Origin of the sequence: Erythrobacter sp. (assembly GCF_030066995.1) — a bacterium.
Lineage (GTDB): Bacteria > Pseudomonadota > Alphaproteobacteria > Sphingomonadales > Sphingomonadaceae > Erythrobacter.
This window is the reverse complement of sequence record NZ_JASJAP010000001.1, coordinates 1,086,177-1,301,794: the sequence shown is the minus strand read 5'-3', so window position 1 is coordinate 1,301,794 and position 215,618 is coordinate 1,086,177. Positions and strand designations below refer to the sequence as shown.

Annotated in this window: 213 protein-coding genes, 2 tRNA genes and 6 pseudogenes (1 of these 221 only partly in view); 129 read left to right on the top strand and 92 right to left on the bottom strand. The window is 62.4% G+C overall.

Annotated features, from left to right (window positions below; genetic code table 11):
• Positions 1 to 208: 208 nt before the first annotated feature.
• Both QNI87_RS06265 and QNI87_RS06260 read right to left on the bottom strand, forming a co-directional pair.
• Complete coding sequence (locus tag QNI87_RS06265) at positions 209 to 1,555, bottom strand: phospholipid carrier-dependent glycosyltransferase (protein WP_300595260.1); 1,347 nt, start codon at positions 1,553 to 1,555, stop codon at positions 209 to 211.
• 50 nt (positions 1,556 to 1,605) lie between these two features.
• The gene (locus QNI87_RS06260) at positions 1,606 to 2,019 is read right to left on the bottom strand and encodes a hypothetical protein (protein WP_300595259.1); all 414 of its coding nucleotides are present in this window, start codon (positions 2,017 to 2,019) and stop codon (positions 1,606 to 1,608) included.
• Positions 2,020 to 2,096: 77 nt separating this feature from the next.
• Here QNI87_RS06260 and QNI87_RS06255 point away from each other — a divergent pair, with 77 nt between their 5' ends.
• The 10 genes from QNI87_RS06255 (at position 2,097) to QNI87_RS06210 (ending at position 11,480) form a co-directional block, all read left to right on the top strand.
• Positions 2,097 to 2,669 (top strand): TetR/AcrR family transcriptional regulator, encoded by a 573-nt coding sequence (locus QNI87_RS06255; RefSeq protein WP_300595258.1) that lies wholly within the window; start codon positions 2,097 to 2,099, stop codon positions 2,667 to 2,669.
• A 27-nt stretch (positions 2,670 to 2,696) separates the two neighbouring features.
• Positions 2,697 to 3,914, top strand: coding sequence for an aminotransferase class I/II-fold pyridoxal phosphate-dependent enzyme (locus QNI87_RS06250; protein ID WP_300595257.1), 1,218 nt, complete (start codon positions 2,697 to 2,699; stop codon positions 3,912 to 3,914).
• Between the two features lie 62 nt (positions 3,915 to 3,976).
• Positions 3,977 to 4,861 (top strand): hypothetical protein, encoded by an 885-nt coding sequence (locus QNI87_RS06245; protein ID WP_300595256.1) that lies wholly within the window; start codon positions 3,977 to 3,979, stop codon positions 4,859 to 4,861.
• Between the two features lie 84 nt (positions 4,862 to 4,945).
• A complete protein-coding gene (locus tag QNI87_RS06240) occupies positions 4,946 to 5,764 on the top strand; it encodes a M90 family metallopeptidase (RefSeq protein ID WP_300595255.1) in 819 nt (272 codons plus the stop codon).
• 375 nt (positions 5,765 to 6,139) lie between these two features.
• Positions 6,140 to 6,760, top strand: a complete 621-nt coding sequence (locus QNI87_RS06235; protein ID WP_300595254.1) for a 2-hydroxychromene-2-carboxylate isomerase — start codon at positions 6,140 to 6,142, stop codon at positions 6,758 to 6,760.
• A gap of 67 nt (positions 6,761 to 6,827) precedes the next feature.
• The gene (locus QNI87_RS06230) at positions 6,828 to 8,906 is read left to right on the top strand and encodes an alpha/beta fold hydrolase (RefSeq protein WP_300595253.1); all 2,079 of its coding nucleotides are present in this window, start codon (positions 6,828 to 6,830) and stop codon (positions 8,904 to 8,906) included.
• A gap of 85 nt (positions 8,907 to 8,991) precedes the next feature.
• Positions 8,992 to 9,396: a Co2+/Mg2+ efflux protein ApaG gene (apaG, locus tag QNI87_RS06225; protein WP_300595252.1), complete on the top strand. Its 405-nt coding sequence runs from the start codon at positions 8,992 to 8,994 to the stop codon at positions 9,394 to 9,396.
• A gap of 82 nt (positions 9,397 to 9,478) precedes the next feature.
• Positions 9,479 to 10,267: a LysR family transcriptional regulator gene (locus QNI87_RS06220; RefSeq protein WP_300595251.1), complete on the top strand. Its 789-nt coding sequence runs from the start codon at positions 9,479 to 9,481 to the stop codon at positions 10,265 to 10,267.
• Between the two features lie 161 nt (positions 10,268 to 10,428).
• Entirely contained in the window at positions 10,429 to 10,884 is a 456-nt protein-coding gene (locus tag QNI87_RS06215; protein WP_300595250.1) for a hypothetical protein, read from the top strand.
• A gap of 71 nt (positions 10,885 to 10,955) precedes the next feature.
• Positions 10,956 to 11,480, top strand: coding sequence for a GNAT family protein (locus tag QNI87_RS06210; protein WP_300595249.1), 525 nt, complete (start codon positions 10,956 to 10,958; stop codon positions 11,478 to 11,480).
• 15 nt (positions 11,481 to 11,495) lie between these two features.
• On the opposite strand, the gene QNI87_RS06205 is transcribed toward QNI87_RS06210, so the two are convergent.
• Positions 11,496 to 12,320, bottom strand: coding sequence for a hypothetical protein (locus QNI87_RS06205; RefSeq protein WP_300595248.1), 825 nt, complete (start codon positions 12,318 to 12,320; stop codon positions 11,496 to 11,498).
• Positions 12,321 to 12,422: 102 nt separating this feature from the next.
• Positions 12,423 to 12,791 carry a VOC family protein gene (locus QNI87_RS06200; RefSeq protein WP_300595247.1) on the bottom strand — a complete coding sequence of 123 codons (369 nt, stop codon included), beginning with the start codon at positions 12,789 to 12,791 and terminating at the stop codon, positions 12,423 to 12,425.
• 834 nt (positions 12,792 to 13,625) lie between these two features.
• Here QNI87_RS06200 and QNI87_RS06195 point away from each other — a divergent pair.
• The 40 genes from QNI87_RS06195 (at position 13,626) to QNI87_RS06000 (ending at position 42,416) form a co-directional block, all read left to right on the top strand.
• Positions 13,626 to 13,988, top strand: coding sequence for a hypothetical protein (locus tag QNI87_RS06195; protein WP_300595246.1), 363 nt, complete (start codon positions 13,626 to 13,628; stop codon positions 13,986 to 13,988).
• Complete coding sequence (locus tag QNI87_RS06190) at positions 13,985 to 15,016, top strand: hypothetical protein (protein WP_300595245.1); 1,032 nt, start codon at positions 13,985 to 13,987, stop codon at positions 15,014 to 15,016. The genes QNI87_RS06195 and QNI87_RS06190 overlap by 4 nt, the downstream gene beginning before the upstream one ends.
• Before the next feature lie 486 nt (positions 15,017 to 15,502).
• On the top strand, positions 15,503 to 15,874 hold the full coding sequence (rpsL, locus tag QNI87_RS06185) for a 30S ribosomal protein S12 (protein WP_034954477.1): 372 nt from the start codon (positions 15,503 to 15,505) through the stop codon (positions 15,872 to 15,874).
• 181 nt (positions 15,875 to 16,055) lie between these two features.
• Positions 16,056 to 16,526 (top strand): 30S ribosomal protein S7, encoded by a 471-nt coding sequence (gene rpsG / locus QNI87_RS06180; RefSeq protein WP_300595244.1) that lies wholly within the window; start codon positions 16,056 to 16,058, stop codon positions 16,524 to 16,526.
• Between the two features lie 162 nt (positions 16,527 to 16,688).
• Complete coding sequence (gene fusA / locus QNI87_RS06175; protein WP_300595243.1) at positions 16,689 to 18,821, top strand: elongation factor G; 2,133 nt, start codon at positions 16,689 to 16,691, stop codon at positions 18,819 to 18,821.
• A gap of 106 nt (positions 18,822 to 18,927) precedes the next feature.
• Entirely contained in the window at positions 18,928 to 20,103 is a 1,176-nt protein-coding gene (tuf, locus tag QNI87_RS06170) for an elongation factor Tu (protein WP_300595242.1), read from the top strand.
• Positions 20,104 to 20,535: 432 nt separating this feature from the next.
• Positions 20,536 to 20,847, top strand: a complete 312-nt coding sequence (rpsJ, locus tag QNI87_RS06165; RefSeq protein ID WP_034905023.1) for a 30S ribosomal protein S10 — start codon at positions 20,536 to 20,538, stop codon at positions 20,845 to 20,847.
• Positions 20,848 to 21,122: 275 nt separating this feature from the next.
• Complete coding sequence (rplC, locus tag QNI87_RS06160; RefSeq protein ID WP_300595241.1) at positions 21,123 to 21,950, top strand: 50S ribosomal protein L3; 828 nt, start codon at positions 21,123 to 21,125, stop codon at positions 21,948 to 21,950.
• A 3-nt stretch (positions 21,951 to 21,953) separates the two neighbouring features.
• A complete protein-coding gene (gene rplD, locus QNI87_RS06155; protein ID WP_300595240.1) occupies positions 21,954 to 22,577 on the top strand; it encodes a 50S ribosomal protein L4 in 624 nt (207 codons plus the stop codon).
• Entirely contained in the window at positions 22,570 to 22,878 is a 309-nt protein-coding gene (locus tag QNI87_RS06150) for a 50S ribosomal protein L23 (protein WP_300595239.1), read from the top strand. The genes rplD and QNI87_RS06150 overlap by 8 nt, the downstream gene beginning before the upstream one ends.
• 14 nt (positions 22,879 to 22,892) lie before the next feature.
• On the top strand, positions 22,893 to 23,729 hold the full coding sequence (gene rplB / locus QNI87_RS06145; protein WP_300595238.1) for a 50S ribosomal protein L2: 837 nt from the start codon (positions 22,893 to 22,895) through the stop codon (positions 23,727 to 23,729).
• A gap of 6 nt (positions 23,730 to 23,735) precedes the next feature.
• A complete protein-coding gene (gene rpsS / locus QNI87_RS06140) occupies positions 23,736 to 24,011 on the top strand; it encodes a 30S ribosomal protein S19 (RefSeq protein ID WP_300595237.1) in 276 nt (91 codons plus the stop codon).
• A complete protein-coding gene (gene rplV / locus QNI87_RS06135) occupies positions 24,011 to 24,391 on the top strand; it encodes a 50S ribosomal protein L22 (protein ID WP_300595236.1) in 381 nt (126 codons plus the stop codon). The genes rpsS and rplV overlap by 1 nt, the downstream gene beginning before the upstream one ends.
• 1 nt (position 24,392) lies before the next feature.
• Complete coding sequence (gene rpsC / locus QNI87_RS06130; protein WP_300595235.1) at positions 24,393 to 25,088, top strand: 30S ribosomal protein S3; 696 nt, start codon at positions 24,393 to 24,395, stop codon at positions 25,086 to 25,088.
• A gap of 29 nt (positions 25,089 to 25,117) precedes the next feature.
• Entirely contained in the window at positions 25,118 to 25,555 is a 438-nt protein-coding gene (rplP, locus tag QNI87_RS06125; protein WP_300595234.1) for a 50S ribosomal protein L16, read from the top strand.
• Positions 25,555 to 25,764 (top strand): 50S ribosomal protein L29, encoded by a 210-nt coding sequence (rpmC, locus tag QNI87_RS06120; protein ID WP_300595233.1) that lies wholly within the window; start codon positions 25,555 to 25,557, stop codon positions 25,762 to 25,764. The genes rplP and rpmC overlap by 1 nt, the downstream gene beginning before the upstream one ends.
• 10 nt (positions 25,765 to 25,774) lie before the next feature.
• The gene (rpsQ, locus tag QNI87_RS06115; RefSeq protein WP_300595232.1) at positions 25,775 to 26,065 is read left to right on the top strand and encodes a 30S ribosomal protein S17; all 291 of its coding nucleotides are present in this window, start codon (positions 25,775 to 25,777) and stop codon (positions 26,063 to 26,065) included.
• 74 nt (positions 26,066 to 26,139) lie between these two features.
• On the top strand, positions 26,140 to 26,508 hold the full coding sequence (gene rplN, locus QNI87_RS06110; protein ID WP_010411138.1) for a 50S ribosomal protein L14: 369 nt from the start codon (positions 26,140 to 26,142) through the stop codon (positions 26,506 to 26,508).
• Between the two features lie 2 nt (positions 26,509 to 26,510).
• The gene (gene rplX / locus QNI87_RS06105) at positions 26,511 to 26,828 is read left to right on the top strand and encodes a 50S ribosomal protein L24 (protein WP_300595231.1); all 318 of its coding nucleotides are present in this window, start codon (positions 26,511 to 26,513) and stop codon (positions 26,826 to 26,828) included.
• Positions 26,821 to 27,396 carry a 50S ribosomal protein L5 gene (gene rplE / locus QNI87_RS06100; RefSeq protein WP_300595230.1) on the top strand — a complete coding sequence of 192 codons (576 nt, stop codon included), beginning with the start codon at positions 26,821 to 26,823 and terminating at the stop codon, positions 27,394 to 27,396. Before rplX ends, rplE begins: the two co-directional genes overlap by 8 nt.
• A 45-nt stretch (positions 27,397 to 27,441) precedes the next feature.
• Positions 27,442 to 27,747 carry a 30S ribosomal protein S14 gene (rpsN, locus tag QNI87_RS06095; protein ID WP_300595229.1) on the top strand — a complete coding sequence of 102 codons (306 nt, stop codon included), beginning with the start codon at positions 27,442 to 27,444 and terminating at the stop codon, positions 27,745 to 27,747.
• Positions 27,748 to 27,758: 11 nt separating this feature from the next.
• A complete protein-coding gene (gene rpsH, locus QNI87_RS06090) occupies positions 27,759 to 28,154 on the top strand; it encodes a 30S ribosomal protein S8 (RefSeq protein ID WP_300595228.1) in 396 nt (131 codons plus the stop codon).
• Entirely contained in the window at positions 28,154 to 28,687 is a 534-nt protein-coding gene (gene rplF, locus QNI87_RS06085) for a 50S ribosomal protein L6 (RefSeq protein WP_300595227.1), read from the top strand. Before rpsH ends, rplF begins: the two co-directional genes overlap by 1 nt.
• A gap of 1 nt (position 28,688) precedes the next feature.
• Positions 28,689 to 29,033 (top strand): 50S ribosomal protein L18, encoded by a 345-nt coding sequence (rplR, locus tag QNI87_RS06080; protein WP_300595226.1) that lies wholly within the window; start codon positions 28,689 to 28,691, stop codon positions 29,031 to 29,033.
• Positions 29,033 to 29,824, top strand: coding sequence for a 30S ribosomal protein S5 (gene rpsE / locus QNI87_RS06075; RefSeq protein WP_300595332.1), 792 nt, complete (start codon positions 29,033 to 29,035; stop codon positions 29,822 to 29,824). Before rplR ends, rpsE begins: the two co-directional genes overlap by 1 nt.
• A 6-nt stretch (positions 29,825 to 29,830) precedes the next feature.
• Positions 29,831 to 30,007, top strand: a complete 177-nt coding sequence (gene rpmD / locus QNI87_RS06070) for a 50S ribosomal protein L30 (RefSeq protein ID WP_300595225.1) — start codon at positions 29,831 to 29,833, stop codon at positions 30,005 to 30,007.
• Positions 30,008 to 30,135: 128 nt separating this feature from the next.
• A complete protein-coding gene (gene rplO / locus QNI87_RS06065; protein ID WP_300595224.1) occupies positions 30,136 to 30,627 on the top strand; it encodes a 50S ribosomal protein L15 in 492 nt (163 codons plus the stop codon).
• A gap of 104 nt (positions 30,628 to 30,731) precedes the next feature.
• Positions 30,732 to 32,096 (top strand): preprotein translocase subunit SecY, encoded by a 1,365-nt coding sequence (secY, locus tag QNI87_RS06060; RefSeq protein WP_300595223.1) that lies wholly within the window; start codon positions 30,732 to 30,734, stop codon positions 32,094 to 32,096.
• Positions 32,097 to 32,167: 71 nt separating this feature from the next.
• Positions 32,168 to 32,812 (top strand): adenylate kinase, encoded by a 645-nt coding sequence (locus tag QNI87_RS06055; RefSeq protein ID WP_300595222.1) that lies wholly within the window; start codon positions 32,168 to 32,170, stop codon positions 32,810 to 32,812.
• Between the two features lie 76 nt (positions 32,813 to 32,888).
• The gene (locus QNI87_RS06050) at positions 32,889 to 33,626 is read left to right on the top strand and encodes an SRPBCC family protein (RefSeq protein ID WP_300595221.1); all 738 of its coding nucleotides are present in this window, start codon (positions 32,889 to 32,891) and stop codon (positions 33,624 to 33,626) included.
• Positions 33,627 to 33,954: 328 nt separating this feature from the next.
• Complete coding sequence (gene rpsM, locus QNI87_RS06045; RefSeq protein WP_300595220.1) at positions 33,955 to 34,323, top strand: 30S ribosomal protein S13; 369 nt, start codon at positions 33,955 to 33,957, stop codon at positions 34,321 to 34,323.
• Positions 34,324 to 34,385: 62 nt separating this feature from the next.
• Positions 34,386 to 34,775, top strand: coding sequence for a 30S ribosomal protein S11 (gene rpsK, locus QNI87_RS06040; protein WP_007164597.1), 390 nt, complete (start codon positions 34,386 to 34,388; stop codon positions 34,773 to 34,775).
• 131 nt (positions 34,776 to 34,906) lie between these two features.
• Positions 34,907 to 35,962 carry a DNA-directed RNA polymerase subunit alpha gene (locus QNI87_RS06035; RefSeq protein ID WP_300595219.1) on the top strand — a complete coding sequence of 352 codons (1,056 nt, stop codon included), beginning with the start codon at positions 34,907 to 34,909 and terminating at the stop codon, positions 35,960 to 35,962.
• Positions 35,963 to 36,109: 147 nt separating this feature from the next.
• Complete coding sequence (gene rplQ / locus QNI87_RS06030) at positions 36,110 to 36,532, top strand: 50S ribosomal protein L17 (RefSeq protein WP_300595218.1); 423 nt, start codon at positions 36,110 to 36,112, stop codon at positions 36,530 to 36,532.
• A gap of 99 nt (positions 36,533 to 36,631) precedes the next feature.
• Entirely contained in the window at positions 36,632 to 37,201 is a 570-nt protein-coding gene (locus QNI87_RS06025) for a MarR family transcriptional regulator (protein WP_300595217.1), read from the top strand.
• Positions 37,202 to 37,236: 35 nt separating this feature from the next.
• The gene (locus QNI87_RS06020; RefSeq protein WP_300595216.1) at positions 37,237 to 37,929 is read left to right on the top strand and encodes a DUF4166 domain-containing protein; all 693 of its coding nucleotides are present in this window, start codon (positions 37,237 to 37,239) and stop codon (positions 37,927 to 37,929) included.
• Positions 37,919 to 39,097: a saccharopine dehydrogenase NADP-binding domain-containing protein gene (locus QNI87_RS06015; RefSeq protein WP_300595215.1), complete on the top strand. Its 1,179-nt coding sequence runs from the start codon at positions 37,919 to 37,921 to the stop codon at positions 39,095 to 39,097. Before QNI87_RS06020 ends, QNI87_RS06015 begins: the two co-directional genes overlap by 11 nt.
• Positions 39,098 to 39,104: 7 nt before the next feature.
• Positions 39,105 to 40,544 (top strand): serine hydrolase, encoded by a 1,440-nt coding sequence (locus QNI87_RS06010; RefSeq protein ID WP_300595214.1) that lies wholly within the window; start codon positions 39,105 to 39,107, stop codon positions 40,542 to 40,544.
• 187 nt (positions 40,545 to 40,731) lie between these two features.
• Positions 40,732 to 41,271: a hypothetical protein gene (locus QNI87_RS06005; RefSeq protein WP_300595213.1), complete on the top strand. Its 540-nt coding sequence runs from the start codon at positions 40,732 to 40,734 to the stop codon at positions 41,269 to 41,271.
• Between the two features lie 236 nt (positions 41,272 to 41,507).
• On the top strand, positions 41,508 to 42,416 hold the full coding sequence (locus tag QNI87_RS06000; RefSeq protein WP_300595212.1) for a hypothetical protein: 909 nt from the start codon (positions 41,508 to 41,510) through the stop codon (positions 42,414 to 42,416).
• A 108-nt stretch (positions 42,417 to 42,524) separates the two neighbouring features.
• Here the strand turns inward: QNI87_RS06000 and QNI87_RS05995 are convergent, their stop codons facing one another.
• The 16 genes and pseudogenes from QNI87_RS05995 to QNI87_RS05920 all read right to left on the bottom strand — a co-directional run bounded on the left by QNI87_RS05995 (position 42,525) and on the right by QNI87_RS05920 (position 59,755).
• Positions 42,525 to 43,172 carry a trimeric intracellular cation channel family protein gene (locus QNI87_RS05995; RefSeq protein WP_300595211.1) on the bottom strand — a complete coding sequence of 216 codons (648 nt, stop codon included), beginning with the start codon at positions 43,170 to 43,172 and terminating at the stop codon, positions 42,525 to 42,527.
• On the bottom strand, positions 43,169 to 43,891 hold the full coding sequence (locus QNI87_RS05990; RefSeq protein WP_300595210.1) for a hypothetical protein: 723 nt from the start codon (positions 43,889 to 43,891) through the stop codon (positions 43,169 to 43,171). The genes QNI87_RS05995 and QNI87_RS05990 overlap by 4 nt, the downstream gene beginning before the upstream one ends.
• 25 nt (positions 43,892 to 43,916) lie before the next feature.
• A complete protein-coding gene (locus tag QNI87_RS05985) occupies positions 43,917 to 45,275 on the bottom strand; it encodes an amidase family protein (protein WP_300595209.1) in 1,359 nt (452 codons plus the stop codon).
• 36 nt (positions 45,276 to 45,311) lie between these two features.
• A complete protein-coding gene (locus tag QNI87_RS05980) occupies positions 45,312 to 46,304 on the bottom strand; it encodes a hypothetical protein (protein WP_300595208.1) in 993 nt (330 codons plus the stop codon).
• A gap of 4 nt (positions 46,305 to 46,308) precedes the next feature.
• Positions 46,309 to 47,748 carry a dihydrolipoyl dehydrogenase gene (lpdA, locus tag QNI87_RS05975; RefSeq protein ID WP_300595207.1) on the bottom strand — a complete coding sequence of 480 codons (1,440 nt, stop codon included), beginning with the start codon at positions 47,746 to 47,748 and terminating at the stop codon, positions 46,309 to 46,311.
• A gap of 86 nt (positions 47,749 to 47,834) precedes the next feature.
• Positions 47,835 to 48,125, bottom strand: a complete 291-nt coding sequence (locus QNI87_RS05970; RefSeq protein ID WP_300595206.1) for a GIY-YIG nuclease family protein — start codon at positions 48,123 to 48,125, stop codon at positions 47,835 to 47,837.
• A gap of 101 nt (positions 48,126 to 48,226) precedes the next feature.
• Positions 48,227 to 49,471 carry a 2-oxoglutarate dehydrogenase complex dihydrolipoyllysine-residue succinyltransferase gene (odhB, locus tag QNI87_RS05965; protein ID WP_300595205.1) on the bottom strand — a complete coding sequence of 415 codons (1,245 nt, stop codon included), beginning with the start codon at positions 49,469 to 49,471 and terminating at the stop codon, positions 48,227 to 48,229.
• A 33-nt stretch (positions 49,472 to 49,504) separates the two neighbouring features.
• Positions 49,505 to 52,333: a 2-oxoglutarate dehydrogenase E1 component gene (locus tag QNI87_RS05960; protein ID WP_300595204.1), complete on the bottom strand. Its 2,829-nt coding sequence runs from the start codon at positions 52,331 to 52,333 to the stop codon at positions 49,505 to 49,507.
• A gap of 36 nt (positions 52,334 to 52,369) precedes the next feature.
• Positions 52,370 to 52,669, bottom strand: coding sequence for a GIY-YIG nuclease family protein (locus QNI87_RS05955; protein ID WP_300595203.1), 300 nt, complete (start codon positions 52,667 to 52,669; stop codon positions 52,370 to 52,372).
• Between the two features lie 80 nt (positions 52,670 to 52,749).
• Complete coding sequence (gene sucD, locus QNI87_RS05950; protein WP_300595202.1) at positions 52,750 to 53,640, bottom strand: succinate--CoA ligase subunit alpha; 891 nt, start codon at positions 53,638 to 53,640, stop codon at positions 52,750 to 52,752.
• Between the two features lie 100 nt (positions 53,641 to 53,740).
• A pseudogene (locus QNI87_RS05945) lies at positions 53,741 to 54,033 on the bottom strand (GIY-YIG nuclease family protein).
• 103 nt (positions 54,034 to 54,136) lie between these two features.
• Complete coding sequence (locus tag QNI87_RS05940) at positions 54,137 to 54,619, bottom strand: hypothetical protein (RefSeq protein WP_300595201.1); 483 nt, start codon at positions 54,617 to 54,619, stop codon at positions 54,137 to 54,139.
• The gene (mdh, locus tag QNI87_RS05935; protein WP_300595200.1) at positions 54,612 to 55,574 is read right to left on the bottom strand and encodes a malate dehydrogenase; all 963 of its coding nucleotides are present in this window, start codon (positions 55,572 to 55,574) and stop codon (positions 54,612 to 54,614) included. The genes QNI87_RS05940 and mdh overlap by 8 nt, the downstream gene beginning before the upstream one ends.
• 332 nt (positions 55,575 to 55,906) lie before the next feature.
• Entirely contained in the window at positions 55,907 to 57,877 is a 1,971-nt protein-coding gene (locus tag QNI87_RS05930; RefSeq protein ID WP_300595199.1) for an EAL domain-containing protein, read from the bottom strand.
• Between the two features lie 118 nt (positions 57,878 to 57,995).
• On the bottom strand, positions 57,996 to 58,355 hold the full coding sequence (locus QNI87_RS05925; protein ID WP_300595198.1) for a hypothetical protein: 360 nt from the start codon (positions 58,353 to 58,355) through the stop codon (positions 57,996 to 57,998).
• A gap of 176 nt (positions 58,356 to 58,531) precedes the next feature.
• Positions 58,532 to 59,755: a cell wall hydrolase gene (locus QNI87_RS05920; protein WP_300595197.1), complete on the bottom strand. Its 1,224-nt coding sequence runs from the start codon at positions 59,753 to 59,755 to the stop codon at positions 58,532 to 58,534.
• A gap of 149 nt (positions 59,756 to 59,904) precedes the next feature.
• Here QNI87_RS05920 and QNI87_RS05915 point away from each other — a divergent pair, with 149 nt between their 5' ends.
• Both QNI87_RS05915 and QNI87_RS05910 read left to right on the top strand, forming a co-directional pair.
• Entirely contained in the window at positions 59,905 to 60,282 is a 378-nt protein-coding gene (locus tag QNI87_RS05915; RefSeq protein WP_300595196.1) for a hypothetical protein, read from the top strand.
• Positions 60,279 to 60,449 (top strand): annotated as a pseudogene (locus tag QNI87_RS05910) (iron ABC transporter permease); the annotation flags it as partial. The gene QNI87_RS05915 and the pseudogene QNI87_RS05910, both read left to right, overlap by 4 nt.
• A 409-nt stretch (positions 60,450 to 60,858) precedes the next feature.
• On the opposite strand, the pseudogene QNI87_RS05905 reads toward QNI87_RS05910, so the two are convergent.
• The 3 genes and pseudogenes from QNI87_RS05905 to QNI87_RS05895 form a co-directional block, all read right to left on the bottom strand.
• Positions 60,859 to 61,227 (bottom strand): annotated as a pseudogene (locus QNI87_RS05905) (iron chelate uptake ABC transporter family permease subunit); the annotation flags it as partial.
• Between the two features lie 52 nt (positions 61,228 to 61,279).
• Positions 61,280 to 61,414: a hypothetical protein gene (locus QNI87_RS05900; RefSeq protein WP_300595195.1), complete on the bottom strand. Its 135-nt coding sequence runs from the start codon at positions 61,412 to 61,414 to the stop codon at positions 61,280 to 61,282.
• A gap of 97 nt (positions 61,415 to 61,511) precedes the next feature.
• Positions 61,512 to 61,844: a hypothetical protein gene (locus QNI87_RS05895; protein WP_300595194.1), complete on the bottom strand. Its 333-nt coding sequence runs from the start codon at positions 61,842 to 61,844 to the stop codon at positions 61,512 to 61,514.
• Positions 61,845 to 62,167: 323 nt separating this feature from the next.
• Between QNI87_RS05895 and uvrA the strand changes: the two genes are divergently transcribed.
• The 3 genes from uvrA to QNI87_RS05880 all read left to right on the top strand — a co-directional run bounded on the left by uvrA (position 62,168) and on the right by QNI87_RS05880 (position 68,251).
• On the top strand, positions 62,168 to 65,161 hold the full coding sequence (gene uvrA, locus QNI87_RS05890) for an excinuclease ABC subunit UvrA (RefSeq protein ID WP_300595192.1): 2,994 nt from the start codon (positions 62,168 to 62,170) through the stop codon (positions 65,159 to 65,161).
• Between the two features lie 428 nt (positions 65,162 to 65,589).
• Positions 65,590 to 66,036, top strand: coding sequence for a CARDB domain-containing protein (locus tag QNI87_RS05885; protein ID WP_300595190.1), 447 nt, complete (start codon positions 65,590 to 65,592; stop codon positions 66,034 to 66,036).
• A gap of 1,225 nt (positions 66,037 to 67,261) precedes the next feature.
• A complete protein-coding gene (locus QNI87_RS05880) occupies positions 67,262 to 68,251 on the top strand; it encodes a hypothetical protein (RefSeq protein ID WP_300595188.1) in 990 nt (329 codons plus the stop codon).
• Here QNI87_RS05880 and QNI87_RS05875 read toward each other — a convergent pair.
• From QNI87_RS05875 to QNI87_RS05865, 3 genes are all read right to left on the bottom strand, one after another.
• The gene (locus QNI87_RS05875) at positions 68,248 to 68,934 is read right to left on the bottom strand and encodes a septal ring lytic transglycosylase RlpA family protein (protein WP_300595186.1); all 687 of its coding nucleotides are present in this window, start codon (positions 68,932 to 68,934) and stop codon (positions 68,248 to 68,250) included. The genes QNI87_RS05880 and QNI87_RS05875 overlap by 4 nt on opposite strands.
• Before the next feature lie 995 nt (positions 68,935 to 69,929).
• Positions 69,930 to 71,144 (bottom strand): argininosuccinate synthase, encoded by a 1,215-nt coding sequence (locus QNI87_RS05870; protein ID WP_300595184.1) that lies wholly within the window; start codon positions 71,142 to 71,144, stop codon positions 69,930 to 69,932.
• Between the two features lie 84 nt (positions 71,145 to 71,228).
• Positions 71,229 to 72,341, bottom strand: a complete 1,113-nt coding sequence (locus tag QNI87_RS05865; protein ID WP_300595182.1) for a glycosyltransferase — start codon at positions 72,339 to 72,341, stop codon at positions 71,229 to 71,231.
• Positions 72,342 to 72,524: 183 nt separating this feature from the next.
• Here QNI87_RS05865 and QNI87_RS05860 point away from each other — a divergent pair, with 183 nt between their 5' ends.
• Positions 72,525 to 73,898, top strand: a complete 1,374-nt coding sequence (locus QNI87_RS05860; protein ID WP_300595331.1) for an acyltransferase — start codon at positions 72,525 to 72,527, stop codon at positions 73,896 to 73,898.
• 22 nt (positions 73,899 to 73,920) lie between these two features.
• Here QNI87_RS05860 and QNI87_RS05855 read toward each other — a convergent pair whose 3' ends face one another.
• A complete protein-coding gene (locus tag QNI87_RS05855) occupies positions 73,921 to 75,174 on the bottom strand; it encodes a cyclopropane-fatty-acyl-phospholipid synthase family protein (RefSeq protein ID WP_300595180.1) in 1,254 nt (417 codons plus the stop codon).
• Positions 75,175 to 75,260: 86 nt separating this feature from the next.
• Between QNI87_RS05855 and QNI87_RS05850 the strand changes: the two genes are divergently transcribed.
• A complete protein-coding gene (locus QNI87_RS05850; RefSeq protein ID WP_300595178.1) occupies positions 75,261 to 75,698 on the top strand; it encodes a DUF1801 domain-containing protein in 438 nt (145 codons plus the stop codon).
• Positions 75,699 to 75,704: 6 nt separating this feature from the next.
• On the opposite strand, the gene QNI87_RS05845 is transcribed toward QNI87_RS05850, so the two are convergent.
• From QNI87_RS05845 to QNI87_RS05795, 11 genes are all read right to left on the bottom strand, one after another.
• Positions 75,705 to 76,463: a molybdopterin-dependent oxidoreductase gene (locus QNI87_RS05845; protein ID WP_300595176.1), complete on the bottom strand. Its 759-nt coding sequence runs from the start codon at positions 76,461 to 76,463 to the stop codon at positions 75,705 to 75,707.
• Positions 76,460 to 77,158: a cytochrome b/b6 domain-containing protein gene (locus tag QNI87_RS05840; RefSeq protein WP_300595175.1), complete on the bottom strand. Its 699-nt coding sequence runs from the start codon at positions 77,156 to 77,158 to the stop codon at positions 76,460 to 76,462. The genes QNI87_RS05845 and QNI87_RS05840 overlap by 4 nt, the downstream gene beginning before the upstream one ends.
• Positions 77,155 to 77,928, bottom strand: a complete 774-nt coding sequence (locus tag QNI87_RS05835; protein WP_300595173.1) for an SDR family oxidoreductase — start codon at positions 77,926 to 77,928, stop codon at positions 77,155 to 77,157. The genes QNI87_RS05840 and QNI87_RS05835 overlap by 4 nt, the downstream gene beginning before the upstream one ends.
• Before the next feature lie 59 nt (positions 77,929 to 77,987).
• Positions 77,988 to 78,488 (bottom strand): glycine zipper 2TM domain-containing protein, encoded by a 501-nt coding sequence (locus QNI87_RS05830; protein WP_300595330.1) that lies wholly within the window; start codon positions 78,486 to 78,488, stop codon positions 77,988 to 77,990.
• 132 nt (positions 78,489 to 78,620) lie between these two features.
• Positions 78,621 to 79,268, bottom strand: a complete 648-nt coding sequence (locus QNI87_RS05825) for an MOSC domain-containing protein (protein ID WP_300595171.1) — start codon at positions 79,266 to 79,268, stop codon at positions 78,621 to 78,623.
• Complete coding sequence (locus QNI87_RS05820) at positions 79,265 to 79,855, bottom strand: class I SAM-dependent methyltransferase (protein ID WP_300595169.1); 591 nt, start codon at positions 79,853 to 79,855, stop codon at positions 79,265 to 79,267. Before QNI87_RS05820 ends, QNI87_RS05825 begins: the two co-directional genes overlap by 4 nt.
• Positions 79,856 to 79,870: 15 nt before the next feature.
• Positions 79,871 to 80,827 (bottom strand): acyl-CoA thioester hydrolase/BAAT C-terminal domain-containing protein, encoded by a 957-nt coding sequence (locus tag QNI87_RS05815; RefSeq protein WP_300595167.1) that lies wholly within the window; start codon positions 80,825 to 80,827, stop codon positions 79,871 to 79,873.
• A gap of 34 nt (positions 80,828 to 80,861) precedes the next feature.
• Positions 80,862 to 82,115, bottom strand: coding sequence for a 23S rRNA (adenine(2503)-C(2))-methyltransferase RlmN (gene rlmN, locus QNI87_RS05810; RefSeq protein ID WP_300595165.1), 1,254 nt, complete (start codon positions 82,113 to 82,115; stop codon positions 80,862 to 80,864).
• A gap of 53 nt (positions 82,116 to 82,168) precedes the next feature.
• The gene (locus QNI87_RS05805) at positions 82,169 to 82,648 is read right to left on the bottom strand and encodes an invasion associated locus B family protein (RefSeq protein ID WP_300595163.1); all 480 of its coding nucleotides are present in this window, start codon (positions 82,646 to 82,648) and stop codon (positions 82,169 to 82,171) included.
• Entirely contained in the window at positions 82,641 to 83,123 is a 483-nt protein-coding gene (greB, locus tag QNI87_RS05800) for a transcription elongation factor GreB (RefSeq protein ID WP_300595161.1), read from the bottom strand. Before greB ends, QNI87_RS05805 begins: the two co-directional genes overlap by 8 nt.
• A 17-nt stretch (positions 83,124 to 83,140) precedes the next feature.
• Positions 83,141 to 85,096 carry a lytic transglycosylase domain-containing protein gene (locus QNI87_RS05795; protein ID WP_300595159.1) on the bottom strand — a complete coding sequence of 652 codons (1,956 nt, stop codon included), beginning with the start codon at positions 85,094 to 85,096 and terminating at the stop codon, positions 83,141 to 83,143.
• A 108-nt stretch (positions 85,097 to 85,204) separates the two neighbouring features.
• Between QNI87_RS05795 and dapA the strand changes: the two genes are divergently transcribed.
• On the top strand, positions 85,205 to 86,086 hold the full coding sequence (gene dapA, locus QNI87_RS05790; protein WP_300595157.1) for a 4-hydroxy-tetrahydrodipicolinate synthase: 882 nt from the start codon (positions 85,205 to 85,207) through the stop codon (positions 86,084 to 86,086).
• Between the two features lie 10 nt (positions 86,087 to 86,096).
• Here dapA and QNI87_RS05785 read toward each other — a convergent pair whose 3' ends face one another.
• Positions 86,097 to 88,076, bottom strand: coding sequence for a S9 family peptidase (locus QNI87_RS05785; protein ID WP_300595155.1), 1,980 nt, complete (start codon positions 88,074 to 88,076; stop codon positions 86,097 to 86,099).
• A 146-nt stretch (positions 88,077 to 88,222) separates the two neighbouring features.
• Between QNI87_RS05785 and smpB the strand changes: the two genes are divergently transcribed.
• The 9 genes from smpB to QNI87_RS05740 all read left to right on the top strand — a co-directional run bounded on the left by smpB (position 88,223) and on the right by QNI87_RS05740 (position 100,799).
• Positions 88,223 to 88,705 (top strand): SsrA-binding protein SmpB, encoded by a 483-nt coding sequence (smpB, locus tag QNI87_RS05780; protein WP_300595329.1) that lies wholly within the window; start codon positions 88,223 to 88,225, stop codon positions 88,703 to 88,705.
• Positions 88,706 to 89,025: 320 nt separating this feature from the next.
• Positions 89,026 to 89,574 (top strand): DUF2062 domain-containing protein, encoded by a 549-nt coding sequence (locus QNI87_RS05775; RefSeq protein WP_300595153.1) that lies wholly within the window; start codon positions 89,026 to 89,028, stop codon positions 89,572 to 89,574.
• A 90-nt stretch (positions 89,575 to 89,664) separates the two neighbouring features.
• Positions 89,665 to 92,169 (top strand): response regulator, encoded by a 2,505-nt coding sequence (locus QNI87_RS05770; protein ID WP_300595151.1) that lies wholly within the window; start codon positions 89,665 to 89,667, stop codon positions 92,167 to 92,169.
• 93 nt (positions 92,170 to 92,262) lie between these two features.
• Positions 92,263 to 93,777 carry a DUF4139 domain-containing protein gene (locus QNI87_RS05765; protein WP_300595149.1) on the top strand — a complete coding sequence of 505 codons (1,515 nt, stop codon included), beginning with the start codon at positions 92,263 to 92,265 and terminating at the stop codon, positions 93,775 to 93,777.
• Between the two features lie 17 nt (positions 93,778 to 93,794).
• Positions 93,795 to 95,408 carry a hypothetical protein gene (locus tag QNI87_RS05760; RefSeq protein ID WP_300595147.1) on the top strand — a complete coding sequence of 538 codons (1,614 nt, stop codon included), beginning with the start codon at positions 93,795 to 93,797 and terminating at the stop codon, positions 95,406 to 95,408.
• 134 nt (positions 95,409 to 95,542) lie between these two features.
• Positions 95,543 to 96,607: a recombinase RecA gene (gene recA, locus QNI87_RS05755; RefSeq protein ID WP_300595146.1), complete on the top strand. Its 1,065-nt coding sequence runs from the start codon at positions 95,543 to 95,545 to the stop codon at positions 96,605 to 96,607.
• A gap of 288 nt (positions 96,608 to 96,895) precedes the next feature.
• The gene (gene alaS / locus QNI87_RS05750) at positions 96,896 to 99,571 is read left to right on the top strand and encodes an alanine--tRNA ligase (RefSeq protein ID WP_300595328.1); all 2,676 of its coding nucleotides are present in this window, start codon (positions 96,896 to 96,898) and stop codon (positions 99,569 to 99,571) included.
• An 87-nt stretch (positions 99,572 to 99,658) separates the two neighbouring features.
• Complete coding sequence (locus QNI87_RS05745; RefSeq protein WP_300595145.1) at positions 99,659 to 100,210, top strand: hypothetical protein; 552 nt, start codon at positions 99,659 to 99,661, stop codon at positions 100,208 to 100,210.
• A 64-nt stretch (positions 100,211 to 100,274) separates the two neighbouring features.
• Positions 100,275 to 100,799, top strand: coding sequence for a hypothetical protein (locus tag QNI87_RS05740; protein WP_300595144.1), 525 nt, complete (start codon positions 100,275 to 100,277; stop codon positions 100,797 to 100,799).
• Between the two features lie 5 nt (positions 100,800 to 100,804).
• Here the strand turns inward: QNI87_RS05740 and QNI87_RS05735 are convergent, their stop codons facing one another.
• The 5 genes and pseudogenes from QNI87_RS05735 to cpdR all read right to left on the bottom strand — a co-directional run bounded on the left by QNI87_RS05735 (position 100,805) and on the right by cpdR (position 106,495).
• Positions 100,805 to 102,556 (bottom strand): cation:proton antiporter, encoded by a 1,752-nt coding sequence (locus QNI87_RS05735; protein WP_300595142.1) that lies wholly within the window; start codon positions 102,554 to 102,556, stop codon positions 100,805 to 100,807.
• 63 nt (positions 102,557 to 102,619) lie between these two features.
• Positions 102,620 to 104,288, bottom strand: a pseudogene (locus QNI87_RS05730) (GNAT family N-acetyltransferase).
• A gap of 119 nt (positions 104,289 to 104,407) precedes the next feature.
• Positions 104,408 to 105,628: an NADP-dependent isocitrate dehydrogenase gene (locus QNI87_RS05725; protein WP_300595140.1), complete on the bottom strand. Its 1,221-nt coding sequence runs from the start codon at positions 105,626 to 105,628 to the stop codon at positions 104,408 to 104,410.
• Between the two features lie 274 nt (positions 105,629 to 105,902).
• A tRNA-Val gene (locus tag QNI87_RS05720) sits at positions 105,903 to 105,977 on the bottom strand.
• A 122-nt stretch (positions 105,978 to 106,099) separates the two neighbouring features.
• Positions 106,100 to 106,495: a cell cycle two-component system response regulator CpdR gene (gene cpdR, locus QNI87_RS05715; protein ID WP_300595138.1), complete on the bottom strand. Its 396-nt coding sequence runs from the start codon at positions 106,493 to 106,495 to the stop codon at positions 106,100 to 106,102.
• A gap of 238 nt (positions 106,496 to 106,733) precedes the next feature.
• Here cpdR and QNI87_RS05710 point away from each other — a divergent pair, with 238 nt between their 5' ends.
• Entirely contained in the window at positions 106,734 to 107,735 is a 1,002-nt protein-coding gene (locus QNI87_RS05710; protein ID WP_300595136.1) for an N-formylglutamate amidohydrolase, read from the top strand.
• A gap of 271 nt (positions 107,736 to 108,006) precedes the next feature.
• Here the strand turns inward: QNI87_RS05710 and QNI87_RS05705 are convergent, their stop codons facing one another.
• Positions 108,007 to 108,792, bottom strand: a complete 786-nt coding sequence (locus QNI87_RS05705; protein WP_300595134.1) for a SapC family protein — start codon at positions 108,790 to 108,792, stop codon at positions 108,007 to 108,009.
• A gap of 167 nt (positions 108,793 to 108,959) precedes the next feature.
• Entirely contained in the window at positions 108,960 to 110,399 is a 1,440-nt protein-coding gene (locus QNI87_RS05700; protein WP_300595132.1) for an FAD-binding oxidoreductase, read from the bottom strand.
• Between the two features lie 139 nt (positions 110,400 to 110,538).
• Between QNI87_RS05700 and QNI87_RS05695 the strand changes: the two genes are divergently transcribed.
• The 3 genes from QNI87_RS05695 to QNI87_RS05685 all read left to right on the top strand — a co-directional run bounded on the left by QNI87_RS05695 (position 110,539) and on the right by QNI87_RS05685 (position 114,021).
• A complete protein-coding gene (locus tag QNI87_RS05695; RefSeq protein WP_300595130.1) occupies positions 110,539 to 111,147 on the top strand; it encodes a hypothetical protein in 609 nt (202 codons plus the stop codon).
• A gap of 184 nt (positions 111,148 to 111,331) precedes the next feature.
• Positions 111,332 to 112,690, top strand: coding sequence for a DEAD/DEAH box helicase (locus QNI87_RS05690; protein WP_300595129.1), 1,359 nt, complete (start codon positions 111,332 to 111,334; stop codon positions 112,688 to 112,690).
• Between the two features lie 68 nt (positions 112,691 to 112,758).
• Complete coding sequence (locus QNI87_RS05685; protein ID WP_300595128.1) at positions 112,759 to 114,021, top strand: hypothetical protein; 1,263 nt, start codon at positions 112,759 to 112,761, stop codon at positions 114,019 to 114,021.
• Positions 114,022 to 114,024: 3 nt separating this feature from the next.
• On the opposite strand, the gene QNI87_RS05680 is transcribed toward QNI87_RS05685, so the two are convergent.
• Positions 114,025 to 116,340: a UvrD-helicase domain-containing protein gene (locus QNI87_RS05680; RefSeq protein ID WP_300595127.1), complete on the bottom strand. Its 2,316-nt coding sequence runs from the start codon at positions 116,338 to 116,340 to the stop codon at positions 114,025 to 114,027.
• Positions 116,341 to 116,622: 282 nt separating this feature from the next.
• Here QNI87_RS05680 and QNI87_RS05675 point away from each other — a divergent pair, with 282 nt between their 5' ends.
• The gene (locus QNI87_RS05675) at positions 116,623 to 116,970 is read left to right on the top strand and encodes a hypothetical protein (RefSeq protein WP_300595126.1); all 348 of its coding nucleotides are present in this window, start codon (positions 116,623 to 116,625) and stop codon (positions 116,968 to 116,970) included.
• A gap of 59 nt (positions 116,971 to 117,029) precedes the next feature.
• Here QNI87_RS05675 and rsmD read toward each other — a convergent pair whose 3' ends face one another.
• The 3 genes from rsmD to QNI87_RS05660 all read right to left on the bottom strand — a co-directional run bounded on the left by rsmD (position 117,030) and on the right by QNI87_RS05660 (position 119,672).
• Positions 117,030 to 117,575 carry a 16S rRNA (guanine(966)-N(2))-methyltransferase RsmD gene (rsmD, locus tag QNI87_RS05670; protein WP_300595327.1) on the bottom strand — a complete coding sequence of 182 codons (546 nt, stop codon included), beginning with the start codon at positions 117,573 to 117,575 and terminating at the stop codon, positions 117,030 to 117,032.
• Positions 117,572 to 118,354 carry a pseudouridine synthase gene (locus QNI87_RS05665; RefSeq protein WP_300595125.1) on the bottom strand — a complete coding sequence of 261 codons (783 nt, stop codon included), beginning with the start codon at positions 118,352 to 118,354 and terminating at the stop codon, positions 117,572 to 117,574. Before QNI87_RS05665 ends, rsmD begins: the two co-directional genes overlap by 4 nt.
• A 145-nt stretch (positions 118,355 to 118,499) precedes the next feature.
• Complete coding sequence (locus tag QNI87_RS05660; RefSeq protein ID WP_300595123.1) at positions 118,500 to 119,672, bottom strand: aromatic ring-hydroxylating dioxygenase subunit alpha; 1,173 nt, start codon at positions 119,670 to 119,672, stop codon at positions 118,500 to 118,502.
• An 88-nt stretch (positions 119,673 to 119,760) separates the two neighbouring features.
• Here QNI87_RS05660 and QNI87_RS05655 point away from each other — a divergent pair, with 88 nt between their 5' ends.
• Positions 119,761 to 121,185, top strand: a complete 1,425-nt coding sequence (locus tag QNI87_RS05655; RefSeq protein WP_300595121.1) for an MFS transporter — start codon at positions 119,761 to 119,763, stop codon at positions 121,183 to 121,185.
• Here the strand turns inward: QNI87_RS05655 and QNI87_RS05650 are convergent, their stop codons facing one another.
• The 9 genes from QNI87_RS05650 to purB all read right to left on the bottom strand — a co-directional run bounded on the left by QNI87_RS05650 (position 121,186) and on the right by purB (position 129,730).
• On the bottom strand, positions 121,186 to 122,493 hold the full coding sequence (locus QNI87_RS05650) for a folylpolyglutamate synthase/dihydrofolate synthase family protein (protein ID WP_300595119.1): 1,308 nt from the start codon (positions 122,491 to 122,493) through the stop codon (positions 121,186 to 121,188). It lies immediately after the preceding gene.
• A 9-nt stretch (positions 122,494 to 122,502) separates the two neighbouring features.
• Positions 122,503 to 123,354 (bottom strand): acetyl-CoA carboxylase, carboxyltransferase subunit beta, encoded by an 852-nt coding sequence (gene accD, locus QNI87_RS05645; protein ID WP_300595117.1) that lies wholly within the window; start codon positions 123,352 to 123,354, stop codon positions 122,503 to 122,505.
• 6 nt (positions 123,355 to 123,360) lie between these two features.
• Positions 123,361 to 124,149 carry a tryptophan synthase subunit alpha gene (gene trpA / locus QNI87_RS05640; RefSeq protein ID WP_300595115.1) on the bottom strand — a complete coding sequence of 263 codons (789 nt, stop codon included), beginning with the start codon at positions 124,147 to 124,149 and terminating at the stop codon, positions 123,361 to 123,363.
• Positions 124,150 to 124,151: 2 nt separating this feature from the next.
• Positions 124,152 to 124,544 (bottom strand): DUF559 domain-containing protein, encoded by a 393-nt coding sequence (locus tag QNI87_RS05635; protein WP_300595113.1) that lies wholly within the window; start codon positions 124,542 to 124,544, stop codon positions 124,152 to 124,154.
• Between the two features lie 676 nt (positions 124,545 to 125,220).
• Positions 125,221 to 126,456, bottom strand: a complete 1,236-nt coding sequence (gene trpB, locus QNI87_RS05630; RefSeq protein WP_300595111.1) for a tryptophan synthase subunit beta — start codon at positions 126,454 to 126,456, stop codon at positions 125,221 to 125,223.
• A gap of 106 nt (positions 126,457 to 126,562) precedes the next feature.
• Positions 126,563 to 127,204, bottom strand: coding sequence for a phosphoribosylanthranilate isomerase (locus tag QNI87_RS05625; RefSeq protein ID WP_300595109.1), 642 nt, complete (start codon positions 127,202 to 127,204; stop codon positions 126,563 to 126,565).
• A gap of 9 nt (positions 127,205 to 127,213) precedes the next feature.
• Positions 127,214 to 127,888 carry an orotidine-5'-phosphate decarboxylase gene (pyrF, locus tag QNI87_RS05620; RefSeq protein WP_300595107.1) on the bottom strand — a complete coding sequence of 225 codons (675 nt, stop codon included), beginning with the start codon at positions 127,886 to 127,888 and terminating at the stop codon, positions 127,214 to 127,216.
• A 22-nt stretch (positions 127,889 to 127,910) separates the two neighbouring features.
• A complete protein-coding gene (locus QNI87_RS05615) occupies positions 127,911 to 128,300 on the bottom strand; it encodes a hypothetical protein (RefSeq protein WP_300595105.1) in 390 nt (129 codons plus the stop codon).
• A 119-nt stretch (positions 128,301 to 128,419) separates the two neighbouring features.
• On the bottom strand, positions 128,420 to 129,730 hold the full coding sequence (gene purB / locus QNI87_RS05610; protein ID WP_300595103.1) for an adenylosuccinate lyase: 1,311 nt from the start codon (positions 129,728 to 129,730) through the stop codon (positions 128,420 to 128,422).
• 128 nt (positions 129,731 to 129,858) lie between these two features.
• On the opposite strand from purB, the gene QNI87_RS05605 reads away from it, so the two are divergent.
• Entirely contained in the window at positions 129,859 to 132,084 is a 2,226-nt protein-coding gene (locus QNI87_RS05605; protein WP_300595326.1) for an FAD-dependent oxidoreductase, read from the top strand.
• Here the strand turns inward: QNI87_RS05605 and radC are convergent.
• The gene (radC, locus tag QNI87_RS05600; protein ID WP_300595325.1) at positions 132,081 to 132,773 is read right to left on the bottom strand and encodes a DNA repair protein RadC; all 693 of its coding nucleotides are present in this window, start codon (positions 132,771 to 132,773) and stop codon (positions 132,081 to 132,083) included. The two genes, QNI87_RS05605 and radC, sit on opposite strands and share 4 nt — an antisense overlap.
• Positions 132,774 to 132,982: 209 nt before the next feature.
• Between radC and QNI87_RS05595 the strand changes: the two genes are divergently transcribed.
• From QNI87_RS05595 to QNI87_RS05560, 8 genes are all read left to right on the top strand, one after another.
• Positions 132,983 to 136,132, top strand: a complete 3,150-nt coding sequence (locus tag QNI87_RS05595) for a YdbH domain-containing protein (RefSeq protein WP_300595101.1) — start codon at positions 132,983 to 132,985, stop codon at positions 136,130 to 136,132.
• A gap of 71 nt (positions 136,133 to 136,203) precedes the next feature.
• Positions 136,204 to 136,395 carry a YnbE family lipoprotein gene (locus QNI87_RS05590; RefSeq protein WP_300595099.1) on the top strand — a complete coding sequence of 64 codons (192 nt, stop codon included), beginning with the start codon at positions 136,204 to 136,206 and terminating at the stop codon, positions 136,393 to 136,395.
• Positions 136,396 to 136,444: 49 nt separating this feature from the next.
• Positions 136,445 to 136,834 carry a YdbL family protein gene (locus QNI87_RS05585; protein WP_300595097.1) on the top strand — a complete coding sequence of 130 codons (390 nt, stop codon included), beginning with the start codon at positions 136,445 to 136,447 and terminating at the stop codon, positions 136,832 to 136,834.
• A 171-nt stretch (positions 136,835 to 137,005) separates the two neighbouring features.
• Entirely contained in the window at positions 137,006 to 137,344 is a 339-nt protein-coding gene (locus QNI87_RS05580; RefSeq protein WP_300595095.1) for an AtpZ/AtpI family protein, read from the top strand.
• Positions 137,345 to 137,438: 94 nt separating this feature from the next.
• Positions 137,439 to 138,197 carry a F0F1 ATP synthase subunit A gene (locus QNI87_RS05575; RefSeq protein ID WP_300595324.1) on the top strand — a complete coding sequence of 253 codons (759 nt, stop codon included), beginning with the start codon at positions 137,439 to 137,441 and terminating at the stop codon, positions 138,195 to 138,197.
• A 37-nt stretch (positions 138,198 to 138,234) separates the two neighbouring features.
• Entirely contained in the window at positions 138,235 to 138,462 is a 228-nt protein-coding gene (locus QNI87_RS05570; protein ID WP_300595093.1) for a F0F1 ATP synthase subunit C, read from the top strand.
• 74 nt (positions 138,463 to 138,536) lie between these two features.
• A complete protein-coding gene (locus QNI87_RS05565) occupies positions 138,537 to 139,031 on the top strand; it encodes an ATPase (RefSeq protein WP_300595091.1) in 495 nt (164 codons plus the stop codon).
• Positions 139,024 to 139,590 (top strand): hypothetical protein, encoded by a 567-nt coding sequence (locus QNI87_RS05560; protein ID WP_300595089.1) that lies wholly within the window; start codon positions 139,024 to 139,026, stop codon positions 139,588 to 139,590. The genes QNI87_RS05565 and QNI87_RS05560 overlap by 8 nt, the downstream gene beginning before the upstream one ends.
• A 130-nt stretch (positions 139,591 to 139,720) precedes the next feature.
• On the opposite strand, the gene QNI87_RS05555 is transcribed toward QNI87_RS05560, so the two are convergent.
• The 3 genes from QNI87_RS05555 to rpsA all read right to left on the bottom strand — a co-directional run bounded on the left by QNI87_RS05555 (position 139,721) and on the right by rpsA (position 143,472).
• Complete coding sequence (locus QNI87_RS05555) at positions 139,721 to 140,701, bottom strand: NADPH:quinone oxidoreductase family protein (protein ID WP_300595087.1); 981 nt, start codon at positions 140,699 to 140,701, stop codon at positions 139,721 to 139,723.
• Positions 140,702 to 140,826: 125 nt separating this feature from the next.
• A complete protein-coding gene (gene gloB / locus QNI87_RS05550; RefSeq protein ID WP_300595085.1) occupies positions 140,827 to 141,582 on the bottom strand; it encodes a hydroxyacylglutathione hydrolase in 756 nt (251 codons plus the stop codon).
• A gap of 171 nt (positions 141,583 to 141,753) precedes the next feature.
• Positions 141,754 to 143,472: a 30S ribosomal protein S1 gene (rpsA, locus tag QNI87_RS05545; protein WP_300595082.1), complete on the bottom strand. Its 1,719-nt coding sequence runs from the start codon at positions 143,470 to 143,472 to the stop codon at positions 141,754 to 141,756.
• A gap of 299 nt (positions 143,473 to 143,771) precedes the next feature.
• On the opposite strand from rpsA, the gene QNI87_RS05540 reads away from it, so the two are divergent.
• Complete coding sequence (locus QNI87_RS05540) at positions 143,772 to 144,767, top strand: acyltransferase (RefSeq protein ID WP_300595080.1); 996 nt, start codon at positions 143,772 to 143,774, stop codon at positions 144,765 to 144,767.
• 11 nt (positions 144,768 to 144,778) lie between these two features.
• On the opposite strand, the gene cmk is transcribed toward QNI87_RS05540, so the two are convergent.
• The 3 genes from cmk to aroA are packed head-to-tail and all read right to left on the bottom strand — an operon-like array spanning position 144,779 to position 146,971.
• Positions 144,779 to 145,417, bottom strand: a complete 639-nt coding sequence (cmk, locus tag QNI87_RS05535) for a (d)CMP kinase (protein ID WP_300595078.1) — start codon at positions 145,415 to 145,417, stop codon at positions 144,779 to 144,781.
• Positions 145,414 to 145,644 (bottom strand): hypothetical protein, encoded by a 231-nt coding sequence (locus QNI87_RS05530; RefSeq protein WP_300595076.1) that lies wholly within the window; start codon positions 145,642 to 145,644, stop codon positions 145,414 to 145,416. The genes cmk and QNI87_RS05530 overlap by 4 nt, the downstream gene beginning before the upstream one ends.
• Before the next feature lie 7 nt (positions 145,645 to 145,651).
• A complete protein-coding gene (gene aroA / locus QNI87_RS05525) occupies positions 145,652 to 146,971 on the bottom strand; it encodes a 3-phosphoshikimate 1-carboxyvinyltransferase (RefSeq protein ID WP_300595323.1) in 1,320 nt (439 codons plus the stop codon).
• Between the two features lie 149 nt (positions 146,972 to 147,120).
• Between aroA and QNI87_RS05520 the strand changes: the two genes are divergently transcribed.
• From QNI87_RS05520 to QNI87_RS05465, 12 genes are all read left to right on the top strand, one after another.
• Complete coding sequence (locus QNI87_RS05520; protein WP_300595074.1) at positions 147,121 to 147,462, top strand: FYDLN acid domain-containing protein; 342 nt, start codon at positions 147,121 to 147,123, stop codon at positions 147,460 to 147,462.
• Between the two features lie 115 nt (positions 147,463 to 147,577).
• Positions 147,578 to 147,653: transfer RNA gene (locus QNI87_RS05515), tRNA-Ala, on the top strand.
• 121 nt (positions 147,654 to 147,774) lie between these two features.
• Positions 147,775 to 147,930, top strand: a complete 156-nt coding sequence (locus tag QNI87_RS05510; RefSeq protein ID WP_300595072.1) for a hypothetical protein — start codon at positions 147,775 to 147,777, stop codon at positions 147,928 to 147,930.
• A complete protein-coding gene (ffh, locus tag QNI87_RS05505; RefSeq protein ID WP_300595070.1) occupies positions 147,923 to 149,422 on the top strand; it encodes a signal recognition particle protein in 1,500 nt (499 codons plus the stop codon). Before QNI87_RS05510 ends, ffh begins: the two co-directional genes overlap by 8 nt.
• 59 nt (positions 149,423 to 149,481) lie before the next feature.
• Positions 149,482 to 149,979, top strand: a complete 498-nt coding sequence (gene rpsP, locus QNI87_RS05500) for a 30S ribosomal protein S16 (protein WP_300595068.1) — start codon at positions 149,482 to 149,484, stop codon at positions 149,977 to 149,979.
• Between the two features lie 140 nt (positions 149,980 to 150,119).
• On the top strand, positions 150,120 to 150,644 hold the full coding sequence (gene rimM, locus QNI87_RS05495; RefSeq protein WP_300595067.1) for a ribosome maturation factor RimM: 525 nt from the start codon (positions 150,120 to 150,122) through the stop codon (positions 150,642 to 150,644).
• A 28-nt stretch (positions 150,645 to 150,672) separates the two neighbouring features.
• Positions 150,673 to 151,173, top strand: coding sequence for a hypothetical protein (locus QNI87_RS05490; protein WP_300595065.1), 501 nt, complete (start codon positions 150,673 to 150,675; stop codon positions 151,171 to 151,173).
• Positions 151,170 to 152,123 carry a carbon-nitrogen hydrolase family protein gene (locus QNI87_RS05485; RefSeq protein WP_300595063.1) on the top strand — a complete coding sequence of 318 codons (954 nt, stop codon included), beginning with the start codon at positions 151,170 to 151,172 and terminating at the stop codon, positions 152,121 to 152,123. The genes QNI87_RS05490 and QNI87_RS05485 overlap by 4 nt, the downstream gene beginning before the upstream one ends.
• Positions 152,111 to 152,428 (top strand): hypothetical protein, encoded by a 318-nt coding sequence (locus QNI87_RS05480; RefSeq protein WP_300595061.1) that lies wholly within the window; start codon positions 152,111 to 152,113, stop codon positions 152,426 to 152,428. Before QNI87_RS05485 ends, QNI87_RS05480 begins: the two co-directional genes overlap by 13 nt.
• Positions 152,429 to 152,440: 12 nt before the next feature.
• The gene (trmD, locus tag QNI87_RS05475; protein ID WP_300595059.1) at positions 152,441 to 153,277 is read left to right on the top strand and encodes a tRNA (guanosine(37)-N1)-methyltransferase TrmD; all 837 of its coding nucleotides are present in this window, start codon (positions 152,441 to 152,443) and stop codon (positions 153,275 to 153,277) included.
• Entirely contained in the window at positions 153,274 to 153,642 is a 369-nt protein-coding gene (gene rplS, locus QNI87_RS05470; protein ID WP_300595057.1) for a 50S ribosomal protein L19, read from the top strand. The genes trmD and rplS overlap by 4 nt, the downstream gene beginning before the upstream one ends.
• 155 nt (positions 153,643 to 153,797) lie before the next feature.
• A complete protein-coding gene (locus QNI87_RS05465) occupies positions 153,798 to 156,062 on the top strand; it encodes a S9 family peptidase (RefSeq protein ID WP_300595055.1) in 2,265 nt (754 codons plus the stop codon).
• A gap of 90 nt (positions 156,063 to 156,152) precedes the next feature.
• Here the strand turns inward: QNI87_RS05465 and QNI87_RS05460 are convergent, their stop codons facing one another.
• The gene (locus QNI87_RS05460; RefSeq protein WP_300595053.1) at positions 156,153 to 157,040 is read right to left on the bottom strand and encodes an alpha/beta hydrolase; all 888 of its coding nucleotides are present in this window, start codon (positions 157,038 to 157,040) and stop codon (positions 156,153 to 156,155) included.
• A 90-nt stretch (positions 157,041 to 157,130) separates the two neighbouring features.
• Here QNI87_RS05460 and QNI87_RS05455 point away from each other — a divergent pair, with 90 nt between their 5' ends.
• The 8 genes from QNI87_RS05455 to QNI87_RS05420 are packed head-to-tail and all read left to right on the top strand — an operon-like array spanning position 157,131 to position 162,301.
• Positions 157,131 to 158,156 (top strand): aspartate-semialdehyde dehydrogenase, encoded by a 1,026-nt coding sequence (locus tag QNI87_RS05455; RefSeq protein WP_300595322.1) that lies wholly within the window; start codon positions 157,131 to 157,133, stop codon positions 158,154 to 158,156.
• A gap of 4 nt (positions 158,157 to 158,160) precedes the next feature.
• Complete coding sequence (locus QNI87_RS05450) at positions 158,161 to 158,820, top strand: DUF2238 domain-containing protein (RefSeq protein WP_300595051.1); 660 nt, start codon at positions 158,161 to 158,163, stop codon at positions 158,818 to 158,820.
• Positions 158,817 to 159,359, top strand: coding sequence for an aspartate-semialdehyde dehydrogenase (locus QNI87_RS05445; RefSeq protein WP_300595050.1), 543 nt, complete (start codon positions 158,817 to 158,819; stop codon positions 159,357 to 159,359). The genes QNI87_RS05450 and QNI87_RS05445 overlap by 4 nt, the downstream gene beginning before the upstream one ends.
• Positions 159,360 to 159,368: 9 nt before the next feature.
• Complete coding sequence (locus QNI87_RS05440; protein ID WP_300595048.1) at positions 159,369 to 160,019, top strand: DsbA family protein; 651 nt, start codon at positions 159,369 to 159,371, stop codon at positions 160,017 to 160,019.
• Positions 159,983 to 160,783, top strand: coding sequence for an alpha/beta fold hydrolase (locus QNI87_RS05435; RefSeq protein WP_300595046.1), 801 nt, complete (start codon positions 159,983 to 159,985; stop codon positions 160,781 to 160,783). Before QNI87_RS05440 ends, QNI87_RS05435 begins: the two co-directional genes overlap by 37 nt.
• The gene (locus QNI87_RS05430) at positions 160,780 to 161,301 is read left to right on the top strand and encodes a hypothetical protein (RefSeq protein WP_300595044.1); all 522 of its coding nucleotides are present in this window, start codon (positions 160,780 to 160,782) and stop codon (positions 161,299 to 161,301) included. Before QNI87_RS05435 ends, QNI87_RS05430 begins: the two co-directional genes overlap by 4 nt.
• Positions 161,302 to 161,303: 2 nt before the next feature.
• Positions 161,304 to 161,981 (top strand): YbjN domain-containing protein, encoded by a 678-nt coding sequence (locus QNI87_RS05425; protein ID WP_300595042.1) that lies wholly within the window; start codon positions 161,304 to 161,306, stop codon positions 161,979 to 161,981.
• Positions 161,981 to 162,301, top strand: coding sequence for a hypothetical protein (locus QNI87_RS05420; RefSeq protein ID WP_300595040.1), 321 nt, complete (start codon positions 161,981 to 161,983; stop codon positions 162,299 to 162,301). Before QNI87_RS05425 ends, QNI87_RS05420 begins: the two co-directional genes overlap by 1 nt.
• Here the strand turns inward: QNI87_RS05420 and QNI87_RS05415 are convergent.
• From QNI87_RS05415 to rpsF, 7 genes are all read right to left on the bottom strand, one after another.
• Complete coding sequence (locus QNI87_RS05415; protein WP_300595038.1) at positions 162,298 to 163,734, bottom strand: methyl-accepting chemotaxis protein; 1,437 nt, start codon at positions 163,732 to 163,734, stop codon at positions 162,298 to 162,300. The genes QNI87_RS05420 and QNI87_RS05415 overlap by 4 nt on opposite strands.
• Before the next feature lie 347 nt (positions 163,735 to 164,081).
• Positions 164,082 to 165,530, bottom strand: coding sequence for an AMP nucleosidase (locus QNI87_RS05410; protein WP_300595036.1), 1,449 nt, complete (start codon positions 165,528 to 165,530; stop codon positions 164,082 to 164,084).
• 90 nt (positions 165,531 to 165,620) lie between these two features.
• Positions 165,621 to 166,283 (bottom strand): Fe2+-dependent dioxygenase, encoded by a 663-nt coding sequence (locus tag QNI87_RS05405; protein WP_300595034.1) that lies wholly within the window; start codon positions 166,281 to 166,283, stop codon positions 165,621 to 165,623.
• A gap of 11 nt (positions 166,284 to 166,294) precedes the next feature.
• Positions 166,295 to 167,329 (bottom strand): hypothetical protein, encoded by a 1,035-nt coding sequence (locus tag QNI87_RS05400; protein WP_300595032.1) that lies wholly within the window; start codon positions 167,327 to 167,329, stop codon positions 166,295 to 166,297.
• Positions 167,330 to 167,379: 50 nt separating this feature from the next.
• Positions 167,380 to 168,075, bottom strand: coding sequence for a 50S ribosomal protein L9 (rplI, locus tag QNI87_RS05395; protein ID WP_300595030.1), 696 nt, complete (start codon positions 168,073 to 168,075; stop codon positions 167,380 to 167,382).
• Positions 168,076 to 168,089: 14 nt separating this feature from the next.
• The gene (gene rpsR, locus QNI87_RS05390; protein WP_007164455.1) at positions 168,090 to 168,314 is read right to left on the bottom strand and encodes a 30S ribosomal protein S18; all 225 of its coding nucleotides are present in this window, start codon (positions 168,312 to 168,314) and stop codon (positions 168,090 to 168,092) included.
• Positions 168,314 to 168,679, bottom strand: a complete 366-nt coding sequence (gene rpsF / locus QNI87_RS05385) for a 30S ribosomal protein S6 (RefSeq protein ID WP_300595023.1) — start codon at positions 168,677 to 168,679, stop codon at positions 168,314 to 168,316. The genes rpsR and rpsF overlap by 1 nt, the downstream gene beginning before the upstream one ends.
• Before the next feature lie 323 nt (positions 168,680 to 169,002).
• On the opposite strand from rpsF, the gene QNI87_RS05380 reads away from it, so the two are divergent.
• Positions 169,003 to 169,677 carry a glutathione S-transferase family protein gene (locus QNI87_RS05380; protein WP_300595022.1) on the top strand — a complete coding sequence of 225 codons (675 nt, stop codon included), beginning with the start codon at positions 169,003 to 169,005 and terminating at the stop codon, positions 169,675 to 169,677.
• Here QNI87_RS05380 and QNI87_RS05375 read toward each other — a convergent pair.
• On the bottom strand, positions 169,674 to 169,967 hold the full coding sequence (locus tag QNI87_RS05375; protein WP_300595020.1) for a hypothetical protein: 294 nt from the start codon (positions 169,965 to 169,967) through the stop codon (positions 169,674 to 169,676). The two genes, QNI87_RS05380 and QNI87_RS05375, sit on opposite strands and share 4 nt — an antisense overlap.
• Positions 169,964 to 171,391 (bottom strand): Mur ligase family protein, encoded by a 1,428-nt coding sequence (locus QNI87_RS05370; RefSeq protein WP_300595018.1) that lies wholly within the window; start codon positions 171,389 to 171,391, stop codon positions 169,964 to 169,966. The genes QNI87_RS05375 and QNI87_RS05370 overlap by 4 nt, the downstream gene beginning before the upstream one ends.
• 56 nt (positions 171,392 to 171,447) lie before the next feature.
• Here QNI87_RS05370 and QNI87_RS05365 point away from each other — a divergent pair, with 56 nt between their 5' ends.
• The 6 genes from QNI87_RS05365 to QNI87_RS05340 all read left to right on the top strand — a co-directional run bounded on the left by QNI87_RS05365 (position 171,448) and on the right by QNI87_RS05340 (position 177,596).
• Entirely contained in the window at positions 171,448 to 172,278 is an 831-nt protein-coding gene (locus tag QNI87_RS05365; protein WP_300595016.1) for an LD-carboxypeptidase, read from the top strand.
• Positions 172,279 to 172,332: 54 nt separating this feature from the next.
• Positions 172,333 to 173,268: an ACP S-malonyltransferase gene (gene fabD / locus QNI87_RS05360; protein WP_300595014.1), complete on the top strand. Its 936-nt coding sequence runs from the start codon at positions 172,333 to 172,335 to the stop codon at positions 173,266 to 173,268.
• Between the two features lie 436 nt (positions 173,269 to 173,704).
• Positions 173,705 to 174,466, top strand: coding sequence for a 3-oxoacyl-[acyl-carrier-protein] reductase (gene fabG / locus QNI87_RS05355; protein WP_300595012.1), 762 nt, complete (start codon positions 173,705 to 173,707; stop codon positions 174,464 to 174,466).
• A gap of 191 nt (positions 174,467 to 174,657) precedes the next feature.
• Entirely contained in the window at positions 174,658 to 175,782 is a 1,125-nt protein-coding gene (dnaN, locus tag QNI87_RS05350; RefSeq protein ID WP_300595009.1) for a DNA polymerase III subunit beta, read from the top strand.
• 21 nt (positions 175,783 to 175,803) lie between these two features.
• On the top strand, positions 175,804 to 176,460 hold the full coding sequence (locus QNI87_RS05345) for a glutathione S-transferase family protein (protein ID WP_300595007.1): 657 nt from the start codon (positions 175,804 to 175,806) through the stop codon (positions 176,458 to 176,460).
• A 38-nt stretch (positions 176,461 to 176,498) separates the two neighbouring features.
• On the top strand, positions 176,499 to 177,596 hold the full coding sequence (locus tag QNI87_RS05340; protein WP_300595005.1) for a DUF2855 family protein: 1,098 nt from the start codon (positions 176,499 to 176,501) through the stop codon (positions 177,594 to 177,596).
• Positions 177,597 to 177,758: 162 nt separating this feature from the next.
• On the opposite strand, the gene QNI87_RS05335 is transcribed toward QNI87_RS05340, so the two are convergent.
• The 5 genes and pseudogenes from QNI87_RS05335 to QNI87_RS05310 all read right to left on the bottom strand — a co-directional run bounded on the left by QNI87_RS05335 (position 177,759) and on the right by QNI87_RS05310 (position 182,446).
• Complete coding sequence (locus tag QNI87_RS05335; protein WP_300595003.1) at positions 177,759 to 178,127, bottom strand: hypothetical protein; 369 nt, start codon at positions 178,125 to 178,127, stop codon at positions 177,759 to 177,761.
• Positions 178,128 to 178,390: 263 nt separating this feature from the next.
• Positions 178,391 to 179,295, bottom strand: a pseudogene (rimK, locus tag QNI87_RS05330) (30S ribosomal protein S6--L-glutamate ligase).
• Positions 179,292 to 179,744, bottom strand: a pseudogene (locus tag QNI87_RS05320) (RimK/LysX family protein). Before QNI87_RS05320 ends, rimK begins: the two co-directional pseudogenes overlap by 4 nt.
• Positions 179,745 to 179,834: 90 nt before the next feature.
• A complete protein-coding gene (locus tag QNI87_RS05315; RefSeq protein ID WP_300594997.1) occupies positions 179,835 to 180,683 on the bottom strand; it encodes an SDR family NAD(P)-dependent oxidoreductase in 849 nt (282 codons plus the stop codon).
• Complete coding sequence (locus QNI87_RS05310) at positions 180,680 to 182,446, bottom strand: D-aminoacylase (protein WP_300594995.1); 1,767 nt, start codon at positions 182,444 to 182,446, stop codon at positions 180,680 to 180,682. The genes QNI87_RS05315 and QNI87_RS05310 overlap by 4 nt, the downstream gene beginning before the upstream one ends.
• Before the next feature lie 75 nt (positions 182,447 to 182,521).
• On the opposite strand from QNI87_RS05310, the gene QNI87_RS05305 reads away from it, so the two are divergent.
• Together QNI87_RS05305 and QNI87_RS05300 are read left to right on the top strand one after the other, a co-directional pair.
• Entirely contained in the window at positions 182,522 to 183,424 is a 903-nt protein-coding gene (locus QNI87_RS05305; RefSeq protein WP_300594993.1) for an alpha/beta fold hydrolase, read from the top strand.
• A 40-nt stretch (positions 183,425 to 183,464) separates the two neighbouring features.
• The gene (locus QNI87_RS05300; protein ID WP_300594991.1) at positions 183,465 to 184,418 is read left to right on the top strand and encodes a glycerophosphodiester phosphodiesterase family protein; all 954 of its coding nucleotides are present in this window, start codon (positions 183,465 to 183,467) and stop codon (positions 184,416 to 184,418) included.
• A 9-nt stretch (positions 184,419 to 184,427) separates the two neighbouring features.
• On the opposite strand, the gene QNI87_RS05295 is transcribed toward QNI87_RS05300, so the two are convergent.
• Together QNI87_RS05295 and QNI87_RS05290 are read right to left on the bottom strand one after the other, a co-directional pair.
• Positions 184,428 to 185,297 carry an alpha/beta fold hydrolase gene (locus QNI87_RS05295; protein ID WP_300594988.1) on the bottom strand — a complete coding sequence of 290 codons (870 nt, stop codon included), beginning with the start codon at positions 185,295 to 185,297 and terminating at the stop codon, positions 184,428 to 184,430.
• A gap of 122 nt (positions 185,298 to 185,419) precedes the next feature.
• Positions 185,420 to 187,117: an alpha/beta fold hydrolase gene (locus QNI87_RS05290; RefSeq protein ID WP_300594985.1), complete on the bottom strand. Its 1,698-nt coding sequence runs from the start codon at positions 187,115 to 187,117 to the stop codon at positions 185,420 to 185,422.
• Positions 187,118 to 187,405: 288 nt separating this feature from the next.
• Here QNI87_RS05290 and QNI87_RS05285 point away from each other — a divergent pair, with 288 nt between their 5' ends.
• From QNI87_RS05285 to QNI87_RS05260, 6 genes are all read left to right on the top strand, one after another.
• Positions 187,406 to 190,207, top strand: coding sequence for an EAL domain-containing protein (locus tag QNI87_RS05285; RefSeq protein ID WP_300594982.1), 2,802 nt, complete (start codon positions 187,406 to 187,408; stop codon positions 190,205 to 190,207).
• Positions 190,208 to 190,382: 175 nt separating this feature from the next.
• Complete coding sequence (locus tag QNI87_RS05280) at positions 190,383 to 192,584, top strand: EAL domain-containing protein (RefSeq protein WP_300594977.1); 2,202 nt, start codon at positions 190,383 to 190,385, stop codon at positions 192,582 to 192,584.
• Positions 192,585 to 192,696: 112 nt separating this feature from the next.
• Entirely contained in the window at positions 192,697 to 194,514 is a 1,818-nt protein-coding gene (lepA, locus tag QNI87_RS05275) for a translation elongation factor 4 (protein WP_300594974.1), read from the top strand.
• A 428-nt stretch (positions 194,515 to 194,942) separates the two neighbouring features.
• A complete protein-coding gene (locus tag QNI87_RS05270) occupies positions 194,943 to 195,275 on the top strand; it encodes a DUF1778 domain-containing protein (RefSeq protein WP_300594971.1) in 333 nt (110 codons plus the stop codon).
• On the top strand, positions 195,263 to 195,796 hold the full coding sequence (locus QNI87_RS05265) for a GNAT family N-acetyltransferase (protein WP_300594968.1): 534 nt from the start codon (positions 195,263 to 195,265) through the stop codon (positions 195,794 to 195,796). The genes QNI87_RS05270 and QNI87_RS05265 overlap by 13 nt, the downstream gene beginning before the upstream one ends.
• 14 nt (positions 195,797 to 195,810) lie before the next feature.
• A complete protein-coding gene (locus QNI87_RS05260) occupies positions 195,811 to 196,776 on the top strand; it encodes a hypothetical protein (protein WP_300594965.1) in 966 nt (321 codons plus the stop codon).
• Positions 196,777 to 196,871: 95 nt separating this feature from the next.
• Here the strand turns inward: QNI87_RS05260 and QNI87_RS05255 are convergent, their stop codons facing one another.
• Entirely contained in the window at positions 196,872 to 197,159 is a 288-nt protein-coding gene (locus QNI87_RS05255) for a helix-turn-helix domain-containing protein (protein WP_300594962.1), read from the bottom strand.
• Between the two features lie 356 nt (positions 197,160 to 197,515).
• Entirely contained in the window at positions 197,516 to 198,370 is an 855-nt protein-coding gene (locus QNI87_RS05250) for a hypothetical protein (RefSeq protein WP_300594959.1), read from the bottom strand.
• A 453-nt stretch (positions 198,371 to 198,823) separates the two neighbouring features.
• Between QNI87_RS05250 and QNI87_RS05245 the strand changes: the two genes are divergently transcribed.
• Both QNI87_RS05245 and QNI87_RS05240 read left to right on the top strand, forming a co-directional pair.
• The gene (locus tag QNI87_RS05245; protein WP_300594956.1) at positions 198,824 to 199,906 is read left to right on the top strand and encodes a DUF6733 family protein; all 1,083 of its coding nucleotides are present in this window, start codon (positions 198,824 to 198,826) and stop codon (positions 199,904 to 199,906) included.
• Between the two features lie 308 nt (positions 199,907 to 200,214).
• Entirely contained in the window at positions 200,215 to 201,006 is a 792-nt protein-coding gene (locus tag QNI87_RS05240; RefSeq protein ID WP_300594953.1) for an outer membrane protein assembly factor BamD, read from the top strand.
• Between the two features lie 113 nt (positions 201,007 to 201,119).
• Here the strand turns inward: QNI87_RS05240 and QNI87_RS05235 are convergent, their stop codons facing one another.
• From QNI87_RS05235 to QNI87_RS05225, 3 genes are all read right to left on the bottom strand, one after another.
• Positions 201,120 to 201,716, bottom strand: a complete 597-nt coding sequence (locus QNI87_RS05235) for a hypothetical protein (RefSeq protein ID WP_300594951.1) — start codon at positions 201,714 to 201,716, stop codon at positions 201,120 to 201,122.
• Positions 201,717 to 201,810: 94 nt separating this feature from the next.
• Positions 201,811 to 203,940, bottom strand: a complete 2,130-nt coding sequence (locus QNI87_RS05230; protein WP_300594948.1) for a TonB-dependent receptor — start codon at positions 203,938 to 203,940, stop codon at positions 201,811 to 201,813.
• A gap of 91 nt (positions 203,941 to 204,031) precedes the next feature.
• Positions 204,032 to 204,484 carry a hypothetical protein gene (locus tag QNI87_RS05225; protein ID WP_300594945.1) on the bottom strand — a complete coding sequence of 151 codons (453 nt, stop codon included), beginning with the start codon at positions 204,482 to 204,484 and terminating at the stop codon, positions 204,032 to 204,034.
• Positions 204,485 to 204,772: 288 nt separating this feature from the next.
• Between QNI87_RS05225 and recN the strand changes: the two genes are divergently transcribed.
• The 4 genes from recN to QNI87_RS05205 are packed head-to-tail and all read left to right on the top strand — an operon-like array spanning position 204,773 to position 209,525.
• Complete coding sequence (gene recN, locus QNI87_RS05220; RefSeq protein WP_300594942.1) at positions 204,773 to 206,440, top strand: DNA repair protein RecN; 1,668 nt, start codon at positions 204,773 to 204,775, stop codon at positions 206,438 to 206,440.
• Positions 206,440 to 206,904 (top strand): hypothetical protein, encoded by a 465-nt coding sequence (locus tag QNI87_RS05215; RefSeq protein ID WP_300594939.1) that lies wholly within the window; start codon positions 206,440 to 206,442, stop codon positions 206,902 to 206,904. Before recN ends, QNI87_RS05215 begins: the two co-directional genes overlap by 1 nt.
• A gap of 12 nt (positions 206,905 to 206,916) precedes the next feature.
• Positions 206,917 to 209,031 (top strand): NAD-dependent DNA ligase LigA, encoded by a 2,115-nt coding sequence (ligA, locus tag QNI87_RS05210; RefSeq protein ID WP_300594936.1) that lies wholly within the window; start codon positions 206,917 to 206,919, stop codon positions 209,029 to 209,031.
• Between the two features lie 2 nt (positions 209,032 to 209,033).
• Positions 209,034 to 209,525, top strand: a complete 492-nt coding sequence (locus QNI87_RS05205) for a CinA family protein (RefSeq protein ID WP_300594933.1) — start codon at positions 209,034 to 209,036, stop codon at positions 209,523 to 209,525.
• Positions 209,526 to 209,560: 35 nt separating this feature from the next.
• Here the strand turns inward: QNI87_RS05205 and QNI87_RS05200 are convergent, their stop codons facing one another.
• Together QNI87_RS05200 and QNI87_RS05195 are read right to left on the bottom strand one after the other, a co-directional pair.
• A complete protein-coding gene (locus QNI87_RS05200) occupies positions 209,561 to 210,499 on the bottom strand; it encodes a 50S ribosomal protein L11 methyltransferase (RefSeq protein ID WP_300594930.1) in 939 nt (312 codons plus the stop codon).
• Between the two features lie 16 nt (positions 210,500 to 210,515).
• Complete coding sequence (locus QNI87_RS05195; RefSeq protein WP_300594927.1) at positions 210,516 to 211,226, bottom strand: SDR family oxidoreductase; 711 nt, start codon at positions 211,224 to 211,226, stop codon at positions 210,516 to 210,518.
• Positions 211,227 to 211,336: 110 nt separating this feature from the next.
• Between QNI87_RS05195 and sdhC the strand changes: the two genes are divergently transcribed.
• The 3 genes from sdhC to sdhA are packed head-to-tail and all read left to right on the top strand — an operon-like array spanning position 211,337 to position 213,972.
• A complete protein-coding gene (gene sdhC, locus QNI87_RS05190; RefSeq protein WP_300594924.1) occupies positions 211,337 to 211,732 on the top strand; it encodes a succinate dehydrogenase, cytochrome b556 subunit in 396 nt (131 codons plus the stop codon).
• Positions 211,732 to 212,112: a succinate dehydrogenase, hydrophobic membrane anchor protein gene (gene sdhD / locus QNI87_RS05185; RefSeq protein ID WP_300594921.1), complete on the top strand. Its 381-nt coding sequence runs from the start codon at positions 211,732 to 211,734 to the stop codon at positions 212,110 to 212,112. Before sdhC ends, sdhD begins: the two co-directional genes overlap by 1 nt.
• Positions 212,113 to 212,118: 6 nt before the next feature.
• Positions 212,119 to 213,972 carry a succinate dehydrogenase flavoprotein subunit gene (gene sdhA / locus QNI87_RS05180; RefSeq protein ID WP_300594918.1) on the top strand — a complete coding sequence of 618 codons (1,854 nt, stop codon included), beginning with the start codon at positions 212,119 to 212,121 and terminating at the stop codon, positions 213,970 to 213,972.
• Positions 213,973 to 214,221: 249 nt separating this feature from the next.
• Here sdhA and QNI87_RS15725 read toward each other — a convergent pair whose 3' ends face one another.
• Both QNI87_RS15725 and QNI87_RS05175 read right to left on the bottom strand, forming a co-directional pair.
• Complete coding sequence (locus tag QNI87_RS15725) at positions 214,222 to 214,506, bottom strand: type II toxin-antitoxin system RelE/ParE family toxin (RefSeq protein ID WP_366146169.1); 285 nt, start codon at positions 214,504 to 214,506, stop codon at positions 214,222 to 214,224.
• A gap of 11 nt (positions 214,507 to 214,517) precedes the next feature.
• The gene (locus QNI87_RS05175) at positions 214,518 to 214,799 is read right to left on the bottom strand and encodes a type II toxin-antitoxin system ParD family antitoxin (RefSeq protein WP_300594915.1); all 282 of its coding nucleotides are present in this window, start codon (positions 214,797 to 214,799) and stop codon (positions 214,518 to 214,520) included.
• Between the two features lie 8 nt (positions 214,800 to 214,807).
• Here QNI87_RS05175 and QNI87_RS05170 point away from each other — a divergent pair, with 8 nt between their 5' ends.
• Complete coding sequence (locus tag QNI87_RS05170) at positions 214,808 to 215,314, top strand: hypothetical protein (protein WP_300594912.1); 507 nt, start codon at positions 214,808 to 214,810, stop codon at positions 215,312 to 215,314.
• Positions 215,311 to 215,618: the start of a hypothetical protein gene (locus QNI87_RS05165; RefSeq protein ID WP_300594909.1), read on the top strand. Its footprint extends 400 nt past the window's final position; the window shows 308 of its 708 coding nt (coding positions 1-308); it begins with the start codon at positions 215,311 to 215,313; the stop codon falls past the right edge of the window. Before QNI87_RS05170 ends, QNI87_RS05165 begins: the two co-directional genes overlap by 4 nt.

The following is a 215,618-nucleotide window of genomic DNA, read 5'->3' as shown; positions in this document are numbered from 1 at the left end:
ACCGTCGCGATGCTGAGCAATGCGCTGGAGTAAATGCGAACTGACGCCGAGATACAGCGTGCCGTTTTAGGCAGATGCCAACAGGCAAACCGTTGGTTGAAACTCTTTGTGCATTGGACCTAGCTCAATGGATTCCCGCGTGCGCGGGAATGACGAAGTATGTCTGAAAGTGGGGTCGAAACCTACTGGCGGCCACTTCGCCAACCCCTCACCGCCACCCCTCCAGCCAGGCCCATTTGGTAAAGCTCATCGGTCCCTCCAGCGGGGCGGCGGTCAGGATGGGGAAGAACACCGCGAACAGCGCGACGCTGGCCACCGGCACCGCGGTGCTCAGCCAGCGCAGCCTTCGGGTCGCGAGGCAATCGTTCAGGCTCAGCGCCAGCGCGGCGAGCACAAAGCAACTCGGCATCATGTAATGGTAGTAGAACTGCACCGGCTTGGGCGCGATCATCCAGAAGCCGAGCGCGACGCCATAGCCCACCACCACGCCGAGGCGCGCCCAGTCGAGCCGGTAGAGCCCGATCCACAGGCACCATAGAAGCGCGGGCAGCCCCGCAAGCATCGTCAGCGGGTTGCCGATCAGCAGCACGCCGCGCTGCGCGTTGTCGGTGAACTCGTAGAGATACCAGATGCCGCGCGTGTTGGTGACCCATTGCGGCCAGGCGCTCTGATAGGCGTGCGGGGTCATCACCGAGCCTTGCAGGTCGAGGATTTCGCCGTGGAACGCGATCAGACCCTGCTCGCTGAGAGGCGAGGGGTATTGGATGGAACCCAGCCAATAGCCCGGCGCGAAGGTCAGCGCGTAGACGGCGAGCGGCACAAGGCCGAGCCACACAAACGCCTCGGCAAGGCTCACGCCGGGCACGGGCACGCCCCGGCGGCTCAAGATCAGCCGGCGGCGTCCGGCGGAAAGCCGCGCGGCGAAGAAGGTGAGGCCCGGCACCATGGCGAGCGGCACCGCGTTCCACTTCGCGCCCATCGCTGCGCCCAGCGCTAGCCCTGTGAGCGCAAGCCGCCAGCGGCCCGTCTCGGGCTCGCGGCACGCGGCGGCGAACTGCCAGGCGGCAAGCGCGAGGAAGGCAGCCATGAAGATATCGAGCATGGCGATGCGCGCGTGGACGAACAGCGGGAAGCCGGTTGCGAGCAGCGCGCCGAACACGATCGTCGCGTAACGCTCCCCGCTCGCGTGCCACAGCGCGCGCATGCTGGCGCCAAGGGCGATGACCCCGGCGATGAGCGGCGCGATCCGCCATCCGAGCGCGGTGTCGCCCAGCGTGTAAATCCCCAGCGCAATCAATTGCTTGCCCAGCAGCGGGTGTTCGCGGTTGAGGTATTGCGCGCCGCTGGGCTCGCCGATTTTCAGAAGCTCGCGCGCGGCGGGAAGGTAATGCACCTCATCGAACAGCGGGGTTGAGGGGATCGCGAGGCGGATCGTCGCCAGCGCGCCGAACAGCGCCGGTATCGCAAGGCACCACACCCACGGATCGCGCTCGACGGGATAGGGCTGCGGGCGCGCCGGAGCGTCTTGGGAGAGGGCGGGGGCAGCGGACGCCATGCCCCCAAATGCTTAGAAAAGCGTGTGGGGAGGGGCAAGGGTGTACAATGTCAGGCGGTTGCGGACACCGGGTTCGACGCCGCGCTCGCCTGCCGCTCAAGCCAGAAGAGCCGTGCGCACATCGCGAGCAGGCCGATGCTGGCGGTCGTCGCGACGAGCAGCGCCCAGGGAATGACGTTCATGCCCACCTTGCGTGCGCGCGGCAGGATGAAGAACAGCGCGATCAGCACGCACATCACCAGATCCCACCACACTTGCAGGCCGGTCAGATTGGCGCTGTGATTGGTGTAGAACATCACCAAGCCTTCCTGCGCGATCTGTACTAGCGTGTAGACGAGGAACACCGCGCACATCGTGGAAGCAAACGCCCAGTTGCCGATTGTTGGTTTGGCGACCAGTATGTAGACGCCCGCCAGGGTCGTGGCTCCGATAATCAGGAAGAAGAGGATTTGCAGCGTGTCCATTGGTCGGCCTTCCAGGCAAAGTGTAGCGTCCGCTACACTCGCTTCTAACTGAATGTAGCAAGTGCTACAAGAACTTTATGCCGCCGCCCGAACCCAAGCCCAGAATGTCCAGGGAGACGCTGCTGCCAAAGCTCGCAGCGCATGTGCTCGAACATGGTCTGGGCGGGGCGAGCCTGCGTCCGCTGGCCAAGGCGGCGGGGACGAGCGACCGGATGCTGATCTACCATTTCGGCGACAAGGAGACGCTGGTGCGCGACCTGCTCGAATACATCTCGGGTGTCTATGCGACGGCGCTCGATATGGCACTGGGCGATCGTCGGCCCGCGACGCGTCAGGAGGCGTTTGCGCGCATTCTGGCGTTGGGACGCGGGCCGGGCATCCAGCCATTTCTGGTGCTGTGGTGGGAGATTGTGGCGGGCTCGGCGCGCGGGCTTCCGGGTTACGCCGATGCGGCGGAGGCGATGATCACCAAGCAGCTCGACTGGTTCGAGGCGCAAATGCCCGAGGGCGATCCCGATCCCAAAGGCGGGGCGCGCTACCTGCTGACGCTGCTCGAGGGCACCTTGATGCTCGGTACGGTGGGCCACGCAAGGACGGCGCGCGAAGGACTGCTTGCAAGCGGGCTTGCGGGTGATCGGGCGGGCGACTAAGCGCGTCGGCCAAAGAAGACAGGTAGCATGAAAAAGACCACAGGAATGGATCGCGCGGCCACCTCAAAGTGGCGCCCCGCCACCCGCGCGGTGCGCGCGGGCACCTGGCGCAGCGAGCATGGCGAGACGTCCGAGGCGATGTATCTCACCTCTGGCTACACCTATGACGATGCGCAAACGGTTGCGGACCGGTTTGCGGGCGAGGCGGACGGGATGACCTATTCGCGCCTTCAGAACCCCACCGTTGCGATGCTGGAAGAGCGGATCGCGATGATGGAGGGGGCCGAGGCGGCCCGCGCGCAAACCTCGGGAATGGCGGCGATGACGGCCTCGCTGTTGTGCCAGCTCTCGGTCGGCGATCACTGCGTCGCCGCGCGCGCCGCGTTCGGCAGTTGCCGCTGGCTGGTCGATCACCTCCTCCCGCGCTTCGGGATCGAGACCACGGTGATCGACAGCGCGGACAACGCCGCGTGGGAAGCCGCGATCCGGCCGAACACCAAGGTCTTTTTCTTCGAGACGCCCGCCAATCCCACTCTCGATATCGTCGATCTGGAGCATGTCTGCGGCCTTGCCAGAGCGCACGGGATCACCACGGTGGTCGACAACGCCTTTGCCGGACCGACGCTGCAACGCCCGATGGAATTTGGCGCGGACGTCGTCGCCTACAGCGCGACCAAGATCATGGACGGGCAGGGCCGGGTGCTTGCGGGCGCGATTTGCGGCAGTGAGGAGTGGATCACCGAGACGCTGATGCCCTTCCAGCGCAACACCGGCCCCACGCTCTCGGCCTTCAACGCCTGGGTGGTGATGAAGGGGCTGGAGACGCTGAATTTGCGCGCGCAGCGTCAAAGCGCGAACGCGGTGGCGCTGGGGGAATTTCTCGAGCCGCGCGTGACGGCGGCGGGCGGGCGGATGCTGCATCCGGGCCTTGCCAGCCATCCGCGCCACGAAATGGCGCTGAAGCAAATGGACGCGACGGGTCCGATCTTCGCGTTCGATCTGGGGACGCAGACACGCGCCTTTGCGCTGCTCGACGCGCTGGAGCTGATCGATATCTCGAACAATATCGGCGATGCGAAGTCCCTGATGTGCCACCCGGCCTCCACCACCCACGCCAATATGGGCGAGGATGGGCGTGCCGAGATGGGCGTGACCGACGGCCTGTTGCGCATCAATGTGGGGCTGGAGGACGTGGCTGATCTGGCCGAGGATATGGATCAGGCGCTCAAAAGCGCGGGATTGTAGAAAAAGTGAAGTGCCACGCGGACCCATAGTCTTCTACCTCCGGGCGCCAAGGGGGGAAAACTATGATGAAATTCGCAATGCCGCTTGCGCTGGCGTGCCTTTCAACGGGCGCTTTCGCGCAGAGCGAGGCTCTTGTCGTTACCGATGACGATGATCGTAAGAACTCGTTCAAGCTGAGCGCGTCGTTCGAGCCGAACATTGGCGGTGATTTCGCCCGCGCCGAGGGTGAGAGGCTTGACGATGCGGTGGCCACCAGCGGGGTCGGCGTCGAATACAAGATCAAGTCGGTCAAGGACATTGTGATCACCTTTGCGGGACGCGCCCGCTGGAAGAGCGACCTCGAAAATGACGACGATGAATCCAACTCGGCCCTGACGGGTTCGGCCAAGATCAACTGGGCGCGTGGCTGTCGCCGGATCAGTCCGTTTGCCGGAGCGGTCTACGAACACGGGCGGACGGGCTTTTTTGAGGCGAGCGCGAACGATTTCGCGACGTTCTCGGTCGGGGCGGATCTTGTCATCTTCGACAAGGACGAATGCCTTGGACGTAAGACCGAAGACGAACCGCTGCGCAGCAGCGCGTTCACGCTCAAGGCGTCGGCTGCGATCGAGCGCATCGATGGCGAGGACCCGTTCACCGAACGCTGGACCCCGCGCGCGAAGATTACAACGACCCAGTTGCTGGCGCGCGGCATCAAAGGTGAGCTAAGCCTCGATTACCAGTACCGTATTCTCGACGAGGTCGAGACCGGCGCGGACACTCAGCATTTCCTGACCGGAAGCGTCGGCGTGAATCTTGCCCAGCGCCTTTTCGGCGAGGACAGCCTGCTCGACACCGCCTCGCTGGGCGTCTCGTGGCAAGTGGTGGACGAGGATGACACCGGCATCCTGCTCGATCAGTCGCGGGTGACCTTCACCCCCAAAATCGCGATTTCAAAGACCTGGTAGTTTTTGCGGGCGCGCGCCGGCGCTTGCCTTGCGGATCACTCTCGCACCCTACAAGCCGGGCGGGGCCGTGCTTATCTCAGGTCCATGGCCTTTTTCCTCTACTTCTTTGGCGCGGTGCTGCTCGTCCTCGCCGCGCTCTGGCTGCGCGGCTCTATGCGGCGGCGCCGGCGCGAGCGGATACTCGCGACGCAGCTCACGGCTGATCAGCGCGAAATCGTGGCGCAGCTGGTTCCGATCACGCGCCGCATGCCCGCCCATTTGCGCGCCAGACTGGAGGGGAAGATCAACCTGTTCCTCGATCAGATCACCGTGCGCGGGCAGAACGGGCTGGAAGCGACCGAGGCCATGCGGCTCTCGATCGCCGCGCAGGCCTGCCTCCCGGTCGTCAACAGCCCGGTCTGGTACGATACGTTGCGCAACGTGCTGGTCTATCCGAGCGTCTTCCGGGCCCGTCGCCCGACGCACGATGGCTATGTCGTCCATGAGCGCGACTACCACATGGCGGGCGAAAGCTGGGCGCGCGGACCGGTGGTCCTATCATGGGACGACGCGCTCGAAGGCGGGCTCGACGCCGACGATGGCTACAACGTCGTCATCCACGAATTTGCGCACCAGCTCGACGGCCTCACCGGCCACACCAACGGCATCCCGGTGCTGCGCAAGGGGCAGAGGTATGAGGGCTGGGAAAAAGCCATGTTGGACGCGTATCACGACCATGTGCGGCGCGTTGAGGGTGGGCACTCCACGGTGATCGACCCTTACGGCGCGACGAACCACGAAGAGTTCTTCGCCGAGGCGATCGTGACCTTCTTCGAAAAACCGCGTGAACTGGCCCATGAAGAGCCCGCGCTTTACGCGCAACTGGCCGAGCTTCTGGCGCTCGATCCGGCGCAGTGGAATTAGCGCGCTCTTCAACCCCGAAAGCCAACCCCGAAAGTCAAACCCAAAAGGCCGAGCCGCTCCGGTCAAGAGCGCCTCGGCCCGATGCGCATTGGTCTAGGTCGAGCCCCTGAATGAAGCCCGTTTCCACCCCGGAAACGACAGCCTCTGCAAGCCTTTGGCGCCGGGGCGCGTCACGCCTGCAAAGCCAACCGACGATGGGGACAGCATACGCGGCCAAGCCCTAACGCGGGGGTAGCAGACGCGGGTAACAACGCGTTTACCGCGTTTGCGGACGGCGCGCGGCAAAGCGGCGAAAAATCTGTTTTCCAGACTTGCAAGCGCGGGTCTCGCGTGCGAACCCGGCCTCACACACCGCACCATCGCGAGGAAGAGACCATGACCAAGCGCGTCGAACTGATCTTCGATTTCGTCAGCCCCAACGCCTATCTGATCTGGTGGCCGCTGCGCGAGCTCGTGCAGCGCACCGGGGCAGAGCTGGACGTAACGCCGGTCTTTCTGGGGGGCATGCACAAGCTCACCGGCAACGCCCCGCCGATGATTCGCAACAAGGATGTGAAGGGCAAGGTCGAGTACGACGCGCTCGAAATGCGCCGGTTCATTGCCAAGCACGGCCTGACGAAGTTCAAGCTGCACCCCAAGTTTCCGTTCAATTCGATCAGCCTGCAACGCCTTCTGGTCGCAGCCGAGCAGGACGGGCGCAGCGTTCAGTTTGCCGAGGCGATGCTGCCCAAGGTGTGGGAAGAGGGCGTCGATATAACCGATCCCGAAACGCTCGCCGCCACTGTGGCCGAGATCGGTTTCGATGCCGCCGACATGATGGCGCGTATCCAGACCGACGACGTCAAACAGGTCGTCGCCAGGAACACCGACCACGCGGTCGAACGCGGCGCTTTCGGCATCCCCACCATGTTTGTCGGCGAGAAGGACGGGCCGCAGGAAATGTTCTTCGGCAAGGAACGCCTCGCGCAGATCGAGGAGGAGCTTGTTTCAGGCTAAGACGCTGGTTTCATTTCAAAAGGATAGCCGCTTGCGCGGATGAGGGAGCGAAGTAGTCTCGATTGCGATGATTCGTCTTCGCACCGTATCGTTTCTGTGCTGGCTTACCCTTGCCTTGGCTTTTTCGGCGGGCAGTGGGTCGCGCAGCGTTGCGCAGGAACCCGCGCCCGACACCAACGCTGAGCGAGCTGACGAAATTCCGCCGCTCATCCCGACCAAGGCCTTTGCCGGGCGCAGCGCCTTTCGCGCGTTCGAACTCTCTCCCGATGGCGCCCGTCTGGCAATCACCCGCGAGGTTGATGGCCGCCCCGAGATCCTGGTTGTCGATACCGCCACGCGCAAACCCCAAAAGCGCCTGACCTTTGGCGAGCGCGCTCAGCTTGACTGGGTGCGCTGGGCGGGCAACGAAAAGCTGCTGATGTCGCTTTCGATACCGGCCTTCTTCATGTGGCAATTCGTGCGCAGCAACCGGCTGCATGTGAGCGACCTGACGAATGACGACTTCTTCCCGCTTGAGGTCGACGAGGATGTCATCTGGGGCGGCGATCTCGTCCACCTTGCGCCAGATGGCAGTCATGCACTCATTTCGGTTCAGTCTTCGCTGCGCAAGACACCGGGGGTTTACCGCTACGAGTTGCGTCCCGGCGGCGCGGCTGAGCGTATTGTGAAACCCAAAGGCGGGGTGTGGAGCTGGTATGCCGATGATGAGGGCGTCGTGCGTCTGGGTATGGGCTGGCGGGGGCGTCGCCTGCGCGTCTACTACCGCCCGGACGAGAACGCCAAGTTTGAGCTGGTCGGAAAGCTCAAAGCAAACGATGATGAAAGCCGTTATTGGAGCGTTGTGCAAATCGTCTCGGGGTCTAGCGAGGGCTATGTGCTTGAAGAGGGCGAGAACGGGCGCACCGGGATACGCCGGTTCGATTACGAGACGGGGACGCCGCTCGAGACCTTCTATGAGCATCCCGAATGGGACGTGGAAGAGATGTGGCTCAAACCCGACGGCACTCCGCTCGCCGCGCTTTACACCGATGATCGCCGACGAATTATTTGGTTCGATAAGGGGACCGAGGCGCTTTACACTGAGTTCAAACGCGCGCTTAAGATGGAAGAGGTGCGGGTGATCTCGCGCTCGCGCGATGAGACAACCATGCTGATCTGGGGTGGCAGCGAGGCGGATCCTGGCGCCTTCTACCTGTTCGACCGCGAGGCCAAGCAATTGGCGGTGTTGGCAAACGCCAGGCCCGATCTTGATTTCCGGCAGCTCGTGAAGCCCACGCCGGTGCGTTACACCGCGCGTGACGGTCTGGAAATCCGCGCCTATCTTACCCTGCCGAACGGGCGCGAGCCGCGCGGCCTCCCGCTCGTCATTCTTCCCCATGGCGGCCCCTACGGCGTGCGCGACGTGCTGGAATATAACGACGAGGTGCAATTGCTTGCCAATCGCGGCTACGCGGTGCTTCAGCCCAATTTTCGCGGCAGCGGCGGGTATGGCGATGCGTTTTTCGAAGCGGGCACCGGCCAAATCGGACGCGGAATGCAGGACGACCTGGACGACGCGATGGACTGGGCCGTCGCTGAAGGGATTGCCGACCCCAGGAAGGTGTGCGTCGTAGGAGGTTCGTATGGCGGATACGCGGCTTTATGGGCGGTGCTGCGTAATCCGGATCGCTACGCATGTGCAGCGAGCTGGGCGGGGCCGACCGACCTCGACCTTATGTTGAGATACGACCGCAAATTCTTCTCGCGCAAGGACGCGAAGGCGTGGCGCGCGAGGGTGGAGGGGGAAGAGGACTTCGATCTCCACACCGTCTCGCCCGCGATCCACGCCGCGCGGCTGAACCGCCCCGTGCTGCTGGCGCACGGCACTGGGGATCAGACTGTCCCGTTCAAGCAGTATGAGGTGTTTCTCCAGGCGGCAAAGACGGCGCCGGTCCCTCCAACCACTCTCGCACTCGAAGGCGACGGGCACAGCTTCTCCTCTTCCGAAAGCGAGCAGCAATGGTACGACGCGCTCGATGCGTTTCTGGCTAAGCATAATCCCGCGGATCAGATGGACGCGAACGGGGCGCTGCGGGGGATCAAACCACAGGCGGATAACGATAATCCCGGCGCGGGCGAGGTGCCCGACCATGCCAGCGGCGAGTGATTTAGACACACTCTCGGGAAACCTCGACGAAAACTCGCGTTCTGTCCTTGTCGCCCGGTTTAGAATCGTTACTTTGGACCCCGATATGAAAGAGCTGTTCCAACACGCTGCCGTTACCGAAGGGGTCACCGTTCGGGTTGCCGTCAACTTCCTGCCGGAGCAATCGCATCCGGAGGCGGGCAAATGGTTCTGGGTCTATCATATCCGGATCGAGAACAACTCGCACGAGGCGCTCCAGTTGCGCACCCGCCACTGGCGGATCACCGACGCGCGCGGCATGGTCAACCATGTCGATGGAGAGGGCGTTGTGGGCGAACAGCCGAGCCTCGCGCCCGGGGAAAGCCACGATTACGTCTCCGGCTGTCCGTTGACGACGCCGCACGGATCGATGGAAGGGTTCTACACCTTCCAACGCTCCGACGGATCGCCGATCGAAGTGCGCATTCCCTACTTTCCGCTCGCCGCGCCCGAAACCGCCGAGCGTTCCTAGATCGGGCCCAAAGCCCTGCTTTCGAGGCTGAAAGAAGCGCGCGACTTGCCCGCGTCAGGCCGCGCGCCTAAGCGTTGCGACCGTGAAACGCACGCACCTGCCCCTCAACGCCCTGCGCGTCTATGACGCCGCCGCGCGGCACCTGTCCTTCACGCGCGCAGCGGACGAACTGGCGGTGACGCCCGCCGCCGTCGGCCAGCAGATCAGAGCGTTGGAAGACCATCTGGGCGTGGTCCTGTTTCGCCGCACGTCCAAGGGGTTGGAGCTGACACCCGAAGGCACGGCGGGCCTCAACGCGCTGCGCGAGGGGTTCCTGCGGTTTGAAGAAAGCGTGGACGCGATGCAGGCGGGCCAGTCCTCGGATCGCTACACAATCGCCGCCCCGCGCGAGTTTTACGCCGCGTGGCTCGCGCCGCGCATCGCGCCGTTTCAAGCCCAGACGCCGGGCGTGCAGTATATCCTCGCGCCCGATGAAGGCGCCGATTTCACCGAGGCCAATCTCGATCTCGCCATTCGCTTCATCGCGGGGCCGGGTGAGCTGGAAGGCGTGCAACTGGCGCCCGCGCTCAAAGTGCTGGTCGCCGCGCCCGAAGCGCGCGACGCGTGGATCGACTGGCCCGAGGCGGGGCTGCCCGAAGGCACGGCGGCGTGCATCAAGGCCTCGAGCGCGGGCCAGGCGATGAGTTCGGCGCTCGCCGGGATGGGGCGCACGATCCTGCCTCTGGCCCTGGTCGAGAGCGCTGTCGAAGCGGGCCTGCTTGAAACGCTGGACGATCCGGTCGAGAGCAAGCGCGCCTATTGGCTGGTCGCGCCACTGCCGCAGTGGCGCTCGAAGAAGGTGAAGGCGCTCGTCCACCACCTGACCTCTTAAGTTTGCGCACATTGTCGGTAACGTCCGGATCGATCGCGGCGCTGTTTGCGTTCCTGGAACCAGTTTCCAGTATGGCGTTTGTTAAGGCATGGCCTTGAAATGCGGTCCGTTTGATGGCCGACCAGACTGGCCGACGCTGTTGATTTCGATAGGAGTGCCTTGTGAAGATCGTAACCAGAGCCGCAGCCTGTTCGCTCCTGTTCGTAGCGATGACGGGTTACGCGCAAGTTCCAGCGGCTGATGAAGAGGCCGATTTTTGCGAGCGTCTCGCCAGCAACGCCGGCATCGAGAAAACCAAAGTCGTCGACGGCAACACGGTTTGGAAGTCCAACGCGTTGAATTTCGGACAGCGCGTTTTGCTGGGTGGATCCGCTTCCACATATCTCGGCGTCGAACCGGTCGAGCCGCTGACCGTCGAGGGCTACAAGCGCGCTGAGGCTATGTGCGAAGCCGAAGAGAAGGGCGCGGTGTGTCGGTTGGAGGGCCCGGTTGTTTTCACATTTGGTTGGAAGGGCACCAGGACCGAAACGAAGGTGCGTCCGGATGAACAGGCGCTGGTGATCGTGAAGGGCACCAAGGCGTCTTGCCACTCGGGCGTTTTGCAATTGCCCGATTGAGCTTTGACGCTGTCCTCGCGTCATCCCTTCACCGCTTGCCTTTGGCGGCGCTAACCGGGATAGCGCGCGTTATGGACGAGGTTCCGACACTCACCGCTGCGCGCTTTATTCTTCGTCCGCTGCGGCGCTCCGATGCGGGCGCGCTGTTCCCGACGCTCTCGGATGCGGGGCAGTGCCGCTATCTCTCGCGGCCCGCATTCGCCTGTGAAGAAGAACTGTGGGGCTGGCTGGCCGAGCCGGACTGGCCGGGCCGAACGTGGATCGCCGAGGATGCGGGGGGCGAGGTTCTGGGACGCTTCGTCGCCGTGCCCGGCGCGAGCGAGGGCGTGTTCGAAATCGGCTATGTCACGGTGGTCCAGCGGCAGGGCGAGGGCATCGCCAGGGAAGGCTGCCGCGCGCTGATGGCGCATCTCTTCGACCAGGGCGCGCGCAAGCTCACCGCCGAGGTCGACACGCGCAACGCCGCATCGATCCGCCTGCTGGAGGCGCTCGGTTTCACGCGCGAGGCGCATTTTCGCGAGCATGAAGAGACCCACGCGGGGATGTGCGATGTGTACTGGTACGGCCTGCTCAAGCGGGAGTGGGATGGCGCGTAGAGCGCTCCTGCTCTCTCACGCCTTCCCGCCGCCATCGGGAAATTCCAGCTCGCCTTCGTCCGAGACCACCGGCAATTGCGTCCCGTGTTCGGCGTTGTAGGCGCGCACCTTGGCGTTCCACTCGCCCAGCAGCTCGCGTTTCCACTCGCCGATCTTGCGGTCGAGGCTGTCTTTGATCCGCTGGACCTGCTCGGGATCGTTGGCCTTGGCCCGCGCCTCTTCCTCATAGGCGCGCGCGGCGCGTTCGTAGACCGGGTGGCCGGGGCCGACATGGGCGCTGTTGACGGCTTGGGGAGCGTAGCGATCGGGCAGCCGCGTCTTGAGGAAGAACATCACCAGCGCCTCGTTGTGCGAGCGCTCGGTCGCGATCACCTCTCCGCCGCGAATGATCAGGCGCTCCGATCCCTCGATCGCGCGGGCGAGCGCTGAGTCCTCCAGGCGCTCGACGCCGAGGTCCATCGCCCGGTCCCACGCCTCGGCAAACCCTTCCGCGCCCGGCCTGTGCTTGAGCTTGTAGAGCGCCTCCATCGAGCGCCCGACATGGCGCGCGGCGCTCGTCACGATCCCGGTGGCGGCGAGGTGGGCAATGAATTCGCGCTGCAGATCGGGGGTGATCGAGTTCGCGCGCGGCTGGCGGTGCCGATAGGGCTCGAAGGCGAGCAGCGGATCGTCGGGGGAGAGCGCGGTGTATTCGAACGCGGTGCGACTGGTCGCCTGACGCGGCGTTGCGCGCTTGGTGCGCATGATCTTGCGCCGGGACGATCCGGGTGAGGAACCGGGGGAGGATTCGGGCGAGGAATCGGGTGAGGAACCGGGCGAGGAGGGCGGGAGACGCTTCATCCCCCAGTGTGTGGCACAATCCGCGCAAGTAGGAAAACGCCCCCGTACCAGCCCCTGAATTAGCCCCGCACCAGACCCTGAACCAGCCCTCCGCAAGCGCTGTTATTTGGGCGCAAAGACGCACAGCTTGTTGCCTTCCGGATCGCGGACATAGGCGACGTAATGCGTCCCCTCGCGCACGCCGGGCAGCCCTTCATCCGAGCCTCCATGCGCCAGAGCGGCGGCGTGAAACGCGTCGACCTTGGCGCGCGCGTCGGTCTCAAAGGCGAGCATCGGGCCGTTGCCGGGCTGAGCGGCCCTTTTGTCATAGGGCGGGGTGAGCGCGACCTTGGGACGCTCGCCAGCGCGGCCATAGACCGTCCAGGCGGGCGCCGTGCTCTCGCGCGCCCCGCCAATCGCCCCGAACACCGCGTCGTAGAAAGCGATCGAGCGGTCCATATCGTTGGTGCCGAGCGTGGAATAAGCGATCATGCGCGAGGGGCCTTTGGTGAGAGTGTGGGGAGGGGGGGAGGAGGCGCAGCATAGCGGCGGCGCGCGGGTTGGAAAGGTGTGAGTGTGGGGTGGGGGAGGGGTAGGAGAAGGGAAACTGAATGGACGGGGTGATGGTGGGGAGGTTTTGAGTTTTTGTTTCATGCTCGCCCGTCCGGGCGAGCGTCCTCGCTAGACGTCCTCCGGGGAATCTTCCCCTGCGGACCCGCTGCGGGCGGCCTTTGGCCTTGCGGTTTGCTGTAGCAAACCGTTTCTGCACCTCGTTGGCTAGGAAGCGCCAAGCGTCCGGGTGCTGTGCGGAGAGGGACAGCGCGGGAACGAAATCTAAGATTTCGCAAGGACGACCGCGCGCCCGCAGGTGCCCCGGAGCCGAAGATTCGGCGTAGGGAATAGCACTGAGGGAGTCGCAGACGGGCAAAGCCCACCCTCGCCCGGATGGGCGAGCATGAAACAAAAACCTATCTCAACCAACGCAACACCAATTCTGCGTCATCGCGAGGAGCGAAGGCGGAGTCGAAGACGGCCATAGGCCACCCGGCGATCCAGCGCCTAAAGGTGCACAAAGCGGAAAGCTCAGGAGATGGGCTGCCACGCTTCCGACTTAGTCAGAGTCTCGCAATGACGAGGTGCAGCAATTGTGGTTCAGAATTCGAACTGACCTGAGCAATGGGGAGAGAGCCGCGCGGTTCCCTTCCGCGAATGCAACTCAGATTTTTGGGTGGTAGGAAAATGTTCAAACAGGGTCATTAGAAGACACGCTGAAGAAAATCCGTCCTAGTCATTTGACGCCGCGAGTTGTCGGTCTAAATAGCCGCCATGAATTTCAGCAATTTGCCGCCAGCATGCCCTCCTGAAAAGCACGAGACAAATGCACTTCAAGGTGTATACCGGGTGTTGGTGGGAGAAGAACCCATTGCTTATGACTGGCAAACGCATCTGGAGCGCGGCAAGGTGATGCCGCGAGGCATGGACCCTTGCAAGTGGGCATCGCTATCGCTCTTTAATGATACTAGCGTCGTGCGTCGTTACAAGAATCTCCAAGACTGCACCCATGCGGCGAAACTTGATATTCCCGCTGGCTCTGGTGCGCACCAAGGCAAGGAGAAGCACATTCATTTTTGGGCAAATGACAACACTGATGTCACGACCTGTGTTGTTCAGATCGTAGAGCTACCGTGAGCGCCAAACGAACATTCGTCACATTCGAACAAGTTCTCTTTTATTTGGAGGACCCGGAATTGATCGTGCTTTCGGCTGGAAGCCGAGCGAAGGTCGTTGCTGTGGCGTGCCGTCGGATTGCTGATTTCGAATATTTTGGTGTCAAGGTATCGCTAAAGAATTTTGAGGACTATTTAAGTGAAAGATTTGATCTTAGGTATTTGTTTTTACACGCGAACTCTGGAGCATACTTTCAGTTCGACTTGACCTCATATGAGGACGCAATTCCACTCAATCCGGTCGCGCTTAGGCAGCAGCATGTTTCGGCATACGTGCCTGAGCAGGGCCTTTTCGCACGCGATCACTCCGAGAACTATTCGTCGCACTCGATCATTAAAACCGCGCGACAACGATTTAACGTCGATGGCCAATGGGACATGCGAGAATTCTCGAAATTTCACAGCTACGTATCAGATTTGTACGCGGTCACACGTAGCATAGATATTTTTGTCGATGAGGATCAGCCGATGAAGGTTCGGCGCAAAGTCATGCAGTCCTTCATCAAACCTTGGGAGGGGGGTGGGAGCTACTTTGGCTTCTTTAAGTCCCTGTCAAAAGCTGGTGGTGATGAATATCGGCCTAGAATTGGTGCGATTCAGTGGGCGTCGCCGGGATACATCGACGTCATCGGCAAACAGGAGTCATTTGAGCGCTTGATAGAGACGCTGGAACACTATGGACGCAATAAGAAGAAGATTGATCGACGATACAGCGAACTCTATGCTTACATGCAAGAGATGAAGCTCTTGAGACAAGCAGCTGGCACTTTCGATCGGAAGTCTTCTGCTGCCGATGAGGTTAATTTGCGAGCAAAGAAGCTAGCAAAAGAGCTTGACGTCGCGCGCTACCGGGATCTCAAAAAGATGGCTGGCAGCAATCCATTGGTAGCAGCGAAGGTTCTCCTTGCTACCGAAAGGCGTGTCGACCGTCTGCACAAGTTCTTTTCGGAAGGTCGATTGGCTGTGAAAGATGCCAGTGTCGGATCTTAGCGAACCCTTGACCCCACCCCCCAAATCCCCTAGGCGCGCCGCCATTCGAGGGCTTAGTGTGCTTTGCGCGCACTCCAGTGCCCTCAAACAATAGAGCTGAACATTGCCGGTTCGTCCCGCAGGTCTCTCTCGCAAAACGCGGTTGAGGCCTTTTCTATTGGGGTGTTTCCTTGTTTCGCTGGGTTCCTGCTTTCGCAGGAAATCACGGGAGGGAAGCGCTTGGTGGGGCGGCCGTCAAAGTAACCCGGTGGCCGAGTGGCCGATCCTTGGGTGGAGTGTTTCAGGCTCGTTTTTCCGTGAGCTCCTGCTTCAGGCAGGAGCCCAGTGTGGGTGGCGTTTGGTTACCCTAGGCTCCTGCTTTCGCAGGAGCGCAGAGCGGATGAAACGGGCGCGAACTTCCATCCTCATGATCGTCCCGCAGGTGTCGCTGATTTTATGTGCCTTGGGCCCGCCGGGCCTCAGGCCCCGGTGAAGAGAAAGAAGTCTATGCCGACGATCAACCAGCTGGTCCGCAAGGGCCGCACGCCGCAGAAGGCCAAGTCGAAGGTCCCTGCGATGGAGCAGAACCCGCAAAAGCGCGGTGTCTGCACGCGCGTCTACACGACGACGCCGAAGAAGCCGAACTCCGCGCTGCGCAAGGTTGCCAAGGTGCGCCTGACCAACAGCCGCGAGGTTATCTCCTACATTCCGGGCGAAGGCCACAACCTGCAGGAGCACTCCGTGGTGCTGATCCGCGGCGGGCGTGTGCGCGATCTTCCCGGTGTGCGCTACCACGTCCTTCGCGGCGTGCTCGACACGCAAGGGGTCAAGGACCGCAAGCAGTCGCGCAGCAAGTACGGCGCCAAGCGGCCTAAGTGACCTGTCCGGGGGACAGGTCATCCTGGATAGCTCGCCGCAAGCGAGCGTAGTTCAGGATCCATGGTCCCGCTGGGCACTGAGTTCGCAAATTGAATTGGAAGGCCTGATCCAAGCCGTGAGATGGACCCTGAATCAAGTTCAGGGTGACGGTTAGAGCCAAGGGCCAATTGGAGACACAAAAATGTCACGTCGTCGTCGTCCCGAGAAGCGGGAAATTCTGCCCGATCCCAAGTTCGGTGATCAGGTTTTGTCGAAGTTCATGAACAACCTCATGCTGGACGGTAAGAAGGCCGTGGCCGAGGGGATCGTGTACAGCGCGCTCGATACGGTCGAGGCCAAGGCCAAGGCCGATCCGATGCAGCTGTTTCACGACGCGCTCAACAATGTGAAGCCGCAGGTCGAAGTGCGCAGCCGCCGTGTGGGCGGGGCCACCTACCAGGTGCCGGTCGAGGTGCGTCCCGAGCGCGCTCAGGCGCTGGCGATCCGCTGGCTGATCTCGGCCGCGCGCGGTCGTCCCGAGACCACCATGTCCGCGCGCCTTTCGGGCGAGCTGATGGACGCGGCCAACAATCGCGGCAACGCGGTCAAGAAGCGCGAAGACACGCACCGCATGGCCGATGCCAACCGCGCCTTCTCGCACTACCGCTGGTAAGCGGCGCGAGAGGCTGGGGGTGAGCTGAACGGCGAGCCGGCGGCGCGGCTGTTTTTCCGATCAATCGGGGATAGCGCGTCGGCCCGTCTTCAACTCGTCACACTCGTAACTATATGGGGCGCGATCCAACACCGGACCGCCCCACCACTTGAGGAACAGATTATGGCCCGCGATTACCCGCTGGAGCGCTATCGCAATATCGGCATCATGGCGCACATCGATGCCGGCAAGACCACCACGACCGAGCGTATTCTGTATTACACCGGCAAGTCCTACAAGATCGGCGAAGTGCACGATGGCGCGGCGACGATGGACTGGATGGAGCAGGAGCAGGAGCGCGGGATCACGATCACCTCGGCGGCGACGACCACGTTCTGGAACGCCGAAGATGCGAGCATGGACCCGATGTCCTCGCCCGAAGGTCTTCGCGCGAATACTGAAAAGCATCGCATCAATATTATCGACACTCCAGGTCACGTGGACTTCACCATTGAAGTCGAACGCAGTCTGCGAGTACTCGATGGCGCGGTTGCAGTATTCGATGGTGTCGCTGGTGTTGAACCCCAATCCGAAACCGTCTGGCGCCAGGCCGACAAATACGGCGTTCCTCGGATGTGTTTTATCAACAAGCTCGATCGCACCGGCGCCGACTTTTACTACTGCGTGCAGTCGATTATTGATCGCCTGGGCGCGACGCCTCTGGTGCTCTACCTGCCGATCGGCGCAGAGAGCGATCTTCAGGGCGTGGTCGACCTCGTCGGCAATCGCGGCATCGTGTGGGAATCGGAAGGTCTGGGCGCAAGCTACAAGCACGTCCCGATCCCCGATGATCTCGCCGACAAGGCCGCTGAGTATCGCGAGAAGCTGCTCGAGACCGTTGTCGAGCAGGACGACGATGTGATGATGGAATACCTTGAGGGCGAGGAGCCGGACGTCGCGACGATCAAGCGCCTTATCCGCAAGGGCACGATGGCGCGCGATTTCGTGCCGGTGCTGTGCGGCTCGGCGTTCAAGAACAAGGGCGTGCAGCCCCTGCTCGATGCGGTGGTCGACTACATGCCGAGCCCGCTCGACGTGCCGGCGATCAAGGGCGTCAAGCCCGACAGCGACGAGGAGGATGAGCGTCCGTCCGACGACAACGCGCCGTTCTCCGCGCTGGCGTTCAAGATCATGAACGATCCCTTCGTGGGCTCGCTCACCTTCACCCGCATCTACTCGGGTCAGCTCACCAAGGGCAGCGTGCTGAACTCGGTGAAGGACAAGAAGGAAAAGATCGGCCGCATGCTGCTGATGCACTCGAATAACCGCGAGGACATCGATGAGGCGTTTGCGGGCGATATCGTCGCGATTGCGGGTCTGAAGGAGACGACGACCGGCGATACGCTGTGCGCGCCGAGCGCTCCGATCATTCTTGAGCGGATGGAATTCCCCGATCCGGTTATCGAGCTGTCGGTGGAGCCCAAGACCAAGGCCGACCAGGAGAAGATGGGCGTTGCGCTCAACCGCCTGGCGGCCGAGGATCCCAGCTTCCGCGTGACCACGGACCACGAGAGCGGTCAGACGATCATCAAGGGCATGGGCGAGCTTCACCTCGACATCCTGGTCGATCGCATGAAGCGCGAGTTCAAGGTCGAGGCGAATGTGGGCGCGCCGCAGGTGGCCTACCGCGAAGCGCTGGGCCGTGAGGTCGAGCTCACCTACACCCACAAGAAGCAGTCGGGTGGCTCGGGTCAGTTCGGCGAGGCCAAGGTCGTCCTCACTCCGGGCGAGCGCGGTCAGGGCATCATCTTCGAAGACGAGATCAAAGGCGGTAACATTCCGAAGGAATATATCCCCAGCGTCGAGAAGGGCATGCGCGAGCAGGCCGAGAGCGGTTACATGATCGGGTTCCCGATCATCGACTTCACGATCCGCCTGATCGACGGCAAGTATCACGACGTCGATTCCAGCACCGTGGCGTTCGAAATCACCGGACGCGGCGCGATGCGCGAGGCGGCCGAGAAAGCCGGGATCAAGCTGCTTGAGCCGATCATGAAAGTCGAGGTCGTCACGCCCGAGGATTACCTCGGCGACGTGATCGGCGACCTCAACAGCCGTCGCGGCCAGATCCAGGGAACCGACAGCCGCGGCAACGCCCAAGCGGTTGAGGCGTTCGTGCCGCTCGCCAACATGTTCGGCTATGTGAACGAACTGCGTTCGTTCACGCAAGGGCGGGCGCAGTACACGATGCAGTTCTCGCACTATGACGAAGTCCCCTCGAGCGAGGCGCAGAAGGTCAAGGAGAAGCTTGCTTAACAGCGCAAGCACGGCTAGGGGCGGCGCCTGATTCAGACAGAGCGTCTGGGGGTCCGCCCTTTCCCCCGCAGAAATTCAAAATTCCAAGAGAAGGTAATACGGAAAAATGGCGAAGGAAAAGTTTGAGCGTAACAAGCCGCACTGCAACATCGGCACCATCGGTCACGTTGACCATGGCAAGACCACGCTGACAGCGGCGATCACGAAGGTCATGGGTTCGGCGGTTGATTTCGCCAACATCGACAAGGCTCCCGAAGAGCGCGAGCGCGGCATCACGATTTCGACCGCCCACGTCGAGTACGAAACCGACGCGCGTCACTACGCTCACGTCGACTGCCCGGGCCACGCCGACTATGTGAAGAACATGATCACCGGCGCCGCTCAGATGGACGGTGCGATCCTGGTTGTGAACGCCGCCGATGGCCCCATGCCGCAGACCCGTGAGCACATCCTGCTCGCCCGTCAGGTCGGCGTTCCGGCTCTGGTTGTCTACATGAATAAGGTCGACCAGGTCGACGATGAGGAAATCCTCGAGCTCGTCGAACTCGAAGTGCGCGAACTCCTCAGCGAATATGGCTTCGATGGCGATGAAATCCCCATCATCAAGGGTTCGGCTCTGGCCGCTCTCGAAGGCCGTGATCCGGAAATCGGCGAGAACTCGGTTCGCGAACTGATGAAGGCCGTCGATGAGTACATTCCGCAGCCCGACCGTCCGGTCGACCAGGACTTCCTGATGCCGATCGAAGACGTGTTCTCGATCTCGGGTCGTGGTACGGTTGTTACCGGCCGTGTCGAGACCGGCGTTGTGAACGTTGGCGACGAAGTCGAGATCGTCGGCATCAAGGACACCACCAAGACGACCGTCACCGGCGTCGAAATGTTCCGCAAGCTGCTCGATTCGGGTGAAGCCGGCGACAACATCGGTGCTCTGATCCGTGGTGTTGCCCGTGACGAAGTCGAGCGTGGTCAGGTTCTGGCCAAGCCGGGTTCGGTTACGCCGCACACCGAGTTCAGCGCCGAGGTCTACGTTCTGTCGAAGGACGAGGGCGGTCGTCACACGCCGTTCTTTGCGAACTACCGTCCGCAGTTCTACTTCCGCACCACCGACGTCACCGGCGAAGTGATCCTTCCCGAAGGCACCGAGATGGTGATGCCGGGCGACAACGTGACGATCAACGTCAAGCTGATCGCGCCGATCGCCATGGACGAAGGTCTGCGTTTCGCGATCCGCGAAGGTGGCCGCACGGTGGGTTCGGGCGTCGTTGCCAAGATCACCAAGTAAGCCCGTCAGGGTTTCGGCCTTAGCCAAGCGCGAAGGCTGATTGGACATTCGGGGTCCGGCTCGCAAAAGTGAGCCGGACCCCATTTTGTCTGAGGCGCCTTCTTTGTTTGGGCTGGCCTCCGCCACCCTCTCCCCCGTCCTTCGCACCCCTTAGTGCATACCATGGGGGTACGAAGGGCAGGGGAGAGGGTGGCCTGGCAAGCAACCAACAAAAAACGCGTAACATCTCTGTAGGATTTTGGGTTGCATCCCTAGGGCCTCATCGATATACGCGCGTCCACACGAGGACGAGGATTCGTTCTCGAACACGCAATTTTGTAAGGCCGCCCGCTAAGCCTTCCGGAAGTACCGGGGTTAGGGCAAGTGGGGCCGGCCTTTTGTTTTTGTTTGGATGGGGCAACCCATCTCGGCTCTTTCGCATCGGTGTAGGTAATGGAAGCTCAGAATATTCGTATTCGCCTCAAGGCGTTTGACCACCGCGTTCTCGACCAGGCGACTGGCGAGATTGCAGACACGGCTCGGCGCACTGGCGCGCTTATTCGCGGCCCCATTCCCCTCCCGACGCGCATTGAGAAGTTCACCGTGAACCGCGGCCCGCATATCGACAAGAAGTCGCGCGAGCAGTTCGAGGTGCGCACCTACAAGCGGCTGCTCGACATCGTGCAGCCCAACGCCCAGACGGTCGACGCGCTGATGAAGCTCGATCTGGCCGCTGGCGTGAATGTTGAGATCAAGCTCGCCTAATGGTGGGTGATCCCCGGACTTGATCCGGGGTCCAGTGTGTCAGGCACTGGGTTCCTGCTTTCGCAGGAACGCACGAAGGCAAAGTCCTTCGAGGAGAAATTGGATACCGCCGAGTATGCTCGGGCTGCGTCCTCCGTCTCGCCAAACCCGCCAATCGGTGTGGGGCGGCATCAGCCCGGACGGGGCGTAGCGAAAAATTTGGGCCGAACAGGATCGAAAGATCCGCACGCACCTTGGGGATGGTCTCCTTGGTGCCTCTGTAAGGAGTAAAGACGATGCGCACTGGCGTGATCGCAAAGAAGGTTGGGATGACCCGCCTCTTCCAGGAGGACGGACGGCACGTGCCCGTCACCGTTCTCGCTTTGGAAGACTGCCAGGTTGTCTCGCACCGCACCGCCGATACGGATGGCTATTTCGCCGTTCAGCTCGGCGCGGGCGAAGCGAAGCAGAAGAACGTGGCAAAGCCGCAGCGCGAGCACTTCGGCAAGGCCGGAGTTGGCCTCAAGAAGCGCGTGGCCGAATTCCGCGTGGAGAATGAAGAGGGCCTCGTGCCGGTCGGTTCGCTGATCAGCGCCGAGCACTTCATTGCCGGTCAGAAGGTCGACATCACCGGGCATACGCAGGGCAAGGGCTTTGCGGGCGCGATGAAGCGCTGGGGCTTCGGCGGTCTGCGCGCGACGCACGGCGTTTCGATCTCGCACCGTTCGCACGGTTCGACGGGTAACCGCCAGGATCCGGGCCGCGTGTTCAAGGGCAAGAAGATGGCCGGTCACATGGGTGATCGCCAGCGCACTCAGATGAACCTCGAAGTGGTTCGCACCGACGCCGAGCGCGGCCTGCTGTTCATCAAGGGCTCGGTGCCGGGCTCGAAGAATGGCTGGCTGCTGGTTCGCGACGCGATCAAGCTGCCGATGCCCGCTGACGTGCCGTTCCCGGGCGCAGTGCGCGACACGGCATCGCCCGCCAACGATGCACCGGCTGCCGAGGAAGAGGTCAAGGTGACCGACCCGGCGACCGAGGTTCCCAGCCAGGCTGAAGAAGCCGCTGCCGAGAATGGCGGCGCGACCGACGCTCCGGCTGCGGACGAGAAGAAGGAAGACTAAGCCATGAAGGTGAAGGTCCAGAAAATCGACGGCAAGGCCTCGGGCGATATCGAGCTTAGCGATGACGTGTTCGGCGTAGAGCCGCGCGCGGACATCCTGCACCGTGTCGTCACGTGGCAACTTGAAAAGCGCCGTGCGACAGCGCGTCCGACGCGCGAGCGGTCCGACGTCGCTCGCACCGGCAAGAAGTTCGGCGCCCAGAAGGGTTCGGGCGGCGCGCGGCACGGCGATCGCGGCGCTCCGATCTTTATCGGCGGCGGCAAGGCGCATGGCGCTCGCAAGCGCGACTTCAATCCGTCGCTGAACAAGAAGGTGCGCGCGCTCGGCCTCAAGATGGCCTTGTCGACCAAGGCCAAGGACGGTCTGGTCGTTCTCGACAGCCTCGATCTCAAGGAAGCCAAGACGAAGGCGCTCAAGGGCCACTTCGACAAGGCGGGCCTTGCTGGCAAGGTTCTGGTCATCGACGGCGAGGCGGTGAATGACGGCTTTGCGAAGGCGGCGGGCAACCTGGTGGGCGTCAACGTGATGCCGGCTGCGGGCGCCAACGTTTACGACATCCTCAACCACGACACGCTGGTCCTCACCAAGGACGCGGTCGCCAAACTGGAGGCGCGTTTCAATGGCTAAGAAGGACGGCATCGATCCGCGTCACTACGATGTGATCCTCGCGCCGCATATCACCGAGAAGTCAACGCTGGCCTCGGAGAATAACGCGGTTGTGTTCAAGGTCGCGAACGACGCGACCAAGCCGCAGATCAAGGAAGCGGTCGAGGCGATCTACGACAAGAAGGTCGCCTCGGTGAACACGATCCTCACCAAGGGAAAGACGAAGCGCTGGCGGGGCAAGCCCTACAAGCGTTCGGACTTCAAGAAGGCGGTCGTCACTCTCGCGGATGGCGAGATGATCGACATCACCACCGGTATCTGAGGGCATAGAGAACAATGGCACTCAAGAACTACAAACCGACAAGCCCGGCGCGCCGCGGCCTGATCCTGGTCGATAAATCGGGCCTTCACAAAGGTGGCCCGGTCAAGTCGCTCACCGAGGGCAAGCGCAAGACCGGTGGCCGCAACAACAAGGGTCACGTGACCTCGCGCGGCATTGCGGGCGGTCACAAGCAGAAGTATCGTTTTATCGACTTCAAGCGTCGCAAATGGGATGTCCCCGCGACCGTGGAGCGGATCGAATACGACCCCAACCGCACCGCTTTCATCGCGCTGATCAAGTACGAAGACGGCGAACTGGCTTACATCATCTGCCCGCAGCGCCTCGCTGTTGGCGACACGGTGGTGGCTGGCGAGAAGACCGACACGAAGCCGGGCAACGCCATGCTGCTGGGTCAGATGCCGGTCGGCACGATCTGCCACAATGTCGAGATGAAGCCGGGCAAGGGCGGGCAGATCGCTCGTTCGGCAGGCGCGTATGTCCAGCTTGTCGGTCGTGATCGCGGGATGGTTATCGTTCGTCTGAACTCGGGCGAGCAGCGTTATCTGCGGGCTGATTGCATGGGCACGGTTGGCGCGGTCTCGAACCCCGACAACCAGAACCAGAATTTCGGCAAAGCGGGGCGCACCCGCTGGAAGGGTCGTCGCCCGCTGACGCGCGGTGTCGCCAAGAACCCGGTCGATCACCCGCACGGTGGTGGTGAAGGGCGTACCTCCGGTGGCCGTCACCCGGTCACCCCGTGGGGCAAGCCGACCAAGGGTGCGCGCACCCGCAAGAACAAGCAGACGGACAAGATGATTATCCGTTCGCGGCACGCGAAGAAGAAGAGGTAAGAGACGATGGCACGTTCCGTCTGGAAAGGTCCGTTTGTCGAACTCAGCCTGCTAAAGAAGGCAGAGGACGCGCAGGAAGCGAGCAGCACCAAGCCGATCAAGACCTGGTCGCGTCGCTCCACCATCCTGCCGCAGTTCGTCGGGCTCACGTTCAACGTTTACAACGGTCAGAAATTCATCCCCGTTTCCGTTTCGGAAGAAATGGTCGGCCACAAGCTTGGCGAGTTCGCGCCCACGCGCAACTTCCCGGGCCATGCGGCCGACAAGAAGGGCAAGCGATAATGGGCAAGGCAAAAGCACCCCGCCGCGTCGCTGATAACGAGGCGCTGGCTGTCGGCACGCAGATCCGTGGCTCGGCTCAGAAGCTGAACCTTGTCGCGCAGCTGATCCGCGGCAAGAAGGCCGAGGACGCTCTCAACATCCTCGAATTCTCCAAACGGGGAATGGCCAAGGATGCCAAGAAGGTTCTCGCATCGGCGATCGCCAATGCGGAAAACAACCACGATCTCGACGTCGACGCGCTGGTCGTCGCCGAAGCGAGCGTGGGCAAGTCGATCACCATGAAGCGCTTCCACACGCGCGGTCGCGGCAAGTCGACCCGCATCCTGAAGCCGTTCAGCAAGCTGCGCATCGTTGTGCGCGAGCAGGAAGAAGAGGCGTAATATGGGCCAGAAGAGCAATCCGATCGGTCTGCGCCTGCAGATCAACCGCACCTGGGACAGCCGCTGGTACGCGGAAGGCCGCGACTACGCTGGCCAGCTCAAGGAAGATATCGAGATCCGCAACTACATCACCAAGACGCTGCCGCAGGCGGCGATCTCCAAGGTGGTGATCGAGCGTCCGGCCAAGCTGTGCCGCGTTTCGATCTACGCGGCTCGCCCGGGTGTCATCATCGGCAAGAAGGGCGCAGACATCGAAAAGCTGCGCGCGAAGCTTTCGACCATGACCGAGAGCGAAGTGAAGCTGAACATCGTTGAGATCCGCAAGCCGGAAATCGACGCCAAGCTCGTCGCCCAGGGTATCGCCGATCAGCTCATTCGCCGGGTGGCTTTCCGCCGCGCGATGAAGCGCGCCATGCAGTCTGCCATGCGTCTGGGCGCTGAAGGCATCAAGATCGTGTGCGGTGGCCGTCTGGGCGGCGCTGAAATCGCCCGCGTCGAGCAGTATCGCGAAGGCCGCGTGCCGCTGCACACGCTGCGCGCCAACATCGACTACGCCGAAGCCGAGGCGCTCACCGCTTACGGCATTATCGGCATCAAGGTGTGGGTCTTCAAAGGCGAAATCCTCGGTCACGATCCGACCGCTCAGGACCGCCTGATGATGGAATCGCAAACTTCGGGAGTGCGTCCCGCGCGCTGAGCGAGGGACCGCTGAATAGGTAAGAGACAATGCTTCAACCGAAGAAAACCAAATACCGCAAGGCCTTCAAGGGCAAGATCAAGGGTAACGCCAAAGGCGGCACCACGCTGAACTTTGGCTCCTACGGTCTCAAGGCGCTTGAGCCGGAGCGGATCACCGCGCGCCAGATCGAAGCGGCTCGCCGGGCGATCACCCGCGCCATGCGTCGTCAGGGCCGCCTGTGGATCCGCGTCTTCCCGGACGTGCCGGTGTCCAAGAAGCCGGCCGAAGTGCGTCAGGGTAAGGGCAAGGGCTCGGTGGAATACTGGGCCGCGCGTGTGAAGCCGGGCCGTATCCTGTTCGAACTCGATGGCGTTGACGGCCAGGTTGCCGCGCTCGCGTTCGAACGCGCCGCCATGAAGCTGCCGATCAAGACGAAGGTCGTGGCCCGCTTTGGCGACACTTCACACCTGGGAGGTGACAAGTAATGGCTGATATCGCAGACCTTCGCACGAAGACCGACGACCAGCTGGCGGTTGAGCTTACCGAGCTCAAGCGCGAGCAGTTCAACCTGCGCTTCCAGGCGGCGACGAACCAGCTCGAGCGCCCAAGCCGCGTTCGCGAAGTGCGTCGCCACATCGCGCAGATCAAGACGCTCCAGAACGAGCGCGCGGCGGCTGCTGCGAAACAGGCGTAAGGAGTAGACAATGCCGAAACGTATCCTGATCGGGACTGTCACTTCCGACAAGACCGACAAAACCGTGACCGTTCTGGTCGAGCGCAAGGTGAAGCACCCGCTTTACGGGAAGATCATCCGCCGCTCGAAGAAGTATCACGCTCACGACGAAGCCAACGAGTACACGCTTGGCGACGTTGTGCGCATCGAAGAGACCAAGCCGATCTCGAAAACGAAAACCTGGATGGTCAAGGACCGTGTGGTTTCTGGCGGAGTGCAGGCGGTCGAAGCCGATCTCGATGTCGAGGCGGCCCGTAGCTGATTAGTTAGACGAGGAACTGCCGAGCCCCGGTCAGTATCGGGTGTCCCGGCAAGCCAAGAGAAGGAACCGGATCCATGATCCAGATGCAATCCAATCTCGACGTCGCGGACAATAGCGGCGCCAAGCGCGTCCAGTGCATCAAGGTGCTGGGCGGCTCGAAGCGCCGGTTTGCCTCCGTTGGCGACGTGATCGTGGTCTCTGTGAAAGAGGCTCAGCCGCGCGCGAAGGTCAAGAAGGGCGACGTTCACCGCGCCGTGATCGTTCGCACCAAGAAGGACGTTCGCCGTCCCGATGGCAGCGTGATCCGCTTTGACAGCAACGCCGCGGTGTTGGTCAACAAGAGCGAGGAGCCGATCGGCACCCGCATCTTTGGCCCGGTGGTGCGCGAGCTGCGCGGACGCGGCTTCATGAAGATCATTTCGCTCGCGCCGGAGGTGCTCTGACCATGGCAGCCAGAATCAAGAAGGGCGACAGCGTCGTCGTGCTGTCGGGCAAGGACAAGGGCCGCACCGGCACGGTCGAGAAGGTCATGCCCAAGGACGGCAAGGTCATCGTCGAAGGCATCAACGTGATCACCCGTCATAACAAGCCGACCCAGCAAAACCCGCAAGGTGGTATTGAGCGCAGGCCTGCGCCGATGCCCATCTCGAAGGTTGCTGTGGCCGATCCCAAGGATGGCACGCCCACGCGTGTCCGCTTCGAAGAGAAGGATGGCAAGAAGGTGCGTGTCGCCGTTAAGAGTGGGGAGACCATCGATGGCTGATTACACCCCTCGCATGAAGGCCAAATATGACGAGCACATCGTCAAGGCCATGACCGAGAAGTTCGGCTACACGAACCGTCTTCAGGTGCCCAAGCTGGAGAAGATCACGCTCAATATGGGTGTGGGCGAGGCCAGCCAGGACAAGAAGAAGGTCCAGACGGCTGCTGAGGAAATGGCGCTGATCGCTGGTCAGAAGCCGGTTATCACCAAGGCGAAGAAGTCGATCGCGCAGTTCAAATTGCGCGAAGGCATGCCGATCGGTTGCAAGGTAACCCTGCGCCGTGATCGCATGTTCGAATTCCTCGATCGTCTGGTGACCGTGGCCATGCCGCGCATCCGTGACTTTCGTGGCCTGAACGCCAGGTCGTTCGATGGTCGTGGCAATTACGCGATGGGTCTCAAGGAGCAGATCGTGTTCCCGGAGATCAGCTACGACAAGATCGACAAGGTGCGTGGCATGGACATCATCGTCACGACCACCGCGAAAACCGATGAAGAAGCGCGCGAATTGCTGCGCCTCTTTGGCTTCCCCTTCCAGGGCGACGCCGAGGCCAAGAAGGCCGCGTGAGCGGTCTTCAATGAACAAGACAGAGAAGAAGAGAGCTTAAGTCCAATGGCGAAACTGAGTTCGATCAACAAGAATGAGCGTCGCAAGAAGCTCGTGAAAAAGTACGCAGCGAAGTACGAGAAGCTGAAGGCGATTGCCGATGACGAAACGCTTGATGAAAGCGAGCGTCTGATCGCGCGTCTGAAGATGGCGGAGATTCCGCGCAACGCAAACCCGACCCGGGTGCGCAATCGCTGCGCCACCACTGGCCGCCCGCGCGGCTATTACCGCAAGTTTGGTCTCAACCGTATCGAACTGCGCGATCTGGCCAATAAGGGCCTGATCCCCGGTGTGACCAAGTCGAGCTGGTGAGGAAGTAACAGATGGCTATGACCGATCCTCTGGGTGATATGCTCACCCGCATCCGCAACGGCCAGCAGGCGAAGAAGGACAGCGTTCTCTCGCCCGCTTCCAAGCTGCGTGCGAACGTTCTCGAAGTGCTTCAACGCGAAGGCTACATCCGTGGCTACAGCGAAGACGAGACCGGCCCTCACAAGGCGCTGCGGATCGAACTGAAGTATTTCGAAGGCGAGCCGGCGATCAAGCACGTCGCGCGCGTCTCCAAGCCGGGCCGTCGTATCTACTCGGGTTCGAAGGAACTGCCGAGCGTGCGCAACGGCCTGGGCATCACCATCGTTTCGACCCCGCGCGGTGTCCTTTCGGACGCCGAGGCTCGCGAGAGCAATGTCGGTGGCGAAGTGCTCGCGGAGGTGTTCTGATGAGCCGCATTGGTAAAAAGGCCGTCCCGATCCCCGCCGGGGTGACGGCCGAGATCAAGGAAGGCACGCTCAGCGTGAAGGGGCCGAAGGGTACCCTTTCGATGGGCCTGTCCGATCTCATCGACTACAAGGTCGAAGAGGGCGAGATCCAGGTCAACCCGGCCAACGATACGAAGCAGGCGCGCTCCTATTGGGGCATGCAGCGCACGCTGGTGTCGAACCTGGTTGAAGGCGTGACCGAGGGCTTCTCGAAGACGCTTGAAATCTCGGGCGTCGGCTACCGCGCCAAGGCGCAGGGCAAGACCTTGAAGCTCGAGCTTGGTTTCAGCCACGACGTCGATCTGGACGTGCCCGAGGGCATCGAGGTGAAGACCCCGGATCAGACCACTGTTGAAATCAGCGGCATCGACAAACAGGCGGTTGGCCAGTTTGCCGCTGAGATCCGCGAATGGCGCAAGCCTGAACCCTATAAGGGCAAAGGCATCAAATATCGCGGCGAGTATATCTTCCGCAAGGAAGGGAAGAAGAAGTAAGATGGCAAAGCTTTCTCTTTTTGAACGCCGTCGCCGCCGTGTGCGCACCGCTCTGCGCGCCCGCGCAGGCGACAAACCGCGGCTGAGCGTGCACCGCACCGGCAAGCATATCTACGCGCAGATCATCGACGACGCGCAGGGCAAGACGGTCGCAGCCGCTTCGACGCTCGGTGAAAAGTCCAGCGGCGCGAATATCGACGCTGCCTCGAAGGTCGGCAAGGACATCGCCGCAGCCGCGAAGAAAGCGGGTGTGACGAGCGTCGTGTTCGATCGCGGTGGGTTCCTGTTTCATGGCCGCGTCAAGGCGCTGGCTGATGCCGCTCGCGAAGGCGGGCTGGAGTTCTGATTATGGCTGATGAAAAGAAAACCCCTGAAGCGGAAACCGAAACGCCGGTCGAAGCCGCTGCAACCCCTGAAGCCGCACCCGAGGCTGCACCCGCCGCCGATGTTGCTCCTGCCGAGGCCACTCCTGCTGAAGCCGCTCCCGCAGAGCAGCCACAACAACAGGGCCGTGGACGTGGACGTGGTGGCAACCGTGAAGGCGGTCGTGGTCGCGGTCGCGGAGGCCGTGACGGTGGCCGCGGGCGGCGCGAGGAAGAAGATGACGGCATCATCGAAAAGCTGGTGCACATCAACCGCGTCTCCAAGACCGTAAAGGGCGGTAAGCGCTTCGGCTTTGCCGCGCTCGTGGTTGTTGGCGATGGTCAGGGCCGTGTCGGCTTTGGTCACGGCAAGGCGCGCGAAGTGCCCGAGGCGATCACCAAGGCAACCGCTGCGGCGCGCAAGAAAATGATCCGCGTCCCGCTCAAGGAAGGTCGCACACTGCACCATGATGGCAATGGCCGTTTCGGTGCGGGCAAGGTCACCGTGCGCACCGCGCCTCCGGGAACCGGCATCATCGCCGGTGGTCCGATGCGTGCTGTGTTCGAGAGCCTGGGCGTCGCTGACGTTGTCACCAAGTCGGTCGGCACGTCGAACCCCTACAACATGATCCGCGCCACCTTCGAGGCGCTGCAGGACCAGACTTCGCCGAAGTCGGTCGCTCAGCGTCGCGGCAAGAAGGTTGCCGACCTGCTGGGGCGCGGCGGTGCGAGCGCGGTCGAGGCCGAAGCCGACGCTGCGGCTATTGTGGAGTAACAGACGATGGCTACCATCAAGATCAAGCAGATCGGTTCGCCGATCCGTCGCCCCGAAGGTCAGCGCAAGATCCTGATCGGCCTGGGCCTCAACAAGATGCACAAGATTGTCGAACGCCAGGACACCCCCGAGGTGCGTGGCGCGGTCGCGAAGATCCCGCATCTGGTCGAGATCGTGGAGTAACACTATATTAGCCGCGCCGCCGCGACAGGGTAGTTTGTCCGCCTGCCGGTAAAGAGGCGATCCGGTTCGTACTGCGATCCTCCGGCGGCACCATTTCAGCGCGAAGAAAAGCGAAAGCGAGTGCAATCATGAAACTGAACGAAATCAAAGATAACGCCGGAGCCCGCAAGGGTCGCATGCGCGTGGGCCGTGGTATCGGCTCGGGCAAAGGCAAAACCGCTGCACGCGGCCAGAAGGGCCAGAAGAGCCGTTCGGGCGTCGCGATCAAGGGCTTTGAAGGCGGCCAGATGCCGCTGCACATGCGCATCCCGAAGCGCGGCTTCAACAATCCGTTTGGCAAGGATTTTGCCGAAGTGAACATCGGCATGGTCCAGAAGTTCATCGACGCGAAGAAGCTCGATGCGAAGAAGGACATCACCGAAGAGGTCCTTCGCGAAGCAGGTCTTGTGCGCGGCGGCCAGGACGGGGTCAAACTGCTCGGCAAGGGCGAGATCAAGGCCAAGGCCAAGTTCGTTGTGACCGGTGCTACCAAGGGCGCCATTGTTGCGGTCGAGAAGGCTGGCGGCAGCGTCGAAGTGACCGCTCCGGCGAAGACGGAAGCCGTCGCTGACAGCGAATAATCGAACAAAACGTGGGGCGGGGGTTCGACAAGAGGGCTCCCGCTTCCTACGTATCCCCTCTAAGCTGGCCTCTGGTCGGCAGAGGACCAGGATAAAGACCCAAAATGGCATCACGCGCAGACAACGTCGCCAGCAACCTTAACCTTGGCAATTTCGCGCAGGCGACCGAGCTGCGTCAGCGGATCTGGTTTACGCTGGGCGCGCTGATCGTCTTCCGGTTTTTGAGCTTCGTGCCGCTTCCCGGCGTCAACCCGGCCGCTTTGCAGGATCTGGCGGAGCTCGCGCGCGGGGGCGTGGCGGAGCTGTTCAACACTTTCTCTGGCGGAAGCCTGGAGCGCATGAGCCTCATCGCGCTCGGCGTCATGCCCTACATCACCGCCTCGATCGTGGTGCAAATGGCCTCGGCTTTGCATCCGACGCTGGCCGCTCTGAAGAAAGAGGGCGCCGCGGGACGCCAGAAACTCAACCAGTACACGCGCTACGGCACGGTTTTTCTCTGCGCGATCCAGGGCTACTTCCTCGCCGTGGGCCTTGAGACCTTTGCGAGCGCAAACGGTATCCAGGCGGTCGTCAACCCAGGCTTTGCGTTCCGGATCGGCGCGGTCATCAGTCTGGTTGGCGGGACCATGTTCCTGCTGTGGCTGGGCGAGCAGATCACGTCTCGCGGGATCGGCAACGGCGTGTCCTTGATCATCATGGCGGGGATCGTCGCGCAGTTCCCCACCTTTGCCATCAACCTGTTCGAGGGCGGCCGCACGGGCACGATTGGTCCGGCCATTATCATCGCCTTCCTCGTGATGGTGATCGGTCTCATCCTCCTGATCAGCTTTGTCGAGCGCGCGCAGCGGCGCCTGCTGGTGCAATACCCCAAGCGCGCAACGCAGCGCGGCATGGTGCAGGCCGATAACCAGTACCTCCCGCTCAAGCTCAACACGGCGGGCGTGATCCCCCCGATCTTTGCCAGCTCGCTGCTGCTCCTGCCGCTTACGATTTCACAATTTGCCAGCGGTTCGCTTGACGCCGACAGCGCCTTTGGCGGGGCCATTCTGACGTTGAACCAGTACCTCGCGCATGGTCAGCCGATTTACATGCTGCTTTACGCGATCGGGATCATCTTCTTCTGCTTCTTCTACACGGCGGTTGTCTTCAATCCGGAAGAGACGGCGGACAATCTCAAGAAGAACGGCGGCTTCATTCCCGGCATTCGTCCCGGAAAGCGTACCGCCGACTATCTGGAGTATGTTCTGACGCGGATCACGGTGGTCGGTGCGATTTATCTGACGTTTGTCTGTGTCGTGCCCGAATACATGATCGCCGAAATAGGCATTCCGATCTATCTCGGCGGCACCAGTCTGCTGATCGTGGTCAACGTGACCGTGGATACGATCACGCAGATCCAGTCGCATCTCTTTGCGCATCAATATGACAATCTAATCAAGAAGGCTAAGTTGAAAGGCCGCAAGCGATAGCGCATGGCGAACGCCGGATTGCGTATCGGGCCGTGCGGGGGCTTTTCGCGCGCGGCTAACGGGGAGAGAGAATGAACATCATCCTTCTGGGACCTCCGGGCGCGGGCAAGGGCACGCAAAGCGCTGGGCTTGTTCAACGCCACGGCATGAAGCAATTGTCCACCGGAGACATGCTTCGCGCCGCTGTCAAAGCGCAGACCCCGGTCGGGCTTGAAGCGAAAGCGGTGATGGACCGCGGCGAGCTTGTTTCCGACGCGATCGTCTCTTCGCTGATCGACGAGAACCTTGCAGCGATGCCCGCTGAACAGGGCGCAATCTTCGACGGGTATCCGCGCACCGCCGCCCAGGCGCGCGACCTCGACTCCATTCTGGCGAAGAACGGGCGGAAGCTTGACCATGTGATCGAACTGGGCGTTGACGAAGACGCCTTGGTCAAGCGCATTACGGGGCGCTTCTCATGCGCCAACTGCGGCGCGCTTTATCACGACACGGCAAGTCCGCCACAGGTGGAAGGCGTGTGCGATGCGTGCGGCGGTGTGGAGTTCAAACGCCGCCCGGATGATAACGAGGAAACCGTGCGTACCCGCATGCAGGAATACCGCGCCAAGACCGCGCCCATCCTGCCGGGCTATGAGGAGCGCGGCCTTGTGTCTCGGATTGACGGCATGGGAGCGATTGAAGAGGTTTCCGAGGCGATCGACTCGATCCTGTCCTGAATTCTGTCGCAGGCGACGGGGCTTTTCCCATTCTTCGAGATCGCTTAGGTTCTCGCGGCAAGGGAGAGTGGCAATCATGAAAAGACCGATCTGTGTTGCGCTGGCTGTTGCCGCTCTTGGGCTGGACGCTCGGGCTCAGGCCGAAGTCGTCGAGAGCAGCGATGCCGGCTTCGTCACGCGCGACGTGGCGGTGGTCGAGACGAACCTCAAGGAAACGTGGCTGGCTCTCATAAGTCCGGCCGACTGGTGGTCCTCGCAGCACACCTGGTCGGCCGATGCAGCCAATTTGCGCCTCACGCCCCAGGCGGGGGGATGCTTTTGCGAGAAGATCCCCGAAATCGATGAGCCGGGTCGGTTTACGCTCGAAGGGAGTGTTGAGCACATGCGCGTGATCCAGGCCTATCCTGAGAACGCCTTGCGCATGGTGGGGGCGTTGGGGCCGCTGCAAAGCGAGCCGGTTACGGGTGTCCTCACCATTGCGCTGACCGAAGTTGACATCCCGCAGGGTAAGGGGACCCGGATTGTCTGGGAGTACAATGTCGGTGGATCCATGCGCTACGAGATTCCGGTCATCTCCAAAGCGGTGGATGGGGTGATGAGCCTGCAACTCGCCGGCTTGGCCGCGAAACTGGGCAAGGTGGTTGTGGCGCAGGACGATCCGGCCCAAGGCGATGGTGCTGCGGATACACCGGTCAAGATCGAGACTGAGGACACGCTCAAGGACGGGGCTGCAGCTGCGGAAGAAGCCAAGCCAGAAGGGCTCAGCGTCGATGAAGCCTTCGGCGATCTGAGTGAGCGCGAAGGATCGGTCTAGCTTCTGGCTCCACAGCTTTGCGGGCGCTCTTGCGCGACCCGCTTTGACCGGGCGGGCGTTTCGGGTTATCCCGTTGAAAGACGATCCGATCGCTCTATATCGGCGGCTCGGGCGATTCTGCGCGGCGGGCGGTTGACGTCAGACCCGAATCGCCGTAAGCGCGCCGCTCATTCGACAGGTTCGAACCAAGTCCGGCCGGCGGTATCGATGCGATTCGCCAACCGGACTCTTGCCATTTGAAGGCGGGTTCGCCCCTGTTGTGTGTTTGAGCGTTGAGATGGGGGCCATGGCGCCAAGCGTTCCGCCCCTGTGGAGCATGGAGAATTAAGTGGCTCGTATTGCCGGGGTAAACATCCCCACCAACAAGCGCGTTATCATCGCGCTCACCTACATTCACGGCATCGGTCGCACGACGGCTGTTGAAATCGCGAACAAGCTGGGCATTCCGCACAGCGCGCGCGTGCAGGACCTCACGGACGAGGAAGTGCTGCGCATTCGGGAAACGATCGACGCGGATTACCAGGTCGAGGGTGACCTGCGCCGCGAAACCGCAATGAACATCAAGCGTCTGATGGACCTCAGATCCTATCGCGGGCTGCGCCATCGCAACCAGCTGCCGGTTCGCGGCCAGCGCACGCACACAAACGCCCGCACCCGCAAGGGCAAGGCGAAGCCGATTGCAGGCAAGAAGAAGTAAGCGCGGCCTTTCTCGGCTCAGACGCTTTTCCCTTCTTCCTTCAGATATAAGGATACGAGACTATGGCACGCGAACCCGGTAAGGTAAGACGCCGCGACCGCAAGAACATCACTAGCGGCGTGGCGCACATCAACGCCAGCTTCAACAACACTATGATCACCATCACCGACGCGCAAGGCAACGCGATCAGCTGGTCGAGCGCTGGCATGATGGGATTCAAGGGCAGCCGCAAGTCGACGCCCTACGCAGCCCAGGTGGCCGCGGACGATGCGGGCAAGAAAGCCGCCGAACATGGCGTGCGCACGCTGGAGGTCGAAGTCAAGGGCCCTGGCTCGGGCCGCGAAAGCGCGCTTCGCGGACTGGCGGCCGTCGGTTTCAACATCACCTCGATCCGTGATGTGACGCCGATCCCGCACAACGGCGTTCGCCCGTCCAAGCGTCGGCGCGTCTGACCCGACCCGGATTGGCGGCATCCGCTCCTGCCGCCACCCGCGCGGGTTTGTAGGCCGCTTCCAGGCTCGGAAGCACCGAATGGCCCGCACCACATATTTGAACCGCTGATACAGCGAATTAGGGGAAATCCATGTCCGTCAACACGAAGAACTGGCAGGAACTTAAGAAACCCAACGCTCTGGACATCAAAGAAGGCGGCGACAAGCAGCGCAAGACCACATTTGTAGCTGAACCGCTTGAACGTGGCTTTGGCCTTACGCTTGGCAACGCTCTTCGCCGCGTGCTGCTCTCTTCTTTGCAAGGGGCGGCGATTACGTCGATCAAGATTGAGAATGTGCTGCACGAATTCTCGTCGCTCGCTGGCGTGCGTGAGGATGTGACGGACATCGTCCTCAACGTAAAGCAGATCGCGCTCAAGATGGAAGGCGAAGGCCCCAAGCGCCTGCAGCTGTCGGCGACGGGCCCGGCCACCGTCAAGGCGGGGGACATCGCGGTTACCGGCGACATCGAAGTGATGAACAAGGATCTCGTCCTGTGCCACCTCGATGAGGGCGCCACGCTCAACATGGAACTGACCGCGGACGTGGGCAAGGGCTACGCTCCGGCTGTTCAGAACCGCCCGGCTGACGCGCCGATCGGCCTGATCCCGGTCGATTCGCTCTACTCGCCGGTTCGCCAGGTAAGCTACAAGGTCGAGAACGCCCGCGTCGGACAAGAGCTTGACTATGACAAGCTCTCGCTGACCGTCGAAACCGATGGCACCGTCACCCCTGAAGACGCCGTGGCCTACGCCGCGCGCATTCTCCAGGACCAGCTCACCCTGTTTGTCCACTTCGAGGATGGCATTCCGCAGCCGCAATCCGCGATGATCGGCCAGGCCGCGCAGCCGCAGGAAGACGACGCCAACCAGCTCAACCGTTATCTGCTCAAGAAGGTTGACGAGTTGGAGCTCTCGGTGCGTTCGGCCAACTGCCTCAAGAACGACAACATAATCTACATCGGCGATCTGGTCCAAAAGACCGAGGCCGAGATGCTGCGCACGCCGAATTTCGGTCGCAAGTCCTTGAACGAGATCAAGGAAGTGCTCTCCAGCATGGGCCTGCGTCTTGGCATGGACATCCCGGGCTGGCCGCCGGAGAACATCGAGGAAATGGCCAAGAAGCTCGAACAAGAGCTGCTGGGATAAGTAGCTGTGCGCTCCTGCGAAAGCAGGAGCCCAGTTGCCCTAGGCTCCGGATCAGGTCCGGAGCTCATATTGGATGAAGGTGGCGGCCTTAACAGCCACCAGGATGGAGCTACCTCACACGGGCTCCCTACGAACGGAGAATGAAAAATGCGTCACGGAATTTCGCAGCGCAAGCTGAGCCGCAAGTCGGGCCACCGCAAGGCCCTGTTCCGCAACATGTCGGCTGCGCTGATCAAGCATGAGCAGATCGTCACCACGCTGCCCAAGGCGAAGGAACTGCGTCCTTACGTTGAGAAGCTGATCACGCTGGCCAAGCGCGGCGGCCTATCGAACCGGCGTCTTGCAATGAGCAAGCTTGGCGATGAAACACAGCTCAAGAAGCTCTTCGACGTGTTGGCCGAGCGCTACGCGGATCGTGACGGTGGCTATACGCGCGTGCTCAAGGCTGGCTTCCGCGAGAGCGACGCGGCTCAATTGGCGGTAATCGAGTTCGTCGATCGCGACGAAGATGCGCGCGGCCAGGACAGCGGCCCGGTCATGACCGATGAAGAAGAGTACGCCGAAGCGTAAGCGGGCAAATACAGACAATGGGAAGGGCCGGCGGAGCGATCCGCTGGCCCTTTTTGTTTGCCGCTTGACGAAAGGACGGAACTATCGGATAATTCTGTCATGACAGAAATAAATGTCGATTCGGAACTTCCGCCATCCGTGGCTCGCTTCGTCCTTCATTGGGGCGATCTGGGCGGGCAGTGGGGTGTGAACCGCTCGGTGGCGCAAATCCACGCGCTGCTCTTCATTTCGGACAAGCCGCTAACGGCGGAGGATATCGCTCACCAGCTGGGCATGGCGCGGTCGAACGTGTCCAATTCGATCAAGGAATTGCTGGGCTGGAAGCTGATCCACCGTGTGCCTGTCATGGGGGACCGACGCGATCACTTCGCCGCTGATACCGACATCTGGGAGATGGCGATCAAGATCGCGGAAGGCCGCAAGGCGCGCGAGATCGACCCCGCCGAGGCGGCGCTTCGCGTGTGCAACGAGGAAGCGGAGAACGATCCGCAAGTCAGTCCCGAGGCGCGCCAAAAGCTGGCGGACATGCTCGACTTCGTCACCACCATGTCGCGCTGGCACGAAGAGATGACCAAGGTTCCCAAGCCCGCGCTCACCGCGCTGATCAAGATGGGCTCTGGCGTCACCAAGCTCATCAATTGGAGGCCGGGCAAGAAGTCCGAGGATTAAGAGCCCCGCGAAAGGGGCCGGAAAGGCGGTGCGAGATGCCGATGCCAATTGCTGAAAGAAGTGGCCAATACGGGGCGTCTTGGCCTCAAACCAAGCAGGCTTCATCGCCCACACAGTCTGACGCGCCGTACGATCCGCGCTTTCGCCGCCTGATTGGTTCGAAAGGCTGGGCCGCGCTTCCCGCTTCGGTCCGACGGCGTTTCTCGAAGCGGATCGTGGATCAGAGGATGGTCGTCTATCCCGGCGTTATCCGCGAGGCGCGCTTCTCGGCGATGGGGTGGCTGTTCGCACAGGCGTGCCGGCTGGTGGGCGCGCCGCTGCCTCTGGGGCGCGAATGCGGGTTGCCTGCCGCCGTCTCCGTGATGGAGGATCGGCAGGGAAAAGGGCAGCTCTGGACCCGAACCTACGCACGCTCGCGCGGCTTTCCGCAGGTCATTCACAGCTCGAAGCGCTTTGACGGTCCCACCGGGCTGGAAGAGCGTATCGGTCTCGGGATCGGGATGGCCCTCAACGTCAGCGCGCTTGAGGATGGGATCGCCTTTCGCAGCGATCACTACTTTGTCTCGCTCTTCGGCAAACGCGTGCGGCTTCCCGATTGGGTATGCCCCGGTGAGACCGTCGTGAAACACCGCCATGTGAGTGACGATAGCTTCGTGTTTTCGCTCAGGCTGAGCCACAAATGGCTGGGCGAGCTGGTCTATCAGGAAGGGCTTTTCCATGACGCGTGAGAGCAAGACTTTGCGCGTGCTTCTGCTTGGCGCGAGCGGTGTGTTCGGCTCGCGTCTGGCGCGTCTCATTTGCGCAGAAGACAAGCCGATCGATCTCACACTGGCCGCGCGCGGTCTTTCCAAGTTAAGCGCGCTGGCACAAGGGCTGTCACGGCCTGTGAAGAGCCTCGCCCTCGATCGCGCAAGCCTCACCGCGCAGGATCTTGCAGGCTTCGACCTGGTCATTGACGCGGCGGGCCCTTTTCAGGCGTCTCACATGCGCGTCGTCGAATCCGCCATGGCGGCCGGCGTCGATTACATGGACCTCGCCGATGGGCGCGATTTTGTGCAGGCTTTCACGCGCTACGATGAAGCGGCGAAGGGAGCGGGCATGGCGCTGACCGCCGGAGCGAGTTCAATCCCGGCGCTTAGCCACGCGGTCATCGACCACATCACGCAAGGGTGGAGCGCGATCGACACACTTCGCATCGGCATCTATCCGGGCAACAGGGCGCCGCGCGGCCTCGCCGTCGTCGAAGGCATCCTTTCGTATGTGGGGCGCCCGGTGCGCGTCTTTCGGAAGGGCCGCTGGCGCGACGTGCCGGGATGGGGCTTGCTCCATCGCGAGAAGCTTCCCGGCGTGGGCAAACGCTGGGCCAGCGTGTGCGAAACGCCCGAGCAGGACTTGCTGGTCGAGCGGTATGCGCCGCGCCGCAGCGCCGAATTCTACGCAGGGCTGGAACTTGGCCTGCTCCATCTGGGCCTTGCCCTGATGGCGCTCCCGGTGCGTTGGGGCTGGGTCGAGAGCCTGCGCCCGTTCTCGCGTCCGATGCTCACCATTGCGAAGTGGTTCCTTCCCTTCGGATCGGATCGCGGCGGCATGTCGGTCTACGCCAGCGGAGAGGATGAACACGGCAGGTCCCTCGCGCGCCGCTGGTTTCTCAAGGCCAACGCCAATCGAGGCCCCTATGTGCCGGTGCTTGCCGCGATGGCCATGCTGCGGCGTTACCGCGCTGGATGGCGGCCCGATCCGGGTGCCCGTGTGTGCTCTGGCTTTCTCAGCCTTGCAGACTTCGAAGCGGACTTTGCCCGGCTCGGTATCGAGCACTGCACGTTTGAGGAAGGGCGCGAGCCACGGCGAGATGGTCGCGATGCCCCACTAGCCTTGCCGCAGACGGCGTGGCAATAATCGGGGCATGAAGACATCTGTCATCGTCGGCGCGATCGCCGCCTTCATCGCCGCACCCGTCACCGCCCAATCGGCCCAGGAGCGTCTCGATGCGCGCTACGATAGGGCGCTGGCAGCGGGGTATAAGGGGCTGATGCTATGCAGCGCGATTGCGAATGCGGAGCGCGTCGGTGGCGAGCGCACGCCGCAAAGCGTCCACGAATGGGAACTGACCGGCATCTATCCCGCTCTCGATCCGATCATTCGCGATCTGCCCTATGAGATCGTCCGGGCAGAGGAGGGGCATATCCGCCATGTGCTGGTCGAATGGGCCGATGATATGCCTCCCCGGATCGCGCGGCACGATTATGACCACGGCTGCGTCACTCTGCCCATCGGCTGGGACGCCGCGACACTCCTCCCCGAACTCGATGCGCCGGTTGTGACGCAGGAGCCGGAGCGCGAGGAGGAAAGGTTCTCTTTCACGATCGAAGCTCAGAAGAGCGACGGTTGGACAAAGCCGCAGCCGACTGCGCTCGACACGGTCCTCGATGCGGCGATGTCCGGCGGATATGGCGAGGGAAGCCGCACCACTGTCGTAATGATAGAGCGCCGCGAAGGCACCGGCGGGCTGGTTGGCGCGGCGCGTCTCGCGCCCGGTTTCAGCGAGAAAACCCCGCAGCGCACCTGGTCGGTTGCAAAGAGCATCGCTGCCACACTCGTCGGGGTCGCAAAGCATAATGGCGAGGCGTGCATCGGGGACCAGCTGCTGACGAAAGCCACGCCAGCGGCTGGCGATCCGCGCAACGCGGTCAGCGTCGATCATCTGCTGCGCATGGCGTCGGGCCGGTATTCCGACACGCCCGGCAACCGCACCGATCCGCTTTACTGGGGCGGCACGACCATCGATGAGCGCGCCGCCAACTGGCCGCTGGTGCACAAGCCCGGCACGGTCTATCGCTACGCCAATAACGATACGCTGATGGCGGTCGAGGCCATCGCCTGCAGCTTCGATGCGCATCCGCCATCCGAATTCTTTGCAAAGCTGGGCATGAACGCGACGATTGCCGAAACCGACTGGCAGGGAAACTATGTGCTGTCCTCGCAGGTGTGGTCGACCGCGGATGATCTTGCGAAGCTGGGGCTTCTCTATCTCAACAACGGCGTCTGGAATGGTGAGCGCATTTTGCCGGAAGGCTGGCGCGACTACGTCTCCACCCCCAGCGGTCCGCAGCCTGAGGGCACGCAATGGGGCTATGGCGCGGGCTGGTGGACGTTTCGTCGCCCCGAAGGCAACGCTTTTGAGGGCATTCCCGACGACGCCTTCGCGGCGCGCGGCAATCGCGGGCAGTATGTCGTGGTCGTGCCGTCGCGCAATGTGGTGATTGTGCGGCGCGGCGAGGACGTGGTGGGCACGCGCTTCGATATCGCGGCGTTTACCCGCGATGTGCTTGCGGCTCTCGATTGAGGGGTTTAGTTGATCAAAGGCATGCGGCGGAGGGGTTATCAACCCACTCAAAGGGAAGAATTGTTCATAAAAAGACGTATAAAACTGAACGAGAGCTGCAAGCCCCGCTCAGATTGATCTCACTTTTGTTCATCTAAAACGCTCTTACAGTGAACGGGCACTCCCGCCCTCGCTGAAGAACCCGAGGATGAACTCCATGATCGACAAGACGACTTTCACGCCGAAAATCGCCAAGGGAGCGCTCGGGACTGTCGCCGCTGGCGCGATGGCTCTCGCTTGTGCAACCCCCGCTCTGGCCGATGATGGTCGCGACCGCGGCGGCATTGGCGCAGGAGAGATAATCGCCGGTGCAGCGGTGATCGGTGGCGTGGCCGCGCTGGCGGGCGCTTTCGATGGCGATCGCCACCGCTTCGACAACCGCCGTTTTGCCTACAACCACAACCGCGCCGGGCCGGGCTTTCGCAATGTCCGTCCGCGCCGCGCGATCAATCGCTGCGTGCGCGCCGCCGAACGACAGGCGCGCCGGTTTGGCGGCTGGCGCTTTGCCGAGGTTACGCAGATCCGCGATGTTGACCGCACCCGGTTCGGATTTCGCATTCGTGGCCGGATCGTGGTCGAGGGCCACCCGGCCTTCCGCCGCAACTTCGACCGTGGCCGCTTCACCTGCCGCTTCGACGGAAGAGGGCGCCCGTTCGTTGACTTTCGCGGAGTGCGCGGCCTGCGTTGATCCGCGTCAGTTGAGCGCCTCGCACTGAAGACGCGAAGCGCTCGGGCACCGGCAAGCGGGGGGCTTGCCGGTGTCCTTTCCTTTGCCCGTGTTTTCCCTTTGCCGGCTGAGCCCTTCGCTCGTCCCGCTGTGCATCACCCGGTTCAGCGGGGTGTAAGCAAGGGCGCTTTATTGCTATGCGCACCTTGAGCGATTGGTGGCCGCTCACCTCGACACGAAGAACAGGAGGGAGCTTTATGGCTCGCGTATCACCTTTCGCTGGAAGTCTGGGCCTCGCGGCCGCACTGGCGATGACGGCGCCCGCATCGGCGGCATTGACACCTCAAGCCACGCCGCCAGCGCCATCGGCGTCCTTGACCGGCGGCGGGGCGGGCGACTGGGCGGGCGACTGGGCGGGCGACTGGGCAGGGGCCTTCTCCACCAGTTCATACGATGCGAACAGCGATATCCAGGAATGGCGCCGCTGCGGTTGGCGCGGTTGCTTCCGGCGCGGCTGGCGCCGAGGTTGGCGACGCGGTCCCAGCTTCGGACAGGTCCTTGCCGGGGTCGCTATTATTGGAGGGATCGCCGCGGTGGCGACCGCAAACAACCGCCGCCGGGAGCGCGATGTGGTGATTGTCGATCGTGAAGTCCGAACCGACCGCTACGAGGATTCGCGGCGCTACGAGGATTCGCGCCGCTACGATGACCGCGATCGCAATCCGCGAAGCTCTGGCGGCGACGGGATCGACAACGCGGTCTCGCAATGTCTGCGCGAAATCGAGCGCGATATCCGGGTCGATACCGTCGATGGCGCCACCCGGGTCTCAAGCGGCTGGATCGTGACGGGCAGTGTGTTCGATGGCTCGGGCTTTTCGTGCGAAATCGGCAATGACGGGCGGATCTCGGACATCGAGTATGGCGGTTTTCGAGGCGGCGCCGTTGATGATCGTCCCGATCGCTCGGCCAGCGGCGCAGCACCCGGCCAGCGCACCGACGATTTCTACGCCAACGCGCGCGCATCGTTGGATGACGAGCGTTACACCACATACAGCACGTCCGAGCGGTTTGCCGACGCGGGCGAACGCCCGGCGCAGCCGCTCGTCCCGCTGACGGCGGAGCGTATGCCCGCCTATCCGGGGGGACCAGTCCCCGGCGAAGAGTAAAGCGGGAAACGCGTTTGCCGCTTGCGTAGGAAGCGCGGGTCATCGCCTGGCGGTGGCCCGCGTTTGCGCTTTTGGAGGCGAGAGTGAGTGGGGCAGTAGAGCGGTTGGCTATCCGTTGGCTTCCTTGCCACCGCCATAGCTTGGCAGGGCGATCTGGAACTGGATCGCCGCGGCGCGCAGGACAAACCCCGCCACGAAGGCCACGCCCCAGACCCAGCCATCGCTGATCGTGAGCCATTGCGCCACCACCATGCCAGCCACGGTCAGCGAAGCGCTGAGCGCGGCGGCGGTCACGTAGAGTTCGGGCTGCATGATGATCGATGGGCGCCCGGCCACCACGTCACGGATGATACCGCCCACGCAGCCGGTGATGATCCCCATCAGCGCCGCCGGGATGGGCGGGATGCCATACGCGGTGGCCTTGGCGCTGCCCAGCACGGCGTAGGCGGCAAGGCCGGCCGCATCGGCCATATCGAACGCCTTGCCCTGCCACAGGCGGACCGGCGTGAACCACGCGAGGGTCGCGCAGATGAGGCAGACGGCGGGCACGCGCGGATCGGTGATCCAGAAGACCGGGGCCTCGATCAGCAAATCGCGCACGGTGCCTCCCCCAACTCCGGTGACCAGGGCGAAGAACGCCATCGTCACAAAAGTCTGCCGTTCCTTCGCGGCCACAGCCGCTCCCGACAGCGCGAAGATTGCAATGCCGAATACATCGAGCCAGTTGAGAATGGGGGTGAGGACTTCGCCGTTCACGTCGATGGCCTCTCTTGCCGCGGCATGGGTGCGCGCGTGCGCGCCCGGCGCCTCCGGAACATCAAAACGCAGCCCATCAGCGCGCCCGAAAGCGAGAGCGCGGCGAAGAGGATAAGGATCGGGTGGCTGTTATCCTCGCGCTCGGAAAGGTCCATGATGTGCAGGCCCCAGGCCAGATCGAACCAGCGCCACCAGCGCGTGCGCACCGCCTCGATACGGCCCGTGTCGCGCCCGACATAGACATAGGTGCCATCTTCGAGTGTGACGCGCCACACGGGCAGGGGGCGGCGAAAATCGAACGGCACCTCGTCGGCTTCGTAGAAGGTGGCGGCCCGGACCCGGTCTCCGCCCGCAATGCTTCGGGCGACCAGCTCGCGCGCTCTCGCCGCGTCCAGTGGCGGGATCGGTTCGCCCGTGGCAAAGTCGACGCGGGCGCTGTCGCCGTCGAGCGTTGTGAGGATGGCGACCGCGCGTCCCTCCTGCATCACCACCCGCATCTCGCGAAGCCGCTTGTCCGCGCTGGCGATCGCGCTTCCTTCAAGGATGAGGGGCATGGGGGCTTCCGCTTCCAGGCGCAGATGCTCGCCGCGCACTTCGGGCAAGGGCTTCAGGGTCATGAAGAGGCCCGAGGCCAGCCAGAGGACAATGGGTACACCCACCAGCCAGCCCAGCCAGATGTGCCATTGCGCCAGACGCTGCATTATCCGTTTGCTTGCCATGCGCAGCGCCCATGGCGGCAAGCGGCTAGCCGTGCAAGATGTTCCCGATCTCGCCCGCCGCCGCGATGCAGTCCAGATCGGCCATGCGAGGGCCTATCACCTGCATTCCGCAGGGCAGCACCGCGCCCTCATAGGTACCGCTGCCAATAGGGAGCACGGTCGATGGCAGGTTCGGAAAAGTCGCAATGCCCGCCCAGGCGAGGCCCGAGGCGCCCTGCACATCGGAGCCGTTCACGCGGATTGTCGCGTCGAAGACGCGGGCCTCGCTGTGCGGCACGGCGAGCACCGGCGCCGGCGGCGCGAGAACGAAATCGTAGGTTTCAAACAGCCGCGCCCACTCAAACGCGTTGGCGGCCTGCGCGTCGAGCAGGTCGAACCAGTCGGTCGCGCTCGCGCGCTTGCCGCTCGGGGAGGGCGCGCCGCGTGCCATCGCGATGTTGAGCATGCGCATATAGTCGGCAAACTGCTTTTCGAGATCGGGGACGAGAGCGCTCGCGCGATCGACGCTAACGCCTGCTTGAACCAGCGAGGAAATGGCCGCTTCGGTGGGTCCGGCAACGCTCGTATCCACGGGCGCGCCGGGATATTCCGTGATCGCCAGCAGGCGGCCTTCCCTCAGCGGCTTGCCCGTGCGCGCCAGCGGGTATTGGGCGCCGATCTTGGTCAACAGCGCAAGGTCCTGCGCGCTGCGGGCGAGCGGACCGGCGATCGAGAGCGCCCCGTTATGCGCGGCAAGAAAACCGGGGCGGCGGGCCATCAGCGGGTGATCGTGACCCTGTTTGGGAACAAGGCCCCAGGTGGTCTTGTGGCCCCACACGCCGCAAAAATGCGCTGGAACGCGCACAGACCCGCCAATATCGCTCCCGTACTCGCCCGCGACCATGCCGCTGGCAACCGCCGCCGCGCCGCCACCCGACGATCCGCCGGGCGAGCGCCCGGTATCGTGTGGATTATTCGTCCGGCCATAGACCCGATTGAAGCTCTGCCAGTCGGTGAGGTCGGTCGGCACGTTGGTCTTGCCCACGATAACCGCGCCCGCCGCCTTGAGCCGTCGCACCACCTCGCTGTCGCGCGGGGCGATATAGTCGGTGAGATTTGTGTGCCCCCAACAGCTTTGCAGCCCTTCGACATCAAAGCTCTCCTTGACTGTCATCGGCACGCCGTAGAGGGGCCTTTCGGGATCGGGGCCGGCTTCGTCGAGAGCCTTGGCGCAGGCCGCCGCGCGCTCGAAATCCGGGACGGCGAGCGCGTTGATTTCGGTGTCGAGCTTCTCGATCCGCACGATCGCTGCATCCACCGCCTCGCGCGCCGAAAGCTGGCCAGCCCGGATCGCTTCGGCGGTCTCGATAAGGCCGGGTTTGTCGGTCAGGCGCGGATAGGTCATGATGGGGTGTCCCTCTCTTACTGAGGACCTAGCGCGTTACAGCGATGCGAAGAAGCGATCTTCGGCTTCGTAGTCGAAGTGTTCGCGCGGGTAGGCGGCGAGTTGCGGAAACAGGGTTTGCCATTGGTCCGAGGGCAGACCGCGCAGCCAGTTCACAGTTTCCGCCACTTCGACGCGGTAATCGGCGAAATCGTCAAACCCGGCCTGGAAGGCCTTCGAGCAATCTACCTCGAAAGGGGCGGGAACCGACCACGGCGTTGCTCCGACCGATCCGACCGGAGGGCCTTCGATCCCGTAGAAGCGGATGCGCTTGCCGAACTGAGCAGCGATCGCTTGCCCAATCTCGCGAACGCTCGGGGCGTTGGCGTCGGCTACGTTGAACACGCCGCCGATGTCCAGATCCGCTGCGTGCGCTGCGAACGCGCCGATGCTGCGGGCGGACGTGGTGTGAAAGACGCTCTCACCATCGAAAGCCAGCGGTATGACGCGCCGCCTGTCCTTGATCCGATTGACGAACCACCACTCGCGCGGATGCCGGCTGTAAGGGCCATAGATCGCGCAGGGGCGCAGCACAGTCGAGCGTTCTTGAAAAAGCTCTCGTGCCTTGCGCTCCATGCGCACTTTCTTCGTCGAATAGCTCTGGGGGCCGCCCGCTATCGTGGAGGCGTCTTCGGGAATGGGATGACCGAAATCGGGGTAACCGGTGATCGCTGCGGTGTCGAAACTGCGGCCTTCCGGATCGCGGTATACAGCGGCGGAGGACATGGCGATATAGCGCCCGACGCGGTCCGGATCGTAGCGCGCGACGTCGTCCGCATCGAAGGCAATCGTGTCGAGGACTGCATCCGCTTCAGGTGCGGGGTCTTCGCCAGCGACGTATCGTTCGAATTCCACGTCTTCGAGTGACCAGGCCGGTTCGGTGCGGGCGAGGACCCGCACATCCCAGTCCCGCCAATCGCTCAAGAGGAACTCGCGCGCCGCCGCATAACCGATCTGGCCCGCTCCGATAATGGCAATCGAGCGGGCCATCGGGTCACATATGGATCGGCTTGCCCCGCACCGCCATCGCCGCTTCCTTGAAGGCTTCGGCGTGGGTCGGGTGGGCGTGGCAGGTGTAGGCGATGTCTTCGGATGTGGCGCCGAATTCCATCGCTTGGGCTGCCTGCGCGATCATGGTGCCCGCGAGCGTGTTGATCATCCACACGCCGAGCACGCGGTCGGTTTCGGCATCGGCGATGACTTTCACGAAGCCATCGGTGTCGCGGTTCGCCTTGGCGCGGCTGTTGGCCATCATCGGGAATTTGCCGACCTTGACCTTCTTCTTGTCGCCGCCCGCGGCTTCGATGGCCTGCTCCTGCGTCAGGCCGACCCCGGCGATTTCGGGCGCGGTGTAGACGACGTTGGGGATCACATCGTGGTTCACGATGCCGGTCTGGCCGGCGATGTTCTCGGCGACCGCAATGCCTTCATCCTCGGCCTTGTGCGCCAGCATCGGGCCGGGCACGCAGTCGCCGATAGCCCAAACGCCGTCGACCTTCGTACGGAAGGAATGATCGATCTCGATCTGGCCGCGATTGTTGACCTGAAGCCCCGCCTTGTCGAGCGCAAGGCCATCGGTGTTGGGGCGACGCCCGATGGAAACGAGCACATGGCTCGCTTCGAGGGTCTGTTCGTCGCCGCCTTCGGCCTTTTCGATCGTCAGGGTCACCCCTTTGCCCTTGACCTCGGCGCCGGTGACCTTGTGGCCCAGCATCCATTCAAGTCCCTGCTTCTTGAATATCTTGTTGGCTTCCTTGCGAACTTCCTCGTCCATGCCGGGCAGGATTTGCGGCAGAAACTCGACCACGGTGACCTTTGCGCCAAGCCTGCGCCAAACGCTGCCGAGCTCAAGCCCGATGACACCGCCGCCGATTACGACGAGGTGCTCGGGCACTTCCTCGAGTTCGAGCGCGCCGGTGGAGTCGACGATACGCTTGGCCTCGTTGTCGACGTCGACGCCGGGAAGGGGTGTGACGCTGGAGCCGGTGGCGATCACGATGTCCTTCGCGGTGTGCGTCGTAGCCTGTCCTGAGCCTGTCGAAGGGCCGACCTTGACGGTGTGCGCATCCTCGAACGCCGCGTGGCCCTTCAGCCAGGTGACCTTGTTCTTCTTGAACAGGAATTCGATCCCGCCGGTGAGCTCGCCCACCGCCTTCGTCTTCTCTTCCATCATGCGGCCAAGGTCGAGCTTGGGCTTGGCGGTGATGCCCCAGGTCGCGAAGTGGCCGCCCTCGGCCTCCTCGAACAATTCCGAGCCATGCAGCAGCGCCTTCGAAGGGATGCAGCCGACATTGAGGCAAGTACCGCCCAAAGTCTCGCGGCTTTCCACGCAGGCAGTTTTCAGGCCCAGCTGCGCTGCACGGATAGCGGCGACATAGCCGCCAGGCCCAGCGCCGATGACAAGGACGTCGTAATCGTATTCGTGGTCAGCCATTTCCAACTCCATTCGTGCGTTCCTGCGAACGCAGGAACCCAGATAGGGCAATTCTCAGTTGCATGGATTCCTGCTTTCGCAGGAGATCACCGATTGATGTCATGCCAGAGATCGCGCCAGCCGGGGTTATCCTTCTCGATCAGTTCGAGCTTCCAAGCTCGCTTCCATTTCTTCATTTGCGCCTCACGGGCGCGCGCATCATGCAAGTTGGGATAATGCTCAAACCAGACAAGCCTCGTGCAATTGTACTTCTTGGAAAACCCTTCGACCAATCCGTTACGATGTTGCCAGATCCGCTGTAGGAGGTCGCTTGTTACACCAAGATAGAGAGTTCCGTCGTGATTGCTTGCGAGTAGGTAGAGCCATCCCTCCTTCATTTCATCGTTATCGTTTCCGTTCGTGCTTTCCTGCGAAAGCAGGAATCCAATTCCCTCGAACCTTCTGGGCTCCTGCTTTCGCAGGAGATCACGTCAGTCCATCACAAATCAATCAGCATCCGCGTGGGATCTTCGATCGCTTCCTTGATGATTTTCAGGGCCGTCACCGCCTCGCGTCCGTCGATCAGGCGGTGGTCGTAGGACAGGGCGAGATACATCATCGGCTTGATCACGACCTCGCCGTTCACCGCGACGGGGCGCTCCTCGATGCGGTGGAGGCCCAGCACGGCGGATTGCGGCGGGTTGATGATCGGGGTGGACATGAGGCTGCCGAACACACCGCCATTCGAGATCGTGAAGGTGCCACCCGACATGTCTTCCATGGTCAGCGTGCCTTCCTTGGCGCGCTTGCCGAAGTCGGCGATGTCCTTCTCGATCCGGGCAAAGCCCTTCTTGTCCGCGTCGCGGATGACCGGGACGACCAGGCCGTTGGGCGCGGACACCGCGACCGAGATATCGACATAGTCGTGATAGACGATCTCATCGCCCTCGATATAGGCGTTGGCGGCGGGCACGTCTTTGAGCGCAAGGCACGCGGCCTTGGCGAAGAAGCCCATGAAGCCCAGACGAATGTCGTGCTTCTTCGCGAACAGATCCTTGTACTTGGTGCGCGCCTCGATGACGGCGCTCATGTCGCAATCGTTGAAGGTGGTGAGCAGCGCAGCGTTGTCCTGCGCGCCCTTCAGGCGCTTGGCGATCGTCTGGCGCATGCGGGTCATCTTGACCCGTTCCTCGTTGCGACCACCGGTCGGCTCCGCAGCGCCGGCGGAGGCGGCGGCAGGCGCGGGAGTGGGGGCGGGGGCGTCGCTCTTCGCCTTGGCCGCGGCGATCACGTCTTCCTTGGTCAGGCGACCATCCTTACCGGTGCCCTTGATCGTGCTGGGATCAACCCCGTGCTCCAGCACCGCGCGGCGCACCGCCGGTGAGAGCGTGGCAGCGGCCGCGGCGAGGTCTTCGGACGGCGCGTCCTTGGTGGCGGCGGGTGCGGGCGTGTCGGCTTTCGATGCGGCGGGCTTTGAGGCGGGCTTCGCGTCGCCGGACGCGGTCGCGCCTTCTTCGATGATCGCGATCACCGCGCCAACCTCGACCGTGTCGCCTTCGGCCGCTCTGTGCTCGCTCATGACGCCCGCGACGGGGGAGGGCACGTCGACCGCGACCTTGTCGGTTTCAAGGCTGGCGATCGGCTCATCGACCGCGACCCCTTCGCCCGGCTGCTTGAGCCATTCGCCGATCGTGCCTTCGGTAACGGATTCCCCCAGAGCGGGGACGGTGATTTCAGTGGCCATGTGTTTCGATCCCTTTCGGCCTTCAAAGTCGGGTTATTGGGTAAGGCCCAGCGCCTGCGCGATGAGCTTCTCCTGTTGTTCCTTGTGGCGGCTGGCGAGCCCGGTTGCGGGCGAGGCCGCCGCGTCGCGCCCGGCGTAGACCGGACGCTTGCCCTCGTGCCCGCCTTGGGTGAGCGCGTCCTCGATCTGGTTCTCGACAAAGAACCACGCGCCATTGTTCCTGGGCTCTTCCTGGCACCACACCACGGTTTCAAGACTGGTCATGCGCGACAGGCGCAGCGCCAGCGGGTCGCCGGGGAAGGGATAGAGCTGTTCGATCCGCACGATGGACACATCGTCCAGACCCTTCGCGTCGCGCTCTTCGATAAGGTCGTAGGCAACCTTGCCCGAACACAGAACAAGGCGCTTGATCTTCTTGTCGTCCGGGCTGTCCGGCTTCATCGCCGTGTCCGATTTGATGCGCTTGAACTGCCAATCGCCCAGGAATTCGTCGCGGGTGGATTTCGCCATCGGGTGCCGCAGCAGCGACTTGGGCGTCATGATCACCAGAGGCTTGCGGAACGGACGCAGCATCTGACGGCGCAGAACGTGGAAGTAATTGGCGGGCGTCGTGATGTTGCAGACCTGGATATTGTCGTCCGCGCACAGCTGGAGGAAGCGTTCCAGCCGCGCCGAGGAGTGTTCGGGGCCCTGACCTTCATAGCCGTGCGGCAGCAGCATAACGAGACCGTTTGCGCGCAGCCATTTTGCCTCGCCGCTCGCGACGAACTGGTCGATCATGATCTGCGCGCCGTTGGCAAAATCGCCGAACTGCGCTTCCCACATGACGAGGCTTTTGGGGTCCGCCATCGCAAAGCCGTATTCAAACCCCAGAACGCCGTATTCGGACAGCGTTGAATCGTAGACTTCGAAACTGCCATGCGGCAGCGTGGTGAGCGGGATGTATTTCTCTTCGGTCTTCTGATCGACCCACACCGCGTGGCGCTGCGAGAAGGTGCCGCGCCCGGAATCCTGTCCCGAAAGGCGCACGCCATAGCCTTCCATCACCAGACTGCCGAACGCCAGCGCCTCGGCGGTGGCCCAGTCGAAGCCCTCACCGGTCTTGAACATCTTTTCTTTGGCGGCGAGCACGCGGCCGAGCGTCTTGTGGATGGTGAGATCGCCCGGAACGCTGGTCAGTGTCTCGCCGAGCTTGTCGAACATCTTGCCCTCGATCGAGGTATCGATGTTGCGCCGCGCGGTCTCGGGATCGGCGGGCTTGTTGAGGCCGGTCCAACGCCCACCAAACCAGTCGGCATCGTTGGGCTTGTAGCTCTTGGCCGCCTCGAATTCGTCCTCAAGCAGCTCGACAAATTCGCCCGCAACCGCATCTCGGTGACCCGCCTCGACAACGCCTTCCTCGATCAGCCGGCCTTCATAGTGGACGCTGACCTTCGGGTGCTTGCGGATCGCGTCGTACATCAGCGGCTGTGTGAATTTGGGCTCGTCGCCTTCATTGTGGCCAAAGCGGCGATAGCACCACATGTCGATCACGATATCGCGGTGGAAGGTCTGGCGGTATTCGACCGCGAGTTTGCAGGCGAAGGTCACCGCTTCGGGATCATCGCCGTTGACGTGCAAGATCGGCGCTTGAACGCCCTTGGCGACATCGCTGGGATAGGGCGACGAGCGCGCAAACTTAGGCGAGGTGGTAAAGCCGATCTGGTTGTTGATGATGAAGTGCAGACAGCCGCCCGTATCGTAGCCGGGCACGCCCGAAAGCGAGAGGCTCTCCCAAACCACGCCCTGGCCCGCAAAGGCGGCGTCGCCGTGGATCAGAACAGGGAGCACTTCCTGCATGTTATCGAGATCGTCGCGGATCACCTGCTGCGCGCGCGCCTTGCCGAGCACAACCGGGTTCACCGCTTCAAGGTGCGAGGGGTTGGGGACGAGGCTCATGTGAACCTCGATACTGTCGAACGCGCGGTCCGTGCTGGTGCCCAGGTGATACTTCACATCGCCCGAACCGCCGACATCGTCGGGATTGGCCGAGCCGCCGGAAAATTCGTGGAAGATCACCTTGTAGGGCTTGGCCATCACGTTTGCGAGCACGTTGAGGCGCCCGCGATGGGCCATGCCGTAGATAATCTCGCGCACGCCCGCGGAGCCGCCATGCTTGATGACCGCTTCCAATGCGGGGATCATCGATTCCCCGCCATCGAGGCCAAAGCGCTTGGTCCCGACATATTTACGCCCAAGAAACTCCTCATATTGCTCGCCGCGGATCACGGCTGCGAGGATCGCTTTCTTGCCTTCGGGGGTGAACTGGATCGTGTCGCCGGGGCTTTCGAACTTGTCCTGAAGGAACCGGCGTTCCTCGGTGTCGGCGATGTGCATGTATTCAAGGCCGACCTTGCCGCAATAGACCTCTTGCAGGCGCCGGTGCAGCGCTCGAATCGTGGTCCATTCAAGGCCAAGCACGTCGCTCACATAGACCTCTTCGTCCTCGGTGCCCGCCAGGCCGTGAAATTCGAGCGTGAGGTCATCGGGCTGCTCGTGGCCGTGAAGGCCCAGCGGATCGAGATCGGCCGCCATGTGCCCGCGCACGCGGTAAAGCCGCACCAGCGTCATCGCCTTGTTGGAGATATCGGCGGCGTGCTCAAGCGCGTCCTTGTCGAGCGGCTTGCCCGCTTTCTTGGCGGCGGTGTCAATCGCGCCCTTGAGCTCGTCGAGCGTCATCTGCGTCGGATCCATCGCGCTCGCGAGATCCGCGTCGGCGCCGCTCACCGTGTCGAGCCACTTGGCGTTGCCCCAAGAGGGTCCGGGCTGCGGGCCCTCCTGATCGGTCAGGTCCGGGATGAAGGTGTTGCTCTGCTCGTTCATGCTAATCGTGAGTCCCCGCGCAGGCGGGGACCTCCCTCAATTAATGTGCGGAATGGCCTTCGAAAGATCGTCCCACGCCGGATTGCGAGTTTCGATCCGTTTGACTTTCCATGCCCGGTTCCACTTCTTCATGCGTTTCTCAGCGCGCTGCGCGTCGTTCAGATCTTCGAACCATTCAAACCAGACGAGCCGGTGGCAATTGTACTTTCGGGTAAAGCTGGAGACCGCGCCTGCGCGGTGTTGTTCAATGCGGGCGGCGAGGTCAGCCGTAACTCCGATGTAAAGCACGCCATCTTTCTTATTGGTAAGAATATAGACGAAGCCTCCTTTTGCCACCTTGTGAGCTCCCGCGAAGGCAGGAGCCTGCCCGCTCTATTCGATGAGGTCCCCGCCTGCGCGGGGACTCACAAAATTTATCACACCATCTCCTTCAGCATCGCATCGAGCGTGATGCCCAGTTCGGATGGGGAGGGGCTGACGCGGATGCCCGCCGCTTCCATCGCCGCGATCTTGTCTTCCGCGCCGCCTTTGCCGCCCGAGACGATCGCGCCCGCATGGCCCATGCGCCGGCCCGGAGGCGCGGTGCGGCCCGCGATAAAGCCGACAGTCGGCTTGGAGCGACCCTTGGCGGCTTCCTGCTTCAAGAACTCGGCGGCTTCTTCTTCGGCCGATCCACCGATTTCGCCGATCATGATCATGCTTTTGGTTTCCGGATCATCGAGGAAGAGGTCGAGCACGTCGATAAAGTTGGTGCCGTTGACCGGGTCTCCGCCAATGCCGACCGCGGTGGTCTGGCCAAGACCGACCTGCGTGGTCTGGTGCACGGCTTCGTAAGTGAGCGTGCCCGAGCGGCTGACAACGCCAACGGAGCCCTTTTTGAAGATCGAGCCCGGCATGATGCCGATCTTGCACTCATCGGGCGTCAACACGCCGGGGCAGTTGGGGCCGATCAGGCGCGACTTGGAGCCGGTGAGAGCCGCCTTGGCGCGCACCATGTCGAGCACGGGGATCCCTTCGGTGATGCAGATGATGAGTTCGATTTCGGCATCGATAGCCTCGCAAATCGCGTCCGCTGCAAAGGGCGGGGGCACGTAGATGCACGAAGCGGTCGCGCCAGTCGCGGCCTTGGCTTCACGCACGGTGTTGAACTGCGGCACGCCGATATGCGTCGTCCCGCCTTTGCCCGGCGTTACGCCAGCGACCATCTTGGTCCCGTAATCGAGCGCCTGCTCGGTGTGGAAAGTGCCGGTGTTGCCGGTCATCCCCTGCGTGATGACCTTGGTGTCTTTGTTAATGAGGATGGACATTGGTGTCGTTCCTTCTCCTTTCGCCGTCATACCGGCGAAGGCCGGTATCCAGTCCTACCCTTGAAACTGGACCCCGGCCTGCGCCGGGGTGACGTATTTCCTAACTACAAACCAACTCGAACAAATCGTCCCAGTTGGGGTTCTTCTCTTCGATCACGCGCAATTTCCAGGCGCGCTTCCATTCCTTCATTTGACGTTCGCGAGTGATGGCCGCTTCGATAGACTCGTGGGGTTCAAACCAGACCAGAGTTTGCAGCCATATTTCTTCGTGAAGCCTTCAATCCTTTCTTCCCGGTGCTCCCAAACCCTTTTGGGCAAGTCGGAGGTCACACCGATGTAAATCGTTCCATTCCGGCGGCTTGCCATAATGTAGACAAAGCCGCCTTTTGCCATCTCAACCGTCATTCCGGCGTAGGCCGGAATCCCGTCCGACCGCCGCCTCTGGACCCCGGCCTGCGCCGGGGTGACAGGTGTCTTTGTTGATGGGGATGGACATTCAATTGTTCTCCATGGGAGTAAAAGCGACTATTCGAATACTCGGGTTCTCGGCGGTTCCAGTGGGATTGATTTGCACTAGGCCGCCATTAAGCCAGAATTCGACTCCACCATTCTCAGTTGGTTTGCTTACATCGCCAAAAATCGACATAAATTCTTTGGCTGCTTCGAAATTATCAACCGGTCCAGCGGCCATGCAAATCCCAAGGTCAGTATCCCCTCCAATGTAAATCAGAAGCTTATTTTCATCGTGCTGATAGATGACACGATCTTCTGAGAGGAGTTTCCCATCGAGCGGATCGTGGGTTGCGCGAACCCAACCACGGGTTTCCAATCTTTTTACAACCAACCCATCTTTGGTGGCTTCAATGCAGTCATTGAATGCCCTGCCGACGTCTTGGAAGGTCGCCTCGGTCAGCTGTGCATGGGCTGGCGCTCCGAGGAGCACCAACAATGCAAAAAGACTAGATAGGTATTTAAGCAAGCGAGCTATCCAGGCCCTTGCACGCCTCAAGCAGTTCCTCGACCGCGTCGGTGCTCACCTTCAGGTTAGCTTTCTCTTCGTCGGTGAGCTCGATCTCGACCACGTCTTCGGTGCCGCCTGCGCCGATCACGGTGGGGACCCCTACATACAGCCCGTCGAGGCCGTATTTGCCTTCAACGAAGCTTGCGCAGGGCAGGATGCGCTTCTGGTCGCCGAGATAGGCCTCGGCCATTGCAATCGCGCTGGTGGCGGGGGCGTAATAGGCCGAACCGTTGCCCAGCAGCTTCACGATCTCGCCGCCGCCTGCGCGGGTGCGCGCAACGATGTCATCAAGGCGGTCTTCCGAAACGCCCTTGATCTTGGCCATATCCTTTACCGGGATGCCGTTGATCGTCGAATAGGAGAGGACCGGGACCATCGTGTCGCCGTGGCCGCCGAGCACGAAGGCGTTCACATCCTTGACCGAGCAATCAAACTCCCAGGCGAGGAAGGTGGCAAAGCGTGCCGAGTCGAGCACGCCCGCCATGCCGACCACCTTGTTGTGGGGCAGGCCGGAAAACTCGCGCAGCGCCCAGACCATCGCATCGAGAGGGTTGGTGATGCAGATAACGAATGCGTCGGGGCAGTTGTTCTTGATGCCTTCGCCGACCGCTTTCATCACTTTGAGGTTGATGCCGAGCAGATCATCGCGGCTCATACCCGGCTTGCGCGGAACGCCTGCGGTGACGATCACGACGTCCGCGCCCGCAATATCGGCGTAGTCGTTCGAACCGGTGATCTTGGCATCGAAGCCTTCGATCGGGCCGCATTGCGACAGGTCCAGCGCCTTGCCCTGCGGCATGCCCTCGGCGATGTCGAACAGGACGATGTCGCCCATTTCCTTCTTCGCGGCGAGGTGGGCGAGCGTGCCACCGATCATGCCGGAGCCGATCAGCGCAATCTTCTTACGAGCCATATGTCGTGATATCCTTCCCAGAACCCATGGGACGGCAAACTGTCCAAGCGAAGCGCCGCGCGCCTCTTTGAAAAAGAAGCGGGCGGCTCATGCGTGCCCCCGTCCCGTAGCGGCTTTGCATTGTCTTCGAAGGGCGGGGTAGGCCTCTCGCCAGGGCTTTGCAACCATCAAAAAGTCGCATTCGGTGGATTTATTTGCGTATAGTTCGCAATAGCAATAATTGCCTGTCAGACAGCGCCGCGCGCCTTACTGCACGCTGAATACACTGGCCGCATTTCTCGGAATTCTTCGATCAATCGCTTACTCGACCGACCCGATCGGCGGGCTGCGCCTCAAGCGCGCAGGGCCGTGTGCGCTTCGCCCGAATTCTCGCGTTCCTGAGCGAGCAGCATCGCGGCCAGATAATCGGGCACGGCGCGGCTGAAGTAATAGCCCTGACCCAGCGTGCATCCCGCCGCCCGGACCGCCTGAACCTGTTCGAGCGTCTCAAGACCCTCGGCGACGATGTCCATCTCAAGCGTTGTGCCCATTTCCGCCACCGCGCGGATGATCGCGTCGCTGCGCCGCCCGACCTGCGAGCCCGATACAAAGCTGCGATCGACCTTGATTTTGCGGAAGGGGAAACTGTTGATGTACGCGAGCGAGGAATAGCCGGTGCCAAAATCGTCGAGCGCAAACCGCACGCCGATTTCGGAAAGCTCCTCGATGAAGCTGGCCGTTGCGTGGTTGTCGTCGATGAACAGCCCTTCGGTCACTTCAAGCTCCAAACGCCGCGGATCGAGACGCGCTTCGCGCAGCGCATTCTTGATGCCGAGCGCGGCGCCCGGAGCGCGGATCTGAAGCGGCGAAAGGTTGACCGACACGGTCACGTCTTCGGGCCATTGCGCGGCGATGCGCGCGGCCTGCGCGGTGATCCAGTTGCCCAGCGTCAGGATGACGCCCGTCTCCTCGGCGACCGGGATGAATTCGTCCGGCGTCAGCTCTCCCTTGTCCGGGTGGAACCACCGCACCAGCGCCTCGAACGTGCGTATCCGCCCGGTCTCAAGGTCCACGATCGGCTGGAAGAAGATCGACAACTCATCGCGTTGCAGGGCGGTGCGCAGCTCGCCTTCGATCTCGCGTCGGCGCACGAGGTCGCGCGTCATGGAGGGGGTAAAGAAGCAGGTCTGCGCGCGTCCCCCCACCTTGGCGTGATAGAGCGCAAGATCCGCGCGCTTCATGAGTGTATCGGCGTCCTTGCCATCCTCGGGCAGCAGCGCAACGCCCACCGACGCGCGCACTTCCAGCCGGTCGCCATCGACGCGGATGGCGCGCATGATCTCGGCGTGGATCTCGCTTGAGATCCGCTCAGCGTCCTTGCGCCCGGCGGTCGGGCAGAACATGATGAACTCGTCTCCGCCGAAACGCGAGACGGTCGACCCCTGCGGGCACACATCGCGCAGACGCCGGGCGACCTCGATGAGGACGCGGTCGCCGACCGGATGCCCGAGCAGATCGTTGACTTCCTTGAAGCGGTCCAGATCGATCCAGAACAGGGCAAAATGGCTGTCATCGTCGATGCTCATCAAGGTCTCGACCATTGCGTGGTTGAGACCGGCGCGGTTGGCGAGGTCGGTGACGACATCGGTCCGCGCCAAAGCCTGCATCTTGTGGGCCAGATCGCGGCTGGTTTCAGCCGCCGCGATGGATTCGCGCAATATGTCCGCAATGTTGAGCGTGATCGTCGCCATGCCCGCGATCATCAGACCTATCGTGATCGCGAGGGCGACCATCGCGACAGATCCGATCGTCAGCGCGGTTACCGCGATCGGAAGCGCGACGAGAGCAAGCTGACCAAGCGCCAGGCCCGGTCGCCCGGCGTTGCGGGCGGCCACGGCGATCCCATAGCACAGCGCGTTGGCGACGATCAGGGCGCACGCTTCGCTGCTCTCGTCCATCAGGAGGCAGAACGCGGCTGCCCCGCCAAGCAGCGCCGCGTATGTGAAAGCGCCGATCTCATAGAGCAGTTCGAGCCGACGCAGACTGGCGGTCGTCGAACCGGGCAAGACGCTGTAGGCAAGGGCCACACGCGCGGCGGCAACCACCGCGAGCGCGAGCGCGCAAAGCCAGAGAAACCCGATGCCCGACACCCACGCCGCAGCGCTGGTCGCGGTCACGCCGGCAACCGCTCCGAAGGCCAGACTGGAAGGCTGGGTGTAAAGCGAGTGGACGAGCACCCGCCGGGCGCGCTGCGAGCTCGCATCGTCCGACGGATCGGGCGCGACGCGTGCGCCAAACAAAGAGAGAAGCCAACCCACCGCCATAACCCGCAGGCGTTAGCTCCAACAGGTCAAGCAGCGGTTAACGCGCGTCTTGCACCCGCTAGACCCCGGCGACATGGCGAATACGGTCCCGCGTGACAGGGCCGCGGACAAATGCGGACTATTCCGGCCAGGCCACTCGTCGCTCGCGCGGCGCGCGCTGAGCCTCGTCGGCGAGGCGCGCATCGAGTGTGCGTGTGATCTCAAGCCACCATCGGTATCCGCTGCGATCGCCCGCGCCTAACGCCGCTTCGGCTCGGGCCCGAGCGGTTTGCGCAGCGCCGAGCCCGTGCTCGGCAAAATGCTGCAAGGCGGCCTTCAAGAGCGGTTCGTCCAGTCCGCCAGCGGGCGTGGGCGATCCGGTGTCGTTCGCGACCCGTTCCATTGCTCCTGCAATTAGAGTGCGCGAGGTCGAGCGCGGCAGGGGGCCGATCGCTGGATTGTTATAGCCGGATTGTACGGCGGCGAGGTCGGTTGTCATTCAGCCAATTCCAAAGGGCCCTGCGCGCAGGATCGATGCCGTCACGCCGAAATAAGCGCTGGGGAGGGACGCGGAGCGCGCAAGAGAAGCAAGGCCGCATCGGATAGGAGCCGGGTAGCTAAGGCTTGGTGTGAGGACACGGTTGAGCGTCAGTTAACCGTGAGTTCGCAGCGGGCTCAGGGTCTTGGCGGATCGCCGGTATTCGCTTGCGAACGACCCGAGGCGCCAAGATCGAGAGCGCTTGGATCGACCTTCCAGCGGCCCGCCCTCGTGTAGGCGTCGCGCGGCTTTCCGGCGCTTTCGAGCGCCGGGTCGGCGAGCGCGCCGCCAGTGGGTTCGGCGCGGACAGGGCTTGCAGCCTCGCTCGAAGGCTGCGCGGTGATCGACAGCCGCGCGCCAGGCGCGTTTGCCATCCGGTCGCCATCCTTGGCCAGCGCCGATGGTTCGAGGGAGCGGGCAATCGCCGCGCGACGCGCGGAAACGAGCGGCTCGTTCCCGCTATAGCGCGCCGAAAACGCAGTTTTTGTCCCGCCCGATCCGCGATTGCGGTAGAAACGGTGCGCGCCGATCGTCCCGACATGATCGAGCGCGCGCGCCCAATAGGGCTTCACCCAAAGCGTATGGTAGTGCGTTGCGTGACCAATCGGCGTGTAGACATCGCCTGCAAGAGCGCCGCGCGCAACGCGCCGAGCGCGATTCCAGCTGGCACCGTTAAGGCTCTCTGGTTTGCGGCGAGCCAGACTGCCATCGCAGGTGAAGCTGAACTGGCAACCGGTCGAACGCTGCGATCCCTGATAGACGACGCCGCACACGCTTCCCGGCCATGAGGGATGCGCGACGCGGTTGAGCACCACTTGCGCTACCGCGCGCTGACCCGCTTCGCTTTCGCTGGCCGCCTCGTACCACACGGCCTGGGCCAGACAGTCTTCGGCGCGCGCGTAGTTCGCCCCGCTACCGGCGACAAACGGACGCGCCGCGGGGCCCGCGTCGATCAGCGTGCCTGGCGCGCGGGCGCCTTGCGCGGACCGGCTGGCGGGATCGCTTTCGGGCAAAGCGATCAACGCCGCCTTGGGCGGATCGGCGAGATAGTAGAAGGCCGAGCCTGGAAAGCTCATCCCCGGTTGTTCAAACGCCATCGCGCCGCGCCGTCCTTCGCTGACGCCTCGCGCAACCGGATCGCTCGGAGCGTTGCCCGCAAGCGCTCCGAAATCGCCCGGCGCCGCGGCCATGGCTGGAACAGCGATGAGCGCCAACAGGCTGGCGAACCGCTTGCGACGCTTGGCCGGAGAACCTGTCGCGATGCTGCCCCGGGGTCGCGCGCGCTGCACGCCCATGCGTTGCGGCGCGCGCTGCGGCGCTGGCTTGGCGCGCTCGAAGAGGGATGGGCGATTGCTGGTCATGGCGCGCTCTGGCGCGTATCGCGGTGCACGCCCTGGCGCGAGGCTTGCAAAGGCGCCGTCCCGAAAGCGCACAGGAGCGCGGTTCCTCTTAACGCTCTTGCACACGCGCGCTTGCAGCGCGTTGGCGGCCTGCCTATCGCTGGCGCGCCGTGACCTTGGGTCTTCGACATATCCACGCAAAAGCTGTTGTGGGCGCGGCGCTGTGCGCGTTGGCCGCGGCGGGCGAGCAGAGCCTAATCGTGCAACTTGTCGAGGAAGGCGGGTTCACCAATCACGCGGCCGCGCTGGGGCTGGGGCAGGCGGATCGCATCGCGCTCGAAGAGATCCTGACGCACCCGCCGGACCTGCTGCTGATCGCGGGCGAGAGCGCGGGGCAGGCGCATCCCCTGTTCCAGCAGGTCGAAGGCATGAAGGTGGGCTATCTCGACCCGCGGCTGTTTTTTTGCGCAGGGACTTCGATCCCGAAGGTGCGCGACGAACTGGCGCGGTGGCGCATAGGTTTCGAGCCGGAGTTGACCGGACCATGAACCGCGCGACCCTCGTTTTCGCCGCGCTCCTCGCGGCGCTCTTGCCGCTGTCGCTGCTCGCCGGGAGGGTCTGGATCGATCCGCTCGCGGGGACGAACGCCGCACCTAACGCCGCCCTCATCCTGATGGAGCTGCGCCTCCCACGCGCCGCGCTGGCGGTGGTGATCGCGCAGGGATGGGGTGTCGAGACGCGGTGGCTGGGTGAACCCGGAGCGCGCGCTTGTAACCCGGGCCTAGCCGCGATTGCCAAAAAAAACGCGAGGGGCGGGGGAGCCGACCCCTCGCGCCGGGCTTTCCTTGCAGCTTGCGCAGGACCCAGGTGCGACCCAAAGGAATGCGTTGGAAAACATGCAAAGAGGTCTGTCGGATAGCGCGAATGCGCCGCGCCGACGACTTAAGTTTTTCTACAGGGGGCGGGTTTTTGGCGGAATTCCGACGTTTTCAGCGTCCCGGGGGCCCTGCGAACCGGCCAGGGCCACGCCCGAACGCCCCCTTCTATCCGAAGAACTCGGGTGTCCTGTCCTCGATGCTCATCGCAGCCGGGGCGGATGGCGGGTTGGGGGCGGCGGCGTAAGCAGTGGCGGATGGGCTGGCGGCGAGCTTGTCGGTCAGCGGGCGCACCAGATGCGGCACAATCAGACCGACGAAACCGATGATGCCCGCCACCGCGACGCTCGCCCCGACGGTGCGGCCGATCCCGAGGATCAAGAGCCACAACAGCGCGCGCGGATTGACGCCCATCGAGCGCGCCGCGTCTTCCCCCAGCGTCAGCGCATCGAGCGGCCGCGCAGCAAGACCGAGCGCTACGAGGCCCGCCAGCACGAGCGGCGCGCAAATCACGACTTCGTTCCAGGATCGGTCGGTGAGCGCACCGTTGAGCCAGATCACGATCTGCGACAGCGCAAACGCGTTCGGCGCCATGGTGATCGCCAGCCAGGTCGACGCTCACACTGTTGGTCGCGGTTTCGTAAGCGGCAACGTCGAAGCCGGCGCCGCCTCATAGCGCATCGTTGCCCGCCCCGCCGATCAGCCAGTCATTTCCGCCAAGGCCGCAAACGGTATCCGCGCCCGCCAGCGCGTTGATGATGTCGTCGCCATCGGTACCGGTGAGAGTGTCATCGCCCTCGATCAAATTGTCTTATTGTGCAACAGCTTGGCAAATGTGTCCGTGCGCAATGCCGGATGGCGCGCTGCGAGCGCGAGGTCTCCGGATGCGCGTTAGACCGGATTCAACCTCCGCAATATTGCCGCTCGCCCGCCTCGCATCGGCGCACCGCTTCGCGCCATTCGGCCAGGCGGCGCTCATAGTCGGCGCGCTCGCGCTCGTAGTTTCGCAGGGCTTGCGTGCTGCGTTCACGCTGGTTTGCGTATTCCGCGTCGCGGCGCGAGACATAACGAAGTTCTTCGCTGTTAAGTCGGCGGGTGATCTCGCGGTCGCGCTTGGCTTCCTCGGCGGACAGCGTGCCTTTGCCGCAGTCCTCCGGGTTGCAGGCGGCGAGCGGGGCTGCTCCTCCCGCCGGGATCGAGATGGCGAGCGCGGCAAGAACGGTTACGCGGTGCATGGTGCAATTTCTCCGATAGGCTTGTGCGTCAAAGTCTTTCCACCTGGTGCAACACTAACGCGAAAAGGCTGAACAAGGCTTACGCGCCGCGCTCTTTTGAGCGCTGCTTGCACACGCTTCGCCGCAGGGTTCGTCTCGGCCCTTGGCCCTCCACCGCGTCCGGACCCAATGGCGCGCTCGCCCGTTGTATTTCGAGCACCCCGGAACCAGATCGGGGACAGCCATCGCGCAGCGTTTGCGCGACGCTTTACAAATGCGAACATTTCCGGAACAAAGCCCGTCATGAGCCTGACCAAGACTTCCGCCTCGAATGAGCCAAGCTCATGCTGACCAAAATAAGCGTCAGGGGCGCGCGCGAACACAATCTCAAAGGGATCGATATCGACCTGCCGCGCGACAGCCTGATCGTGGTGACGGGGCTCAGCGGGTCGGGCAAGTCGAGCCTGGCGTTCGACACGATCTACGCCGAGGGGCAGCGGCGCTATGTCGAAAGCCTGTCGGCCTATGCGCGCCAGTTCCTCGAAATGATGCAGAAGCCCGATGTCGAACATATTGACGGGCTCTCCCCCGCGATTTCGATCGAGCAGAAGACGACCAGCCGCAACCCGCGCTCGACCGTCGCGACCGTGACCGAGATTTACGACTATATGCGGCTTTTGTGGGCGCGGGTGGGGGTGCCGTATTCGCCCGCCACCGGTGAGCCGATCACCGCGCAAAGCGTCTCGCAAATGGTCGACCGGGTGATGGAACTGCCCGAGGGCACGCGCGCCTACCTGCTTGCGCCGGTGGTGCGCGGGCGAAAGGGTGAATATCGTAAGGAACTCGCCGAATGGCAGAAGGCGGGCTTTACCCGCGTGCGGATCGACGGCGAGCTCTACGCGATCGAGGACGCCCCTGCGCTCGACAAGAAGTACAAGCACGATATCGAAGTGGTGGTCGATCGGATCGCGGTGAAGCCGGGGATCGAGACGCGGCTGGCGGATTCGTTCGAGACCGCGCTGAAGCTCGCCGATGGGCTTGCCTATGTGGATCTGGCGGATAAGACGGTCGCTGACGTCGCATCTCCCCTCCCCACGGGGGAGGGGCCGGGGGTGGGGGGTACACCCCCGCAGGCGTTGAACACCCACCCCAACCCCTCCCTCAAGGGAGGGGCTATCAAGGGGGCAGGCGTTCCCGATAACCGTATCGTCTTCTCCGAGAAATTCGCCTGTCCGGTCAGCGGTTTCACGATTGAGGAAATCGAGCCGCGCCTGTTCTCGTTCAACTCGCCTCAGGGCGCGTGCCCGGCCTGCGACGGGATCGGAGAGAAGCAGCTGTTCGACGAGCAATTGGTCGTGCCGAACGAGGCGCTGACCCTGAAGCAGGGGGCGATTGCGCCGTGGGCGAAGTCCAACCCGCCATCGCCCTATTACATGCAGGTGCTGACCTCGCTGGCCAAAGCGTATGATTTCGACATCACCACGCCGTGGAAGGAGCTTGAGCCCGACCAGCGCATGATCATCCTGCATGGGACGGGCGGAATGCCGGTGGCGCTGACCTTCAAGGACGGGCGCAAGGAGTACACGGTCAACAAGCCCTTCGAGGGCGTGATCGGCAATCTCAACCGCCGCCTGGCGCAGACCGAAAGCGCGTGGATGCAGGAGGAGCTGGCCAAGTTCCAGACCTCGCAGCCTTGCGAGGCGTGCGGGGGAAAGCGGCTGAATGAAAAGGCGCTGGCGGTGAAGATCCCCTCAGCGAACGGCCCGACCGACATTGCCGAGCCGACCGTGATGAGCGTCGCGGACGCCAAGGCCTGGTTTCTCGATCTCGACAATCACCTGACCGATCAGCAGCGCCAGATCGCGCGCCCGATCCTCAAAGAGATCAACGAGCGCCTCGGCTTCCTCGATAATGTCGGGCTCGACTATCTCAACCTCGACCGCACGTCAGGCACGCTGTCGGGCGGGGAGAGCCAGCGCATCCGGCTCGCCTCGCAGATCGGCAGCGGTCTATCGGGCGTGCTCTACGTGCTCGACGAGCCCTCGATCGGCCTGCACCAGCGCGACAATGACCGGCTCTTGGAAACGCTCAAGCGGCTGCGCGATCTGGGCAACACGGTGATCGTCGTCGAGCACGACGAGGACGCGATCCGCGCGGCTGACCATATCGTCGATCTCGGCCCCGGCGCGGGCGTGCGCGGGGGCGAAGTGGTCGCGCAAGGCACGCTCAAACAGATCATGAGGGCCAAGAGGTCGCTCACCGCCGACTACCTCACCGGCCGGCGCGAGATCGCGGTGCGTCAGGTGCGCCGCAAAGGCAACGGGCACAAGCTTACCGTCAAAGGCGCGCAGGCGAACAACCTGCAAAACGTCACCGCCAGCATCCCGCTCGGCACCTTCACCTGCATCACCGGCGTCTCGGGCTCGGGCAAGTCGTCCTTCACCATCGACACGCTCTACGCCGCCGCCGCCCGCACGCTGAACGGCGCGCGCGTCATCGCGGGCAAGCATGAGAGCGTAGAAGGCCTCGAATTTTGCGACAAGGTGATCGAGATCGACCAGTCCCCCATCGGTCGCACGCCCCGTAGCAACCCCGCGACTTACACCGGCGCCTTCACCCAGATCCGCGACTGGTTCGCCGGTCTCCCCGAAAGCCAGGCGCGCGGTTACAAACCCGGGCGCTTCTCCTTCAACGTCAAGGGCGGGCGCTGCGAGGCGTGCCAGGGCGACGGCGTCATCAAGATCGAGATGCACTTCCTCCCCGACGTCTACGTTACCTGCGAGACCTGCGGCGGCAAACGCTACAACCGCGAAACGCTCGAGGTGAAGTTCAAGGGCCACTCGATCGCCGACGTGCTCGACATGACGATCGAGGACGCCGAGGAGTTCTTCAAGGCCGTCCCCCCGATCCGCGACAAGATGCGGATGCTGAACGAGGTGGGCCTCGGCTATGTCAAGGTCGGCCAACAGGCGACGACGCTGTCCGGCGGCGAAGCGCAGCGCGTGAAGCTCGCCAAGGAGCTCGCCAAACGCTCCACCGGGCAGACGCTCTACATCCTCGATGAACCGACCACCGGCCTGCATTTCGAGGACGTGCGCAAGCTCCTGGAAGTGCTGCACCGGCTGGTGGAGCAGGGCAATTCGGTGGTGGTGATCGAGCACAATCTCGACGTGATCAAGACCGCCGACTGGATCGTGGACCTGGGCCCCGAAGGCGGCGTGCGCGGCGGCGAGATTGTGGCCGAGGGGACGCCGGAGGAGGTGGCCGAGGTGGAGCGGAGCTTTACCGGGGCTTATTTGAAGCCGATGCTCAAGCGTCAGCAAGAGGCGGCGGAGTAGGCGCGCATTCGTCATGCTGAACCTGGTTGGCCTGTGGCCGTCTGCGACCCCAGCATCCATCGCCTACTCATTCGGTCAGGTATGGCGCAGGGGATGGACCCTGGAAGAGCAGCTGACCAAAGGTCAAACAAGCTCAGGGTGACACTAGGCGATAGACGGCGGTCGCGGCGGCGAGATCGTCGCGGCTGGGACGCCGGAGGACGTGGCGCAGGAGCAGCGCTCGTTTCCGGGGCGGTATTTGAAGGCTCTCGCGGGCTAGGTCGAAGGGCCGATGCTGGAGAAGGAGAGCGGCGCTGCGCGGGAGGCGGCGGCGTAATCCGGTTGCCTTCAAGAGCACCCCGCGCTCTGTCCATTCCGGGAGCAAATTACCCTCGAACCGAACACTGTGCTATGATTTGGCTGGGTCGCGCGAGTCTTGGGAGGCCTCTATGAAACGCGCTGCGCTTGTTCTGCCAATTGCTTTGGCTCTTTCGGCTTGTCCGCCCGACCGACCAACAATCGATGAAGACGATCTTGAGGGCAAGGACGAAGTCGTTGTTCCCCGGCAGGACATCGACCTCGTCCCCGAATTCATCGACAACACCGAGAACGGGGCGTTGTGCCGACGCCTGGATGAAATCCGCGTGCGGGTCACCAATCAGGGCACAGTGGATGTAAGCAGCGAGGTGACCGTCACCATGCAGGTCGGCGACGCAACGCCAACCACCGCAACGCCGCCCATTGAATCGCTGGCAGCCGGCGCGAGCGAGGAGCGGACCATGACCGCGCCGGACACGGTCCCGGCCGGCGACTACAATGTTGTGGTGCGGGTAGCGGCAAACGTTGCCGAGACCGACACGGCAAACAACGAGATCGGATTCTTCTGCATCGGCTGAGAATTGGCCATGACGCGCCGCAGCGCCCGGTGGTGCAGGGCAACTGCGTGGTCCCATCTTGTCATTGCGAGGAGGCGAAGCCGACGCGGCAATCCACACAGGTAATGCCAAGCACCGCGCGATACGCACTGGATTGTGCGATGCACGTCTTCGACTCGCCGGGCCGCTTCGCGGCTCGCAATGACGGTGACGTGAGGGCGCCGTGCGCGGGGAGGACGCTTGGCGCTAGACCGCTTGCTATTGGGCACCTTGCTCCGCCTCGCGCGCGCCACCATTGGCAGGCGATCAGCAGCGGAATGACCGGTTCAAGACCCATCTCGGCCTCTTTTTCGGTCGGCGGCTCGCCGTATTGGGAATAGGAGACGACGCGCCCGATCGCTCCGGCGGATACCCCGAGGGTGAGAATGCGGAACGGGGACGCTGGCATTCGCCTTGGGCGTGCCAATAACTTTCACAATAGAGACAACGAGGCACGCAACGCTTGGGCCGAGTGGCAGCGTCATGTCGATGCCGGGCGCATCAGGGAGCGCCCTCAGACCAACCGCAAAATCCTCGCCCGCCACGCTCGCGGGTGAGCTGCTCCTGCTGGGCGAGTATCGGTTTCCACTTTGGTGACGGGATCATGAACCAACTCCGTTCGTGCTGAGCTTGTCGAAGCAATGGTTCGAGCTTGCCGAGAACCTTTGTGCACTCTCGGCTCCGCTCGAGCGTGCCCTTCGACAGGCTCAGGGCAAACGGGGGAGGGGTAGGGGGCGCTTCGTGGCTGCGGCGCTGCGCTCCTGCTTTCGCAGAAGAGCGTGCGGTGCGTGCTCCGTTACGAAGCCGCTGACGTGGCGACGCGCAGCCGCGCCCTTCGACAGGCTGAGGGCGAACGGGGGGAGGGGCTAATTCCTCTGTCGGCTCTGCGTGAACCCCGCCGCCCCGCTGTCCAGTTTCGTCACCCCGGCGGAGGCCGGGGTCCGGGGCTGCTTGGCGCAGCGCCTTGTGGTTCTGGATCCCGGCCTCCGCCGGGGTGACGGGGTGATAAAAGAAAACCGCTCATCCTGAGCTGGTGGCCTTTGGCTGTCTTCGACTTCGAAGCACAGTACTTCTTCTTCACCAGCGTTGCGTCCGAAGGAAGTGCAGCCCTTCGACAAGCTCTGGGCGAGCGGAGAGAGCGCATTTTCCTACATCGCCCCAATTGCCTAGCCTGAGCGGTCTTTCTCCCCGCACAGGACCACGCATCATGACCCATCAGCCTCCCGCCATTCTGCCCCAGGCTCCGGCCTTCGCAGAAGATCACGAGCGCACGGAAACCTTCACCGACACCACCGCCACCTCGTCCCAGAGTGTTTCTTTGTCGCCCTCTCCGGGCGCAGAGCCAGTTCCCACTTCTGCTGAAAGGGCGAGGTACACCATCCTCACCGACAATCGCCAGGCAGTGTTCCTCAAGTCGCTTCAGCTTTTCGGCAATGTCCGGCTGGCGTGCCGCTCGGCCTCGGTCTCGGCGCAGACGGCCTATCGCGCGCGGCGGCGCTCGGCGGGTTTTGCGCTCGCCTGGGATGCGGCGCTGGTGGCGGCGCGGGCGCACGCCGAGGCGACGCTGGCCGACCGGGCGATCAACGGGGTGGAGGAGGCGGTGTTTTATCATGGGGAGGAGGTCGCGCGGCGCAAGCGCTATGACAGTCGCCTGTTGCTCGCGCATCTCGCGCGGCTCGACCGGCTCGAAGAGCGCGAGGAGGTGGCGGAGGCGCTCCCGCTGCTCGACGAGGCGATCGAACGGTTGGAGGAGGGGGTGTCGCTGGAGGATTCCATGACTCCCACCGTTCGCCCTGAGCTTGCCGGACCAGAAGAGGGCGCGCAGCGCGAACGGGCGCCCTTCTCTTCAGCGCGAGGTGCCAAGGAAGATGCAGGGCTTCGACAAGCTCAGCACGAACGGAAATTTGAACCCCAGGACCGTGTTCCACCTGTTCCATCCTGTAGGAATGGGGCCAGAGGGAAAGGGGAGGAGGCGCTGCCGCCGGTCGAACGGCGCTTGCGCGCGATGGAGGCGGCCCGGCCCGAGGGGGCTCTCAAACCGCACCAACTGGCGAGCGAGGATCGCGATGCGGGAGAGGTTGAGCAGGCGCAGCTCGCCGCCTTCGAAGCGGGCGAGGCGCGGTGGTGGGAGGTCGTTTGCGGGGATGGCGGGCGTGCGCCGGGCGGATCGCAGACGGCTGGGGGCGCGGCGCCCTAAGGCTCCACCACCTCCATCGTCACGCGCGCGTGGCCGCTCTGGATGAGGCCGATCTCGCGCGCGGCGGCGCGGCTGAGGTCGATCGTGCGCCCCCGGATGAAGGGGCCGCGATCGTTGATGCGCACGGTAACGCTCTTGCCGTTGCGGCGATTGGTGACGCGCACATGGGTGCCAAAGGGGAGCGTCTTGTGCGCGGCGGTCATCGCGTTCATGTCGAACCGCTCGCCGTTGGCGGTGCGGCGCCCGTGAAAGCGCTTGCCGTAATAGGAGGCAACGCCGGTGCCCAGCGAGCGCAGGACGGTGGGGCCGCGCGGGGGCTCGATAGTGGCGAGGTCGACGGCGCCCGGGGCGGCCTCGATGGGCAGAGGCGCGGCGGCGTAGGGCCGGAACTGCGCGGCAAAGGCGGAAGGGGCAGGGCCGGATGCCGAAGCCTCGAGCGCGGCATCGTCGCGGCTGGGCGCGTCGTCGGGCTCGGCAAGGGCGAATGCGGGCGTGGGCGCTTGCGCGGCGGGGAGGGCGAGGGCGAGACCGAGCGCGGCGGTAAGGGCGATGCGGGCCGGGCTGCGGCGGCGTGCGCGCGGAAGGGACCGGGCCGGGGGCGGCGCGGTGAGGGTGCGCGGGCGCACAGGCTGCAAGGCGGCCAGGCGCTTTGGCCGGTGTTCGATACCCTCGGTCCCCTCCATGCGCGCCGCTATAGCCGCTCCCAGGCGCCAAGGCCAAGCCCGCTCGGCGCGCAGCGGCCTGCGGGCAAACCGGTCGGTCGCGCAGCGCGCATGGGGACGGGGTGGAGGAGAGGCGATGGCGCGGGTCGGCGAGAGGCCCAAAGCAAATGGGGCCGGCATTGCTGCCGACCCCACTCTCACCGACGCGTGGGCATCCCGCTTTGCGTGTTCGATCAGCAAGCCGATCTTGCACCCTCAACAAAGACACGCTTGGCGTCCGATGTCTCATGCCGTTCGCGGTCGATCCTCCAAGTCGAACCCGAAGGTTCATCTCTTTGGCACACCCCGAAGGGTGCCTTTCCGCGTCTGGCTTCGTCACCGGCGCTCGCGCCGGCATCCGGTCCCGTTTCCGCGAGGCCTACGCCTCCACCTGGCCAAAGCCAAGCTCGGGCGCTTCGCTCGCTTCCGCGAAGCCGAGACTGTTCACCTATGCGGCTCTCGATCTCAAACGGTCGGCTTCGGGTTGCCCTTCCACACGCCCTCGATCGCGAACCAGGCTCGCAGTCTTTCGCGTTGTCAGTACTTCGCACATCTCTCAAACGATCCGCCTTGCTTCGGGCCGAGACCCTTGGCATGACGTCTCTCGATCAGCGCGTGGACAGCTGCCAACGCGGTCTAAGGTTTAGAAAACGCTTTCGTATCAGAGCCTTGCGGTTCTTGGCGTCGGCGTCTTCCGTCCCGAAGACATGATCAAATTGCGCCCGAATCCCCGTCTCGGCAAGGGTGGCAAGTGCCACTTATCCACTTTTCCCCCGATCATCTGTGGACAGCGGTGGACAACTCAACGGTTCATCGCTTTGAGTGCTTCTTCCGGGGAACCCGATGCACACTCGTTCGTTTTCAATGGTTCGGACTGGCAAGTCGGTCTTTATGAAAATTTCGCGACTCAGCTTCATGTGAATGCGCATGACGCGACTCGGGCACTCCGACTCGCGCCGGTCGATTTCTCGGCGGCGTTAACGATCGCGTTGAGCCAGCAAGCGCAGTCGCAGCGCGTTCAGCTTGATGAAGCCGGCTGCGTCTTCCTGATCATAGGCGCCCGCATCGTCTTCGAAGGTGACATGCGCCTCGGAATAGAGCGAATGCGGCGATGCGCGACCGACCACGCTTGCCAGACCCTTGTAGAGTTTCAGGCGCACGGTGCCGGTCACCTTCTCTTGGCTGTGATCGATCGCGGCCTGGAGCATCTCGCGCTCCGGGGCGAACCAGAAGCCGTTGTAGATGAGCTCAGCGTATTTCGGCATCAGCTCGTCTTTGAGGTGCGCGGCGCCCCGGTCCAGGGTAATCTGTTCGATCCCGCGATGCGCGCGGGCGTAGATCTCGCCGCCGGGCGTCTCGTACATGCCGCGGCTCTTCATGCCCACAAAGCGGTTCTCAACGAGGTCGAGCCGCCCGATGCCGTGTTTGCGCCCAAGATCGTTCAGAGAGCTGAGCAGGGTTGCCGGGCTCATCGCCTCGCCGTTGAGCGACACGCCGTCGCCTCGTTCAAAGCCGATCTCGATGTATTCCGGTTGGTCCGGCGCGTCCTCGGGATGATCGGTGCGCGAATAGACGTAGTCGGGCGTCTCTTGCCAGGGATCCTCGAGCACCTTGCCTTCCGACGAGGTGTGCAAGAGGTTGGCGTCGGTCGAAAACGGCGCGTCGCCCCGCTTGTCCTGCGGGACCTTGATCTGGTGCGCTTCGGCCCAGGCGATAAGCGCGGTGCGGCTGGTGAGGTCCCATTCGCGCCACGGAGCAATCACCGTAATGTCGGGATCGAGCGCGTAGGCCGAAAGTTCGAAACGCACCTGGTCGTTGCCCTTGCCGGTCGCGCCGTGAGCGATGGCGTGCGCGCCGGTTTCGCGCGCGATCTCAACCAGACGTTTGGAGATGAGCGGGCGCGCGATCGACGTGCCCAGCAGATAGTCGCCTTCATAACGGGCGTTGGCGCGCATCATGGGGAAGACGAAGTCGCGCACGAACTCTTCGCGCAGGTCCTCGATGAAGATGTGTTCATCGGGAATGCCCATCGCGCGGGCCTTGTCGCGGGCCGGTTCGATCTCCTCGCCCTGGCCAAGGTCAGCGGTGAAGGTGACCACCTCCAGCCCGCATTCAACGCTCAGCCATTTGGCGATGACAGAGGTGTCGAGACCTCCGGAGTAGGCAAGAACAACGCGCTTGATGCCGGACATGGTGCAAACTCTTTAGGACGAAGTGGGCGCCCGCTATCAGGCTGCGCACATGGGGGCAACTTGCTTTGCGCTGGTGTTGAGCACTCAGCCGGCTTCGTCAGTGTGACTGATCAGTTCGAGACACTTGAATGCAAGTCTGTCAGGCGCGTCGAGAAACAGACGGATCTCAACCGACGTTTCGCGCTCGTGAATCTCAAAATCACACTCCAGCGCATTGCCGCTGATCCGTGGTGCTTGGGCTTCTTTCAATTGTTTCGGTCCGGATACGACATCGACATCGGCTCCTTTTGGCGCTTTCCCGTCAAACACGAAACGAGCGGTGTAACGCCCCGCATCAAGTGTCACGTAAGGACCATAGAGCGCGCATCCCGCGTCGAACGAAAGTTCGTCTTCAGAGGAGCTTGGTGCGCCATTGTGCATCTGACGCTCCATATAGTCCGATATTGTCCATATGTCCGGTGCGCTGAGTTGCCGCCGATAAATCTTTCGCCGGTCGTAAAACGTATTGTAGTTGTTTTGCTTTTTGGCACCCAGCGAAGCGAGGCCGGTACCCGATTTTGCCACGACTGCGACCAAGCGACCCGGCGCATCGATGAAAGTGCGCCCGATTATCGGCCCCCCATCTCCCCGGATGATGCTAGCACAGTCGCCAAGATCGATCCGGTCCAGTCCTCCCCAGATTGCCGCTTCCCGCCCAAGCAAGTTCGGCCCGGTCGGGCAGAGCGCGTTGGTGCCATAAAAGCCCTCCCGAACGTTCGAAGCAATTCGATCAACACAATTGGCAAACAATTCCACACCCGGCGGAGCGTGCATGAGCGATACGCTCATGATCCAAGGTACCCGATTGAAAATGTCCCTGAACAAGATGACACTTTCTTTACCCGGCGCCTCGGGCGCCTTGAGCAAGGGGGCGAAGCAGTGGACCGATACATCCGCATAAATCCCACCCAGCTTTGATAGTAGGCAGAAGCGTAACAGGTCCGATCGGTAGGCTAGCGGGACAAGCTCATCCCACGCATATAGCACCGATGCGTCGAAGTGCTGCTCGATAAAGCGTCGACCGCTGACGTCATCCCACAGCTTTGGCTCGAACTCAGCATGATGGTGGGCTAGCGATTCGATGTTGCGCTCGATCGCCCATGGAAGCTCGCTCGTACTCTCCTCGCCAGTGAGATAAATGCTATGAACATAAGGCACCCGATCAGCGCTAAAGGCCAAATAGAGCTGCGGCGACCCGGTCTTCTGGGTTCGACCAGTTATGCCTTAAGTGCGAGCAGACTATTGGCAATTTCGAAAGACTTGGCTGCCAAGACTTGCAACCCGTCTGCAAAGAACCGATATTTTGCAGCGGGATAGGGCAGGAGGGATCGAGTGTCGGGTATGTGGGGCAAAGCGCGCGAGCTGGCCGAGATGACGCCGCCCGAGCGCAATCGCTGGGTCGATTTCCTGAGAGCGCTCTCGATCATGGCGGTGGTAATCGGCCACTGGCTGATGGCGGGCATGTATGTCGACAGCGTGGGCGAATTGCGGCGCGGAGACTTGCTGACGGTCGCCGACTGGACTCACTGGTTGACCTGGGGCTTTCAGGTGATGCCGGTCTTCTTTCTGGTCGGGGGGTATTCCAACTCCGTGAGCTGGGCAGCAACCGTGCGAAAGGCTCAGGCCGAGGGACGACCGAGCCAGACAGGCGTCTATCGCGACTGGCTGGCAACGCGTGTCCAGCGCCTGATCACGCCGACCTTCCCGGTTCTGCTGTTATGGGCGGCGCTGGCGGTCATCATGACGCAGGTTGGCTTGCCGCGCGATCAGATCCGCATGGCGACCGAGGCTGCGCTCATCCCGGTGTGGTTCCTGGCAGTCTACCTTCTGGTAACCGCGTTTACGCCGGTCACGCACGCCGCCTGGAACCGGTTTGGCTGGCTCAGCTTTGCGGTCTTTGTCCCGCTTGCAATGCTGACCGATTGGCTGACCTTCACGCAAGGCGTGCCCTATGTGAACTTCACCAATTTCCTCTGGGTATTCCTGGCGATCCACCAATTGGGCTTTGCCTGGCAGGATGGGAAGTTCGACCGGCGCTGGCTTGCCTGGGCCTGGTTTGCTGGCGGCCTTGCCATCCTGGTCTCGATCACGGTCTACGGGTTCTATCCGGTCTCGATGGTGTCCGCACCCGGAGGTTTTTCCAATTCGCTTCCACCCACTCTGGCCCTGTTCGCGCTCGGCATGGCGCAGGTCGGACTGGTGCTGGCGCTTGAGCCCATGGGCCGCAAGATGCTGAAGTCAGTGGGACTGTGGACCGCCACTGTGCTCATGAACGGCATGATCATGACAGTCTATCTGTGGCACCTCACGGCGTTTGTGCTGGTTCTGACTGTCTGCTGGTTGGTGCTGGGTGGCGCCGGACTGGACTCGGTCCCCGGCACCGGCGCCTGGTGGGCCTCGCGCCCCTTGTGGATCGCGATCTATGTTGCCGCCTTGCTTCCGTTCATCGCGATCTTTGCTCGGCATGAGCGCAGCTTCGGCCCGATCCGCGGCGGTCGCACTGTGCCCAAGGCGCGCGCCGTATTCGGCGTGCTCGCGATCTGCATCGGCCTGGGTGCGACGGCGGGCGTCACGATCGCCAGTCCCGACAGTCTGTCCGGGATTCGCTGGTGGGTGATCGCTTTGCCCCTCCTGGGCGCGGCGCTGCTTGGCTTTGGTCCCATCTATCGTCCGAGCCAGGCGACGCGTGACCACGCCGGCGGAAGCGCGTCCTGACTGGCTCTGGTCCGCCAGCGTTTTACGACGAGGGGTAAAGGTAGTCGCGTGTGAGCGGGAGCGCGCGCCGGTCGCGCGCATACTGGATCTGGTAGTTGCACATACTGCCGCTTTCAAAGACGGTCGCTGCGCCGGCGAGGTAGAACGTCCACATCCGGAAAAAGCGCTCATCGTACATGTCGATGATCGCGTCCTTGTTGGAGAGGCAATTGGCGTACCACTCGCGCAGGGTGCGTGCGTAATGAAGCCGGAGGGTCTCGATATCGGTCGCGATCAGGCGCACTTTCTCGCTCGCGGCCACGGTCTCGGAGAGAGCGGGGATATAGCCACCGGGGAAGATGTACTTGCGCGTAAAGGCGTCGGTCGAACCCGGACCGCCCATGCGCCCGATCGTGTGCAGCAGCATGACACCATCGGATGCTAGCATGGTGGCGCACGCCTGAAAGAAGGTGTCAAACTGCGGTTGGCCAACATGCTCGAACATGCCGACCGAGACGATCCGGTCAAACTGGTGATTGTCTGCCCGGCACCGCTCGGCGAGATCGCGATAATCAACCAGTTGAAAGTGGATCCTGTCGGCAACTCCCGCCTCTTCGGCGCGCGTGCGGGCCAGCGCAAGCTGCTCTTCGGACAGGGTTATCCCCGTGACGTGCACGCCGTATGTCTTGGCGAGGAAGATTGCCATGCCGCCCCAACCGCACCCGATATCAAGAACGCTGTTTCCAGGGTTGATCGCAAGCTTCTTGGCGATGTGCGCGAGCTTGGCCTGCTGCGCCTGGCCCAGAGTCATGTCTTCGCCATAGCGGCCTGTGTCCCAGTAGGCGCACGAATACTGCCAGTGCTCGGGGTCGAGCATCAGGGCATAGAAGTCGTTGCCTATGTCATAGTGATGCGCGACGTTCTTCTTGGCTGTGATCGCGGTGTTGACCCGGTCGGCAAGCCAGGCGGCCGTGTCGGTGATCTGGCGAGTCAAACGGGGCGGGGCAAGCTGGCCTCCGAATTCCCATCTGCTGTTGGCGCGCAGGAGAGTGACGAGACCCATCACATCGCCCTCTTCGATGAGCAGCCGCCCGTCCATGAAAGCCTCGGCCGCGCCCAGTCTGGGGTCCATGATGATATCGCGCGGAACGCGTGTGTCGGTAAACCGCACGATGATATCGGGAAAGCCCTCGGCCTCTTTGCCAAAGGTGTCCGAGCTTCCGTCAGCGTAGACGACCCCAAGCCGCCCCTGCTTGACACCGCCAGAGAGGAATCGCCTCAAAAGGCCTTTGCTCATTCCACAGTCCTCACGCTTGTCTTCCCACCGTGTTCTCTTGGACCCTTCAATCGGTTACACCAGACGCAGAAGGGGAGGTAAAGACCATGGTTGATGCAAAGACGGTCCCAACCCAGGCGTCGGTGGCGGAGTTCATCGCCGGGGTCGAACCGGCGGCCAAGCGAGAGGATGCGCAGGTGTTGCTGGAGATCTTCGAGCGGGTCACTGGCGAGCCAGCGAAAATGTGGGGGCCATCGATCATTGGTTTTGGCCAATATCACTACAAGTACGATAGCGGGCGCGAAGGCGACAGTATGCGATCCGGCTTCAGCCCGCGCAAAGCCAGGCATTCGCTCTATTTCATGGGCCGGTATGTGGACGAGGCGACGGGCCGGAAAGTCGACGCGCTGCTTGAAAAGATGGGCAAGCACAAGACCGGGGCAAGCTGCGTCTATGTCAACAAGCTCGCCGATATCGATCTCGACGTCCTCGAACAGGTCATCGGGCTTTGCTGGAAGGCCATGAACCGCAAATATCCGGACTGAGCGCGTTCAGATACCAGCGTACCATTGGTAATTGCCGATATCTTCCCAAAAGCCGCCTTTGCCAGCGCCGATTTCGTCAAAGCTGGCGACGGCTTCAATCGCGGTCAGATACTTGGCGTGCTTGTAGCCCAGTTGGCGCTCGATCCGCATGCGCAGCGGTGCGCCGTTCTTCTCCGGGATCGGTGCGCCGTTCAGGGAGTGTGCGATGATTGTCTGGGGATGATAGGCGTCCACCATGTCGACGCTCTCATAGTAGCGGCGGCCATAAAGAACGTCGGCGCAGCGAAACACGATGAAATTGGCCTCGGGTCTGACCTTGGCCCGATCGAGCAGCGTTGAGAGCTGTGGGCCGGTCCACTCGCCAATCGCGCTCCAACCCTCGACACAGTCATGGCGGGTGATTTGCGTGCGCTGGGGCAGGGCCTTCAACTCGTCGAGCGAGAGCCGCAAGGGGTTCTCGACAAGGCCTTTGACCGACAAACGCCAATCGGGAAAGCCCTTGGCCAACTGATCGCGGTAGATCGGGTTGTCGACGGTGAGCGAGCCGTTGCCCTTGAAGCTCGGCGAGCGGTCTTCTGGCGCGTATTCGGGCGCGAGCGCTTGTCGACCGGCGAGGGTGCGATGCGCGGTCAGGTGCCAATCTTCGGCCAGGTCAAACAGACCTGAACCCGTCTCGCTGGTGGCAAAGCCGTCGATTTTGGAGCAGGCCCCGGTTCCCAGCGCAGCGATACCGGCAAGAAGCGAGCGGCGGGCGATCCGGGTCACGCGTTGGCTCCCTCAGGCGCGCGGCCTCCGGCAATCATGGCCCATATCTGACGGATCGGACCCGACACAAGCACCATCACGAGATGCACCACCAAGAAGGCGAACAAAGCAAAGGCGGCGATGAAATGGAGCGAGCGCGCGCTCTGTCGCCCGCCCAGTATCTCGACGATCCACGGTGCGGCGGGCTCGAAGCCCGGACTGATCGCGAGACCGGTAAGAATCATCAGCGGCAAAAGGAAGCCGAACACCACGCCATAGGTCAGTTTCTGCAAGGTGTTGTATCTGCCTCCATCCTCTGGATCGAAACGCCCTTTCAGGTGCTCAGTGACCTCGCGCCAGAGATTGGCGGGGGACCAAGCGCTGGGCGGCGCGGCGATGTCGCGCGCGAAATGGCGGTTGGCGAGCATGGCGACCCATATCCCCAGCAAAGCGAGCGCGAAGACCCACGCGCCCGCGCTGTGCCAGTCGCGCGCCTCGGCGAGGTTGTAGCGCTGAGGCAGAGTGGCCCAGTTCGGAAAGCGCATAACAGCCGTCCACGCGTCTGCGGGGTCGAAGCCATAATCACCCCAGTAGAGGTATCGGTGCGCGTTCGAGATACCGAGGCCCGACATGAACAGCACCACGAAAGCCGCGGCGTTGATCCAGTGCCAAACCCTCGTGCTGAGAGCGTGGCGCGGTTTCGGGCGCAAGGTCATTGGCTCTCTTTCGCGGCCGCTCGCGCCAGATAGATCACATCGCGCGGCTGATCGAGCAGGTGCTGCCCGCTGTCGATGTAAAGGCTCGATCCGCTTTTGACCGCTCCGCTCGCGAGAAAAAGCGCGGCCTCGACAATCTCCTCCACACCGGTCTTGCGCTTCAGCAGGTTGAGCGTGTGCGAGACATCGGTTTCGTCCTCGGTCTGGTCGTAACTGGCCAGAATGGCACCCGGAGCGAGCCCATAGACCCGCGCGTTCTCATCATCTGCGTAGTGTTTGGCCAGCATTGCGATTGTCGAGGCAAGCGCGTGCTTCGACATCGTGTAGCTGAAAAAGTCTGGGTTCGGGTTGGCGAGCTTCATGTCGGTGATCTGGATCACACTGCGTGTCGCCGCGCTTTTCGCGCTGCGCAGAAAGGTCTGCGCCATGCGCGCGGGGGCGGTCGCGTTTACCTGCATCGCCGACAGGTTCGTCGCCGGATCGAGTTTGGTTGCATCGTCATACTCGAAGATCGAGGCTGAGTTGACGAGGCAGCGCCAATCGGAAAGGCGTGCGGCGAGGTTCTCAATCATCGCCTCGGCTGCGTCGCCATCACTGATGTCGCACTTGACCGTCTCGGCCGAGGGCAGATCGGCGGCAAGCGCCTCAGCCGCGTCGGCGCTGGAGTTATAATGAATGATAGTGTGCCACTGCGCTTGTGCGAAACCTCGGGTGATCGCTGCGCCGATCCGGGTCGCGCCTCCGGTAACGAGAATGGCAGGACGTGTCATTGCGCCCGCGCCGTATCAGTGGTGCGGGCGCGCTTCAATCCATCCCGGCCTCGGAGAAATCAGCGGCAGCGCAAATCACCGCGGTCGAGTTCTCGGCCAAGCACAGCCCCCAGAGCGCCGCCAAGCAGCGTACCGACCGTTCGGTCGCCGCGCGTGTCGATCGTGCGTCCCAGCAGCGCGCCAACGCCCGCACCGATCACAAGGCCGGTGGTCCCGTTGTCGCGGCGACAGTAGACACGCCCATCGCGCCCCCGCCAGATCCGGTCTCGGCGACCTATACGGCGGGGCTGGATGTATCGACCATGCCGGTCGTAAATGGCGCGTCCCCGGCGATAGCGTCGGCCGTCTTCCCAATCACTGTCATCATCCCAGCGATCCTCGTCCCAGTCATCGTCGTCCCAGTCATCCGCGTCGTAGCGAACCGTGTGTGATGTGATAGCGGAGGTCTGGAACGCGTCGGCCATCGTCGTCGCGTCTGGAATTGGAAACTCAGCGGCGCCGGCGGGAGCGCTAAGCGCGGCGAGAGAGCCGGTGGCTGCAATCAGAACAAGGGTCTTCATCATGGGCTCCATTGCTTGAGTGGTCGTATCTGACACGCTCATTATGTTCATATTGAAGGAACGCTAGATGAACGGACTGTTGGAGAACCCATATCAAGGACGAAGCGAACGCCTCGTGCGATTATGTGAGCCCTAGCCGAGCCTTCTTACCGCCATGGCCTGCATTTCCGGAGACAGCCGTGGGTGCCTTGCCAGCGCCTCCCACTCTGCGCGGCTGGCCTTGCCCTGAACGAGCGCGGTGAACACCCGCGCGACACTCCAGTCGCGGTCGCCATCCTCCACGCGTTCAAGCGCGTCGCCGGCCTGAACCTCGCCGATCTCCAGCACGCGAAAGTACCAGCCAGAGCGGCCCGTTTTTACGATCCGCGCGGTCATGCCTTTGACGCCGAAGCGATGATCGACCTTCCAGCATGGCTGGCGTGGCTGGCTTAGCTCGACGAGAGCGGTGCCGAGGCGAAAGCGGTCGCCGATGAAGACATCGCTCTCGCGGATTGCGCTCACGCTGAGGTTTGAACCGAACGCGCCCGGTTCGTCGAGAAAGGCGCGGGCGCTCTCGTCCTGAAGTTCCTCGCGCCAAACCGCGTGGTGATCCAGCGGATAGAGGTGCACCGCCTTGTGCGGACCGCCATGCACGCGCCGGTCGGCCTGCTCGTCGGGCGCAAAGCCCTCTTCGAGCAGTTGCACGGTCCCTTCGTGCGGATATTTGGCAATCGCGCTCGTCTCAGCGCCGTTGAACGGTCGCGCGGTGCCGGTGCAGATCGCTTCGATTGTGCGCCTCATAGCTTCCTCACTGTGATGTCGATCCAGTCGCGCTGCGTGCCGTCGGAGCCCATGCCGGGATATACTCGCCTGTCGATTAGGGCAAAGCCCGCTTCCAGATAGCGATCCAGCAGCCATTCAGACGTGGGAAAGTTGTGCAACCTGCCCAGCAAATCGCGCCCTTCGCCGGTCCCAAGCTTGTAGCTGGCAAAGTGCCATCCACCCGGTTTCAGGGCGCGGAACACGCGCGCAAGGGCATCGGGCAGCTCGGCGCGCGGGCAATGCAATAGGGTCGCGTGGGCCCACACCGCGTCGTATTTCGCCCGCTCGGCCAGTTCATCAAAGCGCATCGTGCGAGCGCCAAGGTCGAAGCGCTCGTTCGCTTTCTTCACCATGGCGGGCACGCCGTCGGTCGCGTCGATCGCGAATCCTCGCTCGCGCATGCGAGCGGAGTCCTGCCCACCGCCGCAGCCCAGTTCGAGAACCTTCGCACGCGGGTCCAGTCGGTCCAGGAACGCGTCGAGCGAGCGCGAATGGCTTTGCGCGTTGCTGTAGGTGTAGTGCGGCGCGCGCGTCGTGTAGAAATCGAATGTGGCCGGATCGATCATCCCGGCGCTGATAGCCTAATCCTTGAGGTGGCGCGCCATAAATTCCAGCGTTGCGGGCCAGATCTTGCGCTGCGCCGCGAGATCGGCTTCTGCGCGCCTTTCGTTTGTCGCGCCGGTGCCCGAGAGCGCGTGCCCTGCATCGGTGAACACAAGGCTGACCGTCGGCAGGTTGGCGGCCGCGCGGCGCTCGGCAATGGCTTGTGCCATTTCGCCCGAATTCCAGACGAGATCGGCATCGCCGCCAGCGACCAGCACCGGCTCGTCAATGCTCTCCACGGCGATGCGCGCGGCGACGGCTCTGTCGGGATTGGCGTTGCGCCCTTTGTCGTGCGGCAGGCGAAGGCGAGGGCGCCCGCTTGGACCGGTGGGATTGGCAAATTCCTCTTCCATCCCCTCATAGGGCACGAAGGGCAGCGGCTCACCCTGCCAGCTGAAGGAACTGGGACGGGTGCCGTCGCCAGTGCCCCATCCCTCCCAAACAACGTCACTGGGCGCGATCGCGGCTATGGCGGCGAATCCATCAATCCTCGACCCCGCGAGCAGAGCCAGCTCAGCGCCTTTCGAAACGCCGTAAATGGCAATATCGGCGCCGCGAACGTCTGGGCGGGCGGCGAGCCAATCCTTTGCCTTTCCAGCCATTTCGACCGGAATGTTGGCGAAGGCTCTGGGCAAGCCGGGAAACTGTTGCGGTCGGTCGCCCCAGGCGGGCGAATAATAGGGCAATCCGAGCACCGCATATCCCGCTTCCAGGAACTGCGGTGCCAGACTTCGCGCACCCCTATCGCCTCCTTCGCTGCCGCCGAGGAGAATGATTGCGGGAAACGGACCTTTGCCTTCAGGTGTCGCGTAGAACGCGCCCGGGAGGCTCTCGCCAACCAGAATCTCGTTTTCGATCGCCGGAGAACGCGGTTCCGCGAGACTCGGCGCAGCTATGATAAGCGCAAAAACGGCGAGTGAGTGAAGGGGTTTCATGCAAGATATCCTCATTCTCCTGCCACCCTTTGATCTACGTCTTCTCCGCCTGCAAAGATGCCTTGCGTTCGGCTTCGCGATCCCTTTGCGCTCGGCTTTTCTTCTGCGCCGCGGTCTTCAGCTGGCCGCACGCTGCGTCAATGTCGCGCCCGCGCGGGGTGCGAACGGGCGCGCTGATTCCGCCCTCGAAAACGATGTCGCTGAACGCTTTGACCCGTTCCGGCGTTGAGCACTCGTAAGGTGCACCAGGCCATGGATTGAATGGAATGAGGTTGACCTTGGCGGGCAGGTCATATTCCTTCAGAAGACGGACAAGCTCACGCGCGTCTTCGTCTGAATCGTTCTTGTCCTTGAGCATCACGTATTCAAAAGTGATGCGCCGTGCGTTGGAGGCGCCGGGATAATCGGCGCAGGCCTGAAGAAGCTCTTCGATCCCGTACTTCTTGTTGAGCGGCACGATTTCGTCGCGCACTTCCTTGCTCACCGCGTGCAGCGAGACGGCGAGGTTCACGCCGATTTCCTCACCGCAACGCTCCATGGCCGGGATCACACCGCTGGTTGAGAGTGTGATGCGCCGCTTCGAGAGACCAAGGCCATCGCCATCCATCACGAGATGCAGCGCGTCTCGCACGTGATCGAAGTTATAGAGCGGCTCGCCCATACCCATCATCACGATATTGGTAAGCAGGCGACCGTCGGCGGTGTAGTGCCCTGCTTCTTCTTCGCCAAGATCGCGCATCGTGCCTTTGGGCCATTCGCCCAGCGCGTCGCGCGCAAGCATGACCTGACCCACGATCTCGCCAGGCGTCAGGTTGCGCACCAGGCGCATCGTGCCGGTCGCGCAGAAAGTGCAGTTCAAGGTGCAGCCGACCTGGCTTGAGACACACAGGGTGCCGCGTGTCTCATCGGGGATGAAAACCATCTCGAAATCATGGCCGTCATCGGTCTGAAGCAGCCATTTGCGCGTGCCATCAGCGCTGTGTTGGGCTTCGAGTACATTCGGCCGCCCGATCACGAACCGCTCGCTGAGCCAGGGTCGCATGGCTTTGGAGATATCGGTCATCTGCGCAAAGTCGGTGACGCCGCGATGGTAGAGCCAGTGGAAGACCTGTTTGGCGCGCAGTTTCGCTTGGCGCGGCTCGAGCCCCGCGTCGGCGAACAATTCGCGAATGCGTGGGCGAGGCAGACCGATCAGATCGACACGCCCATCGGCGCGCGGCGTGATGTCACGCGCGACGGGCACCGGATCCACCTGTCCGGGGATGGTCATGAGCTCTGTGTCTGCCATGGGTCGGCGGCGCATATAGGGCCGCGCGCGCCATTTGACCAGATCGCTGGCCGCTAAAGCTGCGCGCAGCCCAGTAGGGCTGCGTCCATCGCGGTGGCTACGCCTTCGAGCGAATAGCGATCGGCGAAACGGCGCCCGTTGCGGCTGCGCGCGTAGACGCTCATGCTCGGTGCCGAGCGCATGGCGGCAACGATAGCCGCGTCCATCGCCTTGTCCGCCGCCCAGGCATCAGTCCCGCTCGCGCTCAGAGTAAAGCGTTGGCGGCCAATCGCCAGGCGAACACGGGCGCTCCCGCTCACGCCCCTCGAAAGACGCATATAGAACTGGCCGCGCACTTCGCGCGAGGGCCAAGTGCCGACGCTGGCGTAACCTTGCGGATCGCTGTCCTTGCGCTGTTCGCTTTGCGCAATGGCGTAGCAGCGTGGGGTCTCCGCGTCGCGAAACGCGGCCCAACTTGAATAGACGCCGAGGCTGTCCTTGGCTGAGAGCGGCACAGCGGCAAGGAGGGCAACAAGGCCAAGCCATCTATTCATAGCGGATTGCCATCACCTCCCATTCCTTCGCGCCGCTCGGCAGGCGCACGGTGCGAAGGTCGCCCACTTCGGCCCCCTTGAGCGCGCGGGCCATGGGCGAGTTCCAGCCGATGCGCCCATCGCTTGCGTCCTGCTCGTCGTCGCCAACCAGCGTCACGCTCTGGCGCACGTCGTCTTCATCGGCGAGTTCGACAGTGGCGCCGAAATAGGCGCGGGTCTTGTCGGGTTGGTTGGCCGGGTCGACCACGCGGCACGCCTTCATTCGGCGAGCAAGGTAGCCCAGTTCGCGGTCGATCTCGCGCATCCGCTTGCGGCCATAAAGATAATCGCCGTTCTCGCTGCGGTCGCCATTGCCCGCCGCCCAGCTGACGATCTCGACAATCTCCGGGCGCTCTTTGCCAAGCAGGTGATCGTAGCGCGCTTTGAGCGCGGCCATGCCAGCGGGCGTGATCGGTGGTCCGGGCTTGGTTGCCATGGATACGCGATCTACCGCTATGGCAGGAAGGCATCGATCGGGCGAGGAAGACCAGCCTTGTCCGGGTACATATGCGAGTAGGTGACTGCGTTGCCGAGCACGCGCATGATGTAATAGCGGGTTTCGAAATTGGGCGGAATGCGCTCCACCCAAGTGACCCAGTCAATATCGCCGCGACGTGGATCGCCATTCAGCCGCAGCCACTGGTTAACGCGCCCCGGCCCCGCGTTATACGCGCCCACGGCAAGCGGATACGCGCCGTCATAATAGGCGAGCATGCGCTGGAAATAGGCATCGCCCAGCTCGATATTGTATTGCGGCTTTGCGATCAGATCCGCGCGCATGTAGCGGATCCCGAGCTTGCCGGACTGCTCGCGTGCGGTGCCAGGCATGAGCTGCATGATGCCGCGCGCGCCCGCGTGACTGACACGGGTGCGATCAAATTCGCTTTCCTGACGGCTGATGCCGTGGACCATCGCCCAGTCACGCACGATCGGTGTGGAGATCGTGGGGTAGCCAATCCGTTCGATCCCGCTGTGGCCCAGCTCGCCCGCTTTCATGCCCAGGACTACCGACAATTCCGGCATGCCGAGCCGCGCGGCGAGGTCGTGTGCCATCAACATTTCGGCCTCGGATGTCGCGCTTTCGCCGAGCGCCTGGAAAAAACGCCGTTCCGTCTGCCATCGGCGTCGGTTAGAACTCATCGCGATAAGGGCCTCGGCGACGGGCTGCGCCTCGAAGGCGCGGCGGTCCTCGGCGGACACTTCCGGGCGCGGAAGCGCGGCGAAATCGGGCATCGGTCGATTGAGCGCGGCAAGCGACAGCTGCGCGTAATAGTAATCCGGCCACTGCGCAGCGGCTTCGAAAAGGCGTTTTGCTTCAACGCTGTTGCCGGCGCGCTGGGCTGCGCGTCCGGCCCAGTAGAAGCCTTTCGCTTTGGTCAGCGGCGTGCGCGCAGCCTTGCCGTAACGCTCGAACAAGGGGGCCGCCTGATCTCCGCGCCCCAACTGCCAGAGCGCCTTGGTTCCGCCCAGCCACATCAGATCGGTGTAGCGATCGCGCAGAAGAAATGAGCCTTGGCTAATGTCCTCGCCCGGCTCGAACAGGTCGTCGATGCGAGAGGCTATGCGCATGGCGTTGGTTACCGAGGCCTTCTTCGCCACGGCGAGCATCAGGCCGACCATTCTTTCGCCGTCATAAGCGGGCGCTGTCGCCACCGGACGGCTCGCCAGGATGGCCGCTGCCTCGCCGTAATCGCGTCGATCTCTCAGGTGGCTTGCAAGATTGTAGACATATCCGGCATCTCGAAGGGCTCCTTGTGGGACCGGCAATCCCGCTTCGGTAGGTGTCGATCCGTTGAGCAGCGCGAGGCGCGCAAGAGCGAGCGGCCTGTCCTTGGGCGCGAGCTTGCCCATGTGGCGGGTGGCGGCCTGAGCCTCTCCCTGCCACAACAGCGCGTTCATGCGCGCAGCGTGATCCTCCGCTGTAAAACGCCGGGCGTAGAGGCTCTCAAGCGTCAGTTCGCTCGCTTCGGCCATTTGGCCACCGCGCCACGCTTCTCGCGCAACGTCGAACGCCGCGACCCGTCCCGCGCCAGCCAACGCAATGGCGTAGCGCGCGCGGCCCGGATTCGTGAGCGGCGGCAAGGCGTCGAAAAAAAGCAGCAGATCGGAGCGGGAGGGGGCTTCGACAGTCAACGCCTTTTCGGCCCGGCTGCGGATGATCTCCATGCGCGGATAATTGGGATAGGCGACTGCAAAGCCGGCATAATCGGCAAAGCCTAGCTCCGAGTTCTTCTGCAGCAATTCCCATTTTGAAATGGCAGCGTCGATCTGGCTCGGCTGCTGCGCCAGGAGATTGCCGCCCGATCCCTGGCCGGTGGTTTGGGCCATGGAAGGTGTGGTGAGAGAGAAAACTCCGAACGCCGCGCAGGCGAGAGCTTTGATACGCAAATTCTTGTGCATGCTGGACATTGTGCCGGAAGGCTCCTTATCAGGCGCTGAACGCACACCTAGACGCCGTGCTGGCGAAGATCATCGCCGGGCTCAACAAAGATAAGTGAAAGATACGAGGATAACGCAATGTTCAGCGGATCGATTCCCGCTCTGGTGACTCCTTTTCGCGACGGATCGTTTGACGAGGCCGCGTTCCGCAAACTGGTGGACTGGCAGATCGAAAACGGCAGCTCGGCTCTTGTTCCGTGTGGTACGACTGGCGAGGCCTCCACGCTGTCGAACGCCGAACACCACCGCGTGATCGAGGTGTGCATAGAGCAGGCGGCGGGCCGAGTGCCGGTGATCGCGGGCTGCGGTTCGAACGACACGCGCAACGCCGCTCTGCATATGAACTTTGCCAAGAAGGCGGGAGCGGCGGCGGGGCTTTGTGTCGCGCCTTACTACAACCGTCCGAGCCAGGCGGGGCTGATGGCGCATTTCAGCTTTCTGGCGGACCACTGTGACCTGCCCATAGTGCTCTACAATGTCCCGAGCCGCACGGTGACCGACATCGAGGATGAGACGGTTGTCGCGCTGGTCAAGAAATATCCGGAGCGGATCGTGGCCATCAAGGATGCAAGCGGAGACTTGAGCCGCGTGGCGGATCACCGGATGGGCATCGGGCGTGAGTTCTGCCAGCTATCGGGAAACGATGAACTGTGGCTGCCGCATTCGGCGGCGGGTGGACGCGGCGCGATTTCGGTGACCGCCAACGTCGCACCGGCGCTGTGCACCGAATTTCAGGCCGCGATTGCCGCCAACGAGCTCAAGAAAGCGCGCGAGCTCAACGATCGCCTGTTTCCGCTCCACTACGCGATGTTCTCCGACGCTTCGCCCGCGCCCGCCAAATACGCGCTCAGCCGCGTGCTCGACTATATCGAGCCGAGCGTGCGCCTCCCGATCGTCGAGGCGAGCGAGGAATCGCGCCGGGCGGTGGATGCTGCGCTGGAATTCGCCGGGCTTACCTGAGCGGGCGGGATCAATCGGGCGGGTTGTAGGTCTCCACCCAGCGCACCGCGTTTTCCAGCATCTGCTGGCGCGTGGTCGATAGCGAGAGCCAGTGGTCTTCGCCCTCAAGGGTGATGAGCTCGTAAGTCTTGTCAAAGTCCTTGAGTTTGTCAGCCATCTTGGTGGAGTGGCTGTAGGGCACAACCGTGTCGTCCACGCCATGGATCAGCATAATCGGGGCGTCGGCCTTGTCGGCGTGCTTGAGCGGCGAGTAATCGTCCCACAGCTTGGGATCGCCCATCTGTTCAAGCAGTCCAACTTTGCGTGTGCGATCCTTACCGGAGGCGCGATATCGATACTCGTAGCGATCGCGAAGGTCACTTAGCGGGGCAACCGCCACCGCACACTTGTACAGGTCCTGCTGAATGGTGACGCCCACAAGCGCGGCATACCCGCCATAGCTTGCGCCTACGATACACGCCCGATCCGGATCGATGATACCCGTTTCGGCGAGGGCCTTTAAGCCATCGGACTTGTCCGTCTGCATCTTGCGACCGTATTCGCCATAGCCTGCGCGCACAAAAGCAGTGTCCCGGTTCGTACTCCCGCGAAAATTGGGTTGAAAGACCGCATATCCGCGCGAGGCAAAAGCCTGCGCCCACCAGTCGAAAATCGGGTAATCGGCGTTCGCTGGTCCACCATGGGGTAACAGAACGACCGGCAGATTCTTTGCTTCTACACCCGGCGGCAGGGTTAGAATACCGTCCAACTCCAAGCCATCGCTGGCTGTGTATTCGAAGGTGGAGATCGGTCCGACCGCTTCCGGCCCGATGGCGAAGCGCTCATAGGCGATCGCGTTGGCGCGATTGGTGCCAAGATCGACCGCGTAATGCGTTCCGGAATCCTGGTTCCCGCTGGTGCGCACGATCACGTCGCTCAGATCGCTGGTCCAGTCGATCATCGAGGACTCTATCGAGGTGAACGCCTTGCGCACCCGCTCGGCCTTGTCCTGCAGCGACTTGTCGGCGAACACGTGGCGTTCGGCATCGTCCTCGCCAACGGTGTAGCCCATCAGGTGGCCGGTCGCCGGATCGAAGAACAGGTCTTCGAAGTCGATGTCGTCCAGGAACGGGGTCGGTTCGCCTCCGTCCTGACCGATCTCCATCCAGTTGGCGCCGGTATCGGTGCGTTCGTAAACAATCGCAGTGGTGCCATCATAGCCAAGCCCCATTAGGCTCACGGACGCGCGCGCCTGCTCGCCGCTGAGGATCTTCTTTCCCTTCGCGTTACGGACTTGCCACCGGCCTGTATTGTAGTCGACCTGAAGCGAGTAAGCGATTTCGCCTTGCGCGTCGATCAGCCAGTCCGATCCGGTGTCGATAGGCGCGGCGTTCGCGATCTTTTCGATTTTCAGGCTTTCAAGATCGACCTTGAAAAGGTGCGGGCGGGTATGGTCCAGCGTGTAACTCCCCATCCGGCTTCCTGTGCCCTTGCGAACAAATTCTATGCCTCCGAAAAAGCCGTAATGACGCTTTCCGATCTTGCGCACGCCATAGATCCCCTGAACGGTATCGGGATAGCGATCGGAGTTGCCGAAGACGACGCCGCCTTCGACGTCGGGCGAGATCGGCACAATTCGCGCGACCGAGAACTCGGCCTTGTCGGTGGTGAATCGGCGGCTCAGATCTTCGGTCTGGCTGGTCACGAGCATCAAGCGTTCATCGCCGATCCAGCGGATGGAGCGAACCTTCATGTCTCCCACTTCGATCGCGGCAATAGGTTTGGTCTGATTTTCGATAGCAAGCAGCATGCGTTTGCCATCGCGCGTCGTGATCATCGCGATCCGATCGCCCGAGGGCGAAATTGCGCTGTCTTCGACGTCGGGCAGTTTGCCGTATTCTTCAAGCGGCACGGCGGGCGCGGCTATGGCCGGCGGCGCATAAACCAATCCAAGCGCGCCGCTGACATAAAGCATGATCCCGCACGCAACAGGCGCAACCCGTGAAAGCATAATTCGACCCCGTTCAAGTCATGTGAGAGTAATGACTAGTGGCACAATGCTGAATTTTTGTGTAATTTCAACTTTGATTTTGCTGTTTTTGATGTCGTGACCCGCATTTGCGAAACCCGCTCACACCGCCTATGTCCCGCGCCACTATGGCCCGGCTCAAACCCAAGACCTTCGACAAGCAGAAAACCGTGGCGGAGAACCGCCGCGCGCGATTCGACTATTCGATTGAGGAGACGTTTGAAGCGGGTCTTGCCTTGCAGGGCACCGAGGTGAAGGCGCTGCGCGCTGGCGAGGCATCGATTGCCGAAAGCTATGCCGAAGTGCGCGATGGCGAGGTGTGGCTGATCAATTCGAACATTCCTGAATACAGCCACGGTAATCGCCTCAACCATGAGCCCCGCCGTCCGCGCAAACTCCTTCTACATGGCCGCGAGATCAACAAGCTTTTTGGCGCAGTGGAACGAAAGGGCATGACGCTGGTGCCGTTATCGATCTACTTCAACGCGACCGGCCGCGCCAAGGTTGAACTCGCGCTCGCCAAGGGGAAGCAGGCGCATGACAAGCGCCAGAGTATCAAGGAGCGCGACTGGAAGCGCGACAAGGCTCGGCTCATGCGTGAAAAAGGATGACAGGGGGACGGTGCGAAGCGCTTTGTCGATCCGAGAAAGACCCGCGGTCCCCAATGTCGTTCGCCGTGGTCAATAAGCGACGCCATGCCTCCCGGTTGAGCAATTAGTTTTCCAATCCGCAGTTCACGCGATTGTCAGCGAGCCCTTGCTACCCATATCAGCACCATCGTGATCAACAGCCGATCTTCAAGTGCGGACTACCGTCTCTCCAGCCACCTGCCGCGCTGCGCGGTCGGTGATGCGCGATGAGTTCGCATCCGGCCAATAAGAGCGGGAGCAAACCGCCAATCGATTGGCGCTCCAAGACTTTGGGGCGCGATATGATCGCTCGCTACATGCCTTCGCGCGATCAGATGGCGCGCAACAAGTATCTGCGGCCAATAGCGCACCGCTTCCTCTCGCCCGAATTGTGGCGCTTTACGCGGCGGTCGGTTCCGCGCGGAATCGCTTTGGGGCTCTTCTCCGCCTTCATCATTCCCATTGGTCAGATCTTTCTGGCGGCGTTTCTGGCGCTTCCGGCGCGCGCAAATGTGCCGCTCGCTGCGTTGGTGACGTTTGTGACCAATCCCTTCACCGTCGCTTTTTGGGCCGTCGTGGCCAATCGGTTGGGCAACTTCATGCTTCAGATCGACGCGGCGACCACGGGTGTTGCCAACGAACAGATCAAGAGCGACTATTGGCAGGTATTGACCGACTGGTTTCAGGTCGCCGGTGTCACCGTTTTTGGTTTCTTCGTGCTCGCGGTCGTTTCCGCAGCTGTTGGCTATCTCGTGGCCACGCCGATTTGGCGCTATCGTGTGGCGCGCAAGCGGGCAAAACGTTTGAAATCCATGGAAGCGCGTCTCGACCAGCGTCTCGAGACGAATTAATCCGGCAAGCTAGACGAGGGCGCGAGCCTCGTTTGCTCTTCACCGAAAGGCGCTCGATCGAAAGAGCGCCTGGGCATAGGATCTTCGCTTGTGACATTCGTTTCCGCCCAAGATACTTCAACCGGGCCGCTCCAGCAGCCCGCGCTACCGGCGCTGGTCGGACTGCTGCTGGGCCTGGCGCTGAGCGTGGCCGCCGTGTTCGCGGTAACGGCGAACCTTACCCTCACACTGGTGTTTGGTTTGGGCGTTCTTGCACTTTTAGCGGGTGTCTATTTCGTCGAAGGCCTGCGCGCTGCTCCGCTTGAAGTGGAGACAATCGCGCCCGATTGGTCCGTGACCGTCGCCGCGCTGGAAGATGAGGGAGCAATTGATGCGGTTGCGGTCGCGATCACGGATCGCGCCAATCGTCTCGTGTGCGCGAACCCGGCCTTTTCCGACAGGTTCGGAATCGCGAACGCACCGCCGCAATTGGCGCTTGATCGCGCTGGACTTGAGGCGATGACGAAGATCGCTCGCGAGGCGTGGCGCGACGGGTCGGCCGAGCTCGAAACCCTGCCGGGCCTGCCGGACGGCGGGCGGGCGTGCAGCGTCCGCGTGACACGAGCGGGGCGTGCCGGCGACCATCTGATCTGGCGATTCACCCCGGAGGCGGTCGACGCTTCGGCCTCATTAGACGCGCTCGAACTTGCCGGATCGTTTGGAAAGATGCTCAGCCGCGGAGGCATTGAGAGCGTAATCACAAATCCCGATGGTACCATCCGCTCCGCCAGCGCTGGCTTTGCCGCGCGCGCCGTTGGCGATCCCGACGCCACGCTTGCCGGCCATGATTTCGTCTCGCTGCTTCGATCGGATGATCGCGACCGCTTGTTCTTCACGCGCGAAGGACGCCAGGGCACGGCGCAGACGCTGATCGACATTCCGCTCGAACCCTCGCAGCCGGGCGAAAGCGCCCGGGCCGAGGAGACCACCTCGCTTATGCTTCTGATCGACAGCGGGCTTGGTATTGGCAGCGGCTGGGACAGCTCAAGTCAGGCGGGTGTCTCCCAATTGGGAGCGTTGCTGGCGCAATTGCCGCTTGGGCTGGCGATGACGGACCGAGACGGGCGCTTCCTGTTCGGGAACGGCGCGTTCCTGCGCGCGGTTGACCGGGAAGGGCGCGGTCTGCCCACCTTTCCGACCGATCTCGTCGTGACCGAGGACAAGACCCCGCTCTCCGATGCGGTGCGTCGTCATGGTCGAGGCCCGGCTACGAGTGGGGATATGGCTGTGCGTCTGACAAACCAGCCGAACGAGCCGGTGTCCATGGGCCTCGCCGGTGTGCGCGGTCTGGGTGAGGCGGCGGTGCTTATAAGTCTGGCCGATTCGAGCGAGGAAAACCAATTGAAGCGTCAGGTCGCTCAGGCGACCAAGATGCAGGCCGTTGGACAGCTCGCTGGAGGCGTTGCGCACGATTTCAACAACGTCCTCACCGCTATCATCGGCACGTGCGATCTCATGCTCTTGCGCCACACGCCGGGCGACAGTGACTATGACGATATCCAGCAGATCCAGGCCAATTCGAATCGCGCAGCGGCTCTGACGCGGCAATTGCTTGCCTTCTCGCGTCAGCAGACCTTGCGGCCCGAAGTGCTGCAATTGCCGGACGTGGTGAGCGAGGTTAATCCGCTCATCACACGCCTTCTTGGTGAGAAGATCAGCTTTTACGTTCAACACGATCGCAATCTTGGCCCGGTGCGCGCGGACCCGCAGCAGCTTGAACAGGTCATCATGAACCTCGCGGTCAACGCGCGCGATGCCATCAACGCAAAGGCCGCGCAAAACGGTTCAGCGGCGGGGCGCATCTCGCTTCTGACGCGCAGCGTCGAAGCGAAGCAAGTGCGCCAATTGGGCTCGGAGGTTCTGCCTGCCGACGATTACACCGTGCTGATTGTGCAGGATACAGGCGGCGGCATTCCGCCTCACGTTCTGCCTAAACTGTTCGAACCCTTCTTCACCACAAAGGAGCAGGGTAAGGGCACGGGTCTCGGCCTCTCGACCGCGTACGGGATCGTCAAGCAATCGGGCGGCTTCATCTTTGCCGACAACGTGACCAACAGCGCGGGTGATCCGACGGGCGCGCGCTTCACGGTCTATTTTCCCGTCCACCGCGGCGAAGCTCCACGACGCAAGGAAGCACCAGCTCCGGTTTCCTCGGACTGGTCGGGCGGCGGGAACATCCTTCTGGTTGAAGATGAGGATATGGTGCGCGCGGTCGCAGAGCGCGCGCTCACGCGCGCGGGCTACAAGGTCACCGCCTGCGAAGGCGGCGAAGAGGGGCTCTCCGCGCTTAAGGAAGGTGGTGATTTTGACCTTGTCGTCAGCGATGTCGTGATGCCCGGCATGGATGGTCCGGCCATGGTGCGCGCCATTCGCGAAAGGCATCCGGAGATGCCCATCCTGTTCATGTCGGGCTACGCCGAGGAGCAACTGCGAAAAGAGATCGATATTCCCGACATGCACTTTATAGCCAAGCCGTTCAGCGTCTCGGCGATCGGTGACAAAGTGTCGAGCGTCATGCGCGCCGCCACGCAAGGTGAGGCCACCTTCACGGGGTGATTTCTGCCTGGCGATTGTCATCGCCGGCGCCTGTTCATTTTACATACACCCTTGTCCAACATGCTGAAGCGGCGGTTGTTTCGGGAGGGGGTGATGATGATTGTTTTCACGAAGAGAGATGCGCTGCGTCTGGCTGCGATTTCGTTGTCGGGAGTTTGCAGCGCCGCCGCCTTCGCGCAATCGGTCCCTGATCCCGATGAAACGCAGCAGGGCGATGTCTCGCTTACGATCTATAATCGCGACCTCGCGCTCATTCAGGATATACGCGAGCTCGACATCGCCAACGGGGAAAGCCGGATCGAGTTTCCCGACGTTTCCGCGCGCATTCGTCCGGAAACGCTCAGCTTTTTCGCGCCCGCTACGACAATCGTAGAACAGAACTTCGACTACGATCTCCTTACGCCCACAAAGATGATGGAAAAGGCCATCGGCCAAACCGTCACGCTGCTGCGCACCAATCCTGCAACGGGGGTCGAGACGCGTGAGCGAGCCAAGGTGCTCTCGACGGCAGGCGGGGTGGTCATCCAGATTGGCGATCGGATCGAGGTGCTGCGCGATGATGGTCTGCCGGTTCGTGTGATATTCGACCGCGTGCCACCCAACCTGCGCGCGCGGCCCACCCTGTCCGTGCGCCTCGACAGCGAAAGAGCCGGAACGCGTCCGGTATCCTTGCGCTATCTCTCGAGTGGGCTTGGCTGGAGCGCGGATTACGTGGCGCTCTACAACGAGCGCGACGATTCGATCGACATGCAGGGCTGGGTGACCCTCACCAACAACTCGGGAACGACGTTCCATAACGCGGATACCCTGCTGGTCGCGGGTAATCCAAGCGGTTCGCGCGCGCGCAGTTTCGGCAATCGCGGCTTGACTCGCGCGGGCACGGAAAGTGCGGATCGTGAGCGTTTGGGCGATTTCTACCTCTACCCGATCAGCGGTCGCACCACGGTGGCCAAAGCGCAGACGAAGCAGGTGAGCTTCCTCGATGTGCAAGGCGTGCCCGCTCGCAAGGTCTATTCGATCTCGGTGGGCTGGCGTCAGAACGATGAGAATCCGCAAAATGTATCCAGCGCGATCAGTTTCTCTTCCTCGAGAGATCAGGGGCTGGGCGATGCTCTGCCAGCGGGCGCAGTGCGGTTCTACCAGCGTGACAGCCAGGGCACTCCGCAGTTTATCGGCGAGAATCGCATCAGCCACACGCCGATGGGCAGCGAACTTACGCTGGTCACCGGCGATGCGTTCGACATAACGGTCCAGTCAGAACTCGAGAAACGGGAGAGAATTACCGAGAGCGAATGGGAAAAAACCGCTCGCTTTCGCGTCTATGATGAGAACGATAAACTCGTCAGGCGCGGCGTGACCGAGCGTCTTCGCAACAAGACATTCTACCGCACGACGATGCGCTACACGCTCACCAACGCGAAGGACGAGCCTATCGACGTGGAACTTACGCAAACCGGCCTTGGCCGATACTGGTGGGCGTATGACTACCGTGTCGTGAGCGAAGACGTGCCTGGCGAGCAGCTTGATTACGCGCGGCGCAAATACACGATTTCCGTACCCGCCAACACCCGTCGCGAGGTACGCGTCGTGTACGAGACCCGCTACTAGACGCGCGGGGAACGGTTATGCGGCTCGCCGCCCTCTTCTTCGGAGCGCTCGCGCTCTTCGGCCCATGCACCGCGCAGGCCCGCGAAGTGGTCGACGCCTCCGCGCCTTTGGACCTGTCCGTCACGATCTACCGGGATCCGGAACGATCGCAATATGACGAGATGGATCGGGACTACCCCCAAGGCTTTGCTCTGATCAGTGAAACGCGCAAGGTCACCTTGCCCAAAGGAGCGTCCACCGTTCGCTTCATCGGCGTTGCCGAAGGCATGATCGGCGTCAGCGCGATCGTGACGGGATTGCCGGGCGGCACGATCGAAAAGAATCGCAACGCTGAGCTCTTGTCGCCCGCCGCTCTCGTCAACGGCGCTCTTGGCAACAGGGTGACGATCACGCGCACTAATCGTGCGACCGGCCAGCCCGTGAGCGAGGAAGCGATCGTGCGCACGCGGGCCGATGGGGGACTTGTCCTGCAAACCTCGCGAGGGTTCGAAGCCGTGCGCTGTTCGGGGCTTGCCGAAAAGCTCACATTCGACCGGGTGCCCGATGGCCTGTTCGCCAAGCCGGTCTTCTCGGTCGACACGCGCTCAGAGAGTGCTGGGACCTATGAGGTGACGCTCACCTATCTCTCCTGGGGTTTTGACTGGCAGGCCGATTATGTTGCGACGATGGGCGAAAAAGCCCGCGGACGCGAATTCACGATGGAATGGCTGAGCTGGCTCTCGCTGGTCAACGACAACGCCCAGAGCTTTCGCAACGCCAAATTGCAGATCGTGGCGGGCGAACTCAATATCGAAACCGATTTCGAAAGTCTTTCTGAACCCCCCGTCGCGAGCCCGCTGCGTCTGAGCTGCTTTCCGTTGGGCAGCACCTCAACCGGCTCACCCGTGTCGCTTCTTGCGTCACCTGCACCAATGGAGCCCATGGGTGATTCCGACAGGATAGTCGTGACTGGTTCGCGCCGAGCTGAACCCAACCTCATGATGGAGTCTTCCGCCTCGGTTGTGACCGCCACGGAAGAAGATCTCGGCGATCTCAAGCTGTTCCGTGTTCCCAAACGCGTCGACGTGTCGGCCAACGGGCTCAAGCAGGTCGCCTTCCTGAACAAGGATAAGGTTAGGGGTAGCTTTCTGTATGTGTCTGAATGCTCGGCCTATCAGTGGATCGGGAATTTCGATGAGCCGAGCCCGGCAGGCATGCGGCTTGTGACGAAGAATGAGCGGAAGAAGGGTTTGGGCATCGCGCTGCCGCAAGGCGCGATGACCTTGTTCGAACCCGACCCGCGTGGCCCACAGCTTGCCGCGTTTACCAGTCTGCGGGATTTTGCTCGCGGACAGGATGTGGAACTGGACCTTGAGGAAAGCGGGCAAGTCTTTGCGAAGTGCGCGCGAATTGGAGAAGAGGATTTCGACGAAGAGGGGCGCAAATGGCGCAAGATGCGCGCGGAAATCACCAACGCCAATCCGCATCCGATAAAAATGCGCCTCAATCTGGGGTGGGGCGGCGACTTCGATATCCGCTTTGGCCGGGGCAAAGTGCGACTGAAGAATGGCGATGACAGCGTCGAGGTGACCATCCCGGCCAATGCGACGCGCACCTACGACTGGAAATTGCGCAGCGCCGTCCTTCCTTGAAAGCCTGTTGGAAAATAAATTTCGTTCCCCCCTTGTTCTAAAGGAACAAACCCGATACATCGTAGCCCATCGGAACGGAAAAAGGACGGTTAAAACCCCTTCATCCGCTCTAGGCAACACAAGGAGGTCATGCGATGTCTGCGCAACTGAAGTTGGTAGAGAAGGGTAAGGAAGTGGACCGTCAAAAAGCGCTTGATGCCGCGCTCGCACAAATCGATCGCGCGTTTGGCAAGGGGTCGGCGATGAAGCTGGGCTCGAAGGAGGCGATGGAGGTCGAAGCGATTTCCACCGGCTCGCTCGGGCTCGACATTGCGCTTGGGATTGGCGGTCTGCCCAAGGGCCGCGTCATTGAGGTTTACGGGCCTGAAAGCTCGGGCAAGACGACGCTTGCCTTGCACTGCATTGCCGAAGCGCAAAAAGCAGGCGGCACGGCAGCCTTCGTCGACGCCGAGCACGCGCTTGATCCCGTCTATGCCAAGAAGCTGGGTGTCGATATCGATGAACTGATCGTCTCGCAGCCTGATACGGGTGAACAGGCGCTGGAGATCACTGACACTCTCGTGCGCTCAAACGCGATTGATGTGCTGGTGGTCGACTCGGTCGCGGCGCTTGTCCCGCGCGCTGAAATCGAAGGCGAGATGGGCGATAGCCATGTCGGCCTTCAGGCGCGGCTCATGTCTCAAAGCCTGCGCAAACTGACCGGGTCGATCAACCGCTCCAAGTGTATGGTGATCTTCATCAACCAATTGCGGATGAAGATCGGCGTGATGTACGGCAACCCCGAGACGACGACGGGCGGCAACGCGCTCAAGTTCTACGCCAGCGTACGTCTCGACATCCGTCGGACCGGTCAGATCAAGGACCGCGACGAGGTGATCGGCAACTCGACCCGCGTAAAGGTGGTCAAGAACAAGGTCGCGCCGCCGTTCAAGCAGGTCGAGTTCGACATCATGTACGGCGAGGGCATTTCGAAGATCGGCGAAATTCTCGATCTCGGGGTCAAGGCGGGCATCGTCGAGAAATCGGGCAGCTGGTATTCGTATGACAGCGTGCGGATCGGCCAGGGGCGTGAAAACGCCAAGGTCTATCTGAAAGAAAATCCAGAGACTTGCGCCAAGTTGGAAGCCGCTATTCGCGGTAAGACCGACGAGGTTGCCGAGGAAATGATGACGGGTCCGGACGCGGAAGCCGACAACTGATCCTCAAGCGGACGTTCGCTGGGCCGAAAGTGGACCTGCTCGAAGCGTCCGGACAATCGGAACACCGGCGTCAGGTGAGCTTTCTTCCCCGAGAAGCTTGCTTGGCGTCGGTTTTTCGTTTGTCCATGACGCCTTTGGCGGGACCCTGACGATGCAAGGAATGCTCGGACGCGCAAAGTGTCCGGTGCGCGAGACTGTTGTGCGTGCGAAACAGCGCCGCGCCGCCGCGCATGAGCGGCACGCTTCGGCTTGTCGGTTAGGGCGCGATTGCTTACCTGCATGGTCATCATGACTTCGACCAACGATATCCGGCGTTCGTTCCTTGATTTCTTCAAGGCCGCCGACCACGCTGAAGTGCCAAGCGCGCCATTGGTGCCGTACAACGATCCCACGCTCATGTTCGTGAACGCCGGAATGGTTCCGTTCAAGAACGTGTTCACCGGGCTCGAGACGCCGCCGGCTCCGCGCGCGACCTCGTCGCAGAAATGCGTGCGCGCCGGGGGCAAGCACAACGATCTCGACAATGTCGGATACACTGCCCGGCATCACACGTTCTTCGAGATGCTCGGCAATTTCTCGTTTGGCGACTATTTCAAGGAGCAGGCGATCGGACACGCCTGGACCTTGCTCACCAAGGAGTGGGGCCTGAACCCGGATCGGTTGATAACCACGGTCTATCATACCGATGACGAAGCGTTTGGTCTGTGGCGCAAGATTGCGGGGCTTCCCGAAGACCGCATCATCCGGATCGATTCGAATGACAATTTCTGGTCGATGGGCGAGACGGGCCCGTGCGGTCCGTGTTCGGAGATCTTTTACGATCACGGGGATCACATCTGGGGCGGCCCTCCGGGAAGCCCGGAAGAACACGGTGATCGCTTTGTCGAGATCTGGAACCTCGTCTTCATGCAGTTCGACCAGCAGGCCGACGGTACGCGGCTCGATCTGCCCAAGCCGTCGATCGATACGGGCAGCGGTCTGGAGCGTGTCGCGGCCGTGATGCAGGGCGTTCACAACAATTACGATATCGACACCTTCAAGGCGCTGATCGGCGCGTCGGAGCATTTCACCAGTGTCGCCGCTGAAGGCGACTCGCTCGCCAGCCACCGTGTAATCGCAGATCACTTGCGCTCAACCAGCTTCCTGATGGCCGATGGCGTGCTGCCTTCCAATGAGGGCCGAGGCTACGTCTTGCGCCGGATCATGCGCCGCGCCATGCGCCACGCGCACCTGCTGGGCGCTAAGGAGCCGCTGATGCATCGTCTTGTGCCCAGCCTCGTGACCGAGATGGGCCAGGCCTTTCCGGAGCTGGTGCGCGGGCAAGCGCTAATCGAAGAGGTGCTGCTGCGCGAGGAGACGCAGTTCCGCAAGACGCTCGACAAGGGCCTCAAGCTGCTGGACGAAGCCACGGGCGAAATGGGCGAGGGCGGTGAGCTCGACGGCGAGACCGCGTTCAAGCTCTACGACACTTACGGCTTCCCGTATGACCTCACCGAGGACGCGCTGCGCAGCCGTGGCATTGGCGTCGACAAGCCGGGCTTTGATGCGGCGATGACCCGTCAAAAGGAAGCCGCGCGCGCCGCGTGGAAGGGCTCGGGAGAGGCGGCCTCCGAAGAAGTCTGGTTCGACATCGCCGACCGCGAAGGCGCGAGCGAGTTTACCGGCTACAGCGCCACGTCGGGTGAGGGCACGGTGGTCGCCATCGTCAAGGACGGAGCCGAGGTGGCCAGCGCCAAAGCGGGTGAAAGCGTCACCATCCTTACCAACCAGACGCCCTTTTATGGCACCAGCGGCGGGCAGACCGGCGACACCGGCGTCATCGCCACGCTTGAAGGGTTCTTGGCCAAGGTGACCGACACGGCCAAGCCGTTAGGCCGCCTTCACGCGCACCGCGCCGAGGTTGAATCGGGCGCACTGCGCGTCGGCGACACGGTTCAGCTTGTGGTTGACGAGGAGCGCCGCACCGCTATCCGCGCCAACCATTCGGCGACGCACCTTGTCCACGCCGCTTTGCGCAACCGCCTGGGCGGGCATGTGACGCAAAAGGGCTCGCTCGTCGCCGAAGACCGCCTGCGGTTCGACTTCTCGCACCCCAGCGCACTCACAGGCGAAGACATCGCGGCGATCGAAGCCGAGGTGAACGCCGAAATCCGCGCGAACGAGACCGTCTCGACCCGCCTGATGAGCCCGGATGACGCGGTCGAAGCCGGCGCTCTGGCGCTGTTTGGCGAGAAGTATGGCGACGAAGTGCGTGTGCTTTCCATGGGACGCGCAGGCGAGGGTGGCCGCAATTACTCGGTCGAATTGTGCGGCGGCACCCACGTCAAAGCGACCGGCGATATCGGCGTCTTCCGCATTGTCAGCGAGAGCGCCGTGTCTTCGGGGGTTCGTCGTATCGAAGCCCTCACCGGCGAAGCGGCGCGCATCTGGCTCGTAGAGCGCGAAGAGGCGCTCAAAGCCGCAGCAGGCGCGATCCGCTCAACGCCCGAGGAGCTGCCCGAGCGCGTCTCGGCCTTGCTTGACGAGCGCAAACGGCTCGAGAAGGAGCTCGCCGAAGCGAAGAAAGCGCTGGCCCTGGGTGGCGGTGGTGCGGGCGGCGCTTCGGGCGTATCGGGTCCGGCGGACGAGGATATTGGCGGCGTTACGTTCAGCGGTCAGGTGCTGGAAGGGCTGAGCCCCAAGGAATTGCGCCCGCTGCTCGATGAAGCCAAGGCCCGGCTCGGCTCTGGCGTCGCGACGATTGTTGCGGTGAACGATAGCAAGGCAGCGATTGCAGCGGCGGTCACAGACGATCTCACCGATCGGTTCAGCGCGGTTGATCTCGTGCGCGCCGGGGTCGCCGCCTTGGGGGGAAAGGGCGGGGGCGGAAGGCCCGACATGGCGCAAGGCGGTGGTCCGGATGGCGCCATGGCCGACGCGGCGCTCGAAGCGGTAAAGGCGGCACTCGCTGAACCGGTTGCTTGAGGGTCGGGCAACTGCGTCAACGCTTTGGAAGCAATCCAACTATAGTTTTTAAAGTGCAGTAAGCATCGGTCTTGGGGAGTTTATGCGATGTTCAAACGGTCAAACCTCTTGCGTGTTGTTTTTCATTCCAGCCTCGCATTCGCTCTGGCCGCGCCTTTGGCCGCGCAGGATAAGCGTCCGGCTCCCCCACCGCCGCCGATCGAGACCGTTCAGACGATCCCTGAGCCTGCGCCATCCCGCGCGCGACCTCAGGCCCGGAGCGACGAGTCTCGCGTAGAGAGCGTCTTTGTCCGTGTCTTCGGAGGGAGCGCCGAGCTCTGGTCTGGAGAGCTATCGATCGCGAACTACCGAGGCGCGAGTGTGCGCATCAACGTGGATGACATCGATCCGCGTTGCCCGATCGACCCGCGCAACTACGCCATGCGCCGAAACGGCGTCGAATTCCGGATCAACCCGGTGCGCCAGCAACAGCGGTCCGATCGATACAAGGTCGATGTGACATGGACCCGGCCATCGAACACGTGCGCGGAAATGGGATCGCGCGCGACGGGTTTTGACTTGCAGGTTGAACTGCCCGCCAACGAGACCAAGACGCTGGAAGGCGATGGAGGCTTGCGTGTGGAGCTCACGCGCCGCTGAAACAAGGGCTCACGGCGCCGGCGTCACATCGGGTCGGGCGGCAAGGCGGGCGGCTGATGCGTTTTTGAGAGCAGCCATCGCTGCCGGCTGCGCCGCCGCGCTTGGCGCTCCCTCGCAGGCGCAGGTCCACGCTCCGCGCGACAGCGACAAGCCGCGACCAATCCCGAATTACCACGTGCTGACTGACACGCCGAGGCGCAACACGTCGCAGCAGAATTTCCTGTTCCGCGCCGAGATTTCGGGCGCTGGCCGTCTGTTGTGGGCGGGAGATTTGCATCTCGCTGAGTATAACGGTGCGCGCATCGAGACGGATCTGCGCGATATCGACTCGCAATGCGACTTCTCCAAGCGGCGGATTGCGACGCGCAACAGCGGCGTGGTTCTGAGCCTTGCTCCGGTCGATCTGGAGGAGGGTTACCGGTTCCGTCTCAAGACCTTCTGGGCGCGCCGCGCGCCGGATTGCGGTGTCGATCGGACCGACACCTCGTGGATAAACCAGCCTGTCGAGATCGAGGTCGGTGAACCCAAGGTATTCACAGGCGATGGAGGACTCGTGGTCAGGCTTACCCGATTGGCCTGGCCAGACTGACGGGCTTAGGACGGCCGCAGTTTCGGTTTTGTCTCGAGGCCGCCCTCCGTTTCGATCCGTTCGCGATATTCATCGCGTTTCTCGTGGATCGAGGCAATGACCGGACCCATTGCGACACCTATGTCAACGAGCACCGCTTCGGAGAGCTGGAGCGAGCTTTCGAGGTTTTCCGGCACGGCGTGGCTGGCGCCCGCGCGGTAGAGCGCGGCGGCGTGGTCCGTGTCGCGCGCACGCACGACGATGAGGAGCTCGGGGTACTCCGCGCGCAGTTTTGCGGTTAGCCGCTGGGCGAGAACGGGTTGGTCCATCGTCAGCACGACAGCGGGCGAATTCTCGACACCCAGTCGCGACAACGCGTCGCCGCGAGAAGCGTCGCCGAAGAGCGCGCGGTACCCTTTGCGGTTGGCCGCCAGGATCGTGTCGGGGTCGGAATCGAGGATGACATGAGACTGGCCGTGCTTGTCCATCATATCGGCGACCAAAAGCCCGACGCGACCGCCCCCGACGATGATCGTGCGCGCTTCGTGCCGATCGTCTTCGTCAAGTTCCGGGGCCGCCTCCACCCGGCGCGCGATGACCCGGCCCAGCTTGGCAAGAAGCGGGGTGACGGTGAGGCCGATCGCGGTGACTATCTGCCAAAACTGGGCCGTCTCGCGGTCTACAACCAACGCCGATGTGGCCGCGGCGAGAACGATGAGGGTCGTCTCCGACGGGCTCGCCATGAGCACGCCGGTCTCCGTTGCCGTACTGCGGCGCGCTCCCATCAGTCGAAGCAGAATGCCGGTGATGACCGCCTTGAAGACCAGGATGCCGACAACCGCGACGGTCAACTCGCCCAGCATGCTCCAGATCGTGCGCAGATCAATACTCATCCCGATCGTGATGAGGAAGATGCCGAGCGCGAGGCCCTTGAAGGGTTCGATGATGCTCTCGATCTCTCCGTGGTATTCGGTCTCCGCAATCAGGAGGCCCGCAATAAGCGCGCCCACGATCGGCGAAAGACCCGTGGCGCCGGTCGCCAGACTCGATCCGATCACCACAAGCAACGTGGCAGCAAGGAAGACCTCGGGGCTCTTGGTGCGCGCCGCCTGGCTGAAGAGCCGGGGCAGGGCAAAGCGACCGAGGACAAGCAGCAACCCCACGACGAGGCCGCCTTGCCAAAGCGTCGTAACCATACCGCTCACCCCGTCGGCCTGCGCGTTGGGAGCGAGCGCGCCGAGAATGAAGATGATCGGTACGATCATGATGTCTTCGAACAAAAGCATCGAAAGCGCCGCTTTGCCCACCTGGCTGCGCGTCCCCGAGATCGGCAGCACAATCGCGGTGGATGAGAAAGCGAGCGCAAAACCGAGCGCAAGAGCGCCGGTGCGGTCCATACCGTTTACAAAGTAGAGAAACGCCGCACCGCAGCTGCCGATGATCAGGATTTCGAGCGAGCCGAGCCCGAACACAAGCTTTCGCATCTGCCACAGTCGGTTGAAGCTTAGCTCAAGGCCGATCGCGAACAGCAAAAGGATAATCCCGAAATCGGCAAACGGCGCTAATCGGGCTGGATCGGATATGGTTATGGCATCAATTATCGCGATCTCGCTGGCCCAGGTACCCAGGCCATAAGGGCCGACCAGCACACCGATAACGATGAACCCGATAATCGGGGTTACGCGAAAGCGCGCGAAGACCGGGATAACGATGCCCGCCGCGCCAAGAATGACAAGAGCGTCCTTGATTTCCGTCGTGACTGTGAGCTCGCCGGCCATACTGATTGAACTAGCGGTCCAATACGAGGCTGTCACGCAGGCGCAGCAAAGGCGCGATGCGCGTCACCCTTTCGCGTGTCCCGTGGCCTCTCTTGAAGGCATCGCAGCCGGGGCCGCATCCGAGCGTTCATCGTCTCCCAACGGTTGAGTAATGTTGCCGACGCGTTTGTCCCATTCGATTCTGTAGAGATCAAACCGGCGATCCGCGAGGTTCTGGACCGTGCCCTCCGCCCGTGCCCAGCTCAGATCGGCCAGATTAACATCGCTGACCGTCAGCGTTTCGACATCTTCGCTCGCTTCGGCCGCGATCCCGTCGCGTGCGAACGGAAAGTCGCAGGGGGTCAGGATACAGCTTTGCGCGTACTGGATGTCCATGTTGGCTACATTCGGCAGATTGCCGACATTGCCGCACATCACGACGTAGCACTGGTTTTCGATTGCGCAGGCCTGCGCGCAATAGCGCACGCGCATGTAGCCCTGACGCGAATCGGTGCAGAAGGGGACAAAGATGATCCGCGCGCCTTCGTCGACGAGGCGCCGCGCGAGTTCGGGAAACTCGCTGTCATAGTAGATCAGCACCCCCACCGGTCCGCAATCGGTGGGGATGGCGTCAATGCTGTCGCCGCCCTTTATGTTCCACCAATAGGCCTCGTTGGGGGTGGGATGGATCTTTTCCCGGGCGTGGATCGAGCCGTCGCGCAGGCACACATACGCTACATTATGAATATCCCCATCGGGCATGCGCGTCGGGTGAGACCCGCCGATGATGTTGATATTGAAGGAAAGCGCGAGCTCTGAAAGACGTGTGCGGATTCGCGGCGTGTATTCGGACAGGCGCTCGATCGCTTCGAGCGAGCTGAGCTCCTGCTCCTCGGCCGAAAGCAGCATCAACGTGAACAGCTCGGGAAGGACGATGAAGTCGCTTTCGTAATCGGAAGCGACATCAACGAAATATTCCACTTGTTTCATGAATTCGTCGAAGTCGCTAACGGCGCGCGCCTGCAACTGGCACGAGGCTATCCGGACGCTTTCGACATCGCGCGGCAGGCGATGCCTGGGCGGCGCGTCGCTGCCGACATATGGGTTGCGCCAGACCATGCGCACCGCGTTCCCGCGCGAGGCTTTGTCCTCGGGCAGGTATTTCGCCAGGACGCCCTGAGGCTCAAACCCGTTGGCGAGTTGAAAGCGCAGGACCTGATCGTGAATCCGGTTTTCCAGCACAAGGTCCAGATATTCGTACAGCGTCTCGGCGCGGTTGGTCTTGCGACGCTTTGCGCGCGCGTAGCCGGGCATACGGCCGCCAAAGACGATCCCTGTAAGATCGACGCTCCGCCAGCGCACGCCGTTCTTCGTAAAGGCGCCGCCCAAGCCGGGTGCCGCGGACCTTTGGGTCAACGCACATTTCATAACCGTACAGCCAGTCGCCGGTGGGATCGTGGCGCGACCCGAACCCGTTGCCTGTCACCTCATCCCAGGTGTGGTTCGCAAACGCGACCTTCTGGTCGAGCCGCATCGAGGCGCAATAGCCGACAATCCTGCCATCGAGCTTCGCGACAAAGCAGCCCTCGGGGTAGTTGTTGATCTGCCCCCTGATTTCGCCCTGAGTTTAAGTGGGCAGGTCATCATAGGCGCGGCGCACCAGATCGCCGATGGCCCGTATGTCCTTGAGCTTGGCCTGGCGGACTTCGAGACGAGCCTTCGTGGTGCAAGGGGAATGCGCGGTTTTGGTCATATTGATAGTTCCGAGAAACAAAAAGGGGCGGCGCGTCCACTAAGCAACGCGCCGCCCTTTCTTTGTGTCCGAACCGTCCCCGGGCTGCGATCGCCCCGCGGTGAATCAGGCCCAGTAGATCAGGCCCAGTTCGCCATTTCCTTTTCAAGATTGGTGACGATCGCTTCGAAGAACTGCTCGGTCGTCAGCCAGTTCTGGCCCGGCCCGATGAGCAGCGCCAGATCCTTTGTCATCGATCCGCTTTCGACGGTCTCGATGCAAACCCGCTCCAGCGTCTCGGCGAATTTCACCACGTCCGGCGTGTCGTCGAACTTGCCGCGATACATCAGGCCGCGCGTCCAGGCGAAGATTGAGGCGATAGGGTTGGTCGAGGTCGCCTTGCCCTGCTGGTGCTGGCGATAGTGGCGGGTCACGGTGCCGTGGGCGGCCTCGGCTTCGACGGTCTTGCCATCGGGCGTCATCAGAACCGAAGTCATCAGGCCAAGCGAACCGAACCCTTGCGCGACCGTGTCCGACTGGACGTCACCATCATAGTTCTTGCAGGCCCAGACAAACTTGCCCGACCATTTGAGGGCGCTGGCGACCATATCGTCGATCAGGCGGTGCTCATAATGTATGCCCGCTTCCTTGAAGCGCTCTTCGAACTCTTCCTCATAGACCTCTTGAAACAGGTCTTTGAAGCGCCCGTCATAGGCCTTCATGATTGTGTTCTTGGTCGAGAGGTAGACGGGCCATTTGCGATCGAGGCCGTAATTCATCGATGCCCTGGCGAAGGCGCGGATCGATTCATCGAGGTTATACATCGCCATGGCGACGCCTGAGCTTTCAAAACGGTAGACGTCGAGATCGAGGATGGCGCCGTCATCGCCCTCGTAGACGAGACGCAGCTTGCCTGGGCCGGGGATTAGCGTGTCGGTCGCGCGGTACTGATCACCGAATGCGTGACGGCCAACCACGATCGGGTCGGTCCAGCCGGGCACCAGGCGCGGGACGTTGTCGATCACGATGGGCTCGCGGAAGACGACGCCGCCCAGGATGTTGCGGATCGTGCCGTTGGGCGAGCGCCACATCTTCTTAAGGTCAAACTCTTCGACGCGGGCTTCATCGGGCGTGATCGTGGCGCATTTCACGCCAACGCCGAATTCCTTGATCGCGTTGGCGGCGTCCACCGTAATCTGATCGTCCGTCTCGTCGCGCTTTTCGATGGAAAGGTCGTAATATTTCAGATCAATGTCGAGATAGGGGAGGATCAGCCTTTCGCGGATCCATTGCCAGATGATCTTCGTCATTTCGTCCCCGTCGAGTTCGACGACCGGGTTCTTGACCTGAATTTTCTGCATGAGAAGTGTCTCGCCTTCCTGTTATGCGCTGTGGCGCGCGATGGGACGCGGGGCTTCGGGGGGCCGCGCGCCTCGTTTTGCTGTGTGATAAAATCCCTGCGGCGGGCTTTAGCAGAGGCGAGGCGCTGTGCAAGCCGCCCTAAGCGCCTTTGCGATGCATTTGCAGGTTCATGGGGAAAGGCCGCGCTTGGCTTGAAGGAAGCGCCTGTCCGACAATCGAGAAACCCGCCCGCATGGGCTGACTACCGATCCTGACCTGTCGGGAAGCCAACGATGGTGGGCGTAGGAAGAGTTGAACTTCCGACCCCTGCGATGTCAACACAGTGCTCTACCACTGAGCTATACGCCCGGACCATCGATGAACCGCTTGCGACACCGGTTCGGCATCAAGCGGAGCGGCGCATTAACGCGGCTTGCGACGCGGTGCAAGCTTTTCGAACCGGGCTTTCGAAACAACGCCCGATGCGGACCTCAAGTGGAGCCGCTCGCTTCGCCCTGTTCTTCAAACACGCGTTCGACCTCCAGCACGAGATCGCGCAAATGGAAGGGCTTGGAGAGGACCTTCGCGGTGGGCTGTTCGCGACTGGCCCGCAGCGACACGGCAGCAAAGCCCGTTATGAACATCACCTTGGTGCGCGGGCTGATCTCCGCGCAACGCTGGGCAAGTTCGATCCCATCCATCTCAGGCATCACAATGTCCGAGAGGAGAAGATCGAACTGTTCGTTCTCCAGCAACGGAATGGCATCTGTGCCGCGATCGACGGTGTCCACACGGTAACCGGCGTTGGTGAGCGCGCGCGCCAGATAGGCGCGCATGGCGTCCTCGTCCTCGGCTAAAAGGATCCGCGGGGCGTTGGTCTCGGTCATGGGTCTGCGTTAGCAGCCGTCGCTTAAGAAATCATATCAATTGCACTAAAGACGCGGCCATTCTTGGTGTGAGTGCGTATCTTTTTCATCCGAACCGGATTGGACCGGATCGAGGGGTCGTTCGTTATCGATCTGGGACTTTGACTTATCCTCGCAAACAGGGCAGCACAAAACCCATGACAACAAGTCGCGGTTCGCCGGAAAAACCGTGTATGGACACAGCGGGGAGAGCGCGAGCGTGTCGGTAAACTCGCACGGTGCGGCCGGGCAGAGAGCGAGCGGATTGCTCAAGGTGACCGGGGGCCGGGTTCCTGGCGCTGCAAAGGATGCATCGCACGCAGCCGCCTTCACACATGTCGCGCCGCGATCGATGCCCCTGCCCGTGGTGATTGCGGTCCCGCACGCTGGCCGCGCCTATCCGGACCATGTGCTAGCCGATTTGCGCGATGAGGAATTGTGCCAGTTGCGCCTTGAAGATCGTCACGTCGACAAAGTCGGCGCTGCTGTGGCCAAGGCAACGGGAACCGGACTGCTCGTTGCGCATGCCCCGCGAGCCATGCTCGATCTCAATCGCGCGCACGATGATATCGATTGGGAGATGGTCTCCGGGAAGCATCGGAGAGAGGGCCGCACGCATTCGCTTATCAGCCAGCGCTCGGGAAGCGCGAATCGCAGGGCGCGCAGTGGGCTGGGGCTGGTGCCGCGTCGCCTGCCCGGTTTTGGCGAGATCTGGAAGCGTCCTCTTCCGCGCGAGGAGCTGGACGCGCGCATCGACCAAATTCACCGGCCGTATCACGCATTCCTGCGCGCCGAGCTCCAGCGGGTCTGCGACGCATGGGGCGCGGCCTTGCTGATCGATTTGCATTCTATGCCGCCGCTGCGACAGCAGCCTGGGCAGGCGCGCGCGCCAAGAATCGTGCTGGGCGACCGATTTGGCGCTTCTTGCGGAGGACCCCTGCTGGCGCGCGCGTTCCGCTATCTGGACGCCTCAGGCTATGAAGTGGCGCACAATCGGCCCTATTCGGGTGGTTATGTGCTCGATCGCCACGCGGCCCCGTCGCGCGGGATCCACGCGATCCAGGTCGAAGTCTGCCGGTCGCTCTATCTCGACGATCGTATGGCCGAGACTACCAAGGGGCTTGCAAGCTTGTCCAGCGTTCTTGCGGGATTGGTTCGTGAGCTGGGGGCGCAGACGGCGCGTCTGGCCGATAGCGGGCGGCTAGACGAAGCGGCGGAATAGCGCGCTATCCCGGCTCGGCGGTCGGAATGCGCTTCCGCTAAACCCATATCGGTCTATGAAAAGGACGCCCGGTGTGCCGCGCTCGAGGTGGCTTAGGTCCGAAATCGCCGCACTTTAGAACAATACCGCCTCAAGCGGCCAAATTGGGGCGGTCCGAGCCTAAGAGTAAGCGGCTCCCCGGAGCACGTCTCGAACACCGGGGAGCACAATTCGGCATGGTACCTCCGTTCGAACGGCGACCCAAGCCTGCGGATTTGTCTCCGCTTGAGCTTTAGCTCGCGGCGCTGTTTGAGGCCGGCTGCGGCACCTTGCCCATGGCCGTCTGGCGTTCAAACAGTCGACGCATGAGGTTCATTGAAAACAGGTGCGCATGGATCAGCATGATCATGCCGTTCTTGTTGAGCGTTTCGAGCGTCTCCGTCGGGAGTTCGCGCAACTTCTTCTCGTCCACCATCCGAAAGCCGCGATACACAAATGGCGTGTCCGGCGCATCGGAGCGCGTGATCGCAATTTCGCCGTCCATCAGGATATCGAGCTTCTTCAGCTCTTCCAGGAATGCGCGCGTGCGTTGGCCGGATTCTTCGAACTTACGGCAAAAGTCGAGCACGCCGTTGGTGTAGTCGCTCGGCTTGCCTTCGGCGTCGAACAGAATTTGTCCCTCATCCTGCTTTGCGATTACGCCAGCGGTGGGGTCAAAACACAGCGACATCTCCTCGGAGTTCGGCTGGAGCTTGGCAAGGATGAAGGGGTAGCGCCGCACATAGGCCGGAACGTAGACGTCCGCCACCATCTTGCCATCATCGCCAATGAAGGTGTTGACGCCTTCGTTCAGACCAAACAGCGCGATCGGAAGTGGGTTGTCGCCAGCGGTGAAGACGATCGGATAATTGCGCTGAGCGTCTACGAACTCGTCGACGGTAAGCGGGATCGCGTGCGTGTCTGACAGAAAGCCCGCGTTGTCGAACGAGCTGACTTTCCAGTCCCCATGTTCCTTGCTGTTGAGGGGCAAAAGATCTTTGTAGAACAGCGGAAGTTGCGGCTGCGGCGCGGTGGCCATTGGGATGTCTCCGGATGCTTGGAAAAAGAATTCTGAGCGTGAGGGTGATCTGCGAAGGGATTGGCTTGGCTACGCCTCACTCCGATCCCCGAGATCACCGAACGCGAGCGGCCTTAGGCGGGTTCGCGGGTGGGCGCAAGCGACGCGTCCTAAAGCTCTCATCGCTCTTAGGGGACAAGTTTTCCGGGATTGAGCAGATCGTGCGGATCCAGCGCCGTCTTGACCGCTCGCATCATCGACAGCGCAACCGGATCGCCAAGTCGGCCAAGCTCGGCGACCTTCATTTGGCCAATACCGTGTTCCGCGCTGATCGAGCCCCCACATTGGGTCACCAGATCGTGCACCCGCGCGCTGATCCGATGGCCCTCTTCCTCTTCCCACTGGCCAGCGACCGCGTCTGCAGGAGCGAGGACGTGAAAGTGAACGTTGCCATCGCCCAGATGCCCGAACGCCGCGCCCGTCGTACCGGGAAATTCGTCCTCCACGATCGGGATTGCGGCGAGGATGAATTCCGGCATGCGCTCCACGGGGACCGAGATGTCGTGCTGCATCGCCGGGCCAAGGGCGCGCTCTGCGGGTGAGATCGAATCGCGCAAAGTCCAGAATTGCTCTGCCTGGGCTTCGTTGGCGGCGATGGCGGCATCGGCGATCAGCCCAGCCTCCAGCGCGCTCTCAAGCGCCGCTTCAAGCCGCGCCCTTAGTGCGCCTGCGTCTTCGCTGGGTGAAGTGCATTCGATAAGCGCGTTCCAGGCGTGGGTCTGGACTAGGGGGGAGCGAGCGTTTGGCAAGTGTGCGAGCACGCTCTGGAGGCAGTGGGCCGGAACCACTTCGAATCCCTCAAGGGCTTCTCCCAGGCTCGTCTGAGACTGGCGCAGCAGGGTGCGCGCATCGATCACGCTCGATAACCCGACCCAGGCGGTAACACGCGAACGCGGGAGCGGAAGAAGGCGCAGGGTCGCAGCGGTTACGACACCCAGGGTTCCCTCGGACCCGATAAGCAATTGCTTGAGGTCAAATCCGCGATTGTCCTTTTTGAGAACCGTCAGCGCATCGAACACCCGTCCGTCTGCCAACACCGCTTTAAGGCCTAGAACCTGCGCCCGCATGGTCCCATAGCGAAGCACTTGCGTGCCGCCTGCGTTGGTTGAGATCAGACCGCCTATGGTGGCCGACCCTTTGCCACCTAGGGTCAACGGAAAGCGAAGACCGTGTTCTTCCGTCGCTTCGTGCAAGGTCTGGAGGATGACGCCCGCCTCACACACCACCTGAGCTGCGCCAACGTCCAGCGAACGAATCGCGTTCATCCGGCGCAGCGAGAGGAGTATCCCTTCGCCGCTTTCATCGGGTGTCGCTCCGCCCGCCATGCCGCTGTTGCCCCCTTGGGGGACGACGGGAATCCTGTGCTCATTGCAAAGCGCCATCAGCGCCGCGACCTCTGCGGTTGACGCCGGTGAGGCAAGGCCGAGCGCGCGGCCCGTGTATCGCCCCCGCCAGTCGGTCAGCCACGGTTCTATCGTGTCAGCATCCTGAGTGAACCCCTTCTCGCCCAAGAGGCTTTTGGCCGAGGCGAGAAACGCCTGCGGAGCGGAAACCGTTGTCGCTGTCATTGTTGCGCCTATGCCACAGATTGGTCGCGAAACGCCAGTCGACACGATCCGACTTGCGCCCCGGCAGAGGCGAGTTAAGCCACCATTCAAGCGGCATTGCTAGGTGCAAGGCTGGACGACGGGAAAAAATTCGGGAGGGATGCTGGCTTCGATGCCCGGCCTCGCAGACATTTTGGCATCTTTGGCGCTCGCGCTGCCTGCGGCAAGCTTGTCGGCGACCGACGCGTCCGGTTTGCAGGCTTTTGCCGGATGGGCTCATACGGGCACCGCCGGTGCGCCGAACTCCCGGGTGCCAGAGCGTACGACGCCGCCTTATTCGACCGCGCAAACCCCCTTGGAATCGCTCGACCTGACGGTGCGCCAAAGTCAGATTCGCATCGAGCAACGTGTCTATGTCCGAATTGCTCCGCGCCGCGCGAGCACACAGCGCAACATGCTTGCGCAATTGCCCAGCCCCACGCGCCCCACCCGGTACAAGGAAAACAAAGCCAAGCGCTGTGTCAAAGTAGAGCGCATTGCGGGTGTCGAGACGGGAAGCGGCAATCGCCTGCTACTGTTCTTGCAGGACGCCGAGATACTCAGCCTCAATCTGGAAAAAGCGTGCCGCGCGCGGGACTTCTATTCCGGCTTTTACGTTGAGCAGAACGAGGATGGGAAGCTGTGCGTTGCGCGCGATACGCTTCAGTCTCGCAATGGAGCGCGATGCGATATCGAGCGCATGATGAAGCTCAAGGCCATCGAAGAGTAATCGCAGGGCTCTGGCTCAGCGCGGCGCCTTACTCGCGATACATCGCCGATTTCTTGACTTTTCCGGGCGTTTTGGACAAAGGGGCGGCGCCCTGGCGAGGAGCCTAGGGTTCGTACTCGATCATCGAATGAGCGAGCTGATCGCGAGCGATGTTTCGCCCTTAATCCGGAAACAACCTAAGAATATGCCTTTTGCCGATCTCGGCCTTTCCCCCGAACTGTTAGCCGCCGTTGAAGACGCCGGCTACACTGAGCCGACCGCGATCCAGGCGCAGGCGATCCCTTCGATCCTGATGATGCGCGACATTATCGGCATCGCGCAGACCGGCACGGGCAAGACGGCGAGCTTCGTGCTGCCGATGATTGACGTGATGGCCGCAGGGCGACGCCGCGCGCTGATGCCGCGATCGCTGATCCTGGAGCCGACCCGCGAACTCGCCGCGCAAGTGGCTGAGAACTTCGAGAAGTATGGCAAGAACCACGACCTGAAGATGGCGCTTCTGATCGGCGGCGTGCAGATGGGCGATCAGCTCAAGACGCTCGATGAAGGCGTTGACGTCCTGATTGCCACGCCGGGTCGCCTGATGGACCTGTTCGAGCGCGGCAAGATCCTCCTTAACGGCTGCGAACTGCTCGTGATCGATGAGGCAGACCGGATGCTCGACATGGGCTTCATCCCGGATATCGAATTCATCTGCGACAAGCTGCCCGATCAGCGCCAGACCATGCTTTTCTCCGCGACCATGCCGCCGCCGATTGAAAAGCTGGCGAAGAAGTTCCTGTCGAACCCGCAGCGGATCGAAACTGCGCGCGCGGCGACAACCAACAAGGACATCACCGCGTTCAAGGTGCCGGTTAAGGCTCGCCAGAAGCGTGAAACGCTCGAATGGTTGCTGGCCAACGACCAGGTTGAAACCGCGATTGTCTTCGCCAACCGCAAGACCACCGTGCGAGAGCTTAACAAGCATCTGCAAAAGCGCGGTTTTGCCAGCGGCGAAATCCATGGCGATATTGACCAGAATTCGCGGCTCAAGGAGCTCGAGCGCTTCAAATCGGGCGACGTGAACATTCTTGTCGCAAGCGATGTCGCGGCGCGCGGGCTCGACATCAAGGGCGTCTCCCACGTCTTCAATTTCGACACGCCCTGGCACCCGGACGATTACGTCCACCGCATCGGGCGTACAGGCCGGGCTGGGGCGAAGGGCCGCGCCTTCACTTTCGTCGCGGAGGAAGACGCCGAAGCCATCGCCAATGTGGAGAAGCTAACCGGCGCGAAGATCAAGGTCTTCGGCAAGGACGATGTGCGGGTGGAGCTGGCTGAGCCGGGCACCGAGGCGGAGCGCGAGGAAGACCCGCGCGAGGCGAAGAAGGACGGTGAGCGACCCAAGAAGCCGCGCCGCGAGAAGCGCGCCCAAGAAGACGAGCAAGACGAAAGGCCGCGCAGGTCACGCCGCCGCAATGAGCAAGGCGAGGACCGCGAGCCGGTTCCCGCAGGCGAATGGAACGGCCCCAAGCCAGGCTTCCTTGATGTGGGGGTAAGCTGAGATCGCTTGACCCGCTTTACTGTGCGCGCTAAGTGTATTGCTGTTATAGCACACTAAGGAGCAGAGCGATGCGCAGGTTTGGGCTGGTAATGGGTGTGGCCGCGATGGTGATCGCCGGGACAACTATCGCGCATGCTCAAGATGCGGCCGAACCCGCAGCCGGAAAGCCCGAACCAACGATACAGCCCTTGGCGCTCGAATTTACGGAATCGGGTTTTTCCGGACCTGGCGCGGAGACGTTGCGTGCCGAAATTGCGGATGCCCAATTCATCGCGATCGGTGAGGATCACGGTTTTGCCGACGCGCCGGACCTGATTGCCGCATTTGCTTCTGAAGGGCGCGCAACAGGCTTTACTAACTACGCTGTTGAAGTCGGACCTTGGTCAACCGATTGGCTGCGCGAACAGTTGCTTTCGGGCGGGGTCGAAGCGCTTGCGCGGTCGCTCACGGGCAGGCCGCTCGCATTGCCATTTCTCGGACAGCGTCGGGAGGCTAACGTCGCGCTCGGCTTTCTTGATGACGGCCAACTGTGGGGCATCGATCAAGAGTTTATAGGGTCCACCCAAATCCACTTAGACTGGTTTGCGGAGCGCACGGAAGACGGCGAGGCGAGCGAAACGATCCGCGACTGGGCCTCGGTCGACCGGGAGGCGTTCGCAAGCGGCAATCAGCAAAGTGTTTTCATGGTGACCGCTGGGCCCGAGGAATGGTCCTATCTTCGCAAGATCTTTGCAGATGATGCCGAAGCGCTGGAGCGGGTCGATGCCTTGCAGACCAGTCAATCGATCTACCTAGCAAATTTTGAGGGGCGCGGATTTGACAACAACACCGCGCGCGTGGCGCTGATCCGCGAGTATTTTCTGAAGCATTACGCCGAGGCGAAACAGCGAATAGGCCAGCCTCCGCGCGTGCTGATGAAGATGGGGGCCGTCCACGTCGGTGCTGGAACATCGCCAATGAAGACGTTCGACATTGGCTCCCTGATCGAAGGCATAGCAGCCGAGAATGGCATGGATGTGGTTCGGATTGCCTACTTGCCCGTGGGCGGTTCGCAACTCGGCATTCGTCCGTCTCCCGATGGCATCTACGCGATCCAAGAGGTACGCGACGGCGAGAAGCTGATCTCCGACTTAGCCGAAGCTGGGATCGACATGGAAGTTGTCACGCAGGGGCAATCGCATTTCGTAATCCCGCTCGAGCCGGCGCGCCGCAATCTCGGCAATGCGGGGCTGAACGATGCTGACGATATGTTCCGCTTTGTGATGCTGGGCTTTGATTATCTGGTAACAACGAACAACGCGCAGGCTGCCACGCCCTTGGCGGAGAGATAGGCATTAGCCGATCACGCTCACAAAGCCGTCGATCACCCGCTTTGTGCCGTGGTCTTCGAACTCGATTTCCAGCTTGTTGCCTTCCTGATCGATCACACAGCCCACGCCGAATTTCGCGTGTTCGACCATCGCGCCGATGCGGATGTCGGAGCGGGGCGCGGCGGCGAAGCTGGCAGCGCTGCGTCCGCTTTCGGCGACGCGGTTCTGTTTGGTTTCATAGCCGCTCTCGATCGCGCGTTGCCAGCCCGGGCCACGGGTCTGCGCGCGGCTCGGCTTGTCGCGGGCGACATGCGCGAAGGGGTCTTCGTTCTCGCTCCAGTTGGCGCGCCACAGAGAGGCGCCGCCGGTCAGTGTCGTCTCCTGCTCGATATGCTCTTCGGGCAATTCCTCGATAAAGCGGCTGGGGATTGAGCTCGTCCACTGGCCATAGATGCGCCGGTTGGCTGCGTGCAGGATCGTGCAACGCCGCCGCGCGCGGGTGATCGCGACATAGGCGAGGCGGCGTTCCTCTTCGAGGCTCGCGAGCCCGCCCTCGTCAATCGCGCGCTGGCTGGGGAAGACGCCTTCTTCCCAGCCCACGCAAAAGACGTTGTCGAATTCCAGCCCCTTGGCGGCGTGGATCGTCATGATGGTGACGGTTTCATCTTCGTCGCCGCGATCGTTGTCCATGACGAGGGAGACGTGTTCGAGGAAGTCACCGAGCGTTTCGTACTCCTCCATGGCGCGCGCGAGTTCGGACAGGTTCTCCGCGCGCCCCGCGCTTTCAGCGCTGCGGTCCTTGGCGAGCATCTCGTTATAGCCGCATTCGTCTAGGACGAGGCGCAGGAGATCGGCCGGGCTGAGCGTTTCGGCCGCTTCGCGCCAGGCGAGAAACTGGCGCATCAGGCCGCCGATCGTGTTCGCCGCGCGCTTGGGCAGCTCATCGGTATCGGCGAGTTCCAGCGAGGCGGCGGTCAAGGGCATTCCGGTGCAGCGGGCGTGGCTGTGCATCTTTTCGAGCGTCTTTGCGCCTAGCCCGCGTTTGGGCTGGTTGTAGATGCGCTCAAAGGCGAGATCGTCCTGCGGCTGCGCGATGACGCGCAGATAGGCCAGGGCATCGCGGATTTCGGCGCGCTCGTAGAAGCGAAAGCCGCCGATGATCCGGTAATTGATCCCGATCTGAATGAAGCGATCCTCAAACTCGCGCGTCTGGTATTGCGCGCGCACGAGGATAGCGACCTGGTCGAGCGGGGCGCCTTCACCCTCCAGCCGCTCAATCTCTTCGCCCACTCGCCGCGCTTCTTCGGGCGCGTCCCACACGCCGATGACCTTGACCTTGTCGCCGCCATTGGCCTCGGTCCACAATGTCTTTTCGTGGCGCTGCGAATTGGCGCGGATAAGGCCCGAGGCGGCGCCCAGAATGTGCGGGGTGGAGCGGTAATTCTGTTCAAGGCGCACCACATGCGCACCGGGAAAGTCCTTCTCGAACCGCAGGATGTTGGCAACTTCCGCGCCGCGCCAGGAATAGATCGACTGGTCATCATCGCCGACCACGCAGATGTTCTTGTGCGCCTGCGCGAGCAGTCTCAGCCACAGATACTGGACTGCGTTGGTGTCCTGATATTCGTCGACGAGAATGTAGCGGAAGCGGCGCTGATAATCCTCCAGCACATCGGAGTGTTGGCGAAAGATATTGAGCATGTGGAGCATCAAGTCGCCGAAATCGCAGGCGTTGAGCGCCTTCAAGCGCTCCTGATAGGCGGCGTATATCGCCTGGCCCCGACCGTTCGCGTAAGCCTCGTTCTCTACCGCATCGAGGTCAGCCGGGTTGAGCCCGCGGTTCTTCCAGCTATCGATCAGCCCGGCAAGCTGGCGCGCGGGCCAACGTTTGTCGTCAGTATCGTTTTCGGCGATCAGCGCTTTGAGCAGACGCAGCTGATCGTCGGTGTCGATGATCGTGTAATTGCTCTCCAGCCCCACCATCTCGGCGTGGCGGCGCAGCATCTTGGCGCAGATCGAGTGGAAGGTGCCAAGCCAGGGAATACCTTCCGCGCCCGGACCCAGATGTCCGCCCACACGCTCGCGCATTTCGCGCGCCGCCTTGTTGGTGAAGGTCACGCACAGGATCTGGCTCGGAAAAGCGCGCCGCGTCGCCACCAGATGCGCCAGGCGCGCCGTGAGCGCGGCGGTCTTGCCCGTGCCCGCGCCCGCGAGCATCAGCACCGGGCCTTCGGTGGTCAGCACCGCCTCGCGCTGCGGCGGGTTGAGCCGAGCGGCGTATGCCGGGATCTGTTCGGTCGAGGACGCGCGGTCAGCGGGGCGGGAAGGGGGGGATGACATGGGGCTGGGTAGAACGGATAAAGAACATTTACCGGTGTGGCAAGGAAGCCGGACCTTCGTTCCACCGATGTGGCACGCCGCACCGGCAAGCTCAATCGAATCGGCGCGGTTTCGCCACGGCTCTCGCTCGCATGTGCCGCGAGCGGGTTGGAGGGCGAGCGCCGAGGCTGGCCATACGCACGCGCGACCCTCATTCTCACAGATGTCTGACCGAGGGGCGCATTCGTGGTCGGGAAGAACGCGTTCGTTGGCGCTTGGGAGTGAAACCAAAGGAGAACCCCAATGCGTAATGATACCCGAGCTCGATTGTTTGCCAGCCTTGCCGTGCTGGCTGTGAGCAGCGCACCGATAGCAGCCTATGGCGCGACCGTGACCGACGATGCGGCGCAGGCCGCCCCTAAGGCGGATGCGAAGAAGGATGAGATCGCAAGCTGGCCAGAGGAAAAGCAAGCATCCTACAACGCGTGGCCCGATGCGACGAAGTCGTATTACTGGACGCTTTCCGCCGATCGCCAGAAGCTGTTCTGGAGCCTCACCGATCCCGACAAGGTCGCGCTCAGCGGAATGAGCAAGCCCGATCAGGACAAGGCCTGGGCGCGCATTGAAGGGCGCGGCGGATCGAGGTCATAAGGCTGAGGGTCGCATCCGACAGCCTTGGGACCGGCCGAGCGGCGCGTCGGCTGTTGGCGCTACTCGCCCAAGCGCAGCAGCGTCAGTTTGCCTTTGCCCACGCGTCGCTCGGCTTCGGTTCGAAGCCCTTTGACCACGATATCTTCATCGGCAGCGGTTTCAATCGCAGCCCATGTCGCGTCGCCCAGCCAGCCGAGCCGCAGAAGCCGATCGAGCGCCACCGCGCCCGCTCCGGTGCGGTAAGGCGGATCCATCAGGATCAGGTCCATCGGACGCTCGCGCGCGCGCAATTGCATGACAGAGCCCGCCTCAAGCCGGGCTTTGTCGCGCCCGCCTAGAGCGTCGATATTGGCGCGGATGGCCGTGAGAGCTTCGCGATCCTGCTCCACGAACAGGCAGCTGGCCGCGCCTCTCGAAAGCGCTTCCAGACCCAGTGCGCCGGAGCCTGCGAAAAGATCCGCGACCGCAAGGCCCTCGAACGAGCCAAGACGGCTTGTTAGCATGCTGAACAGCGTCTCGCGGGTGCGATCGGCGGTGGGGCGCGTGGCCTCGCCTTTGGGCGCTGTCAGCTTGCGTCCGCGCCATTCGCCCGCGATGATTCTCAACACCCGTAACCGCGTTTGAGCTGGCTCTGAAAGCGCGCAAGATCGCCCTTGCGGATGATCGCCGCCTGGCCACGTGGCAGGTCGCCGAGCGCAAAAGGACCGTAAGCGGTGCGGATCAGGCGGTTCACCTTGAGGCCGAGATGTTCGAGCACGCGGCGAACTTCGCGATTCTTGCCCTCGGTGATAGTCATCTCGATCCAGTTGTTCTTACCCGAAGAGCCGTGTTCGAGATTGGCGTCGATCGAACCGTAACGCACGCCATCGATCTCAACGCCTTCGCTCAGGTCTTCCAATTGCTCCTGGCTCACTTCGCCGAACGCGCGCGCGCGGTAGGTGCGGGGAATACCGGTGGCGGGCAGTTCCATTTGTCGCTTGAGCCCGCCGTCATTGGTCAGAAGCAGCAGGCCTTCGGTGTTAAGGTCGAGCCGCCCGATGGGCATCAGGCGCGGCGCGTTCTTGGGCAGAGCGTTGCGCAGCGCGGAGTAGATCGTGGGGCGACCGGCCGGATCGCGCTCGGCGGTGATCAGGCCGGTTGGCTTGTGAAACGCGACCAATTGCGTGGGCTCGGGCGCGGCGACGGGCTTGCCATCGACGCTGACGCCCTTGAGGCTGGTGAGAAACGTGGCCGGCGTTCCGACCGGCTTGCCGTCGAGGCTCACGCGCCCATCGGCGATCATGCGCTCAACCTCGCGGCGGCTGGCGACCCCTGCGCGCGCCAGCATCTTGGCGATCCGGTCGCCTTCGGGGCGGTCAGCCGATTTTTCGGGGTTGGTCGGCATGGGATGCGGGTCCTTCGAGACGGGGTTCGGACATTCGTCCTCACCCTTCCTCACGATGAGCGGATGCTTCGGTTCACCCCCATACCCGCTCACCCTGAGGAGGTGAAGCCGCAGGGTGAACCGTCTCGAAGGGCGCGAAAGGAGATCAGCCGGCCTTGGCCATCGCCTCCGCAACAATGGCGTTGAAACGCGCGACTCCGCCCTCAAGCGTGCCGAGAGTGAGTTCGTCGATCGCCCCGCTTTCGAGACCCTGTTGGCCCAGTTCCGCCGCGCGAAAGTCCTCGCAGGCAAACACCCCGCCATCGAGCAGCGCCCAGCTGCGTTCCCAGTGATCGCGCGCCTTGTTTGTTGCGGGCGGCTCTGGGATCAGCATGAAGTCTTCGACCAGCGTGAGGTCGTGCGCCTGCGGCATCAGCACCATGACGTTCACGTAATCGGGACTGGGCACGATCACGGTTGCGGGCAGCAATTGGTAGGCGAAGGTGACCAAACGACGAAGCGCCGCCATATCCGTAAGGTCGATCCCGTCCATTTCCTCCGCGCGGCCCACCGCCGAGCGCAGATGCGGCCCGACCTCATCACCGGCGGTTACGCCATCCTTGAAGAACGGCCCGATCGTGTTCGCGTGGAGGCGCGTGACGTGATAGCTCTCAAGGAACGCGTCCATGATGAGCTTCCAATTGCCTTTGACCGTGTGGGTCTTGCGCCGGAAGAGATAGGCCTCGGGCATACCGAAAGCGGTGAAGTCCTCGCTCACTCGCGCCGCATCGCCGAAATCGGCGTTTTCATTGTGCGCGAACCAGATCAGGCCGCCCCCTTCCAGACTTGGAAGCTCGATAAGAGCGTGGTTGGACTTGTCGAGATCGGGGAAAGTTTCGGGCCGAGGCAGGGCGAGCAGCTTGCCATCAAGACCATAGGTCCACGCGTGATAGGGGCACACCAGCCGTGCCCCGCATTGAGCCTCATTACCTTCCACCAGCCGCGTGCCGCGATGGCGGCAGACATTGAGGAACACGCGGGCGACGCCCTGCCTGTCGCGTGTGATCAGGAGCGGGCGCCCTGTGTCATCGTGCGGCACGGCCATGCCGGGCTCAGGCAGAAGCGCGCTTGGCACCAGCACTTGGGGCAAGCGGTCGAACAACGCCGCCTTCTCGGCGGCGAAATGCGCAGGGTCGGTGTAGTGGCGCGCCGGAACTCTTGAGCCCCCTGCGCGGCGCCGATCCTCGCCATCGCGCACCAGCTCGGCGAGTTTTACCTGCCCAGGGGTTGCGCGCCTTGGCGCCGATGGCTTTTGCAATTGTGTTGTGGACGCGTTCATAGCGGCGTCTTTACCCCTCTGGCTTATTCCTCTCATCCGCGCCTAGTGTCGCACAGATCATATAGTTTTCAAAAGGACGAGTTCGCGTATGGATTGGAGCACGGGCATATTGTTCGGAGTGATCGTCGGCGTTGTCGGCCTCGCCTATCTGGTACCCGCCTTCGCTCCATATCGTCGCAGAATGCCGTTCGTTGCGTTTCTGCTCGGCATTTCATCGGGTTTCCCGCTCACGCTGTTGCTGGGGACGATGACGTTCTGGCTATCTAAAGTGGGCATCGACAAGTCTACAATTGGCTTCGCGATCGGGCTGACCACGCCATACACGCTTAAGTTTCTGTGGGCGCCATTTGTCGATAAGACCCGCATTCCCATTCTCTCCAACCTGTTCGGGCAGCGGCGAGCGTGGCTCTTTGCTGTGCAGGCGGCGCTCGTGTTCGCCCTTTGGCAGCTCGGCACCAGCAACCCGACGAATGAGAATATTGGCGCGTTTGCGCTCTGGGCGATTGTGGTCGCGTTTCTTTCGGCCACGCAAGACATCGTAATTGACGCCTACCGGATCGAGATTCTGCCCGACGCGGAAATTGCGCACGGGACGGCGATGAACCAGTTCGGATATCGCACAGGCAATCTGCTGGCAGGCGCGGGTACGATTTACCTTGCTTCGTCCGAGGGGTACGATGTTGGCTGGGCTATGGCGTATGGGCTAACAAGCTTTCTAGTTCTTCCAGCCGCTCTTGGTGCGCTTTGGGCCGGGGCCGGGCGCTACGATCCGAGCACTGCTCGCGCAGCTGGACAGAAGTTTCGCGAGTGGCTCTTGGAGACCGTCGTGAACCCATTCCGCGAGTTTCTCGGGCGTAAGGGCGCTGTGCTGATCCTGCTTTTCGTGCTTATCTACAAGGTTGGTGATGCGATGGGGCAGGGAATGTTGAACCCGATGATCGTTGAGCTGGGCTTTACCGATACGGAGTTCATCACAATCAACAAGTTCGTCGGCTTTGCCGCTTTGATCGTAGGGTCGGCGCTTGGCGGTCCTTTCATCGCGTGGCTGGGCATGGGGCGCGCGCTTATCATCTCTGGGTTGCTGATGATGCTGTCGAACTTCCTGTTCGTCCTCCTTGCAATTGTCGGCCATTCGCCGCTTATGCTCGCTATAGCGGTGGGCACGGAGAATTTGACAAGCGGGATCGGACTTACGGTTTTCGTGACGTATCTCTCGGGGCTTTCCAACCTTGCCTACACGGCAACGCAGTTTGCGTTGCTTTCGAGCTTTGCCGCCGTGGGTCGGACCTGGTTGGCCACTCCGTCTGGCTATCTTGCGGAAAACCTGGGTTGGGTCGGGTTCTGGACGTTTACAGTGATCGTTGCGGTTCCGGGCATGGCGCTGCTGTGGCTATTGTGGAGCAAAGGATTTGTGGTCGAAAGCGTTCGCCAGACGGGTCCCGATCAGGACGAGGTGGCCGATGATCCCCCGGAGCCCGTCAACGTAAAGCCGCGCGCATCTCCGGCTGAGTGACTACTCAGGCATCTGCCCATTCAGGCGAAGCGCGTCGCCGACCAGATAGAGCGAGCCGGTGATGAATATCGGGAGCGTGTCCTCGGGCAATTGCGCGATCGCGCTTGCAAGGTCGAGCGCGCTCTTTGCGCCTTTGCCGAAGGCCGCTGGCGGATGCCACTCGTGATCGGGCACCGGCACGGCGGTGACGGTCTTGCACCAGGGGCGCATGGGCTCGATGATCGCCTCGGGATTCTTGTTTGCCAGCATCCCGATGATCAGATGGACGCTGTCGTCTGCCCAGAAATCCGCCATCGCCTTCCCGGCGCTGGGATTGTGCCCGCCATCGACCCAGACTTCGCGCCCCTGGGTGAGCGGCCCTTCCTTCAATTGCTGAAACCGGCCCGGCCAATCGACGTAGGTGAGGCCCTGCGCCATCGCCTTTTCCGAGACTTCGATCTCTTCCTGATGGCGCAGCATTGCAAGCGCCAGCCCTGCGTTGCGGATCTGGTGTGGCCCGTGAAGAGTGGGCAAGGGCAGGCTAAGCTCCCCGAACTCGTCGCGATAGATGTGGCGGTTTTCCGGCTCGGCGAGTTCGAACTTGTTCGACCACTTATCGCCCTTGAGCGCCAGCGGAGCGCCCACGCTTTCGGCCCGAATGATGATTTGGCTGGTGGCTTCGGGCACCTGATCGAGCGCGACAAGCGGTGTGTTCTTCTTGGCGATCCCTGCCTTTTCGAACGCGATGCGCGCCATGGGATTTTGCGGCGTGCCTTCCTCAGGTGCGAGCAGGAAGCGTTCGTGATCAAGGCCCAGAGCCGCGATCCCGCTGACCGCGACGGCCGATGGTTCGAGCACGTTGGTTGCGTCAAACCGCCCGCCAAGGCCGACTTCGACCACGCAGGCCTCTGCCGGCTCGCGTGAGAAAGCGAGGAACGCCGCCGCAATCGTCACCTCGAAGAAGCTCGGCCCCAAATCCTCGCTGACATTGAGCACTTCCTCAAGCACGCCCGCGAGAGCGGTGTCCGAGATAAGCTCGCCCGCGATACGAATGCGCTCGTTGTAGCGAACCAGATGCGGGCTGGTCGTGACGTGGACGCGCTTCCCATCGGCCTCGAGCATGGCGCGCAGGAAAGCGCAGACCGATCCCTTGCCGTTGGTTCCCGCGACATGGAAGACGGGCGGCAGCTTGCGGTGCGGGTTGCCAAGACGCTCCATCAGCGCGGTGATCGTGCCGAGGCCAAAGCGACCTTGCGGCACGCTCAACAGCGCAAGGCGATCAAGCTGAGCCTGCACCCGAGGGTCATTCGAGCGCCCGAAATCCACCATCGCGCGAAACTAGGCCGCCTCGGCGGGCTGCATGTAGTCGAGCACCTGCGCGAGCTTCGCCTTGAGCTCGTGGCGGTGCACGACCATGTCGACCATTCCGTGCTTGTGCAGATACTCCGCGCGCTGGAAGCCTTCGGGCAATTGTTCACGGATCGTGTCCTGGATCACGCGCTGCCCGGCAAAGCCGATAAGCGCGCCGGGCTCGGCTATATGGATGTCGCCCAGCATGGCGTAGCTCGCCGTGACCCCGCCAGTGGTCGGATCGGTCAGGACGACAATGTAGGGAAGCCCGGCCTTCTTCAGCCGCCGGGTCATCACGGTCGCGCGCGGCATCTGCATCAGGCTGAGAATACCTTCCTGCATGCGCGCGCCGCCCGCGGCGGTCACTACGACAAAGGCGCATTTGCGGGTCAGCGCACGCTCGGCGGCGGCGCAGAACGCCATGCCGACCGCCATACCCATAGAGCCGCCCAGGAACGAAAAGTCCTGCACGCCGACCACTGCGGGTTGGCCATCAATCGCTCCCGAGCCGACGACAAACGCGTCCTCATGCGGGTTGGCCGCGCGCGCCGCTTTGAGGCGTTCGGTGTATTTCTTGGAATCCTTGAATTTCAGCGGGTCTTCGGTGACCTGCGGCTGCGGCAGCAGCTCAAAGCCGGGGTCGAGCAGCATCGCAAGCCGCGTATCCGCGCCAATGCGCCCGTGATGGTCGCAGCGCGGGCACACCCGCCCATTCTCATCGTATTCCGCCACGAAGAGCATTTCATGGCAATTCGAGCACTTGATCCACAGATCCTTTTCGGTGCTCTTTTTCTCCTCGCCGAAACCCAGCGAGTTGCGGACACGGTTGAACCAGTTCATTTGATTCTATCCCTTGTTGCCAGCGTGTCTGATCGCGTTGACCATGCTGGCTGTCAGCTCCTTTAGCTTAGCCGGGGCCTCAGCGCCATACTCCCCGACCAGATCGACAAACGCAGAGCCAACCACGACGCCGTCCGCGACCTTGGCGATGGCCTCGGCCTGCTGCGGTGTGCGCACGCCGAAGCCGACCGCGACGGGCAGATCGGTCGCGGCCTTGAGTGCGCCGACCGCCTCTTCGATCGAGCTTTGAGCGGCTTGCTGAAGCCCGGTGATCCCGGCGACCGAGACGTAATAGAGAAACCCGTCGGAGCCTTCGAGCACCTGAGGCAGGCGCGCTGCGTCGGTGGTGGGTGTGGCGAGGCGAATGGGGGCGATGCCCGCCTCGCGCAAAGCCGGGCCAAGCTCGCCGTCTTCCTCGGGCGGGATATCGACGCAGATGACGCCATCGACGCCCGCCTTTTGCGCGGCCTGCGCAAACCATTTGGGCCCGCGACGGATCATAGGGTTGGCATAGCCCATGAGGACCAAGGGTGTGTCCGGGTGCCTTTCACGAAACTCGGACGCTATCTGGAGCACATCGGCGGTGGTTGTGCCTGCGCCCAGCGCGCGAAGGTTGGCCGCTTGGATCGCCGGCCCATCGGCCATGGGATCGGTGAACGGCATCCCCAGCTCGATTATGTCAGCACCGCCTGCGACGAGAGCATCAAGATTTGCCCCCGTGTCTCCATCGCCTGCGGTGATGAAGGCGACAAAGGCGGCGCGGGACTTGGCAAAGGCGGATTGGAGGCGGGTCATGTTCAAGCCCCCTCACCTTTAGGGGAGGGGGTTGGGGGAGGGGGCGACGCCCGTAGCTTAGCCACACCCTTAGAAATCTGTGTCAAAACCCCATCCATATTGTTCATGACTTCGATATTCGAGAATCTGATCACATGGTATCCTAGGTCTTCCAGAAACTGCGTTCGCTTAGCGTCATAGCGCTCTTGGCCCGAGTGGCTATCCCCATCAATCTCAACCACCAACTTTGGCTCATTCGAGGCGAAGTCCGCGATGCAATGGCCGATCACCTTTTGCCGGCGAAACTTGATGCCCTCGAACCGTTCGGCGCGTAATTCATGCCAAATCCTTCGTTCGGGCTCAGGCATTTTCTTTCGCATTGCTCTCGCTCGGTTCGTGAGGCGAGGGTCGCGCATCACCCCACTCCCAACCCTCTCCCCAATTGGGGAGAGGGCTTTTGCGATTTGGCAAAGGCGGATTGGAGGCGGGTCATGTATTGTGTTTCTTTCGAAAGAGATTGCTGAGAGCAAAGACCGCAAGCCCTAGGAACAATGTGAACTTAGCCGTTCCCAGACTGAAGCTGGCGCCCACGAGCATACTTCCAATCCAGCCACCGAGTGTAATGAGGCTCGCAGCGGCGAAACCCGCACCCGTGGCTTCGGATAGCGAAGGTCTCACATCTTGACTCCCTGCTGAGGTCTTGCGTCATTGCGAGCGGAGCGAAGCAATCCAGGGCGAGGCGCTCGACCTCTCTGGATTGCCGCGTCGCTTCGCTCCTCGCAATGACGAGTTGAGTGGTTGGTAAAGAACAAATCTCTACCCCGAACTTCGCTCCCTCGTCACCCTGAACTTGTTTCAGGGTCCATCACAAACATCCCTGAGGTGGCAAGGAGCGAGACATGGATGCTGGAAGCGTAGCTGGCCTTGGCCAAACAGGTTCAGGGTGACGGGTAGGGGCGAAGGGGCGCGATCCTGATTCCGTTTTGCTCGCTTCGTCGTTCCGGCGAAGGCCGGAATCCAGTGATTCGGGGCACAACGCGTTCCATTCTGGACCCCGGCCTGCGCCGGGGTGACGGGCGTGGTGTGAGGTGTTCACATCTCCACCCCGAGCTTCTCGGCCACGGTAAAGATGTCCTTATCCCCTCTGCCGCACAGGTTCATGAGTACGATCTGGTCTTCGCGCATGGTCTTCGCGCGTTCAACGACGGCGTGGAGTGCGTGGCTGGGCTCCAATGCGGGGATGATGCCTTCGGTGCGGCACAGCAGTTGGAAACCCTCTAAAGCCTCATCGTCGGTGACGGCAGTGTATTCGACGCGGCCTGTCTCTTTCAGCCAGGCGTGTTCGGGGCCGATGCCGGGATAGTCGAGCCCGGCGCTGATCGAATGGCCTTCGGTGATCTGGCCGTCCTCGTCCTGGAGCAGGTAGGTCTTGTTGCCGTGGAGCACGCCCGGCGCGCCGCCCAAGAGGCTGGCGGCGTGTTCGTCGCCATCAAGGCCATGGCCCGCCGCCTCGACGCCGAGCATTTTCACGTCGCGATCATCGAGGAAGGGGTGGAACAGGCCTAGCGCGTTGGAGCCACCGCCAATGCAGGCGACCAACAGGTCCGGCAGCTTGCCCGTGCGCGCCAGCATCTGAGCGCGCGCTTCGGTGCCGATCACGCTTTGGAAATTGCGCACCATCTCGGGGTAGGGATGCGGGCCCGCGGCGGTGCCGATGATGTAGAAAGTGTCGTGAACGTTGGCGACCCAATCGCGCAGACCTTCGTTCATCGCGTCTTTCAGCGTCGCGCCGCCACTGGTGACGGGGACGACTTTGGCTCCCAGAAGCTTCATGCGAAAGACATTGGGCGATTGGCGCGCGACGTCCTCGGCGCCCATATAGATGACGCAAGGCAGGCCAAATCGCGCGCAAACGGTCGCGGTCGCAACACCGTGCTGGCCCGCGCCGGTCTCGGCGATGATCCGGGTTTTGCCCATGCGCCTGGCGAGCAGGATCTGCCCGATACAGTTGTTAATTTTGTGCGCGCCGGTGTGATTTAATTCGTCGCGCTTGAACCAAATTTGCGCTCCCAATCCCGGATTGGTCCCCTCTCGCATGTACTTGGTCAACCTTTCGGCGAAGTAGAGCGGCGAGGGGCGCCCGACATAATGCTCGAGCAGATCGTCGAACTCGGCCTGGAATGCGGGGTCTTCCTGCGCCGCGCGGTATTCGCGTTCCAGATCGAGGATCAGCGGCATCAGCGTCTCGGCGACGTAGCGCCCGCCAAACTGGCCAAAGTGCCCGCGATCATCGGGCTGGGTGCGAAAACTGTTGGGAGCGGTGGCCAATTCAAAAATCCGTTCGGGCTGAGCCTGTCGAAGCCCCGTTCTCTAACTTCCGGCGCAGCGTTTAAAGAAGTGCAGCCCTTCGACTTAGCTCAGGGCGAGCGGGGTATTAAGCATTTAGCGCGGCTTTGCAGAAGGCGGCGATCTTGTCCACGTCCTTGACCCCCGGCGCGCTCTCCACGCCGCTGGAGACATCTAGGAAGTCGGCGCCGGTCGCACGGATCGCCAGCGCGACGTTGCCGGGGGTGAGCCCGCCCGCCAGCGCCCATGGGGAGCGGTGGGGGTAGTCTTTCAGGATCGCCCAGTCGAAGGCTTCGCCGCGGCCGCCGGGAAGCGCCGAGCCTTCAGGTGCGGGCGCGTCGAAAAGCAGGCGGTCGGCTAGGCCATCGTAGATCGCGCTTTCATCGAGCGATGCGCGGCTGTGCGCGGGCAGAGCTTTCCAGACTTCAATACCAAAGCGCTTCTTGACGGCGAAGAGAGCCTCCGGTGGTTCGCTGCCATGGAACTGGATCACGTCAGGCCGCAGCGTTTCAGCGATGTTCGCAAGGGTGAGCCCACCGGGATTGACGACAAGGACGACCATTTTGACGCTTTCGGGCACGGCTCGGCGAAGCGCTGCGGCGCGTTCAAGATCGACGTGACGCGGGCTCTTCGCAAAATGGACCAGCCCAATATGCGTCGCGCCCGCCTCGGCGGCAGCCGCGATGGCTTCAGGGGTAGAGACACCGCAGATTTTGATCTGCATGGGCATTGGGTCGGCCTACAGCGTCGCCTCGATCGCCCGCGCGGCGGCTTGGGGATCATCGGCCCGGCTGATGGGGCGACCTATCACCAGCACGCTGGCGCCGTTGTCGCGCGCCGAGCGCGGTGTCACAACGCGCTTCTGATCGCCGGTTCCTGATCCTTGAGGGCGAAGGCCGGGGACGACGAAATAGCCGTCTTTCCACTCCTTGTGGACTTTGCCCACTTCCTTTCCCGAGCACACGATCCCGTCCAGCCCGGCTTTGTGCGCCAGCTCCGCCAGCCGCATGACCTGCGTCTCCGCGCTGCCATAGACGCCGGTCGCGGTGAGATCGCTTGAATCCATGCTGGTGAGCGTCGTGACGCCGACGACCTTGCACCCTTCGGCCGCGGCGGCTTTGGCGTCTTCCATCATGGCACGCCCGCCTGACGCGTGGACGGTGACGATCTTGGGCTCGTAGACATGGATCGCCTGCATAGCCCCGGCAACCGTGTTGGGGATGTCGTGGAATTTCAGGTCGAGAAAGATCGGCAATCCCATATGCGCGATTTCGTGCACGCCGTGCGGTCCGTGCGCACAAAAGAATTCCAGCCCCAGCTTTACACCTCCAATATGCGCCTTGACCTTGGAGAGGAGCGCCTTGGCAGGCTCGATCTGCGGCACATCAAGCGCGAGGTATACGGGGTTGCTCATGAATAGTCCTAGCTGATGAGGCCTATGGCGCGGCGGAGGTGTCGTCGGCCGGGGTCAGCGTGTCCCCAGGTTTTGCCGTGCTTTCGACAGGTTTGTCCACGCGCGGTGATGGTGCGCTCGCATCGCTCTTCGCTTCGCCGGAGCTTGGCGCGTGCCGCTGTTGAAGCGCGGTCGAGCGCGCGGCGTTCTCCAGGCTGCGAATGCGGCGGCTGAGGCTCCATTTGACGCTGCGATGGTAGGCCCACATCGGCACCAGGCCGAGCAGAAACGAGATGATTACGAGCGCAGGTACCTTGGTCTCCAGAACCAGATTCTCCCAAAGGGTCACCTCGACCGTGTCCCAGTTGAAGAAGGAAAAGGCGAGCAGCGCTACAAACAGCAGCACCCAGAGTATGGTCCTTACGATCTGCATGGGCTTGCAATCTCCCCCGTTCTTTCCGTCCCGTATGTGATCCTAGGCGATTTGCGCTGGCTGTCGAATCAATCCCGCAAGCGCGCGGATCCCTTGAAAAGCCTAGGCTACACTTGGTTTCAACCAAACACCCGGGCAAATATCGTGTCGACGCGCTTGAAATGGTAGGCGAGGTCGAACTTCTCCTCGAGCTCGGCTTCGGAAAGCGCGGCGGCCACGTTCGGGTCGGCCTTGAGGAGATCGAGCAATTGCAGCGCGCCGGAACTGTCCCAAACCTTCATCGCGTTGCGTTGGACAAGCCGGTAAGCTTCCTCGCGCGTCACCCCCGCCTGGGTCAGCGCCAGCAGCACGCGCTGCGAGTGAACAAGGCCGCCCATTGCATCGAGATTGGTCTGCATGCGCTCCGGGTAGACCAATAGCTTCTCGACCACGCCGGTCAGACGCGCGAGCGAGAAATCAAGCGTGATGGTCGCATCGGGACCGATAAAGCGCTCTACCGAAGAGTGCGAAATGTCGCGCTCGTGCCACAGCGCTACGTTCTCCAGCGCGGGCAGGGCGTAGGCGCGGATCATGCGCGCTTGCCCCGTCAGGTTCTCGGTCAGCACCGGATTGCGTTTGTGCGGCATGGCGCTCGAGCCCTTTTGGCCCGGTGAGAAATACTCCTCGGCCTCGAGCACCTCGGTGCGCTGCAAATGGCGAATTTCGACCGCCAGGCGCTCTATCGAGCCAGCGATCACCGCCAGTGTCGCGAAATACATCGCGTGCCTGTCTCGCGGAATGACCTGGGTGCTGATGGGTTCGGGTGTGAGGCCAAGTTGCTCGGCCACATAGGCCTCGACCGAGGGATCGACGTTGGCGAACGTCCCAACCGCACCGGACACTGCGCAGGTCGCAATTTCGGCGCGCGCGGCGATCAGGCGCTGTCTGCACCGATCGAATTCGGCATAAGCCTGCGCCAGCTTGAGCCCGAAGGTCACCGGTTCGGCGTGAATGCCGTGGCTGCGCCCGATTGTGGCGGTGTATTTATGCTCCTCGGCCCGGGTCCTTAGCGCTGCCAGAAGGGCGTCAAGATCGGCCAGAAGGATGTCGGAAGCGCGCGCCAGCTGCACCGAAAGGGTCGTATCGAGCACATCCGATGACGTCATGCCCTGATGCATGAACCGCGCTTCTTCGCCGACATTCTCCGCGACCCAGGTGAGAAAGGCGATGACGTCATGCTTGGTCACCGCCTCGATTGCATCAATCGCATCGACATCGATCACCGGGTCCGTCGCCCACCAGTCCCACAGCGCCTTGGCCGCCGATTGGGGCACAACGCCTAGCTCGGCCAGCTTTTGGGTCGCATGGGCTTCGATCTCGAACCAGATCCTAAACTTGGCCTCAGGCTCCCAGATTGCGGACATTTCAGGACGGGCATAACGCGGAACCATGGCGTGATCTTTCGTGAAGGGAAGGATGGGTGCTGGGGCGCGGCTATGCGCGCATCCGCAACTTGGCAAGGCCGGGCTGTAACTTCACGGTGGGGAGCGGCGAACGAAGGGGCAGGAGGACAGTGTCGATGCACAGCGCCAAGTCGGCGTCGGGCAGTGCCGCGCGCGCTCGCCTGGCCGAGGAGAAGTATCCGCCGTTTGTTCGCGTGACCCTGCGTCGCTGGGTGAAATGGTATCTGGACGGCACCGAGACGTTCTGGCCGATCAGCGATGCGATGATCCGGTTCTTCGTCGGCATGTGGTTTCTTCGATCGGGCCTTGTGAAGGCTGCGGATTGGGAAACCGCGCTGTATCTTGCGGCCAACGAGTATCCGGTCAGCTGGATGGAGCCTGCGACCGCCGCGCTCATCGGCGTAGCGATCGAGCTCGTCGGTCCGGTGCTGCTCATTGCGGGGCTATTCACGCGGCCCGCGGCCATCGCCATGGCGGCGCTCACCGTGATATCGCAGGCGGCGTATGTGCCTACCACAAGCAATTTGGTCGTGATCGCCTTGCTCGTCTGGTACGCCGTGGCCGGGCCGGCGGCGCTTTCACTCGACCGGATGCTTGCCAGCGGGCTGCGGACCAGCGCGCTGCCTTTGGCCGGTCCGGCGATCCGCGCCGCCGATTGGTCTCGCGAGAACCTCGGCCCTGTCTTGCTGGCGATCCTGCGACTGTGGCTGGGCGTCACGCTGCTTGTCTATGCGGGCGTAGTCGAGCCGCCCGTGGCGATCCAGACGTGGTTGCCGACCATGGTCTTCTTTGGCTTTCCCGATTGGTTGGCGGTGGTGGTCTCGCTCTTCTTCTTCACCGGCTTTGGAGCCGTGATCGTTTCCTATGGCCTGTTCTTTCTCATCGCGTTCTTCATGATCGCCGACGCGCATCCCAACGTGACGCTCTTCCCGTTTCTCTTTCTTGCTCTTTACGAGGCACGCGGGGCGGGGCTCTTTTCAGTGGATCGCGCGATCCTGACGTGGATGGAACGGAACATCCTGTTCGACCGGAATTACGAAGACATACCGGAGAACTGGCCGCACGTCGTCGTCGTGGGGGCTGGATTTGGCGGGCTTGAGGCAGCGGCGCGGCTGAAACGCTTGCCAGTTCGCGTTACGCTTATCGACAAGCGCAACTACCACCTGTTTCAGCCACTGCTCTACCAAATTGCGACCGCGACACTCAACCCGGCCGACATCGCCACGCCCATCCGATCTCTGTTTCGCGGCGACGGAAATGTCCGCGTGTTGAAGGGTGAGGTCACCGCGATAGACCCCAGGGCAAAGACCCTGACACTGGCAAACGGTCGCGAGGAGAGCTTCGACCGGCTCGTGTTGGCGACGGGGGCGACCCACAGCTATCTTGGCAAGGATGAGTGGGGCGCTCACGCTCCGGGACTTAAGACAATCGAAGATGGCATCGCGGTACGCAGTACCATCTTGGATGCCTTCGAAAAGGCCGAAGCGATCGATGATCCGGAACGCATCAAACGCCTTTTGACCTTCGTTATCGTCGGCGCGGGTCCGACCGGGGTTGAGCTCGCCGGTGCCATCGCCGAGCTTGCCAGACTGCATGTCGAGCGCGAGTTTCGAACGGTCGATCCGGCAAGCGCGCGGGTGATCCTGGTGCAGTCGGCCCCGCGTATCCTTCCCGCCTTTCGCCCAGAGCTTTCGAGCAAGGCGCAGGCATCGCTCGAGGCGCTTGGTGTCGAGGTCCATGCGGGTCGAAGGGTGACGCGTATCAGCGCGAGCCAGGTTTGCATCGGGCAGGACGAGTGCATCGACAGCGAGACGGTTCTCTGGGCCGCTGGCGTCACCGCGTCACCCGCCGCCCAGTGGCTCGGCGCGAAATCCGATCGCTCTGGCCGGGTTGAGGTGGACGACCGTATGCGTGTGATCGGCGCTGATGGAAAGCCGATCGCTTCGATTTACGCCATCGGCGATACCGCAAGGAGCCTCGCGTGGGATGGAAAGCCGGTTCCGGGCCTGGCGCCCGCTGCCAAACAGGCGGGCGCTTATGTTTCTCGCATGGTCGAGGCGGAATTGCTTGGCAAGGAATCCCCCGGCCCCTTTGTCTACAAGCATCAGGGCAGCCTTGCCACCATTGGCCGCAAGTCGGCTGTCGCGGATTTTGGCCATTTCAGCCTTTCGGGGGCTAGCGCCTGGTGGCTTTGGGGTCTTGTCCATGTAGGCTTTCTGACTGGTGCCAGAAACCGGCTGACAGTCGCCATCAACTGGGGCTGGAGCTTTTTCGCCAACCACTCCGGGATCCGTCTGATCACGGGACCCGGCCAAGTCCCCCCAATGAACAAAGCGCCTTAACGAATAAGTCCGCGCGCGCGCAGGCTGACATGGCCCTCTCGACCGACGATGACGTGATCGTGCAACGTCACGCCCATGTGCTCACCGGCTTCGGCGATCTTCTGCGTAATCTGGATGTCGGCCCGGCTCGGTTCGGGGCTTCCGCTAGGGTGATTGTGAACGAGAATGAGCGCGGAAGCGCCCACATCCATCGCCCGGCCAATCACTTCGCGCGGATGTATGGCGGCTTCGTCGATCGATCCTTCTGCGTGGTGGTGATCATCGATCAGGCGATTCTTGGTGTCGAGGTAGAGCACCCGGACCCTCTCCTTGTTGAGATGGGCCATGTCGATCGCGAGATAATCGAGCAAAGCTTGCCAGCTTGAAAGGACAGGCTTGTCGGCCACTTCGCTCCGGGCCATGCGCCGCGCCGCTATAGCGACGCTCTTGAGCGCGGCTGCGCTGGTTTCGCCGACGCCGCTCACCTGCTGGAGCGCAGCCGGATCGGCGTTGAGCACGCCCGCAAGCGACCCGAAACGGGCTATCAAGGCTTTGGCGACCGGCTTGGTATCGCCTTGCCTGATCCCGGCAAACAAGAGGTATTCGAGCACTTCGTAATCCGCCAGCGCTTCGGCCCCACCCTTTATCAGCCGCTCTCGAAGACGAGCGCGATGGCCTTTGCCAGCAGCCTTGCCCGCGCTCTCGGTCATATCCGGCCGACCCAATGGCTCACCAAAATCAAAGCTGTCATCGCTCGTCGCCACCGGACCTCCCGTCGATCGCCAGCGCGCTTTTGCCTTGTGCTTCATTGCCTTTGCTTGAAGATGCGCGCAAGTGTCCGGGCGTCATGGGGTCAGTTGAGACGGATAATCCGCGGCGAGCGAAGGGCGGCTGGGCGCGCTGGCCTGCTCGCATCGGTGTGGCGCTGATAGTTCTCCTGCTTATCGTAGGGAGCACCCTTTGGTTTTCGCGCGAGCGCATCGCGACTGACCTGATCGACGACTACATCTCCCAGACCGGTCTTGAGGCCACTTACGACCTGGTCTCAATCGGCGCCAAACGCCAGGTGATCGCCAATGTCCTGGTCGGGGATCCGAGCGCGCCTGACCTTACGATCGAGCGTGTAACCGTTGATCTGAGCTATGGTTTTGGCACCCCGGAGGTCGGCTTCGTCAAGCTTGAGCGTCCAAAGCTGTTTGGCACCTTGATCGATGGCACTTTGAGTTTCGGTGCGCTTGACCCGATCGTGTTCGGCGAGAGCGCAGAACCGTTTGCCGGACTGCCCGAGATTGCCATCGATATCGTCGAGGGCGGCGCCCGTCTCGACACCGATTACGGCAGAATCGGATTGGCGCTTGAAGGGGAAGGGCCGCTGGATAATGGATTTGCCGGGACACTGGCGGTCGTCGCCCCCGATTTTGGCATCGACGAATGCGCGACAAGAAGCGCTACCGCCTATGGCACGCTCACCACGAAAGCCGGTTCACCGCGTTTCGAAGGGCCGCTTCGCCTGCGGCGGCTGAAGTGTGAGGGCGCCGAGCTGGCTTCGGTGGATGTTGGTGCTGTTCTGAGCGCTGACCGTGAGTTTGCACGCGTCGACGGGGAATTCGACCTCTCGACCGGAGCCATCGAATATTCCGGTAATCGGGCGCGCAGCGTATCCGGGCGGGCCGGCCTTTCGGCGGGCTGGGACGACCTGATTCTCGATCACGACCTCACGATTGAGGCGATCGATACCCCTTACGTCACGCTTGCGAGCTTGCGCGCCGATGGCGTCTTGCGCAGCGCTCGCGGTTTTACAGAAAGCTCGTGGAACGCCGATTTGCAAGGCGCGGAAGTGCTTGTGGCTCCCGCAGCGAGCGGTGCCATCGCCGAGGCGCGCAGAGCGGCTTCGGACACTCTGGTCGCCCCGCTGCTTGGCCGGTTCGAGCGCGGGCTGAGTGAGGCAATGGGCGGGAATGTGCTAAACGCCGATGTGGTCGGGCGGATCGGCCCCCGATCGGCCAGTGTTGTCGTCCCCACGGCTCGCCTGCGTAGCTCCAATGGCGACGTTCTGCTCGCGCTCTCGCGGGTCAGCTGGAGCGCGTCGGGTGAGGAGACTTCGACCCGTTTGTCGGGGAACATTTTAACCGGCGGGCAAGACCTGCCACAAATAACCGGTCGGTTTGAGCAGGATGCAGGGGCACCTCTGTCGATGCGGTTGTCGATGGCGCCCTACAGCGCCGGCGCGGACAGCCTCGAGCTCTCCCGCCTGAACCTTCGGGAGCTTCCGCAAGGGGGATTTGCCTTCGCTGGACGCGCGCAGGTGAGCGGAGCGATCCCGGGGGGCGCTGTTCGGAACCTGTCTCTGCCGCTCAATGGACGTTTCGAACCCGCAGCGGGGCTATCGGTTGGCGCACAGTGCGAGACGGTCCGGTTCGCTCAGATCCGATACGCCGATCTGTCCCTCGACAAGCAAACCTTGCGCCTATGCCCCGAGAAGGCGCGCGCGATGCTCACCTATGATGAGGCTCTCGAAATTGCGGTTCAGGCGAATAACGTGCGGGTCGTGGGCGCGCTTTCGGATTCGCCGACCCGGTTCGAAGCGCAGAACGCGCGGCTGCGCTACCCTGGCGGCTTCGAGCTGATGCAGGCCTCGGCCACTATCGGCGAACCAGACAACGCCCTGCGCCTGTCGAGCGCGCGCTTCACTGGCGCGTTGGAGGCTGAGACCAGCGGCGAGTTTTCAGGCGCGGCTGCGGGTCTTGATGTGGTGCCGCTCGATGTCAGCGATCTTGCTGGGCAATGGAGCTTCAACGACGGTGTCCTTTCCGTCTCGAAGGCCAGCTTTACACTGACGGATCGGGTGGAGGGGCTTGCGCGCTTCAATCCCCTCAGCTCGGAGGACGCCACTCTCACCTTGGATGGCTCGGAAGTCACCGCGCTCGCCCGCCTCAGCCACAAGGCTTCCGGAGCGCCGGTTACAAGCGTCGCGATTGCACACAGTCTCGCCTCGTCTGAGGGTTCCGCGCTGCTCGAAGTGGACGCTCTAAAGTTCGACGACAGCTTTGCCATGAGCGATCTCACGCCCCTTGCCGAAGGTGTAGTGGCTTACACGAACGGAACGGTTGCCGGGGAGGGCCGTATCGCCTGGGCAGGCGAGGATATCAGAAGCACCGGCGCGTTTCGTAGCGACAGTCTCGATCTTGCAGCCGCCTTTGGACCGGTCACCGGGATGAAGGGCGAGGTGCGTTTTAGCGATCTCCTGAGCATGACCACTGAGCCCTCTCAGGTCATCGAGATCGAATCGATCAATCCAGGCCTGGAGGTGCTGGCCGGAAAGGTCCGTTTCTCGCTCACTGACGGCGAGATCATCGACGTGGAGGACGCGCGCTGGCCGTTCATGGGCGGCAGCCTCATCATGAGACCAACGACGCTGCGCTATGGTACCGATTCCGAACAGCGCTACACCTTTGAGATCGTCGCGCTCGACGCGGCCAAATTCGTAACGCAAATGGAGCTGAGCAATCTGGGAGCGACCGGTATCTTCGACGGGCTGGTCCCGGTTGTTTTCGACGCGCAGGGCAATGGTCGGATCGAGGGAGGCGAACTCGCCAGCCGTCCACCCGGCGGGAATGTCTCCTATATCGGTGAGCTGACTTACGAGGATATGGGGACCATCAGCAACTTCGCGTTTCAGTCGCTGCGCAGTCTCGATTATCGCCACATGGGCGTGGATCTGGAGGGCGACCTGGCCGGAGAGATTATCACGCGTTTTCGAATTGATGGCGTGCGTCAGGGCGCGGACGCCAGCCAGAACTTCATCACACGACGCCTTTCAAGGCTGCCGATCCGGTTCAACGTGAATGTGCGGTCTGAAAACTTCTACGAACTGGCGACGATGGTCCGGACCTTTTGGGATCCGACTTCGCTTCCGGATGCGCCTCTGGACGAGATCAAGCGGGGTGACCCTTCGCGCCCCATGCGCGATGTTCCGGCGCCTCCATCGGAGACGGACGGGGTCGATACGGACGTTCTGCGCCCCGATGAACCCCGCGTTCAACCTCCAGAAAGCGAGACACTGCCATGATATTCTTGAAATTGACCGGAGCGCGCTCGCCTGCCAGTTTCCCGGTGAGAACAGGGAAAGGGGCGCGTGCGGTGCGAGCAGCGAGAGGATTGTCGACGGGGCTTTTGGTGATCGGCGCAGGCGCGCTTGGTGGCTGCATAAACGTCGCGGCGCCTGAAGACCCGATCGTGATCGAGCTGAACATAAATATTCGCCAGGAAGTCATTTACCGGCTCGCCGAAGACGCGGCCGATACGATTGAGGAAAACGCGGACATATTCTGAAAGCGCTTTCGGCGATGTTCAGAGGATGTTCGAGACCAAGGGAAGAGGCATGAGGTATCTGGGCAAAACCGTGTTGACCGCGACGGGCGCGCTCGCGCTTAGCGCTCTGGCAAGCGCACCGCTTTCGGCGCAGCGGGATCCCGCCTACGCTCAAGCTCGCGCGAACGGCGAGGTGGGTGAGCAGATTGACGGGTATCTCGGCGTTGTCGGCGCGGCGACGCCCGAACTGCGTCGCCTTGTTGATGACATAAACATCAAGCGGCGCGCGGTTTACGCAAGAAAAGCCCAGGAAAACAACGCGACTTTGGAGCAGTATGCGCTCACCGCCGGATGCCAGGCGATCGCCCGTACGGTTCCGGGGGAGAAGTACCAGGCGCCTGATCGCACATGGAAAACGCGAACGAGCGAGCCGCCGGAGCGACTGCCGCAGTGCCCCTAAGAGCGCACCGCGCCACGTACCACTTCGGGCCCGCCTTTCCAAAATAAGACGAAAGACGCATAATCGGGGCGTCGGGCATGGTTGACTTGAGATTTGCCCCCTTCTAAGGCGCGCCTGCCCTTGGCGGGCAGCTCTTTGCGCGTGCCTGACGCTCTTATTGGGACGCTAGGTGTGAACGAGGAAAAACCCGCACGGGAACCCATCGCTGAGGATGCGCGGCTCGACGCGCTCGATGAGCGGCTCAGAACCGCGACCGAGCGCGAAGAAAAGCGCAACTCGTCCAAAGTTCAGGGCGTTGATGCGAATTATCGCAGCGGCAACCGGGCCTTGGCGGACCTGATCGGCGGGGTGCTCGGTGGCACTGTTGTGGGCCTTGCTATTGACGCGCTGGCCGGCAGCACACCATGGGGTCTGTTGGTCTGCCTGTTCCTTGGGATCGGGGTGGCTTTCAGAAACATAATTTCAGCGGCGAACACCCGCCCTGACGATCAAGGCGACGCTCCGAAATAAGGCGAGGGCGCCGAACGTCTTGGTCAGGGGCGCGTTTCTTAGAAGGCATTGAGGACCGACAGACGTGGCAGCCGAAGAAGGCAAAGTCGATCCGATGAAGCAATTCCAGATTGAGCCGATCTTCGGGTCGGAAAACTGGGAGATTGCCGGGTTCAGCATCGCATTTACGAACTCTGCGCTGTGGATGGCCGTGACGGTCATCCTGCTGGTGGCGTTCGTCTATGGTGGAATGCGGCGTGAATTGGTGCCGGGCCGCTGGCAGATGGCGGTCGAGACCATGACCGGCTTCATCGACAACATGTTGGAGGCGAACATTGGCAAGGAAGGGCGCAAATACGTGCCCTACATTTTCAGCCTGTTCATGTTCATCCTCTTTGGCAACCTCTTGGGCCTTCTCCCGATCGGGCTGGTGGGTTTGCACCCGTTCACCTTCACCAGTCATTTCACGATTACGGGCGTGCTGGCGCTGATGAGCTTCTCGATTGTTCTGATCGTCGGTTTTTGGAAGCACGGCATCGGGTTTTTCGGCCTGTTTGTGCCGCACGGGACGCCCGTCCTGATGACCCCGCTTCTGTTCGTCATCGAACTGTTTTCTTTCCTCATTCGCCCGATCAGCCTTGCGCTGCGCTTGTTCGTGGCGATGATGGCCGGACACGTTCTTTTGAAGATTCTCGCGACCTTCGTGATCGACAGCCTCAACGCAGGACCGCTGCTGGGCGCGACGGTCGGTCCTGCCGCGCTCATCCTGATGATCGCGATCAGCGCGCTTGAGATCCTTGTGGCCGGCATCCAGGCCTACGTGTTCGCTCTGCTTTCGTCGCTGTACATCAACGACGCTGAAAACCTTCACTAATCCACTTACACAACGATTTTCCCAAGGAGTATTTAGAATGGATATGGAAGCCGCCAAGATGATCGGTGCCGGTCTCGCCGCCGTAGGCGCCGGACTTGCAGCTCTCGGTGTGGGCAACGTCTTTGCCTCGTTCCTCGAAGGCGCGCTGCGCAATCCGGGCGCGGCGGACAGCCAGCAGGGCCGCCTCTTCATTGGCTTCGCCGCCGCCGAACTTCTCGGTCTGCTGGCGTTCCTCGTGGCCGTCATCCTGGTCTTTGTCGCGTAAGCGATATCGCATTTGGTCAGGGACGCCATTTGATTGCGCCCTGACCAGACACGAACCTGCACGCGGACCAGCCAATGCCTCAGATAGATCAAGTCCTAGAGACGTTCTCCAGCCAGCTCTTCTGGCTCGCGGTGTTCTTCGGGATCACGTATTTCCTCGTCGGTCGGGGCATGGTCCCCAAGGTCATGGGAACGGTCGAACTTCGTGACAAGCAGATTGCCGACGACTTGGCGGCTGCCAAGGCGGCGCGCAACGCGGCGGACACGCAGGAAGAGGAATGGCGGCTTCGCGAGAACGAAAACCGTGCAGAAGCCCAGGCGCTTGTCGCGGAGGCCAAGACGAAAGCGGCAGCGAGCAGCGAGGCCAAGCTGTCCGAAGCGCAAGCGCGGCTCGACGCCAAACTGGCCGAAGCCGAGGCTCAGATCGAAGCGGCGCGCGCGAGTGCCATGACTGAGATCGAGAATGTGGCGGCCGACGCCGCGCGCGATATTGTCGCTCGCTTGGCGGGCGCCGATATCAGTGAAGCAGCGGCCAAAGCGGCGGTAAAGGAGGCCATGGTCGATGCTTAGTTTCACCGGTCTGATGATCGCGGCCAGCGAGCCAATGCTCGCTGACGACGGCGAAGGCGGGAAGTATCTGAAGGAAGAGTACGCCGCGCTTGGCTTCGACGATTATGGCTGGGTTGCGCTTGCCATGGCGATCCTTCTTGCAGTGATGGTCTGGAAAAAGGTGCCCAGCCTTCTGGCGGGTGGGCTCGATGCCAAGATCGAAGAAATCAAGTCTCAGCTCGAAGACGCCAAGGCCTTGCGGGCTGAGGCCGAAGCCCTGCGCGATGAATACGCCGCGAAGATGGCCGGCGCTCAGAAGGACGCCGAGGCCATGATGCAAAACGCGAAGGCCGAAGCCGACGCCCTGCTAGCCAAGGCCGAAAGCGACAGTGAGAAAATGGTCGAGCGGCGCCAGCGCATGGCTGAAGAGAAGATCGCGGCCGCTGAACGCGACGCGCTCGACGCCGTGCGCAAACGCGCGGTTGACGCGGCGGCCGTAGCGTCACGCTCGCTTATTGCGCAAAAGCATGATAGCAAAGCGGACAGCAAATTGGCGGATGAAGTGATTTCCCAGCTCTAGCGGCTCGCAGCCTCAGCCTTGAGGCGCGCCGTTTGGGATCTTGAGTTGGAGAGGGGAAAGGCGGTCCATTTTGGGCCGCCTTTCTTGTGTGCACGCCCTGGGTTGAGCGGTTTATCGGGGCGCCCTTGCTCTATCGGGACGGGTCGAACACCACCTTGCCCACAAGGCGACGCTCCGCCATGGCCGCAAAGCCCTCTTGCCAGCGCGACAAAGGCAGCTCCATGGCGAGCGCGGGCGTGATCTGGCCCGCTTGCGCCAGCTCGCGAAGGGCGGCGTTGATCGCAGCGCCGCGCTCCGGAAAGCGCCGCGCGTATTCACCGGCGCGAAGCCCGACAATCGAGAACCCCTTTATCAGCGGAATGTTCGCCGCGACCTCGGCAATCCGACCGCTGGTGAAGCCGACGACCACCAGCTTGCCTCCGAAAGCGACGCAGCGTGTGCATTCGTCAAAGACGTCGCCGCCCACCGTGTCGAAGACTATGTCGCACAGTTTGCCGTCCGTAAGCTCCGACACGGTTTCGCGGAAGCGCCCTTTGCTGACGATCACCGCATCGGGCGAGGCAAACCGTTCGATATCGGCGCGTTTCGCGTCGACCCCTGTCGCCGCGATGGCCTTGGCGCCAAGGGTCTTGGCCAGATCGAGCGCGGCGAGGCCAACACCGCCGCTGGCGCCGGTCACCAGCACGCGTTGCCCAGCTTCGAGCCCGCACAGCTCGACCAGTCCTGTGTAAGCGGTTGAGTAGGCCGCGCCCATGGCCGCAGCTTGCGCGAAGGAGAAGTTCGCCGGCATCGTCGAGAGCGCGCGCGCGGGCAAGCTCGCCACCTCGGCAAAGGCTCCGGTCTTGTTGCCGCCCATGACCCGGTCACCGGCTGACAAGCCGTTTTCGGGATCGGCCTCGATCACTTCGCCCGCGCATTCAAGCCCGCTGGTAAAGGGTAACTCCGGTTTGAACTGGTACGCCCCGCGCGTCATCAGCAAGTCGGGGTAGTTCAGCGAAGCGGCGCGGACGCGCACCAGCACCTCGCCGGGCTGACGCTTGGGCACGGGGATATCGACGAGCGAAACGCCTGACAGGTCTTCGCTCAGGTTCTCAACGCACAGCGCTTTCACAGCTTAGCCCCCTCCTTCGAAGGAGGGGGTTGGGGGTGGTGGTAGTGCGTTGCAAATCTCTCGCAGCCCCCACCCCTTGCTCCCCTTCCCAAGGGGAGGGGAGGTGCATTGCGCTCATTTCCACCTCAGAAGTTGTCCTTACCCGCTCTCAACGCCGCAAAAGTCTCGTGCGGTGCGCTGCCGCCCCATTTGGCGATGATCGCAGGGTCGTCGGCCCTGAGGAAGGGGTTGGTGGCGAGCTCGCGGCTCAGAACCGTAGGCACGGTGGGTTCGCCCCTCGCGCGTTTGGCCTCGATCTCGGCAGCGTAGGCCTGGAGCTCTTCGTTGTCCGGGTCCGCGTGCAGCGCGAACTTCGCGTTGGCGGCGGTGTATTCGTGCGCGCAGTAGAGCGTGGTCGCGGTGGGCATGCGGCGAATGCGATCGAGGCTGTCCCAGAATTGCTCGGGCTCTCCTTCGAACATCCGGCCGCAGCCCAGCGCGAACACGGCGTCGCCCACAAACGCGATGCCTTCCTCGACAACATGGAACGCGACATGCCCGTTGGTATGACCCGATACGTCGATCACGTTGGCGCTGTGCTCGCCCAGATTCACGACATCGCCATGCGCAACCACGCGGTCGATGTGCGAGAGTTTCTCGACTTCCTTCGGAGCCAGAACGCGCGCGCCCGTCGCCTCCACGATCTCGGTGTTGCCGCCGGCGTGATCGGGGTGCCAGTGGGTGTTCCAGATATGCGTGATCGTCCAGCCTTTGGCCTCGGCCTGTTTGAGGTATTCCTTCGCGTCGGGCGTGTCGATCGCGGCGGTCTCTTCGGTAACCGAGTTATGGAGCAGGAAGCCGTAATTGTCGGTGAGGCAGGGGAATTGGTGAACGTGCAGCATGGGGTCCTCTCTTTGCACGCGAGGATACCGCTGGTCACCGGATTAGGAAAGGCCCGCTCTCCGGTCGGGAAAGCGGGCCTCTGTCCCATTGTGAGTTCCTGCGCAAGCAGGAACCCAGTCAGGTGATGCCATGGGCTCCTGCTTTCGCAGGAGCTCACATCATTCACACGATCAGTCGTCGGACTTCTTGAGCGCTTCGCCCAGAATGTCGCCCAGCGACGCGCCGCTGTCGGACGAACCGAACTGCGCCACCGCTTCCTTCTCTTCGGCGATCTGACGCGCCTTGATCGAGAAGTTGGGCTTCTTCGAACGGTCGAAGCCGGTGACCATCGCATCGACCTTCGCGCCGACCTGGAAGCGGTCGGGGCGCTGCTCGTCGCGGTCGCGGCCAAGGTCGGAACGCTTGATGAAGCCGGTCGCGCCGTCGTCGCCGACCTGCACTTCGAGGCCGCCATCGCGCACTTCGAGGACCGTGACGGTAACCGTCTGACCCTTGCGCAAGGAACTGGTATCGGCGCCCTCGGCGCTCGGCGCGCCCTTTTCGAGCTGCTTCATACCAAGGCTGATGCGCTCTTTCTCGACATCGACATCGAGCACGACCGCCTTGACCTCTTCACCCTTGCGGTGAAGCGCCAGCGCGTCCTCGCCCGAAATGCCCCAGGCGATGTCGGACATGTGGACCATCCCGTCGACGTCGCCATCGAGCCCGATGAACAGGCCGAATTCGGTGGCGTTCTTGACTTCGCCCTCGACTTCGCTGCCGACCGGGTGCTTCTCGGCGAACTCGTCCCACGGATTGCGCTGGGCCTGCTTGAGACCAAGGCTGATGCGACGCTTTTCGCTGTCGACTTCGAGCACGATCACGTCGACTTCCTGACTGGTCGAGACGATCTTGCCGGGGTGGACGTTCTTCTTGGTCCAGCTCATCTCCGAGACGTGGACCAGGCCTTCGATGCCCGGCTCCAGTTCCACGAACGCGCCGTATTCGGTGATGTTGGTGACGGTGCCGGTGAGCTTGGCGCCGACCGGGTACTTGGCGGATACACCGTCCCACGGATCGCTTTCCAGCTGCTTCATGCCCAGGCTGATGCGCTGCGTTTCGGCGTTGATGCGCACAATCTGCACGGTCACGGTCTGGCCGATTTCGATGATCTCGCTGGGGTGGTTGACCCGCTTGTAGCTCATGTCGGTGACGTGGAGCAGGCCGTCAATGCCGCCCAGATCCACGAAGGCGCCGTAATCGGTGATGTTCTTGACCACCCCGTCGATCACCTGACCCTCGGCCAGCTTGTCGATCAGTTCGCTGCGCTGCTCGGCGCGGGTCTCTTCGAGGACCGCGCGGCGCGAGACGACGATGTTGCCGCGGCGACGGTCCATCTTGAGGATCTGGAAGGGCTGGGGCACTTCCATCAGCGGGGTGACATCGCGCACGGGACGGATATCGACCTGGCTTCCCGGCAGGAAGGCGACGGCGCCGTCGAGATCGACCGTGAAGCCGCCCTTGACGCGGCCGAAAATACGCCCCTCGACGCGCTTGCCTTCGCCAAATTCGTTTTCGAGCTTGTCCCAGGCGGCTTCGCGGCGGGCGCGGTCGCGGCTGAGCATCGCTTCGCCATCGGCGTTCTCGACACGGTCGACATAGACTTCGACTTCGTCGCCGACGCTAAGCCCGTGATCGTCTTCGCCGCGCGCGAATTCCTTGAGGTTGACGCGGCCTTCGCTTTTGAGGCCCACGTCGATGACGGCGTAACCGGCTTCAATCGCGGTTACAGTGCCCATGACGACACGGCCTTCAAAGCCTTCATCGCCGGCGCCGCCGAGTTGTTCATTGAGAAGCGCTTCGAAGTCGTCGCGCGTCGGCATTTCCTGGGGGTTAGGTGCAGTTGCCATAGGTAAGGGGCAGTCCTGTTTTCGTTTTGCTACCGGCCACCGGTTTCTCCGGGGTCTTAAACTGCCTCCCACGCACCATTGCGAGGGCTAGCAGGGCAAGAGGCCGATCTCTCCGCAAGGCCGGATGCCGCTGCGAAGGTTCCTTCAATCCAATAGATTTCGAGAACGGGCGCGCGCCTAGGCGAAACCAGCCCGAAAGGCAAGGGAATAGCGGTTTTCTTGAGAGCGGAAAGTCAGGTATTGCATCAGGACCTCAGGCGCAACCTAAGGAATTAGCAGGATATTAGGCAAACCCGTCCATGCAGGCGGCCATGACGAAGAGACTGCCAGGATTGGAGGCATTACGCGGCATCGCAGCTCTAATCGTCGCCTATAACCATGCCGCGTATTTCTCCGGCTATGGCGATTTCGGGAAAACAATCCTAGTTCGCGGCCATGTGTCTGTCGACCTGTTCTTCATGCTGTCGGGCTTCGTATTGGCCCGTGCTTTTGAAAGCAGAATGCCGCAATCGCTCGATTTTCTTATCATGCGTTTCAAGAGGCTTTGGCTTCTGCTCGTGATCGGAGTCGCACTTGGCGGGCTGCACTTTGCAATGCAGGGATTATCGGCAGAGACGTTGATGCCCTATCTCGTCTTCGGTCTCATCCTGCCGATGATAGGCTACCAGATCGCGCTTAACCCGCCGGCCTGGTCGATCTTCTTCGAATTGCTGGCCAACTGGTTCCATGCAGCGATTCTCAAGGATTTTGGAATGGCATCGCTGATTGCAGTCTCCTTGGTATGTGCAATCGTCATGCTGCCCTATCTGGGGGCGCACGGAACGCATATGGGGCACGAGGCCGAGACATTCTGGCTCGGCGTGCCACGCGTCATCATGTCCTATTCGCTAGGCATAGTTCTCTATCGTTGGAACGGAGATCGAGAGCGGATTTCGATCCACTTCGCATGGCCGCTACTGCTCCTATTTCCGTTGCTGGTTGGGCTGATCAGTCAGGCTGACGATCTGCGGTTTGAGCTGCTTTTTGTGATAATCGTGAGCCCGGTCATGATGCTCGGAGCGCTTTCTTTGCCGTACTCACGACTGGCCTGCAAACTGGGTGCGATTTCATTCCCGCTCTATGCCGTGCATGCTCCGGTTCAGTGGATGGTCCTCGCTGCTGGCGGGAATTTCATCGTCGCGTTCCTTGTATCGATCGCAGCCGGTCTTGGGGTCGGACTGGCTTTTGATGCGAATTGTCGACGGACCTTTGGGTTCCTGCCTAGACCCATCACGGCCAACCAACCGCAGGTCTGAGTTCTGCCCCGCTAGCCTGCTTGCAGAGCCTCCTTAACCGCCTCCAGCACCGTCTCGAACGCCTGCTCACGGTCAAACGCGGTCGTGTCGATCACCAGAGCGTCGGGCGCGGCCCTGAGCGGCGCGTCGGCGCGCTGAATGTCGCGGGCGTCGCGGGCCACGATGTCCTTCTCGATCTCGTCGAGCGGGATTTCGATTTCGCGGCCAAAACCGCTGGCGGTCATCTCAAGCCAGCGTCGCCGGGCGCGTTCGTGCACGCTGGCGGTGATGAACAGCTTCACATCGGCATCGGGCGCAATGACGGTGCCGATATCGCGCCCGTCGAGCACGGCGCCGCCGGGCTGTTCGGCAAAGGCGCGCTGGCGCCGGAACAGCGCCTCGCGCACCGCCGGGTGAACCGACACGCGGCTGGCGAGCCCGCCCACTTCTTCGGACCGCAGGATATCATCGTCCAGCAGATCGTCGGAAAAGGCGCACGCTGCCAGTGCATCGGATTCATTATCCGGATCGCCTTCATTGATCGCCACCTGTCGCCCGACGGCGCGGTAGAGCAGGCCCGTGTCGAGATGCGGCACGCCAAAATGCACCGCCAAGCGCTTGGCAATCGTGCCTTTGCCCGAGGCGGTGGGGCCGTCGACGGCGATAATCATGAGAAAATGTCCTCAGCCTTCTTGGGTGTCAGGACGCGCGCCTCCTGGCGCCGCCAGCGAAAGTGCAGGATTACCAGACCAAGCGTCGCGAACATCAGGTTGATCGCCATCATCGAACCCTGCTCGCTGATCGGGCCTTCGGAGCGCCAGAAGAACACGGCGCCGATCGCGAAACCGTACAACAGCACGGCTGCAAAGAGGCGTCGTGTCAGAGGCTTGCGCAGCATCCGCCCGCTATCGTCCCGAGCTTTCCTGAAGAAGCTCCATAAACGTCGGAAAGCTCGTCGCGATCGGGGCGGTGTCGTCGATCTGCACCCCGTCGTGGCTGGCGAGGCCCGCGACCGCCATCGCCATGGCGATGCGGTGGTCCAGTTGGGTTTCGACCGCCGCGTTGGCGCTGCCTCGAAGAGGGTCTCCGCTGGTTCCCTCGATCTCAAGGCCATCGGGTAGCTCAACCACGCGCGCGCCGACAGAAGTCAGGGCGGCGGCCATGGCGGCGAGGCGGTCGCTTTCCTTGACGCGCAGCTCTTCAAGACCGCTGGTGCGTGTCGTGCCATCGGCCAGAGCGGCGGCAACGAAGAGCACCGGAAACTCGTCGATCATGCTGGGTGCGAGCGCCGGATCCACATCGATACCTTTGAGCGCCGAGTGCCGAACGCGCAGATCGGCGACGGGTTCGCCGCCCACCTCGCGCGGGTTCAACTCCTCGATCGCGCCGCCCATTTCGCGCAGGACCGAGATGATCCCGGCGCGGGTGGGATTGAGCCCGACATTCTCGATAACAAGATCGCTTCCCGGCACAGCCAGCGCGGCCACAAGGAAGAATGCTGCCGAGGACGGATCGCCCGGCACGACCACATCGCACGGGCTCAGGTCCGCTTCTCCGGTGACCGATATGACGCGTTCGCCCGCTTCCTCGGCGATTTCGACTTCGACGCCGAACGCGCTGAGCATCCGCTCGGTGTGGTCGCGGGTTGGCACGGGTTCGATAACGCTCGTTGTGCCGGGAGTGTTGAGCCCGGCCAGCAGCACCGCGCTTTTCACCTGCGCGCTTGCGACGGGCAGGCGGTAGGTGATCGGCACGGGGGGCTGGGCGCCGCGCAGCATCAGCGGCAAAGTGCCTCCGCGCGAAGGCTCGAACGCCGCTCCCATCTGCGAGAGCGGTGCGATCACGCGCTTCATCGGGCGGCCCGAAAGGCTTGCATCGCCGACAAAGGTCGCGGTGAGGCCATGGCTTGCAAGAAGGCCCATCAAAAGCCGTGTCGACGTCCCCGAATTGCCCATATCGAGCGCTTGGGCCGGTTCCAGCAGCCCTCCTAGGCCGACGCCATCGACGCGCCAGACGCCGTCGCTCTCGCGCTCGATGCGAGCGCCCAGCTGGCGCATGGCCGCCGCGGTCGCAAGCACGTCTTCGCCTTCCAGCAGGCCGGTGATGCGGCTCGTCCCGACGCACAGCGAGGCAAACATCAGCGCGCGATGGCTGATCGACTTGTCGCCGGGCACGCGCAAAGTCCCGGTCAAGGGTCCGTTATAAGTGAAAGTGTAGTGGGGCATGCGAGCGCGGTCTTTGACAGCGCTCCACCCTTCTGGCAAGCGGCGCGCCTTCGACGCGTCGGGCGTCTTGATTCCCGCCGCGTCCAGCACCATTGTTTCGCGCATAGACGCACCCTGCGCCGCGCGCAGGACCTTAGAGGAACACGATTATGCCCAAGCCCGAATGGGGAACAAAGCGCACCTGTCCGCAAACCGGTGAGCGCTTCTATGATCTTGGCAACGACAACCCGGTGACCAGCCCGAACGGCCACCAATGGTATCCCGAGCCCGTTCTCAAATCCAAGCAGCCGATCCCGGTCGATGATCCCGAAAAGAACAAGGATCAGGAACCCGACAGCGATCTGGGCGGCGACGATGATGATGATCTGAAGGATATCGAAAACATCGATGATGACGACGATTCGCCCGACAACGACGTCGATCTTGGCGGCGACGATGATCTGGGGGTCGCGGCCGGCAAGGGCGATGACGACGGCGACGACGATAACTGATTTTGAACTTGCGTTTCGCAAGGGACGCGCTTAAGCGGCGCGCTCTCTTGCGAGAGCGAGACATTGCCCCTATTTCTTGTAGGGTCACGAATTGATGGATACCGATTGATTTCGGGGGGCCTTAGCTCAGCTGGGAGAGCGCAACACTGGCAGTGTTGAGGTCAGCGGTTCGATCCCGCTAGGCTCCACCATCAAGGCACAATAAGGGCGTCTCTTGGGACAGAGGCACCGCACGCTGGCCGACGAGGTTTCGTCCGCCGGCGTTTTTCGCGTTTAATACCCGGCCGGCAAGTCGGGCAGGAGTTGAAGACGATGTTTGACAATCTGTCCGACCGCCTTGGCGGCGTCTTTGACAAGCTCAAGGGCCGCGGCGCGTGGCCAGGAAAAGTGGGCACCACTTTTTCGGTTCGGCCATGCGACCAAAAAATTGCAGCGGCCCCCAGCCTCAAGGATGCGCGCTATGTTTGACAATCTGTCCGACCGCCTTGGTGGCGTCTTTGACAAGCTAAAGGGCCGCGGCGCACTTAAGGAACAGGACGTGCGCGACGCCATGCGCGAAGTGCGCGTTGCCCTGCTCGAGGCCGATGTCGCGCTGCCGGTCGCGCGGCGCTTCATCGACGCGGTCACCGAAAAGGCCGTGGGCGCCGAGGTGCTCAAGTCGGTCAAGCCCGGCCAGCAGGTCATCAAGATCGTCCACGACGAACTGGTCACGATGCTGGGCGGCGATCCCGACGATCCGCAATCGGCGATGGCCGGTGAAGGCCTGAATTTCGACGCCAAACCGCCGGTCGTCATCATGATGGTCGGCCTGCAAGGCTCTGGTAAGACGACCACCACCGCGAAACTCGGCAAACTGATCCGTGAAAAGCATGGGCGAAAGGCCATGATGGCCTCGCTCGACGTCAATCGTCCCGCCGCGCAAGAGCAGCTCAAGGTGCTGGGCGAGCAGGTCGGTGTCGCGACCCTGCCGATTGTCGCTGGGCAGCAGCCGGTGGATATCGCCCGGCGCGCGATGGAGGCTTCGCGGCTCCAGAATTTCGACGTTCTCCTGCTCGACACCGCCGGTCGCCTGCATGTCGATGAAGCGCTGATGGCCGAGATGAAGGCGGTGTCCAGCGTGTCGGCGCCGACCGAAGTGCTGCTGGTGGTCGATTCGCTGACGGGGCAAGACGCGGTCAACGTCGCGCAGAGTTTCTCGGGCGAAGTGCCGCTGACGGGCGTTGTGCTCACCCGCATGGACGGCGACGCACGCGGCGGCGCAGCGCTCTCGATGCGCGCGGTCACCGGCAAGCCGATCAAGTTTGCGGGCACCGGCGAGAAGCTCGACGCGATCGAAGCGTTTCGCCCGAACTCGGTCGCCGACCGCATTCTGGGCATGGGCGATGTCGTCAGTCTGGTCGAGAAAGCCGCCGCGACGATCAAGGAAGAAGAGGCCGCGCAGCTCGCCGAGAATTTCGAGAAGGGCAAGTTCGACCTCAACGATCTGCGCATGCAGTTGAAGCAGATGCAGAATATGGGCGGTCTGGGCATGCTGGCGGGCATGATGCCGGGCATGAAGAAGGCCAAAGCCGCGATGGCGGCCTCCAACATGGACGACAAGGTGCTGGTCCATATGGACGCCATCATCGGTTCGATGACGCCCAAGGAACGCGCCAATCCCGGCCTGATGAACGCCAAGCGCAAGAAGCGTGTGGCCAGAGGTAGCGGCACGGACGTTCAGACCGTCAACAAGCTCTTGAAGATGCATCAGGAGATGAGCCGCGCGATGAAGCAGATCAAGAAGATGGGCGGGCTCAAGGGCCTTGCCGCGATGTTCGGCGGCGGCGGGATGCCCGGCCTTGGCGGGCCCGGAGGAATGGGTGGCGGCGCGGGCGGCTTGCCCGGCCTTGGCGGTCCCGGAGGAGAGGGCGGCGGCGGTCTTCCGCCCGGACTACCCGGCCTTGGTGGCCCCAAGAAATGATCATTACGACAAACAAAGTAATTCAAATTCAAACAGATAATCTTGAAAGGTAATTTATAATGGCTATTGCACTTCGTCTCTCGCGCGGCGGCGCCAAGAAGCGCCCCTATTACCGCATTGTCGCGGCTGACAGCCGGTCCCCGCGCGACGGCAAGTATCTTGAACAGATCGGCACGTACAACCCGCTGCTCGCCAAGGATTCGCCCGAACGCGTGAAGCTCAACGAAGATCGCGCGCGCTACTGGCTGGGTGTTGGCGCCCAGCCGAGCGACCGCGTGCTGCGCTTCCTCGATGCCGCCGGCATTCTCGAGCGCACGCCGCGCAACAACCCGCAAAAGGCCGAGCCGGGCGAAAAGGCCAAGGAGCGCGCCGAAGAGAAGGCGGAAAAGCTGAAGGAAGCCGAAGAAGCCGCCAAGGCCGAAGCCGAAGCGCCCGCTGAGGAAGCTCCGGCGGAAGAGGTCGCTGCCGAAGAAGCACCGGCTGAAGAAACGCCGGCCGAAGAGGCGCCCGCAGAGGAGCCAGCTGCCGAGGAAGGCGAAGAGAAGGCCGAGGGCTAAGGCCCATCTCGGCCAATCCGTTCGGGCTGAGCCGGTGGCGCGCGGCGCCGTCTTCGACTCCGAAGCCCCGTTCTTCCTTTTGCGCGAGGTGAAAGTGGAAGTGCAGTCCTTCGACAAGCTCAGGACGAACGGGGCGGGGCATGGCTAATGGCCAAAAACCCATCGAACTCGCCGCCATCACCGGCGCGCATGGGGTGAATGGCGAAGTGCGTTTGAAATTGTTCGGGGAGGGCGTCGAGGCGCTCTCCCGGCACAAGAGTTTCAATGAGGGCGCTTTGAGGCTCACCAAAATCCGCTCCGACAATAAAGGCGGCGCGGTGGCGCGCTTTGCCGGTGTCTCGAACCGCACCGAGGCCGAGCGCCTGCGCGGGACCGTGCTCACGGTTTCGCGCGAGGCTCTGCCCGCGCTTGAAGAGGGCGAATATTACCACGCAGATCTGATCGGCCTCGCGGTCGAATCCGACGCAGGCACGCACGTCGGCCGCGTGATCGCCGTCCAGAATTTCGGCGCGAGCGATATCCTCGAAATCGAGAAAGACCCGGTGCCCGGCGCCAATATGAAAAAGGGGGGCATGAAGACCTTCATGGTGCCGATGACCGGGCAGGCAGTGATCGAGTGGGATGCGCAAAGGCTTGTGATCGCCGCCGTTTTCGCCGAGGATTAACCCATCCAGCGAGAAGGGGCGTTGCTTCATGCCTTTCAGCCTTTCAAAGCCGAACGAGAAGTGGTTTTTCATCCTCGTCCTACCGATCGCAATCGCGATCGAGTGGGCGTTTGCTCAATGGTTGGACTGGACGGCTTACCCGCGTGCCGAGTGGGTTGCGCTGGTGGATTTGTGCCTGTTCATGCCGGTATTATACCTCGTGCTTTTCTCCAGCGAGCTTGGGCTGAAGGCGCGTGCGCTGCGTTGCGTGGCAATTGCCGGCATCGGCCTCTTCGCGGCGAGCTTGATCGTGCCGGAGGCAAACCAGTTTCTTATTGAAGAGCTTTCTTCGATTCGAAACGCGCTCTTCATCTTCGTGCTGGCGTTCGAGAGCTGGGTCTTGTGGAAGGTCCTCGCCGCGATCTACCGCCGGGGGGTGAGCGCGAAGGAACTGCAACAGGACTTTGCCATGCCCGAATGGGTGGCGAAGCTCATGCTGCTCGAAGCGCGATTCTGGAAAGCGATCTGGAGCTTGTTGAAGCGCAAATGACCAAACTCAACGTCGCCATTTGCCAGGCCGCGCCGATCCCGCTCGATTTCGTCGGTGGCATCGAGAAAGCCACTCGGCTCGCGCGCGAGGCTATCGAGGGCGGGGCGCAATTCGTCGCGTTCGGCGAGACGTTTCTGGGCGGCTATCCGTTATGGCTCGACGAGGCGCCCGGCGCCGCTTTGTGGGACCATCCGGGCACACGCGCGTGCCACCAGATCATGCTCGATCACGCCATCGTTTCGGGTGACGAACGGCTCCTCCCGCTGCAAGAGCTGTGTGATGAAAGCGGCGCGGTGATCTCTATCGGGGCGCATGAGCGGCTGCGTTCGAGCCTCTACAACAATCAGCTGTTGTTTCGTCCGGGACAAGACCCGCTCGATCACCGCAAGCTGGTGCCCACGCATGGCGAGCGCTTGATTTGGATGCGCGGCGATGGCTCGACGCTGAATGTCCATGAGGCCGAATGGGGCCGGGCGGGCAATCTCATCTGCTGGGAACACTGGATGCCGCTCGCGCGCGCGGCGATGCACAATCTCGGTGAGGCGGTGCACGTCGCCGCCTGGCCGACGGTGCGCGAGGAATACGCGCTGGCTTCGCGGCACTACGCGATGGAGGGAAGGTGTTTCGTCCTCGCGGCAGGGCTGGTGCAGGCCAAGGAAGATCTGTTCGAAGGCCTGATGCGTGTGGGCGGATCGCCCGAAGCGCGCGAGCTGTTCGAGGCGATCGACGCGTCGGTGCTAAACCGCGGCGGTTCGATGATCATCGCCCCCGATGCGCGCGTGCTGGCGCAGGCCGGGGAGGGCGAGGAAATCCTCCACGCCGAGCTGGACCTCTCAGAAATCGGGCAGGGACTGGCGAGCCTCGACACCGACGGCCACTACTCGCGGCCCGATGTGTTTGAGCTCAATGTCGATACACGGGCTAAGGATGGGGTGAATTGGTCGCTGTAGCACTGGCCGTGATGATTGCCGCTCTGGGGCACTTCGGACTTGTGAAGCTGGTTTGTCGGTTTCTCAAAGTGACATGGCTGAGGTATCTGACTTCCGTAGCAGCGGCCCTTCTCGTGTCTCCTTCTTTGTATGGCATCGCCGCCACCGGATTAGCGAGTGTCCTTTACGACCTGGAATCTCCAGGGTTAGGTGGCGCTTTCTCATTCATCTTTTTCGTTACTTTGGTGTTGCTAGTGCCTGCATTCGTGGGGGCATCGGTAATAATCGTTGCGGAGGAAAATCGCGCGTTATTTAACCGCGAATAGAGCGTCCGAATTATGACCTTCGCCGCCACCATTCTCACCCTCTATCCGGAGATGTTCCCCGGACCGCTCGGCGTCAGCCTCGCGGGCCGTGCGCTCGAACGCGGGGATTGGTCGTGCGAGACCGTTCAGATCCGCGATTTTGCCACCGATAAGCACCGCACGGTCGATGACACGCCGGCAGGCGGCGGGGCGGGCATGGTGCTGAAGGCCGATGTGCTGGCGCGGGCTTTGGATTCGGTTTCATCTCCCCTCCCCAGCGGGGAGGGGGCGGGGGTGGGGGTTCCCACGCCGGAGACCTCGCAAACCCACCCCTCAATCCCCTCCCTCAAGGGAGGGGAAGTCGAAGTGCCTGTATTCGCCATGACCCCGCGTGGGAAACCGATTACACAGGCGCGCATTCGCGAGATCGCGTCCGGCCCCGGTGTCACCATCATCTGCGGGCGGTTCGAAGGCTTTGACGAACGTCTGTTCGACGCCCGGCCCGAAATCGAGCAAGTCAGCCTCGCCGACATCGTCCTCTCCGGCGGAGAACCCGCCGCGCTCGCCATACTCGACGCTTGCATTCGGCTGCTTCCCGGAGTAATGGGCGCGCCCGACAGCGGGGCTGAAGAGTCGTTCGAGGATGGCCTCTTGGAGTACCCGCAATACACCCGACCTCAGGAATGGGAAGGGCGCACGATCCCCGAAGTGCTGCGATCGGGGGATCATGCGAAGATAGCGGCCTGGCGCCAAGCCAGGTCCGAGGAAATTACACGGTTACGCAGGCCGGACCTTTGGGAGCGTCATACGGGCGCTCGGGACCAGTCTGCCTCTGGCGCGCAGCGAAAGAACAAGGAAACGGACCAGTGAACCTGATCCAGCAAATCGAAGCCGAAGAAATCGGCAAGGTCGAAAGAGAGATCCCCGAATTCCGCGCGGGCGACACCGTGCGCGTCGGCGTGAAGGTGAAGGAAGGCAACCGCGAGCGTGTCCAGAACTTCGAGGGCGTGGTGATCGCGCGTTCGAACCGCGGCATGGGCTCCAACTTCACCGTGCGCAAGATCAGCTTTGGCGAAGGCGTGGAGCGTGTGTTCCCGCTCTATTCGCCGATCCTCGACAGCATCACCGTGGTGCGCCGCGGTGTCGTGCGCCGTGCCAAGCTGTACTATCTGCGCGGCCGCACCGGTAAGCGTGCGCGCATCGCCGAGCGCCGCGAGAACGCCCCCAAGGCGTAAGCTTCGCGACAGCGAAATCATAGAAGGGCGGTCCTGCGGGGCCGCCCTTTTCGTGTTGGGCTTTGCAAATCCAACGGTTTTTCGTCATTGCGAGCGTTAGCGAAGCAATCCAGCGTGCAACGCTGGATTGCCGCGTCACCTTGCGGTGGCTCGCCATGACGATTCTAAGAGGGGCTGTCCTTGAAATGCGCTTACCGATCCTTGCTGCCGTTGCTGCTCTGCTGACCACTCCAACCATGGCCGACGACCACGTGAGCTCCCAAACTGAACTGTCCTTCGAACGCGTGTTCGCCTCGCCGTCCTTGAACGGCCCGGTGCCGCGCGGGGTCGAGCTATCGCCCGATGGCCGATTTCTGACCCTCCTGCGCAACCGGGAGACGGACTCCGAGCGTTATGACCTGTGGGGCTATGAGATTGCGAGCGGCGAATGGCGCATGCTGGTCGATTCCGAGGCGCTGGGATCGGGCCGCGAGCTTTCCGAAGATGAGAAGATGCAGCGCGAACGCGCGCGGGTCGGCAACCTGAAAGGCATCATCAGCTATCAATGGGCGAGCGACGGCTCCGGCGTGCTCGTGCCGCTCGATGGCGATCTCTACTTCGCGCGCGTCGGCGGGGCGGATGGCGCGGGTGTTACCCGACTGACGGACACCGAAGAAAGCGAGCTCAACCCGAAGCTCTCCAGCAAATCGGGCTATGTCTCGTTCGTGCGGGACCGCCAGCTTTGGGTGGGCAAGGTGGGCGAGGAAGCCGCACCCATCACGCCCAGGGAAGGCGATACGATCCGCTGGGGCGAGGCGGAGTTCGTCGCGCAGGAAGAGATGAGCCGGATGGACGGCTATTGGTGGAGCCCGGATGACAGCCGCCTTGTCGTCCAGCGCACCGATGAGAGCCCGGTCGGTATCGTCACGCGCGCCGCGATCGGCGCGACGGGCACCAAGGTGTTCGATCAACGCTATCCGGTGGCGGGCAGCGACAACGCGATTGTCGAGCTGTTCGTGATGAACCCCGATGGCTCGGGCAAGGTCACGATCGATCTGGGCGAAGAGACCGACATCTATATCGCCCGCGTCGACTGGGCGCCCGATGGCAGCGCGATCTACGTCCAGCGCCAGAACCGCGAGCAGACCGTGCTCGATATGCTGAAGGTCGATCCGGCGACTGGCGAGAGCGAGGTGTGGTTCACCGAGAAGGCCGCGCGCGAGGAGTACTGGATCAATCTCAGCGACAATTATCGCTTCCTGAAAGATGGCACCTTGCTGTGGTGGTCAGAGCGCAGCGGGTTCGGGCACCTCTATCGCTTCGATGGAAGCGACTGGACCCAGCTGACCTTTGGCAAAGAGCCCGTCACTTCGCTGGTCGGCGTCAACGAGGAGACGCGCGAAGTCTTCTTCCAGCAGACGACCAATGTGTTGACGCAGCAGATCTACAAGGCGGATCTCGACGCTGGCGAACGCGGCACCCTGCTGACCGATCCGGCTTATACGAACGGCGCCTCGATGGACAAAACGGGGCGGCAGATGATCGTCACGCGCTCGGCCCCCAATCAGCCGCCGCAAAGCTATCTGGCGGACAGCAAGGGCGAACGCCTGACCTGGATCGAGGAGAACCGGATCGAGGCGGGCCACCCGTACGAGCCGCACGTTCTGAGCCATGTCACACCGGAATACGGTGTGATCGAGGCCGAGGACGGCACCGAACTCCACTACATGGTCATGCTGCCTCGGATCGAGCCGGGGAAGCGATATCCGGTGTTCTACTATCACTATTCCGGCCCGGGCCCTCAGATCGTGGATCGCAGCTGGGGCGGCACGCTCGCGCAGGCGATTGTCGACAAGGGCTATATCTATTTCGCGCTCGACGGGCGCGGCACGGCCAATCGCGGCGTCGATTTCGAGCAACCGATCTACCGCGCGATGGGCGGGATCGAGGTGGAGGATCAAAAGCGTGGCGCGCAATTCCTGAAGACGCTCCGGTTTGTCGATCCGGAAAAGATCGCGATCTATGGTTGGTCGTATGGCGGCTACATGACGCTCAAGCAGCTGGAAGCCGATCCGGGTCTGTACGCCGCCGGCATCTCCGGCGCGCCGGTGACCAAATGGGAGCTTTACGACACGCACTACACCGAACGCTTCATGGGCGATCCGCGCACAGTGCCCGAGGCCTATGAGAAGGCGAGCGCGATCCCCGAGGCGACCGGGATCAGCGATCCGCTGCTGCTCATTCATGGCATGGCCGATGACAATGTGGTGTTCGAGAATTCCTCGGAACTCATCAGCGTCCTGCAGGAAGGCAATGTGCCGTTCGAGATGATGCTTTATCCCGGTTACACGCACCGCGTCTCCGGGCCGAGCATCTCGCCGCATATGTGGAATTCGATCTTCCGCTTTCTTGAGGCGCACGGGGTGACGCCGCCGGAGTAACCGCACAGACCGTCATCCCGGCGCAGGCCGGGATCCAGCTTCTACGCGCGATCCTGAGGATCTGGACCCCGGCCTGCGCCGGGGTGACGGTCAGCCGGATAGCCAGTCCAGCACCTTGCCCGCCACCTCATCGGGCGCTTCGACCTGCGGGTAGTGGCCCACGGTCTCAATCAGGTGCTGACGCGCATCGGGCAGCACCTGCCGCCAGCGCTCCCACGCATGGCGGCCGGACACCGGATCGAGCGCGCCGTTGATAAGACCAATCCTGTCTTGCGCGCCCACAAGCGCGGCCTCCCAGCGTTCCTTGTGGGTCACGCGATCGGCGATGTAATGCAGCAGCTTGTGCGGGATGCGGTTGCCGCCCTTGTGGCTGATGAACTCCCAGAACGCGTCGAGTTCGGCTTCGCTGGGCTGCGTATCGGGGCCGAAAACCTCGGAAAAGCTCTTGCCAAAGCCTTTGCGGCTCATGATCAGTCCCAGGACAAAGCCCACCGGGGAGACGCCCAGTTTCTGCAAGGGCCGCGCGCGGTGCTGTTCGGGGAAAAGGCCGCCGTTGAGAAACAGGCACTGGCCCAAGCGATGAAAGCCAGTGCCCTGCTGCTGTCGGTTCAGCATTTCCTGCCCGACCGAGACGCCGTAATCGTGAACCAGGGCGTCAAAATCCTCAACGCCCAGATGGGTAAGAAGGGCGGCCTGCAAGTCTGTCTGCCAATGGATCGTATAGCCTTTGCCGTTTCTCGGGCCGCCGAAGCCAGCGCGCGGCTTGTCGGAAAGACCAAAGCCCAGCATGTCGCACGCGATCAGGCGTCGCTTGGCGCCCAGGGTCTTCCAGATCGGCACCCAGTCCCACGAACAGGTCGGGAAGCCGTGGACCAGAAGCAGCGGTTTCGCGGTTTCATCGCCTCCCGTCCAGTAGGCGATCCGGTGGCCTTGAAAGGTGAAATAGCGTGCCTTGCTCTTCCAGCCCTGCGTATCCATTTAACCCGCTCTCCCTCGTTATCGCTTGCCAATTGGCGATAAGCGCGGCAGCGGTGCGCGCCAAGCAAACTATCATTTGGAGTGTGTGAATTGGGCTATCGGGTGGCAGTCGTTGGAGCGACCGGCAATGTCGGGCGCGAAATGATGCAAATCCTCGCCGAGCGCGAGTTTCCGGTTGATGAAGTCGCGGCGATCGCGTCCTCGCGCTCGCAGGGAACGGAGGTCGAATACGGCGACACCGGCCAGATGCTCAAATGCAAGAATATCGAGCATTTTGATTGGGCAGGCTGGGATATTGCCCTGTTCGCGGCGGGCAGCGGCCCGGCCAAGGAATACGCGCCCAAGGCGGCAGCTGCTGGCTGCGTCGTGATCGACAATTCCTCGCTCTTTCGCATGGAACCCGACGTGCCTCTGATCGTGCCCGAGGTGAACCCGGACGCGATAGACGGATACGCCGCGCGCAACATAATCGCCAACCCCAATTGCTCGACCGCGCAGCTCGTGGTCGCCTTGAAGCCGCTGCACGACGCGGCCACGATCAAGCGCGTCGTGGTCTCGACCTATCAGTCGGTTTCCGGGACAGGCAAGGCGGGTATGGACGAGCTGTTCGAGCAATCGCGCGCGATCTTTGTCGGCGATCCGGTCGAACCCAGCGTCTATCCCAAGCAAATCGCCTTCAACGTCATTCCCCATGGCGGCGATTTTCTCGATGACGGATCGACTACGGAGGAGTGGAAGATGATGGTCGAGACGAAGAAGATCCTCGACCCCAGGATAAAGCTGAACGCCACCTGTGTGCGCGTGCCGGTTTTTGTGAGCCACTCCGAAGCGGTGAATATCGAGTTCGAGAACGAGATCAGCGCGGAGCAGGCGCAGGCCATCCTGCGCGAGGCGCCCGGCGTCATGCTGATCGATAAGCGCGAGGACGGCGGCTACGTCACACCGGTTGAAGCGGCCGGCGATAGCGCGACCTATGTCAGCCGCGTGCGCGAAGACCCGACCGTCGAGAACGGCCTCACCTTGTGGTGCGTCTCCGACAATTTGCGCAAGGGCGCGGCGCTGAACGCGGTGCAGATCGCCGAGCTTCTGGGCCGCCGACACCTCAAGAAGGGGTGATCCCTTGACCCTTTGGCACCATCTCAGCCGCGCGCAGCGCTGGATGCTGGCGCTCGGCGCGATGGGGCTCGTCGCGGCGCAAATCGATCAGCCCTATCCGCAAGTGGCGGTGCTGCATCACCTGCCCACCGCGCTTTTCCTGCTGGCGTTTCCTTGGCTCGCCAGGCGCTGGCGTTTGTCGGACCGCTCCTGGCTGTGCGTGTTCGCTTTCCTCGCGATCCACACTCTGGGAGGGCGCTACACTTACACCAACACGCCCTATGATATGTGGTTCGAGGCGCTGTTTGGAACCGGGCTCAATCCGCTGATGGGCTGGGAGCGCAACCACTACGACCGGTTGGCCCACTTTGCGTTCGGGCTGCTGATGGTGGCGCCGATGGCGAATCTTCTCCACCGCGCGGCCGGCGTGTCGTTCAAGCTTTCGGTGTACTTCGCGGTGGAATTCGTTCTCGCCACCGGCGCGCTTTACGAAGTCTTCGAGTGGCTGCTCTCAATCGTCTTGGCCCCCGATAATGTCGAGGCCTATAACGGGCAGCAAGGCGACATATGGGACGCGCAAAAGGATTTGGCGCTGGCCTTTTCAGGAGCGATCCTGACGGCGCTCGTGCTGCTGATACGGGGCGAGGGACGCATTGTGAGCGAGGGAGAGAAGGACGCGCCATGATACGCGCTGGATGGATGACGCTGGCCGCGCTGGGCCTGGCCGCGTGCGATAGCGGCGGTGTTCCGCCTCCGGGGCAGGAACAGCTGCGCGCGGGCACGCCGCATGTGGCCGACGATGAAGTGGTGCTGCGCGGCCAAGGGCTCGTTGCCGGCCCGGAAGCGTTCTATTTTGCCGCAGGACGAAGCGAGGTCGAGGCCGCGCTCCAGCCGATCCTGGGTGAGCCCGTCGAAATCAGCGAAAACGCCGAATGCGGGACGGGCACGATGCAATTCACCGAATACACCGGCGGCTTCATCGTCAACTTTCAACGCGGCAATCTGGTGGGCTGGAACACCAGCGACAAATTCGGTGCGACGCGCGTTGTCGGAGAGGTCCAGATCGGCACACCGCGCGCCGAGGCTCAGAACGCGGACGGCTTTTTTGCGATCGAAGACAGCACGCTTGGCGACGAGTTTGCGCTGGGCAACGCCATGGGCGGCTTTTTTGAGGACGATGAGGTGGTCATGCTCTACGCTGGCGCGCAATGCTTTTCGCGGTGAGGGGGCATCATGACACTTAGCGCCGATCTCTTCTTCAGCTTTCGCTCGCCGTACTCCTATCTCGCGATTGGTCGCTATCGCGCTCTTGCCGAGCAATACACCGTCGATATCGCGCTGCGCGTCGTGTGGCCTATTGCCGTGCGCGATCCCGATCTCCTCTTCACCGGCAATCCGGCGGCGGCGATGTACATCCTGCGCGATTCGATGCGCTGCGGAGAGTTTCTGGGTATCCCGATCCGCTGGCCGCAGCCCGATCCGGTCGCGCAGAACCTCGCCACGCGCGAGATCGCGAAAGATCAGCCGCTGATCGAACGTGTATGCCGGATCGGCCAGGCCGCTGCGCGCCGGGGCAAGGGCATGGCGTTTGCCGACGAGGTCTCGCGCATCATCTTTTCGGGCGAGGTCGATGGCTGGCATGAAGGCGATCATCTGGCGCGCGCGGCTGAGCGGGCGGGGCTCGATCTGGCGGAGCTCGATGCCGAGGCGGTGAGCGATGCCGACGCGATCGACGCGGAGATTGCCGCCAATCAGGACGCGCTCGAAGCCGCGGGACATTGGGGGGTGCCGACCTGTGTCTTCGAGGGCGAGCCCTTCTTTGGTCAGGACCGGTTCGAAATGGCCAAATGGCGTATGGAGCAAAAAGGACTGACAAAGCGGTGAGCGCGCCCATCACATCCTATTTCGAAAGCTTCGACGCAGCGCGCCTGGCAATCCATCGCGAAGGGGCCGGACACCCGGTCGTGCTGCTTCACGGCCTGTTTTCCAGCGCTTTCATGAACTGGATCAAATGGGGCCATGGCGCGCGTTTGGCCGACGCCGGATTTGAAGCGATCATGCTCGATTTTCGCGCGCATGGTGAAAGCGATGCTCCGCGCGATCCGGCTGCGTACCCGCCCGGCGTTCTGGTGCGCGACGCGTCGGCACTGGTCGATTATCTCGGCCTTGAAGACGAGCGCTACGACCTTGTCGGTTTCTCGCTTGGTGCGCGCACCGCTTTGCACGCGGCGGCGCATGGGGTTCTGCGGCCCCGCCGGCTTGTGGTGTGCGGCATGGGCTTGGCGGGCCTTGGCGAATGGGAGAGACGCGCAGCGCATTTCAAGCGCGTTATCGACGAGTTCGACACCATCAAACCCGACAGCCCTCTCTACACCGCCCGTACCTTCTTGAAGTCGCAAGGGGTTGATCGGGTCGCGGCGCGGCTCTTGCTCGATGGGATGGGGGACTTCGACATTGCGGCGCTTTCCAACATCGCCGCGCCGAGCGCGGTCATTTGCGGCGTCGACGATAACGACAACGGATCGGGCCGGGAACTGTCCAGAGTTCTGCCGGATGCGGTGTTCAAAGAGGTACCGGGCACGCACCTCAACAGCGTGACCAATGCGGCGCTAGGAGAGGCCATCACGGCGTTTCTGGTGCAACGGTGAGCGTCTCCAGAAAGACCTTTCTGTTCTGGTGGCTCGGCGGCCTGTCGATCTTCGCTGTGTCGATCGTCCTTCACGCGCCCCTCGCAATCGATGCGGTGCCAGCCGGGATACTCGATCACCAGGCTGCGCCCGATGCGGCGCGCGTTGACGCCGTTCAAGGCGCGTGGCGTGCGGCGGGCCTGCTGGGTCAGGCGCGTGTGGCGATGGTTTGCGATCTTGTCTTTATCGGCGTCTACGGAACCGGAGGCGTGTTGGCAGGATTGCGCTACCGCGGTTCCGAAAGCCGGGCGCTATCTGGATTGGGCTGGGTAATTCTGGCCAGCGCCGTCACCTTCCTGATTACCGACTATCTTGAAACCCTTGCACAACTCACCCAGCTTATGCGCTTTAGTGGCAATGATTTCTTGGCCGGGTTGGCATCATCCCTGGGTTCGGTGAAAGTTCTCTCTTTCCTCGCGACCCTGTTCGTTCCGGCGCTTGCCTTGTTTGTTGAACGCGCAACACGCGCACCGCTTTAGCCATGGGGAAGAACGCGATCCGTACCTTTATCACTCCGGCGCTTATCGCGCTTGGCGGCATGCTGCCGGGCGGCGTCCTGGCGCAGAATCGAGCGGACGCGGAGGACGCGGCGCGGTCGCGGGCAGCTCCCGCGACTGTCGCGACGGCGATGGATGCACCCGGGCTAAGCGCGCTGCTGAATGAGGCTGGCTATGAGAGTGTCGAGCTGCTGCCTAGAGAGTCCGAAGAGGATATCACCGCGATACTGATCGAAAATGACGGGCTGCGTTCAAGCATCTTGTTCAAGGATTGCGATGAGGCTGTGCCCGATTTTTGCGAGACGCTGGTTCTATCCACCCGTTGGGATCGCAGCACTCCAATCCCCTTCGAAGCGGTCGCCAAGGCCAATCGCGATTACCGCTATATCTCGGTCTGGCGGGATGACGATGGAGATCCGTTGGCGCAATGGGCGATCTTTACAGGGCGCGATGGCATCCCCTCATCTGTGTTTCTGGGCGCGCTGGAGCGCTATTTGCAGGTGGTTTACGATTACTGGGACGTGGCCTTCGAGGGCGACAGCGCCAACGGCTCGGAGGGTGAAAGCGCCAACGGGGCGCAGGGCGAGGGCGTTATCGGCGCGCAGGGTCAGGTTCCGCCGAGCGATGCGTTCCCGTCCAAGGCCACGGAGCCCGAAGACTGATGCTCGCTCGCATAGCTCTCTTAACAGCCACCGCAGCGCTGTGTCTGACCGGATGCAGCGCCGTGCAGGACGCGCTCGATTACGGGCGCGGACCGTTCGATCATAGCCCGGCCACCACAAGCGAGGCGGCGCTTGAAGGCCTGCACGAATCGAGTTGGGGCAATTCGGGTCGATGGGGAGGCCAAGGGGCTTTGGAGGATGGCTTGAAAGAGGACGTCCCTGAGCCCGACCAGGTTCAAACAACGGATGCAAGGCCGCAGGAGCAGGAAGATGGCGGGTCCGAGGAGGACCGCACTTCAGAACCACGCGCAGCGCTTTAGCCCGCATTCAGATTTGTGACGAACTGCGCGGTGGATTGCTCCAGATCACGCACATTGCGCGCCATGGTCGAAGCGACTTCGCCGAGCTGGTTCGAGAGTTTCTCGGTCGCGGCAGCGGTGCTTGCGAGATTCTCGCTGCGCACAGCCATGGCACCGACATCTTGCGCCGCGTTTCTGGCGTAGTCTTCGATGGTGTCCGCCGATTTGCGCTGCCTGTCCACTTCCGAGCGGATGGCGTCGGCGGTTTCGGCGAGTGAACTGATCACGCTGTCGCTCGCGCGAAAGCTGCGTTCCGCTTCGAGCGTGCCTCCGCGCACGCCCTTGAGAAAAGTCTCGATCTCAATCGCCGCGTTGCTCGCTTGCGCGGCTAACGATTTCACCTCTTGCGCGACAATCGTGAAGCCGCGCCCGGCCTGACCGGCGCTGGCCGCTTCAATCGCTGCGTTGAGCGAGAGGAGGTTAGTGCGCTCGGCGATGCGAACGATAGCGCGGGTGGCCTCGCCAATCGTCTCGGAGCGTTTGGCCAGACCTCCGATTGCGTCGCCACCGGAAACCGAGCGTTGGGTGGCTTGTGAGACAAGATCGTTCTGCTGGTCTGCGTCAAAGGCGATATTGGCGATGGACGAGGAAAGCTCGGCGATCCCGTCGGCCACCAGCCGCGCCGCGTTGCTCGCCGCCTGCGCGCCTTCGCTGACCTCGACCGCGCCCTGTCCCGTATCATGGGCGTTGGCGTTGAGCATCCTGATGGTGCTTTCGAGAGTTTTCGCGCATTGTGAAACCGATTTGGTCACGACGCTGATCGAGGTTTCGAATTCCTCTGCAAACTGCATGAGTTGTGCCTTGCGTTCGGCGTGCTGTTCGACCTCGACCTTCTCGCGTTCCTGGCGTTCGGCTTCGGCTCGTTGGATCGCGCTATCCAGCTCGACTGACTGTTTCTCAAGCAGCGCGTTGCGTCGCGCGCCTTCATCCCGCGAAGCTTCGAGTCTATGGAAGAGCCGGTCCACCGCCGAACAGATGCTGACGGAGATCACCGTCACAAAGATCATGCCGACCAGTTCCATCAAGGTGCCCAGCCAGGTGATCGGCTGAGACAGCTCGTCGGCCCTCTTCATAAACTCAAACACCAGGAGGCTGACCATACACAGCGAGCTACCGAGCAGGACGATCCGTCGATCGTAAAGCGCAACGAAGAGGATCACGGTAATCAAGTGCGGGACCAGAACATCGACATGGTGACCCGCCAAGAGAAAGCACAGGATAAGACTGGGCGGGAAGGTGCATGTCGCCAACGCGACAAGCGCGCGCTCGGAGAATGTCAGTTGCCCTCGGCGCGCCAGAAGTGTGACTAGAATATTGAGGGCGAGGCCAAAGGAAACCACCGCCCAGATTTTCGACGTGGTAAGAAATGCGAGCATCGCGAAAAGACCGCTCATCGTCCATCCGCCGATACACAAAAAACGCAGCCCCTTACGGCGCAGCCCTTCGAGGCTAAGCGGATCCATGGCTTGCGGCCGGGTTGGCGCGCGTCGCTTACGGAGCGAAGGGGAGGTGTCGGCCGCCCCGCTCAATAGGCGATCCGCAGGCGGCGGCGGGGGCAGGAGCGAGGCGTGTTCCATGCGCCTCGCGCTAGGCGAGCCATGGTTTCATTTCGGCGGGTGCAAGCCTGCGTGAAACTACTTTGATCCGGGTGTCTGGATCATCGCTGCGCCGCGGGGGTTCGCAACGCCAGGGTCTCGATCGGCTTGGAGCGCGTACCCACTGGGCGACGCCGCATCTTCTGTTACCGGAAGGGCGGTTCGTTGAACGCGCGAAGCTTCCGGCTGTGCAAACGGTCGCCCTCGTCGCGCAGGCGCCCGACCGCTTCGAGTCCGATCTGCAAGTGAGCCGCGATCGCTTCCTCGTAAAACTTGTTCGCCTGGCCCGGCAGCTTGATCTCGCCATGCAGGGGCTTGTCCGACACGCACAGCAGCGTGCCGTAGGGCACCCGGAAGCGATAGCCTTGCGCCGCGATGGTCGCGCTCTCCATTTCAACCGCAATCGCGCGGCTTTGGGAGAACCGCTTGGCGCTGTCGGAATAGTGTAGCTCCCAATTGCGATCATCGGTGGTGACAACGGTTCCGGTGCGCATCCGCTCCTTGAGGTTTGCCCCCTGTTTGCCCGACACATGCTCGGCCGCCCCGGCGAGGGCGAGTTGCACCTCGGCAATGGGCGGAATGGGAATTTCGGGCGGCAGCACCGCGTCGAGCACGTGATCGTCGCGCAGATAGGCGTGCGCGAGGACGAAATCGCCGATCTTCTGCGTTGAGCGAACGCCTCCGCAGTGGCCGATCATCATCCAGGCATGGGGGCGCAGAACCGCCAGGTGATCGCAGATCGTCTTCGCGTTCGAGGGACCAACACCGATATTCACCAGCGTGATCCCGCGCCTGTCCTCGCGCATCAGGTGATAGCTGGGCATTTGCGAGCGTCGCCAGGCGGTATCGCTCAGTTGATCGCGCGCGGTCTCGGTGCGCTCCGAGATATCGAGGCCTCCCGCGCCGCGCAGGGCCGTGTAGCCGTTCTCGCCGATCTGCTTGGCGCCCCAGTCAACGAATTCATCGACATAGCGATGGTAGTTCGTAAACAGGATAAAGTCCTGAAAATCGCCGACCGCGGTCCCGGTGTAGTGAGCCAGCCGAGCCAGTGAGTAATCGGTGCGCAGCCCGTCGAAGAGCGACAGCGGCATCGCTGTGTTCTCGTCGATCTCGATACCGTCGGCAAGTTCATCGCCGATCAGGGCAAGGTCGGTCGAGGGGAAGTATTTGGCGATGTCCTGCGGTGCGATACCCTGCATCATCGCTCCCGCCTCGCCGTCGAGCACATAGGGGAACGGGATTTCCTGGCTTGAGCGGGTGACGGTGACGTCGATATCGTATTCCGCCGCGATCAGTTCGAGCTGCTCGGTGAGATAGGGCGCAAACAGGTCTGGCCGGGTAATGGTGGTGGTGTAAGTGCCGGTCTGTTCCAGGCGGCCAAAGGCGCGGCTGCGATCCGTCAGATCGCCGCCCGAAGCGCCCGCGCCGGCGTAGTGAAGGGTGAGCTGGGGATAGGCGTAGCTGCCATCCTGGCGCTTGCGCGAAGGCGGGATTGCGCCGTCCTTGCCAAACGCGATGACGTCATTGCGCAGTGTGGCCACCGCGTCGCTGTAGTGGCTTTGCAATTGCTTCAGAATGTGGGGGATCTTGATCATGCGCGCCTTTAGCACCGAGTTTGCAACGGTGCCAAGGCGGGCGTGCGCCCCGCGCGAAGATTTATGGCGCGAGCCTTTCCACGCGCTGCGTCAGGAGCGTTGCCACATCCGTCTGAGGTTGAACTGCACGGCTTGGAGGCGGGTGTAGTTCTCCGAGCTCATCGAATTGCCTTCGAGCGCCGCGACTTCGCCCAATTCATACAGCAGCTCGCGCTGCGCTGTGTCGGGCACCTGGCTCTGGATGAACGTAATCGCGACAAGGCGTTCGCCTTTTGTCACTTCCTCGACTTCGTGAAGGGTGGAGGAGGGATAGACGATCGCCGATCCGACCGGCCCCTTGATGCGGATTTCCTCGGTTCCCAGCACGCTGCGAAGCGCCCCTCCGTCATAGCTATCCGGGTCGTTGAGAAACAGCGTGCAGGAAAGATCGGAGCGGATCGAGACGTTGCCGATCCCCATCATCGCTGCGTCGGGATGCAGACCGTATTTCATACCCGGCGTGTAGCGGCAGATCAGCGGCGGCGCGAACTGCGTGGGGATCGCGAAGTTCATGAAGTCTTCGTTTGCGAACAGCGCCTTTGCCATGATGTTGACCGCGCTCTGCTGCAAATTCTGATCGTGCATTTGCAGATTGGATTTGACCTTGGAGTGCGGGTTGGAGATTTTCCCGTCCACAAAGGTGGCCTTGGCCGCGATGCCTTTAAGCTCGGCCACCTGGGCGTCAGAAAGCACGTTTTCGATCAATCGGAACATGGGACAGCCTTCTAGGCGCGCTCCATGGCGCTCGCAATCGCTGGATGTTCCCCCGCCGCTCGATCAAGCCAGCGAAGGGCTGAGGCGATGTCATCCCGGCGTTCCTGCGCCGCAGCGGCGAGCACCTCTTCGCGCAATTGCGGAGAATAGCCTTGCTCGGGAGCCTTGGAATAGCGCTGCATGATCGGGCCTTCGACCCAGCTCTGAGCCTGATCGGGCGAGACCGCCGTCTCGATATGTTCAGCGATGCGCGTGAGGGTTTGAGCGGGCTGCGCTAGAAAGTCGTCAAAGTCCTGCCACAGCGTGTTTTCGTTCGCCGCGGCGTCCAGCGCGGTCAACTCGCAGGCCCACGCCATCGCGGCGCGGGCCGCCTCATCCAGCTCCCACAGATTGATGTCCGGCCCGTGGAGCCGGTTGTTCAGTCGCTGGAGACGCGCGCTGGAAAGAACGGCGAGTTCCTGGCGCGAAGCCTCGCCGGAGAGGATGGTTTGCAGGTAACGCTCTGGCGAGAGCGTCAGGAACACCGCCTTGCGGCTGCCTTCAAGCAGGTCGCCAGCGATATCGCTGACAAAGCTCGTCGCCTTGATCAGCGCACGCTGATCGGCGCGAAACGTGCGCGACAGCCATTTGCGCGCGAGCGGCAAGCGGTCGCTGACCTGTCCGGGAGGCCAGGGCGAATGCGCAAGCCCGTCGACCATGCGCAGTTCGGCAAACTGGCGCAGGATCTGCGGTTCGCGAAGGGCGAGCGTGTCGGGCGCTTCGCCGAGCAGCCGAGCGATCAAGGTCGATCCGACATGGCCGATATGAAAGATGAAGCGCGCATCGTCGCGCGCCGGGGCGCCGGGCGCATCGGTTTGGGGGGCAATGGTCGCGAAGTCGCCCCATTGCATCGCTCGCTTGGCCTCGCCGGGCGGGGTCTGGACAAGCCGCTGATCGAGAAAGCTCGCGGCGCGCAGTTCATCTTCGGTCACCCGCATCAGGAGCAGGCGATCGCGCGCTGTGTCCATCTGATGGACAAAAAGGCTGGGGTCCGAGGCGAAACTCATCGGATCCCAGCCTTTCGTGTTCGTGTCTGAAGCGACAGGGGAGCGGGCGACTAGCCTTCGGCGGTGTCTTCGCTCTTGGTCTCTTCGGTCGTCTCTTCGGTCGTCTCTTCGGCGGCGCCTTCAGAGGCGTCCTGCGTCAGCGCTTCAGCGGCGCTGTCTTCAAGCAGTTCGGTCGGGATCTCGCCCGGCTCAAGGTTGGGATCGATGCGGTTGGCTTCGGCCTGTTCCTCGATTTCCTTCTGCTCTTCTTCGAAGATCTGCGCGAGGACATCGACACCTTGCGACTGCAATTCAGCCTCATCGTCCGAACGCGCCACGTTGGCCTTTACGGTCACGCGCACTTCCGGGTGAAGGGCCACGGTCACCTCGTGCATGCCGATAGTCTTGATCGGCGCGCCCATGATGACTTGCTTCTTGTCGACGTTGTGGCCCTGTTCGGTGAGGCCGGCGACCATGTCGCGCACATTGACCGAGCCGTAGAGCTGTCCGGTGTTCGACGCGGCGCGGATCAGGACCACTTCGGCGCCCTCAACCTTCTCGCCAAGGCTTTGCGCGGCGGTGCGTTTTTCAGCGTTTTCCTTTTCAAGCCGTTCGCGGTTGGCTTCGAACACCTTCTTGTTGGCGTCGTTGGCGCGCAGGGCCTTCTTCTGCGGGAGCAGGAAGTTGCGCGCGTAGCCGTCCTTCACGGTGACGATGTCGCCAATCGTGCCCAGCTTTTCGATGCGCTCAAGGAGAATGATATCCATGTCTCTTTCTCCTCTTACTTCACAATGTACGGCAGCAGGCCGATGTGACGCGCGCGCTTGATCGCCTTGGCGAGTTCACGCTGCTTCTTGGCCGAAACAGCGGTGATGCGCGAAGGCACGATCTTGCCACGCTCGGACATGAAGCCCTGAAGCAGGCGCACGTCCTTGTAATCGATCTTGGGGGCGTCCTTGCCGGAGAACGGGCAGGACTTGCGGCGGCGGAAAAACGGGCGGGCCATCAGTCGCGCTCCTCACGGTCAGAGCGACGCTTACGGTCGCGTTCGTTCTTGCGCATCATCACGCTGGGGCCGTCTTCGTGCTCGTCGACGCGAATGGTCATGTAGCGGATGACGTCTTCGTTGATGCGCGTCTGGCGCTCAAGCTCGGCGACGACCGAACCGGGTGCGTCGATGTTGAGCATCACGAAATGCGCCTTGCGGTTGCGCTCGATCTTGTAGGCGAGGGACTTAAGGCCCCAGGTTTCGGTCTTGGTGACCTTGCCTTCGTTCGCTTCGACGATTTCGGTCGCCGTGGCCGCCAGCGCGTCCACCTGAGCCTGGCTCAGATCCTGACGCGCGAGGAAGATATGCTCGTAAAGAGCCATTCTTCGCTTCCTTTCACTTCCATGCCGATCGCTGGCTGATCCGTCCGGATGACGGGGCCCCTCCGGCTTTCTTAATTCCTCGATTTGAGGTTCCACGCCGGCTTGTCGCCCAACAATGGAAGGCGCGCACATAGCGAAACGGACGCGGAAAGCAAGCGGTAAAGGGGGGGGGGAGCGGTTTTGGTGTAGGAATTATGATGTCGCGTGCGCGACACAATCGGTAAGTCAAAATCGCTTGTTCATACCGATTACGCAAGGCCTTCGCATGCACTTCATCAACTAACTCTTTCGCGCCCAATCGGCTCTGGCTAGACGTGGGCGCCATGTCCGATACCCCCATTCTCTACACCTGCGCGGGCTCACGCGGGCTGCGCTGCACCTGGGCCGCCGAAGAGGTGGGCCTGGATATCGACCTGCGCATCCTGCCCTTTCCCCCGCGCTTTGCGGCGCCGGACTATCTGAAGATCAATCCCCTTGGGACCGTGCCGCTCTTCATCGACGAGCTTGGCGATGATTTGACCCCCTACCAGTCGCGCATGACCGAAAGCTGCGCGATTGCGCACTACATTGGCGCGCGCAGGGGTCCGACGCCCTTCATCGTCCAGGTGGGCGAGTGCGATTACGCGGAGTATCTCGACTTCACCTACCACGCCGACGCAACGCTTACCTTCCCGCAGACGGTCTACATGCGCTTTTCCGTGTTCGAGAAGGACAAGGGCTGGGGCGAGGCGGGTGAGGCCTATGCGAAGTGGTTCTACAAGCGGCTCATCAAGATCGAAGAGCGCCTGGAGGAACGCGACTATTTGTGCGCGGATCGTTTTACCATCGCCGATATTTGTGTCGGGTACGCGCTTATCCTTGCGGGCAAGGTCGGCCTCGATGAAGGGATCCCGGATTCTCTCAGAGCCTATCGCGAGCGGCTTACGGCGCGCGACGCATATAAAAGGGCGGTGGCGCGCGAGGAGGCGGCGCTCAAAGCGCTCGAACGCCCCAATTAGTCTTGCGCATCGGTGTTCTGCTCTTGCGTGAGATCGAGCCCGCAGCGCCCGCACTCCCGGTTGGGCCAGGGCACGACGAAAATGCCGCGAAAGAACAGGTTCTTCCCGCAGCGCGGGCAATTGTGCCGGAGCATCGGGCGATTGGCGGCAATCAGGCCAACAATCGCCACGCCAAAGGCGAGCGAGGAATGCCCGAAATACCGTTCCACAACGGCGACGAAGAGGATCGCCACCACCAGCGCACCGACCATCCACCAGGCGTGCCGGCGCGCGCGCTCATAAGCGCTCATTCCAGTCGCTCGAAGACGCCCTTGGCAAACTCGCTCAGCGTGTCGTCGCGCGCCCCCATGATGACGATGCGATCGCCAGCCTGCGCAAGCTCGACTATCCGGTCACCGCACGCCTCGCGCGTCGCAATGTACTCCGCTTCGCCGCCATGCGCTTTGATCAGCTCAACGATCCGCTCGCTGCCTTCGCTGCGATCGACCGTGCCGCCGAAGTAGACCGGATCGCACATCAGCGTCACATCATCGGCGCCCAGTTCGCGTGCGAAAGTTTCGGCGAGTTCATCGCCCATCTGCTTGAGCGGCCCATAGCCATGCGGCTGGAAGAAGGCGAGCACGCGGCCCGGCATGGCTCTCAACGTGCGCAGGGTGGCCGCGCATTTCTCGGGGTTGTGGCCGAAATCATCGATGACGGTGATGCCGTTTGCGGTTGTTCCAACCACGTCAAAGCGCCGGGCGAGACCCTCAAAGGAGCGCAGCGCGTAGGCCGCTTTCTCCACATCCAGCCCCGCCGCGCTGGTCGCTGCAATTGCGGCCAGCGCGTTCGAGAGATTGTGGCGGCCCGGCATCGGGAGGACAAGCGGAAAGGCTTCACGGCTACGATTATCGATGATCGCCGCGCTGATGCCGAACGCGCTTTCTTCGATCGAACCGGGTTCAACAGTCAGGTCCGCTCTTGTCGTGTCGATACCGAAAGTGATCGCCTGCGAGGCCTTGCCGGCCAGAAACGCCGCCTCATCATCGTCGAGATTGATCACCGCGCAGCCGGCCTCGCGGACGTAATCTCCAAACAGCACGCGCAGTTCTTCGATGCTCTTGTGGTCGAGGCTGACGTTGAGAAGGACCCCAATTGTTGGCCGGTACAGGGCGATTGAGCCGTCGCTTTCGTCGACTTCGCTCACAAAAAGCTCAGGCCGTCCGATCCGAGCGCTGGCGAAGGGATTATCGGGCCCGGCAAAATTCTTCATGACCGCGCCGTTCATGACGCTTGGATCGTAGCCCGCCTCTGAGAGTATCCACGCTATCATCCCGGTCACTGTCGACTTGCCGGATGTCCCGCCGACCGCGATCGAATAGCCCGCCTCGTTGAACAGAGCCGAGAGCAATTGCGCCCGGCTCATCCGGGTGCAGCCCAGTTCCTTTGCGCGGCTGACTTCGGGCACCGTGTCCTCGACCGCGGCTGACGCGATCAGGATCTGTTCAGGCGCCGTTATGCCGCTGCCATCCTGGGGGAAAAGGGTGAAACCGGCGCTTTCGAGCCATTCGAACTTCGCCGGAGTCCGACCCTGATCGCGGCTGCGGTCCGAGCCCGCGACCTCATACCCCAGGCCGCGCACGATCTGCGCGAGGGGAAGCATCCCCGACCCGCCAACGCCGCAAAAGAAGAATGGGCGGCCGTCCAGTTCCGCCCTCTCGATCGAATGATCCATAGCAATGATGGTTATTGGCTTGCGCCCAAGCTGACAAGCGACTTAGGTCCGACATCATGACAAAGATTGCCATTTGCGCACCCGCTTCGCCGATCACGCGCGAGGCCGCCGAGGCGACGCGGGCGCTGGTCGCCGCCGAATTTCCAATGCACACCGTGCACTTTCACGAGCAGTGCTTTGCGCGCTCGGGCCACTTTGCGGGCGACGATCTGATGCGGCTGACCGCGTTTCTGGAATGCGCCAACGATCCCGGCTATGACGCGGTTTGGTTCGCGCGTGGAGGCTATGGCTCGAACCGCATCGCCGAGGCGACGATCCCGCGCCTGAACGAAGCCGCGCGGGCCAAGACCTATGTCGGCTTCTCCGATTGCGGCTACATAATGGGCGCGCTTTACAAGGCCGGGATCGGCCAGTGCGCGCATGGATCGATGCCAATCAACGCCGCCTCGCAAGGCGGACGCGAAGCGGTGCGGCGAGTGCTGCGCTGGTTCGCCGGCGACAATTCCGGGCTTGAGCCAAGCCTTGATGGAACACGGCCCGCTGCGGCCTTCAACCTCATCACGCTGGCGATGATGGCGCCCACGCCGCTAATGCCGGATCTTACCGATCATGTGGTGATGCTGGAGGAAGTGAGCGAGCATCTCTACTCGGTCGATCGGATCTTCTTCTCCCTCTATGGCAGTTTGCCGCGCCTCGCGGGGCTGCGTCTGGGCGAAGTGACCGAAGTGCCCGAGAACGATCACCCCTTTGGCCGCAGCGTCGAAGATATCGTCCAGTTCTGGTGCGCGCGGGCCGGGATCCCCTATCTCGGACGCGCCGAGATCGGGCACACCGATGCCAACAAGGTGGTGCCTTTCGGTCTTGCGAGTCCGTTTCGCGGTGCCTAACCGGGCGCTCGAATGGGCAAGACCGGCATGGGTCGCCCGGATAAGAGGATAGAGATGAGAGCGTTTGTATTCCCCGGACAGGGCAGTCAGAAAGTGGGCATGGGTGTCGACTTGGCGCAGGCCAGCTCCGCAGCGCGCGAAGTGTTCGAGGAGGTCGATGAAGCGCTTTCGCAGAACCTGTTCGCGTTGATGCGCGACGGACCGACGGACGAGCTGACGCTGACTGAAAACAGCCAGCCAGCCATTATGGCGAACGCTATGGCGACGGTGCGCACGCTTGAAGAAGATTTCGGCGTAGCCCTCCAAGAGACGGTGGATGCGGTGGCGGGCCACTCGCTTGGCGAATACACGGCCCTTTGCGCAGCGGGCGCGTTTGACCTGGCTACCACCGCGCGTCTGCTCAAGCTGCGCGGGCAGGCGATGCAGGCTGCGGTTCCGGTGGGCGAGGGCGCGATGGCGGCGTTGCTGGGGGCGGATCTCGAGAAAGCCACCGCCCTGGCCGAAGCGTCCGCCAGGGGAGAGGTTTGCGAGGTTGCGAACGACAACGATCCGGGGCAGGTGGTCCTATCGGGCCATACCGGGGCGATCGACCGCGCCATCGCCCTGGTCAAAGAGCACGGGATCAAGCGCGGAGTGAAGCTTCCCGTCTCCGCTCCTTTCCACTCCTCGCTGATGCAGCCCGCCGCACAGCGCATGGCGCAGGCGCTGAGTGAAACCCCGCCGGCCAACCTGGCCATCCCGCTTTACGCCAACGTGACCGCTGCGAAGGTGGTCTCGGGCGAGGAAGAGCAAGAACTCCTCGTCGAGCAGGTTACAGGCCGCGTGCGCTGGCGCGAGAGCGTTGCGGCGATGCACGCGGACGGGATCGGCGAGTTTTTCGAGATCGGCGGCAAAGTGCTCTCCCCGATGATCCGCAAGATTGCGGGCGAGGCCGAGGCGACAAGCCTGGTGACGATGGACGAGCTTGAGGCTTTCGCGAAGTCGCTGTGAGCATTCCGATATCTCGCTCCACTGGATCGATTTATCCAACTTTGGCCTTCTCCATAGCATCGCGCCGGGCACCTTCGATCTCGCAATCGATCCGGAGCGCCTGTCACGCTATCTTGCAAACCCCTGCAATTGGATGGCGGTCGCGCTCGCAGGGAAACTGGTTGTCGGTATGCTCATGGTGGTCGTCCGCACGCATCCCGACAAGCCCACCGAACTGTTCCTTGACGAGATCGGCGTTGGCGACGATTGGCGCAGGCGGTGCGTTGCGCGCGCGCTTAATTCCATTTTCTGTTCGCGCGCGTCAGTGCCGAGGATATTGATGAGATATGGCTGGCGACCGAGCCCGACAACGCGGCGGCGCGGGGCCTGTATGAAAGCTTCGGCATCTCAGGGGAGGACGCCGTGATTTACTATCTGAAGAGGTGAGGAGCCTTACATGTTTCGACTGGATGGAATGAACGCGCTGGTGACCGGTGCGAGCGGTGGGATCGGCTCCGCGGTCGCGACGGCGCTGGCGATGCAAGGCGCGCGAGTCGCGCTTTCGGGCTCGAACGGCGAGAAGCTTCGCGTTTTTCGCGAACAACTCAACGAAGAGATTGGGGCCGCCGAGCATGGCGATCACGTCGAGATCACGTGCAACCTCTCAGACACGACGCAGGTTGAAGAGCTGATCCCGGCAACGCTCGACACGCTTGGCGGGATCGACATACTCGTGAACAATGCCGGCATTACGCGCGACAACCTGGCGATGCGGATGAAGGATGAGGAGTGGGATCAGGTGGTCTCGATCAATCTCGAAGCCGCCTTTCGCCTGATGCGCGCCAGCGCTCGACCGATGATGAAAGCGCGCTTTGGCCGGATCATCAACATCACCAGCGTAGTCGGGCATACGGGCAATCCAGGCCAGATGAACTATTGCGCCGCCAAGGCTGGGCTGACCGGCATGACCAAGAGCTTCGCGCAGGAAGTCGCAAGCCGCGGTATCACCGCCAATTGCGTCGCGCCCGGCTTTATCCGCACCGCGATGACGACCGCGCTCGATGAAAAACAGACCGAGACGATCAACGCGCGCATCCCGATGGGCAAAATGGGGGAGGGCGCGGATATCGGCGCGGCGGTAAGCTATCTCGCGAGCCGCGAGGCGGGCTACATCACGGGCGAGACGCTGCACGTGAACGGCGGCATGGCGATGGTCTGAGCCGCCGGACAAGGCCTCGCGACGGGCCCCGGGCGCCCCGATGCCCCCCTTATCCCCAAGCGAATGTCCCCTAGGCAACAGACCAAACTTGCCCGAATGCGCGGCGGCGCTAAGGTTTTCTTCCAATCCCCGATGTCCGGTGGCGATTCCGCGTCCGGGCGCGAGCATCGATAAGGTAAGGGTCAAAGCTCATGAAGGCGACCATCGAACGCGCAACGCTCCTGCGGTGCATGTCCCATGTGCAATCGGTGGTGGAACGCCGCAACACGATCCCCATTCTCTCCAACGTGCTCATCGACGCGGCTGAGGATGGCACAGTCAAGGTCATGGCAACCGACCTCGATCTCCAGATCGTCGAGACGGTGTCGGCCAGCAATGTCGAAACGCCCGGCGCGATCACAGTCTCCGCGCATCTGTTGAACGATATCATCCGCAAGCTGTCCGAAGGCTCGCAAGTTCAGCTCGATGCAGCGGACAACCGCCTCGAAATCCGCTCGGGCCGCGCCAGGTTCAAGCTGCCAACCCTGCCGCGCGATGATTTTCCGGTGATCGTCGAAGGCGATCTGCCAACCTCGTTCGAACTTCCAGCGAAGCAGCTCGCCGAGCTGATCGACCGTACCCGGTTCGCGATCTCGACCGAGGAGACGCGCTATTACCTCAACGGCATCTTCCTGCACGTGACCGACGATGATGAGCCGGTGCTCAAGGCCGCGGCAACCGACGGCCACCGCCTCGCGCGCTTCACGCTTCCCCGGCCCGAGGGCGCCGCTGGCATGCCGGACGTGATCGTGCCCCGCAAGGCCGTGGGCGAGATCCGCAAGCTGATCGAGGAGTCGGATGGCACCGTCCTGATCGATCTCTCCGCCAGCAAGATCCGCTTCACGATCAGCGGCGAGGGCGGGGTGGTCCTGACCAGCAAGCTGATCGACGGCACCTTTCCCGACTACAGCCGCGTCATTCCGACCGGCAACGACAAGCTGCTGAAGGTCGACCCGCGCTTGTTCTTCGAAGGCGTTGACCGCGTCGCCACGATCGCGACCGAGAAGACCCGCGCGGTCAAGATGGGGCTCGACAAGGACAAGGTGATCCTCTCGGTGACCTCGCCCGATAACGGCAACGCGGCTGAAGAGCTGGAAGCGGAATATTCCTCCGACCTGTTCGAGATCGGCTTCAACGCCAATTACTTGAAGGACATTCTCGGCCAGATCGATAGCGACACGGTGGAGCTGCATCTTGCCGACGCCGGGGCGCCCACGCTGATCCGCAAGGATGAAGGCTCGCCCGCGCTATACGTGCTGATGCCAATGCGGGTCTGAGGTTGGCCTCGGCGCGCCAGCGTGGCTCCTGAAGCGCCCAAGCGGGTCCGCATTTTCGGCCCGGTGATCTCGACCTACACGCGGATCGTCGCGATCGCGTGTGAAGAGGCCGGGCTGAGCCACGAGACGATCCCGACCGCCGCGCAAAGCCCGCAGAACCGCCATCCTTTCGGCAAGGTGCCGATCGTCGAGATCGACGGTCTTGAGTTGATCGAGAGCCTTGCGATCACCCAGTACATCGACAGCGTGCACAACGCCGGCCGCCTCCTACCGACAGATCCGGCCAGGCGTGCGGTTATCGACACGTGGGTGTCCTTAGCGAACAACTACCTTTTCCCGCTGTTCGAACATGGCCTCGTCATGCCCTATATCATGCACAGATTCAGCCGATTGCCACTGGACCGCGACCGAATTGAGCGCGCGCTGCCCAATATCAGCCGAGCGCTTGGCTTTCTGGAAGCCGAGATCGCGCGGGACGGCGCTTGGACGACGATCGACCCGAATGAGCCCGGGAAGTTCACTCTCGCCGATGTCTTTCTCTATCCTATTGTGCGCAGCCTCCAGCTCACCCCGCAGGGGCAGGTCGGCATCGCGCAGTGCGATCATCTTTCCGCCTGGATGGCGGTCACTGAAAACCGGCCATCGATCCGCGCAACGCGCTGGGAAACGGAACCGTGATGGTCTAGGTCTGCTGCTCAAGAGGGAGAACGCCTATCATGACACAAAAGCAGGTCCACGTTCGCAAGGACGAGCTTACCAACGCCGTTTTGGTAGAAGCCGAGGGCGCGCCGCTGGCCGAAGGCGCCGTGCGTCTGAAGGTCGAGAGCTTTTCCGTCACCGCCAACAACATCACCTACGCGGTGGTGGGCGACGGGTTCAAATACTGGGATTTCTTTCCGCCCAAGGCCGCTGATCCGGCCGGGCTTGGCGTCGTCCCGATGTGGGGGCACGCGCAGGTAATCGAGAGCAATTGCCCCGGCATCGCCGTGGGCGAGCGCGTCTATGGCTACCTGCCCATGGCGACACATCTCGATGTCGTGCCGGGCAAGGTCCACGAAGGTGGCTTCACCGACATGACCGATTACCGCCAGCCGATGAGCCCCGTCTACAACCAGTATACGCGCCTCGCCGCCGATCCCGAGCACGATCCCGCGCGCGAGGCCGAGCGGATGATTTACGGCCCTTTGTTCAAGACGGGCTTCATCATCGAATACTTCATGCGCGGCGAGCAATGGTTCGGGGCCGGTCAGGTCATCCTGACCAGCGCTTCGTCCAAGACCGCGATGGGCCTTGCCAGCGTGGCCAAGCAGAACTCACCGGGCATCAAGCGCATCGGCCTCACCTCGCCGGGCAATATCGATTTCGTCGAGAGCACGGGGCTTTACGACGAGGTCTACACCTACGATGAGGTCGGGAACCTGGCGATTGTCGAAACCGTGACAGTGGACTTTGCCGGCAACGCCGGTTTGCTCGCCCGGTTGCACGAGCATTTCGGCGATCTGCTCAAATATTCCTGTCTGGTGGGTGCAACGCATATCGAGGAGCGCGGCGCGGGGCTGGGAGCGGGCGGCCATCTGCCAGGGCCCAAGCCCACTTTGTTCTTCGCGCCTGATCACTTTGTCGCTTTCTTCAAGGAGCACGGGCCTATCGAAGGCGGCAAGATGGCAGCCGCGGCGTGGATGGGCTTTCTCGAAGCGGTGGGCGATGCGGTGACGATCGAACGCCACTCCGGCCTCGAAGCCGCCCGCGCAACCTATCTGGAGATGGTCGGCGGCAAGGTTGACCCGGCGAAGGGTATCGTGATCGAGCCTTAGGGGCTTCTGGGCGCGTCGGCTGTGGGAATGCCAAGACGGCGATTTCGTTGGCATACGGGGGTCAGGCAACTGGACTTGCGAGACCCCCAAAAACGCTTCTTCGCCAGGACGACTGACGTTCTATCACCGCAAAGACGCCGCGATGTGCTCGCTGCACGGTGCTCAATCTGGGATCGGGCGCACCGATTCCACCCGATATGGCAACACGTCCCCATCAGGTTCGGTCAAAGTGATATATTCGCCTTGCCGGAGCGCATGGTTCTCGAGATGAAAGATGTCTTCGTCGTCGGCATCGCCAGGCTCATAGGAGAATGCAAACCGCCCTTCGCGATGCAGAATAGCCCCGCGTTGCACGGCTTGGCCAGGCGCAAGCCGCTGAACCGTCGCGCGAGCTGGGGTTTCGTCAAACGCATCGACGTCAACAAGCCCATCATCGGCAAGCGGCAGGATCAGTTCATAGCCGTGCAGGGTCGATCCTTGTGGAAATTCGGGAGTCCTGGCCAGCGACAGTCGGACAATCTTCCAGCTCATGCAGTATCCTCCGGTAAGCTATACACTATCCTACCGCGCAAGGGTTTTTCGGCAAGATGCGATCCCAATGAAGTACCGTAACTTGCGCCCGCTCTGTTGAAACGCGATCAGCCCCAATGGGCGTCGCCAACGGGTCGCAAGCGGAATTTGGGCCTGCCGTCGACTCTCTCTCGAAAAGCCTGCGCAATCGTGATCCCTAAGCGGTGCTCTTGTCCGCCAATGCGCGGTTTGAAAACCGGATCGAACACCCGATCGAGCCCATCTTACCCCGTCCCCTTCGTCTTGGTCTTTCTGGCCTTGGTGTTGTGCTCGATAAACTCGATGATCTTGGTGGCGAGGTCCTGTCCCATCGCTTTCTCTATTCCTTCGATACTCGGCGACGAATTGACCTCCATGACTACGGGGCCGTGATTGGAGCGCAGCATGTCCACGCCGCACACATTCAGGCCCATACGCCGTGCCGCGCTCACCGCGGTGGAGCGTTCCGCCGGGGTGATCTTCACCACCTGAGCGCTGCGCCCGCGGTGCAGGTTGGAGCGGAAATCGTCCGGCGCGCCTTTGCGCTTCATCGCGCCCACGACTTTGCCGCCCACAACCAACGCGCGAATATCGGTGCCGCCCGCTTCGGCGATGAACTCCTGCACCAGAATGTTCACATTCGCACCGCGAAACGCTTCGATCACCGACTTTGCGCTCGACATGGTTTCCGCGAGCACGACCCCGATCCCTTGCGTTCCCTCCAGCAGCTTGATGACCACGGGTGGGCCTTTGACGGCCTTGATGATCTCTTCGGCGGCCTTGGGGTCGTTGGCGTAGGCGGTCAGCGGCAGGCCGATCCCGTACTTCGCGAGGATCTGCATCCTGCGAAGCTTGTCGCGGCTGAGCCCGATCGCGACGCTCTCGTTGAGCGGCACACGCCTTGCATCTCGAATTGCCGCAGCACGGCGAGCCCATAATTGGTGATCGAGGCGCCGATCCGGTGGATGACCGCGTCATACCCGCTGATCGTCTCACCATCGTAGGTGAGGGTGGGCCGGTGGCTGGCGATGATCACATTGCACCGCGTTGTGTTGAGAATGTCGAGCTCATGCCCGCGCGCTTCGGCGGCCTCTTTAAGGCGCGTGTGCGAGTACAGCTTGGGGTTGCGGGCGAGCATGGCAATTTTCATGGCTTGTGACCTTTCACGACCTTCATCCCCGGTGATTGCAGCCAGGAATATCCGCTGTCGACCAGAAAGCGGCGACGCAGCGCCGAACGCCCGATAAGCATCGGGAATTTCATGTCCGAGCGGTCCGCCAGACTGATCTCGGCCTTGAATTCCAGCTCCCCGATCCTGAGCGGGGTCTTGATAACAAAGCGCTGCTGGGTTTCGCCATTGGAGCTCGTGATCCCCCGCACATCGACATGGATGGCTTCGCCCTCATGCCTCTAGCCGCCCCAGTCGACCGCAAAGCGCACATAGCCCCCGTCCGTGCGCTCGATCTCTTCAAGCACCTCGGCGTGAAGCGACGAGGTGCGCGCTCCGGTGTCGACCTTGGCGGGTATGTCCGATAGCTTGAGATCGGGCAACGCGACGATTTCGCGCCAACCGACGATTTTGTCTGACGAGTTCGTCACAGGTGTCCTTACTATAGAGACTGCGCCGCTGAGAGGGTACGCTGGCAAGCCATTGGCCCTTGTCGGCGGGAAATCCAAGGCGCTGCAGTGTCAATTCTGTTCTGCGCGCCCGGCGCCCTCGCTTTGCGCCGCGTATCCGTGGAGCCCTTCGCGCTGGGCCTGGTGACGCGCATTGATCTTGCTGGCGGTGTCCGCTTCGGTCGGGATAATGCACCAACCGCCGCCCTTGGCGAGCGTCTCGGCAAGACCTTTCTCGAGCACTTCAGGTCCGGGTTGGGCGCGCCAGTGATCGCCCAGTTCATCGGGCGCCTGCCGCGCCCCGCCAAAGCGTTCGGGGCGCGCCCTTGCGGCGTTCCAGATCTGGGTGTTGAGAATGCCGGGGCACAGGATCGTAACGCCGATCCCGTCCTCGCCGAGCTCTGCCATGAGCGCTTCGCCGATCGAAGCGGTCATCTGCTTGGTGGTGGCGTAGAGCGTGAAGGGGGCGCTTACCGGTGTGACCGAAGCTGAGCTTGCCGTGATGCCGACATGCCGCGCTCCGGCCTGCGCTTTGAGCGAAGGGAGCCAGCTTTGCGCGGTGTGGACAGGGCCCATGACGTTGACGCCGATCAGCCAGTCGAGCGTCCGCGCCTTGGCGCCGCTGACGGTGTCAGCGGTGCCCACTCCGGCGTTGATCCAGAGCAGCGAAGGCTCGATCCCCTGCGCGATCAGTTTTTCAGCGACGCGCTCGGTTTCCGCTCGGTCGGAGACATCGCAGCCATGCGCGCGAGATTCATCGCCGCACAATCGCGCGGTCTCCTCGGCCTCGTAGGCGTCGATATCGAGCGCGCACACGCGCATGCCCTTTGCGGCAAAACGCTGCGCGAGCCAGCGGCCGATACCGCGGCCCGCTCCGGTAATGACGGCCCAGTCGCCCGGAGCCGGAACGTATGGGCTCACTCGGCCGCCTCGGCAAGCGCGGCGCGTTGCGGTCCACGAATGAGACCGCCGGGCGTCTCGCCGGTCCATTTCCCGTTCTCGAAAGTGACCACGCCGCTTTTGATGGTCGCGACATAGCCCGTCGCTTTCTGGAGCAGACGCTTGCCGCCGGCGGGTAGATCAAATTCGAGCCATGGGCGACCAAGCTTGAGCGCGTCCATGTCGATCACGTTGATGTCAGCGAGATAGCCTGGCGCAATCAACCCGCGATCTTCGAGGCCATAGAGCACTGCGGTGTCGCGGCACTGACGCTTGATCGCATTCTCCAGCGTGATGCGTTCGCCGCGCTTGCGGTTTTTCACCCAGTGCTCGAGCATGAAGGTGGGTGAGGCCGCGTCGCAGATCGTGCCGCAATGCGCGCCGCCGTCCGAGAGCGAGTTCACAGTGTCATCGGCGTGCTGGAGCGGATGGAGGAAATCGAGATTGCCGTCCGCGTAGTTCAGGATCGGCAAGTAGATGAACCCGGTGCCATCGTCCGCGCACAGCATGTCGTAGGCGTATTCCTGCGGGTCGACCCCGGCCGCTTCGGCGCGCGCATTGACGCCGGCGCTCGCATCGGGTTCGTAGTCGAAATCGGGGTCCATCTCGTACTGCATCGCCCAGCCTTGCGTGATGACCATGACAACGCCGATAATGTCCATCGGCGCCTCGGAATAGTCGTTGGCTTCCGACAAGAGCTGCTCCTTGAAACCGGGGTCGAGCAGTTTGGCCTTTTGCTCTTCCCAGGGCAGATCCTTGATTGCCTGCCAGCTGGGGCGGAAGGCGAAGGGGTTCACGGTGCCCTGCCAGGCCATGATGATGCCGTTTCCGCGCAGCGCGATTTGCGCGACGATATGGGCGCCGTTGTCGTTTTCCGCGCGCATCGTGGCGATCTGCTCTTTCAGGGGCATTTCCTTGGCGATGCTTTCGAGCGCGGCGAAGGTTACCGGGATGCCCGCCTCGCGGCTGAGGCGCCCCATCCATTCGAACTCGTTCCAGTCGCGCTGCAAATCGCTCGCCATTTCGAACACGGCGTGGCCGCCAGCGTCCTTGGCGCGGCCCATCGCCTTGCCGATCGCGACCAGTTCTTCCGGCGTAGCGGTGGTGCCGGGAACCAGCTCTCCGTCGACCGATTTGTGCAACACGGTGCGAGATGTCGAGAAACCAAGAGCGCCGGCGCGAACGCCTTCCTCGACGATTGCGCTCATTGTCTCAATATCCTCGGCGGTGGGAACCGCGCCCGGCTGTTCACGGTCGCCCAGCACATACGCTCGCACCGCTCCGTGGGGCACGTGGGTGCCAACATCGACCGTGCGCGGAAGCTTTTCGAGCGCGTCGAGATATTCAGGAAAGGTCTCCCACTCCCACGTAATGCCCTCGGCCAGCGCGGTGCCGGGAATATCCTCGACGCCTTCCATCAGGCTGATGAGCCATTCGTGGCGGTCCGGCTTGGCGGGCGCGAAGCCAACCCCGCAATTGCCCATCACGACCGTGGTGACGCCGTGCCAGCTTGAGGGAGCCATCTCCTGATCCCAGGTCGCCTGACCGTCGTAGTGGGTGTGGATGTCGACAAAGCCGGGCGCAACGACCTTGCCGCTCGCGTCGATTTCGCGTTTCGCGTCGCCGCGTATGGTCCCGACACCAGCGATCAGGCCGTCCTTTATCGCGACATCGCCAGCGAATTGCGGCGCGCCGCTGCCATCAACGATCGTGCCGCCGCGGATGATGAGATCGTATTGTGCCATGGTTCTCTCTCCCAAATTTTGTTGAGGCGATGCGTACCATAGCCTTGGTCAGCCTGCTACGCTTGAAGCATGGTGATGAAACCCAGCGGTGGGCCAAGCTGGCGGCCCGATCCATCGAGCGGCGTGTCCATCGACTTTGTCGAGGCGGGCGAGCTCACCTTCGAAGTCGCGCAAGCCGGTGAGGGCGATCACCTCGCGCTGATGTTGCACGGCTTTCCTGAACTGCATTTCAGCTGGCGTCACCAGATCCCGCTGCTTGCCGAGATGGGCTACCGCGTGTGGGCGCCCAACCTGCGCGGCTATGGCGGAACCTCGCGGCCCAAAGGTGTGCGCAATTACGCGATGGACAAGCTGACAGGCGATGTCGAAGCTCTCATCGCGGCGAGCGGTGCGAAAAAGGTTACGCTGCTGGCGCACGACTGGGGCGCTATCATCGCCTGGGCGTTTGCAATCACGCGCAAGACCGCGCTTGAGCGGCTCGTCGTCATGAACGTGCCGCATCCGAAATGCGCAATGCGCGAGATCAAGCGCTGGCATCAGCGCAAGAAGAGTTGGTACATCTACTTCTTCCAGCTGCCTGTGCTCCCCGAAGCGATGCTGGCGCGCAAAGGCGGGGACGCGGTTGGCGAGCTGATTGCCAGCACGAGCTGCAACAAGGAGCGCCTCGGGCCGCAGATACAGGCCGTATACAGCGATGCGTCGATCCGGCCCGGCGCGCGCACCGCCATGGTCAATTACTACCGCGCCCTCGCGCGCCATCGCGACACGCTCGACATGGGCGATTTCCGCGTCGAGGTACCGACGCTGATGGTGTGGGGCGAGGAGGACGTGGCGATCCATATCAAGTGCACTGAAGGCACCGAAGACTGGGTCACGGATTTGACGCTCAAACGGTTTCCCGGCGTCTCGCACTGGGTCCAGCAGGACGCGCCGGACCGAGTGAACGCAATACTGCAACAATGGCTGCCTAGCGCCTGACGCGCTCACGCTTTTCATCAGAACAAAGGTCTCATCTTCCATGGCCCGTACGACGCTTGCTCTTTCGCTCGCCACGTTAGCCACCGCGCTCTTCCCCATTGCGCTTGGCGCGCAAGGACCCTCCAGCGCGGGTTACACGCTCGATCCGGCGGGCGATCTTTCAGCGATGCTCGATTGCTTCGAGGCTGAGGGAAAGACGCTCATTTCCGCGCACCGGGGCGGGCCGTCGGCGGGGCTGCCCGAGAACGGGATCGAAACCATGGATGCGATGATGGCGGCGGTCCCGGCGGTGATGGAGATCGACGTTGCGCAAAGCACGGACGGTGTCCTCTATCTGATGCACGATCGCACGATCGACCGCACGACGACGGGAACGGGGCCGACCCGTGAGCTGGCATGGGATGCGATCAAGGACCTAAACCTGCGCGATGAAGCGGGCTGGGTGACGCCCTACAAGGTGCCAACGCTGTCCGCCGCGCTCGATTGGGCGAAAGACAAGACGGTGCTCCAGATCGATTTCAAGCGCACCGCCAGCTTTGAAGATACGATCGCGCTGATCCGCGAGAAAGGCATGGAGGCGCGCGTCATCCTGATCGCCTATTCGCAAGGGCAGGCGACGAGACTGCACGAACTCGCGCCCGAGATGCTCATTTCCTATTCGATCTCTGCGCCGGGCGATCTTGAGGAGATAGTCGAAGCGGGGGTTCCTGCGGATCGCATCGTCGCCTTCACCGGTACACGAACCGCTCGGCCTGATCTCTACTCTTTGCTCGACGGGCAGGACGTCGAGGTGATCTTCGGCACGCTGGGCCGCCCGGATCGCTCCATCGACGGGGTGATTAAGCGTTTCGGCACACCCGAACGCTACGCCGAACTCAGCGAGGGCGGGGTGGACGTGCTGGCGACCGACCGCGGGCGAGAGGCTGCGGTGGCTCTGGCTGAAGCGGGGCGGCTGCCGGACGCAGGGCAGTGCGGGGTCAGAGAAGCGGGTTAGTGCAAAGGGTCACGCTGCAAACGCGCTGACCCGGCCCTTTTCCGCCTGGGTCTCGGGCGCGTCGAGGAATTCGCGGATCGCCGCGACGCTCTCATCGGCGTGGGTCAGCAGGAACAAGTGCCCGCCTCCCTCGAACATCTGGATGCGCGCGTTGGGGATCATCGCTTTGAGGATTTGCCCGTTGATCGGGCGCACGATCTGATCGTCCTCGCCCATCATGATCAGCGTTTCCTTTTTCAGGAAGGGCAGCGCGGGCAGGCTGGTCCAGCCAAGCATGCACAAAAGCTGATACATGTAGCCGCGCGGGGAAGGGGGCTTCAGGCGACCGATATGGCTGTCCTTCTGGTGCGCTGCGCCATCGGCATCCGCTCCGCCATAGAGCGTTGCAAAGTGCTCGTTCATGAATTCGGGATCGATATAGCGGCGCGGATTGGCCATTTTGGTGAAGGCCGCCGGATTGCCCGGCACCATCGCCATGCCCGGCGTGGTCGCGACCAGGATAAGGCGGCGGGTGCGCGCGGGATGTTGGAGCGCGAAGTGCTGCGCCATCGCGCCGCCCCACGATACGCCCATCACATCAACCTCTCCCAGGCTGTGGCGGCCCAGAATCTCAGCGGTGATCCAGCTCATGATGAAGGGGTTGTAGGGAATGACCGGATCGGGCGATTCGCCCGTCCCCGGCATGTCGAACATGATGAAGCCGCGCTCGGCCATCGTCTCGGCCAAAGGGGCCACCGCTTCGATGTTTGCCCCGATTCCGTTGAAGAACAGGATAGGCGGCTGCTCGATCCCCTGAACGAGCCTCCACGTCGCAACCCGTAGCGTCCGGCCTGCCACCTCTTCCATGGTGACGACCGCGTCCTTCATTGCATCAGCCAAGATTTTACCCGTCCTTGTCTATCCGAAACTACGCTTGTGAAATGGCACAGGAGGGCTCGTCGATCCCTCGCGAGCTCTGCCTGTGCCATGCCCCGGATCCCTACGGGGCGGGCGTGTCCTTATCAGACTTCTTCGACAACGTAGAGTCCGGGAGCGGGATCAAGCGGGGTATAGGTTGCGTTGCCCAATTGCTTGGGCGCCGCGACTTTCTTGCCCGCGCGTTTCTGCACCCACTCGGCCCAAAGCGGCCACCAGCTGTCTTTGATCTCTTCGGTCCCTTGCAGCCACTCATCGGCGGTCGCAGGCAGCTTGCCGCGCTTCTTCTGGATGAAGTACTTCGCCTTGGGATTGCCCGGCGGGTTGAGGATCGCTTGCATGTGGCCCGATTGCGAAAGCACATAGGTCACGTTCTTCGACCCAAACAGCTGAGTGGAGCGATAAGTTGCCTTCCACGGGGTGATGTGATCGGTGACACCGCCAAGAATGAACAGATCGGCCGTCACCTTGGTCAGGTCGATCTTGTGATCCGCCATTTCAACCGTGCCCGGCGTCGAGAAGGCGAGCGTTTCGTAGAGCGTAAGGAAATCGCCCATCAGGCTTGCGGACAGGTTCGTCGCGTCAGAATTCCAGAACAGCACATCAAATGCGGGCGGGTCCATGCCCAGCAGATAGTTGTTGATGACGTAGTTCCAGATGAGATCGTTGGGGCGCAGCCAGGCAAAGCCGCGCGCGAGGTCATCGGCCTTGATGATGCCGGCCTTGGCCGCGCGCTGACGAGCAAGTTTGAGGCCGTTCTCGCTGACCAGCGAGCCCGCTTCGATATCGGTTGGCTTGGGGTGAAGCACGCACACCATCAGCGTCAGCGAGCCCAGAATGTCGTTCTTGGTCGCCGCCAGCTTGGAGGCGAGCACCGAGGCGGTCTGCCCTCCCGAACAACCGGCCGAGACGTTGACCTTCTTCGAGCCGGAAATGTCCGAGACGATCCGAAGCGCTTCTTCGCAGCTCGCGATGTACTCGTCCATGCCCCAAACGCCGTGCTCTTTGGATGGATTGCGCCAGGAAATGACGAACGTTTGCAGGCCGTTATCGACCTGCCACTTGATGATCGACTTCTCGGGCGAGAGATCGTTGATGTACATCTTGTTTATCTGCGGCGGGATGGTGAGCTGCGGGATTTCATGCACCTCATCGGTGGTCGGCGCGTACTGGATCAACTCGTACATCTCGGTGCGATGGACAACGCTGCCCTTGGAGGTCGCGATGTTCTCACCCAGTTTGAAAGGGCGCTTGTCGACCTGGCTGACCATTCCCTTGTTCTGCGTCAGGTCCTTGTAGGCGTTCTGCAGACCCTTGATCAGGCTAAGGCCCCCCGAATTGATGAGCTGTTTCTGCGCCATCGGGTTGCCCGCCAGCGTGTTGGTGGGGGCAAGGCCGTCAAGAATGATGTTGGCGATGAAGTTGGCCCGGTTGCGTTCCAGCTCGTCTAGCTCAAGCTCTTCCAGCCAGCCGCGCATTCCCTTTTGCACGGCGAGGTAGTATTGCGCCCCTGCGCGAAAGAACGGGTTGAACTGCCAGGCCGGGTCCTTGAAGCGCTTGTCCTTGGGATCGGGCTGAAGATCGCTGCGCCCGGTCATGATTTTGACCATGTCCTCCGTCATCGAACGCGCGTGTTTGAAGGCCCGGCTGGGATCTGAAGCCGTTTCGCGCAGCAACAGCGCCACCGCTGACACGAAGTCCTCGCGCGCAACGCCAATAAGCGGCCCGAGCGCGTTGGTTGACTGCGCTGCCTCGTTTTCGAGCTGTACTGTGCCGTCTGCCATTGAATTCCCCTTTCGGTTCCTCTCTCCATGAACGCCGCTTGCGCGCACTTGGTGTTCCATTTGTGATGGGCTGGGGCCGATTTCTCAGCCTTTGTCTCGGCTCCCTTTCAGCCGACTGCGAACGAAATCGTGCCTTTGGCCTTGCGGCAAGACATGCCCTGCCGTTTGTTAACGCGCAAGCGCCGCGCAATATCCCGGGCGTGTTGAGGCTGCCCAAGGGGGCTCGGTAGTTCTTTCTTAAGAGGCGCAATTAACCGGATTTCAAAGCGTTCCCGGCATGCGATTTCAATGGTGAACCGACCACTGCGTAATCTGCCAGAGGCGCGTGTAAACCCGAGCGCTGCGAGCGCGGGGGCCGCCCGCGATCGCGCCCTCGGCGCGCGCGAGGCATCGGCGCTTTACACGGTCGATCCGGTGCACCTGGGTTCCAAGCCCCAGTCGACGACGACGCCGGATTCCCCTGCAAAGACACCCTTCATCGAACGCCGTTCGGTTGATCGAGATCGCCGACGGTCGCATCCCGATGATCGAGCGACAGCCGGCGAGGCTCTGTTCGAAAGCCATTATTACCTGCCTCAAGACCAGCGCGGGCTCGCGCTCTTCATGCTGCTCGCCTTCCTGATCGCAGGAGGAGTTGCGCGGACGATCCCCACGCCCTTGGCGCTTGTGGCGGCCGGCGCGTCGATCGCTCTCATCCTGCTTGGCGCCCCCTTTGCGAAGCTGGAACGCCGGGCTGAGACGCCAGACAAGGTCCGACACGCGCTGATGGTGATTGGGATCATGCTCCCCATGGCGCTTGCTGGCTACGCGTTTGCGAATTGGGTGATCGTTGGGCTCCCATGGCAATGGGCCGTCGCCAGTCTTGTGTGTATCAACGCTGCATCCGCGGCGCTTTATCGCGCGCGGATCGTTGCGATGTTTACCGCCAAGATTTCGATCTGGGCCGCCTTCGCGCTGGTTCATCCCTCGGCGCTGACTGTCTCGGCGGTGATCGGAGCGGCGCTTGCGCTCGGCATTATTGCGCGCTTCGAATGGACAGCGGCCGAGCGACGTCGCCTGGCCTCCGAAGCGCGCGAGCGAGTGGCCGCGCGCGCGGAAGACATCCTGCGCAGTTTTGAGGAAACCGGACAGGGCTGGTTCTGGGAAACCGACCGGCGCGGGCTCATCAGCTATATCTCACCTGCAGCAGCGAAGGTTATCGGGATGACGGTTGACGCGTTGCATGGACAGCCGCTCACCATGATCGTCGATCAGGATGCTCGCGCTTCGGACGCCGAGCGGACGCTGGGCTTTCACCTGTCGGCGCGCTCAGCCTTTCGCGATATCGAGGTGCTCGCGGCCAATTCGGGCGAGGAAGAGCGCTTCTGGTCGCTTACGGGGCGCCCGGTTTACGACACGTTCAACAACTTTTGCGGCTTTCGCGGCCACGGCACCGACCTGACCGAGAAGCGGCGCAGCGAACAGCAGGTCACGCGCCTTGCGCACTACGATTCGCTCACCGGGCTCGCCAACCGGGTGCAGATGAGCGAGGCGCTGGAGCAGATCCTTGCTGCCCCTCGCGAACGCGACCGTGCCTGCACGGTGCTGATGCTCGATCTCGACCGGTTCAAGCAGGTCAACGATACGATGGGCCACCCCGCGGGCGACGCTCTGCTGAAACAAGTGGCGCAGCGTCTTGAGCGCGTGCTTGACGGGATCGGGCGCTGCGGCCGCCTTGGCGGCGACGAGTTTCAGGTGATCATTCCAGGCTACGCCAACCGCGAGGCGCTGGTCCACGTGGCCAAGCAGATCATCCAGTCGCTCTCGCAGCCCTATTCGATCGACGGTCACAGCGTCGTAATCGGCGCGTCGGTGGGGGTGGCCATCGCGCCGGATGACGGAACGACAAGCGAAGACCTGATCCGCAATGTCGACCTGGCGCTCTACGCCGCAAAGGACGCCGGGCGCGGGGTTCACTGCTTTTACGCGGAAGATTTGCACTCGGCTGCCGAGGAACGCGCGGAACTTGAGCAAGAGCTGCGCGAGGCGATCCAGACCGGCGGTTTGTCGCTCTATTATCAACCGGTCGTCTACGCCGCGACCGAGAAGATCGTCGGCTTTGAAGCGCTGATGCGGTGGAACCACCCCAAGCGCGGCTTTATCTCGCCGGAAAAGTTCATCCCCATCGCCGAGGACGCAGGGTTGATCGATCAGATGGGGCAGTGGGCGCTTCGCACCGCGTGTGCGGATCTGGCGCGTTGGCCCGATACGATCCGGTGCGCGGTCAATGTCTCGCCGCTGCAATTTTCCAACCTTGAGCTTGCCACCCACGTTGCCAACGCGCTGGCGCATGCTGGCGTCGAGCCGGCTCGACTTGAGCTTGAGATTACCGAAAGCGTGTTCCTCAACGACAGTTCGGGCACGGACGCAATGTTCAAGGCGCTCAAGCGAGTGGGAGTGCGTTTGGCGCTCGACGATTTCGGGACGGGGTATTCTTCGCTCGGATATCTGAAGAAAGCGCCGTTCGACAAGATCAAGATCGATCAGAGCTTCGTGCGCGGCGCGACCGAGGATGGCAGCCGCAACGGAGCGATCATCGCCTCTATCACCTCGCTTGCCGAAGCGCTCAGTATGGATACGACCGCTGAGGGCGTGGAGACGCTGGACGAACTGGAACTGATCCGCCTGCTCGGGTGCAGCCACGTGCAGGGCTATATCTACCATCAGCCGCTCGATGCCGAAGAGGCGACTGAGCTGGTGCGGGGCAACCTGGCGGCGCAGGCTGAAGGGCCAAGAGCGGCGCGCCATCCGCGCCAGGTGCTTCTGCGCCGCGTCACGATTATCCATCGCGACAACCGCCTGACCGCGAATATTCGCAACATCTCCGACGGCGGTGCCTTGGTTGAAGGGCTTTGGAACATGCCGGTGGGCAGCGCGATCCGGATCGAGTTTTCGCCGGGCAAGTGCGTCGAAGCGCAAGTGCGCTGGTCGCGTGAGAACCGTGTCGGCGTCGAATTCCGCGACCCCTTGCGACGGCGCGCGGATGGCACCTTCGCGATGCTTCATGAGCGCCCACAGGTGAAGTCCTTCGCAGGCCGTGGCGGCATCTAATACCCGCTGACGACACGTACAATCCGTTCAATGCACGCCGCAGCGGCGATGGCGATTCGCCGCAGGCGCGAGTCTTTTTTTGCGCCGCGAATTAGGTCAAAACTAACCAATTGGCTTTACACAAGCGCAATCGCCAGAACGCGGCGAGGCATGCAATCGGGAAGGATTTGGCGAAGTGCCCCTCAAAGGCCTTTTGTCATCAGGAAGCGCGAAGTCGGCAGCGAAGTCGTCCAAGTGGCGGTTCAAGACCGTGCCGCAGACGCTGTCTGACGCTCAGAAAGTCATGATGCTCGACCAGCTCGAGCAATCGGGCCTTGGGTGGTTCTGGGCGAGCGATGAAGAAGGCCACCTGACCTATCTCAGCCCCGCGCTTGCCGAACGCCTTGAAATTCCGCTTGAAGATCTGATCGGCAAGCCGCTGCCCGATCTGTTTGATCCCGCCACAAACGAACGCAGCCCCAAGCCGTTGTCGCTGCTGCTCAACACGCACAAGGCGTTCTCCGGGCTGGCGGTGCAGTCGGTGCGCCGCTCGGACGGTGCGGTCTTGCGCCTTGCCGGGCACCCGATTTTCGAGGGTGGGAAATTCAGCGGTTTCCGCGGCACCGGCGCGGACATAACCGAGGATTACCACCGCGAGCAGGAAACCGAGCGCCTGGCGCGTTACGATTCGCTCACGGGGCTCTCTAACCGGCACCGCATGGCGCATATCATCGAGACCACGCTGACCGCGTTCAAGGCCGCCAAACGCAATTGCGCGGTCATCATGCTCGACCTCGACCGCTTCAAGCAGGTCAACGACACGCTGGGCCATGCGGCAGGCGACGAATTGCTCAAGCAGGTCAGCGCGCGGCTCAAACGCGCCATCGGGCGAGATTGCGAGATCGGTCGACTGGGCGGCGACGAGTTTCAGGTTCTGCTGCCGGACATGGACGATCGCGGAGAGCTCGGCGAGATTGCTTCCAAGATCATTACGATGCTCAAGCAGCCTTACTCGCTCGAAGAAGGCCGCTGCGTTATCGGTTGCTCGGTCGGGATAGCGATTGCCCCGCACGATGGGGTGACCGGCGCGCAGATCGTGCGCTCGGCGGACCTTGCGCTTTACGCCGCGAAGAATGGCGGGCGAGGGCAGTATCGTTTCTTTACGGCCGATCTGGAATTCGAAGCGATTTTTCGCCGTCGCCTCAGCGAAAACCTTGGCGACGCGGTTCGCGACGAACAGCTCGCGCTGCGCTTTGAACCGATTGTCGACGCCGAGACCAAGATTGTGCGTTCGCTTGAAACACACATATGCTGGCAGCATCCGGAACGGGGCTATATCGATGAGGAGGAATTCGCGCAGATCCTCGACGGGTCGGATCAGGTCAATGAGGTAAGCCTGTGGGCGATCAACGAAGCCTGCCGCCTCGCTGCAAACTGGCCCGAAAGCGTGCGCATCGCGGTCAACATTCCGCTAACTCTGCTCAAGGCCGACAATTTCCTGGACGACGTCGCGCAGGCGCTTCAGGAATCCGGTCTCGCGCCGAGCCGTCTCGATCTTGAGGTGGGGGAAGACCTCTTCTTCGGCGACAGCGAAGCGGCGGACCGGATCCTTGGATCGCTCTTCAAGATGGGCGTGCGTTTGACGCTCGATGAGTTCGGCAGTGGCTATTCCTCGCTCGCCTATCTGCGCCGCGCCCCGTTCGATACGATCAAGATCGATCAAAAGCTGATCGCCGAGATCGAGCGGGTGGACGCGCGCGAGACGGGACTGGTGAAGGCGATCGTGGCGCTTGCCGGTGCGCTGGAGATGGACACGATCGCCACCGGTATCGACACGCCCGAGCTCATGGCGGTGATCGGCGATTGCGGCGTCGGCTGTGTGCAGGGTGCGATCTACGCCGAGCCCGTCGACAAGGAAACGGTCGAGACCGAGTTCATCGGCGGTGCTTGGACCCTCCCGCCCGGCGAAGACCGCACCAAGCGCGCGCGGCGACGGACCGTGTTCCGCAAGATTCAGGTGATCCACGACGATCACTCCTATGAGGTGACGCTGCGCAACCTGTCGAAGACCGGCGCGCTGATCGAAGGGTTGGAAGACGTTCCCAAGGGCACTCAGTTCGTGGTCGATCTGGGCGGTGGGCAGCTCGCTGTCGCGACGGTCATTCGCACGAATGGCGACATTCAGGGTCTCGAGTTCGAGACGGCCCTGATCGAAGACGGCGCAGGCGGGCTGTGCACACGCAACCGGGTCAGCCCCTACGCTCTGGCGGCGGCGGGCGCGCCGCTCGCTGCGCTTTCCGCGGGCAATTACAAAGCGATGCAAGGCGGGGTCGCGGCCAAAACGGGCAGCGTCCCGCAATTTGGCTATTCGCGAACCACGACACGCGAAATCGCGTAACAATCCGCGCGCGCTGCTTCACTTCGCCCGATTGCAATTCAGCCAACGACCCTAAGTCATTTGCATTTTTCGCGAATGACACAGAGCTTTCCTGTGGTTATTTGCGCGGGTGATGACTGACCTTTCAAAAATCCGCAATTTTTCGATCATTGCTCACATCGACCACGGCAAGTCCACCCTCGCGGACCGGCTGATCCAGTTCACCGGCGGCCTCACCGAGCGCGAGATGTCCGCGCAAGTCCTTGATAACATGGATATCGAGCGCGAGCGCGGCATCACCATCAAGGCCCAGACCGTCCGCCTCACCTACACCGCCAAAAACGGCGAGACCTACCAGCTCAACCTCATGGACACCCCCGGCCATGTCGACTTCGCCTACGAGGTCTCGCGCAGCCTTGCCGCGTGCGAGGGCGCACTCCTCGTCGTCGACGCCGCCCAGGGCGTCGAGGCGCAAACCCTCGCCAATGTCTACCAGTCGATCGAGCACGACCACGAAATCGTCCCCGTCATCAACAAGGTCGACCTGCCCGCCGCCGAGCCCGAGCGCGTTCGCCAGGAGATCGAGGAAGTCATCGGCCTCGACGCCAGCGACGCCGTGCTCGCCAGCGCCAAGACCGGCATCGGCATCGAGGACGTGCTCGAAGCCGTCGTCGCCAGGATCCCGCCGCCTTTGGGCACGCGCGACAAGCCGCTCAAGGCCTCCCTCGTCGATAGCTGGTACGATCCCTATCTCGGCGTCGTCATCCTCGTGCGCGTCATCGAAGGCGCGCTCACCAAGGGCCAGAACATCCGCTTCATGCAGGGCGGCACGCAGCACCTTGTCGACCGCGTGGGCTGCTTTACCCCCAAGCGCACCGACCTCACCGAGCTTGGCCCGGGCGAAATCGGCTTCATCACAGCGCAGATCAAGGAAGTCGAACAGGCCCGCGTCGGCGACACGATCACCACCGTGAAGGCCGGCGCCACAGACCCGCTGCCGGGCTACAAGGAAGTCCAGCCCGTGGTCTTTTGCGGCCTCTTCCCGGTCGATGCGGCGGACTTTGAGAAACTGCGCGAGAGCATCGGCAAGCTGCGGCTGAACGATGCGAGCTTCTCCTTCGAGATGGAAAGCTCGGCTGCCCTGGGCTTCGGCTTTCGCGCCGGGTTCCTCGGCCTCCTGCACCTCGAAATCATTCAGGAGCGCCTCTCCAGAGAATACGATCTCGATCTCATCACCACCGCGCCCTCCGTGGTCTACCGCGTCCACCTCGCCAAGACCAAGACCGAAGAGGCCACCGTGGTCGATATTCACAACCCCGCCGACTGGCCCGATGTGAACCGCATCGATAGGATCGAGGAGCCGTGGATCAAGGCGGTGATCTACACGCCCGACGACTATCTCGGCGCGATCCTGAAGCTGTGCCAGGACCGGCGCGGCGTCCAGAAAGAGCTGACTTACGTGGGCGGGCGCGCGCAGGTGACCTATGAGCTGCCCCTGAACGAAGTCGTGTTCGACTTCTACGACCGCCTGAAATCGATCAGCCGCGGCTATGCGAGCTTCGATTACGAGCAGATCGGCAGCCGCGAGGGCGACCTTGTGAAAATGAACATCCTCGTCAACAACGAGCCGGTCGACGCGCTTTCGCTTATCGTCCACCGCTCGGTCGCCGAAGAGCGCGGGCGCGGCATGTGCGAGCGCCTGAAAGACCTCATCCCGCGCCACCTCTTCAAGATCCCGATCCAGGCGGCCTTGGGCGGCAAGATCATCGCCCGCGAAACCATCGCCGCCCTGCGCAAGGATGTGACGGCGAAGTGCTACGGGGGCGACATCAGCCGCAAGAAGAAGCTGCTGGAGAAGCAGAAGAAGGGCAAGGCCAAAATGAGAGAGTACGGGAACGTCTCAATTCCTCAAGAAGCCTTCATCGCGGCATTACGCATGGGTGAAGAGTAACACTCATTTTGGATGCGGGAGCGCCCGCAGGGCGGCCTGTCCCCGCGTAGGCGGGGAGGAACGTGAGCATCCCGCAGGAGGCGTTTATTGCAGCGCTGCGGATGGGGGAGGAGTAACCCTTTCCCCTTCCGCCTGCGGGAGGGGCAGTGAGACTGAGCCCGCGCCAGTGGGCCTAGTCGCAACGCGGTGGGCGAAGGCGAGCGCATCATCTTCAACTGAGCCCGTTCGCCCTGAGCTTGTCGGACTCGCAGAGGGCGCGAAGCGCCAACGGCTGGTCTTCACTTTTCTGGAATGCACGGACAGAAGAAGTGCAGTGCTTCGACAAGCTCAGCACCAACGGCGGTGGCGGGCGCAGCACTCGTGAGGATGCGGAAGCGCCGAACCTACACTTTCATTGACATCGTGTACACATTGTGTATACATCAGCTATGACTGAAACAGCAACCACGGTTAAGAAGAAGGCGCGCAAGGCTTCGATTGAAGCGTCCTCAGCATCTGCACCAAAAGGCAGTATCAATCTTCGGATCGAAAACGATACAAGACAACTGATCGATGACGCTGCCTCGGCCTTGGGAAAGACCCGGACCGAGTTCATGATCGATATCGTAAGAGAGCAGGCAATCAATGTTTTGCTCGATAGGCGGTATTTCGCGCTTGATTCTAAGCGTTTCGATGACTTCATGAACGCTCTCGACAATCCTGCCGCACCTGGCCCAAGATTGCGCTCTCTGCTCCGGCGAGAGCCGGCATGGAAGAAATGAGCAAGAAAGGTAAGGGGCAGGGAGCTTACTTTCCAGCGCCTGAACCAATCAGCCAAGAGCACGATCTTTCCGGATTTGATTGTGGCGAGCCGGTGCTGAATGACTGGTTGAAGAAGAAAGCCGTCAAGAACGAGAGCCGCTTTTCACGCACCTACGTGCTTTGTAACGAGAAAAAGGCCGTGGTGGCGTATGTCTGTATCTCAGCTGGTGCGGTGGAGCGTAAAAACGCGCCTTCGAAACTGAAACGGAACGCTCCGAATAGCATTCCCGTCTCGATCATCGGGCGGCTGGCAGTCGATCAAACCCACGCAGGAAAGGGTCTTGGAGCTGATATGCTGTCCGACGCAATGCGCCGCATTGCGCTGGCATCGCAGACAATCGGCATCGGCGCCGTGGTGATCCAAGCCAAGGATGATGCTGCCAAGAACTTCTATCTGCACTGTGCGGAATTCATTGAGTATCCGGATGACAGCCGAACACTGTTTTTGCCGATTGAAACGCTCGTCGCAGCGTTTAGCTGATTGGGGTTTATGGGATGGGCGAAGCCAGACGCAGGAAAGAGAAGCAGTCAGATTGGCCGAATTCGGATCGCTTTGATGGTGATGTCGAGCTCCACATTTTGGCTCCTGATCCTTCGATCAATGGCGCGCGCATAAACGAACTGACTGGCGACGAAATTTTTTCACCGGATGCGAGGGTGGTACTTCGCGCGTACCGCGCTGTTGCCGATGAACGCGAATTCTGCGTTGGGTTCTGTGTAGGAGATGGCGAGGGGTTCACGCCGATCGGGCTAGCTGTCATCGAGCGCCTCTCGAACGCCAAGCTGAATGCGCCGCTGCACATCGTTCCCATACGACATGAGGATATCGCTTGGGATATCGTCATTCACCATCTTCGTACATTTACGGACGAAGTGTTGCTCTTCGCATTCGCCGATTCTGATGTGTACGATGCAGGGATCGGTCCAGTCCACTACTCCAAATGGATCAAACAATTCGACCATGAAGGAAATTTTCTGGGCCGATTGACACAGGCGCAGCGAAACGAGATTCGAGGACAGAAGGCTGCTGTTCTTGACCGGCCGCCACCCCCAAAGTTCTATCCGACAACAGGTGTAGACCATGAAGACGCGCCATGGATATTCAGGATTGGCACGCCTGCAGGAAAGTTTCTTCGCACCGCTTTCTGGAACGGTCGTCGCAACTATGCGCACGAGTTGCCGCCAGAGGCCCTTAACTGGGTCGGGGGTGACAGGATCGCCGTCGTTCAGGTCGATAGCCCAGTTGGCGTAAACCGGCGGTCTTCGCTTGAGCTTACTCATTGGCTTGCTGCTGAATTCGATGGTGTTATCCATTGGGCTCGCGATACTGAGACCTTCGAGTCCATCCTGAGATCATTCATCCGTCTTGACCTCGAAGCGGACAGCCCGCCAGACTTGCCAGATGATTACAGTCCAGAAGTCGTGATCCTGGCTGCGATTCCTGATCAGCCTTCCGAATAACGCGCCACTCCGCTCAAGCAATCCAAAGCCGCTTTCGGATCGGCATCCACAATGCCCAATAGCCTTAGCGCGGGCGCGTTAGGTGAGAGGTGGCCTCACTCCAACAATTCCCCCACCAAGCTTGGCCTTTTCGCAATCATCGCCAGCAACACGCGCCCCGGCCCGGTGGGCCTGCGCCGTCCATGCTCCCAGTTGAGCAGCGTCCCCTTCGCCACGCCTATGCTGCGCGCAAACTCGGCTTGCGACAGGCCGGTGCTCGCGCGGATGGCGACCACGTCGACTTCGGGCACTTCTACCCTGTGCACGCGCGCACCAGTTTTCTGGCCTTCGGCGTGGGCGATGGCCTCGGTACGGCCCTGCTTGATTCTCTCGTAAGCGCTCATTCTCGGTCTCCGTATCACCACTCCCTCTACCCGCTCGCCCTGAGCTTGTCGAAGGGCCGTCCTTCACTTCCTCGTTGCCGCAGAAAAAGGACGGTGCTTCGACAGGCTCAGCACGAGCGGTTCGGGGGCGGGGCAGGATAAGCAACTGATAAGGTGGCGCTCACGCCGCCACGCGCCGTTCCGCGTTTGCTGGCGCACACGCTCCATGCGCCGCGCGGGGTGGCCTGACGGCCAGCTTCGCTTCCGAACGGGCTGGGCTGGCGCCCACCCGCCGGCCGGGCGTTCACGATGCGCTGACGCGCACCGGCGTCCAGCTTGCCGTTTGCTTCGCAATCGCCCGCGCTATTCGCCTTCGCTCACTCCCACCCCTTATCCTTGAGCGAGTGCGCGGTCTTTCTCGGCTTGGGAGGCGGGGGCGCTTTCTTTGTCGGGGGCTTGGCCCATTGCTCGTCGGCTTCGGGGCCGCGTTCGAGCCGGGTGCGCATCGCCTCATCGGCCTTGAGGCGCGCAAAGTCCGCGTCGCGCAGCTCGGTAAAGCGCGCCCAGGCCTTGCGGGTTTCCTTGGACATCTGCGCCCATTGCCGCGCGCGGGTCTGTTCGAGCTCGGCGCGCACCGCCTCGACCTTGCGATCGATGCTCGCGCGCACCTCGGCGGGTGAGACCCCTTCGTCGCGGGCGCGCTGTTCGGCCTCCCATTGCGCGCGCCATTTCTTCTTGAGGCGCCTTTTCTCCATCTTGCCGACCGCGTTGAGCCCTTTGAGGCTGCCGCCGCCTTTCGTCACCGAATTGCCAAAGCGTTCGGGCGCGCGGTTTCTTAGAAGGAACATCAAGAGCCGGTCGTTATAGCGGGTGCGGGTGCCGACATGGTTGCCGTAGACGTAGAAGGGTTCCTCGACGCCGTGGATCCCGCGCTCCATCGCGACGTCCTCGAGGCGCTCAACGCCCAGGTCGAGCGCCTTTTGCCAGGCCTCGCGAAAGCTTTGCGCGCCCGGCTGGCGGCGCAGGTAATAGGCGCCCACCGTGCTCATATCGACCGCCTTGCACGCGGCCGAGACCGAGCCGGTGTCCGCGAGCGCTTCGATAAAGGCGCGCTGGCGCTCGGGCGTCCAGCCATCGTGGCGCGCGCAGCGGCGGGGCACGGGGGCGAAGTCGGGAAGCTCGCCCGGTTTGACGGGCAGGCGGGCGGTGCGCGGATCGGCTTTGCGGGTCATTTGTGCAGGTGAACCACAAAAGGGGCGAGTAGGAAATCGGCGCAAGGGAGAACGGGGGTGGAGGGCGCTTTGTTGCGGGCGGCGCATCAATTGGAATTTGGCGAAAGTCCGCCCGCAGAATCGATTATTTCCTTGCGTGTCAAATACCACACAGCGGCAGAAAATTTGTCTGTTACGCTTTTTTTATGGAACCATTATCTCTCGGTGTCTTTATTGCAATCGTGGGTCAACCGGCAAAAGCCGGGGGCCTTATTGTGGCGACACGGCGCGCAAAAGCGCTTTGGTTCCCCCTTTGCACGTCCTGGCCGTAGTGATCGGGTGTGCGGGGGCCAGGCCAGGAGAGGACGCATCGGATCGTGGTCGAGCCGACCAGTTCTCCCCTGCGCTTGCGCGCCTGGCGCGCGGCGTTTGCCCCGGGCTGATCGGCTCCTGTTTTGAAACGGGAGTACATGAATGAAACTGCGAACATATCTCTGGATCAGCGCCGCCGTCGTTACGCCGGCCCTGAGCGTATCCGCCGCCGCGGAAACGGGCCTGTCCCAGACCGAACTCGCCGAGACCGAAGTCCACATCGCGAACGGTGTGCCGGTCGCGGCGCACGCGCCCGAGGTCGACACCCTCGCGCCGCTCACCGCGATATCCGCCTCGTCCGAGATCACGACAAACGAGCTCGACAAGGCGGCGGGTGAAGACGTGCAGGGTTACGCGATCACGATCCCGCAGAGCGATGCGGCGCAGGCGGCTTTGGCGGCCTCCCCGCAGACGTTCGAGCTCGCCTCCGACGCGCCGACCGCGCAACAGGTGGCGGCCGCGGCGGTTGTGCCCGTGGCGCAATACAGCGGCTCCGGCGCCGCGCCCGCCAAGCGCGAGGACAGCTACACTGTGCTCCTCAATCAGGATTCCTTCTTTGGTTTCTACCCCAGCTTCAATGGCTTGATTCCGATCGGCGACAACATCGATTTCAGCTTTTACGGCATCTTCTGGACCACTGACGGCTTTGGCACCGGTCTTGGCTCGGACCTGTGGACCGAGTTCGGCGCGGGCGTTGCGATTCACACGATGGAAGGCAATCTGGTCATCAAGCCGCAGCTTGGCATCACCAACGGCGCGCTGCTTTCGGGCGGGGTACGCGATGATGACACCGAACTGCCGACCGGCACCGGCGGAAACTTCGCTGACGGCATCGTTCCCAGCCTCACGATGAACTACTCCGACGATGCGTTCGAAGCCGAGTTCTATGGCGGCTACTACGCCGCGTTGCGCAACCGCAATGAAACCGGATCGCTCGACTTTCTGCACACCTGGCTGAACGCCGGGGCGAAGATTGGCGAAAAGTTTTCAGCCGGCGCGCACTATGAGCTGCTCAGCAACACCCGCGCTGTCGATGGCGATGACTCGGTCGTCTACCAATGGCTTGGGCCGTATGTGCAGTTCTCGACCGATAACGGCTTTTTCGCCCGTTTCACCGCTGGGGCGGATATCGAGGCCGGCAATGACGGGGACTTCTACAAGCTCACCGCCGGATTCTCGTTCTGAACGAGCGCGCCGCTTGAATGGCGCTTAGACAAGGGGGGCGTTCTGGCGGTGGCCAGGGCGCCCCTTTCTATTCCCGATCGCGGTGTGTCCGGGAGCAAACGCCCCTGCGCAACGCGGTTGGCGCATGGAGCGCTTTCGGAACGCGGTTATCCTCCCGGCAAGGCCGGCGTGGAAAATGACGTGGTTGGCAACTGGCATGGTTGGCAACTGGCGTGATTGGCAACTGGCGTGGAAAGAGCGGGAAGCAAAGCGCCGTGCGGGCGCGTGGTCACTTGGCGTTCACGCCCGCGCTGGTTATACCGCGCCGCATGACAGGATTCCTCAAGAACGCGGCCCGCGCCGCCACATTAGGCCTTGCCGCTCTGGCCACGACCGCCTGCGGAGGAGGTTCGGCCAACGAAGACGTGGCTTACGTCGCGCGCGACGTCGAATCGCTCTACGCCGAAGCGCAGCGCCGCCTCAATGCGGGCAACACCTTGCTCGCCGCCGCGCTGTTCGACGAAGTGGAGCGCCAGCACCCCTATTCGCCCTGGGCGCGGCGCGCGCAGCTGATGAGCGCGTTCAGCTATTACATCGCGCGCGATTACAACAAAGCGATCCAGAACTCGCAGCGTTTTCTCTCGATCCATCCGGGCAACAAGGACGCGCCCTACGCCTATTACCTGATCGCGCTGAGCTATTACGAGCAGATCTCGGACGTGAACCGCGACCAGAAGATCACCGAGCAGGCCCGCGCGGCGCTGACCGAGGTCAACCGGCGGTTCCCGCAAAGCGAATACGCCGCCGACGCGCGGCTCAAGATCGACCTTGTCGACGACCATCTGGCGGGCAAGGAAATGGAAATCGGCCGGTTCTACCAGCGCTCGGGTCAATGGCTGGCGAGCGCGCTGCGCTTCCGCAATGTTGTCGACCAGTTCGAGACGACGAGCCACACGCCCGAGGCGCTGTACCGTTTGACCGAGAGCTCTCTGGCGCTGGGTGTCCCCGAAGAAGCGGTCAAATACGCCGCGGTTCTGGGGGCCAATTATCCCGGCTCCAAATGGTATGAGCGCGCCTACAAGCTGGTCGAGAAACACGCGAGCGGTGTAACGCCGAGCTGACCGGGCCGCGTCCGGGGCGATTGCCGTTATCGGGTCGCGGGTGGGCCTGTTTTCGAGCTGCCAAAGCCCAAGGTGAACGTGGGGTAGCGACCCAGCTGCCGCCTTCCTATGCCTTAAGGACAATCGTTGTGCCTTCTCCACATCGCCGGATCATGCCCTTCAGGCACGCTTGCGCAAGGGTCGCTATCCTGATCCGTGTATCCGCGCAGCGCGCTGTATCGTTCGACTTGCCTATCCGTGAGCAGCGGCAACGTTTTCAAATGCGCAGACAGGTGGACTAGGCGAAGCGCCGCGCGATGTTTGCCCGCTTCGCTAACAAGGCGTTCAAGCTTAGCCTGATCGACGCCGCCCCGCACAAAAGCGTCGTTGAGCGCTTTTTCCGAAGCGATGAACTCCTCGCCGGTGGCCAGAGCGGAACGCGTCATCTCGTCAAAGATGGCGGTCACCTGTGTGATTTGGGCGTCGCTGAGCTCCAGCTGTTCAGCAAGATCAAGAACATGGCGGGGGCCAGGCGCTCCGTTGATCTCAGCGGGCAGCGCCATGCCCCACCCGGTGCCTGCCCGGATCGCCGCTATGTCCTGGTCAGAAAGCGATGCAATAGCGCGCGTCTGTTTGCCGGCATGGGGTGATGTTGATGCTCCATGATCCTGAGCGATAACCGCGCCCGCGCACAAGAAAGCGAGCGCTCCAAAGATGATGCCTTTCTTCACTTTTGGTTTTCCTCTTTCAGTCCGAATTCGATCTGGGGCGCCGGGCAATTACCTCGCTTCTCATGCGCCCCCGTTTAGTCCTTAAAGATCAGTTCTAGAAGCGCGCCTGAACGCCAAGTGTAACAGCCGCGGGTTCGCCCGGCGCAAAGGTCGCGTTGTCCATTCCGTTCAGATTGTTACGCGCTCCGATCACGCTTGAGACGTATTCTTCATCGGTGAGGTTACGCCCTTCAACAAACACGAGGAAGCGCCCGGTGTCGTAGCTGATGCGCCCGCCTATTGTGACATAGCCATCGGCGCGCAGGGTGTTCGCATAATCCGCAAAGCCGCCGTCTGGCACAAATGTACCAAACAAATCGGCGGCAATGCGATTAGAGCGATAGGAGACGCGCCCGCCAAAACGGTGCTCCACCACGATCGGGAGGAAGTTGTCGCCAAAAGTGGGATCGTCTGAGAAGCGGGCGTCAGTCCATGTCCAGTCGCCCGCGATATCGACGCTGTCTCCAGTGGCGAGGACATCCCCCGCTACAAGTGTACCCAACGAGGCTTCAATCCCCCAGCGCCGCGTTTCATCGGCGTTGCCGACCGACGTAACATTTTGTGTGACCGCGTCGGTCGTGGACACGATCTCATTGTCAATCCAAGCGCGATATAGGGTAAAGTCCAGTCGAACCGGGCCGATATCACCGCGCACGCCTGCTTCGGCGGTAACAGCGGTTTGCTCTTCAAGCGATCGGACCACTGGGCGACGCGGGTTTGCTCCATTCAGTAGCGCGTTCATCGGGCCCGGCGTCCCCGCGACATTGATGAGCAAGACATCATAGGTCGGAGGTTCGATGACATGACTTAGCCCCGCGAAGAGGGTCAGCGCGGGAGCCGCCTCGACGGACAAAAGCGCGAGGCCATTGAACCCGTCATAAGTATCAGCAAGCTCAGCCGCCGGACGTTCTGCTCGGACGCCTGCGAAGTTTTCCTCGATGGTGCGCCCGTGAAAATCCCAACCCGCAGCGACGGTGAGCCGCACCGCGTCGCTGGGTTTGACGTGTCCCTTGACTTGCGCAGTCACGCGATCAGCGGATAGATCGTTGTCGGCCCATCTATCGCCGCGCGCGCCCGAGAAGGTTGGCGGTGTGCCGCCGCCATTGAAGAACTGTTGTTGGCGGCGATCATTGCGCTGATAGATAACCGTCGCTCCCCAACCCAAGGCAGCATCATGATCGCTCCGCAGCCGCGCGGCGAGGCTGAAATCGTCGTTGTCTTCGACCTGCACATCGCGCCGCCGAAATTCGACATCGGTGCGCATGTAAGAGCCATCGAGAGCGAGGCTTGACCCGCCCAGATCAACGCTCAGGCCCGTCGCCACGCGGTATTGCTCGGAGAACCGGCGCCAGTCGCCCGCAATGTTGTTGGGCTGCGCGGCATCCGATCCAGCTTCGATTTGCGCTAGGGTCTGCGGGCCTGGCAATTCAAGCTCGGAATCGACCGCAAGACCTGAGACGCGGATGGTTATTCGATCCGACACATCATGGCTGTATCGGCCATAAGCTCGAAACGCTTCCTGCGCGCCGTATTCACGAAAACCATCCTGCGACAACCAACTGACGGAAGCGAAGACTTCACCGTCCTCGCTGGAACCAGCATAAGCCGCTTGGCCGCGCAGGTAATCAAAGCTCCCTATTTCACCGCGTGCGGTAAAGCCTTGGTCAACCCGCCCACTGCGTCCTCGAAAATCAACGATGCCGCCAATTGTCGAGCCGCCTTCGAGCGCCCCGCGCCCGCCGCGCAAGATACCGACCTCTCCAAAGAACAGCGGCTCGATGAACTCGACGAAATCGAAACTCGTATCGGCGTAGGTGATCGGAAGGCCGTCAAGGCGCAGCTCTATCCCGCGACCCGCAGGCTGCGTTCCGCGTTGCAGACCAGACCCTCGGATCGAGAAGCGGGGATGATCGATGCCGCCAAAGACCGGCTCGATCTGAACGCCGGGCGTGTCGCGCAGCAGGTCTTCAAGCGTAGCCAGACGGCCTTCAATGACGGGTTTGGTGACGTCTTCGCTCGGGTTCTCGCTTTGCGCTTCGCCAACGACGATGATCGTCTCGATAGGCGACGCTCTGGCTGGCTGATCGGTCGTATCGGATGACTGTTCATTTTGCGCTGATGTGTTCGAGCCGGCTGCAAGAGCGGCAACACCGGCTAGAAGCCGGGCATAGGTACTCGTTTTCATGATTGTGTCTCGCTGAGTGCTGTTTGCTGGGGGGCGAGCACCGGTCAAGGACTGCGGGGAGGCAGTCCTTTCGAAGTTTCCGGTGCGGCTCTCAAGCGAGCGAGGGAGGCGCGCGCAATGGTGGTCTGAGGCGCGCGCGCCTGATGAGAGGCGGACAGCGGGCTGGAAGCAATTCCAGCTTCTGCGCGTAGACCAACGCTGGCACCGCAAGGCTCGCATCGAGGCACCCTGTTGCAAGCTGGGCGACGCTGGCAAACGCGCAGTCAGTGCTTATCGAGGTACCGCGTCCGTCATGGTCGTGTTGCTCACCATCACTTTCGGCTTGAGCACTATGAGAGGCATGAAAGTGACCGCCATCGATTGATGCCTGGCCTTTGCGTTTCGCTGCAGCGTTGTCAGGGTCCAAAGCGGCCATCTGGCGCAAAAGCGGATGGGTTTCCGGACACATGACGATAAAGGGCAAGCCGTTCTCGCCAAGCGCAATCATGTGGCCGGGCGGTGCAAGCGTCTGAATGCCCAACGCCAGAATGGCCACAATAAGCATCCGTAAGGCCTTTAGGGCCGAGAAGGTTATCGCTCTCGTCAAAGTTGCACCGCCCTAGACCCAGACCGGGGTGTCGTCATCCCTGTTCTTCCTAGTCTTACGTTGGCTTTTTTTTTCCAGCTACGAATTGCGAACGGTCAGCTTCGCATCCCACTATGCCATTGGCTAGCCTAAGCCTCGCTCGCGGCGTGCTTCGATATCCGCCGAACCTTACCCGCCGCTGCTTGGGGATTGGCCTGATTTGCGCAGGTGACGCCGACAGGAGGCCGCGCTAGACCCCGCTGCACGATGCTCACCCGGCTTTCCATCCGCAACATTGTCCTTATTGAAGCGCTCGATCTCGATTTTGCGCGCGGGCTGGGCGTGCTGACGGGTGAGACGGGGGCGGGCAAGTCGATCCTGCTCGACGCGCTGGGACTGGTGCTGGGTGACCGGGCCGAGGTGCGACTGGTGCGCAGCGGCGAGGCGAAGGCGAGCGTGACCGCCAGTTTCGAGTTCGACAGCGTTCCGCCGCTTGTCGCCGAAGCGCTTGAGGACGCGGATATCGAGTGGGAGCCGGGCGAGCCGCTCCTTGTCCGGCGGCAGGTCAAAGCCGACGGGGGGTCCAAGGCCTTTGTCAACGACCAGCCCGTCAGCGCCGCCTTGCTTCGCAGCCTTGCGCCCGCTCTGGTCGAGCTCCACGGCCAGCACGATGATCGCGGCTTTGTGAACCCGCGCGGGCATCTGGCTTTGCTCGATCGATATGCGGGCACCAACCTTGACGCGCTGCGCGGTGCGTACGAGGCCTGGGCCAAGGCCGAGGCGCGGCTTTCCGAAGCCCGGCGCGATGTCGAGCAGGCCAAGGCGGATGAAGAGCTGCTGCGCGCGCATCTGACCGAGCTGGAAACGCTCGCGCCGCAGGTGGGCGAGGAAGAGGCTCTCGCCGCGCAGCGGATCGATCTGCAGAAGGGCGAAAAGCTCTCCGGCGACCTCGAAGAGCTGCGCCATATCTGGGAGGGTTCGGACGCGCCGCTTGCGGCCTTGCGCGTGGCGGCGCGCAAACTCGATCGGATCGCGGGCGAGCACGAACTGCTCGCCGAGGCGCTCGCCGCGCTCGATCGCGCCGTGATCGAGGCGGGCGAGGCGGAGGAGAAGCTGGAGGCGGCCGGGCATGCTCTGGTCCACGATCCGCAAGCGCTTGACGCGGCCGAAACGCGTCTGTTCGAGTTGCGCGCGCTCGCCCGCAAGCACCGCTGCGAGGTCGACGCTCTGCCCGATCTGATGGTCGAAATGCGCGCCCGGCTCGACGCGATCGAAGGGGGCGAGGCGCATCTGGGCGAGCTGGAGGCGGCGGCGCTCAAGGCGCGCGAGGCCTATCAAACGGCGGCGGCAAAGGCCTCCGCGACCCGCGCCAAGGCGGCCAGGCGTCTCGACAAGGCGGTGGCGGCGGAACTCGCGCCCTTGAAGCTGGATGCCGCGCGTTTTCGGACCGCGCTCGACACGCTGCCCGAAGGGCGCTGGGGCGCGCTGGGGCAGGACGCGGCCGAATTCCTCATCGCCACCAATCCCGGCGCGCCTTTCGCCCCGCTCACCAAGATTGCCAGCGGCGGCGAGCTCAGCCGTTTCATCCTTGCCTTGAAGGTTGCTCTGGCGGAAAAGGACGGGGCGGGCACGATCATCTTCGACGAGATCGACCGCGGCGTGGGCGGCGCGGTTGCCAGCGCGATTGGCGAACGCCTCGCGCGCCTTGCAAGCGAAGAAGGGCAACTCCTCGCCGTCACCCACTCCCCGCAAGTGGCCGCGCGCGGGGGCCTGCACTACCTGATCGCCAAATCGTCCAGCGGCACCGTCACCAAGACCAGCGTCGTTGAACTCGACCCGCCCGGTCGCCAGGAAGAGATAGCGCGCATGCTTTCGGGCGCCGAGATCACCTCGGAAGCGCGCGCCCAGGCGGACCGGCTGCTGGAAGGGGTGTGATGGAAGTTCTTGGTGGGATCGTTTTGTCGGTTCTGGTTTTGGCGCTGCTGGCCTTGCTCGGGCTCACCACCGTCTTTGCTCTCGCGTTTATGACGGCGCTGGGCTTGCTGACCGATATGAGTTTCAAGCGCGTGTTCTTTGTGTCTTTCGCGATGGCTCTGGCCGCGCCTGTGCTGCTGACCCTGGCGACCTATTCGGCGTTCGAGGACGGGTCGCTGGAGCGCGATCTGCGCGCGGAGCTGGGCGATGTGATCGCCATTCCCGACGAGCGCGTGAGCAACTGGCAGGACAGTCTGGATGAGCTTCGCCAGATCGGGCAGGATGTGGAAAGCGGCGCGTTGACCGAGCAGCAGGCCGAGGAACGCGTCAAAGAGCTGTTTGGCGCTTCAGGCGGCGCGGCGCTTGATCGGCCAGAGGTGGAAGCGGCCCAAGAAGGCGATGGAATCCAGACTGAGATCGACTAAACCGCTCGATCTATGACCAACCTCACCGAAGCCGAGGCCGCCAACGAACTGATGCGGCTTGCGAAGCAGATCGCGCGCCACGACCGGCTCTACCACGCCGAGGATTCGCCCGAGATCAGCGATCCCGAATACGACGCGCTCGTGCGGCGAAATCGCGAGCTGGAAGAAGCCTTCCCGCATCTGGTCCGCGAGGATAGCCCGTCGCGCAAAGTCGGCCATCAGATCGCCGCCTCGCCGCTTTCCAAGGTGACGCACGAGGTTCGCATGATGAGCCTCGACAACGCTTTCAACCCACAGGAAGTGGGCGAGTGGGCGGACCGGGTGCGGCGCTATCTGAACCTGCCTGAGGGCAAGCCGCTCGCGTTCACCGCCGAAGACAAGATTGACGGGCTTTCCTGCTCGCTGCGCTACGAAAAGGGGTGTCTGGTGCGCGCGGCCACGCGCGGCGACGGGCAGGTGGGCGAGGATGTGACGGCGAATGTGCGGTTTATCGATGATATCCCGCAGGACTTGCCGGATGGCGTCCCCGCCATCTTCGAGGTGCGCGGCGAGGTATATATGGAGCGCTCCGCGTTTGCTGCGCTCAACGAGAAGGCGGACGCCGAGGACACCAAGCGTTTTGCCAATCCGCGCAACGCGGCGGCGGGCTCGCTGCGGCAGAAGGATGCAAAGGTCACCGCGCAGCGGCCCTTGCGCTTCTGGGCGCATGGCTGGGGCGCGCATTCGGACCTTCCGGGGGAAACGCAAGCCGACGTTGTCGAGGCCCTGCGCGCCTGGGGCATTCCCGTCTCGCCGCTCTTCACCCTCGCCGACAGTATCGACGCGCTGATCGCGCATTATGAAACGATTGCCGCCGCTCGGCCCGATCTGCCCTACGAAATCGACGGCGTCGTCTACAAGGTCGACCGGCTCGATTGGCAGGAGCGTTTGGGCTCGGTCGGCAAGGCCCCGCGCTGGGCGATCGCGCACAAATTCCCCGCCGAGCGCGCCGAGACGACGCTGGAAGCGATCGACATTCAGGTCGGGCGGACGGGGAAGCTGACGCCGGTGGGACGTCTCGCGCCGGTGCTGGTTGGCGGGGTGACGGTCACCAATGTAACGCTCCACAACCGCGACGAGATCGAGCGCCTCGGCGTTCGTCCCGGAGACCGCATCGTGATCCAGCGCGCGGGCGATGTGATCCCGCAAGTGGTCGAGAACCTGACCCGCGACGAGACGCGCGCACCTTTCGACTTTCCCCATCGCTGCCCCGAATGCGGCAGCGAGGCGGTGGCCGAGGAAGGCGAGGTCGATGTGCGCTGCACAGGCGGTCTTATCTGTCCCGCGCAACGCACGGGAAGACTTGAGCATTTTGTCAGCCGCAAGGCGCTCGATATCGATGGGTTGGGCTCCAAAACCATAGCGCAATTCTTCGATCTGGGATGGCTCGAAAGCCCGGTCGATATCTACCGCCTGAAGGACCGCCGCGCGGACATCCTCGCTCTCGAAGGGTGGCAGGACAAGTCTGTGGATAACCTGTTGGCGGCTGTGGAAAGCACACGCGCGCCCGACGCCGCGCGGCTGCTCTTCGGCCTCGGTATCCGTCATGTCGGCGAAGTCACCGCGCGCGATCTAATGAAGGCCAACGGCACGCTGCCCAAGCTGCGCAAAGCGGCGGAGGCGTTCGGTGTCTATCGCGCCGAAAACCCGAAGGAGGAGGGCGAGAAGGCTTCCCCTTTCAAAGCCCGCATGGACGAGGCCGCCAAGGACGCGCTTGGCGTTAGCGACGGCGTGGGGGCAACGGTCGCGCATTCGCTCGCGGACTTCTTCCACGAGCCGCACAATGTGGCGGTGTGGGAGGAACTGCTCAAAGAAGTGAGCCCGCCGCTCTACGAGGTGGAAGTGCTCGACAGCCCGGTCGCGGGCAAGACGGTGGTGTTCACCGGTAAGCTTGAAACCATGAGCCGCGACGAGGCCAAGGCGCAGGCCGAGCGATTGGGCGCGAAAGCCGCGGGCAGCGTCAGCGCCAAGACAGACCTGCTGGTCGCCGGGCCCGGCGCGGGCTCGAAGCTGAAAAAGGCGCAAGAGCTCGGTATCGAAGTGATCGACGAAGCGGGCTGGGCGGCGATTGTGGCCGAGGCGAGTTAGACGTGGGCACTCTCAACGATCTCCACCCGCAAGCGCTCCGTATCGCTGCGGCGCTGCGCGCGCGGGGGCAGAAGATTGCGGTCGCCGATGGGGCCACCGGGGGGCTTATCATGGCGAGCCTTTTGACCGTTCCGGGCGCGCTCGATTTCTTCAAGGGCGGGGGCGTGGTGTACTCGTTCAAGGCGCGCAATGTCCTCCTCGATCTCCCGCGCGAGGCGTATGACGGCATGACGTCGGCGACCGAGGACTACGCGCTGCTTCAGGCGCGCGGCATTCGCGACCGGCTCGGCGCGAGTTGGGGGATGGCGGAAAGCGGGTCGGCGGGGTCGAGCGAGCATCCGATGGGCGTTGCCTCGGGCCGCAGCGTGGCGGCGATTGTCGGTCCCGATGTCGAGCGCGTCGCGGTGCTGGAGACCGACAGCGACGATCGGATCGCAAACATGGAAGCTTTTACAAGAAACGCGCTGGATTTGGCCGAAGGGGTTCTTTGCTGAGCGGCGCTCACAGGCAACCGGCAACTGGCAACCGGCTAACGCCAGCGCGCGCGCTCGCGGCCCGACAGCCTCCAGTTCGGACGACGACGCAGCCACAAGATCGCCCAGTCGCCTCTCTGGAGCCGCTCTCGCGGGGTAAAGCCCGCTCGCTTGCAGGCGCGGCGCACGGCCTCTTCCTGTTCGCCCGCCAGCAGACCGGCCAGAAGCAGATCTGCGCCCGGAGAGACGTTCGCGGCGAAGTCGGGCGCGAGCTCCACCAGCGGTCCGGCAAGGATATTGGCGATGAGCAGATCGTAGGGTCCGCGAAGGCGCAGCAGCGGATCGTCCATTCCCTCGGCAATCACCATCGTCATCGCGCCCGGACCCGCGCCGAGCGCAAGGGCGTTTAGCGCTGCGTTGTCCTTGACCACTTGCGCGCAGACGGGGTCGATGTCCGAGGCGGTGGCCTCGGCGCCCGGCCACAGGCGAAGGGCGGCAAAGCCCAGAAGCCCGGTCCCCGTTCCGATATCCGCGATGCGGCGCACGCGTCGTCCTTGGGCCTTCATCTCCGCCAGCATTTCAAGACACCCGGCGGTGGTTTCGTGCTGCCCCGTGCCAAAGGCCTGCGCGGCGGGAATAACGAAGTCGATCGCGTCCTTGCGGGCCGGAAAATCGGGTGTGTGGACGTGGAAGGGCCCGGCGTTGATCGGCGGCGCGCCCTGCTGGCTGAGCGCGAGCCAGTCTTCATCGGGCAGCTTCTCCACGGCGATGCGCGGCGCCTCGCCTTCGAACAGGCTTTGCAGAGCGCGTTCTTGCGCCGCGCCGGGCTTCTTCGGATACCAGCCTTCGAGCACCCAGTCCTGCGGGTGGTTCTCGTCGATCTCGCGGCCGGAGATGACGAGGTCGAAGTCCCAGTCCTCGATCTCGTCATGCGCTAGCAGCGCGGCCTGCACCGCTGGCTTGGGCGCGAGGAGGCTGAGTTTCCAGCTCGTCATGCCTGGCCCGCGCGCCTTAGCGTACGAAGCTTGCGCCGTTGGCGTCGATCACGGCGCCGGTCATGCTGGGAGGGGCGTCGAGCGCGCAGAAAGCGATGATCTCGGCGATCTCCTCGGGCTGCGCGACCTCGCCAAGCGGGATGTCCGCCAGCAAACCCGGACCGCCGCGCGTCTCCAGATAGTCGCCCGCCATCGCCGTGTCGGTAAATCCGGGCGCGACGGCAAAGCTCAAGATGCCCTCGGCGGCGAAACCGCGCGCAATCGTCTTGTGCATGGCGATCATCCCGCCCTTGGCCGCCGCGTAGTGCCAGTGCGCCGGGCTGTCTCCGCGATAGGCGGCGCGGCTTGCGACGTGAACGATCCGGCCGCCTGAGCCGCGCTCCTGCCAGTGGCGCACGGCAAAGCGGGAAAGCTGGGCGGCGGCGGTGAGGTTGATGCGCATCGTGTCCTCCCACGCATCGAGCCATTCGATGTCCGAGCGATCCACGCGATTGGGTTCGAACAGCCCGGCGTTGTTGACGAGGATGTTGATCGCGCCGCCGGCCTGCTCGAGCGCGCTTTCCCATAGGGTGTGCGCGGCCATCGGGTCGCGAAAATCGGCGGCGATCGATCCGGGCTCACCGATCCGGGTCTGGTGGCCGATCACCGAGCATCCCCTGCGGGTGAGCGTTTCATGGGTCGCCGCGCCAATTCCACGGCTCGAACCGGTCAATAGGATGAAACTCATGACAAGCCCTATCCGAAACTTTGCAAGACTTGTCGAGCGACGCGCGCTTGCGCGCGTGGCAACATTCGGTAAGACGCATGACAGGGATATAACACTGAAGAAGAGCAAGAATGGCACAAAGACCGCTTTCTCCGCACCTCCAGATATGGCGGTGGGGACCGCACATGCTGGTATCCATCCTTCATCGGGCGACAGGCGACGGACTGGCGCTGGTGGGGCTTGCGGTGCTGGTGTGGTGGCTGGGCGCGCTCGCCAGCGGTCCGGAAGCCTACGAGACCTTTGTCTGGGCAGCGGCGTCTCCGATCGGCTATATCGTGATGATCGGCCTGACATGGGCGTTCTTCACCCATTTGATGAGCGGTCTCAGGCACTTCGTGCTTGATATTGGCGCAGGCTATGAGCTTGATACCAATCGGTTTTGGTCGATCCTGTCGCCGCTGATCGCGATTGTCCTCACCGTGGCGGTGTGGACCTACATCTTCGTGCGCGATGGAGGGCTGGGCTGATGGGCAATGGCACGTCAATCGGGCGGGTTCGCGGGCTTGGCTCCGCGCATGATGGCGCGCATCACTGGCTGACGCATCGCTTCACCGCGATCGCCAATGTGGTGCTGATGAGCTGGTTCATCCTCAGCCTGCTGCTGCTGGGCGATTACAGCTACACAAGCTTGGTCGAGTGGATTGCACAGCCGATTTCGACGGTCGCGATGATCCTGCTGGTCGCCAATCTCTTCTGGCACGCGCAGATGGGCCTGACCGTTCTGATCGAGGATTATATCCACAATTCCGGCTCCAAGTTCGCGCTTCTCACCTGTCTCAACCTCGCGGCCATTGGCGGCGCGGCCTTCTCAATCTTCAGCGTCGCGACGCTGGCCTTTGGAGCATAACGCATAATGGCAACGGCACCTGCAAACGATCCCGGCCCCCAGCTTCAGGGCGCCTACATGATCATCGATCACACCTATGACGTCGTGGTCGTGGGCGCGGGCGGGTCTGGCCTGCGCGCGACCATGGGCGCGGCCGAAGCGGGCCTGAAGACCGCCAACATCTCCAAGGTCTTCCCGACACGCTCGCACACCGTCGCGGCCCAAGGCGGCATCGCGGCGAGCCTTGGCAACAACACGCCCGATCACTGGACCTGGCACATGTACGACACCGTGAAGGGGTCGGACTGGCTGGGCGATCAGGACGCGATCGAATATCTCGCGCGCGAAGCTCCCGCCGCCGTGTACGAGCTGGAGCACGCCGGCGTGCCCTTCAGCCGCAACGAAGATGGCACGATCTACCAGCGCCCGTTTGGCGGGCACATGCAGAACATGGGCGCAGGGCCGCCCGTGCAGCGCACCTGCGCCGCCGCGGACCGCACCGGCCACGCCATGCTCCACGCGCTCTATCAGCAGAGCCTGAAATACGACGCGGACTTCTTCATCGAATATTTCGCGCTCGACCTCATCATGAGCGATGCGGGCGGCGAGAAGAAGTGCGTGGGCGTCATGGCGATGTGCCTCGACGATGGCACGATCCACCGGTTCCGCGCGCAGAGCGTGGTTCTCGCGACCGGGGGCTATGGCCGCTGCTATTACACCGCGACCTCCGCACACACCTGCACCGGCGATGGCGGCGGCATGGTGCTGCGCGCTGGCCTGCCGCTGCAGGACATGGAGTTCGTCCAGTTCCACCCCACCGGCATTTACGGCGCGGGCGTGCTGATTACCGAAGGCGCGCGCGGCGAGGGCGGTTATCTCACCAATTCCGAGGGCGAGCGGTTCATGGAGCGCTACGCTCCATCGGCAAAGGACCTGGCCTCGCGCGATGTTGTCAGCCGTTCGATGGCGCTCGAAATGCGCGAAGGCCGCGGCGTTGGCGAGGATGGCGACCACATCCACCTTCACCTCGATCACATCGATCCCAAGGTACTCGCCGAGCGCCTGCCGGGCATCACCGAAAGCGGCAAGATCTTCGCCGGCGTCGATCTGACGCGCGAGGCGCTGCCGGTCACGCCGACCGTCCATTACAATATGGGCGGCATTCCGTGTAACTATCACGGGCAGGTCGTCACGCTTGGCCCCGATGGCAATCCGGATCACGAGATACCCGGCCTCTACGCGGTCGGCGAAGCGGCGTGCGTTTCGGTCCACGGCGCCAACCGTCTGGGTTCGAACTCGCTTATCGACCTTGTGGTCTTTGGCCGCGCGACGGGCCACCACCTGCGCGACAATCTGGTGCCCAACGCCAAGCAGGCCGAATTGCCCAAGGATTCAGCCGACCTGGCGCTCACGCGTCTCGACCATTTCCGCTACGCCCAAGGTGGCTCGCCCACCGCGCAGATCCGTGCGGAGATGCAAAAGGCGATGCAGAAGCACTGCGCCGTGTTCCGCGATCAGGAACTGATGGACGAAGGCGTCCAGAAGCTGGCTGATCAGAACAAGCGGATGGAAGACATCCACGTCACCGACAAATCGCTCATCTGGAACAGCGACCTTATCGAAACGCTCGAACTCGACAATCTGATGAGCCAGGCGAACGTGACGATGGCGTCCGCCGCCAACCGCAAGGAAAGCCGCGGCGCCCACGCGCACGAGGATTTCCCCGATCGCAACGACGCGGAATGGATGAAGCACACCATCGCCTGGTTCGACGGCTGGGGCGGTAGAGGCTCCAACATCCGCCTCGATTACCGCCCGGTGCACGAATACACGCTGACCGAGGACGCGGAATATATCGAGCCCAAGGCGCGGGTTTATTGATGTATGTGGTCCAGTTCTTAGTAAACGGTGCGAAACGCACGCGAACGTTGCCTGGGCTTCCTCGTGTCGGTGATGTTGTCGACCTTGACGACATGGAGGATAGTCGGCTCGTTTTTTAGAAGTCGAGCAAATCGTGCCTTTTGAAGAACGCGGCGAATGGCAGTGTCATTGCCGCTGCAAGAAGCGGAAGAACTGGATTGAGCCTGACTGGTAGTCCGATCTAGATTCGAAGTCGGCTCGACAAGATGGTTACCACGTTTCGATGTCATCCGGCACATCCTCTCGTTCGTGGATGATGCGCACTACGAGCAGTTCGACCTCTGTTGTTCGGTAAATCACCCGATGCGAGCCACTTCGCACTTTTCGATACTGCTCGGGTAGCCCCTCAACACGGCTGCCCATAGCGGGGAAATCTAGTAGCTTGATGACGCGATCATTTATTTCGCGCACATAGCTATCTGCTTGGAAAGCGCCCCAGGTGTCAGCAGTGTAAGTCCAAATCTTTGCCAAGTCATGCCGTGCAGCCGGGCGGATAATCAGGCGGATCAGGCCGCTCCCTTATAGTTGGCGTGCATTTCCGCAAGGAACTCGTCCAAATCGAAGGGAACCGGGTCGCCGCTTTCTTCGCCCTCCCGGATAAGCGCTCTCAGATTCTCGATTTTTCGATCGCGCTCTTCCAGACGCCGCAGCGCATCGCGCACAACCTCGCTAACGCTTGCAAACTCGCCGGACTCGACTTTGGCTTGCAGATATTTCTGATGGCGTTCGCTGAGCGAAATCGACGTATTCCTTCCCATGTAGCTCAGATTACCAATTTTGGGTAACATCAGCAAGAATGCAAAAGCGCCTCCACACCCGCCTTTCCTCCTACTGGAAGCTCGAAGTCGCCAACGCAGCCCTGATCCCGGCGATCATGGTCTTTCTCTGCCTGTACACCGGTCAGGCGGTAAGTCTTTGGCTCGCGCTTGCCTGTGTGCCGATGTGCGGGCTGCTCATCCTCGGCGGGCTTTACTGGCGCGCCAAGCTGCATCAGCTTGAGGGGCGCGCCGTCCCCCTCGAGCGGGTTCTGAAGCAGGCGCACACATGGCGCTTGCCGCTGCTGGCAACGACCGCGCTGGCTTGCGTTCTTGCCGTCGGCGTGCGGTTCACCGATCTCGCTGCGTCGAGCGGAGAGCGGTGGGCGATCACCGTCGCTGCGGTTCTGGCCGCGCTCGAATACATCAATTACTATCACCGCCAATTGCAGCACTTTGACAACTGGCCCGATTTCAAGCGTCTCGTCACCGGGCGCGGCTTTCCGGTCTCGCAAATGGCAAAGGACATGAAACGGCAATCGCGATGAGCGAGCTCGACGCACCCGACCCCAAGGCGATCGACTGGGCGCGCAAGGATGCCTCGCGCAAGGACTTCTCGCAGCGCGCCAATCTGGCGTTTCTGGTCAAGTGCTTCGGGATCGGCGTTCTGGCGCTGCTTATCCCGATCCTGCTCCCGCTCATCGGCGGGTATGAGGGGCATTTCTCGATCAGCTTCTTCTACCACGTGCCCGAGGCGCGCAACTGGTTCGTCGGGCTGCTTTGGGCGGTCGGGATCTTCCTGATTCTGTTTCAGGGCCTCTCGCGCGCCGAAAACCTCCTGCTGACGCTCGC

Bases quoted from the DNA above. Each gene is read 5' to 3' on its own strand.
- QNI87_RS06265 (WP_300595260.1), bottom strand. From the start codon at position 1,555: ATGGCGTCCGCTGCCCCCGCCCTCTCCCAAGACGCTCCGGCGCGCCCG.
- QNI87_RS06260 (WP_300595259.1), bottom strand. From the start codon at position 2,019: ATGGACACGCTGCAAATCCTCTTCTTCCTGATTATCGGAGCCACGACC.
- QNI87_RS06255 (WP_300595258.1), top strand. From the start codon at position 2,097: ATGCCGCCGCCCGAACCCAAGCCCAGAATGTCCAGGGAGACGCTGCTG.
- QNI87_RS06250 (WP_300595257.1), top strand. From the start codon at position 2,697: ATGAAAAAGACCACAGGAATGGATCGCGCGGCCACCTCAAAGTGGCGC.
- QNI87_RS06245 (WP_300595256.1), top strand. From the start codon at position 3,977: ATGATGAAATTCGCAATGCCGCTTGCGCTGGCGTGCCTTTCAACGGGC.
- QNI87_RS06240 (WP_300595255.1), top strand. From the start codon at position 4,946: ATGGCCTTTTTCCTCTACTTCTTTGGCGCGGTGCTGCTCGTCCTCGCC.
- QNI87_RS06235 (WP_300595254.1), top strand. From the start codon at position 6,140: ATGACCAAGCGCGTCGAACTGATCTTCGATTTCGTCAGCCCCAACGCC.
- QNI87_RS06230 (WP_300595253.1), top strand. From the start codon at position 6,828: ATGATTCGTCTTCGCACCGTATCGTTTCTGTGCTGGCTTACCCTTGCC.
- apaG (WP_300595252.1), top strand. From the start codon at position 8,992: ATGAAAGAGCTGTTCCAACACGCTGCCGTTACCGAAGGGGTCACCGTT.
- QNI87_RS06210 (WP_300595249.1), top strand. From the start codon at position 10,956: ATGGACGAGGTTCCGACACTCACCGCTGCGCGCTTTATTCTTCGTCCG.
- QNI87_RS06205 (WP_300595248.1), bottom strand. From the start codon at position 12,320: ATGAAGCGTCTCCCGCCCTCCTCGCCCGGTTCCTCACCCGATTCCTCG.
- QNI87_RS06200 (WP_300595247.1), bottom strand. From the start codon at position 12,791: ATGATCGCTTATTCCACGCTCGGCACCAACGATATGGACCGCTCGATC.
- QNI87_RS06195 (WP_300595246.1), top strand. From the start codon at position 13,626: ATGAATTTCAGCAATTTGCCGCCAGCATGCCCTCCTGAAAAGCACGAG.
- rpsL (WP_034954477.1), top strand. From the start codon at position 15,503: ATGCCGACGATCAACCAGCTGGTCCGCAAGGGCCGCACGCCGCAGAAG.
- rpsG (WP_300595244.1), top strand. From the start codon at position 16,056: ATGTCACGTCGTCGTCGTCCCGAGAAGCGGGAAATTCTGCCCGATCCC.
- fusA (WP_300595243.1), top strand. From the start codon at position 16,689: ATGGCCCGCGATTACCCGCTGGAGCGCTATCGCAATATCGGCATCATG.
- tuf (WP_300595242.1), top strand. From the start codon at position 18,928: ATGGCGAAGGAAAAGTTTGAGCGTAACAAGCCGCACTGCAACATCGGC.
- rpsJ (WP_034905023.1), top strand. From the start codon at position 20,536: ATGGAAGCTCAGAATATTCGTATTCGCCTCAAGGCGTTTGACCACCGC.
- rplC (WP_300595241.1), top strand. From the start codon at position 21,123: ATGCGCACTGGCGTGATCGCAAAGAAGGTTGGGATGACCCGCCTCTTC.
- rplD (WP_300595240.1), top strand. From the start codon at position 21,954: ATGAAGGTGAAGGTCCAGAAAATCGACGGCAAGGCCTCGGGCGATATC.
- QNI87_RS06150 (WP_300595239.1), top strand. From the start codon at position 22,570: ATGGCTAAGAAGGACGGCATCGATCCGCGTCACTACGATGTGATCCTC.
- rplB (WP_300595238.1), top strand. From the start codon at position 22,893: ATGGCACTCAAGAACTACAAACCGACAAGCCCGGCGCGCCGCGGCCTG.
- rpsS (WP_300595237.1), top strand. From the start codon at position 23,736: ATGGCACGTTCCGTCTGGAAAGGTCCGTTTGTCGAACTCAGCCTGCTA.
- rplV (WP_300595236.1), top strand. From the start codon at position 24,011: ATGGGCAAGGCAAAAGCACCCCGCCGCGTCGCTGATAACGAGGCGCTG.
- rpsC (WP_300595235.1), top strand. From the start codon at position 24,393: ATGGGCCAGAAGAGCAATCCGATCGGTCTGCGCCTGCAGATCAACCGC.
- rplP (WP_300595234.1), top strand. From the start codon at position 25,118: ATGCTTCAACCGAAGAAAACCAAATACCGCAAGGCCTTCAAGGGCAAG.
- rpmC (WP_300595233.1), top strand. From the start codon at position 25,555: ATGGCTGATATCGCAGACCTTCGCACGAAGACCGACGACCAGCTGGCG.
- rpsQ (WP_300595232.1), top strand. From the start codon at position 25,775: ATGCCGAAACGTATCCTGATCGGGACTGTCACTTCCGACAAGACCGAC.
- rplN (WP_010411138.1), top strand. From the start codon at position 26,140: ATGATCCAGATGCAATCCAATCTCGACGTCGCGGACAATAGCGGCGCC.
- rplX (WP_300595231.1), top strand. From the start codon at position 26,511: ATGGCAGCCAGAATCAAGAAGGGCGACAGCGTCGTCGTGCTGTCGGGC.
- rplE (WP_300595230.1), top strand. From the start codon at position 26,821: ATGGCTGATTACACCCCTCGCATGAAGGCCAAATATGACGAGCACATC.
- rpsN (WP_300595229.1), top strand. From the start codon at position 27,442: ATGGCGAAACTGAGTTCGATCAACAAGAATGAGCGTCGCAAGAAGCTC.
- rpsH (WP_300595228.1), top strand. From the start codon at position 27,759: ATGGCTATGACCGATCCTCTGGGTGATATGCTCACCCGCATCCGCAAC.
- rplF (WP_300595227.1), top strand. From the start codon at position 28,154: ATGAGCCGCATTGGTAAAAAGGCCGTCCCGATCCCCGCCGGGGTGACG.
- rplR (WP_300595226.1), top strand. From the start codon at position 28,689: ATGGCAAAGCTTTCTCTTTTTGAACGCCGTCGCCGCCGTGTGCGCACC.
- rpmD (WP_300595225.1), top strand. From the start codon at position 29,831: ATGGCTACCATCAAGATCAAGCAGATCGGTTCGCCGATCCGTCGCCCC.
- rplO (WP_300595224.1), top strand. From the start codon at position 30,136: ATGAAACTGAACGAAATCAAAGATAACGCCGGAGCCCGCAAGGGTCGC.
- secY (WP_300595223.1), top strand. From the start codon at position 30,732: ATGGCATCACGCGCAGACAACGTCGCCAGCAACCTTAACCTTGGCAAT.
- QNI87_RS06055 (WP_300595222.1), top strand. From the start codon at position 32,168: ATGAACATCATCCTTCTGGGACCTCCGGGCGCGGGCAAGGGCACGCAA.
- QNI87_RS06050 (WP_300595221.1), top strand. From the start codon at position 32,889: ATGAAAAGACCGATCTGTGTTGCGCTGGCTGTTGCCGCTCTTGGGCTG.
- rpsK (WP_007164597.1), top strand. From the start codon at position 34,386: ATGGCACGCGAACCCGGTAAGGTAAGACGCCGCGACCGCAAGAACATC.
- QNI87_RS06035 (WP_300595219.1), top strand. From the start codon at position 34,907: ATGTCCGTCAACACGAAGAACTGGCAGGAACTTAAGAAACCCAACGCT.
- rplQ (WP_300595218.1), top strand. From the start codon at position 36,110: ATGCGTCACGGAATTTCGCAGCGCAAGCTGAGCCGCAAGTCGGGCCAC.
- QNI87_RS06025 (WP_300595217.1), top strand. From the start codon at position 36,632: ATGACAGAAATAAATGTCGATTCGGAACTTCCGCCATCCGTGGCTCGC.
- QNI87_RS06020 (WP_300595216.1), top strand. From the start codon at position 37,237: ATGCCGATGCCAATTGCTGAAAGAAGTGGCCAATACGGGGCGTCTTGG.
- QNI87_RS06015 (WP_300595215.1), top strand. From the start codon at position 37,919: ATGACGCGTGAGAGCAAGACTTTGCGCGTGCTTCTGCTTGGCGCGAGC.
- QNI87_RS06010 (WP_300595214.1), top strand. From the start codon at position 39,105: ATGAAGACATCTGTCATCGTCGGCGCGATCGCCGCCTTCATCGCCGCA.
- QNI87_RS06005 (WP_300595213.1), top strand. From the start codon at position 40,732: ATGAACTCCATGATCGACAAGACGACTTTCACGCCGAAAATCGCCAAG.
- QNI87_RS06000 (WP_300595212.1), top strand. From the start codon at position 41,508: ATGGCTCGCGTATCACCTTTCGCTGGAAGTCTGGGCCTCGCGGCCGCA.
- QNI87_RS05990 (WP_300595210.1), bottom strand. From the start codon at position 43,891: ATGGCAAGCAAACGGATAATGCAGCGTCTGGCGCAATGGCACATCTGG.
- QNI87_RS05985 (WP_300595209.1), bottom strand. From the start codon at position 45,275: ATGACCTATCCGCGCCTGACCGACAAACCCGGCCTTATCGAGACCGCC.
- QNI87_RS05980 (WP_300595208.1), bottom strand. From the start codon at position 46,304: ATGGCCCGCTCGATTGCCATTATCGGAGCGGGCCAGATCGGTTATGCG.
- lpdA (WP_300595207.1), bottom strand. From the start codon at position 47,748: ATGGCTGACCACGAATACGATTACGACGTCCTTGTCATCGGCGCTGGG.
- QNI87_RS05970 (WP_300595206.1), bottom strand. From the start codon at position 48,125: ATGAAGGAGGGATGGCTCTACCTACTCGCAAGCAATCACGACGGAACT.
- odhB (WP_300595205.1), bottom strand. From the start codon at position 49,471: ATGGCCACTGAAATCACCGTCCCCGCTCTGGGGGAATCCGTTACCGAA.
- QNI87_RS05960 (WP_300595204.1), bottom strand. From the start codon at position 52,333: ATGAACGAGCAGAGCAACACCTTCATCCCGGACCTGACCGATCAGGAG.
- sucD (WP_300595202.1), bottom strand. From the start codon at position 53,640: ATGTCCATCCTCATTAACAAAGACACCAAGGTCATCACGCAGGGGATG.
- mdh (WP_300595200.1), bottom strand. From the start codon at position 55,574: ATGGCTCGTAAGAAGATTGCGCTGATCGGCTCCGGCATGATCGGTGGC.
- QNI87_RS05930 (WP_300595199.1), bottom strand. From the start codon at position 57,877: ATGGCGGTGGGTTGGCTTCTCTCTTTGTTTGGCGCACGCGTCGCGCCC.
- QNI87_RS05925 (WP_300595198.1), bottom strand. From the start codon at position 58,355: ATGACAACCGACCTCGCCGCCGTACAATCCGGCTATAACAATCCAGCG.
- QNI87_RS05920 (WP_300595197.1), bottom strand. From the start codon at position 59,755: ATGACCAGCAATCGCCCATCCCTCTTCGAGCGCGCCAAGCCAGCGCCG.
- QNI87_RS05895 (WP_300595194.1), bottom strand. From the start codon at position 61,844: ATGCACCGCGTAACCGTTCTTGCCGCGCTCGCCATCTCGATCCCGGCG.
- uvrA (WP_300595192.1), top strand. From the start codon at position 62,168: ATGCTGACCAAAATAAGCGTCAGGGGCGCGCGCGAACACAATCTCAAA.
- QNI87_RS05885 (WP_300595190.1), top strand. From the start codon at position 65,590: ATGAAACGCGCTGCGCTTGTTCTGCCAATTGCTTTGGCTCTTTCGGCT.
- QNI87_RS05880 (WP_300595188.1), top strand. From the start codon at position 67,262: ATGACCCATCAGCCTCCCGCCATTCTGCCCCAGGCTCCGGCCTTCGCA.
- QNI87_RS05875 (WP_300595186.1), bottom strand. From the start codon at position 68,934: ATGGAGGGGACCGAGGGTATCGAACACCGGCCAAAGCGCCTGGCCGCC.
- QNI87_RS05870 (WP_300595184.1), bottom strand. From the start codon at position 71,144: ATGTCCGGCATCAAGCGCGTTGTTCTTGCCTACTCCGGAGGTCTCGAC.
- QNI87_RS05860 (WP_300595331.1), top strand. From the start codon at position 72,525: ATGTGGGGCAAAGCGCGCGAGCTGGCCGAGATGACGCCGCCCGAGCGC.
- QNI87_RS05855 (WP_300595180.1), bottom strand. From the start codon at position 75,174: ATGAGCAAAGGCCTTTTGAGGCGATTCCTCTCTGGCGGTGTCAAGCAG.
- QNI87_RS05850 (WP_300595178.1), top strand. From the start codon at position 75,261: ATGGTTGATGCAAAGACGGTCCCAACCCAGGCGTCGGTGGCGGAGTTC.
- QNI87_RS05840 (WP_300595175.1), bottom strand. From the start codon at position 77,158: ATGACCTTGCGCCCGAAACCGCGCCACGCTCTCAGCACGAGGGTTTGG.
- QNI87_RS05835 (WP_300595173.1), bottom strand. From the start codon at position 77,928: ATGACACGTCCTGCCATTCTCGTTACCGGAGGCGCGACCCGGATCGGC.
- QNI87_RS05830 (WP_300595330.1), bottom strand. From the start codon at position 78,488: ATGAAGACCCTTGTTCTGATTGCAGCCACCGGCTCTCTCGCCGCGCTT.
- QNI87_RS05825 (WP_300595171.1), bottom strand. From the start codon at position 79,268: ATGAGGCGCACAATCGAAGCGATCTGCACCGGCACCGCGCGACCGTTC.
- QNI87_RS05820 (WP_300595169.1), bottom strand. From the start codon at position 79,855: ATGATCGATCCGGCCACATTCGATTTCTACACGACGCGCGCGCCGCAC.
- QNI87_RS05815 (WP_300595167.1), bottom strand. From the start codon at position 80,827: ATGAAACCCCTTCACTCACTCGCCGTTTTTGCGCTTATCATAGCTGCG.
- rlmN (WP_300595165.1), bottom strand. From the start codon at position 82,115: ATGGCAGACACAGAGCTCATGACCATCCCCGGACAGGTGGATCCGGTG.
- QNI87_RS05805 (WP_300595163.1), bottom strand. From the start codon at position 82,648: ATGAATAGATGGCTTGGCCTTGTTGCCCTCCTTGCCGCTGTGCCGCTC.
- greB (WP_300595161.1), bottom strand. From the start codon at position 83,123: ATGGCAACCAAGCCCGGACCACCGATCACGCCCGCTGGCATGGCCGCG.
- QNI87_RS05795 (WP_300595159.1), bottom strand. From the start codon at position 85,096: ATGTCCAGCATGCACAAGAATTTGCGTATCAAAGCTCTCGCCTGCGCG.
- dapA (WP_300595157.1), top strand. From the start codon at position 85,205: ATGTTCAGCGGATCGATTCCCGCTCTGGTGACTCCTTTTCGCGACGGA.
- QNI87_RS05785 (WP_300595155.1), bottom strand. From the start codon at position 88,076: ATGCTTTCACGGGTTGCGCCTGTTGCGTGCGGGATCATGCTTTATGTC.
- smpB (WP_300595329.1), top strand. From the start codon at position 88,223: ATGGCCCGGCTCAAACCCAAGACCTTCGACAAGCAGAAAACCGTGGCG.
- QNI87_RS05775 (WP_300595153.1), top strand. From the start codon at position 89,026: ATGATCGCTCGCTACATGCCTTCGCGCGATCAGATGGCGCGCAACAAG.
- QNI87_RS05765 (WP_300595149.1), top strand. From the start codon at position 92,263: ATGATGATTGTTTTCACGAAGAGAGATGCGCTGCGTCTGGCTGCGATT.
- QNI87_RS05760 (WP_300595147.1), top strand. From the start codon at position 93,795: ATGCGGCTCGCCGCCCTCTTCTTCGGAGCGCTCGCGCTCTTCGGCCCA.
- recA (WP_300595146.1), top strand. From the start codon at position 95,543: ATGTCTGCGCAACTGAAGTTGGTAGAGAAGGGTAAGGAAGTGGACCGT.
- alaS (WP_300595328.1), top strand. From the start codon at position 96,896: ATGACTTCGACCAACGATATCCGGCGTTCGTTCCTTGATTTCTTCAAG.
- QNI87_RS05745 (WP_300595145.1), top strand. From the start codon at position 99,659: ATGTTCAAACGGTCAAACCTCTTGCGTGTTGTTTTTCATTCCAGCCTC.
- QNI87_RS05735 (WP_300595142.1), bottom strand. From the start codon at position 102,556: ATGGCCGGCGAGCTCACAGTCACGACGGAAATCAAGGACGCTCTTGTC.
- QNI87_RS05725 (WP_300595140.1), bottom strand. From the start codon at position 105,628: ATGCAGAAAATTCAGGTCAAGAACCCGGTCGTCGAACTCGACGGGGAC.
- cpdR (WP_300595138.1), bottom strand. From the start codon at position 106,495: ATGACCGAGACCAACGCCCCGCGGATCCTTTTAGCCGAGGACGAGGAC.
- QNI87_RS05705 (WP_300595134.1), bottom strand. From the start codon at position 108,792: ATGGCCACCGCGCCGCAGCCGCAACTTCCGCTGTTCTACAAAGATCTT.
- QNI87_RS05700 (WP_300595132.1), bottom strand. From the start codon at position 110,399: ATGACAGCGACAACGGTTTCCGCTCCGCAGGCGTTTCTCGCCTCGGCC.
- QNI87_RS05695 (WP_300595130.1), top strand. From the start codon at position 110,539: ATGCTGGCTTCGATGCCCGGCCTCGCAGACATTTTGGCATCTTTGGCG.
- QNI87_RS05690 (WP_300595129.1), top strand. From the start codon at position 111,332: ATGCCTTTTGCCGATCTCGGCCTTTCCCCCGAACTGTTAGCCGCCGTT.
- QNI87_RS05685 (WP_300595128.1), top strand. From the start codon at position 112,759: ATGCGCAGGTTTGGGCTGGTAATGGGTGTGGCCGCGATGGTGATCGCC.
- QNI87_RS05680 (WP_300595127.1), bottom strand. From the start codon at position 116,340: ATGTCATCCCCCCCTTCCCGCCCCGCTGACCGCGCGTCCTCGACCGAA.
- QNI87_RS05675 (WP_300595126.1), top strand. From the start codon at position 116,623: ATGCGTAATGATACCCGAGCTCGATTGTTTGCCAGCCTTGCCGTGCTG.
- QNI87_RS05665 (WP_300595125.1), bottom strand. From the start codon at position 118,354: ATGCCGACCAACCCCGAAAAATCGGCTGACCGCCCCGAAGGCGACCGG.
- QNI87_RS05660 (WP_300595123.1), bottom strand. From the start codon at position 119,672: ATGAACGCGTCCACAACACAATTGCAAAAGCCATCGGCGCCAAGGCGC.
- QNI87_RS05655 (WP_300595121.1), top strand. From the start codon at position 119,761: ATGGATTGGAGCACGGGCATATTGTTCGGAGTGATCGTCGGCGTTGTC.
- QNI87_RS05650 (WP_300595119.1), bottom strand. From the start codon at position 122,493: ATGGTGGATTTCGGGCGCTCGAATGACCCTCGGGTGCAGGCTCAGCTT.
- accD (WP_300595117.1), bottom strand. From the start codon at position 123,354: ATGAACTGGTTCAACCGTGTCCGCAACTCGCTGGGTTTCGGCGAGGAG.
- trpA (WP_300595115.1), bottom strand. From the start codon at position 124,149: ATGACCCGCCTCCAATCCGCCTTTGCCAAGTCCCGCGCCGCCTTTGTC.
- QNI87_RS05635 (WP_300595113.1), bottom strand. From the start codon at position 124,544: ATGCGCGACCCTCGCCTCACGAACCGAGCGAGAGCAATGCGAAAGAAA.
- QNI87_RS05625 (WP_300595109.1), bottom strand. From the start codon at position 127,204: ATGCCCATGCAGATCAAAATCTGCGGTGTCTCTACCCCTGAAGCCATC.
- pyrF (WP_300595107.1), bottom strand. From the start codon at position 127,888: ATGAGCAACCCCGTATACCTCGCGCTTGATGTGCCGCAGATCGAGCCT.
- QNI87_RS05615 (WP_300595105.1), bottom strand. From the start codon at position 128,300: ATGCAGATCGTAAGGACCATACTCTGGGTGCTGCTGTTTGTAGCGCTG.
- purB (WP_300595103.1), bottom strand. From the start codon at position 129,730: ATGGTTCCGCGTTATGCCCGTCCTGAAATGTCCGCAATCTGGGAGCCT.
- QNI87_RS05605 (WP_300595326.1), top strand. From the start codon at position 129,859: ATGCACAGCGCCAAGTCGGCGTCGGGCAGTGCCGCGCGCGCTCGCCTG.
- radC (WP_300595325.1), bottom strand. From the start codon at position 132,773: ATGACCGAGAGCGCGGGCAAGGCTGCTGGCAAAGGCCATCGCGCTCGT.
- QNI87_RS05585 (WP_300595097.1), top strand. From the start codon at position 136,445: ATGAGGTATCTGGGCAAAACCGTGTTGACCGCGACGGGCGCGCTCGCG.
- QNI87_RS05575 (WP_300595324.1), top strand. From the start codon at position 137,439: ATGAAGCAATTCCAGATTGAGCCGATCTTCGGGTCGGAAAACTGGGAG.
- QNI87_RS05570 (WP_300595093.1), top strand. From the start codon at position 138,235: ATGGATATGGAAGCCGCCAAGATGATCGGTGCCGGTCTCGCCGCCGTA.
- QNI87_RS05565 (WP_300595091.1), top strand. From the start codon at position 138,537: ATGCCTCAGATAGATCAAGTCCTAGAGACGTTCTCCAGCCAGCTCTTC.
- QNI87_RS05560 (WP_300595089.1), top strand. From the start codon at position 139,024: ATGCTTAGTTTCACCGGTCTGATGATCGCGGCCAGCGAGCCAATGCTC.
- gloB (WP_300595085.1), bottom strand. From the start codon at position 141,582: ATGCTGCACGTTCACCAATTCCCCTGCCTCACCGACAATTACGGCTTC.
- rpsA (WP_300595082.1), bottom strand. From the start codon at position 143,472: ATGGCAACTGCACCTAACCCCCAGGAAATGCCGACGCGCGACGACTTC.
- QNI87_RS05540 (WP_300595080.1), top strand. From the start codon at position 143,772: ATGCAGGCGGCCATGACGAAGAGACTGCCAGGATTGGAGGCATTACGC.
- cmk (WP_300595078.1), bottom strand. From the start codon at position 145,417: ATGATTATCGCCGTCGACGGCCCCACCGCCTCGGGCAAAGGCACGATT.
- QNI87_RS05530 (WP_300595076.1), bottom strand. From the start codon at position 145,644: ATGCTGCGCAAGCCTCTGACACGACGCCTCTTTGCAGCCGTGCTGTTG.
- aroA (WP_300595323.1), bottom strand. From the start codon at position 146,971: ATGCCCCACTACACTTTCACTTATAACGGACCCTTGACCGGGACTTTG.
- QNI87_RS05520 (WP_300595074.1), top strand. From the start codon at position 147,121: ATGCCCAAGCCCGAATGGGGAACAAAGCGCACCTGTCCGCAAACCGGT.
- QNI87_RS05510 (WP_300595072.1), top strand. From the start codon at position 147,775: ATGTTTGACAATCTGTCCGACCGCCTTGGCGGCGTCTTTGACAAGCTC.
- ffh (WP_300595070.1), top strand. From the start codon at position 147,923: ATGTTTGACAATCTGTCCGACCGCCTTGGTGGCGTCTTTGACAAGCTA.
- rpsP (WP_300595068.1), top strand. From the start codon at position 149,482: ATGGCTATTGCACTTCGTCTCTCGCGCGGCGGCGCCAAGAAGCGCCCC.
- rimM (WP_300595067.1), top strand. From the start codon at position 150,120: ATGGCTAATGGCCAAAAACCCATCGAACTCGCCGCCATCACCGGCGCG.
- QNI87_RS05490 (WP_300595065.1), top strand. From the start codon at position 150,673: ATGCCTTTCAGCCTTTCAAAGCCGAACGAGAAGTGGTTTTTCATCCTC.
- QNI87_RS05485 (WP_300595063.1), top strand. From the start codon at position 151,170: ATGACCAAACTCAACGTCGCCATTTGCCAGGCCGCGCCGATCCCGCTC.
- trmD (WP_300595059.1), top strand. From the start codon at position 152,441: ATGACCTTCGCCGCCACCATTCTCACCCTCTATCCGGAGATGTTCCCC.
- QNI87_RS05465 (WP_300595055.1), top strand. From the start codon at position 153,798: ATGACGATTCTAAGAGGGGCTGTCCTTGAAATGCGCTTACCGATCCTT.
- QNI87_RS05460 (WP_300595053.1), bottom strand. From the start codon at position 157,040: ATGGATACGCAGGGCTGGAAGAGCAAGGCACGCTATTTCACCTTTCAA.
- QNI87_RS05445 (WP_300595050.1), top strand. From the start codon at position 158,817: ATGATACGCGCTGGATGGATGACGCTGGCCGCGCTGGGCCTGGCCGCG.
- QNI87_RS05440 (WP_300595048.1), top strand. From the start codon at position 159,369: ATGACACTTAGCGCCGATCTCTTCTTCAGCTTTCGCTCGCCGTACTCC.
- QNI87_RS05435 (WP_300595046.1), top strand. From the start codon at position 159,983: ATGGCGTATGGAGCAAAAAGGACTGACAAAGCGGTGAGCGCGCCCATC.
- QNI87_RS05425 (WP_300595042.1), top strand. From the start codon at position 161,304: ATGGGGAAGAACGCGATCCGTACCTTTATCACTCCGGCGCTTATCGCG.
- QNI87_RS05420 (WP_300595040.1), top strand. From the start codon at position 161,981: ATGCTCGCTCGCATAGCTCTCTTAACAGCCACCGCAGCGCTGTGTCTG.
- QNI87_RS05415 (WP_300595038.1), bottom strand. From the start codon at position 163,734: ATGAGCGGTCTTTTCGCGATGCTCGCATTTCTTACCACGTCGAAAATC.
- QNI87_RS05410 (WP_300595036.1), bottom strand. From the start codon at position 165,530: ATGATCAAGATCCCCCACATTCTGAAGCAATTGCAAAGCCACTACAGC.
- QNI87_RS05405 (WP_300595034.1), bottom strand. From the start codon at position 166,283: ATGTTCCGATTGATCGAAAACGTGCTTTCTGACGCCCAGGTGGCCGAG.
- QNI87_RS05400 (WP_300595032.1), bottom strand. From the start codon at position 167,329: ATGAGTTTCGCCTCGGACCCCAGCCTTTTTGTCCATCAGATGGACACA.
- rplI (WP_300595030.1), bottom strand. From the start codon at position 168,075: ATGGATATCATTCTCCTTGAGCGCATCGAAAAGCTGGGCACGATTGGC.
- rpsR (WP_007164455.1), bottom strand. From the start codon at position 168,314: ATGGCCCGCCCGTTTTTCCGCCGCCGCAAGTCCTGCCCGTTCTCCGGC.
- rpsF (WP_300595023.1), bottom strand. From the start codon at position 168,679: ATGGCTCTTTACGAGCATATCTTCCTCGCGCGTCAGGATCTGAGCCAG.
- QNI87_RS05380 (WP_300595022.1), top strand. From the start codon at position 169,003: ATGTCCGATACCCCCATTCTCTACACCTGCGCGGGCTCACGCGGGCTG.
- QNI87_RS05375 (WP_300595020.1), bottom strand. From the start codon at position 169,967: ATGAGCGCTTATGAGCGCGCGCGCCGGCACGCCTGGTGGATGGTCGGT.
- QNI87_RS05370 (WP_300595018.1), bottom strand. From the start codon at position 171,391: ATGGATCATTCGATCGAGAGGGCGGAACTGGACGGCCGCCCATTCTTC.
- QNI87_RS05365 (WP_300595016.1), top strand. From the start codon at position 171,448: ATGACAAAGATTGCCATTTGCGCACCCGCTTCGCCGATCACGCGCGAG.
- fabD (WP_300595014.1), top strand. From the start codon at position 172,333: ATGAGAGCGTTTGTATTCCCCGGACAGGGCAGTCAGAAAGTGGGCATG.
- fabG (WP_300595012.1), top strand. From the start codon at position 173,705: ATGTTTCGACTGGATGGAATGAACGCGCTGGTGACCGGTGCGAGCGGT.
- dnaN (WP_300595009.1), top strand. From the start codon at position 174,658: ATGAAGGCGACCATCGAACGCGCAACGCTCCTGCGGTGCATGTCCCAT.
- QNI87_RS05340 (WP_300595005.1), top strand. From the start codon at position 176,499: ATGACACAAAAGCAGGTCCACGTTCGCAAGGACGAGCTTACCAACGCC.
- QNI87_RS05335 (WP_300595003.1), bottom strand. From the start codon at position 178,127: ATGAGCTGGAAGATTGTCCGACTGTCGCTGGCCAGGACTCCCGAATTT.
- QNI87_RS05310 (WP_300594995.1), bottom strand. From the start codon at position 182,446: ATGGCACAATACGATCTCATCATCCGCGGCGGCACGATCGTTGATGGC.
- QNI87_RS05305 (WP_300594993.1), top strand. From the start codon at position 182,522: ATGAAACCCAGCGGTGGGCCAAGCTGGCGGCCCGATCCATCGAGCGGC.
- QNI87_RS05300 (WP_300594991.1), top strand. From the start codon at position 183,465: ATGGCCCGTACGACGCTTGCTCTTTCGCTCGCCACGTTAGCCACCGCG.
- QNI87_RS05290 (WP_300594985.1), bottom strand. From the start codon at position 187,117: ATGGCAGACGGCACAGTACAGCTCGAAAACGAGGCAGCGCAGTCAACC.
- QNI87_RS05285 (WP_300594982.1), top strand. From the start codon at position 187,406: ATGGTGAACCGACCACTGCGTAATCTGCCAGAGGCGCGTGTAAACCCG.
- lepA (WP_300594974.1), top strand. From the start codon at position 192,697: ATGACTGACCTTTCAAAAATCCGCAATTTTTCGATCATTGCTCACATC.
- QNI87_RS05270 (WP_300594971.1), top strand. From the start codon at position 194,943: ATGACTGAAACAGCAACCACGGTTAAGAAGAAGGCGCGCAAGGCTTCG.
- QNI87_RS05265 (WP_300594968.1), top strand. From the start codon at position 195,263: ATGGAAGAAATGAGCAAGAAAGGTAAGGGGCAGGGAGCTTACTTTCCA.
- QNI87_RS05260 (WP_300594965.1), top strand. From the start codon at position 195,811: ATGGGCGAAGCCAGACGCAGGAAAGAGAAGCAGTCAGATTGGCCGAAT.
- QNI87_RS05255 (WP_300594962.1), bottom strand. From the start codon at position 197,159: ATGAGCGCTTACGAGAGAATCAAGCAGGGCCGTACCGAGGCCATCGCC.
- QNI87_RS05250 (WP_300594959.1), bottom strand. From the start codon at position 198,370: ATGACCCGCAAAGCCGATCCGCGCACCGCCCGCCTGCCCGTCAAACCG.
- QNI87_RS05245 (WP_300594956.1), top strand. From the start codon at position 198,824: ATGAAACTGCGAACATATCTCTGGATCAGCGCCGCCGTCGTTACGCCG.
- QNI87_RS05240 (WP_300594953.1), top strand. From the start codon at position 200,215: ATGACAGGATTCCTCAAGAACGCGGCCCGCGCCGCCACATTAGGCCTT.
- QNI87_RS05230 (WP_300594948.1), bottom strand. From the start codon at position 203,940: ATGAAAACGAGTACCTATGCCCGGCTTCTAGCCGGTGTTGCCGCTCTT.
- QNI87_RS05225 (WP_300594945.1), bottom strand. From the start codon at position 204,484: ATGCTTATTGTGGCCATTCTGGCGTTGGGCATTCAGACGCTTGCACCG.
- recN (WP_300594942.1), top strand. From the start codon at position 204,773: ATGCTCACCCGGCTTTCCATCCGCAACATTGTCCTTATTGAAGCGCTC.
- QNI87_RS05215 (WP_300594939.1), top strand. From the start codon at position 206,440: ATGGAAGTTCTTGGTGGGATCGTTTTGTCGGTTCTGGTTTTGGCGCTG.
- ligA (WP_300594936.1), top strand. From the start codon at position 206,917: ATGACCAACCTCACCGAAGCCGAGGCCGCCAACGAACTGATGCGGCTT.
- QNI87_RS05200 (WP_300594930.1), bottom strand. From the start codon at position 210,499: ATGACGAGCTGGAAACTCAGCCTCCTCGCGCCCAAGCCAGCGGTGCAG.
- QNI87_RS05195 (WP_300594927.1), bottom strand. From the start codon at position 211,226: ATGAGTTTCATCCTATTGACCGGTTCGAGCCGTGGAATTGGCGCGGCG.
- sdhC (WP_300594924.1), top strand. From the start codon at position 211,337: ATGGCACAAAGACCGCTTTCTCCGCACCTCCAGATATGGCGGTGGGGA.
- sdhD (WP_300594921.1), top strand. From the start codon at position 211,732: ATGGGCAATGGCACGTCAATCGGGCGGGTTCGCGGGCTTGGCTCCGCG.
- sdhA (WP_300594918.1), top strand. From the start codon at position 212,119: ATGGCAACGGCACCTGCAAACGATCCCGGCCCCCAGCTTCAGGGCGCC.
- QNI87_RS05175 (WP_300594915.1), bottom strand. From the start codon at position 214,799: ATGTTACCCAAAATTGGTAATCTGAGCTACATGGGAAGGAATACGTCG.
- QNI87_RS05170 (WP_300594912.1), top strand. From the start codon at position 214,808: ATGCAAAAGCGCCTCCACACCCGCCTTTCCTCCTACTGGAAGCTCGAA.